Raw genomic sequence first — 226,675 nt, 5'->3', positions numbered from 1 at the left:
GGCAGACACACCCGAATTCGCGCAGACGCTTTTGCGGAACCAAAAAATTCAGGCATCCCTTGGTGCGGGCACGCAGCATCTGAGCCGGGATGAAATCGCCGCCGCCTATCCCTTTTACCAGCTGGATGACATTCTGGCCGGCAATCACAATCAGATCGACGAAGGGTATTTCGACGGCGGCACTATGTTTGACTGGTTCAAGCGGAAGGCCAGGCATGGCGGTGTTGATTTCATAAGTGACGAGGTCGTCGCTATGACCAAATCGCCGGACGGCAAAACGATTGACGCTGTGGTGCTGAAATCCGGCGACACAATTGGCTGCGGCACGGTGGTGAATGCATCGGGCCCGCGCGCAATAGCGACGGCACAGATGGCCGGTGTTTCCCTGCCGGTAGAGCCGCGCAAACGCTATACGTTCATCTTTGACGCGGCCGAACCGTTGGACGGTGACCTGCCCCTGACGGTTGACCCCTCAGGTGTGCATCTGCGCAGCGACGGCAAATATTACATGGCCGGATGCCCACCAGACGAAGACCCTGCAGTCGCGTTCGATGATTTCACCTTTGATCACAACCTGTGGGAGAACAAAGTTTGGCCAGCGATTGCCACGCGCATTCCCCAGTTTGAACGGATCAAAGTGATCAATGAATGGGTCGGGCATTACGCCTATAACACGCTCGATCAGAATGCGATTTTGGGGCGTCATAGCGCCATCCAGAATTTCATATTCATGAATGGCTTTTCAGGTCATGGCCTGCAACAAGCCCCCGCAATCGGCCGCGGGATCGCCGAACTGATTTCCTATGGCGAATATCGCAGCCTCGATTTGACCCCCTTTGATTATCAGCGGATAGAGAACAAACGCTCGATGGTCGAACAGGCTATTATTTAACTTAAAGAAGGATACGACAGATGTTGAAGAAATTGGTTTTGACCGGTGCTGCGGGGCGTCTGGGGTCCTATCTGCGCGAACCGCTGTCAAACATGTGCGAAGAGCTGGTGAGCACCGATATCACCGATGATATTGGTACGCTCTATCCAAATGAACGCTTCGCCCAAGTCGACATTGCTGTGTATGACCAGATCGCACCGCTGCTTGAGGGGGCCGATATGGTGCTGCATTTCGGCGCAATCGTTGACGAACGTCCTTTCGAAGAACTGCTCGGCCCGAATTTCGTCGGCTCCTACAATATCTGGGAGGCCGCCCATCAACATGGATTGAAACGGGTTGTTTATGCGTCATCGATCCACGCGGTGGGCATGCATAAAAAGGCTGACTTCATTGGCATTGATGCCCCGCATAAGCCTGATACGTTTTACGGATTGGCCAAGTGCTTTAGCGAAGACCTTGGCAGCATGTATTGGGACAAGCGTGGGCTTGAATCGGTCTGCCTGCGTATCCTCAGCTGTGCACAGGTTAACAATCCTCGCGCTTTGGGATCGTGGCTATCCTATGACGATCTGATCCAGCTTGTAACCCGTGCCATCGACACGCCGTCGGTTGGGTTTAGTATTGTCTACGGCGTTTCAAATAATGACCGTGCGCCGGTCGATAACGCCAAGGCATCGTTTCTGGGGTACCGCCCCAAAGACAACGCGGAACAGTTTGCCGAGGCCATACTAGCGGATGCAGCGCCAGCAGATCTGACGGACCCGGGCGAAATGTGCCAAGGCGGGCCGTTCGCATCCGTTGAACTGGGAAAAAGCGCTACGAAGTCGATGAATATCGTCAACGATAAAAAGAAGACCTAAAGCGGGTCAACGTCGGTGGATCGGATGCTTACTGATCCACCGGCCAGCAGTCTAATCCGCTGGCTCCTCCCAGCGGTGGCAAGCGATCTTGTGCTCTTCTCCGGCGGTTTCCAGTTTTGGTTCCTCTATCCGGCATCGGTCAATCGCGACGGGGCAACGGGTTTGAAATTTGCAGCCCGGCGGCGGATTGGTGGGTGACGGGATTTGTGAGCATTGCAGGTGGCATGGTATCCATCATCGCCTATGGTTTGGTACTTTATGCCAAGAATTACGCACCCCTTGGCGCAGTTTCCGCCCTCCGCGAAACCTCGGTCATCTTTGCAACGCTCATTGATTTTATCCTGCTCAAAGAGGGCAATTGGAAACGCCGCTTGGGGGCTGCTGTTATGATGACAATCGGGATCATTGTGATCGGGATGAACGCCTAGCGGCTTTGCAAATTTGACGGATGACCCCTCATCGCGCCTTTGCTAGAATTCGCAAGGACAAGACATATCGTAATCGCCGTAATCCCCGAGAGCACAACATGACCGAAACATCATTTACCGCCGCCGCTGGCCTTGGCACCTTTGAACGCTGGCTTTCGGTATGGGTGGCGCTTGCCATCGGGGCGGGGCTGCTCCTGGGCAATCTGTTCCCCGGCGTCTTTGCGGCCCTCGCCGCGCTAAAAGTTGCATCGGTCAACCTGCCTGTTGCCGTTCTGATCTGGGCGATGGTTTATCCGATGATGGTTGGCGTCGATTTCGGGGCCCTGCGTCAGGTCGGCGACAGACCTAAGGGGCTGGTCGTAACACTGGTGGTGAATTGGTTGATCAAACCCTTCACCATGGCGGCCCTCGGGGTTTTGTTCTTTGAACATGTCTTTGCAGGTCTGATCCCGGCCGATGATGCCCAAGCCTATCTGGCTGGGGTGATCTTGTTGGGAGCCGCCCCCTGCACCGCGATGGTGTTTGTTTGGTCCAACCTGACGCGTGGTGACGCAACTTACACCTTGGTCCAAGTCAGTGTAAACGATGTGATTATGGTGTTTGCCTTCGCCCCAATTGTGGCATTCCTGCTGGGTGTGACGGATATCGTTGTCCCTTGGGATACATTGCTGATCTCTGTTGGCTTATACGTGATGTTGCCGCTGCTGGCGGGGTATCTGACGCGCCGCCGCCTTGTGGCCAAAGGTGGTGACGCCGCAGTGGATGCGTTCAAATCCCGCGTTCAGCCGTTCTCTGTCATCGGTCTGCTGGTCACAGTTGTGCTGCTATTTGGCTTTCAGGGCGAGGTCATTCTAGACCGCCCGCTTGTCATTGCGCTGATCGCCGTTCCGCTGCTGATCCAATCCTACGGCATCTTCTTTGTCGCCTACGGTGCTGCGCGCGCGTGGGGTATTCCCTTTAATGTTGCCGCCCCCTGTGCGCTTATCGGCACCTCGAATTTCTTTGAACTGGCGGTTGCGGTGGCAATCAGCCTGTTCGGGCTAGGCTCCGGTGCGGCGCTTGCAACTGTTGTGGGTGTTCTGGTCGAAGTGCCGGTGATGCTATCGCTTGTCGCATTTGCGAACCGGACCCAACATTGGTTCCCAAAAGATACCCCGCCCGCTTCCCGGTAATCTCATCATGGCGAACCACGCCTGGAAGTGCCCAAGCCCGCACGGACGGTATCGGAAAACTCTCGTTGAATTTGTTCGCTTTTGGCCCTTGCCCCCTTGGGAACCTATCGCTAAACGGGTCAACGGAGACGTGGCCGAGTGGTCGAAGGCGCTCCCCTGCTAAGGGAGTAGGCCCGGAAGGGTCTCGAGGGTTCGAATCCCTTCGTCTCCGCCATTACTTATTGATTTTGTTAAATAAATTGACAATTCGCCAATTCTACCCACGACCTACCCATGCGACTTCTTAGGCTTTAAGGGGGAGGATATTGGCGAAATGGCATTCAAAGTTCTTCCGATTCATACACTGAACGCACGCGGCCACGTAATGCTGGAAGTCGTTCGAGACCACTTCAACATCCCGCCCGACCGCATGTTGTTTGAGATACAAGCTATGCGGAAGCAGGTGGTGGATGTCCTGAAGACCAAAGGCATAAACTACGATGAACTTCGCGCCGCGCTCGTTCCAGACCGCGAAAAGCTTGAGTTGGCGTTGATCTTCGACACGATGAAGATTGAAAGTAGCTGGTATGGATATGAAGTCTTCAAGCGTTTGATCCCGCTCCTAAACCCGCGCAGCAAAAATAGCATCCTCCACGGCGACTACGTTGGAGAGAACGAACACCAAGACATACTGTTTGAAGCCTTCCGCGATGCAGGGTATCCAGTAGAGCAGATAACCTTCCAGCACAGCACGCAGTTTTATATTGTCTATATCAATAATCTTACGGATACAGCCTTTCAAAAATTGGCGGGTGGATTGATCGGTTTTGAAGGTCATGTCGGGTGCGCGAATGTAACGCATCACTCTCATTTCAAGGCACTACTGTCATTGCGCCTTACCAACCTTGGCGTCAAATTTGGCCGAAAGATAATTCAAGGTCACGAAGACGACCGCGATGAAACTGAGAATGTGAACATGAGCGGGTATCCGTTTGAAGAAAACGGCTACGAGTGCATAAGCATCAGGTCGGACCTTGAGGGCGTCTTTCTCTCATATAAAATTGAAAGTCCCGTTTTCGATGGCTTTGAGGTCGATACGGAAATGTCAATCAATTCAGTAAATTCTAGCGTTGAGAGGCTGGATGATCTTGACGTTCACGTTGAAGATGCAAAGCTTGAATACATCAAGACGGCGAAGGCAGGTTCGCTCCATCATGCAGGGCTTAGCGATGTTTCTAAGGAAGAGTTTCGGGAAATAATCCGTGGAAAACTGCGATCCAACCATATCTACAATATGTCCTATCTTGCATAATACAATGGCACCAAGTTCAGCATCATCATTGAGGTGCCGGGCGAAGACGGAGAACCATTTCGCCTTATGGCCGCTTTGGAATACCGGCCCGATGATAAAGTGCTGCGATTGCTCACTTTCTACTAAATGACAACATGGACCTGTTGCGGTTTGATGCCGCTTCTTTGATAGCATTTACTGCAACAAAGGAGACTGACTATGGGACTGAAACGGACGGACGAAATCGATGGAAAATCACGTTCCACAGTTCTTTGAACCGCAGGGCACCCCGGTACCAGCAGTGCTGGTTTTGGATGATCTCGGTGAGGCCACTCCACGTGCAAAGACCGGTGCGGCCAAACGCGCGCATATCATAAGAACGGCACAGCGGCGTCTTGGGGTGCCCGAAATACCCATCACATCTGGATCAGCTGGGGATCCTGTCTGGCCAAAAACACACCGTGGCAGCCTGAGCCATTCGGGTAGCAAGACTGTGTGCTTGTTGGCCAAGGGAAACGAGTGGGATTGGGGCGTTGATATAGAGGGATACGCGGATACTGAGGCGGTTCAATCCATATCCAGTGAAGCAATGGGTACGAGTGAGCGCAGCATTCTTGCACAGGCCGATGACAAGGGCCATTTCTGTGCCTTGGTTTTTTCGGGCAAAGAGAGCTTCTTTAAAGCTGCATTCCCGCGCGTCGGCCGGGTATTCGGGTTTGAGGCGCTACGGCTTTTGGCGGCCCCTAGCTCTGGGCAGATGAGTTTTGTCACTGCTATCCCGCTCGCGCCGAGCCTACCGCGTGGCACGAAGGTTACGGTTCGTTATATTCAGATGCAGGATGCGATCATCACATGGACAGCGCTTCAGGCGGTTTCGCGTAGTTCATTGGCAAGATAGGTGTGCGCACTGTGTATAAGCGCGTGGACGCGGGCTGGTGATAATCCCATTTCAGATGCGATTTCATTTTGACGACGCGCTTTTAGCCGATGCTCTGTAAACGCGTGCTTCTGGGTTTCTGGAAGCGACATAATTGCTCGGGCCATTGCGCTAAGTGTCTCATATGCAACCAGTGACTGCTCCGCAGTTGGGCCGCTGGCGACGGGTTCAGGTGTGGTGTCATCCATTGATGTTTCGTGGCCGTTGCGGCGCCAATGATCCAACGCCAGATTGCGCACCATTCTGCGCAGTAATCCGCGCGGACTGGTGGGTTGGGTGGTGATGGCACCGCTAGATAAACAGCGTAAAGCGGCGTCTTGCAACACATCTTCGGCGCGGTCCCGCGACCCAAGTATTCTGACCGCATCGCATAAAAAAAGCTCCCGCTCTTGCATGAGATGGTCGATCAGTTTGTGACGCGTGGCAATGCAAGCAGGTGCATTCGGAGACAAACTTGCGGATAAAGGCGCAGAATTCCGGATCTCAGACATGACGTATCCCGATGTAGACTTGGGCACGAATCTACCGGGCGAGGTGCTGAGTGGATGCGGGCTTTCGATAACATGGAATCCGCGCGGCCGCCAATATGGCAGCCGCGCGATAAGAAGAATTTCCCGCAATAGTTGAAATTTAAGACGATTATTCCGCGGCTATTTCGCGGGCCTGTACGGGCGCTTCTGCAAGCGTCGCGACGATCTCTTCGGACCTTTGCGCAAGCACCGATAGCAGCGTATCGCTTAGCCCGTGGGTCGGCTCGCTATAGCCTTGGACATAGACCGACGGCGCAAACCCGTCCGCCATCGGCAGGCGATAGTCGCGGCCCGGTACGGTCTTGAGGCAGTATTGCGCAATTCCATGCAAAACCTGCTGGTCAAGCGCGCGGGTGTACCCGGTTGCACAGATGATCCTGTCATACCGTTCTGTCCGCATTTCCCCGGCGTGAGACAGCGTTAACGCCAGTGTTTCGCCTGTAGTCTCTAGCTGGGTCACCAGCGTATCTGACTGAATCGAAAGACGTTTTTCCGCGACCACTGATTGCTCGTAGACCATCTCGTAAATCGTGCAAATCAGGTCTTCATCCACAACCGAATAGTTGGTTGCAGCCAGCTCATCCAGCGCGGCATGGCGGGCACCTTCGGGCAAAGCATAGAATGCATCGGTCTGGCTGGGGTCAAAAATCTCGTTTACGAACGGGCTGTCATCGGATGGTTTGATGGTTCGGCCACGCATGATCAGATCAAGCTGCGGTGCCTCGGGACGATCGGCCAGATCGGCGAAAATTTCAGCGGCGCTTTGACCCGCGCCGATGATGGCAATCCGTTCACCGGGGCGCAGGCTGGAGACGACTGATGTCATATAGTCTTTGGCGTGTATGACGCGGGGATCATCGGCATGATCATTGCAGAACGCCGGGAACTTGGCGACCCCGCCCGGCGCGATCACCAGATTTCGCGCCCGGTATCGGGTTTCTGCGCCGCTGGCTGCACGTGTGACGACATCGACCGCATCAACCGCGCCATGATGGTCCACCGCTTCGATCCCGACGACCTTGCGGTCATAGTCACAGACCGGAAATTGGGCGGCCACCCACGACAGGTAATCGTTGAATTCCACTCGGCTGGGAAAGAAGGTCTTGCGATTGATGAACCGGTTCAACCGCCCCTTGTGGTGCAGATAGCTTACAAAAGTATAGGGGCTTTGCGGATTGCGTTGGCCCACCAGATCCTTGAGGAACGAAATCTGCATATCCGCACCGGGGATCATCATACCGGGGTGCCACGCAAAATGCGGCTGTGCCTCAAGGAATTTTGCACGGATCGGCGTTTGTGCTTCGTCCAATGCGACAGCAAGCGAGAGGTTCGAGGGGCCAAAGCCCACACCGATAAGATCGTATATCTCTTGATCAGATGTCGTCATGTCCAGTCTCCTGTGGTGGGAAGGCGCGCGGGGGAAAAGCAAAGCGGGGCCCCGCGCCCGGTTTCGGGTCGGGCCCAAAGGCGGGCTTCAAAGAAATGCTGGCGTTCGAGTTGAACAAGGCTTGCGCGTTTGTGGGAAAAGTCGAACTCACGGATATGGGCAAAGCCGCCACGCGACAGGTTTTTCAGCTGCTGCGCATGACTCGCTTTGGGTTCGCCCATCAGCGATTGCGTACGCGGTTCGGCCAGAAACATGTAATGCATCAGCGACGGCAGCCATGCGGTGACATAGTCGGCCCCACGCACGTTTTCCTCGCCAATCAGGACATGCCACCCCCGATCCCACGGTGCGGCGTCATATTGTGCACCGATCCGGTTTTCACGCGCCCAGTATAGCTCGAAATATGCAAAATCCCGCCCGTCGAGCGTGCCAATGACCGGCAGCATATGCGGATCCGTCATCAGCGTTTCCAGATAGGCGCGGTGGTGCTCGATCGTGCCGGTTTCTTCGAAAAACTCGGCGACGCGCGGATCATTCTGCCAGCGGTGAAACGTCTCAAGATCGCTGTGATCCAAGGCGCGCAGGGTAAGTACCTGATCCAGCCAAGGGATATGACGCTGGTACAACAGGCCCGTTGGCTTGGGCGGGCGGATGGGGTGGCGCCCATGCGGCCCCTGTTGCCAAAGCGTCGGATAATTCGCGGCGTCCTGAGGGCACCAACGATCAGCGGCCTGCCAGAGGGAGGCGGGTAAAACCACCGGTCCAATCTCGGCCTGAAGGGCGATGCCTTTGGCCAAGAGATCCGGCAAAAGCGGTGTCCAATCCGTGCCCGTCAGACGGATCGCGGATTCATCCCCGTGGTTGGTTAGTGCCTCAAATGCCGCAAGCGCGACGTCTAGGCCCATAGCACCTTCTTCTTGGGGGGCAGAAAGCTCAAGCCGCCCACCACCAAGGTCATAGAGTTGTAACGACGCGTGGTTTTCCACAAGTACGGAGCTGCCATCGCGCCGCGCACGGATCGGGTAAGATGTTAGATCGCGGGGCATCAAATGTCCTTTTCGAATGTCTGAGTGATAGAGGGCGTTTGCGCCGATGTGGGCCAAAGATCGAAATGGGATCGATCAATCGCAAAGGCCCAACTGAGCGCACGGTTCACAGCAACTGGCAAAACCGACATGTGCGTCTCATCGGTGTAGGTCTCATAGGCCACATCCAGCCCGCGCGCGGATAACGCGCTGGCCATTTCCTGCGCGGCTGCAATGGTACGTGTGCTGGCTTTTTCGGTAAGGCGCGCTTTGACCTCGTCCCCGCCTCTTTGAAACGGGGCAAGATCAAACCCCTCCCACTCCCCAGCGGAGAGGTGTACACGCGGCGCGGTTTCGGGTGCCACGAAAGCCTCTAGATGGTTCAGCAATGCACTGTCTTCCCAGGTGATCGCAGGGCTGGCCGCAATAATATTGCGAAATGCACCAGCGTGGTTGAACAGCATCCAAAGGGCGAACAGCCCGCCAAAGGAATGGCCAAACAACGACTGGTTTTTCGGATCAAGATGAATGTGATCCGTTAGGAACTCGCGGACATCCTCGAGCAGGAAACGCGCCATTTCGCTGCCTCCGCCAGTTTTGACCTCCAGCCCGCCCTCATAGAACGGCGGATAACTGCGCCCGGGTGGTGGACCAAGATCCCAACTGCGGCGAAAGCTGTCGTATGCGTCATCAGTTGGATAGCCCACGGCGATCAGCGCGCCCCAACCAAGGTTTGTGCCACTGGGCCAAAAACCTTGCGCCCGCATGGCGTCAACGGCTGTACCAATCACGGCGTTCCCATCCATCAACCAAAGTGCGGGCCAGCCTGCCTCAGGCTCCGGTGCGGGCGGGGGCCATAAAAACACCCGCCGCACGGCCCCTGTGGCACTGTCGCGCAGATCAAACCAGCGAATGCCGCCAACTGTCCATTGCCCTTGATCGACAGCTGCGCCACTCATGCTGCGATTGCCTGTGCTTGATCGATGGCTTGGGTCAGATCGGCCAAAAGCACATCTGCCGGTTCTAGGCCCGCCGCCAGCCGGATGGTACGTGGGCTGACATTAAAGCGCTGAAATGAGTTGGCCGCACCAGCCAAACCGCAGGCGGCTTGCCCTGGCACGATCAGGCTTTCCGGTCCGCCCCAACTGACGCCAAGGCGGATCACCTGCAGCGCATCACAGAACTGTTCGACGTTTACGCCTCCTGCGAGATCAAAGGCGAACAGCCCACCAAATCCGCGCAGCCCGGCGGGATGCTCGGCCAGCAAGCCGGGGTGATGTACTTTTGTGACCATGGGATTTGCGTTCAAGACTTTTGCCAAAGTCATGCCGGTTTGCATATGCGCACGCATGCGCAATTCGAGCGTCCGCATACCACGCAGCACCAAAAAAGCATCCATCGGCGACATGCGCCCCCCAAACAGATGTGTGGCCTCATGGTCGATCTGTTTGATCATCGCCGACGGCCCTGTGACCAGCCCGCCCAAAGTGTCGCTGTGACCCGACAGATATTTCGATGCGGCGTGCACGATGAGGTCAATGCCAAGCGCTGCGGGATTCTGAAAGATCGGTGTCGCCCAGCTGTTGTCGATCACTGAGATTACGCCGTGATGCTGTGCCGCCGTGGCGATCGCGCCAAGATCCTGGAGCCGGAAGGTCCAGCTTGTCGGGCTTTCAAGGTACACCATCCGCGCGTCCGGAAGAGCTGCAATCACCGAGTCTGTGTCGGTGCCGTCGACATACACCGTTTCAACGCCGAACCGGCGCAACACCGTTTCAAACAGCCGGTAAGCGTCAGAATACACATGTTCGATGGCGACAATCCGGTCACCGGGTTTTACAAAAGGCAACACCGCCCCGCATATCGCCGCCATTCCCGAGGAAAACCCGCGCGCAGCTTCGGTGCCCTCAAGCCGTGCAATAAGTGCTTCAAGTTCGCTGACCGTCGGGTTGTCGCCGCGTGAGTACACCAGTTGATCAGACCGCCCTGAGAACACAGCCTCAATCTGGGCGTAGCTTTCGAACAAGAACGACGACGCCTGGAAAATTGGCGGAGCACTGGCAGCAAGCGGCGTGTCACGGGCCGGGGTGATGAGGTCTGGCACGTAGGTATGATGGGTCATGCGGATACTCCGATTGGATGTGGTGAAGCGCTGGTGATTTTCAGCAAGACGATGGCGACGCAGGCAGACAGATACGCCGAAAGGGTGATCGCCATAGGCAAGGCAGACGCCCCGTATATGGGAATCAGCAGTGCCAGTGCTGGCCAAAGCAGCCAGCCCATCGGGGCCAATCCCAAGAGCATGGCAAGGCGGGGCCGGATTGCGGCTTGAAGGCTGATTTGCCCGATAAGCCGGATCGCAAAAGCCGGGATAGACAGCGCCAGCCAACGCAAATGCATTGTGGTTTCTGTGACGACAGAGGGGGCGTCGCTCATCACGGTGGCAAGAGGATGGGCACCAAGCCAAAGCAAAGCCGCGCATACTAGGCAAATGAATGGCGCGAACCTAAGCAACAGGGATTGCGCGCGCGCCACGCGCCCGCCATCTCCGGCACCATAGGCATAGGACAGGATCGGTTGAACGCCGATTGCAAACCCTTCAAGTGGGAGCGTCACGAAAAGGATCAGCCGCAGTGCCACACCAAGTGCCGCAACGGATTCTAGCCCACCATGCACCGCCGCAAGGCGCAGCACAGCAAGAAAGCCAAAGGTTGTGACCGCAAAACTTGCAGCCTCGGGCATCCCCACACGCAGCACCGGAGCAAGCAACCGGATAGACCCAAGAGAAGGGCGGCGCGCAGGGGCATGAAACCAGACGACCCAGACCGATAATGTCACCAGCTGCGCGGTAACCGTTGCCCAAGCTGCACCGTCCAACCCGAGGCCAAAACCAAAGATGTACAATGGATCAAGCACCATATTCAGACCAAAGCACAACGCCAATGTCCGCATGCTCATCCGGGCGTGTCCGCGTCCGATGGCAGTAAAATCACAGACGATCTGGATAATCCCAAAGGCGACAGTCAGCGTTTGAATGGGGTAATACGCCCGCGCCATCGGCAGCGTTTCCTGCGGCATCGACAGCAGATTAAGCACCGGCGTCATGCCCAGTTGAAGTGCGACCCACAACAGAGCTGCCAGCACCGCAGCGGTCGCAAATGACAGGCCGGAAATCTGGCGCGCCCGTTCAGCGTCGCCTGCGCCCAATGCCCGCGCCACACTGCTGGCAGCACCAATCCCGATCCCGATCCCCAAGGCAACCGCAAACCCGGCAAGCGACGCCAGCAACACCAACACAGCAAGAGGGGACGCGCCGAGTTGACCGACGAACGCGGCATCGACGATCTGATGGCTCGCGTTCAGGGACAGGCCCACCATCGCAGGCAGCCCCAAACGCAGCATGAGCTGCGGCAGCTTTGTATCCGAAAGATCAACGTCGGGCATAGGAGGTCCTGAATGCTGCACAACATGCGTGCTTCAATGACAGGACGGGAGAGCGTGCCGGAAATTCACCTTTCCGCGAAATATTTTTCAAAAATGCAAAATAATCTGTCTGCCGGGTGAATTTCGAACCGGCTCATACGTCTGGGTGACAGGATCTATGAACTGTATTCAAAGGACAGGCGCATGACACATTCTACACTGACCCATGCTCAATGGCGCATTTTGCGCAATCACGAGGGGCGCTATTCGGTTTATCCCGCCACGCGACCCGCACCTGATGGGTGGGATGTTGTTGGCGAACCCGGGACCCGCGAGGCCTGCCTGGAAACGATTGCAGCGCGCTGGACTGATATGCGACCCGATGCGCTGAAGGAGGCAATGTCATGAGCAAAGACCTTGAATTTGCCACACCCGCCCGCACGCTGAACAGCCACGAAAAACGTATCTTTGCCCATGAACAGGTGGGTGATCTGGCCCCCTTTACCCCTGAAATTCTGATGCTGAAGTTCGAAAGCCGCTGGGACGAGGAACATCTGACCGATGCGGTAGAACGAGTTCTGACAGAGCATCCAGCATTTACCGCGCGGTTTGAAACCCAACCCGGCGGAGAGGCCATACGGCATGCCGACCACGTAACAAAACTGGCGTTGTGCGGTTTTGGCGATGCGGCGATGGCGCAAAACACCGCGCAGGCGCATCGCCCGTCGCTAGGTGATACCAGCGCCTTTGCCGATTTCTGGTCGGCGGCCGATGGTGGGTATATTCTGGCGCTCACACTGCACCCGGTCTTGGGGGATGATGGGGTCTATGCATCAATCGAACGGGCAATTTGGCACGCGCTCGATACAGATTATCCGAGCCAAAGCGGTGCCGAAGCCGAGCAGCCACAGATCGACCGTAAAACCCGCGCGCAACGTCTGAATACATGGCAATCGTTGATGGACAGCTATGGCGTTGTGCGTGTGCCGCATCGGTTTGACGCACAAGAAGGACAGCAACGGTTGCGTGAAACCCGGATTTTGCCACAGGTGTTGCGTACCGAAACCGATGGTCAACGCGGGTTCGAGAGCGCCCTTGCCGCAGCGATGGCTGTTGTGCTGTGCCGGTATAGCGGGATGAACGCGTTTCGGTTTGCTTGCGGTCAAACCGTGGAAAGCACCCAACGCACAGCAGGGGTTTTGCCAGTCTGCATCAGTGTGATTTCCGAACGCGGCTTTGACGCGGTGCGTAGCAAGATCGAGCAAGTCATCGGAGAAGGGCGCGCCCATCAACTGCCCAGCGAAACGCTAGTGCAGGATCGGCTGGCCCGTGCGGACGCTGATCCGCATCCCCTTGGTGCGGTGTCTTTGCATGTTTTGCCTACACGCGCCTTGCCCGATGGTGTAACGCGGCTGGCACGCCCGATGCCGCCGCTGGCCGAAGAGATCGTGATCGTCGTCGAGGAAACCGATGCTGGGCTGGTTCTGACGGTTGACGCGGATGCTGGCTTGTTTACCGCGCCGCAAATTACGCGGTTTTTGACCCATCTCGAACGTGTGCTGCATGGCGGGCTAGAGACACCCACCGAGCCGGTCGCGCTCTTGCCGATGGTGAGCGACGCCGAGCTTGGCGCGCTTTCCGCGCCTTATCCTGACGATACGCCTGTTGATCCGCGACCGACCCATGAAATCATCGCGGAACATGCGCAGCTCACGCCTGACAAGGTGGCCGTGATCTGTGGGCAGGATCAGATAACCCACGGCAGGCTAGACGCGCAGGCGAATGCGCTTGCCCATCGGTTGGTGGAAATGGGTGTCGGCCCTGACGTGTCGGTCGCCATTCTGATCGAGCGGGGTGCCGACGCATTGATGGCCATTCTCGCGACGCTGAAGGCGGGCGGCGCATATATCCCGGTCGAGCCGGATCACCCGACCAGCCGCAACCACCATATTCTGACGGATGCCGGCGTGCGTGTGGTGATAACGCGTCGCGGGTTTCTAGATCGCTTGCCAAAGGGGCTAGAGGCGCGGATTCTGTGTCTTGAGGACTTTACCGATGCCCCGCGCGTCGATGCGCCAGATGTGACCATACATCCCGAACAGCTGGCCTATGTGATGTACACATCGGGATCGACGGGCAAACCCAAAGGCGTGGCCGTTGAACACGGGCCGCTTAGCCATCACAACCAGACCACCGCCCGTGTGTACGAAATGAACGCCGAAAGCCGCGAGCTGCCGTTCTTGCCGTTTTCGTCAGATGGCGGGCATGAGCGCTGGATGGTCCCGCTCATGATGGGCGGCTCTGTGGTGATACCAGATGGCCCGCTTTGGACGCCAGAACAGACGCTGACAGCGATGCGCGAACATGGGTGTAATAATGCGTCTATCCCGACGACCTATCTGCAACAGCTTGCCGAATGGGCCGAGGATACCGACAGCGCCCCGCCCATGCGGCTGTATTCCTTTGGCGGAGAAGGTCTGGCGCAATCGACATTCGATCTGTTGTCGCGGGCGCTAAAGGCGAAAACCCTGATCAACGGCTATGGACCGACGGAAACGATCATGACGCCGATGGTCTGGAAAGTGGATGCAGGCACGCGGTTTGAAGGGACGTATGCGCCGCTTGGCCGTGCCGTCGGTGATCGCCGAGCCTATGTACTGGATGTTGAAATGATGCCCTGCCCGCAGGGTGTTGTTGGGGAAATCTATCTGGGGGGGACCGGTGTCGCACGTGGCTATGTCGGCAAGCCGGATGTAACTGCGGATCGGTTTATCCCTGATCCCTTTGGGCCTGTGCTGGATGGCACCTCGGGCGCGCGGCTGTACCGCACGGGCGATCTGGGGCGCTGGCGCGAAGATGGAACAATCGAATTCGTCGGACGGGTTGATCTGCAAATCAAAATCAACGGTTACCGGATTGAACCGGGCGAGATTGAGGCCGCCCTTCTGACCGATCCAACCGTGAGCGAGGCCTTGGTGCTGCTGCGCGAGGACGGTGCTGAAAAACGGCTTTTGGCCTATGTGGTCGGCCCTGACCTGAACGCGGGCGATGCGCTGTTGAATGCACTTGGCACCAAGCTTCCCAAACACATGCTGCCGGATGGGGTCATTGTACTGGAAAAAATGCCAACCAACCCCAATGCCAAACTTGACCGTGCTGCAATGCCAATGGCCCCTGTAAAGCGGCAGGGCGGCGCGGGCGTCGCCCCCACAACCAAGGCTGAAAGCACGATACTGGACATCTGGCGTGATCTGATCGGTGCCCCGCAGATGGGGGTCACGGATGACTTCTTTGCCATGGGGGGGAAATCGCTGATCGCGCTCAAGGCGCTTGCCGCCATGCGCAAGCATTGGCCCGACACGGCCCTGACCATCGCAGATTTGTTTGACGCGCCGACGGTGCGTGGCATCGCCGAACGGATCGCGGCAGGGGGGCAAACCGGCCGCAGTGCGATTGCATTGCGCGCGAGCGGCACCAAGCCGCGCCTGTATTGCTTCCCCGGATTGTTGGTTTCGACGCGTGAATATCTGCACCTGACCGATCATTTGGGGCCGGATCAGCCGGTGACGGGTTTCTTGTGCCATTCGCTGAACGAAGAAAAGCAGCTGAATGTGTCGGTGGAAGACGTTGTGGCCGAATATGTCGCCCATATCCGCGCCGAAAGTGCGGGCCAGCCTGTGGCATTTCTGGGCTGGTCTTGGGGCGGCCTGCTGGCGTGGGAAGCCGCCCGCCAGCTTCAGGGCGAAGTGGATGTGCAGTTGATCGGTATGGTCGATGTGTGTGATCTGGGCACGGATTTCACGCCGAACGCTACGCCACAGTTTGAACCCGGTGAACGCGCACAGCTAGAACAGGATCTCTTGATTTGGCTCGAAAAAACCAAAATGCGGGCGCAATGGGACCGGCTGATTGGAACGATGGACGATGAATGCTTTGACCAGTTCTTGCGGTTTATCGGCAACGAAGCTGAAGCCCTGCCCTTTGATGGCCCCGATATCTCGAGCCGCGAACACACATTTTGGGTGTTGATCGACAACGCGCTGGTGTTCCGACGTCACAAAATGCGACCTCTGGACGTACCTGTTGCCTCGTTTAGTGCTGGCGACAGCCTAAGCCGTGGGCTGAACCTTGTTGATTGGCGTAAACTGTCGCGCCACGCCACTGCTGCGGATACGGTCATCGGCACCAACCATCTGCGTATCATCGGCGACACAAGGTTTCACGAGCGTTTCAAAGCGCGGCTTGATGGGGCATTTGCATCGGGTCGGTCATAGGGACCGCTTATATAGATATCGCCGGCCGAGTGAATATCGCTTGGCCGAGCATGCCTGATCCGCTTTAGGCTGTCCGCAAATCACTGGAGAACTTCATGCGCCTGACATTGTGCGTTTCCTAGAAGAAACCTCAAAACGCGGATGACCGTGAAGGGCTGCAAAACATCGCCCCATTACTCTTCTGGGTAAACAACCGGGCGCGCGAAAACCGGGTCGGGGTGCACTTGCGCGCGCAGACCATAAAGCTGCATGACCGTTTTGGGGGTCAAGACCTCAGAAGGCGGTCCAGCGCAGACCAGCTTGCCATCAGAAAGGCCGACAAGTGTGTCGCAGAAACGCGCAGCGATGGTCAGGTCATGAAGCACCACCACGACGCGGCGGGCCTGCCCCTGTTGATCCACAAGATGGCGGAGCAACTGCATCAACCGGATTTGGTGCGGTAGATCTAGGTAGGATGTCGGCTCATCGAGCAAAATCACTTCGGTCTGCTGGGCCAGTGCCATGGCAATCCATGCCCGCTGTCGCTGCCCGCCCGAAAGCGCTGTCAGTCGGCGAAGGCGTAACTCGATCAATTGGGTGGTCTCAAGTGCTTGGTTAACCGCGTCACGATCCGCCCGCGATGACGGTAAAAAGGCTTTCCGCCAAGGGGTGCGGCCTTTTGCGACTACTCCCTCCACCGTCATATCTGCAAGCACTGGCGGCTCTTGCGGCAAAAACGCAATTTGACGCGCCCGTGCAATAGGCGACAGCTGCCCGATGTTCACCCCCCGCAGTCGGACGCTGCCATTTTCAGGCGTGGCCAAACCGCCAAGGCAGCGCAAAAGCGTTGATTTTCCACATCCGTTGGGGCCGATGATGCCCGTAATTCCCACGTCAGGCAGGCGCGCGCTGAACTGGGAATAGATCCTTTGCGCCCCTAGGCTTACGGTCAAGTCTTGGATGTCAAAGAGGGGCTGTTTCATTACGCGGTCTTTCGCTTCTCTGACCATAAGAAAAAGATAAGATAGGGCGCGCCGATCAGGGTCATGATCAGCCCGGTTGGCAATGTGACAAGCGGCGCGATTAAACGCGCGGCCAGATCGGCGGCTGTTAGCAGGCAGGCCCCCATAAGGGCCGCGGGGAACAGGGCGGGCGGTTCAGCCCCCGAGACCGCGCGGGCAAGGGGTGCGGCGGTAAAGGCTAGAAAACCGATCGGCCCCACGGCCAAAGTTGCCCCGGCCGTAAGCAATGTGACCAGCCCAAGCACCGTGAAGCGCAGTAAAGGCAGGTGCACGCCAAGCCCTATCATCACGTCATCCCCCAGCCAAAGTGTGCGCAGCTCGCGCGCGCGCCAGAGCACAATAAGCCCAGCACAGACAACGCCGCCAAAAAGCGCGCCAGCGGTCGCCAAATCTGCACGTGCAAGCGACCCCGACAGCCACAGCATCATTTGGGTGATGGTGGCGTCAGGCGCGCGCAGTAATATCACGGTCGTTGCAGCCGACGCTGTCGCGCCCACACCGATTCCATATAGAACAAACGCAATTGGGCCCTGTTCACGGGCCAGCGCGATGACGGCAAATAGCGCAAAGGCGGCACCGACCGTTTCCCCCAAAAAGACAGAGGCACCTAACCCAAGCGCCATAATGTGCCCAAGGCTGGCCCCTTGCACCAGACCGATCACATCGGGTGTGGCTAATGGATTGCGGGTCAACCCCTGCATCAAGGCACCAGCAAGCCCAAGGGCCAGCCCGGCGGCAACAGCCAGTGCGGTGCGCGGCAGGCGAAGGACATGGATAACAAAGTTCTCTGTGCTCCAAAGCCCGTGCCAGACATCTGCGGGTACCAGCCAATCGCGCCCGCCCGATAGGGCAAGAAACACCAAACAGCCAAGAGCCAAAGACAGCTTAATCACGGGCTTCATGCTGCGTGCCAGCGTGCGGGTCGCAGGACGCGCCGCAGTACCATGATCAGCGCGGGTCCCCCTAAAAGGGATGCTATAATTCCGGCGTGGACTTCTCCGGGGCGGGCGATGACGCGACCAATCGTATCGGCCAGCACCAGTGCAGACGCGCCAAGTGGCAGCGCAAAAAGATAGGCGCGCCGCAAAGACCCTGCCGCCAACCCACGTGCGACAAAGGGCACCAACAGGCCCAAAAACGCCAAGGGCCCGGCAATCGCGACACTGGCACCACTCAGCATGGTAACGCAGGCCAGCACCAGTGCTATAGTGCGGTTGGGATTTCGCCCAAGGCTAGCGCTTTGCTCTGCCCCAAGGCTGAGCAGCTCAAGCCGTTCACAGGTAAAATACCCGGCGACAAGCAAAACGGAGATCACCGCCAAAGGGGCAATCTCAGTTCGGGCAACTACTGGAATAGCCCCAGAAATCCAGCGCAAGTATCGCGCCTGCATTTCTGCATCTGTCAATATAAGGGCGGTGGCAAGCGCAAGGCACAAGGTTTCAATAGCGAGACCGGCAAGGGGCAAGCGTAAGGCGATGCCCCCGGCCCCGCTCACGGGGTCAGCCCCTGCCAGATGCCACAACAAATATCCTGCAAACCCTGCACCAAGGCTTGCAGCCAACAGGATTGCCATGCCGCTGCTGAAGGGTGCGAAATAGGCCAAGACGATGGCGGCCAGTGCAGCACCCGCATTGATTCCGGTGATCCCGGGATCGGCCAGCGGATTGCCCGTTAACGCCTGAAGCATTAGGCCGGAAATTGCCAATGCCGCCCCGACGCATATCGCGCAAACCGTGCGGAACATGCGGCTTTCCAATAGGCCAAGTGTGTCGTTCAGCAGCGCCTCCAGAGTCACCGGTGCCGCGCCAAAACGCAAAGACAGGGCTGTACAGAAGCACAAACCCAGACAGAGCAGGACAAGGTTAAATGCGAAAGATGCGCGTGACATGACATTCCCGTTGGTTTTGGCTGGCATGACGCTTGCCCTTAACGGGTATTCACATTCTTTAGGCGCTGCAAGTGGTCGCACAGCGATCTTGACACCGGGCAGGGATTGCGAGAGCACTGCCAAAACCGCCAAGCCAGACGCCAGGCCCGACCTGTTGGAGAGTCTGATGCGTCTTGCCGCCCTTATATGCTGTGCTTCATTCCTGCTTATGCCTGTGAGGCTAGGTGCCGAGCCAATAATCATCACGCACGGCTTTGGCGAAACCCGCATTGAAAACACGCCGCAACGCATTGTGTCGGTCGGCTATCACGAGCAGGATTTTTTATATGCGCTCGGCATCGCGCCGGTGGGTGTTCACGAATGGTTCGGCGCACGCCCATATGCCACATGGAGCTGGGCAGAAGACGCACGCGCGGCGTTGGGCGCAAAACCAGAGGTCCAGCGCGGATTCGAAATTGATCTGGAGTGGGTCTGGCAGCAAAAACCGGATCTGATCGTCGCGACCTTTGCGCCCCTCGACCAGCGAATCTATGACCGGTTGTCACAGATCGCGCCCGTGATTGGCCCGCCATTGGGCTATGCGGCATGGACCGCCCCCTGGCAGGCGGAAATGCACCTTATCGCGCAGGCCACGGGCCGCACCGATCAAGGGGATGCTGTCACCGTCAGGGTTGAACAGGAACTGGCAGATCTGGCCGCCACCTACCCCAAGCTGGCCGGCACCGAAGTCGCCGTTGCATATGTTTCCGGGACCGAGTTGATAGGGTACGGTTCAGGCGATGGTTCTAACCGGTTGATGGCCGCACTTGGGCTGAAAATACCGACCGAATATGATGGTCTGGCAGACGGATCTGGCAATTTCTCAGTCAGCCTAGAACGCCTTGATATCTTTGAGAAAGACGTCGCCCTGTGGCTTTCTGACGAAGATGGGCGCGCGCTGATCGAAGGGCTGCCTGCCTACCGCGAGAGCGCGCTGTCCAAGAACGGCCGATCGGTGTGGGCCGATGCCGAGGAAATCGGCGCGATGAGTTTTCAAACCCCGCTGTCTATTTCATGGGTTGCAGGGCGGTTAATGCCCCGACTGGACAAAGCCGCCAGCAACCATGGCGGGAACCAAGGTAATTCGCCAAAGACCCCCTCAAGCGATTGACTGTCGCAAACTTCGCGGTATTTTGCCCAAATCCCAGGACAGACCCAGGTGAGACCCGAGCCTCTTTGCTCGTCATCCGGGTGCGTTTTCGCGCCATTTCCTGGGGAGCTACATGACCTATTTTGATATCCGTCAATCGTTGCGTTTGCCAACGAGACCCAAACTGCTGTGCCAAACCGCACTGGTCAGTTTGGCCGCCACATTTCCTGCCCACGCGCAAGAAGATGTCATCGACCTGCTGCCGATTGTTGTCGAAAATGAACTTGCCTATTCGGGCGAAATTGATGGCTATCTTGCGCTTGCGACCGAAACCGGCGTGAAATCCGGTGTGCCGCTTGCCGAAGTACCGCAATCCATTTCGGTCGTGACATCGACAGAGCTTGAATCCCGTGCGCCGCGTCAGGTTGAAGACAGCATCGCCTATGTCCCCGGTGTTTTGCCGTCGACATGGGGTATGGATAACCGGTTCGACCAATTTGCCCTTCGCGGCTTTGATATGGGTTCCTCTTCGCTGTACCGTGATGGTCTCCCGCAAAAAGTGTTGAACTTTTCCGGCTTTACGACTGACCCGTATATGATCGAACGTGTTGACGTTCTGCGTGGTCCTGCGGGCGTGCTTTATGGTTCGAACGATGCGGGCGGTATGGTGAATCTTGTGACCAAACGCCCTGTGTTCGGGCGTCTGGCCGAGGGTAACATCGGCTTTGACAGCAACGGTTCGGCCTTGGTCGGTTTCGACTGGTCGAACGTGATCAATGAGGAAGGCACAGTCGCCGCGCGCCTCACGGGGATGGTCCGGAACGGTGAAACCGAAGTTGATCGCTCTGCCGATGACCGCAGTTTCCTTGCCGGGGGCCTGACATGGGCACCGACTGACAACACATCTCTGACGATTCTGGGCCACATCCAAAAAGATTCGCTGACCCCGCTGATTTTCGCACCGGTGAACGGCGAAGACATCGACAGCGCATGGGGCACGGTGCCCGAGGGCTATAACCTCAAGCAGTCGGCCTATAACCACTTTGATACAGAGCAAGAGACAATTGGCTGGGAGTTCACGCACAGTTTTGCACCGAACCTCACATTTAACCAAAGCTTCCGCTATGCGCACCAAAAGACGGACTATGCGCAACTGGATTATTCTTCGGCATCCGCGAGCGGGCTGAAATATTACGCCTTCATCAATGATGAAGATGCGGAAACCTTTGGTATCGACAACCATCTGAAATGGACGACGCCCTTTGGCGCTGCCAAGAACACGCTGACGGTCGGTTTGGATCACCAAACATCGCGCTACAATGTGACCCAATACTTAGACAACACAAAGTACACGGTCCCTTACAGCAATCCAAATCTGGATTTCGCAGTTGCTGATCCCGCCCTTGGTTCCAGAAAGAGCACGGAATATGGCGAAACAGGTTTCTACCTGCAAGATCATCTGGATCTGGGCACGGGCACCAAGGTCACCATGGGTCTGCGCCACAGCCGGTTTGATACCACCATCGACGATCTGGTCGCCTCGACCCAAAGCAGTCAGAAAAACGAGGCAACCACAGGCATGATCGGAGTCACCCATGAATTTGCCAACGGTATGACCCCGTACCTAAGCTATACCGAAGGGTTCACCCAGAACGTTGGTAAAACGTTTGCAGGCGATGTGCTTGACCCTTCTGAGAGCACCCAGTGGGAGGCAGGCCTGCGCTATCAACCGTCTGCCAATCTGATGCTAAGCGCTGCCGTGTTCGACCTAAGCAAGACCAATGTGAAGGAATACGACACGAGAGACACGACGTGGTCCAGCTTTACTCAAACCGGCGAGGTACGTTCGCGCGGTCTTGAGCTTGAAGCGCGCGGGCGCCTGAACGAAGCCGTAGAAGGCGTGTTTAGCTATGCCTATCTGGACTCGAAGGTTAGCAAATCCTCGAACACCGCGCTTGTCGACAACCATAATTCCATGGCCCCCCCCCATCAGCTTGCCCTGTGGTTCGACTATGACGCGGCCAGTTTTGTGCAAGGTCTGACGGTTGGGGCAGGGGTACGCTATGTGTCCTCGTTCTATGCAACTCAGACCAACGGTCGCAAAACAGACGGCTATGCGCTGGCTGACCTGAGCCTAAGCTACGAGATGTCGGAAATGACGCTGAACCTTGATGTGAACAACCTGTTCGACAAGGATTATGAAGGCCTTTGCTATGACAGCTATGGCTGCACCAAAGGTCAGGGACGGGTTATTTCCCTGTCGTTAAGCCGCGAGTTCTGATTGGTACCACCAACGCGACCAAGCCGGGCCTTATGGGCCCGGTTTTTTAGGTGACGCACAGAAATGTATGTCGGGGCCGCGCCTGAGAGGGTTTTCGCCAGCGCCCTGTCATTTACTTGACAAAAATAATCAAGATTATAAACCACAGGTAGAGGCAAGCCACGTCAGCCAGCCATCATGTTAAGGATGCTTACTGATGTTGGATTACGCGCCATTGTCCGATGCTACTCTATCCGCGATTGCGTTCTTAAAGGCTGGCGGCCCTTCAATTTGGGCCATCGCCGCGCTTTCGGTGATAACGGTCGCTCTTATTCTTTGGAAAATTTGGGATCTTATCTGGCTGGGTGCATGGACAGGTGGCCGCCGGGTGGAGGGGTCAATTATCGCGTGGCAAGATGGCAATTCAGATATTGTACTGGCTGACCTTCGTAACCGCCGAACCATTCGCGCCCGATTTGCGCGCACCGCGTTTCAAGCGTCTTCCAACCCTGAATTTGACCGGGAAACAGCGCAAGACGAAACGCTACGGGTTGCAAAGCTTTGTCTGGCCCGTGCCCGCGCGGGTTTGCGACCGTTGGAACTGATCGCGACCATTGCCCCGCTGCTGGGTTTGCTGGGCACCGTTCTGGGCATGATTTCAGCGTTTCAAGCGCTGCAAGAGGCGGGCGCGCGGGCCGACCCGTCGATGTTGGCTGGCGGCATATGGGAGGCATTGCTAACCACAGCTGCGGGCATGGCGGTCGCCATTCCTGCGTCTGTTGCCGTCACATGGTTCGAAAGCATTACTGACCGGCTGCGATTAGAGATGGAGGACATCGGAACACGTATTTTCCAAACCGCACGTGCACAGAAAACCAAGCAGGTGCTATCTGGGTTGGCGGCCGAGTGAGCAATGCATATCGCTGAAACGCGCAAGCGTCGCACTCCATCGCTGACCCCCATGATCGACGTGGTTTTCCTTTTACTGGTCTTCTTTATGTTGGCCTCGCGCTTTGGCATGGATATGCAGATCCCGCTTAGCATCGCGAGTGGATCAACAGGGTCCGTCTATGAAGGCCCGCCTAGGTTGGTGGATATCGCGGAAGAAGGGTTGTTTCTGAACGGAACCGCCATTGAGCGGGCGGCCCTGCCTTCACAGTTGAGCGAACTGACCTCAAAACCCTCGGACACAATCATCCTGCGTCCCAAGAACGGTGCAAAACTCCAGGCTATGGTCCAAATCCTGGGCGATCTGGGGGACGCGGGATTTACCCAAGTTGTCGTGGTGGAATAACTGATGGATTTCGGCCAACCCACCCCGCGTAAACCACGCGAAGAAAACGTCATTCCGATGATCAACGTGGTTTTTCTGTTGCTCATCTTCTTTTTGATGACCGCGCAAATCGCACCCCCTGACCCGTTTGAGGTGATCCCACCTACTGCGTCCTCTGACGCACCCGATGACGGCGCGCTGACGCTTTATATAAATGCCGAAGGTGTTATTGCTTTTCGTGACACGATTGGGGAAACCGCCGCGATTGATGCGCTTGAGTTAACCTATATCGATCTTTGCGCCGATGTTATTTGTACAGGGCCTGATGCGCGCCCTCCGCTCACTATCCGCGCCGACGCCGACGCCGATGCGCAATTGGTTCCAGCCCTTCTAAAAAATCTTGCGGCCCGTGAAATCACCAATGTCTGGCTGGCGACACGCGTTGAAACGGCTCAGCCATGATTCGTGTAGTCATCAACAGTGCCCTTTTTCTGCTGATTGCTTTTGGCCTGCATGTGGCTGCTTTTTGGGCAAAACCCAGCGATGGGGCGTCGGCGTCTGCAGGCGCGGGGGGCAGCGAATTGATGACGCTGGTCGCAGCCCCCGAAAGTTATGGCGATCTGATCAAAGCATGGGAAACGCCACCGGATATTGCCGAGGCCAGCGTTGAACTGACAGCGCCCGAACCCGTTTTGGCGGACCTCGTTGCGCCGGATTTGGAGGCTACTGCTGCCACGCCGATCGCATTGCCGCAGATGCTGCAAAGCCCAAGCGTGCTGGATGATGTGCCTGTTGTTCAAGTCGCACCGCCGCCGCCCACCCCCCCTGTTCATCCCCTGTCCAAGATAAAGCCCCCGCAAAGGCCCAAGCCGCCGGTCAAGAAACCTGCCAAGCCGGCACCTGTCAAAAAGCAACCGGCGCAGGCGACCTCGACACCGTCCAAAGCGGCGACTGCGGCGGGGACGGGCGGCACATCCAATGCTGGAAACCGCCAAACCTCGGCCCATTCGAACCTGTCAAAGTCTGAAAAGCAGTCTTTGGTCGCGGCATGGGGCGCGTCCATTCGCGCCAAAATCGACCGTGCAAAGCGGCGTCCGCGTGGCGGTAAAACCGGTGTCGTTACGGTCGTCGTTTCTGTGTCCCACAATGGCGCTCTTGTAAATGTAGGCGTGTCGCGCAGCTCCGGGCAGCCCGCCCTCGACGCCGCCGCCGTGGCAGGAGTTAAGCGAGCAAGGCGTTTTTCAAAAGCGCCAAAACAGTTGGCAAAGACAAACTATACATTTCGATTAAAGATAGAGTTTACCAGCTCGTAATCATGGGTGAAGTGGTCCGGCAAGCATTAGGATAGAACCGCGCGCGCCTATCAGCGCTCGCGTCGGTTTAGGTGTTGAACAAGAAGTGCAGCACGTCGCCGTCTTTGACAGTATAGGCCTTGCCCTCAGCCCGCATCTTACCGGCTTCTTTCGCGGGGCCTTCACCGCCAAGAGTGACAAAATCCTCATAGGCGATTGTTTCGGCGCGGATAAAACCTTTTTCGAAATCGCCATGGATTACGCCAGCGGCTTTGGGGGCGGATGTGCCTTTTTTGATGGTCCACGCACGCGCCTCTTTGGGGCCTACGGTGAAATATGTTTCCAGATGCAGCAATTCATAGCCAGCGCGGATCAACCGATCGAGGCCGGCCTCGTCCAGACCCATTTCAGTCAGGAACATCTCGGCCTCATCAGCTTCGAGCTGGCTGATCTCTTCTTCGATCTGGGCAGAGATGATAACGGCTGAATTACCTTGCGCAGCGGCCATTTCAGCGACTTTCGCAGCGTGCGCATTACCCTCGGCGGCCTCGGATTCGCCGACGTTGCAGACATATAACACAGGCTTGGTCGTCAACAGTTGTAGCATGCGCCACGCTTTGGCGTCGTCTTCGTCAATCGCCACGGTGCGGGCGGGTTTACCGTCTTCGATGGCGGTCTGGGCCATCGCCAACAGACGGTCTTGTTGGACAGCGTCTTTGTCATTGCCTTTGATCTTGCGGACCAAGCCTGCGCGGCGTTTCTCAATGCTCTCGAGGTCAGCAAGCATTAGTTCGGTGTCAATCGTCTCGGCGTCGGCAACCGGGTCGACGCGGCCTTCGACGTGGGTAACATCGCCGTCTTCAAAACAGCGCAACACATGGGCAATGGCATCGGTTTCGCGGATGTTGGCAAGGAACTGATTGCCCAGACCTTCGCCCTTGGACGCCCCTTTTACGAGGCCCGCAATATCAACAAAAGTCATCCGAGTGGGAATAATCTGCTTGGACCCTGCAATTTCAGCCAGTTTATCAAGGCGCGCATCGGGAACGGCCACCTCGCCCACGTTGGGTTCGATTGTGCAAAACGGAAAGTTCGCCGCCTGCGCAGCCGCTGTGCGTGTCAGCGCATTGAACAGGGTCGATTTGCCGACGTTCGGCAGACCCACGATACCCATTTTGAAACCCATGACATCCATCCTTTATTACTTGGCGCTGTCCTAGGGTTTTGCCGGGGTTTACGCAAGTCTTAGCGATGTCAGGGGTGGTTTCGAGTTTGGTAAATCAAAATCCACGCCAGAATGATAAACATTGGATGGGTCAGACCGCCGGAAAAGATGATCGCGGGGATCCAGATCAGCAGCACAATGATGGCCGTAAAGATACGACCCGTCAGTAGGATTGAGAGCGGCGGGAGCAACAAGGCAAGTACATAATTCATAGCTGATAGATAGGGTCTGCACCCCGAAGTTAAAGGCGCGGCCAGATGCGGCGAGGAAAAATTCAAATTTTTCGGACCGGGATTTTGGAAAATTCCGCGGCACGACAGTGATGTGCTGCATTGATTTCTGTCGCTATATTCGGCATTGCAGCAGGACCATCTAACAAGGGCTGCACCAATGACACGCATCGACGCCAAATTCGCTGATCTGAAATCACAGGGCAAAAAGGCATTTGTGTCTTATGTCATGGCTGGCGATCCTGATTTTGACACGTCACTGGAAATCGTGCGCGGTCTGCCTGCTGCCGGTGTTGATATCATTGAGCTTGGCCTGCCGTTCACCGATCCGATGGCCGATGGCCCGGCTATTCAATTGGCCGGTCAGCGGGCGCTTGAAGGTGGGATGACGCTGGACAAAACCCTCGCCCTTGCCGCCGCCTTTCGCGAGCAGGATGACACGACGCCGATTGTTTTGATGGGCTATTACAACCCGATCTACTCCAAAGGTGTCGACAAATTTTTGGTCGCTGCCAAGGCTGCAGGCGTTGACGGGTTGATCGTGGTTGATCTGCCGCCAGAAGAAGATGCCGAACTGTGCATTCCCGCCCAAGCGGCCGGTTTGAACTTTATCCGTCTTGCGACCCCGACAACCGATGACAAGCGGCTGCCGCGGGTTGTGCAGAACACATCGGGCTTTGTGTACTATGTCTCGATCACCGGGATCACAGGCTCTGCCGAGGCAGATGCAGGCGACGTGGCGCCAGAAGTTGAGCGTATTCAAAAGGCCAGCGGATTGCCCGTCATCGTCGGCTTTGGGGTGAACACGCCAGAAAAATCCGAAGCTATTGCAGCGGTTGCTGACGGTTGTGTTGTCGGCTCTGCCATTGTGTCCAAGATCGCAGGCGGCGCGCCCGTGCAGGAGGTCCTGGCCTTCGTTAAGACACTTTCGGACGGTGCGCACCGCGCATAATCGCAAAGCGATTGATTTCGCTGGCGTCTATTGGTTAATTAATCTGACCAATAGTTAGGATGTCCGCCGATGCCCGTGATTACGACGATAGACGACCTTAAGCGCCTGCATGAACGTCGTGTGCCGCGCATGTTTTACGATTACGCCGAATCCGGCAGTTGGACCGAACAGACCTTCCGCGAGAATACATCCGACTTTGATCAAATCCGCCTACGCCAACGCGTAGCAGTCGATATGAGCGGCCGGACAACCAAAACCCAGATGATCGGCCAGGACGTGGCCATGCCCGTGGCCCTTGCCCCTGTCGGGCTGACGGGCATGCAGCACGCCGACGGCGAAATCAAAGCCGCCCGTGCAGCCGAAGCCTTTGGCGTTCCCTTTACCCTGTCCACCATGTCGATCAATTCGATCGAAGATGTGGCCGAAGCGACGACCAAGCCATTTTGGTTCCAACTCTACACCATGCGCGACGAAGACTATGTCGCGCGGCTGATCCAGCGAGCCAAGGATGCGAAATGTTCGGCCCTCGTTATCACGCTTGATCTGCAAATTTTGGGCCAGCGCCACAAGGATTTGAAAAACGGCTTGTCTGCCCCGCCCAAGCTGACGGCAAAGACCATTGCGAACCTTGCGACCAAGTGGTCATGGGGGATCGAAATGCTGGGCGCTAAACGCCGGACCTTTGGCAATATCGTCGGTCACGTAAAAGACGTGGACGACACCGCCAATCTGGGTGCGTGGACCGCCGAGCAATTCGATCCCACCCTTGATTGGGGCAAAATCGCCAAGCTGAAAGAGCAATGGGACGGCAAGGTGATCCTCAAGGGTATTCTGGACGCCGAGGACGCTAAAATGGCGCTCAAGGTCGGGGCGGATGCAATCATCGTCAGCAACCACGGCGGGCGTCAGCTGGATGGGGCCATCAGCTCGATCCGGGCGCTGCCCTCGATCCTTGATGCTGTCGGCGATCAGGTTGAAGTGCATCTGGACAGTGGAATCAGATCCGGCCAGGACGTGTTGAAAGCAATGGCGATGGGGGCCAAGGGCACCTACATCGGCCGCGCGTTTATCTATGGTCTGGGCGCAATGGGCCAAAAGGGCGTCACAACTGCCCTCGAGGTGATCCACAAGGAACTGGATCTCACAATGGCGCTTTGCGGTGAAACCTCGGTCGAGGCATTGGGCAAGCATAACCTGCTGATCCCAAAAGATTTCGAGGGTGAGTGGCAAGACTGATCAAGAGGTTTTGACCGCGACCAATCGCGCTGAATGACCCTGCGCGTGAAATGCGGCGTCTGAATTTTGCGGCACCACACACGAACTCTTTGCCCGTCAGGCGTATGCTGGCGGGCAAAGCGTGGTTTTTGGCCTTTTCACAGCGGCCAATCCCGTCTATACGCGCGGCTTCACGCGGACATACAGCCTTGGAGGATGTCCGCCCTAAACATATTGGAGAATAACATGGCTGGAGAGATTCCTGATCTTGAAGCTTTCGAACGGACGGGGACAGGCAAGGGCGCCGCTCGTCAGGCACGTCGCGACGGTATGGTACCGGGCATCGTGTTTGGCGGTGATGTTGATCCACTGCCTATCAACCTGGACTTTAACAAGCTGTTGACCAAACTGCGCGCCGGCCGTTTCAAGGCCACGCTTTTCAACATGAAAGTCGAAGGCCACGACGACGTTCGTGTGATCTGCCGCGACGTTCAGCGTCACGTTGTCAAAGACCTGCCAACGCATGTCGACTTCATGCGTCTCAAGCGGACCACCAAAATCAACCTGTACATTCAAGTTGAGGTTTCCGGCGAAGAAGAATGCGCAGGCCTGAAAAAAGGTGGCGTTCTTACAATGGTACGTCCCGAAGTTGAACTGGTTGTGACCGCAGGCGATATTCCTGATCACATCACAGTCGACATTTCCGGTCTGGAAATCGGCGACAGCGCAACAATCGCAAACGTTGTTCTGCCTAAAGGCGCCAAGCCGGTTATCGACCGTGACTTTGTGATCGCTCAGGTATCCGCGCCTTCCGGTCTTGCCAGCCAAGACGATGAAGAAGACGAAGATGTTGCAGCAGACGAAGTGCCCGCAACAGAAGTCAGCGAAGACTGATACTAACGCACAACCTGTCGCAGGTTTGTTCAAGACGAAACGGGGTCGCCATTGGCGGCCCCGTATTCCGTTTGGCGCATCCGTTTGATATGCTGACGTAAATAATGGGGTATGGCATATGAAACTGATCGTTGGCCTTGGCAATCCGGGTGCGAAATACGCCCGCAACCGCCATAATATCGGCTTTATGGCGGTGGACCGCATCGCCGAGGATCACGGATTTTCCCCCTGGAAGGCCAAGCATCAAGGGTTGGTTAGCGAAGGCCGGTTCGGGTCTGATCGCGTTATTTTGCTAAAGCCCGAAACATTTATGAACCTGTCGGGCCAATCGGTCCAAGCCGCGATGCGGTTTTACAAGATCGATCCCGCTGATGTCATTGTTCTGCATGATGAGATCGACCTCGCTCCGGCCAAAGTGAAATGCAAAACCGGCGGCGGGCATGCAGGCCATAACGGCTTGCGATCCATTCACGCGCATATCGGGCCGGACTATGACCGTGTGCGCCTTGGCGTGGGCCACCCCGGTCACAAGGACGCCGTGCCGGGCTATGTTTTACGCGATTTTGCCAAGGCCGATGAAAACTGGTTGGATGATGTGCTGCGCGGCATCAGTGATGGTGCCCCTGAGCTGGCTAGTGGAAATACATCAAAGTTCATGAACGCCGTGGCGATGCGTGTCTCGCCGCCAAGGTCCGGCACAGGGACCAAGAAACCTGCAAAACCAGCCACCGCTGAAAAGACACCCGCGCAACCAAAACCGCAAGCAGTCCCCCTCACCGCAGAGCCGGACACTCGTTCATCCCTGCAAAAATTAGTGGAGCGTTTTAAATGACGTTGAAACAGGCATTCGAAGATCAGGCGGGCCATTGTGTCGGAATGGGCTCTCCTTTTATGGGGCAGCTGATGAATGTCCTCGCACGTGATTGGCCAACCGACAGCGGCCTTGGTCGAAAATTTGCCAGCGTCACCGGCGATGTCGGGCCGATGGGGGCCTCCCTGCCCTTGCGTATCGCAGGCGGCTTACATGCGCTGGTGCTGAACCGGAAATCGCCCGAACTGGCGAAAGTGTACCCGCCAAACAGCGTTTCGGATGCAGAGCTGTCCGAGGCCGTGCTCAAAGCCCTAAGCGCGCATGAAGCGTTTCTGCTGGAGTGGACCGACCATGCCCCCCAAACTAACGAGGTGCGGCGGTCAGCGGCCCTGATCGCAGGGGCGCGGGTGGCTGCGAAGCATTTCAATCTGCCGATCCACCTGTCCGAACTGGGGGCCAGCGGAGGCCTTAATTTGATGTGGGACCACTTTGCGCTTGAGATCGACGGCCACCATTTGGGCCCCAACATGTCAACGATCCTGCTATCGCCCGACTGGACCGGGCCCCTGCCCCCGTCGGTCCAACCGCAGATCGAAAAACGGCGCGGCGTGGACTTGAACCCGCTCGACCCCACGCGCCCGGATCACCTGATGCGGCTTATGGCGTATCTTTGGCCGGACCAGCCCAACCGGTTAAGCCTGACCCGCTCTGCCGCGTCCGTATTGGATGTAAAGGTGCAGCAAGGCGACGCAATAGACTGGCTGGCGAAACAGCTGCCGAAGCAACCACAAGGCTGCCTGCATCTGATCCAGCACACTGTTGCATGGCAGTATTTCCCTCAAGGCGCGCAGGCCCGCGGCAAGGCATTGATCGAGGCCGCAGGCAAACGTGCCACGGCCAATCGCCCCTTGGCATGGCTGTCGATGGAAAACGACGGCGAGAACAACAAAGGGGCCGCGCTGACACTGCGCTTGTGGCCCGGCGATATCACGCTGAACTTGGGCCGCGCAGATTTCCATGGCCGCTGGATCGACTGGCAGCATACTGGCTGACCCCAAGTTGCGCTGGCAAGCGCGGTGCCGCTGTGATTGGATGCCTCAAAGATAGAGGGGGATCCATCATGCGGACATTCGGAAAATGGCTTGGGCGAATTTTACTGGCGCTGGTATTGGCAGCCGTCGTCGTCGGCTTTTGGAAGCGGGATGAAATTTCACGCCTGCTGGCCGTGAATTCATTGTTCTCCGAAGACAAGATCGTCTCTAACTTCAGCCATATGGATCGGGCCTTTCTGTCCACGCCGGTTTCACGGGGTTCCGGGCCTACGACCGAATTGAAATATGGCGATGAATTCACCTTGCCAGAGCCAGTTGATGACTGGATTGCCCAGCGGGACGTCACCGCGCTGGTTGTCCTGAAGGACGGCGATATCGTTTACGAGAACTATTTCAAAGACACCGCGCCGGAAGACCGCCGGATCAGTTGGTCGGTCGCCAAAAGCTATCTATCCGCCTTGATCGGCATCCTGCTTGAGGAAGGCCAGATCGCATCGCTGGATGATCAGGTCACCCAATACGTGCCGACATTGGTAGGCACCGCCTACGATGGGGCCACGATCCGCAACGTGTTGAACATGGCCAGCGGCGTCACCTTTGATGAGGATTATCTGGACAAGAATTCCGACATCAACCGCATGGGCCGCGTGATCGCCCTCGGTGGCGAATTGGATGCCTTTGCTGCTTCGCTCAAGGACAGCTTTGCCGCGCCGGGGACCAAATGGCAGTATGTGTCTATCGATACGCATGTGATCAGCATGGTTATCCGCGGCGCGACAAGCCGTACGATCCCCGATCTGCTAAGCGAGAAAATCATCGCCCCGATGGGGTTGGAATACGCGCCCTATTATCTGACCGATGGATCGGGCGTCGCCTTTGTCTTGGGCGGGCTGAACCTGACCACCCGCGACTATGCGCGCATGGGACAGATGTTTTTGCAAAACGGGATGTATAACAACCAGCAGATTGTTCCAGCTGCATGGGTTGCCGCATCAACTGCTCCCACAGCCCCAACTGAACCCGGTGCCATCGGATATGGCTATCAATGGTGGGTTCCCCAGGGGGCCGCCCCGGGTGAGTTCATGGCGCGCGGGATATATGGGCAATACATCTATATCAACCAAGCGGATGGTGTTGTGATCGCCACAAATGCGGCTGACCGGAAGTTTCGAAATCCCGGTGTCGCGGACCAAAATGTAGACATCTTTCGGCGGATCAGCGCGGCATTAGGGGGCCAGTGATGGAATCCGACGCCAGCGTTAATGTCCTAGGTGAAAAGCTTGCGATTTGTGGCACTGATCCGGTGACAGGTTATTTCCGCGACGGGATGTGCAACACCTGTGACGCGGATCAGGGCAGTCATACAGTTTGCGCGGTGATGACGGCGGAGTTTTTGGCGTTTTCCAAATACGTCGGGAATGACCTTAGCACATCACGGCCCGAGTTCGGCTTTGTCGGCCTGAAACCCGGCGATCCATGGTGCCTATGCGCAAGCCGTTTCCTGCAGGCTGCCGACGAAGGCTGCGCGCCGCAGGTCCATCTTGAGGCAACGCATAAACGCGCATTAGAGATCGTGCCGCTGGAAATACTGCGCCAACATGCGATCCTGACTGATTAGTCAGCGACTAGGATGCACGTAAAATGCATCCTAGAAATCACCTTTAGGCAAATTCACCCATTTCAAAGCCCAGCGCCTTGGCGACGGTAAAGATGTCTTTGTCCCCGCGACCGCACATATTCATGCAGATAATGTGATCTTTCGGCAGCTCTGGCGCGATCTTCATCACATGCGCCAATGCGTGCGAGGGCTCAAGCGCGGGAATGATCCCTTCCAGCTTGCAGCACAATTGGAACGCCTCCAACGCCTCGACATCGGTGATCGACACGTATTTCGCGCGGCCAATCTCGTGCAGCCACGAATGCTCTGGCCCGATGCCCGGGTAATCAAGGCCCGCCGAGATCGAGAACCCTTCAAGGATTTGGCCATCGTCATCTTGCAACAGATAGGTGCGGTTGCCGTGCAACACGCCCGGACGCCCACCGGTCAGGGACGCGCAATGCTCCATCTTGTCATTCACGCCTTTACCGCCGGCTTCGACGCCAATGATGTTGACCTCTTTGTCGTCAAGGAACGGATAGAACAGGCCCATGGCATTTGACCCACCACCAATCGCGGCAATCAACGTGTCGGGCAGACGGTCTTCGGCCTCCGCCATCTGTTCGCGCACTTCCTTGCCGATGATGCTTTGGAAATCGCGCACCATGGCGGGGTACGGGTGCGGGCCTGCGACAGTACCGATGCAGTAGAATGTATCGCGGACGTTCGTCACCCAGTCACGCAAGGCATCGTTCATCGCGTCTTTCAACGTGCCACGGCCAGATGTGACAGGGATCACTTCAGCCCCAAGCAAGCGCATGCGGAACACGTTGGGTGCCTGGCGTTCAACGTCATGTGCGCCCATGTAAACCACACATTGCAGGCCGAACTTGGCGCAGACAGTTGCTGTCGCCACCCCGTGTTGGCCCGCGCCGGTTTCCGCGATAATGCGTTTTTTGCCCATGCGGCGGGCAAGGATGATCTGGCCCAGCACGTTGTTGATCTTATGCGCACCGGTGTGGTTCAGCTCATCGCGCTTCATATAAACCTTGGCACCGCCCAGATGGTCCGTCAGACGCTCTGCGAAATATAACGGGCTGGGCCGGCCAACATAGTGCTTCCACAGGAAATCCATTTCGGCCCAGAAACTCTCGTCGGTCTTGGCCTTTTCGTACTGTTCTTCCAGCTCAAGAATAAGCGGCATCAGGGTTTCAGAAACGAAACGCCCGCCGAAATCGCCAAACCGTCCGTTTTCATCAGGTCCGTTCATAAAAGAGTTGAAAAGTTCATCGGCCATGAGGTGCTCCTTGCGCTTGGCATAGCCATAACGCCCCATCTGGTGCAGGTAAAGACGGGGTGATGCAGACGTTTCTAGCTATGCCCTACAGCAGCTAAAGTCGCGTGCGGAAAATTCAAACTTTTGGGGCCGGAATTCTCTAAAAATTCCGGCCCTCGCTGCTAGTCAAATATCTTGAACAGCTCACGTTTCAGCTTATCTTCAACGCGGTCTTTCACCGCGTCCTCGACCGATTGCCCATCCTCGCGTGTAACGCCCAGCTCCTCTTGCAGCTTTTCCTCCAGTTTTTGCTGCGCTTTTGCTTTCTCGGCGGCAAAGTTCAAATCAATCGCCGCTTGAAGATCGGCTTTGATTTCCGGTGATGCCCAAGGCCCCACAATACGTACCGGGATCGCCAGACCACGGTCTTTGTTCACACGCAGGGCCTTTGGCGTAACCGTATAATCAATGGTCCGCGCACCGATCCCGACCTTGCCAGCACCTGTCGCATTAAAATTCGGCAACAGCATGGTCAGATCGTTATTGTTCAGCACACCCTGGTTCATCGTGAAAGTTGCAGCAAGGGAATCAAAGACCGTCGTTCCACCCCGAACGTCAAAATTGCCCATCAATGCATCTAGATCGATCCCATCGATGCTGCCGCGCCCCACGTTAACCGCGCCATCCCCCTTGAGCGATCGCATGATGGCATCAATCGATTGCCCTGCGCCCAAAAACGACAGATCAGCGTCACCGGTCCCTTTGAACCGCGACAGATCGGCCGCTTGGGTCAGCAGCGGCTGCATTTGGATAGCGCGCGCAGCCAGCGTGCCGCCGACAGACAGCCCATTGCGATTGTTCACCACGAACTCACCACTGACCATACCGCCATAGGCATTGATCTCGCGCAGTTCAGCCACCATTCGCGCGCTGTCGTTGCGCAACAGAACCCGTGTATGCCCCAATGTGAGACTGCCCAGCTCGACGCCCTCGGCCCGCAGCGCAATGTCGCCGTTGAATGACGCCAATGCTGATGCATTGATCCGCGAGGTCGACCAGCCTGACGGCCCAGCGGGTGCCGCACCACCAGTGCCGCTTCCAACGCCAGCGCCACTCCCACCTCCGCTTCCACTGCCACTTCCCGCCATACTTGCCAAGTTCAGCACCCCGGTACTCAGCTGTGCGTTGATATTCGGCGTGCCGTTCAACGTAATATCCGCGGCACCGCGCAAGGTGTTGCCGCCCAGATCGGCAGTCATCTCGCGCAGGGCCAGACGGCGGTCGGGGGTCAGCGTCAATTGCAATGTCACATCCGCGCTACGTCCCAACCCTTGGGGGAGTGCGACAGCCCCGGCCCCCAGCGACACAAAAAAACGCGACGTATCGGGCAACTTCAACACCAGATCGCCAGCGACGGAACCGTTCAGGCCCGCCCGTCCGTTCAAGGTAAACCCGCCGCCTTTGGTATCCAGCCGCGCCGTCACAGCGCGCACATCACCGTTCAGGAATTGATCGAAGCGCGAGATATTGGCCTGCACCGAAACACGTTCACCAGCAGGGCGCAGCGCCGCGTTGATCACTGCATCACCGGCACGCTCCGGCCAGTCCAAGGACAGATCAACGCCTTCGTACCGGACCAGATCGGCACCTTCCGCGTCATAGATCAACGTGGCGTCCGTGATATTCAGCCTCTGGATCGTCAAGGGGCGCGGGGTGCTTGCCGGGGCGGCTGGCGTGGCTTCGATCTGCGCCGCGCCTCCACCATCGGTGAATTGCCAACTGGCGCGCCCATCCTTGCGATGCTCCAGCCGGATCGTCGGGCTTTGCGCGTCAATGTTGGTAATCTTGATCTCACCACGGATCAGCGACCAGGCATCAACGCCAATCGCAGCATTCGCGGCAGACAGCATCGGACCGTCCTTGGCCCATGATGCATTGCCAACCTCAAGCCCGTCTGCGCTGACCCCAAGAACCGGCCAAAAAGTGATCCCGACATCGCCGGCGATGGTCACTTCGCGTCCGGTCAGGTTGCGCAGCTGATCTGCAGCGATCCGTGCGATCCTGTCAGCGGGCAGCAAGAACAGCGACCCTACTGCCACCACCACAATCAGCAGCACAATGCCGATCAATCTGAAAATCCATTTCATAACCCGTCTCCTAGCCCAAAGCTGGGCCTTTCGCAGACCCTTTGCATGGCTTATAGCGCATTTCATGAGCACAAACCCACCCAATCTGCGTCCTGATCTTGCCCCCAAGGCAAAAATCAGCAACCCGTCCCGCCCCGGCCAGCCGACCATCGGCATGGTATCGCTGGGCTGTCCCAAAGCGTTGGTCGATTCCGAACGGATCCTGACCCGCTTGCGCGCCGAAGGGTACGGCGTTTCGCCCGACTATTCCGGCGCGGATGCAGTGATTGTGAACACCTGCGGGTTTCTGGATTCAGCCAAGGCCGAAAGCCTGGATGCCATTGGCGAAGCGCTCAAGGAAAATGGCCGTGTGATTGTGACAGGGTGTTTGGGGGCCGAACCCGATTACATCCGCGAACACCATCCACGCATTCTGGCGGTCACAGGCCCGCACCAATATGAACAGGTCTTGGATGCCGTGCACGGGGCCGTGCCACCCTCGCCCGATCCGTTCATTGATCTGCTGCCTGCCCAAGCCGTCAGCCTGACGCCGCGCCATTACAGTTATCTGAAAATCTCAGAAGGCTGTAACCATAAATGCAAGTTCTGCATCATCCCCGACATGCGCGGCCGCCTGCAATCGCGCCCCGCCCATGCGGTGATGCGCGAGGCGGAAAAGCTGGTTCAAAGCGGCGTGAAAGAACTGCTGGTGATCTCGCAGGATACCTCGGCCTACGGTGTGGACATCAAACACGCCGAAGATCGCGGCCACCGCGCCCATATCACTGATCTGGCACGCGATCTGGGGTCGCTCGGCGCGTGGGTGCGCCTGCACTACGTCTATCCCTACCCCCATGTGCGCAAGCTGATCCCCTTGATGGCCGAAGGGCTGGTGCTGCCCTACATGGATATCCCGTTTCAACACGCACATCCTGATGTTCTCAAACGCATGGCCCGCCCCGCCGCCGCCGCCAAAACGCTGGACGAAATCGCCGCCTGGCGCGATACCTGCCCCGACATCACCCTGCGGTCGACATTTATCGTCGGCTACCCGGGCGAGACCGAGTCTGAATTCCAAACCCTGCTGGATTGGCTGGACGAGGCGCAATTGGACCGGGTCGGTTGCTTTCAATATGAAAACGTCGATGGCGCACGGTCAAACGCGCTGCCAGATCACGTGCCGGACGAGGTTAAACAAGACCGCTGGAACCGGTTTATGGAGAAAGCTCAGGCCATCTCCGAGGCCAAGCTGGAAGCCAAAGTCGGTCGCCGGATGGATGTGATCGTAGACGAGATCGACGGTGACGCTGCGACTTGTCGAACCAAAGCCGACGCGCCCGAGGTCGACGGGAACCTGTTTATCGATGAAGGTTTCGAAGGGCTGTCGGTCGGCGACATCGTCACGGTCGAGGTCGAGGAAGCGGGCGAGTATGATCTATGGGGTCGGGTTGTTTGAGAAATGAAATCGGCAGAGAAGTCAGGCAAAACATATTTGATGCCATCGATCTAGAAGACGTCTATTATGGCGGGAGATTGAGTGACACCGATTTCCTAAGTCGCTTATTTGACCTAGATGCACTGCCTTCGTATGATCAACGATATCCAACAGCTGCCGGAGACATTTACCAGCATTGTGAAAACAATTCAGACTGGGAAAAAAATTGGGTCTTCTCAGATGCACGATTTGGATTGCTATCTGGTTCAGACGAAGCCTTCCTAAAGTTCATCTGTGAAATGATCCACCCGTTAGTAAGAACCGACAAGGATCAAGCAATTATGCTGCGGAGTCATTTCGATGAACAGCTAAACCCGATCGGTTGGCAACTATTCGAAAAAGGCAAAATTGCAGGGCGTGCGAGATATGGTGCGCGAAGAACAAGTGAGTTCCACAGCCAAATCAATCGAGCAAGAACAGCCGCAAAAACGCTGTCTTCAAACTGGATGCAAACTGAAATTACGCGTATAAATGAAGCGATTGATACCGATCCAGCCCTAGCCATCGGGACGGCAAAAGACCTAGTCGAGTCATGCTGCAAAGCGATCCTAGACGAACTAGGTGTTGCCGTCGAAAAAACCGACGACCTGCCAACCCTCTCAAAAAAGATGTGTCGAGAGCTAGGATTACTTCCTGATGGAATTTCAGCGGAAGCCAAGGGTTCTGAGATAATACGACGGACATTGAGCAACCTTACCTCAATTACCAAAGGCATAGCAGAACTACGTGGACTTTACGGCTCAGGGCATGGTCGAGACGGCAAGCATCGGGGCTTGAAACCGCGGCACGCTAGATTAGCCGCCGCTTCGGCAATAGCATTTGTAGATTTTGTGACTGAAACTTACCTTGAAAGAACTGACGATTAAGAACTGTGCTAATGAACAAACTGACTTCTATGAGACTTAGTATCTAAGCAAAACTTTTACCGTATCAAAGCTTTCTTCTGGGATCTTTCAGATGTTCCCCCTCCCCATCGGCCAAAAATAGCTCATATAGTTGATCGCGGCCAAAATACCCCTACATACACCCCGCGCAGCAAGGTGCTCAGACACGCGCCTTGCAAATGTTCCGTTAATGTTCTATATATGTTCCATAACAGAATGCAGGGGGCTTCCCAAATGTCCTACCAACCTCAATTTCCCGGATTGTTTTCCCCTGATCAGGGGGCGGTGCCGGCGCATCATCATGATGACAGCCATGCTTTGCCTGCCACGCCAAAGCAGATGCAATATGCAACGTCGCTGGCCGCCAAAACCGGTGCGCGCCTGCCCAAGGGGATCGACGCGGATCGGGTGGCTTTGTCGGCCTGGATCGACAGCCATAAGCCGAAGCCGATTGAGGGACGATTTGCCAATTATCCGTCGTCCAAACAGGTGGCGTTTGCCGAACGGATTGCACGGGTGAAGCGGCGTGATATTCCGCAGGAATGCTTTCGCGATAAAACCATGATGTCGCGCTGGATTGACGGCAATAAACCACGCTAAGGTCGTGGCTTGCAGATGCGTTCGCGTAGCCCTCGGCCCGTGCACCTCTGAATAACCTGAGCCTTCAAAATATCTTGTATTTGACCTTTACCTGCTCTCCTTCACCAAGATGATACGATGCTGCGCTATGGGTTGGGCATGGGGTACCCGCATAGCATTGCTGAAACTGTAGCAGATGGCACCGTTCATGCCGTCGGGTTGGGCTTTGCCATCCCGGCAAGCTTTATGTTGGTGATGTCCTCGGCCGGGCAAGACATCCCCCCGGCCCCGATCATGATTTACGCGGTCTGTTTTTTGTTTTCGCTGTCAGCCTCCGCGCTCTATCACCTTATGCCATTCGACCAAAGCCGCGCCTTTCTGGGGCGTATCGATCACGCGGCGATCTACTTTAAAATCGCGGGAACCTATACGCCTGTCGTGGCCACAATCGGCAGCGGGTTTGCCTATGCGGTCCTTGGGTTGGTATGGGTGCTGGCCATCATCGGCGCGCTGGCCAAGCTGTCGTTCTGGACAACGCGGTCAAAGGCGTCGCTGGCTTTGTATTTGGGCATGGGATGGCTGTCGGTTCTGTTGATCTGGCCGATGTGGCACGCGCTGCCCGGTACTGCGTTGACCCTGATTTTGGTGGGCGGCTTCATCTATTCGGTGGGCACGTTGATCTATGCGCATCCCGGTATGCGCTACCAGAATGCGATCTGGCATGTTTTTGTGTTGGTTGCGTCGATCTGCCTTTTTGCGGCGATCTGGATCAGCGCGTGATCACGTCGTCCAGATAGGCGCGAACGCAGGTCTGGACATGACGAAAGCGGTCGCCGCCCAGATGTTTGCCCCCGTACCACCGCGTCACAACGATCAGATGGTCAAACAACGCTTCGCGTTCCAGCATTCGAACAATGATCATGCCCGCACCAGTTTCACCATCGTCGCCCTTGAGCGGCCCTCCCTCAGACAGCAACACCGCCCATGTGTTGTGCGTCGCCTTGGCATATGATTTGGTCCGCTTGAGGTCTTTTAACGCGGCATCAACGGCGGCGCGGTCTGTCACCGCCAGCCCCGATACCGCGTATTTCGATCCCCGATCTGTCAGGATTTGACCCAGCTGATGCAAAACCGCTAAAGCCCCGCAGCGGTGCGGCGAACTGTGTCAATGCGCGCAGCGTTGGGCGGATGAGTTCCCAAGAATCTGTCGCCGGGATCAGGGATGCGGGTAAAGAATTCAGCACCGCGCAATGGGTTGTATCCCGCACGTGCTGTAATCACAGTGCCAAGCGCATCTGCCTCAAGTTCGAAATCCTTGGAATAGGTCCGTGCCCCAACCTGCGCGCCCAAACGCTGTGCGGTTTCAACCGCAGACGCATTCCCACCGCTGAGCGTCGCCAATCCCGCAAAGATAACTGCGCCCGCGACCGCATTTTGCTGCTGTCGGGCGATGTGACCCGAAATGTGATGCGCCGCCTCATGCCCCAGAACAAAGGCAAGCTCGTCCTCGTTACGAGCGTCTTCGAGCAACGCCAAAGTAAACGCGATCACAGGGCGACCAGCGCGGTCTTCGGTTTGGTAGGCATTGGCGGGCTGCCCGGGGCGGTCGTCCACAACAATGTTGAAGTCACAATTGATACCCGACGTGCGCGCGCGGCATTCGCGTTCAGCCACGGGTTCGACGGTTTGAACAACATGCAAAAAGCTGCGCGCCGACTGGGATGCGGACAGGCTGGAATTTTGCGACTGGTCACCGGGCTGTTGCGTAGCTGGCCCCGTCGTCACCACCGGTTCGCATGCCGCAACCGAAACCATGACGCCAAGAATACCAAAAAACCTAATCATATAACGGCAATTCCTTGTGACCTTGCACGAAACTCTTTCTGCACCCTTTGATGCGGCGAGACCCTCGAGACCCTATTGAACATACAACGCGGGCGCGCTCTTGCAATGATCCACCGAAAGAATATTGTGCGCTCATGTTTACGATTGAACACGAATTTGATGCCAGTGTGATCACTTTGGTCGACGAGGGCAAATCACCCTTGCGCGAAGATGTTACCGTGCAAGCCTTTGCCAGCGTTGTCACATTTGAACAGTGGGACGCACGCACCAACACCGTCAGCAAAATCAGCCTGTCGCCCGAGCAGTTGCGCGATTTGACCATTGCGCTGAACCTGCCCGAAGGTATCTATCGAACAACACCTAAACCCTGACCAAGGAATATCACATGGCCACCGGCACAAAGATAAAAACATATTATGACGGTGCCTGGCACGATGGCGATATTTCCGTAATCAAGGCCGCAGATCACGGGGCGTGGCTGGGTACAACCGTGTTCGACGGCGCACGCATGGTCGATGGCCTGACCCCCGATCTTGAGGCGCATTGCGCCCGGATCAATCGGTCTGCCAAGGCATTGATGATAACTCCCACGGTTGAAACTGCCGATATGATAGAAATGGTCCGCGAAGGGCTGAAAAGCTATGATAGGACCGATGCAGTCTATATCCGCCCCATGTACTGGGCACTCGCCGGGGATGATCTGGGCATTGTCCCGCTAAAGGACGCGACGGGTTTTGCGATCTCGCTTGAACAAATTCCAATGGCCCCGCCAGAGGCCGCGACCACATTGACGCGCACCCGTTTCCGCCGCCCCGTGCTTGAGGATAATGTCGTGAACGCCAAGGCGGGCTGTCTGTATCCAAACAACGCCCGCATGATGGTCGAGGCCCGCGCCAAAGGGTTTGGCAATGCGCTGGTGGCGGATGCATTGGGCAACGTGGCCGAATCCGCGTCGGCCAATGCGTTCATGGTTAAGGACGGCGAAGTGTTCACCCCCATTCCGAACGGGACTTTTCTAGCCGGGATCACCCGCGCGCGGCACATTGAAAACATGCGTGCGGACGGGATCAAGGTGCACGAGACGGTTTTGAGCTTTGAAGACTTCCATGCTGCCGATGAGGTATTCCTGTCCGGTAATATGATGAAGGTCACGCCGGTTAAGGCCTTTGATGACACGCAGTATCAGATTGGCCCGATCACCCGTCATGTGCGCGATATGTATTGGGATTGGGCCGCAACAGCGCGCGGCTGACCCACCCCAAGAAAATCGCGATTGCCAGCGGCATGTGCAAACGGCATGATTGCCCCTGCCCCCAATGCCCGATCGGAGAAGACGATGCGTAAATTTATGGTGGTCCTGGATGACAGCCGCGAATGTCTGAATGCGATGCGGTTTGCTGCGATGCGTGCGTCCAATTCAGGCGGCGGGGTTGTTGTGCTGTCAGTCATTCCGCCGGATGAGTTTAACCACTGGATCGGCGTGGCCGAAGTCATGCGTGAGGAAGCCCGCGAACGGATCGAAGTGCATTTCGAAGTCTTCGCCAAATGGATGCGCGGCCGGTTGAATGTCGACCCCGAGCTGGTGATCCGCGAAGGCGTTGTTGTGGACGAGATCATTGCACAGCTTGCCGAGGATCCGGATGTAGGCGTTCTGGTTCTGGGGGCCGGGACCGATAAAAAATCAGGTCCGGGCCCATTGGTCACGCAATTGTCGCGCAACGCGGGCAGCTTGCCCATCCCGATTACGATTGTGCCCGGCGATCTGAGCAAAGAGCGTCTTGAGGCGATCACCTAAGAGCGCAGCCACATTAATCGCAGCGGCACCACTTTTTAGAATCGTTCCAAACCTTGACTTGGGGCGCTAGAGTCCGCATATCAAAGACAACCCGTTGTCAGGAGCATGTCATGTTTATTCAGACCGAATCCACGCCGAACCCCGCTACGTTGAAATTCTTGCCCGGCCAGACCGTGCTGGAAATGGGCACGGCCGATTTCCCCGCACCCGAAGCCGCCAGCGCGTCGCCGCTTGCCACGCGGTTGTTCGCCGTAGAAGGTGTGACAGGCGTGTTTTTTGGTACCGATTTCGTGACCGTGACCAAAGTTGATTCCGTTGAGTGGGACCACCTGAAGCCCGCGCTTTTGGGTGCCATCATGGAGCATTTCCAATCGGGTCAACCCGTCATGGAAACCGGTCACGATCACGCGTCCGGCCACGCCGAGCATACCGGCGAAGACGGCGCAATTGTGGGCCAGATCAAGGAACTGCTTGATAGCCGCGTGCGCCCTGCCGTTGCCCAAGACGGCGGCGACATCACGTTTCACGGATTTGAACGCGGTGTGGTTTATCTGCACATGCAAGGGGCCTGCGCAGGCTGCCCGTCTTCGACATTGACGTTGAAAATGGGGATCGAAAACCTGTTGCGCCACTACATCCCCGAAGTAACCGAGGTACGCCCGGTTGCCTAAATCGCCACTAATACTGGCGTTTGACACATCGGCCGCACATTGTGCGGCCGCTTTGCTGTCCGGCGATCAGATTGTGGCAAGCATCCTAGAACCCATGGCCAAGGGGCAAGGCGAACGGTTGCTGGGTCTGTGCAGCGGTGTGCTGGAACAGGCAGGGGTCACCTATCAGGATTTGACCGCCATTGGCGTCGGGATCGGGCCGGGCAATTTCACCGGCATCCGCATTTCCGTTTCCACCGCGCGCGGTCTGGCCTTGGGGTTGGGCATTCCTGCAATCGGGGTGTCCCAACTCGAGGCCTTGGCCCACGGCACGGATGGCGTGGTCGTCACCAGCGTGGATGCGCGCCAAGACAAAATGTTTGTTCAGGTCACTGGCACGTTGAATGATCATCCGCCATCTCTTTGCAGCCTTGACGATTTGCCGACGATCCCATCACAAGCCAATCCGACCTGCATCGGTTTTCAGGCTGATATGATCGCCACACTATGCAACGGCACGCTTTGCGATCCTCAGATGCCACTGGCCGACGCCATTGCGCATATCGCGGCCAGCCGTATATCCCATGATAATCCGCGCCCAGCCCCGCTGTACCTGCGCCCCGCCGATGCAGCCCCTGCACGCGATGCGCCGCCTGCCATCTTACCATGACCCCAAATCAGATGGCACAAATTCACGCGGCGGCGTTTCTGCATGATCGCGCCTGGAGTGCCGCTGAGATTGCCGACCTTCTTGCGTCGCCTTTTGTCACAGCGCTTGAGGCGCAGGGCGGCTTTGCCCTCACGCGGCTTGTTGCGGGCGAGACCGAGCTGCTGACGATTGCCGTTGATCCGGCATATCAGAATCAGGGCATCGGGCGACGTTTGATGAACACGTGGCTGACCTGTGGTGCAGACAGTGCGTTTCTTGAGGTGGCCGCGGATAATACCTCCGCTATTGCCCTTTATGAAAGCCTTGGCTTTCATAAAACAGCCAGAAGATCACGCTATTATGCGCGTAAAGAGGGTGCATTCATCGACGCTTTGATCCTCTCAAAGGACTTAACGCGTGGTTAATCAGTAAATTCCGGGCCTTAAAACCGAGAATCCGGTTGACCCCAGCCACCCGCTACGCAGTATCGTGTATCTGATCGACGGGCGCGCGCCCGCGACCGGGTAAGGCCCTGCGCCAAACCCCAACACAACAAAACCTGGGAGACAATCCATGACCCTAATGACCAAACTGCTTGGTGCCGCTGCTGTCACCGCCCTTGGCGCTGGTGCTGCACTGGCCGAGCCTGCGTTGATTTTTGACCTTGGCGGCAAATTCGACAAATCTTTTAACGAAGCGGCATTCGCTGGCGCACAGCGTTGGGCCGAAGAAACAGGCGAGACATTCCGCGAAATCGAATTGCAATCCGAAGCACAGCGCGAACAAGCATTGCGCCGTTTCGCCGAAGCAGGTTCCAACCCGATCGTCATGACCGGCTTTGCTTTTGGTGACGCACTTGGCCAAGTTGCTGGCGATTACCCTGAAACAGATTTTGTCATCATCGACATGGTTGTTGATGCGCCAAACGTACGTTCGGTTGTGTTCAACGAACACGAAGGTTCGTATCTGGTTGGTATGATGGCCGCGATGGCATCTGAATCGAACACTGTCGGCTTTATCGGCGGCATGGACATCCCGTTGATCCGCAAATTCGCCTGTGGCTATGCCCAAGGTGTCTTGGCAGCCAACCCTGACGCGACCGTTATTTCCAACATGACAGGCACCACACCTGCCGCTTGGAATGACCCGGTAAAAGGTTCCGAACTGACGAAAGCACAAATCAGCCAAGGCGCTGATGTGGTTTATGCTGCCGCTGGCGGCACGGGCGTTGGCGTTCTGCAAACAGCCGCAGACGAAGGTATCTTGTCCATCGGTGTGGACAGCAACCAAAACTACATGCACCCCGGTAAGGTTCTGACATCCATGCTGAAGCGCGTTGATAACGCAGTGTACCAAGCCATGACAGATGGCCCCGGTATGGAAAAAGGCTTTAACGTGATGGGCATCGCCAATGGCGGCGTCGGTTATGCGATGGATGAATACAACAAGGATATCGTTTCTGCCGACATGCAAGCCGTAGTCGACGAGGCATCTGCACAGATCGCAGACGGCACATTGATGGTCCACGACTATATGTCCGACGATACCTGCCCCGTTCTGGATTTCTGAACGTGAACGACAAAACGGATATGGAGCGGCAGGCAACTGCCGCTCCAGCCATTGAACTCAAAGGTATTTCCAAAGCCTTTGGGCCAGTGCAGGCCAACAAAGATATCTCCATTCGCGTTATGCCCGGTACGATCCATGGGATCATCGGTGAAAACGGCGCGGGTAAATCCACGTTGATGAGCATCCTTTATGGCTTTTACAAAGCGGATAAGGGCGAGATTTTCATCAGTGGGGAAAAGACAGATATCCCTGACAGCCAGGCCGCGATCGCCGCAGGCATCGGGATGGTGTTCCAGCATTTCAAGCTGGTCGAGAATTTCACGGTGCTTGAGAATATCATTCTGGGTGCCGAAGACGGACGGTTGCTGAAACCGTCGCTGGCCAAGGCGCGCAAAAGCCTTTTGAAGCTGGCCGATGATTACGGCCTCAAAGTCGACCCTGACGCGCTGATCCAAGACATCGGTGTCGGCATGCAGCAACGGGTCGAGATTCTGAAGGCATTGTACCGGCAGGCCGATATTCTGATTTTGGATGAACCCACGGGCGTGCTGACCCCGGCAGAAGCCGATCAGCTGTTCCGCATTTTGGGTCGGCTGCGGTCCGAGGGGAAAACGATCATTCTGATCACGCACAAACTGCGCGAAATCATGGACATTACGGACACAGTATCGGTGATGCGGCGCGGCGAAATGACCGCAACGGTCAAGACTACCGAAACCTCCCCCGCCGAACTGGCTGAGCTGATGGTTGGTCGCAAAGTGTTGCTCCGCGTTGACAAAGCGCCTGCGCAGCCACGCGATGTCGTTCTGGATATCCATGGCTTGCGGGTTGTTGACGAAAAAGGCGTCGAACGTCTGCGCGGGATCGATCTGCAAGTGCGTGCCGGTGAAATACTGGGCGTGGCGGGTGTGGCTGGCAACGGCCAGTCCGAACTGCTCGAGGTTTTGGGCGGCTATCAAACCGGGACCGGTTCGGTTCAGGTTAAGGGCCAAGCACTGGACCTGACCGGCAAACAGTCCGACGGCCAGTCACGGCGCAACCACGGCATTGCCCACGTCCCCGAGGACCGCCAACGCGAAGGTCTGATTATGGACTATCACGCGTGGGAAAATACCGCCTTTGGCTACCACAAAGACCCGTCCTATCGCAGCGGTATCTTGATGAACAACGCGGCGATCAAAGCTGATACCGTCGAAAAGATGGAGCGTTTTGATGTGCGCCCGCCCAACCCGAAACTGGCGGCTAAAAACTTCTCGGGTGGGAACCAGCAAAAGATCGTTCTGGCCCGCGAGATCGAACGCAATCCCGATCTTTTGCTCATTGGTCAACCGACGCGCGGTGTCGATATCGGTGCCATCGAATTCATCCACCAACAGATTGTTGCCCTGCGTGATCAGGGCAAGGCGATCTTGCTGGTGTCGGTCGAGCTTGAGGAAATCCTCGCACTCAGCGACCGTGTCGCCGTAATGTTTGACGGGCAGATCATGGGCGTGCGCGATGCTGCCGACACCGATGAAAAAGAGCTGGGCCTGATGATGGCGGGCATTACTGACGCTGATGCAAAGATAGGGGGCTAGGATGGACGTCATGCCAAAATGGGCCGAGGTCGTTCTTGTGCCGCTTATCTCTTTGATATTGGCCGCGATCCTGTCGGCACTGGTGATCCTCGGGATCGGGGAAGACCCCGTTGCTGCGGTCAAGCTGATGGTGACCGGCGCGTTGGGTAGTACCTATGGCTGGGGCTACACACTGTATTACGCCACGAATTTCATGTTCACCGGCCTCTGTGTCGCCATCGCGTTTCATGCGCGTCTGTTCAACATTGGTGGCGAAGGTCAGGCGATGCTGGGTGGTCTGGGCGTTGCGCTGGCCTGCCTTTATATCCCATGGCCGCATTGGTCATTGGCGCTGATCGGGGCCACTACAATGGCCGCGCTTTTTGGTGCAGCATGGGCGGCGATCCCTGCGTTTTTGCAAGCCAAACGCGGCAGCCATATCGTGATCACCACAATCATGTTCAACTTTATCGCGGCGGCGGTGCTGAACTATATTCTGGTGAATATGCTGCGCCCCAAAGGCAGCATGGACCCGGCCACAGCACGGTTCCCCGATGCCACCAACCTGCCAACGCTGCATGATTTGCTGGCTCCTATCGGGATCAACTTTTCCAAAGCGGCCCCTGCCAATATCTCGCTTCTGGTCGCAATTGCTGCCTGTTTCTTTCTTTGGGTGCTGATTTGGCGCACCCGGCTCGGCTATGAAATTCGGGCCTATGGCCATTCGGAATCTGCGGCGAAATACGCCGGAATCTCACCTGTAAAGATCACGATGATCACAATGATCATCTCGGGCGGGTTGGCCGGAATGATGGCAATCAATAACGTTATGGGCGAATCTGAACGCTTGGTTCTGAACGCAACCGAAGGGGCCGGTTTCATCGGTATTGCGGTCGCCTTGATGGGTCGGAGCCATCCGCTGGGCGTTTTTCTGGCCGCGATCCTATTCGGTTTTTTGTACCAAGGCGGTGCGGAGCTCGCGCTTTGGACCTCGATCCCGCGCGAATTGATCGTCGTCATTCAGGCACTGGTCATCTTGTTCACCGGTGCGCTTGATAACATGGTGCGGATGCCGCTGGAGAAAATATTCCTGAGCATCCGAAATGCCCGTGCGCCCAAACCAGAACGTAAACCGGTGGAGCCTGCAGAATAATGGATTACATGACACTTATCCAACTGCTGGACAGTACCGTTCGCCTTGCGACACCGCTGCTGCTGGCCTGCCTTGCAGGGCTGTTTTCCGAACGCGCGGGTATTTTTGACATCGGGTTGGATGGCAAAATGTTGGCGGCGGCGTTCTTTTCCGCAGCGATTGCAGCGCTGTATGGCAATGTGTGGCTGGGGTTGCTGGCGGGGATCGCAGCTTCGCTCGCGCTTAGTTTGCTGCACGGCTTGGCCTCGATTACCTTTCGCGGCAACCAACTGATTTCGGGTGTGGCGATTAACTTTCTTGCGGCCGGTCTGACCGTGCTGATTGCGCAAGACTGGTTTCAACAGGGCGGCCGCACCCCGTCGCTGATCGGCGGTGCGAGGTTCAACCCGATCACCCTGCCATTCGCCGACGCGGTTGAGCCTGTGCCATTCATCGGCCCGCTTTACGCCGAACTGATCTCGGGCCATTCGATCCTCGTTTATGCCGCCTTTGCTGCTGTGCCGCTGACATGGTGGTTGCTGTATCGCACGCGGTTTGGCCTGCGCCTGCGCGCCGTAGGGGAAAACCCCGCCGCGGTAGACACGGCAGGCGTATCGGTCATCGGGCTACGCTATGCTGCCGTGTGCATCTGCGGCGTCTTGTGTGGTATTGCTGGCGCATACCTCAGCACCGCGCTGCAAGCCGGGTTCATCAAGGACATGTCGGCCGGCCGTGGCTATATCGCCTTGGCCGCGTTGATCTTTGCTAAGTGGCGGCCATGGTATGCGCTTTGGGCGACGCTGTTGTTTGGCCTGTTCGGTGCGTTGGAAACACGCCCCGACGTGATCGAAGCATTGATAGGCGTCAAAGTTCAGGGCCAACTGCTGGGCGCGCTGCCCTATGTCATGACCGTCATCATCCTTGCCGGGTTTGTCGGCAAAGCCATCCCGCCCCGCGCGGGCGGAGAGCCCTACGTCAAAGAACGATAAGAGCGTCTGCGCTGCCGGATTTTTTTCGGCGGCGCAGCATCCACAATTGATTTTAATCCGCAAATCAGGCTAACAGCATATATGCAAATATACCTGCCCATCGCAGAGATTTCGGTCAACGCCTTTCTGCTTTTAGGTCTGGGCGGACTTGTCGGCGTTCTTTCGGGCATGTTCGGCGTCGGCGGCGGGTTTCTGATCACGCCGCTTTTGTTCTTTATCGGTATCCCGCCAGCGGTCGCCGTGGCAACGGGCGCGAACCAGATTGTCGCCTCCTCTGTGTCCGCGCTGCTCGCCCATCTGAAACGCAAGACTGTCGATCTGAGGATGGGCACCGTTTTGTTGATCGGCGGGCTTGTGGGGGCTGCCGGGGGCGTCAGCATTTTCAACTATCTCAAATCGCTTGGCCAAGTCGATTTGCTGGTCAACCTTTGCTATGTGGTCTTTTTGGGGATCATCGGCGGGTTGATGTTTATTGAATCGCTCAACGCGCTGTACAAAACCCGCAGCGGGAAACGCCAGCCCCGCAAGAAACACACCTGGATTCAAAAGCTGCCCTTCAAAATGCGGTTCCGTGTAACCGGGCTTTATATCTCGGTCATTCCACCCTTGTTGGTTGGCGCCTTCGTCGGCTTGCTGGCCGCCATTATGGGCGTTGGGGGTGGCTTTATCATGGTCCCGGCAATGATCTATCTGCTGGGCATGCCGACCAAAGTGGTCGTTGGCACATCGCTGTTCCAAATCCTGTTCGTAACGGCATTTACCACGCTTCTGCACGCGACAACCAACTACACGGTCGATATCGTACTGGCGGTTCTGCTGCTGATCGGCGGCGTTGTCGGCGCGCAATTTGGCACGTCCCTCGGCACCAAGCTTAAGGCCGAACAATTGCGCATTCTACTGGCACTTTTGGTGTTGGCAGTTTGCGGAAAGCTAGCCTTGGACTTGCTGCTGCAACCGTCCGAGCTTTACTCCATCGGGTTCACGTCATGATCCGGCGCTACGTTGCAGCAGCCCTTGCCTGGCTGGCTTTTGGGGCGATAGCGCAGGCCGAAGAAGACATTGTGTTGGGTCTAAACCAGACCGAAGTATCGATCGCCACAAATTTCAACGGGTCCGAGATTATCATTTTCGGGGCCGTGAAACGCGAAACCCCCATCCCTGAATCTTCACAGTTGCAGGTCGTCGTCACGGTATCGGGTCCTTCAAAACCCGTGGTGGTGCGCCGCAAGGAAAAGAAGTTCGGCATCTGGGTAAACACCGATTCCGTAGAGGTCGACCGCGCGCCCAGCTTTTACGCTGTGGCCACCAGTGGCCCAATCCGCGATGTGCTAAGTGGGGTCGAGGACCTGCGCCATAAAATATCGATCCCTCGGGCAATCAGGTCGGTCGGCGCGCCAATGACGATCACCGATTCCCCTGCATTCACCGAAGCGCTGATCCGTATCCGATCACAGGAAAACCAGTATCAACTGGACGAGACAGGCGTAACCGTCGACCAGCAAACGCTGTTCCGCGCGACAGTCCAGCTCCCGGCGGCCTTGGTCGAAGGGGATTACGACACACGGATTTTCCTGACACGCGACGGCAATGTGGTTGCGCAGTACGAAACGTTAATTGACGTGCGCAAGGTCGGGCTGGAACGCTGGCTCTACAACCTATCGCGGGAACAATCCTTGCTATACGGCCTTTTGTCGCTGGCCATTGCGATCAGTGCCGGGTGGCTGGCCTCGACCGCCTTTGCGCTGATCCGCCGTTAACCACGCCCGATATAGGGCATCTTGGTCGCCATCACGGTCATGAATTGAACATTCGCCTCTGGCGGCATCTGTGCCATATGCAGCACAGAAGACGCCGCATGTTTCACATCCATCGTGTCCAAATCAGGATGTGACATCTTGAGGTTTGCCACCATCTCGCTTTCGGCATTCCCGATGTCGATCTGCCCACATGCAATGTTAAACGGCCGGCCATCCAGCGACAGCGTGCGCGTCAGGCCGGTGACCGCATGTTTGCTCATGGTATAGCAAACCGATCCGGGGCGCGGCACATAGGCGGACAGCGACCCGTTATTGATGATCCGCCCGCCGCTTTTCTGCTTGCGCATCTGCTCGAACGCCAATTGCGCGGCGATGAACATGCCATTGATATTGACCTGCATCACCTCGGTCCATGTCTCAAGCGGGATTTCGTCAATTGGGGCCGCCGTTCCAAACATACCTGCGTTGTTGAACAAGACGTCGATATGCCCGAACTCTTCGAATGCGGCGCGCATGGCCGCCGCATCAGTCACATCGGCAGGCAGTGCCACAGCGTTCGGATAGGCGTCGGCGATTTCGACCAGCCGGTCGGCCCGACGTGCGATCAACCCGACACGCCATCCATGGCCCAAGAACATCTCTGCCGTGGCGCGCCCGATCCCCGAACTTGCCCCCGTGATCAGTATCGTTTTCATGCCTCTTCCTCCGTTTGTGCATCCAGACTTAGCGGTGCTGCGGCAACTGCCCGCAAATCATCGACGCGCAGCATGCCCGTCGGTTTGGACAGCCGGTTGCGCACCACCCAAATCAGCCGTTCCTGCGCCCGAGTAATTGCGACATAGGCAAGCCGTTTCCACAAGGGTTGCCCTGCCTCTGACCGGCCCATGCGCGCCGCAGCATATAGATCGGGGGCAAAAACCTGAACCGTGTCCCATTGGCTGCCTTGGGCCTTGTGAATCGTCACCGCCGCGCCATGCAAAAACGTGGCACCCATCCGCGCGGCAAAAGGGATAAACGGTTCTTCCTCATCCGGTTTTTCGATCTTCACAATAGATGCGGCCGATATCTGCGGGTCTTCGGCACCCATCACATGCAAACGGCTAAACCCCGGTTTACGACCATTGCCCAGATAGATCACCTGCGCGCCTTTGATCAATCCGCGCGCCTCAAGGTCCAACCGTTTTTTGCGATGCTTTAGTGGCAGTTCAATGCCGTCACAAATAAGCGGCTCGCCTTCCAGCAGTGCATCCTCTGGCGCGCCATGCACCGATCGGAACGCGTTGATCAGACGAATGCGCGTGGCGTTGCGCCACACCAAAACAGGGGACCGCGCCATCAAGTCAACCTCGACGCGCTGGCCCCAAACCACACGGTCATCCTTCTTCGCCGCCGCCTCAACCATCCGCTCAAACTGCTCGAAGGTCAGATCTGGGTCGGCCAAGGCATGGGCCAAGTCCAAAATAGGATTGTCGGCCTGCTGGCGGTGAATACGGTTGAGATTCAGCACCCGGCCTTGTGGCAGTTTCTCGAACACCATTGTGCCGGATTGGCCCACCGGTGCCAGCTGCGCAGGGTCGCCAAACAACAGCAGCGTCGGGAAAATCTCTTTAAGGTCTTCGAACTGCTTGTCATCCAGCATCGAACTTTCATCAACCAGCCCGATATCCAAAGGTTCTTCGCGCCGCTTCCAACCGGTGATAAAATCACTGCCGCGCAAACCTGCGGCCGCCAGCGCGCCGGGGATCGATTTGTTATTGGCATAAAATGCAGCAGCGCGATCAAGTGATAGCTCGGTCAGCCCCTCAATCTCTGGTCGCTCGCCGTTGCCGGTCAACCATTCCGCGATGCGCTCATATTCAGGGTCATAAACCGGCGTATACAAGATCCGGTGGATCGTCGTCGCAGGCACGCCCCGCAGGCGCAACACCGATGCCGCCTTGTTTGTCGGGGCCAAAATCGCAAGCGACCGCTTGTCCTTGCGCTTGCGGGATTCGTAATCACCTGAAACGATATCGACCCCTGCGGCTTGTAAGGCTTTGTACAGCTCTGCCAGCAACAGCGTCTTACCCGACCCCGCCTTACCCGTCACAGCCATAACCTGATCTTTGCCACCCGCGGGCGGCATCAAAAGACTGTCTTCCAGATTAATCCCGGCAAGACGCAACATTTCGGTCACGCTGTCATAAGCGGCCGCCTGATCATCTGAATAGGTAAAGGTAGGTGTTGTCATAGCGCGACCCTAAATCAGGGCCGCGCCGGGGACCAGACAGCTTAGGCGCTAATCGCCAGCTTCATTGGGAAAGGTTGGTCACAACACTGCTGAAACCACTGCGCCGACTGGCGCGGCGAAATGCCAGACCGCTCGGCCAAACGCGCTTGGGCAGCTTCGTCAAAGCTCCAGAGCCCCACACTGATCCGCGCAGCCCCCGCGCCGCTGGAGCCCAGAATTTCAGGCGAGGCCCCGGTCATCCGGTATATCCGCACCATACGCGCATCAAAAACACCGGCAAAATGCGCGACAACAAAGCCTCGCATTATCTCCCCGCCGCCCAGCATCAACGCGGCGGCGGCCTGCCCGGACGCATTCTTGTTCAAGCAAAATCGCGTGCATTCCCAAATCAAGGGACTGCAGATTGGCCCCTCCAAAAGATCGGCGAAATGCTCATTCACCATGGTCCGCCCCGTTGTCGGCAGAAACCGCATTGATCCACCATGACGGCCATCCGGCAGTTCCCAAATTACATAAAGCGGGTTTAACGCGTCGTATTCATCTTTCTCAAATCCGTTCGCATCAACCGTGACATCCCATTTTAAACGGTCTTTGAATTGTGCTGCCCTGTCGCGAAACATCGTTTCACTAAGTTCCGGATGATTTTTCAGTTCGTCACCGTAAATGTATCTCAACATGAATTGCTGCATCCTCTTGTTGGTTCAAGGAACGCAATACAGGCCTGCACTTTAACGCTGCGCGATATCAACGCCCGCCCAAAAGGTTGGAAATGCAACTTTGGTTTTCCAAATGGATCAAAATCCCGGGGGAGCCTGAAAGGCGGGGGCCGGCCCCTTCCCGGTCAGCTATACAACAATCAACCCACGGCTAAGCGCACGCGCAACAGCATGGGTGGTATTGAGCGCGCCCAGTTTAAACCGCGCACTTTCGATATAGACACGCAACGTATGCTCGGAAATAGAAAGAGTATCTGCGACTTGCGCCCGGTTATATCCAATCGCAATCAACGTCATTGCGTCAACTTCTCGCGGTGACAGCGCGCGCGGCGCTTCGGGCGTACGGCCCGGCTCCAGCTCAAGCGCCTTTTCGTTGAAATAATGTGCGATCAGAATGAGGTCGCGGCGATTGGCCTCGGCAAATGCCTCCCATTCAGGATCAGCGCATGACTTGTTTACAGTGAACAGCGCGAATTGCCCATTGGGCCCACGTATCGGGACAGAAAAACCCTGATTTCCGATACCATATTCAATCGCTTCCAACAGCAATGCGCGCGCGGCTTTGCCGCTCCAGTCCAGCCGTTTCCAATCAACCGGATGAAACCGTTGGTAGCATCCCAATATGACGGGATCTATGCGCATGTAATTTTGGCTTAGATAGCGTTCCTGCCACGCTTGGGAATAGGTGCCGCAGCCGTATTGATCCCCCGAGGAATCGACCCAATGATATACAACGTGGTCAACTTCGTAATGATCACGCAGCGCTTCGCTTGCGACTTGAAGGCCCTCAAATGTGGTGGCCTGCTCCAACCCCTCCAATATCAGATCCAGCTTTGAACAGATCACTGCCATTTGATTTCCGTCCGTTCCTTTCTTCAAGGGCGGAAATCTCGGCCAAGGCAACAATCGCAGTATCATCCAACTGTTCGGCCAATACAGGCAAACCGTTGATTGTTGCGAATGCCTTCAGATCGGTGAGAACTTCCAATATCCAGTCGCTTTGCATGTCAAAACTCTCACTTTGGTGGTTAATTATTGATTAATTCAACCATAGCATGCGTTTGTTTTTGATTATATTCGCGTTTTCCAACTCCCCATTTCTAGTGGGGTGAGCGCTAGACAAGTGATTGTTTCACAAAACAGCAGCTTTCAACGCAATACGCCCGCGAAACGGTTAACCGATTCGCGGGCGTATTAGCTCTATATCTGAGACTGTCTCGTTACTTTTTCGCCTCCAAGGCGTCTTCCAATGTGCGCAAACCGGTCGTCGGGGATTGGACCAGAACAGACATGTTCCCCGGCTTGTGTTCGTTTGCCAGCATTTTCATATGGGCATCCGGCAGCTCGTTCCATGTGAACACTTCGGACATGCAAGGATCCAGCCGCCGCTCAAGCATCAGCTTGTTCGCCGAGGAAGCCTGCTGCAGATGGGCAAAGTGGCTGCCCTGCAAACGCTTTTGGTGCATCCACATATAGCGCACGTCCAGTGTCAGGTTGAACCCGGAGGTACCGGCGCAGATGACGACCATCCCGCCTTTTTTACAGACGAATGTAGACACGGGGAACGTCGCCTCGCCGGGGTGTTCAAACACCATATCGACGTTCACGCCCTTGCCGGTGATTTCCCAAATCGCCGCACCAAATTTACGCGCCTCTTTGAACCAGGCTGCGTATTCCGGCGTGTTCACCGTGGGCATTTGCCCCCAGCAATTGAAATCCTTGCGGTTCAGCACACCTTTGGCACCCAAATCCATGACAAAATCACGTTTGGATTCATCCGAGATAACACCAATCGCATTTGCGCCAGCGGTATTAATCAACTGGATCGCATAAGACCCCAAGCCGCCGGATGCCCCCCAGACCAGCACGTTTTGTCCGGGCTTCAGGTCATGTGGTTCGTGGCCGAACAGCATCCGATAGGCCGTTGCCAAGGTCAGCGTATAACAGGCGGCCTCTTCCCAGGTCAGGTGCTTGGGGCGTGGCATAAGCTGCTGTGCTTGCACGTTGGTGAATTGGGCAAAGGAACCGTCGGGCGTCTCATATCCCCAGATCCGCTGGCTGGGCGAATACATCGGATCACCGCCGTTGCAGTGCTCGTCGTCGCCATCGTCTTGGTTGCAGTGGATAACAACCTCATCGCCGACCTTCCAGCGTTTGACCTTGTCGCCAACAGCCCAAACGATCCCCGAGGCATCGGAACCGGCGATGTGGAAGGGCTGTTTATGGCCGTCAAAGGGGCTGATCGGTTTGCCCAAAGCCGCCCAGACACCGTTATAGTTAACGCCAGCGGCCATCACCAAAACCAACACTTCGTGGCTGTCGAGCGTTGGAACATCCACCACTTCTTCCAGCATTGCGGTATTTGGGTTGCCATGACGTTCGCGGCGGATCGTCCAAGCATACATTTGCTTGGGCACATACCCCATCGGAGGGATCTCACCGATTTCGTAGAGGTCTTTTTCCGGCGCATCATATTGCGCGATGTTCGTATCCAGGGCCATGGGGCTCTCCACCGTCAGAATTCGTTTGTGCCGCAGCGCAGAATCGCGGCGTCTAAAAGTGAGATATTGCCCATAGCGCAACAATGCAACCCGAATTGGATCAAATTTGTAATTTTATAACTTTGCAAACGCAGAAAAATCTGGCCGCTGCTTATTTTTCAAAGAAATGCGCAATCGAGTTGGCATAAAAGGTCAATGCGGGCCGCTGATCTGACACCACAGTGACCTCGCCTGCATCTGCGCGGATCATGCCACGCTGCAACAGATGTTCCCGCGCCTTCGCGATTGCCTCGCCGAAATCATCACGAGGGATGTCGATAAAGGTTTTGGCCTGTTCCACTAGCCGCGCTATTTCAGCGTCCAGCGCGGCCGCTGTCAGTGGGCCAGTGGATGACACCAAGGCATGCGCCATCAGCGGGACAAACAGCAAAGGCATCTCGCTGGCGATGCGCGCCATCAAATCCTGGGCCACATGATCAACATCGGGATCGGGGCCATAATCACGCAAAGGCACTGGTTCACCGAAAACAACCGCTGCCTCACCAAAACGCAGAAATTTCCCACGTATCCGCAACCATGTTTTGCGCAGGATGAAAAACAAAATCACGGATATGCGCGCTTTGAACCGCCGGGTGCCTGCTTGATCTGCGGCGATCAACACGCGATCTTCCAGAACGCGATCGTAGTTAATGGCGACCGGCACAAACACCACATCCCGATCGCTAAGGTCGGTCTCCAGTACATAGCCGAGCAATCCCATCTTCGGTGGCATTAGCTTACCGTTAAGGCTTAAGCCCCCTTCTGGAAAGATCGCTTGGGTCACGCCCCCTTGTGTTGCCTTTTGGACGTAACGGGCCAGGATTTTGCGGTATAATGCGCCGCGTGATTTGCGGCGGATGAAATATGCCCCCATTGATCTTATCAACCGGCTTAGCGGCCAGACCCGCGCCCATTCCCCCACCGCATAGCTCAGCGCGGATGCTTCGCCGGCAAGATAGGTAACCAATACGTAATCCATATTGCTGCGGTGGTTCATAATGAAAATCACCGTGGCGTCGCCGGGTATTTTTTTGATTACGGTGGCGTTGTTCGTGCCTGTGCGCACCTCGTACAATGTATTGGCCAAAAACCGGGCCAGCCGAATGCCAAAACTGAAATAGGCAAAGGCGCTGAAACTTGGCACGATCTCTCGCGCATATCGGCGCGCCTGCTGGAACGCGACGTTTTCGGGAATGCCTTCGGCGCGCGCATGATCAGCAATCGCTTGGCTTACTTGCGGGTCATAGATGAGACGCTGGATCATGTCGTGACGGCGGGCCAGCTTGAACGGCTCGATCGGGCGCGTGAGGCGTTTGTTAAACCGGGCAACGGCGCGCTCAAGGCGCAGGCGAAAGAACCAGCGCACGGAGGGTAACAAGAAATGGCTGAGCGCCGTGACTGCCGCAAAAAGCAAAATCACGACAAATAACCAGATAGGAAGTTCAACGGTCTGCGTCATTGGCCCACCCTTGCAGAACCAAAAGGGGCTGAGCAATATTAAACAGACGTCCCCCCAAAACCGATGTTAACATGCCGCAATGCAGCGAATTGACACTGCCTGATTATTTCAAGTATCAGTCGTTCAGGGTAATAATATTGCTCGCCCGATTCACGAAAGGCCGCACCATGACGCAACAAACCAAAGACCGCCCTTGGCTCATCCGCACCTATGCCGGACACTCTACCGCCGAGGCCTCCAATGCGCTGTACCGCAGCAATCTGGCCAAGGGTCAGACCGGTCTTTCTGTTGCTTTCGACCTGCCGACACAAACCGGATACGACAGCGATCATATCCTGTCGCGGGGCGAGGTGGGCAAGGTCGGTGTACCCGTCAGCCATCTTGGCGACATGCGGGCCCTGTTCAAAGACATCCCGCTTGAGCAGATGAACACCTCGATGACCATTAACGCGACTGCACCGTGGCTGCTGGCGCTTTATATTGCGGTGGCCGAAGAACAAGGCGCTGATATTTCCACATTGCAGGGAACCGTTCAAAACGACCTGATCAAGGAATATTTGTCCCGCGGCACCTATATCTGCCCGCCCGCACCATCGCTTAAGATGATCGCGGACGTTGCGGAATATTGTTACACCAATGTGCCAAAATGGAACCCGATGAACGTGTGTTCCTACCACCTGCAAGAGGCTGGTGCGACACCCGAGCAGGAATTGGCGTTTGCCTTGGCAACCGCCACGGCCGTACTGGACGCGCTGCGCCCCCGCGTACCCGAGAAAGACTTTCCAATGCTGGTTGGGCGGATTTCGTTCTTTGTGAACGCAGGCATTCGTTTCGTGACAGAGATGTGCAAAATGCGCGCCTTTGGCGATCTGTGGGATGAAATCTGCCTCGAGCGTTACGGCGTCGCAGACCCCAAATTCCGCCGCTTCCGCTATGGGGTTCAGGTCAACTCACTTGGCCTGACGGAGCAACAGCCCGAAAACAATGTCTACCGCATCCTGATCGAAATGCTGGCCGTTACGCTGTCTAAAAACGCCCGCGCCCGCGCTGTTCAGTTGCCTGCCTGGAACGAAGCGCTTGGGCTGCCACGCCCGTGGGATCAACAATGGTCCATGCGGATGCAGCAGATCATGGCATATGAGACTGACCTGCTTGAGTTTGACGATCTGTTTGATGGCAACCCGGCTGTTGATCGCAAGGTCGAAGCGTTGAAAGAAGGTGCGCGCGCCGAACTGGCCAACCTTGATGGCATGGGCGGTGCAATTTCCGCGATCGACTATATGAAATCGCGGCTGGTAGAAAGCAACGCCGACCGTCTGGGCCGCATCGAACAGGGCGAAACAATTGTTGTCGGTGTGAACAAGTGGCAGCAGGGCGAACCATCGCCGCTGATGACCGGCGATGGCGGGATCATGGTTGTTGACCCAGCCGTTGAGGCCGATCAGATCAGCCGCCTGAACGCGTGGCGCGAGGGCCGCGATCAGGCCGCCGTTGATCAAGCGCTGGCCGATCTACGCGCCGCCGCCGCCGAAGGGCGCAATGTGATGGGCCCGTCGATTGCCGCCGCCAAGGCAGGTGTCACAACTGGTGAATGGGCCGCGCAAATGCGTGCCGTACATGGTGAATATCGGGGCCCTACCGGGGTCGCTGCAGGCCGGTCGAACAAGACCGAAGGCTTGGACGATCTGCGCGAGGCTGTTGATGCTGTCAGCACACGTCTGGGCCGCCGGCTTAGCTTTCTGGTTGGCAAACCCGGGCTTGATGGCCATTCAAACGGCGCGGAACAAATCGCCGTACGCGCCCGCGATTGCGGTATGGATATCGCCTATGAAGGTATTCGCCTGACCCCGTCTGAAATTGTAACCGCCGCAAAAGAGGGTAATCACCACGTTGTCGGGCTTTCTATTCTTTCAGGATCCCATATTCCGCTGGTCGAAGATCTGATGATTCAAATGCGTGAGGCAGGTCTGGGGCATATTCCAGTTGTTGTCGGCGGCATCATTCCCGAAGACGATAAAGTAAGACTTCTCGGAATGGGTGTGGCGCGCGTATATACGCCAAAAGACTTTGAGTTGAATACCATCATGCAAGACATCGTAATACTGGCAGACCCGGAAACTATTGCCGCACAGTAATTTGATTTGGTCATATATCTTCTTTTTAAATTTATTCTTTTCGCGTAAGGCAAAACTACACTTGCTGAATAGGAACGAGTAAAATGACCATTAATCTGGACTCCATGTCTCATAAAGAGCTTGAGACTTTGCTGAACGATGTGAAATCCGCGATTAAATCCGCTTATGAGCGCGACCGCATCGCTGCGCGTAAAGCCGCCGAACAAGCGGCAGCTGAATTTGGCTTCTCTTTGGACGAAGTATCCTCGGGTGCCAAAAAAGCTAAAGGGACCAAAGCGGCACCGAAATACGCCAACCCGGCCGATGCGGCCCAAACATGGACCGGCAAAGGCCGCCAGCCCAACTGGTATCGCGAATTGACAGCCAAGGGCGTATCGCCTGACGAATTGGCCATCTAAGACTATTCCTGTATTCTAGAACAGAGTGCCCTACATCCGGGGCGCTCTTTTACATTTAACGGTAGATATCAAAATGACGACACATATCGGTGCCCAAGTGGGCGAAATCGCTGAAACGGTTTTAATGCCCGGTGATCCCTACCGTGCAAAATGGGCGGCAGAGACTTTTCTGAAAGACGCCAAAATTGTGAATGAAGTACGCGGTATGCTTGGCTTTACCGGTACATGGAATGGCAACCGCGTTACCATTCAGGGGTCGGGAATGGGAATGCCGTCGCTCTCCATCTATGCCAATGAACTGATTTCGGCATATGGGGCCAAAACACTGATCCGCATCGGGTCTTGTGGCGGCATGCAGCCGCATGTTGGCATTCGTGATGTCATCATTGCAATGACGGCGACGACAATCACGTCCCCTTCTTCGGGTATTTTCCGCGAAATGAATTTCGCGCCTTGTGCCGATTGGTCTTTGTTGCAAGCTGCCGTTAACGCTGCGCAAACAATGGATACCAAAACCCATGTCGGCGGCATTTATTCATCTGATGTGTTTTACGCCGAACGGCCCGATCTGGATGAACAGATGGTTCGCCACGGCGTCTTGGGCGTCGAGATGGAAGCCGCCGAGCTTTATATCCTGGCCGCGCGTCATAAATGCCGGGCTTTGGCTGTGCTCACCGTCAGCGACCACCTGCAAACTGGCGAAGCCCTACCCGCGTCCGAGCGTGAACAATCCTTTGGCGACATGGTCGAAATCGCGCTGAAAGCTGCCTTTCCCGACGCATAATAATTGTCGTCCCGCTTAAACCCCACTGCGGGGTTTAAGCCTTAGGCACCATGTGATCGGTCATAGCCGCTGATATCGGGTTCAGCCATCGTCTCTATGCGTCCTGCTTCAGGCGCATAGATCTCTACCAGCAGCGGGTAGCAAGCCGCAACATCCGAAGAATGCTCGGCAGAACAATCGCCCCCCGGACATGCGCTTAGCGCGCCAAGCAGATCAATCTCGGCGTAGAACTCAAGATAGTCACCGGGTCGAACCGGGCTTGCCTTCATAAAATACTGCCCCGTGTTACGGGTAAAGCCGGTACACATAAAGACATTCAACACATCATGCACATGCGGTTCGGCGTCCACCATGGGAACGCCCAGATGGTTTGCCAACGCGCGCGTCAGGTTCGAATGACAGCAATGGTGATACTGCCCGCCCGCCAGCAGGTGATGGGTGTAGGGATCGCAGCGCGTGCCGATAACATCATGCACCGAACCGCCAAATTCATCCTTGCCGTACCAATCAAGCGTATCATGGGTGATCGTCGCCATGGGTCGTAGATAAGGAAAGCTGGTCCACATTCGTTGGCCCGTCGTAATATGCGTGCCATGCAACGCGCGGGTTTTGCCGGAATAGAACCGTTCATTCAGGTTATCACGCGCCCACAGGTTCAAGTCGCCGACCTGCGCGCCCTCAACGCTTACAATCCGAAAGAAATGCCCCGCAGGCACGGTAAAGCAACTGGCATCACGTGGCGGCACCACAACTTCATCCACCTTGGTCATCGTCGCGCGCGCACGCTTGTACGCGGCCATTTCGGGCACCGGAAGGGTATCAACCGGATAGCAAATGACGGGTTCAATCGCGCGCCGTGCAGCTGCGTCTTTTGGTGTGTTCATGCGTTTTTCCCTGCAATGCGACCCGAGAATAAACATCCGCCAAGGAATGTCCCCTCAAGCGCGTTATACCCGTGATAACCACCGCCGCCAAAGCCACAAACCTCGCCCGCAGCGAAAAGACCCTGCAAAACGTCGCCCTGTGGCGTCAGCACCCTGCCTTGTAGATCGGTATGCAGACCGCCCAAACTTTTGCGGGTCAAGACGTTCAGCCTGACCGCGATCAACGGACCATTTTCGGCGTCCAGAATGGCATGTGGTTTGGCCGTGCGGATCAGCTTATCCCCCCGATAGTTGCGCGCACCGTGGATCGCGGTGATCTGTGCGTCCTTGGAAAACGGATTATCCAACTGCCCATCCCGCGCGGCGATCTGGGAATGCACATGGTCCAGATCAAGCGGCTGATCCGGTGTCAGTTTGTTCATCCCCGCAACCAATTCTTCCAAACGATCCGCGACGATGAAATCAGCGCCATTTTCCTTGAACGCTTCAACAGCGGGCGTGGCCCCTTTGCCAAGCCGCGCTTTCAATACATCGCGCCAACCGCCATCCGTCAGGTCAGGGTTTTGCTCCGACCCTGACAGCGCGAATTCCTTTTCGATGATCTTTTGCGTCAGAATAAACCAACTGTGTTCGCCCGCCTGCAATATCCGCTTAAGCGTCGACAAGGTATCAAAACCCGGCATGCAGGGGGCCTCCATCCGGTCACCCTTGGCATCCAGCCAGATCGACGAGGGGCCGGGCAAAATACGAATGCCGTGGTTGGGCCAGATCGGGTTCCAGTTCTCAACACCCTCGCAATAATGCCACATGCGGTCTTCGTTGATCAGCCCCGCACCAGCCGCCCCCGCGATGCCGTGCATCTTGCCGTCCACATAATCAGGCACGCCTGACACCATACGGCGTGGCGGTTGACCCAGACGATCAGCGGGCCAATGCTTGCGCACCAAGTCATGATTTGCACCGATGCCCCCCGTGGTCAAAATGACCGCCTCGGCTTGATAGTTGAACGCGCCGGTCACTGCGCGGCTGGTGCTTTCCCCGCGCGGCTTGGTCGTATCCTCAAGCAGATTCCCCGACACACCGCACACGATACCGTTTGTGACCTCAAGCCCGGTAACTTGATGGCGAAACGCCATGTGCAGCTGCCCGGCGGCGGTATAGTCCTGCATTAGCTTTGCAAACGGAGCTACAACGCCGGTGCCCGTGCCCCAAGTGATGTGGAAACGCGGCACTGAATTGCCGTGCCCGCCGGCCATGGAACCGCCACGTTCTGCCCAGCCGACAACGGGGAACCAGCGCATGCCCAGCCCGTGCAGCCAGCCGCGCATGTCGCCAGCGGCCCATTCGACGAACCGTGTGGCATAGGCGCGCGGGTTTGCATCTTCGGGGCGATCAAACTGCGCGGACCCCATCCAATCACGCAACGCCAGCTCCGCGCTATCTCGGATACCAAGCCTGCGTTGTTCCGGCGTATCAACCATGAACAATCCACCGAGGGACCAAAACGCCTGCCCGCCCAGACTTTGCGGGCCTTCTTGATCTATCAGCAATACGCGGCGCCCGCGCAAAATCGCCTCGTGGGCGGCGACCATACCCGCAAGGCCAGCACCAACTACAATCACATCTGCTTTGAAACTCTTCTCTGTCATGGATCCCCCCTCGGACAGAGCAAAGGCTAGTCGACGACCACTAGCGCTGTCGAGGACCGTATTCAAAGCGGCCGTGAGGTTACCTTGGATTTACAGTCCTTTGGGGTATCTTTCGTGGCGGTATACGCCTCGGCACCGCAAGCCGCACAGCGGTAATAATGCAAACTGCCCTTGTCCCGTGATGCGTTTTTACGCCACCGGCAGGCACGGGTATCTGCGCCGCGCCGGGTAAAATAGGCGACGATCAGAAAAACGATAATAATGGCAATCAGGATCAGAGGCATATACGGGCTGCCGGCCCACCCCGACGACTGCAGGGTGGGCGATGTGCATTAGATGGTGCGTTCGACCATCATCTTTTTGATATTCGCGATTGCCGCTGCCGGGTTCAGCCCTTTAGGGCAGGTCTTGGCGCAGTTCATAATCGTGTGGCAGCGGTACAGTTTGAACGGGTCTTCAAGATCATCCAGACGCTCGCCCGTCGCCTCGTCCCGGCTGTCGATCAACCAGCGATAGGCATGCAGCAATGCGGCTGGCCCAAGGTAGCGATCGCCATTCCACCAGTAGCTGGGGCAGGATGTGGAGCAACACGCGCACATGATGCATTCGTACAAACCATCCAGCTTGGCGCGGTCATCAATGGACTGCTTCCATTCCTTTGCCGGGGCTGGTGTTTCTGTTTCCAACCAAGGCTGGATCGACGCATGCTGCGCATAGAAATGGGTTAGATCGGGGATCAAATCCTTGACCACTGGCATATGCGGCAAAGGATAGATTTTCACCGCACCCTTTACTTCTTCAACGCCGTACGTACAGGCAAGTGTGTTGATCCCGTCGATGTTCATCGCGCAAGAACCGCAAATCCCCTCGCGGCAAGAACGGCGGAACGTCAGCGTCGGGTCGATCTCGTTCTTGATCTTGATCAGAGCGTCCAAAATCATTGGGCCGCAGCTGTCCATATCGACAAAGTAGGTATCGATGGCAGGGTTCTTACCATCATCAGGGTTCCAGCGGTAAATCTGGAACTGCTTGAGGTTTTTAGCACCCTCGGGTTTTGGCCACGTCTTACCGGATGTCATCCGGGAATTTTTTGGGAGCGTGAGTTGAACCATATCGCTTCTCCTGGTCTGCCGGGCGTTACCCCGTTTTCAATAAATTCGGGCGCTTACTTACTCTTAAGGTAAAGCGCATTTCCTTCAGCCTGCATCTGTTCTGTAAAACCGCTGGCCAGTATTTCCGCGCAAAGGTCGCCCTGCCATTCATCGGCATGACGCACTTCGACCAGGATAGCATCGGGCAGCCATCCGCCCGACTGCCCCGCCTTGAGCACGGGGCCAAGAACGGTTTCTTCGGCCCCCTCAACATCAATTTTAAGCAGTGTGAAATCGTGAGTTTTCGACGCAGCAGAAAAATGGCTCAGCGGACGGGTCGGCACTTTGATTGTACCGTTGCGCATTCCCGGCTCGACGTCTTTCAGCGACGCTTGACCATAGTTGTGCCCGCGAAAGTTCAAAGTTGCCTCACCCGCGCGATCTGACAATGCGCAGGCTTCAATCGCGATCACATCGGTCAGATTGTTCAGCTGTATGTTAACGCCCAAACGGTCAACCATGATCGGGTTCGGTTCAAACGCAATGACGCGTGATCCCTCGCCGCAGGCGAGTGCGAGCGGAATCGTGAACGCGCCGCAATTCGCGCCGATGTCCATCACCAGCACGTTGCGATCTTCGACCAGATCTACCACGGCCATCAGCGACTTCAGCTCGGGTGGGCAGCCATCCAGCCACATGCGGGTTTCCGTATAGTTGTCGCGGGGGTTCACAACCATCTTGATATCGGCGAATTCGATCTCGACAGGACCCAGCGATGCCTTGATCGCAGAGCGTTCCTGCGTGGACCCGTTGCGGTAACGAGCGCGCAGGGCGTCCATTTCCGCAGCTTTGATCTGCTCCGCCATGACGTTGCTTTCCCCTTCAAACCCCATCAGCCAAGCGTTCCCGTCAGACCCAGGCTGCTTTGCGACAGGCATCGCACGGTTTCAGGGCGCGACAGAACAGAGCGGACAGTCGCAACTGTCGTATCATCAACACCGATCACGGCCGACTTGGCAAAAACGCGCACTTCGTCAGAGCTGGCATTGTCGATCACACAATCAGTGAATGGCGTAATCATCTGCTTTGGCACCGCAGGAAACCGGGTGGCGATGGTTTCTGTGACGGCACTTTTGGCACCTTCACGCGCGATGGCATCCACGCGTTCGGACGCTTCGGTACAGGCAGATAGACCCGCAGCCATCAACACCATGCAAAACGTGACTGAACGGCCGCCGCTGTTACGCAAGCCGGCCAAGGTGTTTTGAAATGAATATCCCGCAACTGGCACAGTATTTCCTTTGCACTGGTATCGGCCCCGCCCGGACACGCGCCGGGCGGGGCCCATGTCCTTAGTAAACCCGCGCTTTTGGGGCGATTTTCTTAAGGTCGATCCCGCCTTCATTGTGGCTGGTCAACGGATCCAAATGCACACCGCGATAGCCCAAGGACGCCTCGTTCCCTTTGAACCAGACAAGGCTATGCTTGCGCCAGTTCTCGTCATCGCGGTCCGGGTAATCCTCGTGGGCGTGGGCACCGCGGCTTTCCTTGCGGGCCGCCGCCGCTGTGATCGTCGCCACAGCGTTCGGCATCAGGTTGGTCAGTTCAAGCGTTTCCATCAGGTCAGAGTTCCAGACCAACGACTTGTCCGTCACCTTGAGATCGGAAATCTTCGTCGCGACCTCGTCCATTTTCTCTTTGCCTTCGTTCAGCGTCTTGTCAGTGCGGAACACAGCGGCGTCAGCCTGCATGGTTTTCTGCATCTCTAGGCGCAGTTCGGCAGTCGCAACGTGGCCCTTGGCATAGCGCAGACCGTCAAACCGGCTGAATGCCGCATCGACCGAGCGCTGGTTCGGCGTCGGCACTGGCGTCGACGGATCAACGATATCCTTGGCGCGAATCGCGGCCGCACGGCCAAACACCACCAAATCGATCAGCGAGTTTGACCCAAGACGGTTCGCACCGTGCACCGAGGCACAGCCCGCTTCGCCCACAGCCATCAGGCCGGGCGCGACGTTGTCGGGTTTATCGGCGGTCGGTGCCAGTACTTCACCCCAATAGTTCGTCGGAATGCCGCCCATGTTATAGTGCACAGTTGGCAGAACCGGGATCGGCTCTTTGGTCAGGTCAACACCGGCAAAAATACGCGCTGATTCCGAAATGCCCGGAAGGCGCAGGTCCAGTGTCTCTTTGGGCAGGTGGTTCAGGTGCAGGTGAATGTGGTCTTTGTTTTCGCCCACACCGCGACCTTCGCGGATTTCCATTGTCATACAGCGCGAAACAACGTCACGGCTGGCGAGGTCTTTATAGGTGGGCGCATACCGCTCCATAAAGCGTTCGCCTTCGGAGTTGGTCAGATACCCACCTTCGCCGCGCGCGCCTTCGGTGATCAGACAACCCGCGCCATAGATGCCAGTAGGGTGGAACTGAACGAATTCCATATCTTGCAAAGGCAGCCCCGCGCGTGCGGTCATGCCGCCGCCGTCACCGGTACAGGTGTGGGCCGATGTGGCGCTGAAATAAGCGCGGCCATAACCGCCAGTCGCCAAAACAACCATTTTGGCGCTGAACAGGTGCATGGTGCCATCGTCCAGCTTCCAACACAGAACGCCCTGACACACGCCGTCTTCGGACATGATCAAATCGATGGCGAAATATTCGATATAAAATTCCGCGTTATGCTTTAGCGATTGCCCATAAAGCGTGTGCAAGATCGCGTGGCCGGTACGGTCAGCAGCAGCACAGGTGCGCTGTACGGGGGGACCTTCGCCAAATTCTGTGGTGTGTCCGCCGAACGGACGCTGGTAGATCTTGCCTGCTTCGGTCCGCGAGAATGGAACGCCGTAGTGTTCAAGCTCGTAAACCGCTTTGGGGGCCTCACGGGCAAGGTATTCCATCGCATCCGTATCACCCAGCCAGTCCGACCCTTTGACGGTGTCATACATGTGCCACTGCCAGTTATCGGGCCCCATGTTAGACAGCGACGCGGCGATGCCACCTTGGGCTGCAACAGTGTGCGACCGTGTCGGGAAAACTTTGGTAACGCAGGCCGTTTTCAGCCCCTGTTCGGCCATGCCGAGGGTGGCGCGCAGACCGGCACCACCGGCCCCCACAACAACCACATCATATTCATGCGTTTCATATTCGTATGCAGCCATGTCTCGGACTCCCGTAGTGCGAATTCTGTATTAAAGCGCGATGCGTGCGATGGCGAAAATGCCAACCGCCGCAGCGCCGTAGCTGAGGCAAGTCATCAAGATGATGGCAACTTTCTGCGAAAGACCATGAACATAGTCTTCGATCATCACCTGCACGCCGTCGTTGAAATGTTTGAACCCCACGGCCAATGTCAGTGCGGCAACAATTGCAGGGAAAGGTTTGGCGTAATAGGCCAGCACGTCTTCGTAAGTGCCGCCCAATGCCGCGCCAAAGGTAAAGACGAACAGCGGTATCAGGATCAGCAGCGCAACAGAGCTGACCTTCATCGCCCAGAAATGGGCGGTACCAGTTTTCGCCGATCCCATGCCAAGCGCGCGTTTGCGGTCTGTCAAATAAGCCATGTCTATTCCCCTTAGATGATCAGCGCGGTGATGATGGTCAGCACGACCGACCCGGCCAACACGGCCCAGCCCAGCTTTTCAGCCGTTGGGATATCCAGCGCATAGCCGTTGTCCCAGATCAGGTGCCGGATGCCGGCAAGGGTGTGATACCAAAGGCCAAGCAGTGAAAGGAACATTACCAGGTCGCCGAACCAGCTGGTGATAAAGCCGTTGGCGGTCGCGAATGCTTCGGGCGACGTCGCTGCCGCCAAGAACCACCAAACGATCAACAGCGCGGCGACCAGCATTGCATTGCCTGTGATCCGGGTCAGGATCGACGTCATCGACGTTAATTGCGGGCGGTAGATCGTCAGGTGTGGAGACAGCGGGCGGTTGCCCCGGTTCACATCAGCCATGATGGATTCCTTTTCTCGTCAAGTTCTGCCTATAGATAGCGGTATTTTCGATGCTGTCACGCATAGAGGACTGGTTTCACCTATGTTTGCGCACCAAATTCGCTAAAAAATGTTAAACATTCATAACAATTCTTGGTTTGTGATCACGAATTTTTTTCATGTGATCACAAATTGCTAAACCCGATAAAATCAGTAAGAATTTGACGATATATCACGGGTTTGGGAAATCGGCGGCTTCCCCGGCGCGGATGGAGGGAAGGAATTTTGCACCCACTGGTAACCCCAGTATTGCGAAAAGGCGGGGCGGCATCTGGTGCCGCCCCGCCAATAGTTTAGCTCAAAGAGCCGTCGATGCCTTTGCACGCATCAACCAGGCCTTTTACGGCATTGACGGAGTTGTCGAACATCGCTTGCTCGTCTTTATCCATCGAAATCTCGACAACACGCTCTACGCCACCAGCACCGATAACGGTTGGCACACCAACATAGAAACCGTTCAAGCCATAGGAACCGTCAACATATGCGGCACAGGGCAGCACACGCTTTTGGTCTTTCAGATAAGCTTCGGCCATTTCGATCGCTGATGTCGCGGGGGCATAGAAGGCCGAACCAGTTTTCAGCAGGCCAACGATTTCAGCGCCGCCATCACGGGTACGCTGAACAATTGCGTCCAGTTTATCCTGTGTGGTCCAACCCATTTTTACCAGATCAGGCAATGGGATACCGGCAACAGTCGAATAGCGCGTCAGTGGCACCATGGTGTCGCCGTGGCCACCCAGAACGAACGCTGTGACGTCTTTCATGGATACGTTGAATTCAGTCGCCAGGAAGTGACGGAAGCGTGCCGAATCAAGAACGCCAGCCATGCCGCACACCATGTGGTGTGGCAGACCAGAGAATTCGCGCAGCGCCCAAACCATCGCATCAAGCGGGTTTGTGATACAGATAACAAAGGCGTTTGGCGCGTGGGCTGCAATGCCTTCGCCAACGGATTTCATGACCTTCAGGTTGATGCCCAACAGGTCATCGCGGCTCATTCCCGGCTTGCGGGCAACGCCAGCTGTAACGATACAAACATCAGCGCCTGCGATGTCAGCATAATCATTCGCACCCGACATGGTCGCGTCGAACTTTGCCGACGGGCCGGATTCAGCGATATCAAGCGCCTTTCCCTGTGGAACGCCCTCGGCGATGTCGAACAAAACGACGTCACCCAGTTCTTTGATTGCTGCGAGATGGGCAAGCGTGCCCCCGATCTGCCCAGCGCCGATAAGCGCGATTTTGGGTCTGGCCATGTGGTGTACTCCGACAAGGTTAAGATTGGCCACGGGATAGCGAAATGCATCGCACCGTGCAAGTTGCCCGTGGATCATGGCTGACGGAAGGTGAACAAACGCATAAAAAAGGGCCACTTCCGGCAGGAAATAGCCCCTAATTTGCCTTGGCGGGTTAAACTACCCCAACCTCGGCGCGTGATTTCAAATTAGCCACGGTATTCAGGTTGCGCTTCCAGCGCTTCTTCGCTGCTGTCGATGTAAATGCGGAAGTCGTCGCCTTCGGCATTTTTCAGGACCTGCAGTTCGTCCCAAGTCACGGCAACAGGTTTTTCACCCAAGCCAAGGAAACCGCCCACATTGATCACGACTTCTTTGACCTGACCGCCGTCACCCAGAACAAGGCTGTCGATTTCGCCGACAGTTTCGTTGTTGGCACCGTAAACATAGGAGCCTTCCAGATCGTCCGCGGTCAACGCTTGCATTTCTTCAACATCAGCGTTCGAATAACCTTCATATGCCACGGTTGGGCGCGTCAGCATCGGGCGCTCATTTGAACGGTCCTTTTCTGTCGCATCGTCCTTCATTTCAGATGTTGCAGCATGCTCCATTTCTTCGTCCATGGGGCGTTCGAATTCAGGTGCTTGCTCAAGCATCTCTTTCGACGTTGTCACAACCAAGAAACGGTCATCCGCGTCATCTTCGCTGCGCAGGACTTTGATGCTGTCCATGCTTACGCTTACGTCACGTTCGCCCATGCCAAGGAAACCGCCGACGCCCAGAATAACGGCTTTAACATCGCCATTTTCGTCGAGCAGGATGTCATTGATTTCACCAATGTCGTCCCATTCGGTTTCTGCGCCGTTGGCGACTGTCATGTTCGTATCGACGTCGGATTCAGAGTTGTAGATACGCATGCCGATCAGATCGGATGCAAAGAAGTCAGACGATTGCGCCACTGTGCTGCCGATGCCGTTTTCGGCATGCGAGGCTGCAAATGCTGGGCCCGTCAGAGAAAGAATGATTGCGGTGGTTCCAAGAAAACGTTTCATTACTGTTTACTCCTATTTAAGTACTAGACTTAGCGCCAAGCGAACATCGCTCGGTTGCAGGACTAACCAAGATATCGCCAATGAGTTCCAAGTCAGTTTCGAATTCCGACAAATAAATTTTGCGCCAATACCGCCCTCAGAAAGTTCCATGTGATGACGTTTGATCTTTGGTTTTTTTTCATCGCGGGGCCGGCAGTTATTTTTGCGGGCATATCAAAGGGCGGGTTCGGGTCGGGGGCCGCTTTCGCCAGTTCTTCAGTCCTTGCGCTAGTGATCGAACCCGGGTTGGCACTGGGAATTATGCTGCCGTTACTTATGCTTATCGATGTCACAACGCTGAAACCCTATTGGCGCAAGTGGCGGGCGCATGAAGTTGAACTACTGGTCCTCGGCGGCATTCCCGGGGTTCTTTTGGGTGCTGCCCTGTATAAAATTGCGTCACCAGATTTTTTCCGCCTGCTGATTGGCAGCATCTCGGTTAGCTTTGTGATTTGGCAATGGGGACGTGGTGCAGGTTGGATACGTGCGGCGCGGCAGGCGATGCCAAACTGGATGGGCATTTTCTGGGGAAGCGTCGCGGGCTTTACCAGTTTTGTCAGCCATGCCGGTGGCCCTCCCGCCGCTATTTACCTGCTGTCACGGGGCCTCACGAAAACGGAATTTCAAGCCTCCACCGTCCTGTTGTTTTGGACGATCAATATCGCGAAATTTATCCCCTATGCGTTTTTGGGGATATTCACATGGGACACGATGACGGCTGATCTTGTGCTTGCCCCTTTTGCCATTCTTGGCGCGTGGATCGGCGTCAAAGCACATCGATTCATTTCTGAAAGACACTTCTTCGCGCTTACCTATGTCTTACTGCTGGCCACCGGTAGCAAATTGATCTGGGACGGGTTGACCTAATACAGCCCGTGAATTGCTGCATCGCGGCACAATTGCGCTTGAAGTTTTCGTTAAAAAATGCAGACCTGCGCGCAACAATATTTCTCGGAGGATCATATCATGTCGAAAATCACCCGCCCCCTACGCTCTGTCCTGTACATCCCCGGCTCAAAAGACCGCGCCCTGGACAAAGCCCGCGGCCTGCCCGCTGACGCGATTATTTTCGACCTTGAGGATGCTGTTATCCCAGAAGAGAAAGCCGCAGCGCGCGAAACCTTGGCCCAAGCGCTGAAAGACGGCGGATACGGTAGCCGTTTCAAAGTGGTCCGTATCAACGGGCTGGACACGGAATGGGGGGCAGACGACGCCCGCGCTGCCGTTTCCATGGATTGCGATGCGATTCTGTTGCCCAAGGTCGGCAGCCCCGATGATCTGGACGCGCTTGCCGCAATCACCGGTGACATGCCGCTGTGGGCCATGATGGAAACACCCGGTGCGATGTTGAACGCCGCCGCGATTGGGGCGCATCCGAAACTGCAATGTATGGTCATGGGCACCAACGACCTGAACAAGGATCTGCAAACCCGCGTCCGCCCCGACCGCCTGCCCCTGCTCACAGGCCTCGGCCTATGTGTATTGGCCGCCAAGGCCAACGGCATCGCGATTATCGACGGCGTTTATAATGCGTTCAAAGATGACGAAGGCCACCGCGTTGAATGTGACCAAGGCCGCGATATGGGTTTCGACGGCAAGACGTTGATCCACCCCGCGCAGTTGGACGTGGCGAACGAAGCCTTTTCCCCGTCCGAGGCCGAAGCAGACCTTGCCCGCCGCCAGATCGCAGCGTTTGACGAAATGCAAGCGACAGGTCAGGGTGTGGCAGTCGTGGATGGTCGCATCGTAGAGAACCTGCATGTCGCCACAGCCCGCGAAACATTGGCAAAACTGGACGCAATCGCGGCCCTACAAGCGGAGTAGCCCCATGATGGCACTTTTGATCCTCGGCATGATCCTTTGGGTCGGTGCGCATTATTTCAGACGGCTGATGCCGGAACAGCGCGCCGCCCTTGGCAACAAGGGTAAAGGCGTGATCGCTGTGGCGATTGTCGCCTCCCTCGTGCTGATTATCATTGGCTATCGTGGTGCCGCATTTATCAACGTCTGGTATCCGCCCAGCTTTCTCACACATATCAACAACCTGCTGATGGTGCTGGCATTCTGGGTTTATGGATCAAGTGCTGCCAAAGGTGCCAAAGCATGGCCCGCCTACAAAACCCGGCACCCGCAACTGATGGCCGTGAAAATCTGGGCCGTCGCGCATCTGCTGGTGAACGGTGATCTGGCGTCGATCATCCTGTTCGGCGGCATGCTTGCGTGGGCTGTTGGTTCGGTCATCCTGATCAACAAGGCTGAACCCGGTTGGACACCGCCCCCCGCTGCCGGCAAGGCGACATATATTCGTCTGGCCGTGATCACGCTGGTTATGGTGATCCTTACTATTGCGATTCACACGTTGCTTGGTGTCTCGCCCGTCTCTTAATCTGAAAGTACACTGATGAAGCTTTATCGTTTCCTGTCCGAAGAGGACACGTCCGCCTTTTGCCACAAGGTCACCGAAGCCCTGAATAAAGGCTGGGAGCTGTACGGCACCCCCACCCAAACATGGGACGAAGCCGCAGGTGTGATGCGCTGCGGGCAAGCCGTTACAAAAGAAGTCGAAGGCACCTATACCCCCGAAACCAAGCTGGGGGCACACTGATGGCGGGCACCAAGACAAACGCGGGCCGGTTTTTCGAAGATTACGCCGTTGGACAAACAATCCACCATGCGGTGCCGCGCACGGTAAAAGGCGGCGAACGCGCGCTGTACCATGCACTATACCCCGCACGCCACGCGCTTTATTCATCTGATCAATTCGCGCGAAGCTGCGGAATGCCGTTCAGCCCGATGGACGACTTGATCACGTTTCACATCGTGTTTGGCAAAACTGTGCCTGATGTATCGCTGAATGCGGTTGCCAATCTAGGCTATGCCCAAGGCCGTTGGCTTGCCCCCGTCTGGCCCGGCGACACATTACGATCCGTGTCAGAGGTGATCGGGGTCAAGCAAAACTCGAACGGAAAAACCGGCGTCGTCTATGTCCGCACCGCGGGCTATAATCAGGACGACACCAAAGTATTGGAATATGTCCGCTGGGTGATGGTCCGCAAACGCGACATCAATGCCCCCGCCCCTGCGGAAGTTGTGCCAAACCTGCCCAAGGCGCTTAGCCTCGGCCAGCTTCACATTCCAGATGATCTTGATTTCACCAACTACGATTTCACCTTGGCAGGCGAACCGCACCGCTGGGGCGACTACGAGATCGGCGAAAAGATTGACCATGTTGACGGCGTCACGGTCGAGGAAGCCGAACATATGATGGCCACCCGTCTGTGGCAAAACACAGCCAAAGTGCATTTCGACACCTCTGCCCGCCCGGATGGGTCTCGGCTGATCTATGGCGGGCATGTGATTTCGATGGCGCGCGCATTGTCGTTTAACGGCTTGGCAAACGCGCAGATGATCGTCGGGTTGAATGGCGGCGCGCATGCCAACCCGTGCCTGTCCGGCGACACCATTCGCGCTTGGTCCGAGGTTTTGGACAAAGCGGACACATCCGCGCCCGGCGTTGGTGCCATCCGCTTGCGGTTGGTGGCAACCAAGGGCGGCGATCCGTTCAAACTGAAAGGTGAGGACGGCAAATATCTGCCCGATGTTCTGCTTGATCTGGACTACTGGGCTTTGATGCCGAAATAACTTTGCGTTGTGGCGCGCCGCATGGCCGCGCCACAGCTTTGCCCACAGGCTTGGGGCGATTGAAATCAAATCTCACAAGCTAATCGCGACTAAGCTTCCGTTCGTTAGAGCAACAATCCGATGCGAGGGCATGTCGTCACCCAATATTAATCCCCCTTGATTTACAGGGCATTGAATCAAGTTTTCCCCAAAATCATCTCAACCCGTAAAGATCGCAGCCCTGTTCCAAAGGGCCTTTCTGACCGCGCAGGCATATTTGTGATCACACCGATTTATCGTGTGATCACAAATGTCGCTTTTGTATGAAAAAAACTGTATTTCCGCAAAAAACTGTTTACCCAGTATCAAGACTCAATCGTATACCGCGATTTGACTGGAACAAATACGGGACCGTTTTTCATGAACATCCACGAATATCAGGCGAAAGCCCTATTGCGCACATATGGCGCGCCAGTATCCGACGGCCGCGTCGTACTGAAAGCAGAAGACGCAAAAACAGCCGCTGGCGAAATGGACGGCCCATTGTGGGTGGTCAAGGCGCAGATCCACGCAGGTGGTCGCGGCAAAGGGTCCTTCAAAGAAGCGGACGCTGGCGACAAGGGCGGTGTGCGCCTAACCAAATCGGTGGAAGAAGCTGCCGAAGAAGCCAAAAAGATGCTGGGCCGCACATTGGTCACGCATCAAACCGGCCCTGCTGGCAAGCAAGTTAACCGCATCTACATCGAAGACGGTTCCGGTATTGAGACTGAACTCTACCTTGCCCTGCTCGTTGATCGCCAAACATCGCGTGTTGGTTTTGTTTGCTCGACCGAGGGCGGCATGGACATCGAAGAGGTCGCCGCATCGACCCCAGAGAAAATTGTTAGCTTTTCGGTAGACCCCGCAACGGGCTATCAGGCATTCCACGGTCGCCGTATTGCCTTCACGCTGGGCCTTGAAGGCAAGCAAGTGAAACAATGCGTGACCTTGATGGGTCAACTGTACAAAGCCTTTGTCGAAAAAGACATGGAAATGCTGGAAATCAACCCGCTGATCGTCACAGACAGCGGTGACCTGAAGGTGCTTGATGCCAAGGTCAGCTTTGATGGCAACGCCATGTACCGCCACGGTGATATCGCCGAGCTGCGCGACACCACCGAAGAAGATGCGAAAGAGCTTGAGGCGTCCAAGTACGACCTGAACTACATCGCGCTTGACGGTGAAATCGGCTGCATGGTGAACGGTGCCGGTCTGGCGATGGCCACAATGGACATCATCAAACTGTATGGCGCTGAGCCTGCGAACTTCCTTGATGTTGGTGGCGGTGCCACCAAAGAAAAAGTGACCGAAGCGTTCAAGATCATCACCTCCGACCCGCAGGTCAAAGGCATCTTGGTTAATATCTTTGGCGGCATCATGCGTTGTGATGTTATCGCCGAAGGCGTGGTCGCTGCTGTGAAAGAGGTCGGTCTTAAAGTTCCGCTGGTTGTCCGCCTTGAAGGTACAAACGTCGCCGAGGGCAAAGCCATCATCAATAATTCTGGCCTCGACGTGATCGCTGCTGACGACCTGAAAGACGGCGCGCAAAAGATCGTGAAAGCGGTCAAGGGTTAACTCCGGTGACACAGCGCCCTTTGAGCATGTGTGTGAATTTCTACAACCGGTATCGCGTCGGCGATGCCGGTTGTGGCACATGCAACAGCGGCCACGGCGCGACACTCTTTGAAACTGGAGCGGCCTCAGCCAGCCCGGCACACTCAACGGGCCTTCGCCCTCTCAGATAATGATGCTGATCATTCGGCATTACGAAAAACAGATAGGAAATAACAATGGCAGTCCTCGTAGACGAAAACACCAAAGTGATCTGTCAGGGCCTCACCGGCTCGCAGGGCACATTCCACACAGAGCAAGCCATCGCATATGGCACTAAAATGGTTGGCGGTGTGACCCCCGGCAAGGGGGGCCAATCGCACCTTGATCTGCCCGTGTTCAACTCAGTCCACGAAGCCAAACATGTTACCGAGGCAAACGCCTCTGTGATCTATGTTCCGCCCCCCTTCGCAGCCGATTCCATCCTCGAGGCGATTGACGCCGAAATGGAACTGATCATTTGCATCACCGAAGGTATCCCGGTTCTGGACATGATGCGGGTCAAACGCGCGCTGGACGGCTCCAAATCGCGCCTGATCGGGCCAAACTGCCCCGGCGTTATCACGCCTGACGCCTGCAAAATCGGCATTATGCCCGGCCACATCCACAAGCGCGGCACCTGCGGTGTTGTCTCGCGTTCCGGCACGCTTACTTACGAAGCCGTGAAACAGACATCTGATCTTGGGCTTGGCCAATCCTCTGCGGTTGGCATCGGCGGCGACCCCATCAAAGGGTCCGAACATATTGATATCCTCGAGATGTTCCTGGCCGATCCAGAAACACAGTCGATCATCATGATCGGTGAAATCGGTGGCTCCGCTGAAGAAGAAGCCGCACAATTCCTTGCCGATGAAAAGAAGAAAGGCCGTTGGAAGCCCACAGCCGGTTTCATCGCAGGCCGCACAGCCCCTCCCGGCCGTCGCATGGGCCACGCTGGCGCGATCGTCGCAGGCGGCAAAGGTGACGCAGAAAGCAAGATCGAAGCCATGAAAGCAGCCGGTATTGTGGTCGCAGATAGCCCCGCAACATTGGGCGAAGCTGTGCAAGAAGCCATCAAACTGGGTTAATCCTTTTTGGTCAGGCGGGGCACGCTCTGCCTGACCTTCTCCATTCAAACGTCGCGCTCTCATCAGAGGTATCGCCATGACCGAACAACCGCAAAACGAACAGTTCCACGATTCTTCCTTTTTGGAAGGGCAGAACGGCACGTACCTCGAAGCGATGTATGCGCGGTACGCAGATGATCCCAATGCAGTGGATCAGGCGTGGCAGGCGTTTTTTCGCGCGATGGATGATGACGACGCAGACGTAAAGGCCGAGGCGGCAGGCCCCTCATGGGCGCGCAACGATTGGCCGCCCATGCCGCAGGACGATTTGACTGCCGCGCTGACAGGCCAATGGCCCGCCCCCGTCGAAACGAAAGCCGCCGGTCAGAAGATCACCGAAAAAGCCGCCGCCAAAGGTATCGAGCTGTCTGACGCCCAAGTGCAGCGTGCTGTGCTGGACAGTATCCGCGCTTTGATGTTGATCCGCGCCTACCGTATTCGCGGCCATCTTGCCGCCGATCTGGATCCGCTGGGCATGCGTGAACACACCAGCCATCCCGAACTGGATCCATCCGCCTATGGCTTTGGCCCCGAAGACATGGACCGCCCGATTTTCATCGACAATGTTCTGGGTCTGCAAATCGCCACGATGAAGCAGATCGTCGACATCGTGAAAAGCACCTATTGCGGCACGTTCGCCCTGCAATACATGCATATTTCGAACCCCGAAGAAGCTGCATGGCTGAAAGAGCGGATCGAAGGATACGGCAAGGAAATCCAGTTCACCAAAAATGGCCGCAAGGCGATTTTGAACAAGCTGGTCGAAGCGGAAGGCTTTGAGAAATTCCTGCATGTTAAATACATGGGGACGAAACGGTTCGGCCTAGACGGCGGCGAATCCCTGATCCCCGCGATGGAGCAGGTGATCAAACGCGGTGGCCAGCTGGGTGTTCAGGATATCGTTATCGGTATGCCGCACCGTGGCCGTTTGTCAGTGCTCGCCAATGTCATGCAAAAGCCCTACCGCGCGATTTTCAATGAATTTCAAGGCGGCAGCTTTAAGCCCGAAGATGTCGATGGCTCGGGCGATGTGAAATATCACCTCGGCGCGTCTTCGGACCGCGAATTTGACGGCAACACCGTTCACCTGTCGCTGACGGCCAACCCGTCCCACCTTGAGGCCGTGAACCCGGTCGTTCTGGGTAAAGTCCGCGCCAAGCAGGATCAGTTGAACGACAAAGAACGCAGCTCGGTGATGCCGATCCTTCTGCACGGCGATGCGGCCTTTGCGGGTCAGGGCGTTGTTGCTGAATGTTTCGCGCTGTCCGGTCTGCGCGGGCATCGCACTGGCGGCACCATGCATATCGTCGTGAACAACCAGATCGGTTTTACCACCGCGCCCCATTTCAGCCGGTCGAGCCCCTATCCCACCGACAACGCGCTGGTGGTTGAGGCACCTATTTTCCACGTCAATGGCGACGATCCCGAAGCCGTCGTTCACGCCGCACGGGTTGCCACAGAATTCCGCCAGAAGTTCCACAAAGATGTGGTGCTGGATATCATCTGCTACCGCCGCTTTGGTCACAACGAAGGCGACGAGCCGATGTTCACCAACCCGGTGATGTACAAAAAGATCAAAAAGCAAAAGACAACGCTTACGCTTTATACAGATCGCTTGGTCAAAGATGGCCTGATCCCCGAAGGCGAGATCGAGGATATGAAGGCCGCGTTTCAGGAAAAACTGAACACGGAATTCGAGGCTGGCAAGGAATACCGCCCCAACAAAGCTGACTGGCTGGATGGCAAGTGGTCGCATCTCGATAAGGCGAAAGAAAAGAAATATCAGCGCGGCAGAACCGCCATCGCCAAAGATACCATGGCAGATGTTGGCAAGGCACTGACAACTGCGCCTGACAATTTCCCGATGCATAAAACCGTTCACCGGTTGCTGGATGCCAAGGCCGAGATGTTCAAATCCGGTTCCGGTTTCGACTGGGCCACAGCCGAGGCCCTAGCTTTTGGCTCGCTCTTGACCGAAGGGTACAAGGTCCGGCTTGCAGGGCAGGATTCAGCACGTGGCACGTTCTCCCAGCGCCATTCGGCCCTGATAAACCAAGAAAACGAAGACCGCTATTATCCGCTGAACCACATCCGCGAAGGGCAAGCTGAATACGAAGTCATCGATTCGATGCTGTCCGAATATGCGGTTCTGGGCTTTGAGTACGGCTATTCGCTGGCGGAACCCAACGCGCTCACCCTGTGGGAAGCGCAGTTCGGTGATTTCGCCAATGGCGCGCAAATCATGTTCGATCAATTCATCAGCTCGGGCGAAAGCAAATGGCTGCGCATGTCCGGCCTCGTGTGCCTGATGCCGCATGGCTACGAAGGGCAAGGCCCCGAACACTCCTCCGCACGTCTGGAACGGTTCCTGACCATGTGCGGCGGCGACAACTGGATCGTAGCCAACTGCACGACACCTGCGAACTACTTTCACCTGCTGCGCCGCCAGCTGCACCGCAGCTATCGCAAGCCGCTGATGTTGATGACCCCGAAATCCCTGCTGCGCCACAAAATGGCCGTCAGCAAGGCCGAGGAATTCACCACTGGGTCCAGCTTTCACCGTGTGTTGTGGGATGATGCCCAGCAAGGCAATTCGGACACCACGCTGGTTGCCGATGACAAGATCAAGCGCGTCGTCATGTGTTCAGGCAAGGTATATTACGACCTGCTGGAAGAGCGCGACGCCCGCGGCATAACTGACATCTACCTGCTTCGTTTTGAACAATTCTACCCCTTCCCCGCGCAATCCGCGGTCAAGGAACTTGAACGTTTCAAGAATGCTGAAATGGTCTGGTGTCAGGAAGAACCCAAAAACCAAGGTGCCTGGACCTTTATCGAGCCCAATATTGAATGGGTGCTGGGCCGCATCAAGGCCAAGCATACCCGTCCCGTTTATGCTGGTCGTGCCACATCGGCATCACCTGCAACGGGTCTGGCCTCACAACACAAAGCACAACAAGCAGCCCTCGTTGACGAAGCGCTGACCATCGAAGGAAAATAACCATGACAAGCGAAGTACGCGTCCCCACACTAGGTGAATCCGTTACCGAAGCGACCGTGGCAACATGGTTCAAGAAACCCGGCGATCAGGTCGAGGTTGACGAAATGCTGTGCGAGTTGGAAACCGATAAGGTCACCGTCGAAGTCCCCAGCCCGATCGCAGGCACTTTGAACGATATCGTCGCCGCCGAAGGTGAAACCGTTGGCGTCGATGCCCTGCTTGCCAATATCTCTGAAGGCGGCGAAAAGCCTGCTGCCAAACAGGACAAACCCGCCGCGACCGCCAAGGTCGAAGCGCCGGCCACAGGCGGTGACGCCATTGATGTCATGGTCCCCACCCTTGGTGAATCCGTGACCGAGGCGACAATCAGCACATGGTTCAAGAAAGTCGGCGATACGGTCGAGGCCGACGAAATGCTGTGCGAACTTGAAACCGATAAGGTCAGCGTCGAAGTGCCCGCCCCCGCCGCGGGTACCCTGACAAAAATTCTGTTCGAAGAGGGGGCCACGGTCGAAGCCAACGGCAAGCTTGCCGTTATCGCCCCAGGTGCCGGTGCCGCCGCCCCAGCATCCAAGACAGATACACCCGCAGCGCCATCAGCGGCCCCCGCGTCCGGTGACATCGAGGATGCCCCTTCTGCCAAAAAGGCGATGGCAGAGGCCGGTATCACCCGCGATCAGGTCACCGGCACAGGCCGAGATGGCCGCGTTATGAAAGAAGACGTTGCCAGGGCTGTTGCCGCGGGCACCTCAGCCGCGAAACCAACCCCTGTCGCCGCCCCGCGCGCGCCTTCTGCACCGCAAGATGCAGCGCGCGAAGAACGGGTCAAAATGACCCGTCTGCGTCAAACCATCGCCAAGCGTCTGAAAGACAGCCAGAACACCGCGGCCATGCTGACCACCTATAACGAGGTCGACATGACCGAGATTATGGCCCTGCGGAATGAGTACAAAGACCTGTTCCTGAAAAAGCACGGCGTAAAACTCGGCTTCATGTCGTTCTTCACCAAGGCATGTATCCACGCCCTGCATGAAGTCCCCGAGGTGAACGCCGAAATCGACGGCACCGATGTTGTGTACAAAAACTACGTCAACATGGGTATCGCGGCGGGCACGCCAACGGGCCTCGTGGTGCCAGTGATCAAAGACGCGCAAGACATGTCCTTTGCCACGATCGAAAAATCGATTGGCGAAATGGGGGCCAAGGCTCGCGATGGCAAACTGTCCATGGCTGAAATGCAAGGCGGCACCTTCACCATCTCCAACGGTGGTGTTTACGGCTCGCTGATGTCTTCTCCCATTCTGAACCCGCCGCAATCGGGTATCCTTGGCATGCACAAAATCCAGGACCGCCCGATGGCGATCAACGGGCAGGTCGTGATCCGCCCGATGATGTATCTGGCGCTCAGCTATGATCACCGCATTGTTGACGGCAAAGGCGCGGTAACCTTCCTTGTCCGCGTCAAAGAAGCACTGGAAGATCCACGCCGTTTGTTGATGGATCTGTAAAAAACATGCGCGCGGGCAAAAGACCCGCGCCTAAATCGCAAAGGGGTCGACCATGACAGAAACGACAATACTCGCCGCCTACGGTCTGCTGGTTCTGCTGACCATCCTGCTTCAGGTCCTGGGCGGCATGCAGCAGCTCAGCCTTGGCTACCTGATGTCCTCGCGCGATGAAACGCGCACCGTCAGCGGTATGACCGCGCGGCTCGAACGTGCTCTGGCCAACTCGATCACCGCCATGGCACTTTTTGCCCCCGCGATCCTGATTCTGGTGGTGCTTGACCGTACCAGCTCTGCCAGCCTTCTGGCGGCTCAGGTGTTTCTAATCGCCCGCATAATCTATCTACCGGTCTATGCCTTTGGCATTCCTGCGGTGCGCACTCTGGTCTGGCTGGCCGGATTTGCGGCCACCGTCGTTTTGTATTTCCTCGCGCTTTAAAGGCTGAATGCTGCAATGGGACCCGAACTTACAGTTCTCATTCTCGCAGCATTGCTGCAGGTGGTGACCTTTGCCATCTATGCCATCCCCGCTAATCTAGAACTGGGGATGGGCTATACCCTATCTGCGCGCGACCGCGAACCAACGCGCCAGATGTCAGAAAGAACGGCACGGTTGGGTCGTGCCCTGAACAATATGTTCGAGGCACTGATCCTGTTCGGTATCGCCGCGCTCGTGATCCAAACCACAAACCAAAGCACACCCGACACAGCTGCCCTCGCCTGGGTGTCTCTCGCCGCCCGCATCGCCTATATCCCCGCCTACGCTTACGGGCTATGCCCGGGCCGCTCTCTCATCTGGGCGGTTGGCTTTGGCGCAACTGTTCTTATGCTGATTGCGGCGCTCTTCTGAGTTTCCAAATGGCCATAAATCCCGAGGGCGTGCGCTTGCGCACGGGGGCAGCGCCCCCTAGCTTAGTTTTCAACCGGCACCTCGCCTGACACAAATAATCGCCCGACCTACCAAGGAGACCTTCCATGTCCAGCTACGATGTCATCATCATCGGCTCCGGCCCCGGCGGCTACGTATCCGCCATTCGTTGCGCCCAATTGGGCCTCAAGACGGCCTGCGTCGAAGGCCGCGAAACCCTTGGCGGGACCTGCCTGAACGTGGGCTGTATCCCGTCCAAGGCGATGCTCCACGCCACGCATATGCTGCACGAAGCAGAACATAATTTTGCTGACATGGGCCTCAAGGGCAAAAGCCCCTCGGTCGACTGGAACCAGATGCTGGCCTACAAACAGAAGACCGTCGACACCAACACCAAGGGCATCGAATTTCTGTTCAAGAAGAACAAAATCGACTGGATCAAAGGCTGGGCAACCGTTCCGGAGCCCGGCAAAGTCAAGGTGGGCGATGACATCCACGAAGCAAAACATATCATCATCGCAACCGGATCAGAGCCCGCATCCCTGCCCGGCGTCGAAGTGGACGAGAAAGTCGTGGTGACATCCACCGGTGCCCTGACCTTGAACAAAGTGCCCAAAAAACTGGTCGTCATCGGTGCTGGTGTGATCGGCCTTGAGCTTGGCTCTGTCTATGCGCGGCTCGGGTCAGAGGTTACCATTGTCGAATTCCTCGATGCGATTACCCCTGGTATGGACGGCGAAGTTCAAAAAAGCTTTATGAAGCTGCTGAAAAAGCAGGGCATCAATTTCGTCATGGGCGCGGCCGTACAACGCACAGATGCTACAAAGACCAAGGCCAAAGTCACCTATAAACTGCGCAAGGACGACAGCGAGCACGTGCTTGATGCGGATGTCGTTCTGGTCGCCACTGGCCGCAAACCCTTCTACGATGGTCTGGGCCTCGATGGCTTGGGTATCGAGCTGACAAAGCGCGGCCAGATCGCGGTTAACGATCATTGGCAAACTTCCGTCAACGGCATCTATGCGATCGGCGACGTGATCGAGGGGCCGATGCTGGCGCACAAGGCCGAAGACGAAGGCATGGCCGTGGCCGAGGTCGTCGCCGGCAAACATGGGCACGTAAACTATGGCGTGATCCCCGGCGTGATCTACACCCACCCCGAGGTCGCCAATGTCGGAGCCACCGAAGAGCAGCTCAAGGAAGCGGGCCGCGCCTATAAGGTCGGCAAGTTCAGCTTTATGGGCAATGCGCGCGCCAAGGCCGTCTTTGCCGGTGACGGCTTTGTCAAAATCATCGCGGACAAAGAAACCGACCGCATTCTGGGCGCACATATCATCGGACCAGCAGCCGGTGATCTAATTCACGAGGTCTGCGTCGCAATGGAATTCGGCGCATCCGCCGAAGACTTGGCCATGACATGCCACGCCCACCCCACCTATTCCGAGGCTGTTCGCGAGGCAGCACTGGCCTGTGGTGATGGACCTATACACATGTGATGGCTTTGGTGGGGTTCACGCCCCACCTACCCTAAAACCTGAAAATGGCCCGCGCCAAGCAATGCCAAGGCATACTTTGCCGAACTAGCGCCCTGCGCTGCCGGACTTAGCTTCTTCCAACAATGCGTCTGATCGTGCCTCAACCGTCTGTTCAAGGCGGGTCATGAACGCGTCACGTGGCAGGCCCGGTGGGATTGGATCCAGAAACTCGACCACTGCGACGCCCGGGCGACGGTACAGCCCGCGGCGCGGCCAGAAATATCCGACATTTGTGGCGACAGGCACGCAGGTTTGCCCCATCTGTTCGTACAAGGCCGCCGTTCCCTTTTTATAGGGGGCAGACACACCCGGGGCCACACGGGTGCCTTGGGAATAGATAATCAACTGACCGGCCTCGACATGCCCCGCTTTGACGTCTTCGAGCATTTTTGCCACAGCCGCCCCGCGTTTGCCCCGGTCAACGGCGTACATCTTCATCCGCTTCGCATATTGCCCGATCACCGGCGTCCACAGTATTTCCTTTTTCATGATGAACTTGCCCAACGGGACCGCCTGAAAGATCATCATGATATCAAGGAATGACTGGTGCTTTGCAGCGATCAGAACCCCGCCTTGAGGGGGGGTGCCGCGGACCTCGCAGCGCATGCCAACTAGATGCTCCGCCAGCCACATAATAAACCGCGAATAGCTTTTGCAGCAGACATAGGCACCGCGCAGCGAAAACATCGCCCACGGCGCATAGACCAGTCCAAAAATCGGCATGGCGATTGTGGACAGCGCGACAAACGCAAGCGATCGTATCCATTGGAGCATCAAGCGAGTTCCTTTAGTGTGCGTTTGGCCGCGGCACCTGTGGCGGCAAAGGCAACTGCCCCCGCCAAAAACGGGATCAACACAGGGGCCAGCCAATCGCGCCCTTCAAAACCCAGCCCCGTCAAAAATCCGCCAACGTCGTCACTGCTGGGCAACAGCAGCATGGCCAGCACTCCCAACACCGTTCCTGTAGCAGCCCCGGACAGCGCCCTGAACGTGAAACGCCGAATAAAAGCCTGGGCGATATAGCTGTCGGTGGCCCCGACCAGCCGTAACACGGCAATCACCTGCGCGTTCGCCGACAGCGCGGCGTTTGCGGCCAACGTCACCATCGCCGCCAATGTGGCCGTGATCAGGATCGTGGATATCCAGCCAAGCAGTTTCAGCCGCGATGCAGCTTGGACCAGGGGCGCGCGCCAGCGGCTGTGGTTATCCAGAACCGCCCCCGGCACCTCGGCGGCCAACCGCAAGCGCAGGCCTTCAGGGTCCAATCCCTCGTTATCCTCGACGATCTCGATCAAGCGCGGCACCGGCAGGGCATCAATAGCCAGCTCGGCCCCGAACCAAGGGGTCAGCAAGGCCTGTTGTTCCGCATCCGTTAGCGCACGGGCAGAGGCGACGCCCTTGGTCGTTTCCAAAATACGCAAGGCCGCTTCGGTCTGGGCTGCGCGCTGGTCGATGGGGGCCACCACACGGATCGTCGCCGTGCGGGCCAGTTCCTGTCCCCAGATCGTAGCCAACCGACCCGATGCTAATGAAAACGCCAGCGCAAAAACCGCTAGAAACGCCATCGTGCCCGCCGCAAACAAGGTCAGCTGCGCTGTAAATCCAGAGGGCGGCACCACACGGTCTGCTTGCCGGTCACCTGTCCATAGGGCTGCGATGGCAAATTGAAACATGTTCATAAATCTGCCCCCGCCAATTGAATGCGCCGGTTGGCAATGCGTAACACGCGGGCTTGTACATGTGCCTTGGTGGCGCGGATCAGGCCCAGATCATGGGTCGCGATCAACACGGTTTTGCCCATTTTGTTCAGCTCGATCAGCAGTCTTAGCAATCGTTGCGACATTTCCCAATCGACATTACCGGTCGGCTCGTCCGCCAGCACCACATCGGGCGACATAATGACGGCGCGGGCCAAGGCCGCGCGCTGCCGTTCACCCCCCGACAATTCTGGGGGCAGCGCGTCGGCGCGGTTGGCCAGCCCGACCCAGGCCAGCAGCTCGGTCAGATCATCGCCGCCGGTTTCTGCATGCCGGCCGGATACAGTTAACGGCAGTCCGATATTCTCGGCGACAGACATATGGTTAAGGAATTGGCAATCTTGATGCACGACCCCGATACGGCGCCGCGTCATCGCAATGTCGTCGCGGTCAAGGCTGCGCGCGTCTCTGCCAAACAAAGTCACATGGCCCGCCGTCGGCAGCAGCGCGCCATAGCACAGCTTCATCAAGGTCGTCTTACCCGACCCCGAAGGCCCCGTCAGAAAGTGAAATGAGCCCGGTGCCAGCTTGACCGAGATATCGGACAAAAGCTCGCCTCCGCCGTAACTATAGGCCACGTTTTCAAATTCGATCACAGGCATATCCCAATCCGTTTGAACTGTTGTGCCTCAGCACCGCATAGGTTTCAATGCACCCGAACACCCCACCCGGTGAAGATTGCACTTTTACTGCCGTTTTCTAAGTCATATGGTGGCAAACACGCGCAAACGATGGAGTTTTCAATGGGTAGTGACGCGATATGAGACTGATCTGTCCCAATTGTGATGCGCAATACGAAGTACCCGATGATGTGATGCCGACAGCTGGGCGCGACGTACAATGCTCCAACTGTGGTCAAACATGGTTTCAGCATCACCCTGATTATCCACCAGAAGACACCCCCGGTGAGCTGGGCGACCCCGCGCCAACACCGGACGAGGAAACCGCCGCACCGCCAGCCAAACCCGCCTCTGCGCCCACGCGCAGAAAGTTGGACCCATCGGTCGCTGATATTCTGCGCCAGGAAGCCGAAGCCGAAAAGCTGGCCCGGCAGAACAAACAGGCAGAAACACTCGAAATCCAGCCTGACCTTGGTCTGGGCGATGAGCAAGGCGATCTTGACCCCGAGGAACGTACCCGGCAGGCTAAAGAACGAACCGCACGGTTGCGCGGCGTTATCGCAGAAGGCGGCCCGGCCGCCGCAACAAGCGCTGCGGTGGCAGGATCACGGCGCGATCTTTTGCCCGATATCGAGGAAATCAATTCAACACTACGCACCGGTAACGAGCGCCGCTCGGCGGACCCTGATCTGGAAGACACAACCGCGGGCGCAGGTTCAAAAAGCCAAAGCGGCTTCAAGCGCGGCTTTGCGATGGTTATCATATTGGCAGCGCTGCTTTTGCTTATCTACATCTTTGCCGCACAGATTTCCGAGGCCGTTCCCCAGCTTCAGCCGTTTCTTTCCAGCTATGTCGCCACAATTAATCAGGCGCGTGTATCGCTGGACAACTCGGTACAAAGCGTCCTGCAGTGGCTTGAGGCGAAAGCCTCCCAATCGGGCAACTAGCTTGCCCTAAAATCGATCCAAAAGCCGGTTAAGGTAATCACGCTCGACCTCGGGGCGCTCGGTCTCGCCTGACCGGCGGCGGATTTCGTCCAGCAATTCGCGCGCGCGGCCATAGGCGTCATCGTCCAACGCCAAATCGCCCTGCGTGCTTTCGCCCCCGTTTGAGGATTGATCGCGCCCCAGCGGATCACGCTGATCCGCGCGCTGGTTGCCCTCTGCGCTGCCTTGGCCGGCCTGTTGTTGCTGTTCTTGAGCGATGGCATCCCCTAACGCGCGCATGCCTTCACGGAGCGCGTCCATTGCGCGGGCTTGATCGTCAATGGCATCTGCCAGTTCGTTGTCGCGCAAGGATTGCTCGGCCTCATCCATAGCCCGGCCGGCGCGGTCCAAGGCTTCACGCGCGGCTTCCCCTTCTCCGGGCAGGCGGCCCTCTTGTCGGTTTAGCTCGTTGCGCAACGCCCGCTGGCGTTCGGCAATTGAATTCCCACCTTGCCCCGGCTGTTGCTCCGCGCCCTGTTCCTGCCCCTGCTGTTGGTCGCCCTCTTGACCAGGCTGCTCTTGACCGCCGTTCGGGTTGAACTGCTCTTGCAGGTCGCGAAATGCCTCATCGCTTAGCTCTTGCTGCTCTCGCAGCGCATCTGCCAAGCCTTCCATCGCCTGTTCACCGGGGCTGTCGCCGCCTTGGCCCGGCTGGCCTTCGGTGACGCGCATATTCTCCATCATCTCTTGCAACTCGCGCAGAGCCTGTTCGGCTTCGGCCATGCGTCCCTGCTCCATCAGCTCTTGGATGCGGTCCATCATGCGTTGCAGATCGTCTTGGGTCATCTGCATCGTTTCGCCTTGCTGGCGCTGCTGCTGTTCGCCGTCTTGGGCCTGCTGGCGACGCAGTTGCTGCATGTACTCTTCCGTTGCGCGGCGCAGCTCGTCCATCAGCTCGGCAATCTCTTCGTTGGACGCGCCATTTTTCATCGCTTCGGCCAAACGCTCTTGGGCACGACGCATCCGCTCCAACGCATCGGCCAGCACCCCTTCCTCCAACTCGATGGCCAAGTCCCAAAGGTCATCCGCAATCTCGGCTTGAAGGTCATCGGTCAGCCCGTATTTCGCGCGAATGTCCAACCGGTCAATCTGGCGACGCAGGCGCAAGGCAGATGTCTCGGTCCGGAACACATCTTGCGGGCGATACGACACCGCCTTGAGCAGTTGCACCAACCGCGGCGCGTTCGCCTTGGACCACAGTAAATCACGACGCTGTTCAATCACCGCCGCAGCCAGCGGATCGAAAAACCGCCGCCCCGGCAGGATCATGTCACTGGGCGCAGCGGTAAATTGCTGCTCTGACGCGTCCAAAACACTCAGGCTTATTTTTACCGGCAGGTTCGCCCACGGGTGCTTGGAAAAGTCCTCAATCAGGTTTTCTTCGAAACTTCTACGCCCGCCCGCAATCGGCATGGTCAGCGGAACGATCACGTCAGGCCGCGCCTCCGGTTCAATCGCCAGCCCATAGCGCCGGTCAACCGATGCCAGATCAAGGCTGATACGCGCCTCACCGGCCTCGACACCGTAATCGTCACTGGCGGCAAAGGGCAGGCTCATTTCGCCCAAGGCTGCGACCTGAGGATCGCCCGCAATCTCGACCCTTGGCGCGGCATCGGGCAGCATCGCCACGTCCCAGCTGCGCCCACCGGGTCCAGCGATAATGATCTCACCGCTTTGGTTCACTTTGAAATCCAGCACCAAGGCTGGCTCGGCATCAGCAGGTCGCCCCAGCCCCGACACCGTCTCATCCACCTCCAGTGCGCCAACCTCGCCATACAGCCGGACGGTGATCAACGTACCCTTGGGCAGGCTGACCTGCCCGTCCTCAAGATCGGCCAGATATAATGTCGGCTTGCCTGTATAGCGCGGTGGCTCTGCCCAACCTTCCCAAACCGGACCGCTGGCCAAACCGCCAGCGCCGGGCACCATGCCTGCGACCGACCCCACGCGCAAAACAGACCCGAACACGAGCGCAACCGCGAAAAACAGCAGCGCAACATAGCGCAAGGCATATGGATCACGGCGCGACACCCGCAGGTCAGCGGGCACCGCCCGCGCCGTTGCGGCCCGATCGACCATGCGTTTCTGGTGGGCCTGCCACACCGCCATGGACGCCGCATCGCCCGCGCCAATCGCCTGATCATCCATCAAAGCTTGAATAGGCCGACCCGGCAGGCTGGCGTCTAGCCGCGCAAGCGCCTCGGCACGCGTGGGCACGTCAAAATTGCGAAAGGGATAGACCAGCGCCGCGCAGGCCGCGACAAACGCAACGACAGCGGCACCATAAACGACGTCCAAAGCGACAACATCTTGCAGGCCCAGCATCAGAGCCGCAAGCACCAGCAAGGCGACAGTCAGCATCGGCCACAGCGCCCGAACAAGGCTTTCAGCCCACATTCCCGCCCATGTCAGCCTGAGTGGCCCGCGAATTTTCGCAAGCCCGGGGTGCTGATTATCCAGTTTGAATGGGGCCATTGCCACCGATCTCCCGCGTGGCTGACACGCAGGGCGCGGTCAAAGCCATTCAGGGATGGTATCGCGATTTATCATTTCGTCAAAGGTCGGGCGTGCGCGAATAACCGCAAATTGATCGCCCTTGACCAACACCTCGGGAATAAGGGCGCGCGAATTGTATTCGCTGCTCATCACCGCGCCATATGCACCGGCACTTCTGAACGCGACCAAGTCGCCCGCCGCCAACTTGGGCATCATACGCTGCTTGGCAAAGGTATCACCGGATTCGCAGACCGGCCCCACAATATCATAGGGTTGCTGCTCGGCCCCAGCGGCGGGCTCAACCACGGGAACGATATCATGGTGGGCCTCGTACATCGCAGGACGGATCAGATCATTCATCGCACCGTCAAGGATCAGGAAATCGCGCCCCTCGCCAGATTTGACATAGATAACCTCGCTCACCATCAGCCCTGCATTGCCCGCAATCAAACGACCCGGTTCGATCTCGATCTCGCAACCCAGATGACCCAGCTTGCGCTGCACCATCGCGCCATAGTCACTTGGCAAGGGCGGCGCCTCGTTGCTACGCTCGTATGGGATACCCAGACCGCCCCCCAGATCAAGACGTTTGATCGTATGACCATCGGCGCGCAAGGTTTCGGTCAGCTCCGCAACCTTGTCATAGGCCATCTCGAACGGGGTCAAATCGGTCAATTGGCTGCCGATATGCACGTCGATCCCGATCACCTCTAGACCGGCCATACCGGCGGCCATGGCATACACCTCGCGCGCACGCGCAATGGGGATGCCGAACTTGTTCTCGGATTTGCCTGTGGCGATCTTGGCGTGGGTCTTGGCATCAACATCCGGGTTCACGCGAATGGTAATCGGCGCGACCACGCCCATGGATTGGGCAACAGCGTCCAGCACTTCCATCTCGGGCTCGGATTCAACATTGAACTGTCGAATACCGCCCTCAAGCGCCAACCGGATTTCAGCGGCGGTCTTCCCCACGCCGGAAAACACGATCTTGTCGCCCGGCACGCCTGCAGCCTTAGCACGCAAATATTCCCCGGCCGACACCACATCCATGCCAGCACCCGCTTGGGCCAAGGTCTGCAAAACCGCCTGATTGGAATTGGCCTTCATGGCATAACACACCAAATGGTCCATACCGTCCAACGCGTCGTCAAACGCCTTGAAATGTCGCAACAACGTCGCTGTGGAGTAAACGTAAAACGGTGTCCCTACCGCCGCTGCAATCTCGGCAATGGCGACATCCTCAGCGAACAGCGCACCGTCGCGATACAGGAAATGATCCATCTTCTCTGGCTCCCAAATATCCCCGCCGGAGGCTCCGACGCTATTTTACAGGGGCCGACCGCAGAAATAGGTACAAAGGCAGGCCACAGCTTACCCCAATACCAAAGGTTGCGGGAATGGCAATCAGCGCTGTCCAGTTTCGCCGCACGGCAACCTCGGCGATAATCCAAACGGTCAAGGTGACGGCAGCAATGGTCAGATCCCAAACCAGCCCGCTGGACGCCGCATTGGCATGCCATGCGTCAACCATGCCCATGATATCAACCCCGTTGGCGCTGAACCATGCGATGAAATAATACATTGGATGAACCGCGCCCCAGACGGCCAGCGCCAAATATATCATCCGCAAAATCGACAACCTAAAAATTCCGAACGACGCCGAATTCCGCAGAGCCCGAAACAGTTACCCCCGGCTCCGTCACCGAGGGTTGCTGGCGCTGGTGCACCTGCGGTGGTTTCGGCTCACCGTCCGCACCGCAAGCGGCAAGGGTTAGCAACGTAACAATAGCAACGGCGCGTTTCATCCAAGGATCCCCTTCCAACGGGCAACCTGCGCGCGCACCTGTGCGGGCGCGGTGCCCCCGTATGACATACGCGAATTGACGGAATTTTCCACGCCTAAGACGTCAAACACATCGGCTGTAATCCCGTCATGGGCTGTCTTCATCTCGTCCAACGTCAAATCAGGCAGGTCGCAGCCGTTCTTTTCGGCCAGCGCAACCAGCGATCCGGTAATGTGATGCGCATCGCGGAACGGCAGGCCCAATACCCGCACCAGCCAGTCGGCCAGATCGGTCGCCGTCGAGAAACCGGACCCCGCCGCCGCGGCGAGGCTCTCGCGGTTGGCGGACATGTCTTTGACCATGCCTTCCATCGCGGCCAGCGCCAGCATCAGATTGTCGGCAGCGTCAAAAACCTGTTCTTTGTCTTCCTGCATGTCCTTGGAATAGGCCAGCGGCAGCCCCTTCATCACCATCATCAGCGCCACATTGGCCCCCATGATGCGCCCGATCTTGGCGCGGATCAGCTCTGCAGCGTCGGGGTTTTTCTTTTGTGGCATGATGCTGGACCCGGTCGAAAACCGGTCCGACAGGGTCACGAAACGGAATTGCGCCGACGACCAGATCACCAGTTCCTCGGCAAAACGGCTGAGATGCATGGCGCAGATAGACGCCGCCCCAAGGAATTCCAGCGCGAAATCACGATCGCTAACCGCATCCAGCGAATTGGCCGACGGGCGGTCAAAGCCAAGCGCCTGCGCCGTCATGTCGCGGTCGATGGGGAAAGACGTGCCTGCCAGCGCAGCGGCCCCCAAAGGCGATTCATTCATCCGTGCGCGTGCATCGCGCATCCGGCTTAGATCGCGGCCAAACATCTCGACATAGGCCATCATATGATGGCCCCACGTCACCGGTTGCGCGGTTTGCAAATGGGTGAAACCGGGCATAACCCAATCGGCACCAGCCTCGGCTTGGCCCAGCAATGCTTGGATCAACGCCAGCAAACGGCTTTCGGCGGCATCGAACTGGTCGCGGGTCCACAGCTTGAAATCTGTCGCGACCTGATCGTTCCGCGACCGGCCTGTGTGCAAGCGGCCCGCAGGTTCGCCGATGACTTCTTTCAGGCGCGCCTCGACGTTCATATGAATGTCTTCCAACGCTGTCGAATAGGCGAACGTGCCGCCTTCGATCTCTGACAAGACCGTGAGCAGGCCTTTCCGAATGGCATCGGCATCGCTATCACTGATGATGTCTTGTGCAGCCAACATGGCGGCATGGGCGCGCGACCCGGCAATGTCCTGGGCGGCCATGCGCCGGTCAAACGAGATCGAGGCGTTGATCGCCTCCATGATCGCGTCTGGTCCGGCGGCAAAACGGCCACCCCACATTTTGTTCGAAGTCGTATCGGTCATCAGGCAACCCCTCGGAGGGAAAATGAAAAAGATAATGTTCGCGCTCGTTTATACGGCCCTTTTGGCCGGTGCAAACCCCAGCTTTGCGCAAACAGCTGACATCGCCGCCTTGCGGGACGGCGACATGAAGAAATTGGTCGTGCATGACACCCCTGTGGCCACCTCAACCGTGGCCTTTGATCTGGCTGACAACGCGGGCAGCGCGACCTTGGAAGACTGGCACGGCAAATATGTGTTGCTGAATTTCTGGGCCACGTGGTGCGCGCCCTGCCGCAAGGAAATGCCCCAGCTTAATGCGTTGCAAAAAGAATTCGGCGGCGATGATTTTAGCGTGCTGACCCTTGCCACCGGCCGCAACTCACCCGAAGGGATCAAGCGGTTCTTTGAGGAAGCCGGCGTTGACAGCCTGCCCCGCCACCAAGACCCCAAACAGGCACTGGCCAGCCAGATGGGCGTCTTTGGCCTGCCGATCACAGTTATCCTTGACCCAGAGGGCCGCGAAATTGCGCGTCTGCGCGGCGATGCGGATTGGTCAAGCGACAGCGCCAAGGCGATTATCAAAGCGTTGATCGACAGCCGCGCGGACAGCTAAAGGGCTTCCGGGCAGCGGCATCGCAACCCAAGCCACCCTATGCCGCGTGCTGCAAAATCGCGGCTTCCGACATCGACAGGTTTCTGCGGGCATAGCGACCATAGCTTTGCGGGTCAGAGTTGAGGTCAGGGTAATGCGCGGCCAAACGTTCACGGTCCTTGGCATCCAAACTGTCCAGCGCCGCTGATACGGGGTGAAAGCTTTCAGTCTCCACACCGTTCGCCCACATGATCTGATGCTGATCCAGCAGCAGATGAATATAGGTCACTTCGCGCATATGCGCATCAATCGTAACGCTTGAGCCATTCACCAAATCCCGCGCCGTCACCAACACTTCGCTGGTGTTAAACAAGCTTTGGGCCGCATCCCCTGTGATCAACATGCGATGACTGGGCGAGACCACCAGATCCTGATCTGGACGGGCAAGCCCCAACGCATTGGCGTGAAAACGGACAGGGCGTAGCTGTGGCATCGAAAACAAGCGTGCGCCGCTCATCCGGCGGCTGCCGATCCAGCGCACCGGCTGCACACCGTTGTCCTTGGTCTGCACCAAATCGCCTTCTTTCAGATCTTCGATCTGCGCCATGCCATTGCCCGTCCGGATCACCGTGCCGGGCGTGAAACAGATCACACCGCCATTTTGCCGCGTGGCCTTGCCCAGTGACGTGGCGCTTAGGCTATGGTGCACGATCCACAGATCGCAATTGCGCGGGGGCATATCATCGATGAACATCAAAAGCGGCTGACGGCCTTCGCCGACGTCGATCAGCGTGACGGTATAGCTTTTGCCGCCATCGGTGACGACGAAACTATTATCCATCAAGTTGTGAAGGGAATCATCGCTGTAATCTGCACGCGCTTTCGGGGCGTCTTTGTCCAACGCTGCACCGACCAACCGGTGCACCATCCGTGCCGCGCGTTTGCGAAGTTTTTCTGCGCCGTCTGCCTGATCCAGTCGCAAAACATCAGATGGGCCGTCAACGCGTGTCGCATCGCCTCTCCATGCCCATGCGGCCCCTACCTCAAGGGATTGCACCGGCGCGGCTTCCAGCCCGTCTATCTCTGTTTGTGACCAGCTAATGACAAACATGCCTCGAAAGCCTGTTTTCATCACTGTTCTGCTGCCTCATCGTTTTTTTATTACCGCTAGAGTAGCAAACACAACGCGACATGCAAAGAGCGTAGCGGTCTAATTTTTGCAGGTTGTGTAAAAATACAAGGGCAACCACATTACGGCAGGTAAAGGTGAATTCACCATAGGTTGTGCGCTGATTTCAAAACGAGAAATTAATTCTCAGCGATCCAATGACCTGATCATCAGGCTGGGCTTCATATTCCTTTCCCAACCATGTCGCGCCGTAAAATATCGATGCTTTCTTGCCCTGCCAATGTACGCCCAGCCGAACCCGGTCGCGGTGATCCGTCAGCATATAACCACGGTTTTCCGGCAAGAATGTGCTTTCACTGACATATGCGAAATCGGCCCCCGCGACCACGGTATAGCCTTTGGCCTCGGCGTTCTGGATCACCTCATAGCGATGACCAGACGTGCTGTCGCGCACCATAAAGGCGTTTTTTGCAGCTGATCCGAATGTCACGTCAAAGCCGGCACGCATCATCGTTTCAACACCCGCTTGGCCTTGAATAAAGGGACGGAGCGTTTTGTTTTCGCCAATCGGGATTGTACGCGCGGCCTCAATCAGAACTGTGGGATGCAGGCCGTTTTCGATCTGATTGTCCAAGGTGCTCTCAGAGGCGGGCGGGTCACCAATCAATTCGTGTAATTCACGCTGAAAGCTGTCCAGACCGGTTTGCGGGCCAGTCACGTATAGCGATGCGCCAACTGCGTATTCGATATCCTTGGGTTTGAAATGCGTATGAATCCCCGCTGATATAGCCCCGGCCCAAGGCCGCGATCCGGACGCGGGGTTGGCCAGGTTTGCAGGTGCCAGCACCTCGCCGCCCAGACGCAGTTCGACCAGCTCGCCCAGTTTTTTGGGCAACGCGCCAGTCCATTCCGGGCCCCATACCCGCGATGACTGTACCGCGCCGGTCCGTTCCCGGTCTTGCAGGTCACCCAGATAGTCATTGGTGATCAGTCGCCCATAGCCCAGATACACGCGCCCTTCCGCGCTGCCGGACTGCGGCAGCGACAACAGTAAAATCGCGACGGCGGCTATAGCCTTAAGCATCTCTTACTCTCCTGTGTTGGCCCCGATGGGACAGAACAACCCAAAAAAATCATCACCAGATTCGAAGCTGTACGCTGGCAACCCGATATCACCTATCGTTGAAATGCGTCTATATTTGGACCACTTGTATTAAAATCAAATACCGTTGAGCGGCGGCCACATCATTGCAAAACGCAAGCAACTCGCTAACATAACGACAACAACAATCAGCTTTGGAAACCTCATGTCAGACGGACAATCACAACCTTCCCGCCGGATCGTATCCTCGCGCCACTTGGCCGAGGGTGAAGGATGGGAAGCATCCGAACTCGAATACGGGATGATCATTGCCTATAATGCTTTCAGCCGCTGGATGTCGCGCTGCATGGCGGCAGCGGGCAATTGTGATCTGACGCCTTTGGAAATTTTGGTTCTGCACAACACCAATCACCGGGGCCGGGAAAAGCGGCTGACCGATATCTGCTTTATGCTGAACATCGAGGACACGCATACGGTAAACTATGCCCTGCGAAAATTGCTCAAATCCGAATTGCTTGAGGCCGACAAGCGCGGAAAAGAGGTGTTTTATCGCACCTCAGCCACCGGTGTCGAACTGATCGAGGCCTATCGCGCCGTGCGCAATACCTGCCTGATCGACAATCTAAACCGCACCGATATGAAAGGCGATGATCTGCGGGATATCGCCGCCCATCTGCGCGCCATCTCCGGCCAATATGATCAGGCCAGCCGCGCGGCGGCGTCGCTTTAGCGGCCCAACTGGCTGGCAGCGCGGGCCAGTTTTGTGATCGCATCCCAGTCGCCAGCACGCACCAGCGCGTCAGGCGCGACCCAACTGCCGCCTGCACAAACAACATTCGGTAGTGACAGATAACTTTCCGCATTGGCCGTGCTAACCCCGCCCGTAGGGCAAAACCGGATTTGCGGCAGCGGCGACGCGAGCGATTTCAAAGCAGGTGCGCCTCCTGATGCTTCTGCCGGAAAGAACTTGAGCATGTCATAGCCACGCTCGAGCAGGCGCATCGCCTCGGACGCGGTGGCAGCACCGGGCAGCATCGCCAAATCCAGATCTTCGGCAGCTTGCAGCAAGGTATCGGTCGCCCCCGGCGAAACGCCGAAAGTCGCACCCGCATCAACAGCGCGCTTTACGTCGTCAGGGGTCAGCAATGTGCCCGCCCCTACTGCGCCGCCTTCGACCCTGGCCATTTCTGCGATCACGTCCAATGCCGCATCGGTGCGCAATGTCACCTCAAGCGCGGGTAGCCCTCCGGCGATCAACGCCTCGGCCAAGGGGCGGGCATGGGCCACCTCATGCACAACCAAAACCGGCACGATCGGGGCGAGTTTGCAGATGTCATAAGCAGCGGCACTTGCGGCTTGAGGGGTCATAGGGATGGTCCTTTGATCAATTCAAATGCTGCTGGCACCGGCATCTGCGGCCCCTACAGTTTTGCGGAAATTCGCGAACAGTTCGCGGCCTTGGCCGTATTCATTACCCGATAGGTCAGCAGTGGCAAGCGCGCGGTCCAGCGCGCCGGGCGTTGTGACCTCCAGCAGGCCATCACGGGCATCCACACGGATCATATCGCCGTCTTGGATGCGGGCAATCGGGCCACCATCCAACGCTTCGGGGCAGACATGGATCGCGCTAAGCACTTTGCCCGACGCGCCAGACATCCGCCCATCCGTGACCAGCGCCACCTTCAACCCCTTGGCTTGCAGGTTGGCCAGCACCGGCGTCAGGCTGTGCAGTTCGGGCATGCCGTTGGCTTTTGGCCCCTGAAAGCGGACAACCACGACGACATCGCTGGTGAACTCGCCATTCTTATAGGCCTCTTTCACCGCTTCTTGATCGTGGAACACCCGCGCAGGTGCTTCGACGATCCGGTGTTCAGGCTTAACCGCCGACACTTTGGTCACGGCATTGCCCAAGGACCCCGACAAGCGTTTTAGCCCGCCGGTCGGCTGGAAAGGGTCGCCCATGGGACGCAAGATTTTATCATTCAATGTCTCGGTCGGGCCAGAGACCCATTCAACCCCGCCGTCTTTCAGCTTGGGGTCTTGGGTATAGCGATCAAGCCCGTCACCGGCGATGGTTTTCACATCGTCATGCAGCAACCCGCCGCTGAGCAACTGACCAATCATATAGCCCAAACCACCGGCCGCATGGAAATGGTTCACGTCGGCCAAACCGTTTGGATAGACCCGCGCCAGCAGCGGGGTCACATCGGCCAGATCGGAAAAATCCTGCCAATCCAGAATGATCCCACCCGCGCGCGCCATCGCAACCAAGTGGATCAACAGGTTCGTCGACCCGCCCGTCGCATGCAGCCCCACGATGCCGTTAACATATGCCTTTTCATCCAAGACATCGCATACTGGCGTATAGCTGTTGCCCAAGTGGCTGATTGCCAAGGCCCGCTGCGTACCCGCAATCGTCAGGGCATCGCGGAGCGGCGTGTTCGGGTTCACAAAGGACGCACCCGGCAGGTGCAGACCCATGAACTCCATCAGCATCTGGTTGGTGTTGGCGGTGCCATAGAATGTGCAGGTGCCCGGCCCGTGATAGGCCGCCATTTCCGACGCCATCAGCTCTTCTCGGGTTGCATCGCCCGAGGCAAAGCGTTGACGCACTTCAGCCTTCGCATCGTTCGAGATGCCCGAGGTCATCGGACCTGCTGGCAAAAACACCGCTGGCAGATGCCCAAACGCCTGCGCTGCAATGACCAGCCCCGGCACAATCTTGTCGCAGACCCCCAGGTAAATCGCGGAATCGAATGTGTTGTGGCTTAGCCCGACGCCCGCTGCCATGGCGATGATGTCCCGCGAAAACAGGCTCAGTTCCATCCCCGCCGTCCCTTGGGTCACGCCGTCGCACATCGCGGGAACACCGCCCGCAACCTGTGCCGTCCCCCCCGCCGCGCGGGCCGCATCGCGGATCAGTTCGGGAAAGCGTTCAAACGGCTGATGTGCCGACAGCATGTCATTATAAGTGGTTATGATGCCGATGTTGCCCGCTGATTGCGTGGCCAGTGCGGCTTGGTCTGCGCCTGCGCCCGCATAGGCATGGGCCTGCCCGCTGCAAGACAGATGTGCCCGTGCCGGACCCGCCTCGGCCGCGCCATGCATACGGGCAAGATAGGCCTGACGGCCCGCGCCGCTTCTTTCGATGATGCGATCGGTGACGCGCGCGACGGTTTCATTCAGCATAATTATTTCCTCACTATCAATCTGGGCTGTCAAAGATAGGATTGCTCGATTAATGTTAGCGCTAACTTAACATCTAAATATGCAATTTGCAAATGGACTTGCTCGAACGCTTTTGCGCGAACCGAGAAAATATCCTTTCCCCCACAAAACAGGTATCTTAGACAAGCTCTATGATGGATCAACACCCCCCTTTTATCATTGGCGTCGATGGCGGTGGTACCGGCTGCCGCGTTGCGGTCGGCACAGCCCAAGACGGCATATTGGCCGAGGCCAAAGGCGGCCGCGCCAATGTCAGCACTAATTTTGACGAGGCGATCGCGCATATTATCGAAGCGACCCATGAGGCGGTAAAGGACGCGGGCCAAGACGCCGCGCAAATCAATCATGCCGTTGCCCATCTGGGGCTGGCAGGCTTTACGGGGCCGGACATTGGCAAACGTGTTGCAGACGCGCTGCCCTTTGGCAAAAGCGTGGTAACCGAAGACACGACCACCACAATCGTCGGGGCTATCGGTGCGGAAGACGGATATGTTCTGGCGCTCGGGACCGGCACGATCATTGCGCGGCAACGTGATCAGGCGCAGACCTGCATTGGCGGCTGGTGTTATCAGGTGTCTGATCAAGCGTCTGGCGCTTGGCTGGGACATGGCGCATTGGAACAGACGTTGCTGGCCGTCGATGGTATCGTCCCGACGAGTGCCCTGTCGGATCGTATGTTGGCCAAATTTGGCGGCGCGGCTGGCATCGTGCAATTCAGCCTCAAGGCGCGGCCCGGCGATTTCGGCACCCTTGCCCCCGACGTGGTAGAAACCGCAGCGGCGGGTGATCCGATTGGCACAATGCTGATGCAGCGCGGCGCGGATTACCTGCAAAACGCGCTTGCGGCTCTGGAATACCAGACGAACGATCTGCTCTGTCTGGCAGGCGGGGTCGGGCCGCATTATGCGCCCTATTTACCCGCCCAGACGACCGTCAATCTGGCTCCTGCAAAAGGGCGTGCTGTCGATGGTGCCTTTGCCCTCGCCAAAAGCGCAGCGGCGCAATGACCCAAGCGCGGTCGGCCTATATCGGCGCGCGTATTTTCGACGGTGCGGCCCTATGGAACGACCATGCGTTGTTGGTGTTGCCGAATGGCGAAACGCGCATCATCGCACCTCAAGACCTGCCAAGAGATTGCCCGACACACAGCTTAGATAGCGGAATACTGCTGTCAGGGTTTGTGGACCTACAGGTCAATGGCGGTGGCGGTGTGATGTTCAATGACGCGCCGAGCGTACAAACCCTTGCCACCATTGCAGCGGCGCATCGTGGGCTGGGCACGGCATCGTTCCTGCCCACGTTAATTACCGACACGCCCACCCAAACTGCCGCAGCGATCAAGGCCGTTACGGACGCGGTTGACCAACGCATCCCCGGCATCGCGGGCCTGCACCTCGAGGGGCCACATCTGAGCGTGGCACGCAAAGGCGCGCATGACGGCACCCTGATCCGCCCCATGCAGGACAGCGATCTACGCATGCTTTTGGATGCAGCCGACCATATTCCCAATCTGATGGTCACCGTCGCCCCCGAAAACGTAACCAAAATGCAGATCAGGGCGCTGGCGGGTGCCGGGATCATCGTATCGCTGGGCCACAGCGATTGTGATTACGATACGGCCATGGCGGCCTTTGACACAGGCGCACGCTGCGCCACCCACCTGTTCAACGCAATGAGCCAAGCGCAAGCCCGCGCGCCCGGTCTGGTGGGTGCTGCGCTTAGCCACCCAATGGCGGCCTGCGGACTGATTGCCGATGGTGTGCATGTGCATCCCGCGATGATCCGTACTGCATTAGCCTCAAAAACCGGGCAAAACGATATCTTCCTTGTGACCGACGCCATGGCGACGGCGGGGTCAGACATCACCAGCTTTCAGTTGAACGGCCGTGAAATCCTACGCAAGGATGGTAGGCTCACACTAGCGGACGGCACCCTTGCCGGTGCTGACCTGACAATGCCGCAGGCGATCCGCGTAATGGTTGAGGACGTCAAAGAGCCGCTTGAAAAGGCATTGGCACGCGCAACCACGATCCCTGCTGGGATGTTGCGCAGCCCGCCCTCGCGTAATCACGCCAATGATATGCTGTGGCTCAGCCCAGACATGACCGAGACGGGCTGGATCGCAGAACTGTAAAAGCGGCCCAAGGTTTCCCCTGCGCCGCCTTAATTTCACTTTTCGCGCAACGCTGCCATGATCTGATCATAGGCTTCGCGCGCTTTGATGCGCATTTCATCATCGGTAGCATCCTGAATAGGATGCGGCACCAAGACATATCGCGCGCCTTCCATACCAAGCGCCTTGCGCTGTGTTTCAGCAGCTTGGCCAAATGCGCTTGAGGCGACAGAAACGGATGGGATCCCCTGGATTTCAAACCAGACTGTATCGTGCATACTGCACGTGGTACATGATCCTCAGTCCGCCAATGCCTCTACCAAGAAATCGCATTCATCGCGAATTTGATGGCGCAATGCGTCAGGGCATGGCTTGGCGAATGTCGGCTTGGTATAGCGCCGGATTTCTACGCCGGGCGCGCCTTCTGCCAGCAAACGGTCCAACTCATCCAGCAGGATATTGCCGCGTGGCTTACTGATGTTCAGCAACCCCACAACCCCCTGCACAGACCCCGTTCGTTCGGCAATCTGACGCGCGACCGGGATGCGTTCATCCGTCGGGTCGAGAATTATTGTCATTCATGTCCTCCTCTTACTCCTATGTTATCCCAGATCGATCTTTCTGGAAACGGAAATTGACCCCACAGCCCCCGTGGCCCAGCCATGAAAGACCGACGAAAACTTGCCTGCATCGCCGCCTGCGGCAACGATGTGGATATATTCTTTGCCTGCGAATTTCGGGGCGAGCTTGGCCAGTTTTTCCGGATCCATCTTCTTGGCATCAGCAACGGGAATCCCCGCGCCCGAATGATCGTCCTGCACCATTTCGCTTAGGGGTCGGGATGTGACCTCTTGAATGCGATCCCGCAGACGGTCTTTGGAATATTCCCCATCAACGGTCAGCGTGTTGATATGCTCGGGGCACACGACCAGCAGCGCGTCGATGGGCAGGTTATGCAGCTTGGGCATGAACACCCCTTCGAGCCCCTGCCCCAAGGACCCTGCAATCTGATCCGGTTTACGCGATGTCTGGTCGACGATATGCACAGGGCCGCCCGTCATCGCAAAAACGGTCACAACGGAATCGTCTGCCTTGAAGCCCCGTTCAACATGCAGCGGATCCCACGGCGACACGGCCTCATTCTCGGCAAAGCACATGGTGTATTTCATCGGGTTGCCAAGCGTTGACCGTTCAACGCCCCCCGTCGTCGCCCCGCCGACATTGCGGATCACCAACCGCAACGCGCGCCCGATTGTGGCGTTGGCACGGTTACCCGCCCCCATCGCGCCAAGGCCCGCGTTCATGCCGATCTTGTCCACCACAGGCCCGTTCACAATCACAACCGTGGCCGCCCCCATTGTGGTTGCTGTGACCCCGTGGATGTTGAATTCATCGGTGCAAACGGCCTCGACTGCGGCAATTACCACGGGCAGATATTCCGGTTTGCAGCCGGCCATCACCGCATTGATCGCGATTTTTTCGACCGTGCCAACACCCATGTTCGGGGGCACGGTTGCCACCAAGTCTTGCGGGTCGCGGTGGGTGCCTGCAAGCATCCGCATCACCCGTTCAGGTGTCGGCGGCACCAGTGGCAAACCATCCGAAAACCCCTGATCGAACATAAACTCGGCCACATCATCACCGCTGGCGACCTCTACCTTGCGGGCACGCAAAACGCTGCCGTCCGCTTCGGCGCGCAGCTTGTCGTAAATCTCGGGGTCAAAGTGTTTTGATCCGCAACCGGGCCGCCACGCGGGCAAGCTATCCCAATCGATTTGCGCAACGGGTTGGCGTGTTTCAATGGTAATCTGATCGGACAGGGCCTGCCAGTCGTCACGCACGAACCCTTCGAATTTGGTGACGACATTGCCATCTGCATCAATCCAGAACACGGCAGGCACAATTTCGATATCCCAATCAAAAGACACCTTGCATCCTGCATCACCCAACACGGGCATTGTCAGGCCGTGACGCTGCGCAAAATCTGCGTTTTTATCGCCGGATTGCCCCAGCGCGACCATATTGATGCCGCCGCCATAGGCCTTGAAAAGCCCCTCAAGAACCGGGCCTGCGATGTTGCAGGTTTCGCAATCGTCTTTCACGAAACACACCAGGCTTGGGCCTGTGCCGTCAAAAACGTAGGGTGTCCCGTCAAGATTACTAAGTGTGAAAGCCCGCGCTGCATCGATCATCTGCCACCCTCCCAAGTATGCATTTGCACATTGATGGAGGTTTGGGGCGAATGTCCAGAAACTTGGCGGAGGTGGATGGGAATCGAACCCACCACGCGCCTTGTCGACGCGTCCATGGTTTTGAAGACCAGGGAAGCCACCAGACTCCAGTCACCTCCGTTTGGGCGGACCCTAGCGGCAGGCGCGGGTGGGTGAAAGATCAATCGGCAGGCCCAGCCATCACGCGCAGGTCTCCATCACGCTGCGTCACTTTTGCGGCGTCAAAATATTCAAGCAGCGGGACGATGAATTTACGGCTGGTGTTCAACGCCTCGCGTGCTTGGCTGGTGGTAAACCGCGTCGGGGGCGGGAATACCTCGCGCAAGGCATGCGCTGCATCCGAGACCGATGCCGTATGAAAGACCAGCTGCTGGTTCAAACCCACATTGACCATTGCAACGGCTGACTGACTGGCAATCAACACCTCGACCAGATCCGCGTCCTCATTGGATTGCACAATCTCGCTTAGGCCGGGCGGGGTGGTCCCTCCGTCCCTTAGCTGCGTTTCAATCTCGACCATCCGGTCTTTTTGCAGCGGCGTCATGACCGCAGCAGGATCATAGCTGGCCAGCCCTATCTGACCTTCGGCGATGCGGATGTCCTCTGACACGGCCAAGCTATTTTCCACGAATTGGCCCAGCAAGGGCGATAGGGCACGGTTCATCATTTCACCGCGCGGAGCATAGCGTTTCAGCGGATGCGCCGCGTGAAAGGCTTTCAGTTTTGCGAGTAGATCGTTTTGCGCATCCGCGATCGCTTGAGCCGGGGCAATTTCTCCCCTTCCGATCACCTCGAATGCGGTACCCAGGTCGGATAACACACGCGCCTCGCTTTGCTGCGCAATCCGGGCGGCGTAAGCCAGCATCGCGCTGCCCCGCCCCTGCGCACAAAGCGCATGGGCGATTGCAAGGACATCACCGCCAGAGGTCGCCTGCATCACCGCCAACCGCTTTTTATCACCGGACTTCACGCCGGTTGAGAACGGATCAAGGATCACAGCGCCGCCAATCGTATCCGCAGGTGACAAGCTGCGAACGATCATCCGCTGACCGGCATACCCCGTGACTGGTTTGCCAAAACGTAACTGCGCGAATGCAGCGCATCCTTGCTCGACCTGCCCCCCGCCCATCAGCCGCAGGGTCGCCACGGCATGTGTCGTGCCAAAAAGTACCCGAACGTCGGACATATGCTTGACCGGTTTCGGCGCGTCCGGCAGCAGCGTCAGTTCCACATCCATGCAAGAGCTTGGCGCGCATAGACCACCTGCTGCCAGAACATCGCCGCGCGTAATCTCCTCGGCCGCGATGCCACGAAGATTGACCGCTGTGCGTTCCCCATGGGTCACCCGTTCCCTTGCAGCACCGCGCGATTGCAGGCCGCGGATCGTTACGGGTCGGTTGTGCGGGTGCAAGGTGATCGCGTCGGACACAGCCAGATCACCACCCAGCAACGTGCCAGTCACAACAGTTCCCATACCCTGCACCGTGAAAACGCGATCGACGGGCAGAAAACTTGCGGAATGGCTTTGCGTCTTCGGAACCTCAGCCAAGAGCCGTTTCAGCCGGTGATGCAGGGACTGAATGCCCGCTTCTGAATCCGCAGCAACAGGGATTATCGGCACGTCCCCCAGACCCAAACCGTTCAGCCCATCGCGGATTGTTGCAAGCCCCGCGTTCAGATCACCGGCGTTCTGAACATCGCATTTCGTCACAGCCACGAACCGGACGGGGACACCCAGCAGCTTCGCGATGCGTAAATGTTCAAGTGTTTGGGCCGCGATGCCATCGACAGCGGAAACCACCAGCAGCGCCGCCTGTGCGCCCGTGGCCCCTGCGACCATCGCACGGATAAAATCCTCGTGGCCCGGCGCATCGATCAGGTCAACGATGCCAGATGGGTAACGACAATAAGCAAAGCCCAGATTGATCGACAGCCCGCGTTGCTTTTCCTGCGCCAAGGTGTCGGTTTCCATACCCGTCAACCGGCGCACCAGCGTGGTTTTCCCGTGATCCACATGGCCGATCACGATGACGCAGGCAGAGGTCATTTCGCGTGCGCTTGGCCGATGGCATCGACGACCAGCGGCAGCTCTGCATCCGTCACCGTGCGCATATCCAGCAAAATCTGATCTTGGTGAATGCGGCCGATCACCGGCACCGGCGCATGGCGCAATGCATCGGCCAAGGCGTCTGCCGTCATGTCAGAATGGGCAATGCTGACCGCAAAGCTTTGCAGCCCTTGTTGCGGCAGCGACCCGCCCCCGACAAAGGCGTCAGATGGCATGACCGAGGTGGCAACCAGACCGTCTAGCAGCCCCGCCAGCACATCGGCTCGCGCCTGCACATCAGTCAATGGTTCTGACAGCATCTTGAGGACGGGAATGGTATCGAAGGGATCATGCGGCGCGCGGTACAAACGCAACGTTGCCTCGAGCGCGGCGAGGGACAGCTTGTCGATCCGCAAGGCCCGCAGCAAGGGATGCGACCGGAGTTTTGCAATCACATCCGCCTTGCCCGCGATAATACCGGCTTGGGGTCCGCCCAGCAATTTGTCGCCGGAGAACATCACAACATCCACGCCAGCTTTTAGAATATCAGCAACAACGGGTTCGTCCGTCATCCCATAAGGCGACAGATCGAACAGGACACCGCTGCCCAAATCCTCCATCAAAATCAGGTTCCGGTCTTGGGCCAGTTTGGCCAGATCGCGCCGGTCCGGGGCCGAGGTAAAGCCGACGATCTTGAAATTGCTGGTGTGGCTTTTCAGCAGAACGGCAGTGTTATCATCAATGGCATCGGCATAGTCGCTTAGGCGGGTTTTGTTGGTCGCACCGACTTCGCGTAGAATGGCCCCGCTTTGCGCGATCACATCGGGCAGCCGGAACGATCCGCCGATCTCGATCAGCTCGCCCCGCGAGGCGACAACCGTGCGCCCCATCGCCGTGCCCATCAGTCCCAACACAACGGCAGCTGCGCAATTGTTTACGATCAACGCGGCCTCAGCGCCTGTCAGTTCACAAATCAGCGCCTCCGCATGATCATAGCGCGATCCGCGTTTGCCGGTGGTCAGGTTCAGCTCGAGGTTTGAAGCGTTGAGCCCCACATCGTGCATGGCATCAATCGCTTGCGGCGCAAGGCGGGCGCGGCCCAAATTGGTGTGGATGATAATACCCGTCGCATTGACCACGGCGCGCAGGTTCATCCGCCGCTCTTGCTTGATCACCTTCCGCAGGCTGTCGGCAAAGGCATCTTCCGCGAAATCAGGAAGCTGCACCGGATCGCCCTTGGTGATCGTATGGCGCAAGTTGCCCAAGGTCAGGCGCAGGGCGGTGACGGTTTCATCACGGCTATATGCATCGACCAATGCGCCTATTGTGGGATAGGCTAGCATCGCCTCGATCTGGGGCAGTTGTCTAAGTTGATCGTTCACGCAAGCCCCCGCCCTTTGATGCCGCTCAGTCTATCCCGGTGGCGGGTAAGGGCAAGGCAGATCAAAAGTTACATCGCGTTCAGGACCGCCAGATCAGCCATCTCAAGTGCGGCTTCGCGTGTGGATGCAACGGCGATGAACAGACCATTGTGGCAGAACTTCGCACCTTTGACGCCGCAAGCGGCCTCTAGCGCATCATCCGTCAGACCGGCCCATGCGGCGGGCAAATCGGCGCGCTGCTCGAACCCGTCGCCGCTCAGGCGAATGCCGGTGATCGCCCAATCGCTTTCTCTGGGGTGGACGACAAAGAGCAAATGATCGGCCCCGGCTGTCTCAATCGCTTTGCGGAATGGCATACCCATGGGCAGTTCCAACACGCGCGATTGACCTGCTTGCGCAATCGCGTCCAGCACAACGGCCTCGGCACGGCGCTTGGCTGCTTTGCCTGCAATCGACCCTTCGATAAAGGCGCGGGCGATGGGCAGGGCGGCAGCAAAAGCGTGATCATCGGCATCCGGGCTGCGGTCGTCAAAGACGGGTTTGAGCGTACCCAAAAGCGCGGGCAAGGTCAGACCGGCAAGCTGCCCAGCAGTTACAGGGGCCAGATCACCGTTGTCCACCAGATCAATCGGCAGAACAAACCCGTTGTCAAAACTGCTATGGATATCTTCGATATCAGCGTCAGGCACACCAAAGTCGCGCAGATAATCGCGCCCGTAATGTGCCCAGATCAGCCCGAATGAACTATAGGGCTGGCCATCTTCGCGCAGGGGATTGGGGCGTTGGTGGTGATCGAATATTTGCGCATCAGCATCATATTCGCGACCAACGTCATAGATGATCTTATCCGGCGCGGCTGTGGTCCACGCCGCATCACGGCTGCGCACCAATTCAGCCTTCGGAAACAGACGCGTCAGAATGACGGAGGACAGCAATTCATCAGCATGAAAACCGCCGGAATGCGTAACAAGATGGGTAATGGTCATGGGCGGCCTTTAAAGTAATACGCTAAACAGCGGCTGAAAAAAGCAAGACGCCACCCGATGGGAAGCGTCTGAGGCATGGTTCATTTGTAAATATAGGAGCAGAAGTTAGTGGGTCCAGGCTCCGCGGCGGGCTGTGGCAAAATTCTCGCCATAACCACCGGGGCGAATGTTTGAGCGACGTTTGTGCGGCTCTTGCACGACAGCGTCGATACCGTGATCACGCGCATATTCAACGGCTTCTTCTTTGGTATCAAACCGCAGTTTCACCTGCGTTTGCGTGTCATGGGACGATGTCCACCCCATCAACGGATCAATCTCGCGCGCATTTTCCTGATCAAACTCAAGCAGCCAAACGTGCGTTTTGGCTGTGCCAGATGACATTGCTGTTCGTGCTGGTTGGTAGATGCGAGCGCGCATGGGTAATTCTCCGCTTTGGTGGCGTACGTATCGGACATTTAGTCCTAGGTATCAAGTTATCACTGGCATTTGTAAATAAAACACCTTGCAAATGCTGCGTTGCAGCATACTTTAGCACCAGCGCATCGGAGCACCTGCATGAACCCCCTGAACTTATTTGCCCTTAATGCTCAATTTGCATCGCTTTGGGTTGATACGCAGACCGTGATGACCCTGCGCATTCTGGGGATGGCAGGGTTAATGCCTCATGCCAGCGGCGAAAATTCACGGATGGTCAAAGAAAAAGGCCCCGCAATGGCCCAAGCGTATAAATCCGCGACCAAGGCCGCGATGGCGGGGGGCCGCCCCGATCAGATCATGACGGCTGCCATGGCACCCGTAAGCAAAAAGGTTCGCGCCAACCGCAAACGCCTCACAAAATAAGAGGTTTCTGACCGCTTCGTGCGGCTGCCTCTTGAACCTGCGCGAAAACATGACACCTTAGGGGGCGACCCCCAAAGGACTGTACTTATGGCCTACGCCCACTCTGACAGCTTGCCAGAACGCAAGCTACCGATGTTATCAAACCCCGCACCCGATGTGCGTGACCGCCTCAAGCTTGAAGGCGGCAAAAAGTTTGTATTGGCAACGGAATTTGACCCCGCAGGCGATCAGCCTACGGCGATCAAGGAATTGTCCGAAGGCGTACTAGCAGGCGAGCGCGATCAGGTGCTGCTGGGGGCAACCGGTACAGGCAAGACTTTCACGATGGCCAAAGTCATCGAAGAAACGCAGCGCCCGGCCATTATTCTGGCCCCCAACAAGACATTGGCCGCGCAGCTATACGGCGAATTCAAAGGATTCTTTCCCGACAACGCCGTCGAATACTTCGTCAGCTACTATGACTACTACCAGCCCGAGGCCTATGTGGCGCGGTCTGACACGTTCATCGAAAAAGAATCGCAAATCAACGAACAGATCGACCGGATGCGCCACTCGGCCACGCGGTCACTGCTTGAGCGCGATGACGTGATCATCATCGCGTCGGTGTCGTGTATCTATGGTATCGGGTCTGTCGAAACATACGGTGCGATGACCCAAGATATTAAGGTCGGCGCATCCTATGACCAGCGCAAGGTCATCGCCGATTTGATCGCCCAAGCCTACAAACGCAATGATGCCGCGTTCCAGCGCGGTACATTCCGGGTGCGCGGCGATTCGCTCGAGATTTTTCCGGCTCACCTTGAGGACCGCGCTTGGCGGCTGTCCTTCTTTGGCGAGGAGTTGGAAAGCATCACCGAATTCGACCCGCTGACGGGGGAAAAGACTGGCAGTTTCGACCAAATTCGCGTCTACGCCAACAGCCACTATGTGACGCCGAAGCCCACGATGAATCAGGCCATCATCGGCATCAAGAAAGAGCTGCGGATGCGGCTGGATCAGCTTGTAGCCGAAGGTAAATTGCTTGAGGCGCAGCGGCTTGAGCAGCGGTGTAATTTCGACATCGAGATGTTGGAAGCCACGGGCGTCTGTAACGGTATCGAAAACTATTCGCGCTATCTGACGGGCCGGGCACCGGGCGAACCGCCCCCCACATTGTTCGAATTCATCCCCGATAATGCGATTGTATTTGCAGACGAAAGCCACGTTTCGGTGCCGCAGATCGGCGGGATGTACAAAGGCGACTATCGGCGCAAATTCACGCTGGCTGAGCACGGGTTCCGCCTGCCGTCTTGCATGGATAACCGCCCCCTCAAGTTCGAGGAATGGGATGCCATGCGTCCGCAATCGGTGTTCGTATCCGCCACCCCCGCCGCGTGGGAAATTGAACAAACCGGTGGTGTATTTACCGAACAAATCATTCGTCCCACCGGCCTGATTGACCCCAAGATCGAAATTCGCCCCGTTGAAATGCAGGTCGATGATCTGTTGGACGAGGTGCGCAAGGTCGCGGCTGACGGGTTCCGGACGCTTTGCACGGTTCTGACCAAACGCATGGCCGAGGATTTGACCGAGTACATGCACGAGCAGGGCATTCGCGTGCGCTATATGCACAGCGATATCGACACGATTGAACGTATCGAGATCCTGCGCGATCTGCGTTTGGGCGCATTTGACGTGCTAATCGGCATCAATCTTCTGCGCGAGGGCTTGGACATTCCCGAATGTGGGCTGGTCGCCATTCTGGACGCCGACAAAGAGGGTTTCTTGCGCTCTGAGACGTCATTGATCCAGACCATCGGCCGCGCGGCGCGCAATGCCGATGGGCGCGTGATCATGTATGCCGATCGCATCACCGGTTCGATGGGGCGCGCAATCGGCGAAACAGACCGGCGCCGCGCTAAACAGGTCGCCTATAACGAAGAACACGGCATCACCCCCACCACGGTCAAAAAGAACGTCGAAGACATTTTGGCCGGCCTCTACAAGGGCGATGTGGACATGAGCCGCGTAACCGCCAAGATCGACAACCCCTTGGCTGGTGGCAACTTGCAGACCGTTCTGGATGGGCTGCGCACCGATATGCGCAAGGCCGCCGAAAATCTGGAGTTCGAAGAAGCTGCGCGTTTACGTGACGAGGTGAAACGGCTTGAGGCTGTCGATCTAGCGATTGCAGACGACCCGATGGCGCGGCAATATGCGGTGGATAAGGCCGTTGACGATGCACAAAAAGCGTCGGGGCGATCAACCGGCGGACGGGGCGGTATGCGCGGCGGCAAATCCAGATATGGCGGCAAAAAACGTTAATACGTTAAGGCCGTATCGCACCGGGCGGCGTTATATCTGCCCCTGATTTTGGCGAGCGGGCGCGTCTGCTCGCTAAAAATTGAAGTTCTTTTTGTGAGAATTGGAACGAATTCATCCTTTTGGCAGTTGACTACCCAGAGCAACTCACAAGGAGAACAGCAATGGAATATGGCATTCTAGGCCTCATCATCTTGATCGCTGACATTTATGCGATCGTCAAAGTCATCGGCTCCGGTGCGTCAACGCTGGCAAAAATCCTCTGGATCGTCGGCATTCTGGTATTCCCAGTGGTTGGCTTTATCGTATGGCTGCTTGCCGGCCCACGCGGTGGCACGATCAACGTCTAATTCTACGTGACGTGACGAATAGGGTCTGCAGTTCATTCTGCAGGCCCTTTTCTTTTGGACAATCCATTTAAAACCGTAAGCAATTTGTTAAGCACAATTGAGCATGTTTTCCCCGAAAGGGCGGTGCTTCAGACATGCTTTGTATCTTAGCGATTGTGTTAGTTTTTCTCAGCACCTCACCCGCAAATGCTGGCGCGTGGATGCGCGAAAAGGGCAGCGGATATTCATCGACGACACTCAGCGCCACGCTTTTACAGGATTTCTCAGAGAGCACATACCTTGAGTATGGCGTAAGTGACCGCCTGACGCTGGGTGCCGAATCCAATTTTTATGCATTTGCAAACGGGGTTCAGTCAGGGACTGCAATGATATTTCTGCGTCGTCCTATCGGCAGGCGCGACCGGCCAAGTGTTTGGGCCTATGAACTGGGTATAGGGGCCGCGTGGTCCGGTGACATCGTACGTCCCAATTTCCGGGCCGGGATTTCGTGGGGGCGTGGGTATCAGCTTGGGCGATTAAGCGGATGGATGACGGTTGATGCATCGCTTTTCATCGATACTTACTATTACTACGAGGATCACGCTTATAAAATTTATGCGGAGCAGATTGTGAAAATCGACAGCACCATTGGCCTGAACTTCAATGATCGAATAGCTGGGATGGTACAGGTTTTTCACGCAGCAGCACCTGATACCCGTGCAACGTCTATCGCGCCTTCGCTGGTGTTCAAACCGCTCAAAAACAGACCAGAGAACAGGCTGCAACTTGGCGTAGAAACCCAACTTGGTAACTCTGATAATTCGGCTTTCAAAATTTCATTCTGGAGAGATCTTTAGGACCCTTCGCGATATTACTGCGAAAGGCCCCGCCGCGTTAACGTTTGTCCATGCGTGCCTGCAAGAAGATGGAGCCCTTGACGCTGGTGTTCCAAACAAGGTTCAGCAAATCGCGGTTCGGGCCTTGGTCGGTCAGCACATAAGGTGTCGTGAACTGCGCCGCATTTGATGCATTCCGTATTGGCCCGTCCATCGTGATGCTATCCACAGCAATCGCCCACCCCCCAAAGGGGAAGCGTTGGGAAATATCTACCGTCCAGTTCTGCGATCTGCTGGATTGCGTATGCTCGACGAGCACGGGGTTTGCCACGGGATAGCTCACGCCGTGAAACGAATTGCCGGACATTTCAATATTACGCATGCGTGAAAAATCCATGTCGGCAAAGCTGGTATCGATCCGTTCGACCCGTTCGATCCAGCCATTAAGACTGCGGAACCGGTTATCGTTAATCGTTAGACCGTTGATCACATGCCCCGATCCGTGCGGCTTGATCACGATATAGCTAAACCACGGCGCGACCTCGCCCGACAGGAAAATATTCCCGGTGATCCCCAACGAACTAAATGAATACTCGTTGCTGTAATCCGGTGCCGGATCTTGCTCATTCGTCCATTCAATAAAACAGTTGTCGATATAGTTGCCCTGAACCACTGACGCCGTGTGTTGTGCGGCAAGGATCAACCCCGCAGAACGGATACCATTGGTTACCGTATCCCCTTGGAAAAAGTGATTGCCGGTGATGATGTTATTCTGTCCTGCCACCAGCGCAAAATGCCTGAACCGCGTGGCCCGGTTATCGCGAATTTTCACATCGTTAGCGTTACAGTTGAGCGCGATGGTGGTGCGGTCTGCAACGTTCAAACTGTCTTCTGATGACAAGAACTGACACCGGTCGATAAACATACCCTGACAACCGCCGCCAATTGATGTGACACCTCGATCTTTCGGACGCGAAACAAAACAATCGCGCATATGGAATGTGATCCCCGAGGGCGCAAGGTTCACGCCGCTTGCCACGTTGTTGCACTGGATTTCGATGTCAGACAGCACAAATTTGCTCAGCGATCCGTAGTTGCTGAAATCCAGCATGTATTGGAACCGCGAAAAGCTGTAGTTCTGCGTGCCGGCAGCATCATAAAGTGGCGAGTTCAGGGTGATCTCTTTGCTGGCCACGTTTTTTGACCGCACATAGATTTCACGCCCGACACCGGCCCCCGATACCAGCGCACCGACCGGCACATTCGCAATATTGGTGACATTGGTCAGTTTACGCGCTTGTGACGGCGAGTATGTCGCGTTCGAGGTCACAGTGACCGTATCCCAGTCACCTCCGCTGGCCGCCTCTAGCTGACCATTGCGAATAACCCGGCGTGTGGCATAGCTTGTCCGTTCGGGTGTGGCCGCCTGCATATCAATCGGACCGGTCACATAAACCTTGCGACCACCCATATCCAAAGATTCATGATCGGCATTGTTCAAGAGCGCCTGATAGGCCTTACGAAAGGCAATTTCCTCATTCTCGAAAGCGTCAATATAGTTTGGCAAATCGAAATTGCGGCGCAGCTGTAAAATCGCATTTGCGGGCATGGTAACTTTGCCCTCGAACCGGGTTTCGGCGTCAAAAGTGACATCCCCGTTCAGCAAATACGTCCCCTTTGAGATCAACACCTGCCGACCGTCCGACGCCGCATTTGCCGCATTAAAGGCAGCAGTATCATCGGTAACGCCGTCACCAACAGCACCAAAATCACGCACATCAACTTGCGCCATCATATTAACCACGAACGCACTTGTAATATCTTCGATTTGAAGATCATCGATGCGCACCACACCGCCATTCTGACCTGTTAGATCAAGGCCGAAATGCCCGTAAACCGGTTCGGTCCCCCACGGCATGTCCACGCCATTGCGCTGGCCAGATCCGACAATTGCGCTGACCTCAACAACCTCACCATAGCTGGAAAGCTGCACAGATGATCCGACTTCCGTCAATCCGCCCACGCGGCTGCCATTGCCAAGCGCGGGGTACCCCGCGATCCGCACGGAGGGTAGGTTGCCACTGATCGCTTTGACCTTGGCCGTAATGCGCAGATAGCACCCCGGTAACAACGGTGTTTGCCCCATATAGCGCAGCTTCTGAGTGCTTTGCGTCTTTATCAGCTCTAGCGCGCCCCCAAAATCCTGATCGGCGGGGATGAACGCCGCGTTGATCGCAGTGGCATAGGTATCCGAACCTACCGTGCCATCCCCGCGTGAATACACATCCAATCCGTTTGCAAAGATTGCTGGTGTCAGGACAAGTCCGTCCGTAATCGCCTTGTTCATCGCTATCCCCTTTCGGGCACCGCGGCATATGCACAGCGGCCCCTCTGTTGCGTAACCCCGGCGATATGCCGGCATGCGCAGTTGGATAGTTACGGTTCGTTAACCGGTGCTGAGGCGACCGAACGCTGAAAACAAAAAATGCGCCGCTTGCGACACCATAAAAGGCAGCAAGCGACGTATTATTCCTGGGATCGTAAGCGGCTGAACTAAGACGTGAATTTCAACCTCTGCCAGATAAGACTTTACGCTGAAACAAGCTTTCCTGCTAATGCATCCTCAATCAACGCGACGGTTTCATCAACGCCGTATAGGGCGATGAACCCGCCAAAACGAGGCCCTTGGCTGGCACCCAAGAGCACCTCGTAAAGGGCTGTGAACCAATTGCGCAGCGGATCGAAACGTTCTTTGCCAACGGCAAAAACCATCGTTTGCAACGCTTCGGCATCCAGCCCACCATCCCATGATTTCAACTGATCGCGCAGGTCTTCCAATGCCTCGCATTCCAGATCGCTGGGCGCGCGGAATACCTTGGTCGGCTTTACGAAATCATTGTAATATCGCACCGCATGATCCGCAGCGGCGTCCATACCGGGATTACCTTCGGGCGTCGCATCAGGCGCATAGCGCTGAATAAAGCCCCATAATTGCGATTTTTCCTCGGCCGAGGATACCGACGCAAGGTTCAGCAACATCGAATAGGGCACGATCATATCGGACTTGGGCACGTCACCGCCGTGGATGTGCCAAACAGGGTTGTTCAACTTGGCCTTATCATCCTGCGTTTCATAGGCGCGCAACTGCTGGTGATATTCATCCACAGCTTTCGGAATGACGTCGAAATACATCCGCTTTGCTGTCTTGGGTTTGAGATACATGAAATACGACAGCGATTCCGCGCCGGCATAGGTCAGCCATTCATCAATCGTCAGGCCATTGCCAGATGATTTCGAAATCTTATGACCGTCCTGATCTAGGAATAACTCATAGGTGAAATGCTCGGGCGCGCGCGCCCCTAGAATTCGGCAGATCGAATCGTAGATCGGCGTGTTGGTGGAATGGTCCTTGCCATACATCTCGAAATCGACGCCCAAGGCCGCCCAACGCGCGCCGAAATCCGGCTTCCATTGAAGCTTCACATTGCCACCCGTCAACGGCAGCGTCATCTCTGTACCGTCTTCATCGTCAAAAGTGATGGTACCCTCTTTGGCATTCACCTCTTTCATCGGCACGTACAAAATACGGCCGGTTTCGGGGTGAATTGGCAAGAATATCGAATATGTCTGACGACGCTCGTCCCGCAAGGATTTCAGCATCACGGCCATGATCTCATCGTATTTTTCAGCGGCGCGTAAAAGTATCTCGTCGAATTGCCCCGAACCGTAAAACTCGGTGGCCGAGATGAACTCGTACTCAAAGCCGAACGTATCCAAGAACCGGCGCAGCATCGCGTTGTTATGGGCACCAAAACTGTCATGCGTCCCAAATGGGTCCGGCACAGAAGTCAGCGGGCGCTGCAAATGTTCGGCCAGTGCCTCGGGGTTGGGGACGTTGCCGGGCACCTTGCGCATGCCGTCCAAATCGTCCGAAAAGCACACAAGGCGCGTCGGAATGTCGCTGATCAGCTCGAACGCGCGGCGTACCATCGTGGTGCGCGCAACTTCGCCGAAGGTCCCGATATGCGGCAAGCCGGACGGGCCATAGCCGGTCTCAAACAAGACATACCCCTTCTCGGGTGCCTTATTTGCATAGCGTTTCAACACCCTGCGTGCTTCCTCAAAAGGCCACGCTTTGCTAGTTAAGGCTGCTTCACGCATCTGCGACATCTATAAAATCCATCAATTTTGCCTGTCACCCTATGTGCACAAGCAGGCTGTTCCTATTGCGTCCCCCTCTGGCCGTCAATAATCTGCGCATTATGAGCAGGCGATACAGGATATCCCAATGACCGAAGACACCTCCCTGACCTTAAGCGCGCAAGATTGCCTTGTGGCGCTGATGATCGCGGTTTCCGCGTCGGACGAAGACATTCGCACCACCGAGCTGATCAAAATTCAAACTGCGGTCAACATCCTGCCGATTTTTTCGGAATACGACACTGATCGCATCAGCACCGTCAGCCAGATGGTGTTTGACCTGTTTGAGCAAGAAGAAGGGTTGGACGCGCTCTTTGGCCTGATCAAGGGGGCGTTACCAGACCGCCTGAACGAGACGGCCTATGCCCTTGCCTGTGATGTGGCCGCTGCAGATGGCAAGCTGGAAGAGGCAGAACTGCGCCTGCTCGAAGAAATCCGCTACGAGCTAGAGCTGGACCGTCTTCACGCCGCAGCGATTGAACGTGGTGCGCGGGCACGCCACGTCACGTAACCCGCCCTAGCTGACGTAGTAAGCCGCCCAACGCTCAATCAGGCTTTGCTGTAACCGTTTTGCCCGTGCATTCCATGCACGTCCACCATCAGGGCGTTCGCGTTGGGTCCGGCTTAGCTTGGCCCGGCGCGCTTCATCAGCTGAAAACACCACAAACGCCATCTCGCGTCCGCTTGGTCCGCGCATATAGCCCGCGAGAGTTGAGACAAAATTCAGCGTTCCGGTTTTCGCATCAACCTTGATCGGATGATCGCGCACGGGTCTGCCCTTTTCATCCCGCAAAACAATTGTCTTAAGGATGGGCTTCAAGGTGTCGGAAGTATTCACTTTTACCAATGCCGTCAGCATATCGCTTGCGGAAATCCTGCTTTCCGCGCCCAACCCTGAGTGATCAACCAATGCAGGGTTTTGCATCCCCAAACCGTCCTTAGCCCATTGGTTCATCTCCGCCGCCGATTCCTTAAGCGATCTCGGCCTTTTACCCCGCGCGATTGTCGATGCTAAACCAGTCATTTCCGCCGTCAGGTTCGTGGAATATTTCAACATATCGCGCAAGATGCCCTGCAAGGGTGCGCTTTGCTGGGTGACGACCACCTCGGCCCCAGCCGGCAGCGCATCAATCACTTGAGGGTTACGCAAGCGTATCCCGTTTGCACCGGCCATTGTGGCAAAGATATCCCCGGCATAAAGGCCCGGCTTGCGCACCGGCAACCAGCGCGCGCCGCTTTGCCCCAATGCACGTTTTGCCACCGTCCAAGTATCAACTTTGCTGTCGTCGCGGTACGTATAGACTGGATCTGCCCGATCTTGGACCTGCATCACGGCCATCGCGACCTCGGGGCGGTATCTGGCAGACCGACCATCCATCGTCACGCTATAACCGCGAGTGCCGCGCTTCCATTCAAAATACACGCGGTTAAAATTCAACGCCAACCCAGTGACACCCGGGTTATAACCCACGTGGTCAGGTTGATCCGCATCGATCCTGCTGACACGGGGGAAATCGCCTTCAAAGACCTTAAATCCGCCTTTGACACTGCGCACACCCGCATCCTTAAGGTGCCCGGCCATCACAGCAAGGGCATCGGTATCCAAGGTCGGATCTCCACCGCCCACCAAAATCAGATCGCCCTGAACTTCGCCTTCTTTAATCCCGCCTGTGGCGACGATCTGGGTCTCAAACCGGTGATCGGCCCCCAAAGTGTCCAGCGCATAAAGCGCGGTAATCGCCTTGGTCACACTGGCGGGCATCAGCCCCATCTTAGGGGCCTTTTGCTCCAGTACGGTGCCTGTCTTGGCATCCGCCACCACAAACGCCACCTGCCCTTTCAGCTTTGACGCTTTGATAAGCTCTGACGCGGTTGGAATACGATGCCGCAGCAGATCGCCGCTGCGCAGGACGGGCCGCAAGGATGCGTTCGGCGGCGCGGCAAAAGCACCAGGCGCAAGGAAACCCGCCGCCGCTAACCCCAGAAAGAACCGCCGTGAAAATTGCTGTTTCATGATGAAAGGTTAAAGCCGACGACGACGGGTGATACAAGCATCTGCAATTCACATTTTAATGGGTCATGCCCCATGCTAGTGAATGCCTTATGCAGCGGGCGACCCTTATCATGTTCCTGGCCATGTCACTGATCCCCGCCGGGGACAGTGCGGGCAAAATACTCACGTCACAAATGGGGGTTGCCCCGGTTTTTGTCGCGTGGTCACGCTTTGCGATTGGATTGATCATTCTGGTCCCCTTCATCCCCGATCAAACCCGCGCATTGTTTGGCAATTGGCGCATCTGGGTCCGCGCCGCGATGATTTGCGGCGGCATCACCTGCATCCAAACAGCGTTGCAAACCGAGGACGTGGCAAATGTCTTTGCCGCCTTCTTTATCGGGCCCTTGCTCAGCTATGCGTTGGCGGCGGTATTTCTGCGCGAACCCATCACCCTGTTGCGCAGCGCGCTGATCGCCCTAGGATTTGCTGGTGTCCTGTTGGTCGTGCGCCCCGGCTTTGACGTCAGTGTCGGACTGGTCTGGGCGCTGGCCGCGGGCACGTTCTATGGCATATTCCTGACCATGTCGCGCTGGTTGTCTGATCTGGCGTCCCCCTTGCAGCTTTCATTCACGCAGTTGGCTATTAGCACCGCTTTGCTGCTGCCCTTTGGGTTGATGCGTTTGCCTGAATTCACCTCGCCGATCGCAGCACTAACACTCACCAGTGCCGCCTGTTCGATGCTGGGCAACCTGCTGATGCTCTATGCCTACAGGGTCGCCCCAGCGACCCAAATCGCACCGATGGTCTATTTCCAGCTGCTGTCGGCGGTTGCGTTAGGCTGGGTGTTGTTCGGTGCCTTACCAGACGCGATGACATGGATCGGGCTGGCAATCATCCTAAGCGCGGGCATCGCGTCGACCCGTCTACGATGACCACTCGCCAGCGGCGCGTATCGCGGTCGAGCTGACGTCCGTCATCGGGACATTCACAAAGCACCACGCGGGCGCATCGGCATACCCCAAAAGCTGGCTTTGCCGACCGGGAATGCGGTACTTGGCATATAAAGCCGCGGCCCGGCTCATCCGCGCTGAAATGCGCTGACCGGGGCGGGCCATAACGCCGATCGGCACTGTTTCCACAATCTGCTGCCAGTCCTGCCACAGATGCAACTGCGCCAGATTATCCGCGCCCATCAGCCATACAAACCGCACACCGGGGTGCCGCGCACGCAGGGCAACTATGGTTTCGGCGGTAAACCGTGTGCCTAACTGCGCCTCTATATCGGTGACATCAACCCGGGGGTGCTGCATGACCTGCCGCGCACGCTCCATACGTTGCGCCAGCGGCGCAGGCCCCTGCGCCTTAAGCGGGTTACCGGGGCTGACCAACCACCAGACACGATCCAATCCAAAGCGCTTTAGCGCTTCGCGCGTGATATGCGCGTGGCCCTCATGCGCAGGATCAAACGACCCGCCCAACAGCCCGATCACCTGACCCGGTGCCACATATGGAAATGGATAGCCCACGAAAACGGCCCCCGAAATGCATCAGGGGCCGAAAGGAGAGGGTCTTGCCCTCTTTGTCAATTAGCTAATCGACGGATCAGTCGACGAACTTCTTCAACTCACCCGATTTCAAGCGTGCAAAATAGCTGTTCATCTCGCGCTTGACGATGGGCATAAGGAAGTACAGCGCCGTGATGTTCACAACCGCCATGGCAAAGATCATCGCATCGGAGAAGTCGATGACAGAGCCTAGGTTGGCCGCAGCACCCACAATGATGAAGAGGCAGAAGATCACCTTGAACACGATTTCTTTTGTTTTGCCTTCGCCCACCAGATAGGTCCACGCCTTCAGGCCATAGTAGGACCAGCTGATCATTGTCGAGAATGCAAACAGCACCACCGCCACAGCCAGCACATAGGGGAACCAGCTAAAGCCAGTTGCAAATGCTGCCGATGTCAGTTGAACACCGCTGGAACCATCAATGGTTTGGATTGATGTGCCCGCTTCGTTCAGAACGAAGTTACCGGTTGTCGGATCCACCAGCAGAACACCCGAGATGGTGATCACAAGTGCTGTCATCGTACAGATCACAACTGTATCAATGAACGGCTCAAGCAAGGATACGACGCCTTCGGTCACAGGCTCTTTGGTCCGCACAGCAGAGTGTGCAATCGCCGCCGACCCAACGCCCGCTTCGTTCGAGAACGCAGCACGTTTGAAACCCTGGATCAGGGCACCGACAAAGCCACCCGCAACACCAAGACCGGTAAAGGCACCGTCAAAGATTTGACCAAACGCCCAGCCGATTTTGTCGTATTCAACGATGAGAATGACCAAAGCAGCTGCCACATAAAGGATGCCCATGAATGGCACGACCTTTTCAGTGACTTGCGCGATGGATTTGATCCCGCCAACGATCACCGCAAATACCACGAGGGCAAAAACGATACCTGTGATCCAACCGGGGAAATCTCCGACAATACCGGAAATCTGCGCATGCGCTTGGTTGGCTTGGAACATGTTCCCGCCGCCCAGTGCACCACCGATGGTAAAGATCGAAAAGACAACAGCCAGAAATCCGCCCAATGGCAGTCCGCGTTCTTTGAAGCCCTTGGTCATATAGTACATCGGACCACCGGAAACGGTGCCGTCTGGGTATTCATTGCGATATTTAACACCCAGCGTACATTCGGTGAATTTTGACGCCATGCCCAAAAGACCCGCAAGGATCATCCAGAATGTAGCACCCGGCCCACCAATACCAACCGCAACGGCAACGCCCGCGATGTTACCAAGGCCGACAGTGCCCGACAGGGCCGTGGCTAACGCCTGGAAGTGGCTAACCTCGCCCGCATCCTCAGGGTCGGAATAATCACCTTTGACCAGTGATATCGCGTGGCCAAAAGCCTTGAGCTGGATGAAACCAAAGTAGAATGTGAAAACGGTCGCACCAACGACCAACCACAACACGATCCAAGGAAAGGACGAGCCAGCAATTTCAAACGGTAAGGGGGCAAAGATCAGGTTAACAAACCACCCCGTTGAGCCTGCGAAAACATCATTGATGCGCTGATCCAAACCTACGGTGTCCTGTGCGGAAGCAATCGCAGGCAACACAGAGGCCACAGCTGCACCAAGCCCAGTTGTAAAAAACTTATTCATGATCTGCTCCCTTATGGAATAATTGTGACTGGAACACTGGACCCGATGGCCAAACGGCCAGTCACGCCACCGAACATCCGCTCTTTCAAGCCGCGCAAGCCGACACGGCCCACCACGATTTGCAGCGCTTTGTTCTTTTTGGCGATGTCATCCAGAATATCCGCGACATCGCCATGTTTGACGACGCCATCAACAGGTAGGCCCATATCGGTTGCAGCTTTGACAGCCGGCTCGATAATCCGCTCACGCGCCATCGAAAGCTCTTCTTCACGGCGTTTATGGCGCTCCGCATTTTCCTCCGGCGTTTGAAAGCTGAAGGGAGACCATTCAATTACATAGACAATTTTTAGGGTGCAGTCCCCGATTAACTTGGCTTGGGTGGTCGCGAAAGCCAGGGCTCGATTGCCTGCCTCACCCCCGTCAAGTCCAACGACGATAGTGGATGTTGTCATTACTTTGTCCCTCTTACTGTGGCGCGACCTCTTGCGGGCCGCGTTAACTCCAAGGGCAAAAATCACCCCCAGATAGAAAGACGATAACTGACAACGAGAAAATAATTCGCCTCATTTTTGGGCATTTTCTGGTCGATTTGACTGAATTAACCCAAAATTAACGACCATATGCGTCGTTTTGTCCCATGCGAGCGCCGACTCAAGTTAATGAATTCATCTAATCCATATGCTTTTGGTTATGTATTTTCGGACCCACCCGGCGCGCACCCGACAGCAATAGGCCCTGCGTCGGGGTTTCGCGACAGGTCATGCATCCCCCATCCCCCGCAATCGTTCAGGCAGGCCTGTTCGCCATGCCTTCAAATCCGCATTCAGCCCTCATATATTGAGTGTTTGATCTTGCCCGCCTTGGGCGATATTGCACGTCCCAACCCATACGCAGCTTATCCGAGGATTCCCAATGGCCGCCTATCAATATGTCTACCACATGTCCGGTGTCTCAAAGACCTACCCGGGCGGCAAGAAATGTTTCGACAATATTAACCTCAACTTCCTTCCCGGTGTGAAAATCGGTGTGGTCGGTGTCAACGGCGCGGGTAAATCCACGCTGATGAAAATCATGGCCGGCAAGGACAAGGATTTCTCGGGCGAGGCATGGGTCGCCGAGGGGGCCAAAGTTGGCTACCTCGAGCAGGAGCCATATCTGGACCCTGCCCTGACCGTACGTGAAAACGTCATGCTAGGCGTGAAAGAGAAAAAGGATATCCTGGATCGTTACAACGAACTGGCGATGAACTACTCGGATGAAACCGCAGACGAGATGGCCGCGCTTCAGGACCAGATCGATGCCGAAAACCTGTGGGACCTCGACAGCCAGATCGACGTGTCGATGGAGGCGCTGCGTTGCCCAGCAGACGATGCCGATGTGACAACCCTATCCGGTGGTGAAGCGCGCCGCGTTGCCTTGTGCAAACTGTTGCTTGAGGCCCCTGAAATGCTGCTGCTCGATGAACCGACCAACCACTTGGACGCGGAAACCATCGCTTGGTTGCAGCAACACCTGATCGACTACAAAGGTACGATCCTGATCGTTACCCACGACCGGTACTTCCTCGACAACATCACCAGCTGGATCCTCGAGCTCGACCGCGGCAATGGCATCCCCTACGAGGGGAACTATTCCAGCTGGATCGACCAAAAGGCCAAACGGCTTGAGCAAGAAGCCCGCGAAGACAAATCCAAGCAAAAGACGCTGTCGCGCGAATTGGAATGGATGCGTCAAGGGGCCAAGGCCCGGCAGGCGAAATCCAAGGCCCGGATCAAATCCTATAACGAGATGGCTGACAGCTCAGAGCGCGAACGCTTGACCCGCGCGCAGATCGTTATTCCAAACGGTCCGCGTCTGGGCAACAAAGTGCTAGAAGTCGAAGGCCTGTCCAAAGCCATGGGCGACAAGCTGTTGATCGAAAATCTTGAATTCTCGTTGCCACCCGGCGGTATCGTTGGCGTCATCGGCCCCAACGGTGCGGGTAAATCGACCCTTTTCAAGATGATCACCGGCAACGAAAAACCGGACGCTGGATCAATCACCCTCGGTGACACTGTCGATCTGTCCTATGTCGATCAGTCGCGCGATGACCTGAACCCCGATGACAACGTATGGCAGGCCATCTCGGGCGGTGCCGAAATCATCAAACTGGGTGACGCCGAAGTGAACTCCCGCGCGTATTGCGGTGCGTTCAACTTCAAGGGCGGCGACCAGCAGAAAAAGGTTGGCTTGCTCTCAGGCGGGGAACGCAACCGTGTGCACATGGCGCGTTTGCTCAAAGAGGGTGGTAACGTGTTGCTGCTCGATGAACCTACCAACGATCTGGACGTTGAAACCCTGCGCGCGCTCGAAGATGCGCTTGTTGATTTCGCAGGCTGCGCGGTGGTGATCTCGCACGACCGCTTCTTCCTTGACCGGATTTGCACCCATATCCTCGCATTTGAGGGCAACGCCCATGTCGAATGGTTCGAGGGTGGCTTCTCTGACTATGAAGAAGATAAAGAGCGCCGCCTGGGCGCTGACGCGATGGAGCCAAAGCGCCTGAAACACAAAAAATTCTCGCGCTAAGCTTTGACTTTACATGACGGAGAAAGGGGGTATCTTTGGATGCCCCCTTTCCAGATGTCGTGACGATCGTGACCAAATCGGGAGCGATCATCACAAGGGCGAATGTCCGGTTTGAGCCCAGTTTGACCAATGCTGCAAGGCGCGCGAACGGCAGCTTCAACTTGCAGACCATGAGCCGACCCGTTTCTTGCGATTTCAATTCAGTTAGCTCAACACGCGCAAGAAACGGGTCGAGTTGGAGGCACCTCTTTCCCTATTTGTTTGGCATGCAAATATAGAAAGGCATGACCATGGAACTGAAAGACAAAACAATAATCATCACAGGGGCGAGCAGTGGCATAGGTGCTGCGGCCGCGCTTTTGTTTGCCGCAGAAGGGGCAAATGTCGTGCTGGGTGCCCGCCGTGAACCCCAACTGAATACACTTGTCGGGCAAATTGAACAAAGCAATGGGCGTGCTGTTTGCCTTGCGGGTGACGTAACTGACGAAACCTATTCCAGACATCTTGTCGACCTAGCCGAACAGCAGTTTGGCGGCCTTGATGGCGCATTTAACAATGCCGGTATCATGGGCGATATGGGGTCAATTCCAAAAATGGGTTCAGATACTTGGCACTCTGTTCTTTCGACAAACCTTACCAGCGCGTTCTTCGCGGCAAAGGCTCAGATTCCCGCAATTGAGAAACGTGGAGGAGGATCTATTGTCTTCACCGGCACTTTTGTAGGTTTCAGCAATGGGGGTATGCCCGGCATGGGTGCCTATGCCGCTTCGAAGGCAGGATTAATTGGGCTTATGCAATCTTTGGCATCAGATCATGCGGCAGATGGCGTTCGTATTAACACCATTTTGCCGGGTGGTACAAAAACCGATATGGCTGGTGATGATCCCGAAACTCACGATTTCATCGCCGGTTTACATCCTATGAAACGTATGGCTCAACCTAAGGAAATTGCTCAATCTGCATTATTCTTATTGTCCGACAGAGCCAGCTTCGTGACGGGCTCTCCGTTAGCCGTTGACGGCGGCATGGCGACCCGTTTGCTTTGAAAATCTCCCGTTGGCTGCATCGTGACCAACGGCAACTTCGTCCCGCAAAGCTACCATTTAAATCACATTTTACAGCGTTGAACCCGACTAAAAGCGTCAGATGACCGCATTGAGCGCAATTCTACCTTCGCTGCCCTGCAATCATTTGTAAACGACCTGCGAAATGTGGCTTACGGGTCGCCCTGCCATTTCCCATCGAAAATTATTTCATCTAACGGCGTGCGCTGGTTCCAACCTTTGACCTCAAGTTCGGGGCGTTCATAAAGCTGCTCGACGTAGCCAAGGCACAGGTAACCGACGATCTCGATCCGGTCTGGGATCGCGAGAATATCCCTCAGATCAGCGTCATGGAAAATGCTCACCCACCCTATACCGATCCCTTCGGCGCGGGCGGCAAGCCATAGGTTCTGTATTGCGCAGACGGTGCTGTAAAGATCCATGCTTGAGTTGTGGGTGCGGCCCAGAACGACCTCGCCGCCGCGAGTTCGGTCGCAGGTCACGCAGATGTTTACCGGTGCCTTCCGGATTCCTTCCAGCTTCAGTGACCGATAGGTGGACTGACGTTCACCGCTAAACATGGCTGCGGCTTCTTCATTCGCGGTACTGAAGGCCCGCCAGATCCGTTCTCGGTCTTCCGGGGCACGGGTGACGATGAAGTTCCACGGCTGCATGAAACCCACCGACGGCGCATGGTGCGCCGCATCTAGCAACCTGAGCAACACGTCGTCCGGCACCGGATCGGGCAGGAACTGATCGCGCACATCGCGGCGGGTATAGATAGCTTTGTAAACGGCTTTGCGTTCGGCTTCAGAGAATGGCGCGGCCTGCGCCAGCGCGGAAGTGTTTGGCATTGTTTGATCCCCAACAATACTTGCAAGCGCCCGCCCCACCGTCCTCGTGGTACCGGCTATTATGTCTGGCCGGTCTTCTGACTGAGGGTCCTCTGATCCTAGCGCCTTCCCGGATTGCTCCAGTGGCATTTGCAAGGATCATCCCCTTCACAGCGTTGGGCACGTGCTGGACTTTCACCAGCTTCCCGATTCTCCCGCGAGAGCGGGCACCAGACGGCTACAATGGCGCATGGAAAACGTTGGAGAACAAGGCTGAATTCATTCTCAACGTCCGAGAGGATGGGAAAACCCCGCAGATTTTTGCGAGGGCATTCGTCTATTCAGGACCGTATTGTGTTCGGGGTGAATCATGGGCCTTCTACACATCCAATAAGGGGCTTTATCTTTTGATGCCCTCTTTTTGGGATCCTACATGTCGGAAGACACAAGCTGATCGATATCTTTCATTGTATCTTTGGCTTTCAATGCGTGTTGGCCGATATATTCCCGAACCTTGTCGCGGGCAGATCGGCCTGTCCATAACCTTTGCTCCGACATCGAGTGGACAGACAAATCCACCCCCATGTCGCCTCCGGCACCGGAACACATAGGGTTTTTCGCCAGCTCCGTTTTGATAAGGTGTTGGATCGCCGCTGGGTTGATCCGGTGGCGCGCCAATATCGCAGTGACCAGAACGCCATTGCCCGCGTACCCCAGAATATATCGGTTACTTTGCAGCGCACTGATTGATGCCTCTGTGACTTTGGCCATCTGATCGCTGAATTCGGTTGGGGTGAGCGTTTCAAAGATATTGCGGATCTGCGGCAGTTTGATGGCCAACAAGTTCATCGCGTAGCATCCATCCGACAGACGCATCAAACGGTGCTCAAACCCTTCTAGGTCATGCACATCCGGTACACCCTGATCAAAACTTTCCTCGCGTCTGGTTTTCATCAGCTGGGTGAGCTCGTCCAGTGAACGTTGGGCCGCTTTTTCGCTGCGCAGGCTCTCGCTTAGCAGCCCCGCGGAATTGATGCGCGCGCCCAAATCGATGCCGTTCAAGGGTTTATACACGAAATCTGTCGCACCGGCCTCAAACGCACGCTCCATCAAATCATGGGTCGTGCTTGCGGTGATCATCAAGATCGGAGTCTTTTGATGCTTTTTCAGGCCGCGCAGCTCGGCGCACAGCCGGATCCCGTCGATACCGGGCAACATAATATCCAGCAAGAAACAGTCAAAGTCCGGGCCGGGTTCGTTCAACAGGACAAGCGCCTGCTCCGCATCGGCCGCGCAAACCAGATCAAACCCATGTCTGGCGGTCAGATAGTCGGACAACATTTCCAGAACCGTCGGGTCGTCATCTACTGCTAAAATTCTCATAACGTGCCTTACCTAACTTACGGGAAACCGCCGGCGCACCCGTTCACGACGTGCAATGTGCCAATGTTTTCCGGCAATTTTGTGGTCAACCACAGGCAATGGCGTGGCACGACCTATAGGGGCGCAAGCTTTAAAACAGGGCGGACATTGGGCGATGCCGGGCACAATATGGCATCAATGTGCAACCGCCGGCGCTATTTCGCTGTGCGACACACGCTTAATGCGACCCCCTTGCGCGAATCCCCTGCCTCTGGCATACGGGCTAGGCAAACGTTATTCTTTTTCGACCCACTGTCTCCTTCATACGGCGTTCAGACTTCGATCCAGACCGACCACGCCAAGCCATCGCACGATGCGGATGGTACACTATAGGAGACTACGGATATGGCCACTGGCACCGTAAAATGGTTCAACACAACAAAAGGCTTCGGCTTTATCGCACCCGATGGCGGCAGCAAAGATGTATTCGTACACATTTCTGCCGTTGAGCGCGCAGGCCTGACCGGTCTGGCCGACAACCAGAAAGTGACTTTCGACATCGAAGCAGGCCGTGACGGCCGCGAATCCGCGTCGAACATCGCACTGGCCTAAGCCAGCTAGGCTTCGGCCTACACAAAGATTTGACCGGCTGACCCCATGGGACAGCCGGTTTTTTTATGTCCTCAGGGTTGCCAAGAATCGCTTAACCCGCATCATGTTATGATCAAGAAAACCAGTCAGGAACATCACATGCGTCGCCGCTCATTTATCGCAGGCTCCTTGGCCGCACTTGCCTTTCCACAAACGCTTTTTGCCCAAAACGCTGTCTATGATCCAGCGCCACAGCTGGTCGAAATCAAAAACCAGTATCAAACTGGTCAAATGTTGATTCTCCCGCGTAGCCATTACCTCTATCTGGTTACAGCCCCCGGCGAGGCGATGCGCTATGGCGTGGGCGTCGGCAAAGCGGGTCTCGAGTTTACGGGTACTGCGACGATCTCGGTCAAGAAAGAATGGCCGACATGGCGCCCCACTGATGAAATGATCGAACGTGAGCCCAATACATATGCACGGTTCGTCGGCAACACGGACGCCCAGCCCGGCGGCCCGCAAAACCCGTTGGGTGCCCGCGCGCTGTATCTGTTTCAAAATGGCCGCGACACTTATTTCCGCATCCACGGCACAACGCAGCCCAACAGCATTGGACGTTCCGTATCAAACGGCTGTATTCGCATGATCAACGACCACGTCAAAGATCTGTACGAACGGGTGCCGATCGGGACCATCGTTACCGTCCTCTAATCCAACGCTATGCAACTGAATAATAAAAGGGCCGGTGTCTCCACCGGCCCTTCCTCATTCGTAGCGCTCTAAATCTTAGTTCAGCGCTTTGTCGGTGATTTCATGCGTCCAGGCCCCTTCTGGTGCCTTGGTGATCATGCCACCTTCCATTGTGATGTCCGCGCTGCGCTTGAACGCCGCTTCATCCAACGCACCGTTGCTGCCAGCAGTCAGCTTGGCGATCTCGCCCATCATGCGCTTTTGGTGCTTTTCTGTCTGCGCACCGGTCTGATCATTCTCAAGCACGATTTCAGCCGCCTCATCGGAATGCGCTTCAGCGTATTTCCAACCCTTCATCGACGCGCGCACAAAGCGTACCAGCTTGTCCTGCATTTCGGCATCGGCCAAGTTCTCTTCAGTGGTATAAAGACCGTCTTCCAGTGTCGAAATACCTTCGTCTTCGTATTTAAAGACAACCAGATCATCCGGCATCAGCCCCGCATCAATGACCTGCCAGTATTCATTGTAGGTCATGGTCGTGGCGCATTCGACTTGCTTTTGCAGCAGCGGGTCGACGTTAAAGTTAATCTTTTGAATGGTCACACCGCCATCAGATCCATCGGTTGCGTAGCCCAGCTTGCCCATCCAGCTGAGCAGCGGGATTTCGTTGCCAAAGAACCATGTGCCCAAGGTGTGGCCGGGGAAATCCTCTGGCTTGTTGATGCCGTGTTCCTTGAGACATGTCAGCATGAGACCCGATTTAGCAAAAGGCTGCGCGATGTTCACAATCGGCGCGCCTTTCTCGCGGGCGGCCAAGGCAGACGGTAACCAATCCACCATCACATCAGCGCCACCACCCAGCAAAACCTGCACGGGCGCGATGTCTGGGCCGCCTGGCTTGATCGTGACATTCAGGCCTTCTTCTTCGTAAAAACCCTTGTCCAAAGCGACGTAATAGCCACCAAACTGCGCTTGCGTGACCCACTTCAATTGCAGCGTCAGATCGTCGGCGGCATGCGCCATGCTACCCCAAAGACCCAATGCGAGCCCGGCAGTCATTTTAGTGAAATTTTTCATTATTATAGTCTCCCTTGTTGTGTTGGTCGTTTCGCTACGTTTAATTTCGTTGGCTGGGATGCCAGAATGTGATCCGCCGCTCGATCAGCGCCATCGCGCCATAGAACGCCGATCCAGCAATTGCCGCCACGACAATCTCGGCCCAGACCAGATCAAGTGCAAGTTGCCCCACCGAGGTCGAGATACGAAATCCCATTCCCCGGATCGGAGAGCCAAAAAATTCAGCAACAATCGCGCCGATCAACGCCAGCGTAGTCCCGATCTTGAGGCCATTGAACACGAAAGGCATGGCGGCAGGCAAGCGCAGCTTGAACAGCGTCACCCAGTAGCTTGCCCCATAGGTGCGCATCAGATCGCGCTGCATCGTATCGGTCGCCTGCAATCCCTGCACCGTGTTCACCAGCATCGGAAAGAACACCATAACCACGACCACCGCGGCCTTGGACTGCCAGTCAAACCCGAACCACATCACCAGAATGGGTGCCATCCCAATGATCGGCAAAGCCGCCACGAAATTGCCAACCGGCAATAACCCGCGCTGTAAAAACGGAAACCGGTCAACCGCCACTGCGATCAGGAACGCAGCACCGCAGCCGATAACATAGCCCGACAGCGCACCTTTCAGCACGGTCTGCACGAAATCGACCCACAGAATATCAAGCGATGCACCAAACCGCACAGCGATGGCAGATGGCGCAGGCAGCAGCACCGGCGAAATTTCAAGCCCTCGCACCACGCCTTCCCAGATCGCAATCAACGTAACCCCGAAAACAATCGGTGCGGCCAGAGACCGCCAGCGCACAGGCCGTCCCCGCGCGAGGCGCATATTGATCCACCAGCCAAACGCCCAGGCAGCTATTGCAAAGATCATCCACATCATTGCGCCATCCCCATGCGTTTCAATGTGATCCGCTGGACCATCCCAATGATACCCACCAATACGGCAGCCAATGCCGCCGCCATAAGCAACGCGCTCCATATCTGGATCGTCTGACCATAATAGCTACCGGCCAAAAGACGCGCGCCCAGCCCCGCAACAGCACCCGTCGGCAATTCCCCGATAATCGCCCCGACCAAGGACGCCGCCATAGCGATCTTCAGCGAGGTGAACAGATACGGCATCGACGCGGGCAGCCGCAGCCGCCAAAAGGTTTGTGACGCGCTCGCATGCCATGTCCTCATCTGGTCCAACTGCATCTGGTCCGGGCTGCGCAACCCTTTGACCATGCCAACAACAATCGGGAAAAAGGACAGGTACATGCCGATCATCGCCTTTGGCAGCAGGCCAGAAATTCCAACAGCGTTCAGCACCACAATAATCATCGGTGCAATCGCCAGAATGGGAATGGTCTGGCTGGCAATCACCCAAGGCATGACCGACATATCCATCGTCCGGTTATAAACGATCCCCACGGCCAGCAATGTGCCCAAAACAGTCCCCAAACCGAACCCGAGCAATGTTGCACTCAACGTAATCCACGAATGATAGATAAGAGACCGCTTCGACGTGATCTTTTTCTCAACCGTTGTACGCCAGATCTCGGCGGCAACCTGATGCGGTGCAGGCAGTTTCGGCTTATCCTGCGCCCATGTATCCTTGATCAGGGATGTGGTTGTCACAATCTCCCCCGACCGCTTCGCCTTGTCATAGGTCCAGTCCGCATTCAGCCAAATGGCCGCAGCATACCAAACCACCAACAGCAAACCGACGACGGTCAAAACCGGGGCAAAGCTCTGCTTCACAACACGCTCCCCCGCTTCTCTGGCTCAAGAATATCCTCCCCGAAGGGTCGGTCTGCCACACATGCGCACTTAGTCATCGCCATGCCCCGCCCTCAACCCTTCCCGGACACGGTGTGCGATCTCCAAAAACTCTGGCGTCTCCCGGATTTCCAAGGGCCGCTCTTTCGGCAAGCTACTTTCGATCACATCGGTGATCCGTCCCGGCCTCGGGCTCATCACCACAATCTTCGTGCTCAGATAGACCGCTTCAGGGATGGAATGCGTTACGAATGCAATCGTCTTTTCCGTCCGCGCCCAAAGCCGCAACAACTGCTCGTTCAGGTGATCGCGCACGATCTCGTCCAGCGCGCCAAACGGTTCGTCCATTAACAAGATATCCGCATCAAAGGCCAAAGCCCGCGCAATACTTGCCCGTTGCTGCATGCCCCCCGACAGTTGCCACGGGAATTTCTTCTCAAATCCCGACAGCTCCACAAGCTCCAACACCCGCGCAACTCGCGCGGCCTGATCTGCTTTGGAATACCCCATAATCTCAAGCGGCAGCCGGATATTTCCTCCGATCGTCCGCCAAGGGTAAAGCCCCGCCGCCTGAAACACATAGCCGTAGGCGCGTGCCATCCGTGCATCTGCGGCGCTGACGCAGTTCACCGTAATTGACCCACCTGTGGGCTGTTCCAGATCCGCCATACACCTCAAAAACGTGGTTTTACCGCAACCAGATGGCCCGATGAAACTCACAAAATCGCCCTTTTCAATATCCAGCGACACGTCCTTGAGCGCGTGCACAGGACCATCATTGGTCTCAAATGTCAGGGACAGATTCTTGGCAGAAATAACAGGGGGTAACGTCATGCGACCTGCCCGTTGCTTGTCATATGGTGTGCTCGCATTGCGGCTGGCTTCTTTCTTCTTTTTGTAGACACGGCAATATAACCGCCGCGCCGCGTGGGGCAATTTAGCGTTAGATGCCCGCAGGAATATTCAACGGATCGCGCTGGATCATCTTGGGGGCCGTCAGCTCTTTCCATTTACTAAGAGCAACATTGCCCGAAGGGAACGCTGGACGCGGCACAAACCGGCCCCGGCCCGGGTTTGGCTGCGAATTTTGCCCCCAAGCCCAAATCACCTCACCCCGGCTCAAGGTATAACGGCTCTGCGCCGTGACATTGAAACCCTCGAACACATTGTAATCCAGCACCGAGTGATGGTTCGTCGGTGAAATTGTTTTGCTGATCTTCGGATCCCACACCACAATATCCGCATCAGCGCCCTCAACGATTGCACCTTTACGCGGATAAATGTTCAGGATTTTGGCAACATTGGTCGATGTCGCCGCAACAAATTCATTCGGCGTCAACCGGCCCGTTTCAACGCCCTCGGTCCACAACACAGCAAGACGTTCTTCAAGGCCGTTCGACCCGTTTGGAATAATCCGGAAATCATCCTTGCCCGCGCGCTTTTGCGTTGTGGAAAATGCCGCGTGATCTGTTGCCACGACCTGCAAAGAGCCCGCTTGCAAACCAGCCCACAGGCTGTCCTGATGATCCTTTGACCGGAACGGCGGCGACATCACCCGCCGTGCCGCATGATCCCAATCTTTGTTGAAATACTCTGACTCGTCCAACGTCAAAAACTGGATCAACGGTTCGCCATAAACCCGCATCCCTTTTTGCCGCGCGCGCCGGATCGCCTCGTGGGTCTGTTCGCAAGACACATGCACGATGTACAGCGGCACTCCGGCTGTATCAGCGATGGTAATTGCCCGGTTCGCCGCCTCACCCTCCAGCTCCGGCGGGCGGGAATAGGCATGGCCCTCAGGCCCGGTAATCCCTTGGTCGAAGTACTTTTGCTGCAGCTCAGCGACCAAGTCACCGTTTTCAGCATGCACCATGGGAAGCGCACCTAACTCCGCACAGCGCTTGAAGGACGCGAACATCTCGTCATCCTCAATCATCAATGCACCCTTATACGCCATGAAATGCTTGAAGGAGTTGACGCCCATATCCACGGCATCTTTCATCTCGTTGAAAACACTCTCGTTCCAACCCGTGATCGCCATATGATATCCGACATCCGAACAAATCTGCGGAGCAGATTTACGGTGCCACTCGTTAATCGCGTTCTTGATCGACCCGTCCTCGCCCGGAAGACAGAAATCAACGATCATGGTTGTCCCCCCGACGGCAGCAGCCCATGTGCCGCTCTCGAAAGTCTCAGCTGCGGTCGTGCCCATAAAGGGCATTTCAAGATGGGTATGCGGGTCAATACCACCCGGAATGACATAGGCCCCCTCGGCGTCGATATACTCATCGCCCACAAGGTTCTCGCCAATCCGCGCGATCGTCTCGCCTTCAATCAGAACGTCCGCTTTCCACGTCCGGTCCGCCGTACACACCAATCCGCCTTTGATTACCTTGCTCATTTCAACTCTCCCATCTCATCTCTCATTCCAAATGGATCAAAATCCCGGGGGCGTGGGGCTGGCCCCCACACACCACTCAAACCGATCCGAAACACCCCAATGCTGGTCCATGAACGCCGATATCCAGCGGGCCAAAGTCGCTCTCAACACATAGCGAAAAATACCCCGCCCGCGGCATATAAACGACGCGGTAGGTCCCATCGCCCTTTGACACTGACCAACAGCGTTGCGTGATCCCACCGCTAAAATTCACCTTGATCTGCCTCGGCGGCCGCAGGGTCTGTCGAAACGCTTCGGCCGTGCGCCGAAGAACCATGTCCTCGCTTACCATGGCTTCCACAAGCTCCACTTCAATCAGCGCAGAAATCCGCTCTGCAATGGAAAGATCCTGCTCAAGCATTACGCGCCGCCACGGAATTTTTGAAAATTCCGGCCCGTTTTCTTTGAAAGAAAACGATCCCGCATCACCCGATGATCTCCGCCGTCTCCAGCACCGCGTGCAGCAACACGTCCGCCCCCGCCTTTGCCCAGTCTTTTGTAATCTCTTCCGCCTCGTTATGGCTTAGACCATCCACACAGGGGCACATCACCATCGCTGTGGGGGCAACGCGATTGATCCAACAGGCGTCATGACCTGCACCCGAGATCAGATCCATGTGGCTATATCCCAAACGCTCCGCAGCAGACCTCACAGCCGTCACGCAGCCTTCGTCAAAAGCGACGGGGTCAAACCCACCAACCTTTTCAAATTCAACCTCCAGCCCCATGTCATCGGCGATTTTCTGGCCCTTGACCCGCAACTGCGATTCCATATCCTCAATCACCGACAAGTCTGGGGATCTGAAATCAACGGTGAACACGACTTTGCCGGGGATCACATTGCGGGAATTCGGATACACATCGATATGCCCTGCGGCACCTACAGCGTGGGGTGCATGCGCGCATGCTATCTCGTCCACAGCCTCCAAAATTCGCGCCATCCCCAGCCCTGCATTTTTGCGCAAAGGCATCGGAGTCGATCCGGTATGCGCGTCTTTGCCAGTCACCGTCACCTGCGTCCAGGACAGGCCCTGCCCATGGGTCACGACGCCAATGTCTTTTCCCTCGGCCTCCAGAATAGGGCCCTGTTCAATATGCAGCTCGAAAAAGGCGTGCATCTTGCGTGCGCCGACTTCTTCATCACCCCGCCATCCGATCCGGTTCAATTCGTCCCCAAAGGCCAGCCCTTTTGCGTCGGTTCTGTCATAGGCCCAATCTTGGGTGTGAATGCCGGCAAAAACCCCCGACGACAACATCGCGGGCGCATAGCGCGTACCTTCTTCGTTGGTCCAGTTGGTGACGACGACGGGGTGCTTTGTCTTGATTCCCAAATCATTCATAGTGCGCAGTATTTCCAACCCGCCAAGCACGCCAAGAACGCCATCGTATTTGCCCCCGGTCGGCTGCGTATCCAGATGTGACCCGACATAAACCGGCAAGGCATCAGGATCTGTGCCATCGCGCTGCGCAAACATGTTGCCCATCTGGTCAAGACCCATAGTACAGCCCGCAGCCTCGCACCATTTCTGGAACAGGGCGCGGCCCTCGGCGTCTTCGTCGGTCAGGGTTTGGCGGTTATTCCCGCCCGCCACACCGGGGCCAATCTGGGCCATCTCCATCAGGCTGTCCCACAAACGATCAGGATTGATCTTCAGGTTTTCACCAGGTGCGGCCATAGCGGGCTCCTCATTCAGACTAGCTTGCGCATCACAAAATTTTTACCATTTGGTAAATCCACGATTGCGGTTAGGCTTGTAACTGTCAAGAAATGCTTTCAAGAGAATCCATGTATGCCAGTGCGCATGCTGATTTTTCAGGCACAGATGCAGAAAGAGATCCGCCTTGCCCGACGGTGCCCCCAAAAAACCAAGCCGCATTCAAATGCGCAACCGCCGTGTCATCCTGGACGCCGCACTGAACGTATTTTCACAGTATGGGTATCGAGGGGCCACCCTTGATCAGATCGCCGCCGAAGCCGGTCTGAGCAAGCCGAATATCCTCTATTACTTTCAAGGCAAGGAGCAGATCCACCTGACGCTTCTAAGCCAGTTGATGGAAACATGGCTGGATCCTCTGGTTGAACTGGATGCGGATGGCGATCCAAAGACCGAGATTTTGGATTACGTGCAGCGCAAACTGGATATGGCCCGCGACTTACCACGCGAGAGCCGTTTGTTTGCCGGTGAAATCTTACAAGGTGCCCCCCGCATCGGCCCGAATTTGCATAGTGAGTTAAAACCGTTGTTTGACCAAAAATGTGCGGTGATCGCAGGTTGGGCAAAAGCCGGTAAAATTGCTGATATTAGCCCACAACATCTGATCTTTTCGATCTGGGCAACGACACAACATTATGCGGACTTCGAAGCTCAGGTAAATGTGCTTCTGGGCGACGGGCTTGGCTCTCACGACACAGCATCACAGCATTTGCGCGAGATGTTCGGCAGGATGCTTTGTATCAATACTTGATTAACCGACTTCTCAAATAACAGGTGATTTTGATGTCTGATTAAGACAGGCTGATAATTAGTTACTGCGTGGTGGCGGGCAACTTTAACCTTGTTATATAGGAGTACGGAAAATGGCATCTATCTCAACTGTCAGCACTTTGCTACCGCCTCAACATCATTCGGCCCCGGCTCAAACGTCGATCAGCGCGGCAAATCCGCCGCCAGATATTGCACCGGTGTCGTCATCGTCTTCAAGCGGGGATAGCGTCGCATCCGAAGACAACGGTGCCAACACGGGCCGGAAGTCTCAAGATGATACCCGTGCATGGATAAAAATCATCGACACGGCACCGTCCAATGCCTCTGCCAAATCTGTGGTTGATGCAAAGGCCGAAGCCGCCAGCCAAAAACAGGCCGACGAAAACGTGCGTGAAGCAACCAAAGAGACAGGCAATGTCGTTTTGTCAGATTTCAAATACAATGCGTCCGAGCCGGATAGAGGATCTGAATCATTGCAGACGACTCTGCCCAAAGCCGAGGGCCCGCTGCCTATCCCGACTGCAGACATTCTGCTGAAGTTCAAGAACAGCCGGCCAACCTAAGATCTGCTACTCAGCCGCAGTTGCGGCCGGGTTGTTGGGATGCGTTGTCCAATTGGCATAGTGAGGTTCAACAGTTTTTCCAGTACGTGGATCGGTAACTCCGGGGGTCATGGCCTCCATTGTGATACATTCTTCGACCGGACAAACATTGACGCATAGATTGCAGGCGACACATTCATCATCAATGACGGAGAAAACGCGATCGTCGTCCATTGCGATCGCCTGATGCGATGTATCTTCGCACGCAGCAAAGCATCGACCACAAGAAATGCACAGGTCCTGATTGATCTTGGCCTTGGCGATATAGTTCAGGTTTAACTGATTCCAGTCGGTCACATTTGGCACCGCTTTGCGGACCAATTGGTCGATCGAAGTCATGTCTTTTTCATCCATATACTCAGACAGACCGCTGATCATCTCTTGGACGATCTTGAACCCGTATGTCATGGCCGCAGTACACACCTGCACATTGCCAGCGCCAAGGGCGATGAATTCCGCCGCATCGCGCCATGTGGTGACACCACCAATCCCGCTGATCGGCATCTTGGCCAGACCCGGATCGCGGGCGATTTCAGCAACCATATTCAACGCAATTGGTTTGACCGCCGGACCGCAATAGCCGCCATGCGCGCCCTTGCCGTCAATTGTGGGTTCTGGCGCGAACAAATCCAAATCCACCGAGGTGATCGAATTGATGGTGTTGATCAGACTGACCGCATCAGCCCCGCCACGCTGCGCCGCCTCGGCGGGTTTGCGAATATCGGCGATGTTTGGCGTCAGCTTGACGATGACCGGCATGCGCGTACTGGCCTTGACCCAACGGGTGACCATTTCAATATATTCCGGCACCTGCCCCACCGCCGCGCCCATGCCGCGTTCGGACATCCCATGCGGGCAGCCAAAGTTCAGCTCGACCCCGTCAGCGCCGGTTTCTTCAACCAAGGGCAGAATGTATTTCCACGGTTCCTCTTCACAAGGGACCATCAGCGACACCACCATGGCGCGATCCGGATAGTCACGTTTGACAGTTTTGATTTCCTGTAGGTTCAGCTCCAAGGGACGGTCGGTGATCAGTTCGATGTTGTTTAACCCCAACAACCGACGGTCAGCGCCATAAATTGCGCCGTATCGTGGCCCATTGACGTTCACCACCGCCGGATCAATGCCCAGCGTTTTCCAGACCACACCGCCCCAGCCGGCCTCAAAGGCGCGGCGCACGTTGTATTCTTTGTCGGTTGGCGGCGCTGACGCCAGCCAGAATGGGTTTGGGCTTTTGATCCCTACGAATTCGCTTCTTAGATCCGCCATTTGCGTTCTCCCCTCGGGTGGCTCAACCCACCAATGTCTTGTGAATGTCCATCGCAGCGTCGCGCCCTTCGGCAACGGCGGTCACGGTCAGATCGTCGCCGCCGCTGGCGCAATCTCCGCCCGCCCAGACCCCTGCAACACTGGTGCGTCCCTCGGCATCGACCTTGATCTTGCGCCCCTCAAGGGCTGGCAATGCATCGCCTTGCAACGTTTGACCAATAGCCTTGAACACCTGATCGGCGGCCAGCCGCAGCATCTGCCCCGTGCCTTGCATATCGGCGTCGACATATTCGAACTCGATCTCGCGCACGGCACCGTTCCCATGCACCGCGACCGGCACCGCATTGGTCACAATCCGTACCCCCTTTGACGCGGCGAGGTCCTGTTCAAACACGCTTGCGTTCATCCGGTCACGACCGCGGCGATACACCAGCGTCACGTTCAACGCGCCCAACAGCTTGGCCTGAACTGCGGCATCAATCGCGGTCATACCACCGCCGATCACCACCACATCGCGACCGATAGGTACCTGAGCCATATCGCTGGCCTGACGCAGATCCGCAATGAAATCGACGGCGTCTAGGACCCCGGCCTTATCCTCGCCGACAGCGCCGAGGGCATTTACACCGCCCAAACCCATACCAAGAAACACAGCGTCATAGTCAGCCCTAAGACCCTCTAGGGTAATCTCTGCCCCCAAGGTGGATCCGGTCTGCATCGTGATCCCACCAATCTGCATCAGCCAGTCCACTTCGGCCTGCGCGAAACCGTTTGGCGTCTTATAGCTGGCAATTCCGTATTCGTTCAGCCCGCCGGGCTTGGGCCGCGCATCATGTACAGCGACGTCATGCCCCATCATCGCCAGACGGTGCGCGCATGACAGGCCTGCGGGCCCCGCGCCCACAACCGCGACACGTTTGCCCGTGGGGGCCGCGCGTTCAAACGGGTGTTTGCCTTGCTGTTGTAAGTGATCCGTTGCAAAGCGTTGCAGTTCGCCGATTTTCACAGGCTTACCTTCGGCAATTTCGCGCACGCAGGCTTCTTCGCACAGCTGCTCGGTCGGGCATACGCGGGCGCACATGCCGCCCATGATGTTCTGGCTTAGGATCGTCTTGGCGGCTGCATCGGGTGTGCCCGTTGCAATCTGCCGGATGAATAGCGGGATATCGATATCCGTCGGACATGCGGTGATGCAGGGCGCATCATGACAGAAATAACAGCGATCTGCCGCAACCAATGCCTCGTGCAGGTCAAGAGGGGGGTGAAGGTCAGAAAACTGATCTGCATAGGCAGAAGCCTCTAACCGTCCGGCCGTAATGCCCGGTTCAAACATCTTTTCCGACATTGATACACCTCTGCTGTCACTTTTGGGTATCAGAACGCTCACACGGAATGATTTTTTTATCAACTGGTAAAATTATTTCAAAGTTGTGAAATTTCATGCGCAACTGCCCGCTGATAGGGCGTTATGCGACAAAAACTCTTGATTTTAGAAAGGCTACCGGCATTATTCTCGTGCGACGCGAAAAACTTTCGACCTCTTCGGCTTTGGCCACGGTTCGATCAAGTTATGACCGAGCCACGCTGCCGCATAATGCGGGCAGCCCAAAGACAGGAGAAACGGGTCATGGCAACTGGCACCGTAAAATGGTTTAACACAACCAAAGGTTATGGATTTATCGCACCGGATGGCGGCGGCAAGGACATCTTTGTTCACATCTCAGCGGTAGAACGCGCAGGCCTGACGGGTCTGGCGGACAACCAAAAGGTGACATTCGACATCGAAGATGGCCGTGATGGTCGCGAAAGCGCAGGCAACATCGCCCTCGCCTAAATCTGGCGGGTTTATATCAAGACAATTGCGGGCACTTCGGTGCCCGTTCTAGTTTGCTTTGATATCTTCGATCAGCGCCAGAACCTTTGGCCCCATTGCGGTTACGATTTTCGCCACGCCTTGCTTGTTGGGGTGCACCCCGTCGGGCTGAAAGAACGCTTGCGCCTGTGACAACTCTGGCATTTCTCCGTCGACGGCCAAACCTGCGAAAAAGCTGTTCAGGAATTCTGCGTCATATTGGGCCGCCAGCTCGGGGTAAAATGCATCAAACGCTGACTTATAATCGGGCCCATAGTTCCCCGGTGCGGTCATTCCGACCAGTAAAACTTCGACATCGGCCCCTTTGGCGGCTTCCAAAATACCGTCGATATTGGCCCGGCTTACCGCAGGATCCAGCCCGCGCAGCACATCATTGCCGCCAAGCGCCACGATCATTCCGTCCACATCAGGCGTCAGGGTCCAACCAACACGGCTTAGCCCGCCTGCCGTCGTATCACCCGACACGCCCGCATTCACCAGCGTTACATCTGCGCCATTCTGGTCCAGCCAGGTTTGCAATTGTGGCACCAACCCATCCTCGATGGGCAGGCCATATCCCTGCGTCAGACTGTCACCCAATGCCGCTATTACAATATGCTCCGCGACCGCAGGGCCTGCAAAAACCATAACAATGCCAGCCATAACCTTGTGCATCATTGCGAAAACTCCATATCCAACAGGGACGACCCAAAAAAAGGCAGCCCAATGACCGACCCCGTGTTCCAACTACAAGATGCGTCTTTACAATTGAATGGCAACGCCGGAGAGGTCGATATCTTACATGGGATCACTTTGGATGTTGCACAAGGTCAAACGGTTGCGCTGACTGGCCCCTCCGGGTCTGGCAAATCATCGCTGCTGATGGTCATGGGCGGGCTTGAAAAGGCAACCGGCGGCACCGTACGCTCCTTGGGCCAGAACCTGACGGCGATGAGCGAAGACGGTCTGGCCAAGTTCCGGCGCGGACGTATGGGCATCGTATTTCAGTCCTTCCACCTGATCCCCACCATGACCGCGCTGGAAAATGTCGCAACCCCTCTCGAGTTGAACGGCGTTGCCGATGCATTCGAGCGGGCAGAAGCAGAATTGATCGCGGTGGGCCTTGGGCATCGGTTGAACCATTACCCCGCACAGATGTCTGGCGGCGAACAACAACGGGTCGCCCTTGCCCGCGCCTCGGCCCCCCGTCCTGCGATTTTGCTGGCCGATGAACCCACCGGCAATCTGGACAGCACAAACGGGGCCGCAATCATGGACCTGTTGTTTGATCTGCGCGAAAAGCACGGTGCGACGCTGGTGCTGGTTACCCATTCCGACGATCTGGCCGCGCGCTGTGACCGGATCGTAACCCTGACCGACGGGCGCATCGTATGAGCCTTTCGCTTGCGACCCGCTTTGCCCGCCGTGAAATGCGTGGGGGGCTGCGGGGGTTTCGCCTGTTTCTGGCCTGTCTTGCATTAGGTGTCGCCGCAATCGCCGCTGTGGGATCGGTACGATCCGCGATCGAGGGCGGATTGCAGCGTGAGGGCGCAGCGTTACTTGGTGGCACAGCCGAGCTTGATTTCACCTATCGTTTCGCCACCGACGACGAACGCGCTTGGATCAACGCGCAGGCCACGGATGTTTCAGAGATCGTTGAGTTTCGATCCATGGCTGTTGTCGGCGATGGCACCGCCGCTGATCGCGCGCTGACCCAGATCAAAGGCGTGGATGACCTTTACCCCCTTGTTGGCGCAATGGTGCTGGACCCTGAAATGCCGCTGGCTCAGGCGCTTGCCGACACGGATGGCCTGCCCGGTGCGGTGATGGAACGCGCGCTATCCGACCGGTTGGGCCTGTCTCCCGGTGATGTGTTCAAACTTGGCACCAAGGAATTCCGGCTGAATGCGCTAATCCTGCGAGAACCGGACAGTGCCGCCAGCGGCTTTGCCCTTGGGCCGCGTACGTTGCTGCGCACGAACAGCCTGGATGGCGCGGGGTTGCTGTCGGCTGGCACGTTGTTCAATTCAAAATACCGGATGCTCTTGCCGCCTGAAACCAATCTCGATCAGTTAAAAACCGCCGCGCAATTGCGGTTCGAAAACAGCGGCATGCGCTGGACTGACGCCCGCAACGGTGCCCCCGGCGTGTCACGCTTTGTCGAACGTCTGACTGCGTTCCTCGTGCTGGTCGGCTTGTCCGGCCTTGCCGTCGGCGGCGTGGGTGTATCAGCCGCCGTGCGGTCCTATCTCAATGGCAAGACCGAAGTCATCGCGACCCTGCGCGCCCTTGGTGCGGACCGCGCTACGATTTTCCAGACCTACTTTATTCAAATTGGGTTGCTGTCCTTGCTGGGCGTCGCCATTGGCGTAATTCTGGGGGCCGTCGCCCCGCTGGTTTTCGCGCCGTTGATTTCGGCCCGACTTCCGATTCCTGCAGCCTTTTCCATCTACCCAACACCACTGATTGAGGCAGGCATTTACGGTCTGCTCACAGCCTTTACCTTTACACTCTGGCCGCTTGCCCGCAGCGAAAACATCCGCGCGGCCACCCTGTTTCGCGATGCGTGGGACGGGGCCGCGCGCTTCCCTGCTCCGCGCTATATCATCGTTATCGCCTTGACCGTCGCGCTTTTGGTCACGCTGGCTGGCTGGTTCAACGGCAGCTGGATGCTGACCCTTTGGACGCTTGGCGGGATTGCCGGTGCCCTGCTCATCCTGACCTTAGCCGCCGTTATTGTGCGTTTTCTTGCGCAGCGGGCGGCCCAATTCGCGCGTGGTTATCCAAAAATACGCTGGGCGCTGACCGCCATTGGCGGTAATGGCGAAGGGGCCAGCACCGTGGTACTGTCACTTGGACTTGGGTTATCGGTTCTGGCAGCGGTCGGGCAGATTGATGGCAATTTGCGGCAGGCCATTTCGGGCAACCTGCCAGACATCGCGCCATCCTATTTCTTTGTCGACATCCAGAAAGACCAGATTGACGGCTACACCAAACGCCTGACCGATGACCCGGCTGTCACCCGCATCGACAGCGCGCCAATGCTGCGCGGCGTGGTGACACAGATCAATGGCCGCCCCGCCAAAGAGGTGGCAGGCGACCACTGGGTGGTGCGCGGTGATCGCGGCGTGACCTATGCCGCAGCACCCGGCGACGACGCCATCATCACCGCCGGTGAATGGTGGGCACCCGACTACACTGGCCCGCCCCTGATCAGCTTTGCCGCCGAAGAGGCCGAGGAAATCGGCCTGAACCTCGGCGACACCCTGACCATCAATGTATTAGGGCGTGACGTCACCGGCACGATTGCCAGCTTTCAAGAGGTTGATTTTTCCACCGCAGGCATCGGGTTTATCCTGACCATGAATCCCTCTGCGCTTGAGGGCGCACCGCATACATTCATCTCGACAGTCTATGCTAAGCCCGAGGCCGAAGCCGCGATCCTGCGCGATATCGCCACGGCCTATCCCAACATCACCGCCATTCGCGTGCGCGATGCGATCGACCGTGTGGCCGCAGTGCTGGCGGGGCTGGCCGCCGCCACGTCCTATGGTGCCGCGGCGACCTTGCTGACCGGGTTTCTGGTATTGATCGGTGCGGCTGCGGCAGGCGCAGATGCACGGCGTTACGAGGCTGCATTGCTGAAAACGTTGGGCGCATCCCGCCGCGCCATCGCAATCAGCTTTTTGCTACGTGCCGCGCTATTGGGCCTGTTTGCCGGGGCCGTTGCGTTGCTTGCCGGTATCTTGGGCGGTTGGGCTATCAGCCGTTTCGTGATGGAAACACAGTTCAGCGTCGTCTGGCCCTCGGCCATATTGATTATTGTCGGTGGTGCCTTGGCATCCGTCTTCGCCTCGCTCGGCTTTGCCGTGAAAGCGTTGAATGCCCGCCCCGCACAGGTGCTACGCGCCCGAGAGTAATCCCTGTTTCGTTCAATAGAGGTGCCCTGCGCATGGGGTTTTGCCACGCGCAGGTGCGCATTTATTCAGCCGCTTCGGCGTAGTCTTCCATCGGCGGGCAGGTGCAGATCAGGTTGCGGTCGCCATGCACATTGTCCACGCGGTTGACCGGCGGCCAGTACTTATCGACGCGGAACGCACCGGGGGGGAAACATCCTTGCTCACGCGTGTAAGGCCGGTCCCAATTGCCCACCAAATCCTCGACCGTGTGCGGCGCGTTCTTCAGCGCGTTATTCTCGCGCGGCATATCGCCGTTTTCAATCGCTCGGATTTCGTCGCGGATCGCCAGCATCGCATCGCAGAAGCGGTCCAGCTCGGCTTTGGTTTCCGACTCTGTCGGTTCAACCATTAGCGTCCCCGCGACCGGAAAGCTCATCGTTGGGGCGTGGAATCCTGCATCGATCAGACGCTTGGCGACATCATCAACCGTCACGCCTGCGCTTTCTTCAAACGGGCGCACGTCAAAGATACATTCATGCGCAACCCGACCTGTCGGCCCTTTGTACAGCACGTCATAGGCCCCTTCGAGCCGTTTCGCGATGTAGTTGGCATTCAGGATCGCAACGCGTGTGGCTTGGGTCAGCCCGTCACCGCCCATCATCAGACAATAAGACCACGAGATCGGCAGCAAGGAGGGTGACCCGTAAGGGGCGGCAGAAACAGCGCCCTCGCCCCCGTTCGGATGGCCTGGCACATGCGGGATCAGGTGCGATTTAACCCCAATCGGTCCCATGCCGGGGCCACCGCCGCCATGCGGAATACAGAACGTCTTGTGCAGGTTGAGGTGGCTGACATCGCCGCCCACATCGCCGGGTCGGGCAAGCCCAACCATCGCGTTCATGTTCGCCCCGTCGATATAAACCTGACCGCCATGGTCATGGGTAATGCGGGTCACTTCGGTCACGGTTTCTTCGAACACGCCATGGGTCGAGGGATAGGTGATCATGCAGCCGGCCAGATTTTCGCTGTGCTTTTCGGCCTTTTCGCGGAAATCGTCCAAATCGATATCACCATTGGCGGCGGTTTTGATCACGACCACTTTCCAGCCCACCATATTGGCGCTGGCGGGGTTGGTGCCATGCGCCGACATAGGGATCAGACAGATATTGCGGTGCCCTTCACCATTCGCGCGGTGGTAGGACGCGATGGCCAGCAACCCCGCATATTCGCCTTGCGCGCCCGAGTTAGGCTGCATCGAAATCGCATCATAACCGGTGATATCACACAGTTTGGCCGACAGATCGTCGATCATATGTTTATACCCAAGCGCCTGATCCTGCGGCACAAACGGGTGGATCATCGAAAACTCGCGCCAGCTGACCGGCATCATTTCCGCGGCCGAGTTCAGCTTCATCGTGCAGGACCCCAGCGGGATCATCGCGCGATCCAATGCCAAATCACGGTCGGCCAGACGACGCATATAGCGCATCATCTCGGTCTCGGCGCGGTTCATGTGGAAAATCGGATGGGTCAGATATTGGCTCTCGCGGATCATCTGATCGGGAAACCGGTACTGCGCCTCGAACTTTTCGTCCGTGCGCAAGATGCCAAAGGCACGCCAAACTGCTTCGATCGTTGCCGACACGCTGCGCTCGTCCAAGGTGATGCCGACGCGGGCTTCGCCAACGCGGCGCAGGTTGATGCCTTCGTCCACCGCCGATTTCATCACCGCCGCTTGCAGCGGGCCGACATCCACCGTGATGGTGTCAAAAAACGCCTGCGGGTCGACCTTGAACCCGGCTTCTTCCAGCCCATTCGCCAACCGAACGGTTTTGCGATGGATACGCTGCGCGATGGCTTTCAACCCTTCGGGTCCGTGGAATACCGCATACATCGACGCCATAACGGCCAGCAACGCCTGCGCGGTACATACGTTCGATGTCGCCTTCTCGCGGCGGATATGTTGCTCGCGGGTTTGCAGCGACAGCCGGTAGGCGCGGTTACCATGGGCATCAATCGACACGCCCACAATACGCCCCGGCATCGCGCGCTTGTATGCGTCTTTGCACGCCATATAGGCGGCGTGCGGGCCGCCATATCCTTCGGGCACGCCAAACCGCTGGGTGGACCCCACAGCGATATCAGCTCCCATGGCACCCGGTTCTTTCAACAAGGTCAACGCCATTGGATCAGCCGTAACAACGCCCAACGCCCCCGCGTCATGCAACGCTGCGATATGCGACGTGAAATCGCGCACATGCCCATAGGTGCCGGGGTATTGGAAAAGCGCACCAAAGACGGCGCTCGCGTCCATCTTATCAGGGTCGCCAATGATCACCTCGATATCCAGTGGGGCCGCGCGGGTCTGGATGACGGCGATGTTCTGTGGATGGCAATCGCGGTCCACGAAAAACGCCTTTGCTTTGGATTTAGCGACCCGCAACGCCATGGTCATCGCCTCGGCACAGGCTGTCGCCTCGTCCAGCAGGGACGCATTAGCAACCTCTAGCCCGGTCAAATCACTGATCATGGTTTGAAAATTCAACAACGCCTCAAGCCGCCCTTGGCTGATCTCGGGCTGGTACGGCGTATAGGCGGTATACCAGGCGGGGTTCTCGAAAATATTGCGCTGGATCGCCGGCGGCGTGACCGTCCCGTGATAGCCTTGGCCGATCAAGGACGTCAGCACCTTGTTCTTACCCGCAACCACACGCATGTGCTCCAGCACCTCGCGCTCCGACATGGGCTTGCCGAAATCCAGCGGCTCTTTCTGCCGGATCTTCGCGGGCATCGTATCGTCGATCAGCGCGGCAAGGCTTTGCGCCCCCACGGTCTTGAGCATATCCGACATTTCCGCCGGAGACGGCCCGATGTGCCTGCGGTTGGCAAAATCATACGGCAAATATTCGGTTGGCTTGAAAACCATGGCGCGACGCCCCTCATTCCAAATGGTCTAAAATCCCCACCGGAGGCTCCGACGGGGGCAGATCGGTTTACCCGATGAATTTTTGATAGGCAGCTTCATCCATGAAATCGTCCATCTGGCTGGGGTCAGACGCTTTCATCTTGAAAAACCATGCATCGCCTTGCGGGTCATCATTAACCATGCCCGGATTATCTGTCAGCGCACCGTTCACCTCGATGATCTCGCCATCAATCGGGGCCAGAATATCGGATGCGGCTTTAACGGATTCGATCACAACGACCTCGTCATCCTTGCTGACGGTCACCCCGTCCGATGGCAGTTCCACAAAAACCACATCGCCCAGCTGTTCTGCTGCGTGAATGGTGATGCCCACGGTGATTTCGTCGCCTTCAACGCGCAGCCATTCGTGTTCTTCGGTAAATATCATCTGTTCGTCCCTTGTTGATTATCGCTTAAAATTCGCCGCCACAAAGGGCAGCTTGGCCACACGGACAGGCAAACGCTTGCCGCGCACCTCGCCCCACAGCGCGGTGTCCACGCTGGCATATTCACTACCGACATAGCCCATGGCAACAGGTCCACCCACCGTCGGTCCAAAACTGCCCGAGGTTACGCTGCCCACCAGACGTCCGCCTTCTTCTGCGTCATAAAGCTGTGTGCCTTCCCGCATTGGGGCGCGGGTTTCCGGTGCCAGTCCGACACGCTTGCGCATCACACCGCCCTCGAACGCCTTTTGCACGACCTCTGCCCCCGGATACCCGCCTTCGCGGTCGCCTCCGGGGCGGCGCACTTTCTGTATGGCCCAGTTCAGGCTTGCCTCAATCGGGTTCGTCTGGGCGTCAATGTCATTGCCATATAGACACAGCCCCGCCTCAAGCCGCAATGAATCCCGCGCGCCCAATCCGATGGCCTCGACCCCGTCTATCGCCAACAATCGACGCGCAAGCGCTTCGGCATCCGCATCTGACACAGAAATCTCGTATCCGTCCTCGCCGGTATACCCAGACCGCGAGGCCCAAACGGAAATGCCATCCAAGCCCAGCGTCCCGAAATCCATAAACCGCATCTCCGCCGCCGCCGGATCCAGTGTCGCCACCGCCGCCGCGGCCCCCGGCCCCTGCACGGCGATCAATGCGCGATCCATGATCGGCGTTACCGTCACCTCAGGCTCCAGCGCCGATTTCATCCGGGCGATATCTGCCGCTTTGCAGGCTGCGTTCACCACCACGAACAGGTCATCGCCGCGACGCGCGAACATCAAATCGTCCTCGATCCCGCCAGCGTCATTGGTAAACAACCCATAGCGCTGCCGCCCGTCAGCAAGCCCCAGCACATCCATCGGCACAAGCCGCTCGAATGCCGCAGCCACTGCTTCCCATGACGCGCCGGACAGCATGACCTGTCCCATATGACTGACGTCAAACAATCCGGCATGGCTGCGGGTGTGCAGGTGCTCTTTCATCACGCCCATGGGATACTGTACGGGCATCGAATACCCGGCAAAGGGCACCATCTTGCCGCCCAGTTCCAGATGCAAATCGTATAGTGGCGTTTGATGCAAATCGCTCATGGTCGCAGGCCTTTTCTTTTCAAATCCAGAAAGGCCTTTGACCAAACTGGCACTCAGCAGACCGCACGATGCGGCCCACAAAATGCCCCCTCTGTCCTTTCGCCTGAGATCGTTATCCCTTCGGCGGGTGCATGTGGCACCACTCTCCAGAGTGTTTCGGTCACGTAACGGTCCACTTGCCTGAGAGTTTCCGGGGCGGTTGCTCCTTCGGCACTGGGTTCTCCCAGTTCTCCCGTTACGATGGCTATTGCTATGCCGGATCACCGCGCAGCGTCAAGCAAAGTCGCGCCTTCAGATACAAATGTTTTTACATTGCCCGCAGTTTTGGCATGGCATGCGGGACAGTGGACATCTTTGCAATCATCGGCCAAAACACCGCCATGACACCATATTTCTTCGGCTATGGCAGCCTCGTAAACCGCAGCACTCACAGCTACCCCGACGGACGCCCTGCGCAATTGCAAGGCTGGAGGCGGGTCTGGGTGCGCACCGCCCTACGCGACATGGTTTTTCTAAGCGTCGAACCCGATCCCACAACCACCATCGACGGGCTGGTGGCTGCCGTACCCGGCGCGGATTGGGATGCGCTAGATATGCGCGAAACCGGCTATGATCGCATCAGCTCCGGCGGCGCGGTGCTGCATGACATTCTGCCATCCCCCGATATGGCGCATTATTCAATTGACGCGAAAAACCAGCGGCAAGGCGGCGATAACGCTATCCTGCTCAGCTATCTTGATGTGGTGGTCCAGGGCTTCCTGCGCGAATATGGTACCGATGGCGTGACGCGGTTTTTTGACACCACACGAGGCTGGGATGCCCCTGTGCTGAATGACCGTGCGGCACCGCGCTATCCAAGGCATCAAACCCTGACGCGGCAGGAAATCACGCTGGTTGACGACAATCTGGACCGGCTATCGGCGCAGGTGAAGTAGCGCCATCAAACGACCCTCGCGGCCAAAAACCTCGGTGCGTTGTTCTTTGGGTCGGCCACCGCTTGCAATCAACCGCAGCGCCAGCACCCAGGCCAGACTGCCGAACAACACGCCCGCCGCGGCCTGCCCAATCAGCACACCGGGCGCACCGAACAAGACACTGCCAAGCCAGACCAGCGGTACCATCCCCACCGTATTGCGCCCCCAATTCGTGACAGTCGAATAATATGGATGACCCATATTATTGAACGCCGCATTCGATACAAACAACACCCCGTTAAAGAAGAACGCCAGCGACAACGGGCCACAGAACAAAAATATCAACGTCATGGTGATACCATCCGCATCAAACAGCGCCGCCAACGGCCCGCGCGTCAAAAACAATCCCGCTGAAATCGTGACAATCACAATCCCCGCAAACAACACCCCGGCATTATATGTACGTTTGACCCGCCCCATGTCGCCCGCGCCAAAGTTCTGACCGATGATGGGCCCCACCGCCCCCGACAGCGCGAATATCACCGCAAAAGCCACCGGCATCATACGGCTGACAATCGCCATCCCGGCAACCGCATCTTCGCCATAGGCCGCCATGGCGCGCGTCACATAGGCTTGCCCCACTGGCGTCGCCACTTGCGTTAAAATCGCAGGCACCGCTATCGCCAGCACGGGAAATAAATCGCGCCACATGCCCGCCAATCTGGGCCGCGCGATCCCGCCATAGTGGCGTACAATCGGCATCAAGGCAGTATAGGCAATCACCACCCGCGCCGCAAAAGACGCCAAGGCCGCGCCGGTCAGATCAAGATCGAAACCGAAGATCAGGATCGGATCAAGGATCGCATTCACGACCCCGCCAGAAATCGTTGCCATCATGGCGCGGCGCGCATCCCCATGGGCACGCAGAATAGCGCTGCCCATCATACCCAACATCAAGAACGGCACCGATGGCACAACAATTTGCAAGAAATGTATCGCCAAATCCGCCGTCTCTCCCTGCGCACCAACCAGATGCACCAGCGGGTCCAGTGCCAGAAACACCAAGACCGCAAACACCACCCCGAAAATCGCCCCATAACACAGCGCATGGGTAGTGCGCTCGCGCGCCAGCTGCGTGTCGCCCTGCCCCAATGCCCGCGCAACCAAAGCCCCCGCAGCAATCCCCAAACCAATCCCGAACGATGTGGTGAAAAACAAGATCGCCCCGGCATAGCCAACCGCCGCCGCCAGTTCAGCCTTGCCCAGCATCGAGATAAAAATCATGTCGACAAAATCGACCAGAAACACCGCGACCAAACCGACAGACGCCAACAGCGACATCGACGCGACATGGCCGAACAGGTTACCCGACAAAAATTTGGCGCGCCCGTCAGCCATGACAGGCGCGCCCTATATTCATTTTGCCAAATAAACTCTCGCCGAAGGCTCCCGAACTTTCGTCCAGATGCCCGGCCAAGCTCATCCGCGCGCCTTCACAACTTGCATCAGTTGCAGCACCCCGGCCATTTCCGGCCCGCGCGCCTGTCCGGTCAGCGCCAGACGCAGCGGCATAAACAGCGTTTTGCCTTTGCGGCCCGTCTTCTCTTTGACGGCGGCGGTCCAGGTGCTCCAGGTGGTTTCGTCAAACTCACCCTCGGGTAACATCGCCATGGCCTCGGCAATGAACTCTTTGTCCTCGTCCGCAATCACAGGCTCGGCACCTTGGCTGAACATGTCCCACCAGCCTTTGAGGTCATGCAACGTGGTAATGTTGTCACGCGTAACCTGCCAGAACAGCGTCGCTTTGTCGTCCGGCACACCGATTGCCGCAATATCATCTGCAACGGCCTCAAGTGGCAATGTGTGCAAATAGCGGGCAGTCATCGGGAACAGATCCTCGACGTCGAATTTGGTCGGCGCGGAACTGAAATGCCCGATGTCGAACCCTTCGATCAGCTCTTCCATGCTCGTGCGCAATTCCACCGGATCGGATGACCCCAAACGCGCCAAGGTGCTCAGCAACGCCAAGGGTTGCACACCGCGTTCACGCAGATCGCGCAGCGCCAGCACGCCAAGACGTTTGGAAAGCGCCTCGCCTTGCGGGCCGGTCAGCAGCGAATGGTGCGCAAATGCGGGGACAGTCCCACCAAGCGCCTGAATGATCTGGATTTGTGTTGCCGTGTTTGTCACGTGGTCCGATCCACGTACCACATCGGTCACGCCCATTTCGGTATCATCCACAACCGACGCCAATGTGTACAAAATCTGGCCATCAGCACGGATCAAAACAGGGTCCGACACAGACGCCGCATCAATCGAGATATCGCCCAGAATGCCGTCATTCCATTCGATCCGTTCGTGGTTCAGCTTGAACCGCCAAACACCGGGGCCACGCTCTTCACGCAGCTTGCTCTTTTCGGCTTCTGTCAGGTCCAGCGCAGCGCGGTCATAGACCGGCGGCTTGCCCATGTTCAGCTGTTTTTTACGCTTAAGGTCCAGTTCGGTGGGCGTTTCCCACGCCTCGTAAAAACGCCCCATTTCCCGCAGTTTATCGGCCGCGGCATGGTATTTATCCAACCGTTCAGACTGACGCTCGACCCGGTCCCACTTCAGGCCCAGCCATGTCAGGTCTTCCTTCAACCCTTCAACATATTCTTCTTTGCTACGCACCTGATCAGTGTCATCAACCCGAAGGATGAACGTGCCGCCGTTCTTGCGCGCGATCATGTAATTCATCAACGCCGTGCGCAGGTTGCCGACGTGAATATAACCTGTGGGCGATGGGGCAAAACGAGTGATGGTCATTGGGTTCTCCTGTTGGCCGCTGGCTTGTCACAGCGCGGTCTGATTGTCCAGATTATGCGGCAGCGTTCAGCTTGGGTCACGCCAGCGGTTCACAATGGGGTAACGGCGGTCCAGCCAGAACGCACCCTTGGTCAGACGCGGGCCGGGGGCGGACTGAAACCGTTTATATTCGCTGATATATATCAGCTGCTCGACCTTCTTTGCCACATCACGGTCAAACCCCGCGGCGACACAATCGGCCACTGATCCGTTCTGATCGACCAGAATTTCCAGCATCGCATCCAGATCGGGATAATCGGGCAGGCTGTCGCTGTCTTTTTGATCTTCGCGCAGTTCGGCTGTTGGCGGCTTGTCGATAATACGCGGTGTAATCACCTCGCCCTTGGGGCCCATCATCCAGTCGCGGTGGTTTTCATTGCGCCAGCGGCAAGTCTCGAACACACGGGTTTTGTACAAATCTTTGATCGGGTTATAGCCGCCCGCCATATCGCCATAGATCGTGGCATAGCCGACCGCGACCTCTGATTTATTGCCGGTGGTCAGCAGCATCTCACCAAACTTGTTGCTCATCGCCATCAACAGCAGACCGCGCAAACGCGACTGGATGTTTTCCTCGGTCAGGTCGGGTTTTGTGCCCTCGAACAACGGGGCCAACGTATCGGTGATCGCCGCGCGGCCTTGTTTGATCGGCACATAATCATAGCGGCAACCAAGCGCTTCTGCGACGGCCTCGGCATCGTCCAATGACGCTTGGGATGTGTATTCAGACGGCAGCATCACGCAGCGCACATTATCTGCGCCCAGCGCATCCACGGCGATCGCCGCCACAATTGCCGAATCGATTCCGCCCGACAGACCCAGCAGAACCTTCTTGAAGCCCGTCTTGCGCATATAGTCACGCAGACCCAACACCATAACGCGATAGTCTTGCTCATACTCTGATGGCAACTGCACCTTTGGGCCATCCGCAATGCGCCATCCGTCGGCATCCCGCTCAAGGTCGATATGCGCGATTTCAGCGTCGAAGGTGGGCATCTGAAATGCCAGCTTGCCGCTGGGGTTCAGGCCAAAGCTAGCACCGTCAAACACCTGATCATCCTGACCGCCAACCATATTAAGGTAGATCAGCGGCAGTTCAGTTTCGATCACACGCGCAACCATATTGTTCAGCCGTGTTTCAAACTTGCCACGATAGTAAGGCGATCCGTTCGGCACCAGCAGGAACTCAGCCCCGGTTTCAGCCAAGGTTTCGGCCACATCGGGGTGCCATGCATCCTCGCAAATCGGGCTGCCGATACGGGTATTACCCACAGAATAAGGGCCGCCCAATGGGCCGCTGTCGAAAATACGGACTTCGTCGAACACAGTCTCGTTCGGCAGTTCGTGCTTTAGAACCCGGCTGGCGATTTTGCCGCCTTTCAGAATCAGATAGGCGTTATACAGTTCCGCCCCCTCGACCCAGGGCGCACCAATGGCCAATGCAGGGCCATCGGCACAATCTGCCGCCAGAGCCTCGATATGTGTCATGACATCCAGTTGAAAGGCGCGCTTCATCACCAGGTCTTGGGCGTTGTAGCCGGTAATGAACATTTCGGGCAGCGCAACCATATCGGCGCCCGCCGCCTTGCCCTGCTCCCATGCATCCCGGGCAAGCGCGGCATTGCCTGCCAAATCCCCAACGGTTGGGTTTAATTGCCCCAGGGTGATGCGAAAACGCGATGTCATGTGCCGGTCCTTCGATAATCTACGCGAAGGATGTAGCAGATCACGCGCCAAGGGAAAGGCCAAGCACCGCCACCGCCTGCAAAAGACGATTGCCCCCTTGGTGGCCATTGCTTAGTCTCGGCGCTAACAAAAGCACCGTTCGTGATCTGGTGCTCCTTTAGCCGAAAGCTGTGCCATGTCCCGATTGCCCTTTATACCCCTCGCTTTGTGCCTCAGCTTGCTGCCGTTTTCGGCATTGGCTCAAGACGGATCAGTGCTAAGCAAGCAATACGACGATGGCGGCGTATACGAGGGGACATTTCGCGGCGGTGTCCAGCATGGCACAGGAACCTATTCTCTCCCCAACGGCTATGAATATTCAGGCGAATGGGTCGATGGCGAAATCAATGGGGCCGGCACCGCGCGTTTTCCCAACGGGTCAATCTACGAGGGCAACTTTTCCAAGGGCAAACCCGACGGCGTCGGCAAAATCACCTTTGCAGATGGCGGCACCTATGAGGGCGAATGGCAAGGCGGCGCGATCATGGGTCAGGGCATCGCGATCTATGCCAATGGCGTGCGCTACGAGGGGGCATTTCGCAATGCTAAACACCACGGCAAGGGCGTGATGCAATCCCCCGGCGGCTATGAGTATCAAGGCGATTGGGTGAATGGGGCCAAGCAGGGCATGGGCAAGATCACCTATCCTGATGGCGCGATTTATGATGGCGAAATTCAAGACGGTGAACGCAATGGAACCGGCACGCTGACCATGCCCGACGGGTTGGTCTATGTCGGGCTTTGGAAAGACGGGCAAATCGACGGTACCGGCACATTGACCCAACCGAATGGTGACATTTACGAGGGTGATCTGGTCGCCGGGCAACGTCAGGGCACGGGCAAAGTAACCTATGCCAATGGCGACACCTACGAAGGGCAGTTCAAGGATGACCGCCGCGACGGGCAAGGTACGTTCACCGGCACCGACGGCTATGTCTATACCGGCGCATGGGTGGCCGGTCAGATCGAGGGGACAGGTCAGGTCACCTATCCCGACGGATCTGTATATGCAGGTGATTTCCGCAATGATCTGGCCGATGGTCAGGGCAAAATCACCTATCCTGACGGCTCCAGCTATGACGGGTCGTGGGCCGCAGGCGTGATCGAAGGGCGCGGCACCGCAACATATCCCAACGGCATTGTGTACGAGGGTGATTTCAAGAATGCGCGCAATGACGGCACAGGCACCATGACCTATGCCGATGGCTACCGTTACGAGGGTGACTGGAAAGACGGCCAACGCCATGGCGCCGGCAAAGCGACCTATCCAGATGGTACAGTCTACGAGGGTTCATTTGCCAATGGCAAACGCGATGGCACGGGCAAGATTACCATGACCGACGGGTTCACCTATGACGGCGAATGGTCGGACGGCATGATGTCAGGCGAAGGCGTGGCAACCTATGCAAATGGCGACGTCTACGAAGGCACGTTTGAGGACGGCAAACGCCAAGGGACCGGCACCATGCGCTATGCCACAGGCGAGGAAGCCTCGGGCACTTGGGTCAATGGCGCGCTTTCAGAATGATCGCCGTTATATTCGAAGCGTTTCCCTATGCTGAAAAGCGCGGCGATTATCTGGATATGGCATCTAGGATGCGCGGCTTGGTGGATCAAATTGACGGTTTTATATCGGTCGAACGGTTTCAATCGCTATCCAACCCTGACAAAATCCTGTCGATCTCAGTCTTCCGAGACGAGGCGGCCCTGAATGAATGGCGCGAGATGACGGCGCAAAAAGTAACACCACAAGCCGCGCGCGAAGACTACTTTCAGGATTTTCGCATTCGCGTAGCCCATGTAATGCGCGACTACGCGATGCTCTAGCGCCAACACCCGTCACGAGAATCGCCATCAATGATTTACGGACACCCTTGTCCGTATTCTCTGGCTCTTAAATATCCCCGCGCGGAGCGCACTTAAAACCGCAGCCACAGTGGCAAACCGCAGCCACGGTGGCGCTGGCCTTTTACCAAGGGACAGGCTTGCCCGCCCAATCAAAGAATTTTCCCGTGTCCGCTGCCCCTAATCCGTCAATCACCCGCGCGATGTTTTCTGCCGCCTCCGATGCCTCCACCGCCGGATGGCGGGCCAGATATTTTTCGGTGAACGGCGTTTTGACCGTGCCGGGGTGCAGCGCCACGCAAATGCTGCTCTTGTGACTGCGGGCAAGCTCTATTGCGCCAGTTCTGATGATTTGGTTCAGGGCGGCTTTGGCGCTGCGATAGCTGATCCAACCGCCGATCCTGTTATCACCAATGGACCCGACGCGCGCCGACAACACCGCAAACACACCACGCCCGTCACGGGGTAATAAATCATGCGCATGGCGCAAAACCAACGCGGGGCCAACTGCATTCAGGGTGAACTGATCCATCATGGCCTTCTGACTGATGGACTTGATCGATTTCTCAGGCACGGCCCCGTCAATCTCAAGCGCGCCGGACGCGACCAAAACAATATCAAACGGCCCAGCAAGCCCGCCGAGGACTTTCGCGACACGCGCTTCATCGGTCAGATCCAGGCCGTCTTTCGACCGCGATAGCCCTGTCACCTGATCACCGCGCAAACGATATTCCGCGGCCAGCGCCGACCCGACCCCGCCAGACGCCCCAATGATCAAAACTCGTCTCATGACGGTGATGTAGCGGGGACACCCGTTTAATCAACTGCCGCCTCTCGCAGAGCTGCCGAAGGGTCTAAAAAACGCTTCCCATTTAAATTTGCACCAGTATAACATGCCTCATGACTTATGCTGATCATACACCGACCTTGCTGCGCGTTCCTGCGCTGTCGCTGTGTGCAAACCTACTCCTGCTAATCCGCCTCTGAGCGTGCCATCCGGCGCGCCCGCTCAGAGGGATGTGCAGCGCGCCAAGGATTGAAAAGCAGAATGAAAGAACCCAACACATGACCGATACGACAAAACAAGACCGCGTCTTGATCTTTGACACGACGTTGCGCGATGGCGAACAATCGCCCGGTGCCACCATGACCCACGCCGAAAAGATCGAAATCGCCGGTCTGCTGGATGAAATGGGCGTCGATATCATCGAAGCTGGTTTCCCCATCGCTTCGGAAGGTGACTTTGCCGCCGTGAGCGAAATTGCACGTCTGTCGAAAAACTCGGTGATCTGCGGGCTGGCCCGTGCGCAGTTTGGCGATATTGACCGCTGCTGGGAGGCCGTGAAACACGCAGCCCACCCGCGTATTCACACCTTTATCGGCACCTCGCCGCTGCACCGCGCCATTCCGAACCTTACCATGGATGAAATGGCCGACCGGATTCACGAAACGGTCACCCATGCACGCAACCTGTGTGACAACGTGCAATGGTCGCCGATGGACGCCACCCGGACCGAGCTTGATTACCTGTACCGCACCGTCGAAATTGCCATCAAGGCCGGGGCGACAACGATCAATATCCCTGACACCGTCGGCTATACCGCGCCACGTGAAAGCGCCGATTTGATCCGTAAGCTGCTGGAAAACGTGCCTGGCGCGGACGAGATCATCTTTGCCACCCATTGCCATAACGACCTTGGCATGGCGACCGCCAATAGCCTTGCCGCCGTCGAGGCAGGCGCGCGTCAGATCGAATGCACGATCAACGGATTGGGTGAACGCGCCGGCAACACCGCACTGGAAGAAGTCGTGATGGCCCTGAAAGTCCGCAACGACATTATGCCGTTCCAGACCCAGGTGGACAGTACCAAGCTGATGAACATCTCGCGGCGCGTCGCCACGGTGTCAGGCTTTGCCGTGCAGTTCAACAAGGCCATCGTCGGCAAGAACGCCTTTGCCCACGAAAGCGGCATCCACCAAGACGGTATGCTGAAAAACGCCGAGACATTCGAGATCATGCGCCCCGAAGATGTAGGTCTGACCGAGACCAATATCGTCATGGGCAAGCATTCTGGCCGCGCGGCCTTGCGGTCCAAGCTGGAAAACCTTGGCTATGAATTGGGCGACAACCAGCTCAAGGACGTGTTCGTCCGCTTCAAAGAACTGGCCGATCGTAAAAAGGAAATCTATGACGATGACCTGATCGCCTTGATGCGCACGGCGACGGACCCCGAGAGCGACCGGATCAAGTTGAAATCGATGCATGTGGTTTGCGGTACCGATGGCCCGAACGTGGCCAAGATGACGTTGATCGTGGATGGCGCAGAACTCAGTACCGAACAGACTGGCGACGGCCCCGTCGATGCATCGTTCAAGTGCATCAAAGTGCTGGTCGATCATTCCGCCCGCCTGCAACTGTACCAAGTACACGCTGTAACCGAAGGCACAGACGCGCAAGCAACCGTGTCCGTCCGGCTGGAAGAAGACGGCCGCATCGTAACCGGGCAGGCCGCCAACACGGATACGGTGGTCAGTTCGGCGCAGGCGTATATTCACGCGCTCAACCGTTTGTTGGTCCGCCGCGAAAAAGGCGGCACCGACAAACGCGAGATCAGCTACAAAGACGCTGGTTGACAGGACAAGGCAGGGTTTCGACCCTGCCTTGTCTTTTGATTACCCTCAGAATTCTTTGCTTCGCATCCATCAACTATGGGGCGCAGGAAATGGGTCCAGATGGATTGGCGGCACTGGTTTAGACTTAAGAACCCTGCTCGCAAAACCGCAGGCGATTGCCGAACGGGTCATGGACTTGCATCTGTAGCCCCCATGGCAGTTTCTCCAACTTCGGACGATTGAAGACATAGTTTTTATCTGACAATTCACGCTGCAATGCGAGCAGGTTTGTTGTCGGTATAAATGCATTTGATCCCGGGCTGGCATCCCCGTGATGCTCTGACAGATGAAGTTGCAGGCCTTCACGCTCTACCGCCATGTAAAGAGGCAGGTCAGCGGTATGCCGATGCTCGAACGCGACCTCAAACCCTAGAAAACCACAGTAGAATTCTCGGGCCTTTGCCTCGTCGAATATCCGCAGGATTGGACTGCATCCTGTGAATTCAATCTCTTTTGGTGCGGTCACCGATAGTGTCGCGGTCGCCGTGTTCCAATCGGAAAAGCCAAGGCTTTTGGCGATAAGTTCGAGGGCTGTCGCATGTGAAATATCAGTGTTTTCCGCGGCAAGGGCTGCACGCAGTTTTCTGGCCATTGATTTGACCTGATCTGAACTGAACATTGTGTTCTCCATACCAGCGTATCTACAGCGGCGCGCGCGTTACCGACCGAACGCTGGTCGGAAATTGGAGTTTGGGCTAAAGCGACTTTCACCGTTCCCGAAGGATGCGCGCGGCAGGTAACACAAAACCACCCCCAACATCGCCAATTTCAGATCGTGGTCAAGATCGGTTGCTTGAATTTTCACAAAATTGATGGGGTGTTCGCAAGTTCAACAGAGCGGCTTGCGGACACCGCGTTTTCAATCAGTACGGATTTTTAGGCGACCGGTCGTCCGACAGGGACCTTTGGGACCGCTCGACGATCATCACTGTCGCATCCGCCAGATGTTGGCGTTCAATATGGTGATCGCCCCGTGCCACACGCAGTTTATGCGCCTCTAGCATCACCTCGGCATGGGATGATCCGCGTGGCGGGATAAAGGTATAGCAAGCCAGTTCAATCAAAAATCCCAGCGGGTCCTTGAAATAGATCGAATGCATAAAGCCGCGATCCTTTATGCCGGAATTCCCGATACCGCGTTCTTTCAGACGTTCCAGCACTTGGTCAAACATGGCGCGGTCCACCTCGAACGCCAGATGATGCACGCAGCCGGCGTCGGTAGGCGTCCTGCTGTGAACGGGTTTACGGTTCTCGTTGGTGAAAATGGTAATCAAACGCCCGTCGCCGGGATCGAAATACAGATGCCCCTCGTTCGGGTCGTCGAGATTGGGTTGGTCAAATATAAATGGCATGCCCAGCAGCCCTTCCCAAAAATCAATACTCGTCTGGCGGTCCGCGCCCATCAACGTGATATGATGCACGCCTAAAACTTGGATTTTCTGCATTTTCTCTTCCCGGATATTGTGCCTTTGCAGAAAATATAGCGCAGTGGCGGCATCATGCCACCAAGATAGTCAATCCCCCTTTCGTCTGGGGGCACATCATCCTATACAACCATACGATCGGTCTCTGATCAGAGTTCAGAGGCGTTGGCCCAAAACGATTTTTTGCAAGGTTCTGCTGCTTATGTCGATATTTGATAAATTCCGTGGTTTGTTCTCGTCCGATATGGCCATTGACCTGGGGACGGCAAACACCTTGGTTTATGTCAAAGGCAAAGGCATCGTTTTATCCGAACCGTCGGTTGTGGCCTATCACGTCAAAGACGGCGTTAAGAAAGTTCTCGCCGTGGGTGAAGACGCCAAACTGATGCTGGGCCGGACACCGGGCAGCATCGAAGCGATCCGCCCCATGCGCGAAGGCGTAATTGCAGATTTTGATACCGCCGAAGAAATGATCAAACACTTCATCCGCAAAGTGCACAAACGGTCGACTTTTTCAAAGCCCAAGATCATTGTTTGCGTCCCTCATGGTGCGACCCCTGTTGAAAAACGTGCGATCCGTCAGTCGGTTCTTTCAGCCGGTGCGCGCCGTGCGGGGCTGGTCGCCGAACCCATTGCTGCTGCCATTGGTGCGGGCATGCCGATCACCGACCCTACCGGTAACATGGTTGTAGATATCGGCGGTGGTACAACCGAAGTTGCGGTTCTGTCGCTGGGCGATATCGTTTACGCCCGTTCCGTCCGCGTCGGCGGTGACCGCATGGACGAGGCGATCATCAGTTATCTGCGCCGTCAGCAAAACCTGCTGGTGGGTGAAACAACCGCTGAACGGATCAAAACATCGATTGGTACCGCACGGATGCCCGATGACGGGCGCGGCACGTCAATGCAAATCCGCGGGCGCGATCTGTTGAACGGCGTCCCCAAAGAAATCGAAGTGACCCAAGCACAAATCGCCGAAGCCTTGGCCGAACCCGTGCAGCAAATCTGCGAAGCGGTGATGACCGCGCTTGAGACGACGCCGCCCGATCTGGCGGCCGATATCGTGGACCGCGGTGTGATGCTGACAGGTGGTGGTGCGTTGCTTGGTGATCTGGATCTCGCGCTGCGCGAGCAGACCGGTCTGGCTATTTCGGTGGCTGATGAGCCGTTGAACTGCGTGGCACTGGGTACAGGCAAAGCGTTGGAGTACGAAAAACAATTGCGCCACGCCATCGACTACGACAGCTAAATCAGGCACAGTTTACCAAAGCCCGATCAGCGGCAGGACGGCCCTGCCCTAAAGGCAGGAAATACGTCACGTCATGGCTACAGACAGATCTTCATCGAACGATTTTGGCAGGCCCCTGCGGCGGATCATGTTAGCTGTGCTGTTCTTGCTGCTTGTTGGTATTTTTCTGCTGTGGCGCATCGATAGCCCCCGCGTCGAACGGTTTCGCGCACAAATCACTGATCGCATCGTGCCCAACCTGGACTGGGCCATGGCCCCGATCACCGGAACGGTTAATCTACTGCGCGACTATCAAAGCTATCAGCGGCTGACCGTGCAAAATCAGGAACTGCGATCCGAGCTGCGCAAGATGCAGACCTGGAAAGAAGCCGCGCTTCAGCTGGAACAGGAAAACGCCCGGCTGCTGGATCTGAACAAGGTACGGCTTGATCCGCGTTTGACCTATATTACGGGTGTGGTGCTGGCCGATTCCGGATCGCCGTTCCGGCAATCGGTTTTGCTCAATGTGGGCGCAAGAGACGGCCTTGTCGAAGGCTGGGCCACGGTGGATGGCATTGGCCTTATGGGCAGAATTTCAGGCGTGGGAAAAGATACTGCACGGGTCATTTTGATCACGGACACGTCCAGCCGTATCCCCGCGATGATCCAACCCTCGGGCCAGCGTGCGATTGTTGCAGGCGACAATTCCGCAGCACCGCCGATTGATTTTCTGGAGAACCCCGACCTTGTCCGTCCCGGCGACCGGGTGATCAGTTCGGGCGATGGTGGCGTGTTTCCAGCGGGCCTGCTGATTGGACAGGTCGCCGCAGACCCCGGTGGCCGGCTGCGGGTGCGGCTTGCTGCCGATTTCGAACGGCTGAAATTCCTACGCGTTCTGCGCGGTCACAGCGTCGAAAAGGTGACAGAGGGGGCGTCAATCGTAAAAGATCAAAACATCGCCTTACCAGCACCAACCAGCCCTGAAATCCTGAGCGACTAATGGATACGCTATCGCCCCTTCGCCTGTGGATGATGCGCGCGGTGTTCCTGATGCTGGCGATGACATTGCTGTTCTTTCATTTGTTGCCGATTGAAACACAAACCGTGGCGCTGTTTCAGGTCGATCTGCTGCCGCCACTAGCCAGCATAGACCCTGCAGAGGCGCGGTTGCGCAGCCTGCTGAACCAAGGCAACGCACGCTATATGGTCGCACCGGATTTGCTGATTGCATTTGCTTTTGCCTGGTCTGTGCGGCGGCCCGAATATGTACCGGCAATCTTGCTATGTGCTGTGTTTTTGCTCAGTGATTTACTGCTTCAACGTCCGCCGGGTTTATGGGCTTTGCTGGCTCTGATTGCCTGCGAGAACCTGAAAGTACGTGGGCGGTCCTTGCGCGATAGTAGTTTCGGGCCTGAATGGTTCGCTGTCACAATCTGGCTGGTGGCGATTTTGCTCGCGAACCGCCTTGTGTTAGTGTTGGTTCTGGTCCCCCGGCCTGACCTAAAGCTGAGCCTGATCGAGTTGGGATTGACGGTTTTCATCTATCCCGTTGTCGTTTTGATCACCCATCTGCTCATGGGGGTTCGCAAGGCGACACCGGGCGACTTTGACAGTGTTGGCAGCCGCACATGAGGAAACGGGGATGAGACGCAATAGGGCAGAAACAGACGCGAGCCAGACCAAACTAAGCCGCCGCGCTGCGCTTTTGGGGGGCGTGCAGCTACTGTTCATGGGCGGGCTTGCTGCGCGCATGAACTACCTGCAAGTGGATCAAGCTGATCAATATCTGCTGCTGGCCGAAGAAAACCGCATCAACATCCGCCTGATTCCGCCCACACGTGGCGAGATTTTTGACCGCAACGGTGTGCAACTGGCCCAAAACATCCCGTCTTACCGCATCGTTATGGTCCGCGAGGAAGCGGGCGATGTGGAAGAGGTCATGCACCGTCTCTCCAAAGTGATCGACCTTGACCCCGAAGCGCGGGACCGCGCCATCGCCGAAGTGAAAGCTGCCGAACGTTTCTTGCCTGTCACCGTCGCCGACAACGTCACTTGGGACGAGCTGAGCCGCGTTTCCGTCAATGCCCCCGCCCTTCCCGGCGTCAGCCCCGAGGTCGGTCTGACACGGGTTTATCCGCGTGGGTCTGACTTTGCCCATATTGTCGGCCGCGTTGGCCGCGTCAGCAAGACGGATATCGACGCACAGGAAATCCCCGATGCCGTGCTGCGCATCCCCCGCTTCCAGATTGGGCGCATCAATGTCGAAGCCCGCGAAGAAGGATTGCTGCGCGGCGTTGCGGGCACCAAGCAGGTCGAAGTAAACGCAACAGGCCGTGTGATGCGCGAACTGTCCCGCCGCGAGGGGCAGTCGGGTGCAGACCTTCAGCTGACCATCGATTCCAAGCTGCAAAACTATGTTCAGGCCCGGCTGGGCACAGAAAGCGCCGCAGTGGTCATCATTGATTGCGAAAATGGTGATCTAATCGCGAACGCATCGTCGCCCAGCTATGATCCGAACCTGTTCATCGGGGGCATTTCATCGGCGGACTATGACCCGATGCTGGAATCCAAACACCGCCCCTTGGTCAACAAAACCGTCCAAGGCACCTATCCCCCCGGATCAACCTATAAAATGGTCGTTGCCATGGCCGCCTTGGAAGAAGGCATCATTGGCCCTGACGACACTGTCTATTGTCCCGGCCATGTCGAGGTTGGCGGACGCAAGTTCCATTGCTGGAAACGCGCAGGCCATGGATGGATGGATCTGGAAGATTCGCTCAAACAGTCCTGTGATGTGTATTACTACGACTTGGCCCTGAAAGTTGGGATCGAAAAAATCTCGGCAATGGCCAAACGGTTTGGATTGGGTATTCGTCACGATCTGCCCCTGTCATCGGTCGCGTCCGGTCTGGCCCCGACGAAAGCATGGAAACGCGAAACACGCGACGCGGAATGGGTTATTGGCGATACGGTCAATGCGTCGATTGGCCAGGGCTTCACGCTCAGTTCGCCGCTGCAATTGGCGGTAATGACGGCACGGATCGCCACCAACCGCATGGTCACGCCGCGTCTGATTAAATCCATCGACGGGATCGAACAGCCCTCGGGCGGGGGTGAGCCGTTGGGGATGAATGAAAACAACCTGCGCAAAATCCGCAAAGGCATGCATGTCGTCGTCAACGATCGGCGGGGCACGGGATACAGGTCACGTATCATCGCCGAAGAAATGCGCATGGCAGGCAAAACCGGCACCAGCCAGGTCCGCAGCATCACCACAGCCGAGCGCGCACGCGGTGTCAGCCGCAACGAAGACCTACCTTGGGAACGGCGCGACCACGCCCTGTTCGTGGCCTTCGCCCCCTATGACAAGCCGCGCTATGCCGTATCGGTTCTGGTGGAACACGGCGGCGGCGGATCAACAGCAGCTGCGCCGATTGCACGCGATGTGATGCTGCAAGCCCTATACAGCGGAGAGCCGCCGCTTGATGCCTATCCAACAGCTGACCGGGAGCGGATTGCCGAGCAACAGAAACAACTGCGTGACGTCCAACCCCAAGCCACGATCAAAGGTAAAGATCAGGCATGAGTTATCTTGAATATAACGTCAAACACGTCCCCACTGGGCTTCGGAAAATCCTGCATCTGAACTGGCCCCTCACGGTCTTGTTGATTGCTGTTTCCGGTGTCGGTTTCCTCATGCTGTATTCTGTCGCGGGGGGCAGCTTTACGCCGTGGGCGGAACCGCAAATGAAACGCTTTGCCCTTGGGCTTGGGTTGATGATTGCTGTGGGGATGGTGCCAATCTGGCTCTGGCGAAACCTGGCCGGGGTCGCCTATCTCGGGACAGTTGTGTTGCTGATCGCGGTCGAGCTTTTCGGATCTGTCGGAATGGGGGCGCAGCGCTGGATCGAATTGGGGTCGTTCCGCCTGCAACCGTCAGAGCTGATGAAGATCACCTTGGTCATGATGCTGGCCGCCTATTACGACTGGCTGCCTGCTAAACGCACATCTCGACCCATATGGGTGCTGCTGCCTATCATCATGATCGTCGTCCCCACGGCGTTGGTCCTGAAACAGCCCGACCTTGGCACCGCGCTTTTGCTGATGTGCGCGGGCGGGGGTTTGATGTTTCTCGCCGGAGTCCATTGGGCCTATTTCGCCGTCGTCCTATCCGCTGGCATCGGGTTGATCACCGCAGTTTTTCAATCACGCGGCACAGGTTGGCAATTGTTAAAAGACTATCAGTTCCGGCGGATTGATACCTTTATTGACCCCAGCACCGATCCCTTAGGCGCAGGCTATCATATCACCCAATCCAAGATCGCCCTCGGGTCAGGGGGCTGGACTGGGCGGGGTTTTATGCAAGGGACGCAATCGCGTCTGAACTTCCTGCCTGAAAAACATACCGACTTTATCTTTACCACCCTGGCCGAAGAATTCGGATTTATTGGCGGCTTTTCGTTATTGGGCCTCTACGCCTTGATCATCATCTTCTGCATTGCGGCCGCAGTGATCAACAAAGACAGGTTTTCGTCCCTGCTCACCTTGGGCATCGCGCTGAACTTCTTTTTGTTCTTTGCCGTGAATATGTCGATGGTGATGGGTATGGCCCCGGTTGTGGGCGTGCCATTGCCACTTGTCAGCTATGGTGGATCGGCCATGCTGGTTCTTTTGCTGGCTTTCGGGCTGGTTCAATCTGCACATGTTCATCGCCCAAGGTAGGTCTCAATGCTCCTCAATATTCTATTTGCCGCCCGCGCCGAGCGTTGGACGACATATGAACAACCCCTACGCGACGCGTTGCGCGATGCAGGGATCAAAGCCAACCTCAGCATGGATATTGCGCCCTCCGAAGTCGATTATATCGTCTATGCGCCAAACAGCGAGCTACAGGATTTCACCCCCTACACCCGCGCCAAGGCCGTGCTCAACCTATGGGCAGGCGTCGAGAAAATTACTGGAAATAAGACCCTGAAAATTCCACTGGCCCGTATGGTCGACCCCGGCCTGACCAAAGGAATGGTCGAATGGGTGACCGGACACGTAATGCGCTATCACCTTGGGCTGGACATCGACATCCTGAACACCAGCACCGATTGGACACCGCGCACTCCGCCTCTGGCACAGGAACGTAAGGTCGGGATGCTTGGCATGGGCGCTTTGGGAACCGAAGCGGCCAAAACCCTTGCCATCCTCGGCTTTGATATCGCGGGTTGGTCCCGTAGCCTCAAAAGCCAACCGGGCATAAAATGTTTCGACGGCGAAGACGGCTTGCAAGATATTCTGGCCCGCAGTGAAATACTCGTGCTCTTGTTGCCCGACACTCCGGCAACCGAAAACACAATAGACCAGGCCGCGCTCGCAAAAATGCCAAAGGGCGCATTTATCATCAACCCTGGCCGCGGGCCGCTGATAGATGATGACGCGCTGATCAGCGCCCTTGATAGTGGCCAGATCGCGCATGCCACGCTAGACGTTTTCCGAACCGAACCTTTGCCCGCACAGCATCCCTATTGGGCGCATCCAAAGGTCACCGTCACCCCCCACATCGCCGCAGAAACCCGCGCTGTGACAGCATCACAAATGATTGTCCAAAACATCCAACGCGGCGAAACCGGACAACCCTTTTTGCATCTGGTCGACCGAACCTTAGGCTATTGAACGCGCCCGTCTTGGGGTAGGAATTTGAGTTTATTTGGCAAAATGAAATCAGCCCAGTTTACCTGATATTTCATTTTGCCCTTAAACTCTCGCCGAAGGCAAAAAGTATTACTAAGCCGCAATAAGTCCGCGCCCTTTCAACAGCGCCTCAACCCCCGGCAAGCGCCCCCTGAACGCCTTATACAGTTCTGCCGCATCCTGACTGCCACCCTTGGATAAGATGTGCGTCTCAAGCGCCTGCGCTTTTTCGGGATCAAAAGCACCGCCGGCGTCTTCAAAGGCTTCGAATGCGTCGGCATCCATGACCTCGGACCACATATAGCTGTAGTATCCGCTGGAATAGCCATCGCCGGAAAAGACATGCGCAAATTGCGGCGTGGCATGGCGCATGGTGATTGCCCCTGGCATGCCAAGATCAGCTAGAACCTGGGCTTGCTTGGTCATCGGATCACTCGGAGCGTTGCCATCATGAAATTCCAGATCAACCAGCGCCGACGCCACATATTCGACCGTCGCAAATCCCATGCCAAAATTGGCGGCCCCCAAAACCTTCTCCAACATCTCTTTTGGCATTGGTTCGCCGGTTTTAGCGTGGGTCGCAAATTCGCCCAGCACTTCCGGAACATCCAGCCAATGCTCATATAGCTGGCTCGGCAACTCCACAAAGTCGCGGGCGACCGATGTGCCGCTCACGGATTCGTAAGTTACATTCGATAACATCTGATGCAGCGCGTGGCCAAACTCGTGGAACAAGGTCCGCGCATCATCATAGGACAACAAGGCCGGTACCCCTTTGGCAAAGTTGCAGACATTGATCACAATGGGCGATTGCTCTGTCGGGAACTTTGCCTGCGCCCGCATAGCAGAGCACCACGCACCTGACCGCTTGGACCCGCGGGCAAAGTAGTCCCCGATGAACACAGCGACATGTTTACCGTCTCGTGTCACCTCCCACGCGCGGCAATCTGGATGATATAGCGGCACATCAAGGGGCGCAAATTCGAGAGCGAACAGACGTGTGGCGCAGCTAAAGGCCGCGTCAATCATCCGGTCCAGCTGAAAATACGGTTTCAACGCGGCCTCGTCGAGATCATGCTCGGCCATACGTTGTTTTTCCGCATAGTACCGCCAATCCCAAGGGGCCAAATCGCCGTTCACGCCATCTGCGTGCATCATCTCCGTCAACACCGCGCCATCTGCCTCAGCCTGCGCTTTGGCGGGCTCCCACACGTCCATCAACAGCTGACGAACGGCTTCGGGCGTCTTGGCCATTTCCGTTTCGAGCTTGAATGCTGCAAAGTTCTTATACCCGAGCAGCTTGGCACGTTCTTCGCGCAGGGCCAGCGTTTCAGCGGCAATAGCACGGTTATCCGTTTCGCCGTCATTCGCACCACGCGCCTGCCACGCCAGAAACGCCTTTTCGCGCAGATCGCGGCGGGGTGAAAACTGCAGGAACGGCACAATCAGCGACCGTGACAGCGTAATGACCGGACCGCCTGCATCTTTCTCTGCGCCTGCATTGCGGGCCGCATCAATAACAAACTCGGGCAGCCCTTCAAGGTCGGCTTCCTCAAGCTTCATGAACCATGACCGTTCATCCGCCAAAAGGTTCTGCGTAAATTGAGTACCAAGAACCGCCAACCGGCCCTTGATTTCTTTCATGCGGGCATCCTCTGCGCCGTCCAATGCCGCCCCTGACCGCACGAACCCGCGATGGGTCAGCATCAGCACACGGGCTTGCTCTGGCGTCAAATCAAAACTGTCGCGGTTTTTCCAGACCTCGGCCACGCGGGCGAACAGCGCCTTGTTGCTCGATATCTCTGAATAATGCGCGGCCAATAGCGGAGAGAACTTACGCTGCAATGCTTCGCGAACAGGGTTGCTGTCTGCGCCCGCCACGGTAAAGAACACCCCCAGCACACGGTCCAGCTGGCTGCCCGCCTCTTCCAGTGCCTCAATCGTATTGCCGAATGTGGGCGCGGCATCGCAATTGGTGATCGCATCAATATCCATCCGATGCTCGGTCAGCGCGTCATCCAAGGCGGGCTCGAAATCATCGTCTGAAATAGTGTCAAACGGGGCCAGCTCAAACGGCGTGTCCCACTCCTCAAGCAACGGGTTTGTCATGGTGTTCTCCTTTGTCACTACAGGTAAGTGTCGCAGCAGTGGGTTGCAATCGTCTGCGTAAACGCTCAGGCTTTAGACGCGATTGTTTTGGAGGATCAAATGATCCGCAGGATCAGGAATTTAATCGAACGGCAGATGCAAAAGGCCGTTCTGGAAGGCAAACTGCAAGGGCTTAAGGGCGAAGGGAAACCTCTTGAGAACCGGCCAGAAGATGCATTTGTCAGTGCAGGCGACGCAGCGGGCTTTCGTATGATGGCCGAGGCTGGCGCTCTCCCCGAAGAAATCCTGATCAAGAAAGAAATCGCCGCCCAGCGCAACGCGCTGAAAGCGGCCAAATCAGATGCCGAGCGCGCGCCAATCCTCGCAAAATTGACGGATCTAGAACTCCGATACAACATCGCGACCGAAGCGCGGCAAAAGTTCATGAAGAACTAGCCCTGTGTTCAGTGGATGCACCCGGGGCCTGACCGTTTCTCAAGGCCGGATGTAGGCGAATCCGTCTTCTTGCAATTGGATCAACCGAACCACACCCGAGGGTACGACATTTGCCTCCGGCAGCAGGGCCACGTCGTGACCGGATTTTTTCTTCATGCCTGCCATTGTATTGGCGCAAGCCGAAAAGCTGATGTTATCAAGCTCAAGCGACATCGCTGACACCCGCTGGGCGACCGGGCTTTTGTCCGCGATCAACATGTTCAGACCGGGGCCATAGGTGACCAGCTCAATGGTCACTGTATCGCCTTGGCTTTCATAATAGCGGGCAAGGTTGCTGGCGTTATTCAGCGCCATATTCATCACCTGAGGGTCGTTTTCATCAACGTGAATGGCAACTTTATGCGCTACACCTTCGGCCAAGGCTGCCAGCGGAGCCAATGCCAATGCGGCGGCAAGTGCGAATCGTTTCATGGGTTTCTCCTCCTTATATACTGGGAGCAGTCTAGCGCGCTTTTTGAACAACGCGGTTTTCATGAGATGTCACCGCAGATGGTGCAATCATCGCGCTTGCTAACGCCAATCACTCGGTTCTCTCCGTAGAGCGCATCATAGATCACCATCTGACCGCGCAGCGGCGCGCCCGCCCCTGTGATAACCTTTATTGCCTCGACCGCCATCATCGATCCAATGACACCCGGCAGCGGGCCGATCACCCCCGCCTGAGCACATGACGGGGCCAGATGTGCCGCAGGGGCCTGGGGGAATACACATTGATAGCATGGCGCGCCTCTGGCCGGATCAAAGACACTCAGCTGCCCCTCCCATTGGCTCAGCGCACCCGAGATCAACGGAACCCCGGCCGCGACACAAGCGCGGTTGACCAGATAGCGTGTCTCGAAGTTATCGGTCCCATCCAGAACGATATCGTAGTCGCTAATCAGGGTTTCGGCGATCTCGTCGTCTAACCGCCGATGATAAGGGCGGATTGTGACAAAGGGGTTCTGCGCCTCAAGCGCCATCTGTGCGGAAAACACCTTGGCCATACCGATGTTTTCATCTGTGTGAATAACCTGCCGTTGCAGGTTGGCATTTTCCACAACGTCATCGTCGATCACACCGATTGTGCCAACACCCGCAGCCGCAAGATATTGTAAAACAGGCGCGCCAAGACCGCCTGCGCCAACGACCAAGACCTTGGCATTCTTTAGTGCCTTTTGGCCGCTACCACCCACCTCGCGCAGAACGATATGCCGTGCATATCGGTTCAACTCGGTCTCGGAAAACGCCCCGGTTTTCTGGGATGGCCCATCCTCAGTCGGGGCGGCGCGGCGGCGCAGATATTGCAAGCCTCGGCCGTATACAAAAGCTAAAACAACAAAGCCGGTTAGCAAGAGCCAAGGCGCAGCACTGCCGCCTGTGGCCGCCCGCAGGGGATGTGCCTCTGGCAGCAGCAGGTTGACCCCGATCACCGCCCCAAACAACACCCCCAGTGTTTTAAGCCGGTTTTCGCGGGTACTGCCAATCACTGCACCAGCTCCCCAAATCACAGCCGCTAGGATGGCAACCAGCACCATCTATTTCAGCCCTGTAGATCCGAAACCGCCAGCCCCGCGCGCGCTGTCCGACAATGCGGCAACCTCAACCGTGGCATAGCGTTTAACATCGGCGATTACAGCCTGCGCAATCCTGTCACCATGCTGGATTTCAAAAGGGGCCTCGCCAATATAGTATAGCCCCACCATCACCTCGCCGCGGTAATCCTCGTCTACGGTACCGGGTGCATTTGGGATCAAAAAGCCATGCTTAAGCGCAAGACCCGATCTTGGCCTGATCTGCATCTCAGTTCCTGCGGGAAGCTCCACGTGAAAGCCCGTCGGAATCAGCTTGATCTCTCCCTTGGCAAAGACAATAGGCCCGTCTGGCAAGAATGCGCGCAAATCCATCCCTGCCGCACCAGCACTGGCATAGCCGGGCAAGGACAAATCTTCATTGCCCGCCACCCGCTTAAACTTAATCTCAGACATTTTTATTCCTCAAGAACATCCGCGCAACGGCTCTTTCCAAATGGTTCTAAATCCTCGCCGAAGGCATAGAATCTCTTACGTCAACGCCTCGGCAATCCGCGCGGCCAGCTTCTTTGCCACCTGATCTTTAGCCATGCGCGGCCACTCTTCTTCGCCTGCGTCACTGATCAAGGTTACAGCGTTTTCACCGCCCCCCATGATCCCGGTTCCCGGTGACACGTCATTCGCAACAATCCAGTCACAGCCTTTGCGCAGGCGCTTGGCCGTGGCGTTATCAATCACATCATTGGTTTCAGCGGCGAAGCCGACAACCAGCTTGGGCCGGCCCGATGCCATGTGGCTAACCGTCTTAAGGATGTCGGGGTTTTCGGCAAACTCCAGCAACGGCAAACCGTCTTTTGACTTCTTCAGCTTGCGATCACTTGCTGTCGTGACACGCCAATCTGCCACGGCGGCGGCAAAAACACCAGCATCAGCAGGCAACGCCGCATCCACGGCCTCTTGCATCTGCAGCGCGGTTTCGACGGGCACAACCTCGACCCCTCTAGGAGGCGGCACGTCTGCGGGGCCAGTGATAAACACCACTTCAGCACCCAATGCAGCAAGGGCACTGGCGATGGCCGCCCCTTGCGCGCCAGAGGACCGGTTTGCGATATAGCGCACCGGATCAATCGGCTCATAAGTCGGTCCCGACGTGACCAGAATGCGCCGCCCTTTCAAGGGGCCATCGTTTAACTGCGCTTCAATCGCGGCCACGATTTCCAACGGTTCAGACATGCGCCCCGGTCCAAATTCACCACAGGCCATATCGCCGTCATTTGGCCCGACAACCGCGATCCCGTCACCGCGCAACGTGGCAAGGTTGCGCTGCGTGGCCGCGTGTTCCCACATGCGCACGTTCATCGCAGGGGCGATCATCACTGGCGTGTCCGTGGCCAGCAAAAGGGTCGAGGCAAGATCATTCGCCATGCCGCCTGCCATCTTGGCCATCAAATCGGCTGTCGCTGGCGCAACCACAACCAGATCGGCGACACGGCTAAGCTGGATATGACCCATCTCAGCCTCATCGCCCAAATCAAACAAATCGCGGTACAGTTTCTGACCCGCCAACGCCGACACAGACAGGGGCGTCACGAATTCTTCGCCAGCGCGGGAAAGAACAGGGGTGACCGTCGCGCCACGCTCGCGCAGGCGGCGGATCAAATCCAGCGATTTGAACGCCGCGATGCCGCCACCGATAATCAGCAGAATATGTTTACCAGCCAGCATGTTCGGCCCTCTTTCACACAGTTAGGGTGAACCATAGGCCGCAAGGCCCCGTTCTGCCAGCCCCATCAGGGTTTCTTGAATGCCAAACAAGGGTGGTCTCGTTCAGCCGGTGGTGATTGCAGCACCGCATCGAAACGCCCCTCTGGCACGGTGCCGCCCTCCCCTTGGCCTACAATCACGGTGACAGCGTCGGGCCGTACCAAAGCTATGGCTGCTGGCATCCCCCAATCCGCACGCGCATGGCCGTTTCCTGTAATAACAACAACCGGCCCGCCCGTATCATCCAATGCTTTAATCGCGACCTGCGCCAGACGCGCGTCCCGCAGACGTTGCACATCGACCATTGCGGGCAACAATTCGACCGGCAATGCGTCACAATGCGCCTTCATCTGCATCGCCTCGCGCTGCCTCTGCTGGTCGGGATCTAACGGCGCATCTAGCCCAAACACCTCTGCATCCGCGCCAAATGCCGCAGCAAGGCCATCGCCCATCACCTTGCGCGCCTCTGTACGCGGCACGGCAGCCCCGTAGGTTTTAGCCCCTACGCCCGCCACAAATATTGGGTAATACATCGAAAAATCAGGCCACCCGCTTTCGTCCCAGCCAAGCACCTTTTCAAGCGCTCTTTCCTCTTGAACGATATCTCCGCGCACCTGCGACGCTTGCGCCTCGGTGATCATTTCGTAGACGATAGCCTTAGGCGCGATCGTTGCCACAAGATCTGCTTGGATTTCGTGATGCGCAGGATTGTCATGGGTTTCACCCAAAACGATGATATGCGCCGCCGCTAATCGCGCGCGCAAATCATCATCCAAATTTTGGGCCGACGCAAAGACTGGTAGCGCCAGAAAGACACAAATGGTTCGAATCATACTAAAAAGTGATGAACCTCAGCCGATTGTGTTTCAAGCGTTTTGCGCATTTTTCCAAAGGCCGCGGCCTCAAGCTGGCGCACCCGTTCTTTGGAAAGTTTCAGCTCTTCGCCCAAGCTTTCCAAAGTTCTCGGTTGCTCGCGCAGTTTACGTTCGCGCACGATAAACTGCTCGCGTTCGTTCAGAGCCTGCATTGCGCCCAAAAGCCAGTTGCGCAGCATCGTTATGTCATGGCTTTCTTCAACTTTTTCAGCCGCCTGCGTGCTGTCATCCACCAGCGCATCAATCCATTCGCGGCCCTCGTCTTCGGCCGACTGCGTGGCATTAAGCGAATAATCGGAACCGGACAAACGGCCCTCCATCATTTCGACGTCATGCATTGGCACGCCGATCTCGGTCGATATCATCTGGCGCAGCTGATGCCCGTCCAGCGTTTCGCCAGCGACTTGGGCCTCACGTTCGATCCGGGCCTGAACACGGCGCATGTTGAAGAACAACGACTTTTGCGATGACGTAGACCCTGTGCGCACCATCGACCAGTTGCGCATGACGTGATCTTGAATGCTCGCCTTGATCCACCAAACCGCATAGGTCGAAAAACGCACGCCGCGATCAGGATCAAACTTATCGGCGGCCTTCATCAGCCCAAGGCTTGCCTCTTGGATCAGATCATTCATCGGTGCCCCATAGCGCTTGAACTTACTTGCCATTGAAACGGCAAGGCGCATATAGGCGGTGATCAACCGATGCAGCGCTTGTTCATCGCGTTGGTCCCGCCATGCATAAGCCAGCTTCAGCTCTGTGTCCGCATCCAAAAGCTCTGCTTTCATAGCGGTCCGGGTCAAAGAAAATTCACGCGCTTGAGATAGTGCCACAGTTATCACCCCCTGATAGAAGAATTTTTGGCTCTTTATTTATGAACTCCGTAACAGGCCGCATGGTTCAAATATTTTTAACATTTTCACCCACAACCGGTTGAGAACAGCGCGGCCAGCGCTAGTCTGGGGCGCATAAACAGGGGTTATAGGGCGATAAAAATGACGACTTGGCATTGGGTTCGACACGGACCGACGCATGAAAAAACCTTTGTAGGGTGGCGCGATGTTCCGGCTGATTTATCTGATCACGCCCAGATCGCGCGACTTAATGCGCATCTACCTCGCGAGGCGGTCCTTGTGTCATCCGACCTGATCCGCGCCGCTGCAACGGCAGATGTCTTGGCCCACCCTCAGCGCCAGCGCCTGCCCCATGACGAAAAACTACGAGAGATGGATTTCGGCCTCTGGGATGGGATGCACTTCAGCGATGTGTCTGAACAGCACCCCGAACTCAGCCGGGCCTATTGGACCACACCTGGCGACGTCGCCCCCCCGCAAGGCGAAAGCTGGAACGTGGCCGCCGCGCGCGTCAACGCCGCCGTGGACCGTCTGAATGCCCTTTTCCCAGATGAACACATTATCGCAGTTGCCCATTTCGGGGTCATCCTGACGCAAATCCAACGCGCCCTGAACATCAGCGCGACAGAGGCATTTGCCCATAAGATCGACAACTTATCCGCCACGCAAATCACAGTGAACCAAACGGAATGGTCCGTAACTCACATCAATCATTTCCCGTGATGGGACGCGTCACAAAATTGCATTTGCTCAGATCAGGCTGGCGTAGATAGAAACCACGCATGACATATGATCTTTATATCGGCGATAAAACATTCTCCAGCTGGTCCCTGCGCGGCTGGCTGATGCTTGAAAAATTCGGCCTGCCCTACCGCAGCCATATGGTCAGCTTATACGACGGCACCATGGCGCGGGGCTTGGCAAGGCTGGCACCGGCCAAACTGGTCCCGGCCCTGAAAACTCCACAAGGCGAAGTGATTGGCGAAACGCTCGCCATGGCCGAGACATTGGCCGAACGGCACCCGGATAAAGCGCTTTGGCCAGCAAACCCAGCCGCGCGTGCCCGCGCGCGTTGGTTATGTGCGGCGATGACGGCAGGGTTTTCCACGCTGCGCAGCGAATGTCCCATGCAGCTTCGTCACGTCAACAAAGGCCTCGCCGTCTCGGAAGGACTGGCAAAGGACCTCGCCCGCCTGCAAGAGTTGTGGGATTACGCAAACGATGCTTCAGACGGAAAAGGCCCGTGGCTTTTCGGCAGCTACAGCTTGGCCGACGTGTTTTACGCCCCCGTCTGTGCACGGATCATCGGGTATGATCTGCCCGTCTCTCAGTCTGCAAAAGACTATTGCCTTTTGACCCTGAATGATCCCGCGTTTAAAACGTGGCGCGCCGAGGGGCTCAAGATCAGCTATGATCCGGTCCCATATGACATCGACTGCGACACATCCCCTTGGCCCGTGTCTTGATCCGACAGCCTATTTCATTTTGCAAAATAAACTCAAATTCCATCATCACCGCAGGAGTTAACGCTTCTTAAACTCCGCAGACCTACGCATTAACCATCTTGGCCACCGAAAGGGCCCCTATGGTATCGCGTGCATATACGGTTGCATTTCAGGGCGTTGAGGCGCGCATTGTCGAAGTCCAATGCGCCGTTTCAGCCGGATTGCCTGCATTCTCGATTGTGGGCCTGCCCGACAAGGCGGTGTCCGAGGCCCGCGACCGCGTGCGGGCAGCGCTTTCGTCTATGTCCATTGCACTGCCCAGCAAACGCATCACCATCAACCTAAGCCCGGCAGATTTACCCAAAGAGGGCAGTCATTTTGATCTGCCCATCGCCCTTGCCCTGCTGTCCGCAATCGACATTTTGCCCCATGATGTAACCCAATCTGTTGTCGCTCTGGGCGAGCTTTCACTGGACGGAACTTTGATACCTGTGATCGGGGCGCTGCCCGCTGCAATGACGGCGGCTGAACACAATCGCAGCCTTCTATGCCCCGAAGCCTCTGGCGCAGAAGCGGCCTGGGTCGGTAATACGCAAGTGATTGCGGCCGGTTCCCTGGGCGCTGTCGTTCGCCACTATACCGGACAGGTACCGATCAGCCCCGCCGATCCGGGCGAAGTTTCCGCGCCACACCAAACCAAAAACCTGCGGGATGTCAAAGGGCAGGAACGCGCAAAACGTGCGTTGGAAATCGCCGCAGCAGGGCGTCACCATCTGATGTTTGTCGGCACGCCGGGATCAGGAAAATCCATGCTGGCCGCGCGGCTGCCGTCGATCCTGCCACCGCTCACCCCGCGCGAGGCATTAAGCACGTCAATGATCCATTCACTGGCCGGTTTGCTGGTTGAGGGTGGGATATCCCGCACACGCCCATTTCGCGAACCGCATCATACCGCGTCGATGGCCGCGATCATCGGCGGTGGGCGGCAGGCCAAACCCGGAGAGGTCAGCTTGGCCCATAATGGGGTGTTGTTTATGGATGAATTCCCGGAATTCCCGCGCATGGTGCTGGAAACCCTGCGCCAACCCGTCGAGACAGGCGAAGTTATGATAGCACGGGCCAACGCCCATGTGCGATATCCCTGTAAATTCATGCTTGTCGCCGCTGCGAACCCGTGCAAATGCGGATATCTCAGTGACCCCGAACGCGCTTGTAGCCGCGCGCCCGCGTGCGGAGAGGACTATATGGCCCGCATATCAGGCCCCCTGATGGACAGGTTCGATCTGCGGGTCGATGTACCCCCCGTCGCCTTTACCGATCTGGACCTGCAAAGCGATAGCGAAGGGTCGGCCGAGATCGCGGCCCGCGTCGCATCGGCGCGCCAGATCCAAGCGGCCCGATTTGCGGATGCACCCGCTGCACATTTAAACGCAGATGCCGAGGGCGATCTGTTGACCCGTATCGCAACACCCGACCCCGAGGCGCGCGCGCTGCTGGTGCGTGCGGCGGATCGTTTTCATCTGTCTGCGCGCGGGTATCACCGCGTGTTGCGCGTCGCGCGCACAATTGCCGATTTGGATGAGGCCGAAACCGTCCAAAAGCACCATCTGGCCGAAGCGCTTAGCTTTCGGATACCGGCGTCGGCAGCGCTTTGATCCATCCGGCAAGGTTATCCAAGGTCTGGCGCGCCTCGGGCAAAATATTGTGAAAAAGCGGCCAAACATGTGGCAGGTCGTGCTCCTCGTAAAAGGATACCTCGACATCGCAAGACTTCAAATGCTGGTTCAACGCGCGCGCATCATCGCGCAGAATTTCCGTGTCCCCCACACATAACCACACGGGTGGCGCGCCACGAAAATTGGCGTTTAACGTGTCCAATCTTGGTTCGGAACAGTCAGCATCGCCCAAATACATAGCCAGCAACTCGCCCGCACGGTCGGAGGGGAGCACAGCCTCTCGGTCGGCATTTTCAACAACGCTCGCCCCTTGGCGTGTGTAATCCACAAAGGGCGAAAACCCGAAAACGCCGCGTGGCGCTGGCAATTTTTTGGCCAGAACATCTGACAGCAAACCAAAGGCCAGCCCTCCGCCGGCACTGTCACCGCCCACCACGATATTCTGCGCAGCAACTCCAGACGCAATCAAGGCTTGATAGGCAGCCTCTACGTCATCCGCTGCTGCTGGAAACTGGAATTCAGGTGCCAACCGGTAGCGCGGCATGACAACCCGCGCACCGATCCGCGCCGCCAATTGGCCCAGCATGGCCGCATGTGTTTCAGGGCTGCCAAAGACAAAGCCGCCGCCATGGATATAGAAAATCACAGTCTCGGATGTGACTCGTTTCGGGGTCACCGTCAGCACGTCAACGTCGCCCGGCAACGTCGCCTTCTCAATCTTCGTACCGCGCGGGGCGTGAAACAGCAGCCGCGCGCTGAGCTCGAGGTTCTGGCGCAGTTTCTGCGGGGTCTTCGCGTTGCGCATCTTGCGCTTTTCGATCAGCCGCAAATAGGTGTTCAGCGCGGGACGTATCAGGCTCATGCGCGCCGCGCCTCGATTGCTTCCCAGATTTTGGCTGCAATGTTGGTACCGTCAAAACGCTCAAGCTCTTGAATACCGGTTGGCGATGTCACGTTAATTTCAGTCAGGTAATCCCCGATCACATCGATGCCGACGAAGATCTGGCCTTTTTCCTTGAGCACAGGGCCGATGGCCGCGCAAATCTCAAGGTCGCGATCGGTCAAACCGACCTTTTCAGGTCTGCCACCAACATGCATGTTGGACCGTGTTTCGCCCGCTGCGGGGACACGGTTGATCGCGCCCACGGCCTCCCCGTCCACCAAGATCACACGTTTGTCGCCTTTGGAGACAGCAGGGAGGAATTTTTGCACGATCAACGGCTCGCGCGAGAAACCGGTAAACAGCTCATAAAGCGATCCGAGGTTACGGTCGTTTTCATCAAGGCGGAACACACCGGCACCGCCGTTGCCATACAGCGGCTTTAGGATCACATCGCCATGCTTGGCCTTGAACGCCTTGATCGTATCAAGATCACGCGCAATTGTGGTCGGTGGGATCAGGTCGGGGAAATCCAAGCACATCAGTTTTTCGGGATAATTGCGCACCCAAAACGGGTCATTCACAACCAGTGTCGTTTCTTTGATCCGGTCCAAAAGATGCGTTGATGTGATGTAATGCATGTCGAATGGCGGGTCTTGGCGCAGCCAGACCACATCGAAATCCGCCAAATCAACCTCGCGCAGCGGGCCAAGTGTTGCGTGATCGCCCTGCACGCGCTGAACCGTCAGATCATGGCCTTTGGCGGTAATCCGGCCTTCCTGAAACGCAAGATTGTCAGGCAGGTAATAAAAGAGCGTATGCCCACGCGCCTGCGCCTCTTCGGAGATGCGAAAACTGCTGTCCGCGTTGATGTTGACGGCCCCGATCGGGTCCATTTGAAAGGCGATTTTCATACCAGATCTCCGTACTGTTCATCATTAGATGACGCAGCACGGCGCGGGGTGCAATGGGTCAGTCGTGGCCAAAGGCGTTTTCGACGATGCGCAACTGCCCCGTTTGGTCGACCAAGGCGACGTCAAATCGCACATTCGTCAGCGCGCCGTTTGGCTCCCCAGCAAGGAATTCTTCTGCTGATCCCATAATCCTTTCGATCTGGCGGCGTGACACCCGCAAGGCGGCGCGCGCAAAGCTTTGGCTTTTCTTGACCTCAACGAAAATTAAATCTGCATCGCTGCGCATGATCAGGTCAATTTCACCACGCTTGCCCCGCCATCTTTCACGGGCAACAGTGAACCCGCGGCGCATGTAATCCTGAGCGACGGCGTTTTCAGCGGCCAGACCTGCATGATAGCTGACCGACCCCTGAATTTGCTTTGCCGCAGACATGATTAACTGTTCCCTTTACCCTGCTCCAACGCGGCCTGATACACCTGCCTGCGTGGCAGGTTATGCGCCTGTGCCACCATATCGACGGCATCACGCATCGACATCGTCGCCAAGGCAGACGCCAGATCAGAGGTTAGGTCACTCTGGCTAACAGATTGTGAACGGCCACGATCAACGAGAACCACAATCTCGCCTTTGGGGGCCTTTTCGGCGTAGTACTCTTGCAGCTCTGCCAATGTTCCCCGGCGGATTTCCTCGAATTTTTTCGTGAGCTCGCGGCAGACGGCGGCGGGGCGGTCATCGCCCAATGCTTTTGCGGCGTCGCGCAACATCGCCCCAACACGTTTGGGCGATTCGTAAAATACCAGCGTCCCTTGGACATCTTTCAGCTGCTGAAGGGCCGTCAGGCGCGCCGATTTCGCATTTGGCATAAATCCGGCAAAGAAAAATGCATCCGTTGGCAACCCGGCCAAGGCAAGCGCCGTCAGCACCGCCGAAGGCCCCGGCGCGCAGGTCACCATCAACCCGGCTTGCGACACGGCGCGCGACAGCTCGTACCCCGGATCGGCAATAAGCGGCATACCCGCCTCTGACGCGTAAGCAACGGATTTTCCTTCGCGAATGGCGGCCAACAGCTTGTCTTGCACGCCTGCGCCCGAATGATCATGCAGCGCCAGCACCCTGCGCCCCTCCAAGGGAACACCGTGGATTTCCATTAAGCGTCGCAGGCTGCGGGTGTCTTCGGCCGCCAGAACATCAGCTGACGCCAACACATCCAGCGCACGCAACGTGATGTCACGGGCTGTTCCAATTGGCACACCGACAAAGTAAAGCCCCGCGGAGAGCGGTACCTTTTGATAATTCAAGCTGGACCCGCCTTTCGCACGCACTATGATTAAAGCAACTATTCACGGGCTATTGCCGCCGACATGCCACCAATGGAGTGACCCCGCTATGTTCGCCGTTTTCGACACCCTTCGCAAGCCACTGCGGCTTTTGATTCTGCCCCTTCTGGCATTTGTTCTGGCGGCATGCGAGCCCGGCGGGATGAACGGTTTGGGGTCAAATGGGCCACGCATTGACGCCAGCAAACCGGTTCCAGTTGCCCTGCTCATTCCGCGTGGTGGTTCGGACAGCGACAATCTGCTGGCGCAGGACCTTGAGAACGCGGCTCAGCTTGCGATTCGCGATCTGGCCGGTGTGCAGATTGATTTGCGCGTCTATGGCACCGCTGGCAACGCTGCCATGGCGGCGCAAGTTGCAGCGCAGGCCGTTGACGAGGGCGCGAAGATTATTATCGGCCCGCTTTATGGTGAGGCTGCAAATGCTGCAGGCAAGGCGGTTTTCGACGAAGGTGTCAATGTTCTGGCCTTCTCGAACAACCCCAGCATCGCTGGGGGCAATGTATTTGTAATGGGTCAGGGATTTGGCGACACCGCAGACCGTTTGGTCGCCTATGCCAAAGCGAACGGCAAAGACAGAATTCTAACCCTGCACGGGGATGACGTCGCGGGGCAACTGGGTCGCAACGCGATCCAACAGGCCATCGCCTTAAACGGGGCGACATCTGCCGGCGTTGTCGACTACGCGCTAAGCCAAGAGGCCGTTATTGCAGCGGTCCCCCGCGTCAAGGCAACGGCAGCTGCAAATGGTGCCAATGCGATTTTCCTGACCTCGTCTTCGGCCAGCGCGTTGCCATTGCTGACGCAGCTTTTGCCCGAAGCAGGTCTGCCTGTCGCCACAACGCAATATATCGGGCTGACCCGCTGGGATATTCCCGCCCAGACACTGGCCCTTCCTGGTGTTCAAGGCGGCTGGTTTACAGTGCCTGACCCATCGGCAACCACTGCATTCTCGCAGCGCTATACTCAGACCTATGGTGCCTTGCCAAACCCGATTGCCGGTCTGGCCTTTGACGGAATCGCTGCTGTCGGTGCATTGGTCAAATCCGGCCATTCGGATGCGCTGTCTGCTGCCCGCCTGACCCAAGGCGCGGGCTTTCGCGGGGCCAGCGGTGTGTTCCGTTTCAAAGCAGACGGTACAACCGAGCATGGCTTGGCCGTCGCAACGGTGCGCAACAATTCGGTTGTGATCATTGATCCGGCCCCAAAAGCCTTTGGCGGTGCAGGTTTCTAAAGGATACTAAGTGGTAAAACCATTAGTCGCACAGGCTGAAACCGGTGAAGCAACGGCGCGTCACCTAATCAGTGCACCAGAGTTGATATTCGACGAAGACGCGGTTTCAAATGCCCTGACCGCCGCGTTCGAGGGTGTCACAGACAGCAGCGACGTGCGCGCCGCTGCTGTGGGCATTTTAGGCGATGCGCAAAAAGCGGGCCGTGCCGAGATCGCGCGCGCCTTTGCGGCGACCCCGTTCGACGCCCGCGCCATGACATCCGCCTATTGTTTTCTGACCGATCAGCTGGTGCGCGCCACCTTGCAGATAGCCGTTCAGCGATTGCATCCCAAGCCCAACCCCACATCAGGTGAACGGCTGGCTGTCATTGGCGTTGGCGGGTATGGCCGGGGTGAAATGGCACCGTTCTCGGACGTGGATCTGCTGTTTTTGATCCCCTACAAAGCGACCGCCTGGACCGAAAGCGTCATCGAATCCATGCTCTATATGCTGTGGGATCTAAAGCTAAAGGTCGGCCATTCCACCCGCACTATACGCGATTGCATCCGTCTGGGCACCGAAGATTACACAATCCAAACCGCCCTGCTGGAACACCGGTTTATCGCGGGAAACCTTGAACTCACAGCCGAACTGGATGAGGCATTAAAAACCGAACTTTTTTCGGGCTCGGGGCGCAGTTTCATCGAAGCCAAGCTTGAAGAGCGCGGGTTGCGCCATCGCAAACAGGGTCTGCGCTATCAAGTTGAACCAAACGTCAAAGAAGCAAAAGGCGGCCTGCGTGATCTGCAATCGCTGTTCTGGATTGCCAAGCGTATCTATAGCGTCGAAACCGCCGCCGATCTGGTCGATCGTGGCATCTTTCTGGAAGAAGAATTCAAGACCTTTGTCGCCGCCGAGAATTTTTTATGGGCGGTGCGCGGGCATCTACATTTACTGTCAGGCCGGGCAACCGAGCAGCTGACCTTTGACATGCAGGTCGCCGTTGCCGAAGCGATGGGATACAAAGATACGGGCGGCAGGCGCGGCGTCGAAGTTTTCATGCAAAATTACTTTCGCCATGCCACCCAAGTGGGCGAGCTGACGCGCATATTCCTGACCAAGCTGGAAAGCATCCACATCAAGGCTGAACCCCTGCTGGAGCGCATCTTTCGCCGTCGCCCAAAAATGCGCAGCGGGTATCAGGTGGTTGGCGGCCGCCTTGCCATTGTCGATGATGCGGCCTTTATCGCCGATAAACTGAACCTGTTGCGCATCTTCGAGGAAGCTTTGCGGACCGGCATGCTAATCCACCCTGATGCCATGCGTCTGGTAAAGCTAAATCTGAACTTGATCGACGACGACATGCGCAATAATGCCGAAGCGCAGCGCATTTTCCTTGATCTGATGCTCAAGCACGGCAACCCCGAACGCGGGCTACGCCGCATGAACGAGCTGGGCGTTCTCTCCGCCTTTATCCCCGAATTCGAAAACATCGTCGCGATGATGCAGTTCAACATGTATCACAGCTATACGGTGGACGAGCATACGATCCAGTGCATCACCAACCTTGCGCTGATCGAAAAAGGCGAGCTGGAAGAAGACCTGCCCGTTGCGTCAAACATCCTGAAACGCGGCGTGAACCGGAAAGTCATTTATGTGGCACTGCTGCTGCATGACATCGCAAAAGGCCGCCCCGAGGACCATTCGATCCTTGGCGCACAAATGGCCCGCAAGATCGCCCCACGGCTGGGCCTGAACAAAGCCGAAGTCGATACCGTCGAATGGTTGGTCCGCTATCACCTGTTGATGTCCGACATGGCGCAAAAACGTGACATTGCCGACCCCCGTACTGTGCGCGATTTCGCCAAGGCCGTGCAAACGGTCAAACGGCTTGATCTGCTATGTGTGCTGACCGTTTGCGACATCCGCGGCGTAGGACCAAACACGTGGAACAATTGGAAGGCTGTGCTAATCCGTGGCCTGTATCGCCAAACCAAACGCGCGTTGGAAACCGGCCTCGAAGATCTAAACCGTGCAAATCGCGGGAACGAGGCGAAAAAGGCACTCCGCGCCGCGCTGTCTGATTGGCCGCGCAAGGATTTGCAGATCGAAACCGCGCGTCACTATCCGCCCTATTGGCAGGGTCTGCACGTGACGGCCCATGAGGTGTTCGCCCAGCAACTGCGCGACATCAAAGACGGCGAAATCCGGATCGACCTGCACCCTGACGACGACCGCGATGCCACCCGTGCCTGTTTTGTCATGGCCGACCACCCCGGCATTTTTGCGCGGCTTGCCGGGGCCTTGGCGCTGGTGGGTGCGAATGTGGTTGATGCCCGCAGTTACACGACCAAAGACGGCTATGTGACCGATGCGTTCTGGATTCAGGACGCCGATGGCAACCCCTATGACGCTGCCCGCCTGCCGCGCTTGCGGCAGATGATCTCAAAAACGCTCAAGGGTGAAATCCTTGCCCGCGAGGAATTGAAATCCCGCGACAAAGTCAAAAAACGCGAGCGAGCGTTCAAGGTTCCGACCCATATCACCTTTGATAACGAAGGCTCAGAAATCTATACGATTATCGAGGTCGACACCCGTGACCGTCCGGGCCTGCTCTATGATCTGACGCGCAGCTTGGCCGAGGCGAATGTTTACATCGCGAATGCGGTGATCGCGACCTACGGGGAACAGGTGGTCGATACCTTCTACGTCAAAGACATGTTCGGATTGAAATACCACTCGGAAGGCAAGCAGAAAAGCCTCGAGAAACGGCTGCGACAGGCCATCGTCGAAGGGATCGAACGCGCGCAGGACGCGTGATATCCTCGCAAGCGGGGCGGTCAATTTCGCTCGGCGGTTTTCCGTTTGGGGCGTGCGACGGTACTATATCAACAATTGCGCAACGCGGCGCTAACCGATACGCAATTTGCAGCGCAGTCACAGGGCAAGCACGCAAATGAAACCAATCCGACTGATGTCCGGCTTTTTCACAGTCGGCATCTGGACCTTTCTAAGCCGTATTATGGGATTCATCCGCGACATGATGATTGCGGCATACCTTGGCTCTGGCCCCGCCGCCGAGGCATTTCTGGTCGCTTTTTCCCTACCCAACATGTTCCGCCGTTTCTTTGCCGAAGGCGCGTTCAACATGGCCTTTGTGCCCATGTTCGCAAAAAAACTGGAAAGCGGTGAAGGCGCAGAAGAGTTTGCCCAGGATGCCTTTGTCGGAATGGCGTTTATCCTGACCATCTTCACCGTCATTGGCATTGTTGCGATGCCCGGTTTGGTGCTGCTGATGGCGTCCGGTTTTGCCGGCGACAGCAGGTTTGATCTGGCCGTTGAATACGGGCGGCTTGCTTTTCCCTATATCCTGTTCATCTCGCTCGCCGCACTCGTATCGGGCGTGCTGAACGCAACGGGCCGTTTTATGGCAGCGGCAGCCGCTCCGGTCGTGTTGAACATCATTTTCATCATTGCGGTCCTAATCGGTGCCGCCCTAGGCCGCGATGGATCGGATGCATTGGGCATCGGCATCGACAAAGCGCTTGGCATTCAAATCGGCGACACGCTGGCATTGGCCGTGCCCCTTGCGGGCATCGCACAGCTCGCGCTGGTTTGGTGGGCCGCCAAACGCGCGGGCTTCACTCTGGGCTTCAGCCGCCGCCCCCGTATGACGCCGGAACTCAAACGTCTGGCCATCATCGCGGCACCAGCCGCCCTTGCAGGTGGTGTGATGCAGATCAACCTGCTGGTCGGCCGCCAAGTGGCCAGCTTTTACGAAGGGGCCGTTGCATGGCTCAACTACGCCGATCGCCTTTATCAACTCCCACTGGGCGTCGTTGGTATTGCCGTTGGCGTGGTCTTGCTGCCTGACTTGTCCCGACGCCTCAAGGCGGGTGACGAACAGGGCTCTCACACCCAAATCAGCCGCGCAGCAGAAGTGTCCCTCGCCCTGACAATCCCGTCTGCGGTGGCTCTGATGGTCATCCCCTTCACATTGGCCTCTGTGCTTTTCCAACGCGGCGCGACGACCGTTGACGATGCTGCGGCTATCGCAACCGCGGTGGCGATCTACGGTCTGGGCCTGCCCGCTTTCGTTTTGCAAAAGATCCTGCAACCGCTGTATTACGCGCGCGAAGATACCAAACGCCCGTTCTATTTTGCCGTCGTGGCGATGGTTGTGAATGTAGTGCTGGCCGTGGGCCTCAGCCCCTTTATCGGCTGGATTGCCCCGGCCATCGCGACCACGCTCGCAGGATGGGCCATGTTCGGTCTGCTCGCCTTTGGCGCACGTGGCTTTGGCTTTGCTGCAAAATTCGACGCGCGCTTTCACAAACGTATCTGGCGCATTCTGGCAGCCTCTGCCGTTATGGGCGTCTCGGTCTGGTTTGCAAACGTCGCACTACAGCCTCTGCTGGCCCAATCATGGTGGCGCGGTATCGGATTGGTGATCCTGATCGTGCTTGGCAATGCTGTCTATTTCGGCACGGGCCAACTGATCGGTGCCTTCAAACTACGTGAATTCAAAGGCGCATTAAAACGCGGCTAGGTCCCATCTTCCAAATGGTATCAAATCCCGGGGGGCCAGGGGGGCTGGCCCCCTGCCTTGCGTCAAAAATCAACGATGCCGAACACGACCGCGCAGCTTGGCCCATTCACCGGGGGCCAGAACGAAACACAGTCCAAAGCCGACGAAGAAACCAAACAGCTCCGCCAGCCACTGCGTTCCGGACTCAAAAAACATCCCCCACAACAGCTGTATCCCCATCAAAATAGCGATCAGCGAAAATGCACGGTATTGCTGATCTCCACGGCTTGCCAACCTGCGCCACATCACAAAGGAATAGGCCCCGATCAAACCGTAGACATTGGGATACGCGCCCACCAGCCAGATCGGATCATCCAGCGCCAGCGCATACAGGACCACCCCCATAATCCCCGAGGCAAAAAAGATCACCAGCACCGCCACTTGCCCCATCGCCTCGGCCACCATTTTGCCAAGCGCTAGCAAAAGAACCATGGCAAAAATCGCATGGGTGAACCCCAGATGCACGAATGAATAACTCACGACGCGCAAGACTTCGGATGCAGGGAACCGCCAGTTCTCTATCATCCAGTCAAACAGATCGTTTGAGAACCCATAGTCGCGTACCAAGGCCAACCGCCAGCCGACCGCGCCAGGGCCGCCAATGATGCCAGCCTCGGCCAAGAACAGGCCCGCCTCGACCCCAGCGATTGCCAGAAAAAGCAATGTCACGACAGCGGGCATCGGATTGACGGGCGGTTGAAAATCAGGATCAGTCATGGGGCCTCCTTGACGGGGTTGGTGCGCATGGGTAAGCCCATCGTGCCGTCTTTTCCAGCTTTATCGGAGCGTTGCCATGACCGACACCCAATTTACCCCGCGCGTGTTCTCGGGCATCCAGCCGTCCGGTGGTCTGACGCTCGGCAATTATCTGGGCGCGATGAAGCGTTTTGTCGACATGCAGGACGAAGGGTCGTTTCAGACCGTCTATTGCATGGTGGACCTGCACGCGATCACCGCGAAATTCCAAGACCCCGCCACCTTGCGTCACAACACGCGCGAGCTGGCTGCGGGTTTTATCGCAGCAGGGATCGATCCGGCAAAATCCATTCTGATCAACCAATCCCAAGTGCCCGAACACGCGCAGCTTGCGTGGATCTTTAATTGCGTGGCCCGCATGGGTTGGATGGGGCGCATGACACAGTGGAAAGACAAGGCCGGCAAAAACGCCGAGGCCGCATCGCTGGGCCTGTTTGCTTACCCTGCGCTGATGGCAGCCGACATTCTGATTTACCACGCCACCCATGTGCCGGTGGGCGAAGACCAGAAACAGCATCTGGAACTGACCCGCGACATCGCCACCAAGTTCAACCATGACTACGGCGTTGATTTTTTCCCGTTGACCGAACCCGTGATCGAAGGGGCGGCGACCCGCGTCATGTCCTTGCGCGATGGATCCAAGAAAATGTCAAAATCTGACCCGTCCGATGCCAGCCGGATCAATCTGACCGACGACGCCGATGCAATCGCCAAGAAAATCCGCAAGGCCAAAACGGACCCTGATGCACTGCCCTCCGAGGTTGAAGGCCTCAAGGACCGGCCAGAGGCACGCAACCTTGTGAACATCTATGCCGCGTTGAACGATCAAACGGTTGAACAGGTACTGGCCGATGTGGGCGGGCAGCAGTTCGGCAGCTTTAAACCCCTGTTGGCCGAGCTGGCCGTGGCTAAGATGTCACCGATCAGCACCCGCATGGCCGAACTGATGGCCGACACCGCCGAGATTGACCGCATCCTTGCCCATGGCGCGACACAAGCGCGGGAAATCACCGCGCCGATCCTCAAGAAAACTTACGAGATCGTCGGGATGGTCGGCTAAACGTCTTAGCGTCGAGAAGCACAGATTTACGCGTGTCCTGATAGGGGCACGCGGGCAATCCGCTGGCTTGGCATCCCTATCGGGCACTCACGACCAGGTATATACTCACGAAAACTTTGCTCAGTACGCTGGTACTGACTGCCGAGGCTACCTATCTAGTTACCCATGTCCCGTTCTGTGGTCACGCCACCATTGCAGCCTATGCAGACCGTGATACCATCGCGCCAGATCCGCAAGCGGAGTATATTCATAACCGCCAGCCCAGCCCCAAATTTTACGCCGTCCTGTGCTATGCCCTTGATGCATAACGCAAGATTGAACCTATGTGAGAGACGCCCATGCCGACACCCAACCCAGAAGCGCTGCATTTTCTGCAAACCCGCCGGTCCCGCCCGGCCAAGACACTGACCACACCCGTACCCGACCGCGAGACCTTGCTACCCCTGCTAACCGCGGCTGCGCGCACCCCTGATCATGGTAAGCTTGAACCGTGGCGCTTTATCGTGATCGACAAGCCCGCGATGGGCCGCCTTGCAGATATCGCGCAGGCCCGCGGTGAGGCGCTAAACCTCGACCCTATGCAGGTTACAAAAGGCCGCAGCCAGTTTGATCAGGGCCACCTCGCCGTGGTCGTGGTTGAGGTGCAGAAACCGTCGCCCAAGGTGCCCCCGCTTGAACAGACCTATTCCGCCGGTGCCGTGTGCCTTGCCCTGACTAACGCGGCACTTGCTGCGGGTTGGGGCGCGAACTGGCTTAGCGGGTGGGTCAGCCACGACCGTGAGTTTATGGAACAGGGCTTTGGGTTGGCTGAAAACGAACGTATCGCCGGGATTATCCATATCGGTGCCGAAACCTCTGCCCCTCCAGAACGCCCACGTCCCGACGTTACTGCATTAACCACATGGCTATGACGCAGATATTTCAGGCGGTTGGCCTTGCCCTTGGCCAACTGACCGACCCGCGTTTTCGGGGGGTATTGGTCAAAGGCATTGGGCTGACACTGCTTTTGCTGATCGGCATCGCCGCAGCCTTTGTCTGGTTCGTCGGATGGCTGACAGGCGACATGACCTCGGTTCCGCTGTTGGGCGAGGTTACATGGCTGGATGATCTGTTCAGCTGGGGTGCCGGGTTGCTGCTGATGGGGCTGTCAGTCTTTTTGATGATCCCCGTCGCATCGGCAATCACGTCGATGTTTCTGGATGACGTGGCCGATGCCGTCGAGGCCGAGCATTACCCGCATCTACCCCCGGCACATCACGTACCGGTCGGAGAAGCCCTGCGCGATACGGTAAACTTCTTGGGCGTGCTGATCGGGGTGAACCTGATCGCGCTGATATTTTACATCCTCTTTGCCCCGCTTGCGCCGCTAATCTTTTGGGCCGTAAACGGGTTTTTGCTTGGTCGTGAATATTTCACGCTTGCCGCCATCCGGCGTGTCGGGCGGGTCGAGGCCAAAAAACTCAGACGCCGGCATATGGCTACGATCTGGGCCGCAGGGGTTTTGATGGCGATGCCGCTGTCCGTCCCCCTGCTGAACCTTGTTATCCCGATCTTAGGTGCTGCGACCTTTACCCATCTGTTCCACCGATTGGCGTCGGATCCCCATGCAACCAGTATTCAATATCCGCCACGGTGACGATCCCGGATAGGATGAACCAGACTGTGAATGTCCAGAGCACCAGCGTGATGCCCGTCGTCCACCACGCCTTTTTCTTGAGGTGGTGATGTTCAGGCGCGCCCGCGTGCGTGCCTTCCACAACGTCGCCCAAATCCCCTTGGGTCTTCACCCGAATGGGCAGCGCAATCATAAAGATCATGGACCAGATAACGGCAAACAGAACGAGGGCTGATGTGACACCCATGGTTACACCTGCTCCAGCTCGACCAAGGCACCGTTAAAGTCTTTGGGGTGCAGGAATATAACCGGTTTTCCATGGGCGCCGATCTTGGGTTCGCCATTGCCCAGAACGCGTGCGCCGGTTGCCTTGAGGTGGTCACGCGCCGCGATGATATCATCGACCTCGTAACAGATGTGATGAATCCCGCCAGCAGGGTTCTTTTCCAGAAATCCGTTGATCGGGCTGTCGTCACCCAGCGGATAGAGCAGTTCAATCTTGGTGTTTGGCAGCTCAATGAAGATCACAGTGACGCCATGATCAGGTTCGTCCTGCGCAGGACCGACATTGGCACCAAGCGCATTGCGGTACTGGTCTGCGGCGGCTTCCAAATCTGGTACAGCAATTGCTACGTGGTTGAGACGGCCGATCATCTTACTTCTCCTGCGTTCCTAAAGATTGACAGTTTATGGGCCGGGTTGGGTCCAAGAGCAATGCGTCACGTTAACGTCGTATTAGCCAAGCAACCCTAACCATAGTGCCATCAGGGTCGTGGGGACAGTTAGGAGAAATATGAAATGGATAAACTGGGCCTTCAGACCGACACTCTTCCTAGCCCGACGGCAGAACGACCCTTGTTGGGGCTGACAGTATTGGTCATCGAAGACAGCCGTTACGCGTGCGAGGCAATGCGTCTGCTTTGCCTGCGTTCCGGCGCGCGGATCAGACGGGCCGATTGCATGCGTGCCGCACGGCGCCATTTGCAAGTTTACCGCCCTTCGGTGGTGATTGCCGATCTGGGTCTGCCTGACGGCGACGGCATTGACCTGATCAAGGAACTGTCCCGCGCCCAGCAACGTGTTGATGCGATTCTGGCCATTTCCGGTGATACACATCTGGCCGCCGATGCGATTGCTGCAGGTGCAGACGGGTTCATCGAAAAGCCGTTGACCTCATTAGCCCAGTTTCAACAAATCGTTCTTTCAGTCCTGCCGCCGGACCGCCAGCCAAAGGGGGTGCGCGCCCTGGTCGATGAGACGGTCGAACCCGATGAAATCGCCTATCAGGACGACATGGCCCATATCGCTGATGTGCTGGACGAAAGCGGCGATTCAGTGGCGCTGGATTATGTCGCACAGTTTCTGGGCGGTGTGGCACGTAGTGCATCTGACACCCCGTTGGAAAAGGCTGCCCTTGCTCTGGCTGAAAAACGCGCATTGGGTCAACCGGCGGAAACCGAACGTGCCACCATTGCGGGGCTGGTCCAGAACCGCCTGTCGCAGCGCATCGCCATCTAAATCGGACAGCCTTAGATGGCCGGGTCGCTTGCCACGCGCACCAGTCGGGTCAGGTCCGACAGGCTTTCTCGTTGCTGGCCATCTGCGGTGAAATTGGCAGGTGCAAGCCATGTGCCAAAGGCCTCCTTCAGGCCGGGCCATTCCGTATCGATGGCCGCAAACCACGCCGTGTCCCGGTTGCGCCCTTTCACGACAGCCGCTTGGCGAAAAATGCCCTCGTAGCTAAAGCCCAAACGTTGCGCAGCCCGGCGCGATGGCATGTTCAGCACATTGCACTTCCATTCATAGCGCCGATACCCCGCCTCAAACGCCCATGCCATCATCAGATACATCGCCTCGGTCGCGGCACGCGTGCGTTGCAGTGCTGGGCTAAAGGTAATCGATCCCACCTCGATCGAGCCAGCATCAGGGGCAATGCGCAGATAACTTGCAACGCCTTCCCAACGCCCTGTTTCCAGATTCTTGATCGCATAAAAAAACGGGTCATCATGTGTCTCGGTTTCGCGTGCCCAGCGGTGAAACTGGGAGGCAGATGAAAACGGCCCATCATACATATAGTGCCACAACTGATCCTGCCCTTCGAACGCATTGAACAGGACAGCCGCATGGGTATGGGCGGTAAGTGGCTCCAATTTTACGTATTCTCCCACCATTCCTTTGCGTGGTGGCAAGGGCGGGCTGGTAAAATCCGGCACGGCAAAGCCGAGGGGCGCAGAGTTGGGCACATTATCATTCATAAGCGTCACGTTAGGACCAACCGATCCCAAGGCCAAGCCTGTAAAATTCGCACGTCTTGTCAGGCCCGGCCCTTACTCTAACCAAAGTTTGGACACAAAGCCCTCGCAGCATTGGACGTGCTTAACCCGCTTGGTATGAAAGGAGCCCCACAAATGCTGATCAAGGTCAAAGCGGCATGCCGCCTGTACCTCGAAGAAACCCGCACGGACTGGGTTGTTTTGACCGCTGATATAATTGGGGTGGTCATTGTCGGACTGGCATTCATCCAAGCCCGCATCGGCGGCGATACATCTGATAGCGCCGTTCAGATGGCAAGTGCATTGTTCTAGATCATCCTTCGCACTTTGCGCTCAGCCTCGTGATCATGTCGGATTTCGCGTCTGCGCGGGGAAGGCGAACCGCCAATAGGCACCCGATAACCGCACAAAAAAACCGCCACCGGAAATCCAGTGGCGGGTCTTTTCAGGTCTATGTTGCTTGCTTAGTCTTGCGGGATCACCCGTAGGCCAAGCTCCATCAATTGATCGGGCATCGGGTCGTTTGGCGCGTTCATCATCAGGTCTTCTGCGCGCTGGTTCATCGGGAACAGGATCACCTCGCGAATGTTGGCCTCTTCGGCCAGCAGCATCACGATGCGGTCGATCCCAGCCGCGCAGCCACCGTGGGGCGGGGCACCATATTGGAATGCATTGACCATACCGCCGAACCGCTTTTCGACTTCGTCCTTGCCGTAGCCTGCGATCTCGAACGCCTTGAACATGATCTCTGGCTTGTGGTTCCGGATCGCGCCGGACACCAGTTCATAGCCGTTACAGGCCAAGTCGTACTGATAGCCAAGCACTTCGAGCGGGTCGCCCATCAGCGCATCCATGCCACCTTGGGGCATCGAGAACGGGTTGTGTTCAAAGTCGATCTTGCCGGATTCTTCGTCTTTTTCGTAGATCGGGAAATCGACGATCCATGCAAAGGCAAAGCGGTTTTCATCCGTCAGGCCCAGTTCAGAGCCGATCACATTGCGCGCGCGCCCTGCGACACCTTCAAACGCCTTGGGCTTGCCACCAAGGAAGAACGCCGCATCACCGACCGACAGGCCAAGCTGCTGGCGGATTGCTTCGGTACGCTCTGGGCCGATGTTTTTGGCCAGCGGGCCTGCCGCTTCCATGCCGCCTTCGACCTCGCCGGATTTCAGCTTGGCTTGGGCTTCTTTCACTGGAATACCCAGCTCTTGCGCAACGCTGTCAGCGGTTTTCTCACGCCAGAAGATGTAGCCCATGCCGGGCAGCCCTTCTTTTTGCGCGAAGGCGTTCATGCGGTCACAGAACTTGCGCGAGCCACCTGTCGGGGCCGGAATTGCGCGAATTTGCGTGCCTTCCTGCTCTAGCAGCTTGGCGAAAATCGCAAAGCCTGATCCGGCGAAGTGTTCGGATACCACTTGCATCTTGATCGGGTTGCGCAGGTCGGGCTTGTCCGATCCATACCACAGCGCTGCGTCCTTATAGGAAATCTGCGGCCACTCCTGATCAACGGATTTACCGCCGCCGAACTCTTCGAAAATACCAGTCAACACGGGCTGGATCGTGTCGAACACGTCTTGTTGCTCGACGAACGACATCTCAAGGTCGAGCTGATAGAAATCTGTGGGCGACCGGTCGGCGCGCGGGTCTTCGTCGCGGAAACACGGCGCGATCTGGAAGTATTTGTCAAAGCCGGACACCATCAACAGCTGTTTGAACTGCTGCGGCGCTTGGGGCAGCGCGTAGAATTTGCCGGGGTGCAAACGCGACGGCACAAGGAAATCGCGCGCGCCTTCGGGGGACGATGCGGTGATGATCGGCGTCTGGAATTCTTTGAACTCGCGGTCCCACATGCGGCGGCGGATCGAGGAAACCACATCAGACCGCAGAACCATATTTTCCTGCATCTTTTCGCGACGCAGATCGAGGTAACGATAGCGCAGGCGTGTTTCTTCGGGGTATTCCTGATCACCAAAGACCTGCAAGGGCAGTTCTTTCGACGCGCCCAAAACTTCGATCTCGCGCACGAAAACTTCGATCTCGCCGGTGGGGATTTTGGAGTTCACCAGATCATCGGCACGCGCTTTGACTTCGCCATCGATGCGAATGCACCATTCGGAGCGTACTTTTTCCACGTCGGCAAAGGCCGCAGAATCAGGGTCGCACAACACTTGGGTCATGCCGTAATGGTCACGCAAATCGATAAACAGGATGCCGCCGTGATCGCGCACGCGGTGTACCCAACCTGACAGGCGCACCTTGTCGCCTACGTTTGATTTGTCCAGATCGGCGCATGTATGGCTGCGATATGCGTGCATGGCGGGTCCCTTCCTAGGGCTGAAATTGTTCGTGGCAGGTACACCTTTTGGGGCCGGGGAAGTCAAGACTTTGCAGTAAAATAACGCCATTCTTGCAGCTATCGGCCCGCCAGAAATAATGAGACCGCCTGCTCCTCCCAAAGCAGGCGGTCCTTCCCGCGCGACGTTTTGTGTTCTTTACAGAACCAACACATCAAGCGGCGGAAATCCATTAAAGCCGACCGAGCTGTACGAGCTGGTATAGGCACCACAATTCTTGATCATGATTTTGTCACCATCGCGAAGTTCAAGCGGCAAATCAACAGGGTTCTTTTCATATAGAATATCTGCAGAATCGCAAGACGGCCCCGCCAGCACGCAAGGACCCACAGCGCCGCCATCGTGCGCTGTGACAAATTCATAGCGGATAGCCTCGCCTTCGGTTTCGGCCAAACCGGAAAAACGGCCGATGTCCAGATACACCCAACGGCGCAATGCCTGGGTCGATTTGCGCGACACCAGCATGACTTCGGCGGCGATATGACCCGCCTCGGCAACCATGCCGCGCCCCGGTTCGGCCATTACATATGGGACGTCGTCAAAGCGTTCTTTGACAGCCGTCATAACGGCGGCTGCATAACCACGGGGCGCGTCAACCGGATCACCATGATAGGCCGGGAAACCACCGCCGATGTTCAGCAGTTGCAGGTCGTGACCGGCGGCCTTGGCTGCGTGCCACAGCGGCGCGACCTGATCCAGAACCGGGTTCCAGTATTCTGCCTTGCGGGTTTGCGACCCCACGTGAAACGACAGGCCATAAGGCACCAACCCCACGGACTTGGCATAATCAAGCAGGGACGGCAGCAACGTGTCAGCGCAGCCAAACTTGCGGGTTAGCGGCCAGTCAGCCAGTGAGTTTTCAACGATCAAGCGGAGATAAACCCGTGCGCCGGGGGCATGGGTTGCGATTTTGTCTAGTTCAGCCTCGCAATCGGCAGCAAAAAGCGTTACGCCGATGGAGTGGGCAAATGCGATATCAACGCCGCGTTTGATGGTATTCCCGAACGAGATTTTGGCAGGATCCGCCCCTTGGGATAGACACAGTTCGATTTCCTGACGCGATGCTGCATCAAAGCCCGAGCCCCGTTCAACCAAAAGGCGGATGATTTCCGGCGCGGGGTTCGCTTTGACGGCATAGTGGATGTTCGCCGTACCAAGACCCGCGTTTAGGGCATCATATTGTTCGCCAACGCGCGCACGGCTGACCACAAGGGTCGGTTTGTCAAAGCTGTTGTTCCAGATGTAATCGGCGGCTTCGTCAAAGTTGGACGGTGCGGACACGGATAGGGCGGCAGTGGTGGAAGCGGTCATGGTCATCTCCAAAGAGCAAGGCGGGGCGGGAGCACCCCAAACTGTCGTTTTAAGAGACGTTACCGTCGCTGCATAAACGCGGGAAAATCAGAACAATCTGACCAGCCAGCTGCGCGTGCGTTGGCGTCTGTGAACGCGCATCTAGCGTGTTTTAAGATTCGTGCAAGACCCAAATTATCACCGGCGAATATTCATTACTCCACGCGGTCGTGCGGTCACATTCTCTTGGTGTTCGGCTTAATCGTTTTCCCAATCCGTGCCGATCGCCTCTCTGTCTTTTTGACGTTCTTCTTCTACGATCTCTTTAACCTCTTCCCGTTCGTCGGCGTCACTTGGCTCCGGCGTTGAGTTCGCCTTTTTGCTGCCGGTCAAAGCGAGCGAGAATAAAATCGGAAAGTGGTCAGACCCGATGTGGCGCAACCGATCCATGCGGATCAGACGAAATTCGGGGCTGTGGAACAGATGGTCCAGCGGCCAGCGCAGCAGCGGAATACCTGCATGAAATGTGTTGTAAAATCCCCGACCGACACGCGGATCCAGCAGACCGGACAGCCGTTGAAACCGGCGCGTTGGCGCGGACCATGCCACGTCGTTCAAATCGCCCGTAACGACAACAGGCAGGTCGTCTTTGCCCGCCTCGATCCCCATCATCGCGATCTCACCATCGCGCCCTTTGGTATCGTGGTTGGGCACGGGTGGTTCGGGGTGAATGATATACAGCCGCCAGTTCTGGCCCGATTTGGTCTGCACCCGCGTGCGGATAGACGGCACATCGTCCACCAACAGCTCGCGCACCTGCGTCTGAGATAGCGGCAGGTTAGACATCAAAACAACGCCGTAAGAGTTGCTTTTAGGGACTTTGACCCAATGCGCGTAGTCGTCCTTTAACGCGTCATAAAGCGCATCCACCCAAGCCTCATCGACTTCAAGTGCGGTGGCAATGTCTGGTTGTTCTTCTTTGATTAGATCAACGAGCCGCTGATAATCACGGTTTGATTGCTTCACATTAGCGGCAATCAGCGTGACATGCGTGTCTTTGTCCGCCAGCTCGGCTTGCGTTGCGCCTACCGATTGCTTGGTCCAGATCGGTGTGAATTTCGCAATATATCCAACATGGATGGCCGCCGCGATGCCCAGCGCGCAAATCGCCCAAACCCTTGGCTGCGGGTCAAGAACGAAAAACGACAGCAATATCATCGTCAGGCTCAGGACAAAAAACTGCTCTCGGGGGAAGGCAATGCCGCGCACGGCACCATGGGCTATTTTGCTAAAGGGCAGGATGCTTGACAGAAACAGGAAAGCGGCACCAAACCAGAACAACATTTTCAACAAAAGCATCTGACTTGGTCCTTTTCTGACCTATCGAAACATCATTGGGCGGAGGGGATAACCCCACCGCCCATTACCCAACATTCCTTTGGTCACTTTTGTTCCACTTTGTCGTGATGACAGCAAAGTGGTTGATGTCTGTCGACTTACTTGCTGTCGTCTTCGGCGCTGTCGTCAGCACCACCTTCTGGCAATTTAAAGAAGCTGTCGGCGTCGGAGTAATCGCCGCTGTCGGTCTCGTCTTCCTCTGCAGGGTTGCCGGACAAGGTGAACGTCTCAAGGCCCTCGATGGCAGATGGGATCTTGGATTCCGGGTCCATGCCAAGCGATTGTTCCGTGCTCACAAGACGGCGACGCTCGTCGTCGCTCATCAACCCGCCTTCGGCCGCTTTCTTGGCAGCGGCTTTTTGAACAGCAGCGTCAAGCTCGGACTGTTTACACAGGCCAAGCGCCACAGGGTCAATCGGTTGAATATTTGCGATGTTCCAATGCGTCCTCTCGCGGATGGCCTGGATTGTCGGCTTGGTTGTACCGACCAATTTACTGATTTGGCCATCAGACAATTCCGGGTGGAACTTGACCAGCCAGTAAATCGACGCGGGCCGATCCTGACGCTTGGACAATGGCGTATAGCGTGGGCCGCGACGCTTCTCTTCGCCCTGGGCGGCCGCGTTGTATTTTAGCGCAAGCTTGTGCAGCGGGTTGGCTTGGGCTTTCTCGATTTCTTCCTCGGTCAGCTGGTTGTTGGCAACCGGATCAAACCCCTTGACCCCTTGGGCCACATCGCCATCAGCAATGCCTTGAACTTCCAGCTCGTGCATCTCAACGAAATCCGCAATCTGCTTAAAGCTAAGGGTCGTGTTGTCCACCAGCCAAACGGCAGTCGCGCGGGCCATAATTGGTTTTGCCATGTCGGTCTCTCCTTAAAACACACCTTCCCCGTCGCCTGAAATTGGCTGTCCTGCCGGGGCAGAACGGTTTCCATTGTGGGGGAACTTACAGCTTATATAATGATCCAAGCTGAATAAGGAAAGACCCCAATGCGTTTGCTGATCCTGTGCCTTGCAACACTTCTTACGCTTGTCCCCCGCGATGGGATGGCAAAAGGGGAAATAGCAGGGCAGTTCGACTATTACGTGCTCGCGCTCAGCTGGTCACCAAACTGGTGTGCGCTAGAAGGCGATGCACGCCGCTCCCCCCAATGCGATAGCCGCGAAGATCATGGATGGATCATGCACGGGCTGTGGCCGCAATTTCATCGCGGTTACCCGTCATATTGCCACACAGTACAGCGCCCCCCGTCGCGCAGCATGACCGCCGAAATGGCCGATGTTATGGGCACCCCCGGCCTTGCATGGCATCAGTGGAAAAAACACGGTAGCTGTACGGGCCTGTCGGCGACCGATTACTACGCTACGTCGCGCGCAGCGTATGAAGTTATCGAACGTCCCGCCGTGTTTAGAAAGCTCACCAATGATATCACCCTGCCCGCGTCAGTGGTTGAGGCCGCGTTTCTAAAAGCTAATCCAGCACTGTCGGCGAACGGCGTTACGGTGACCTGCAAAAGCCGCTACATCCAAGAAGTCCGGATATGTCTGTCCAAGACACTGGCCCCGGTACCCTGCGGGCGTGACGTGATCAAAGACTGCACGCTAGATGACGCGTTATTCACGCCAATCAGGTAAACACTATCGCTCTGCGAGCGATTGCCTCCGGCGGGGATATTGAAAAAGCCAGAGAAGGGCAGGACCGCTTGTCTTCTCTGGCTCTTAAATATCCCCGCCGGAGGCAGCGGCGCGTAAGCGGCGCTTACTTACCCGTTCACCTTCAGAACAATTTTGCCGATATGCCCGCTGGTTTCCATCCGCGCATGGGCATCGCTAGCCTGTTCGAACGCATATTCGCTGTCCATCACGGGCGAGATTTTGCCTGCGTCCAACAGCGGCCAGACATGTTCGCGCAGCTGGTCAGCGATCCGAGCTTTGGCAAGGTCGCTTTGCGGGCGCAGGGTGCTGCCTGTCATGGTCAAGCGGCGGGTCATAAGGGTAGCAAAGTTCACCTCGACCTTGGGACCGCTGAGAAATGCGATCTGAACCAAGCGGCCATCTTCGGCGAGCGCTTGCAAATTGCGCGGGATGTAATCACCACCCACCATATCAAGGATCAGGTCGGCACCGCCTTCGGCTTTCAACACGTCCACGAAATCAGTGTCACGATAGTTAATCGCAGCCTCGGCCCCCAGTTTTGCACAGGCGTCGCATTTACTGTCGGTTCCGGCTGTCGCAAACACACGCGCGCCGAATTCACGGGCCAACTGGATGGCCGTTGTGCCGATACCGGAGGACCCACCGTGTACCAAGAACCGTTCGCCCGCCTTGAGCCCACCGCGCATGAAGACGTTGGACCAGACGGTAAAGAAGGTCTCGGGCAGGCAGGCGGCTTCTTTCATGCTCATGCCTTTGGGCACCGGCAGGCAATGCGCCGCAGGCGTGGCCACATATTCCCCATAGCCACCGCCGGGCAGCAAGGCACAGACTTTATCACCGACTGACAGGCCTGAAACACCTTCGCCGATCGCGGAAATCTCGCCCGAGGCCTCAAGCCCAGGCAGGTCGCTGGCTGTTGGGGGTGGGGCGTACATGCCTGCGCGTTGCAGCGCGTCGGGGCGGTTCACACCGGCATAGGCGACCTTGATCACGACCTGGCCATGGGCGGGCTGAGGGATTGGACGTTCGACCGGTTGCAGAACTTCGGGTCCGCCGGGTTTGGTGATTTCAATTGCGCGCATGGTCTCTGACATGATGTGGTGCCTCCTCTGGGGTCTGTGTTGCGCATAACATAAGCCAACAGGTGGGGACGTACAGTGCGAACTGATGCTTGTCAGGAAACTTGTTATAGGCCCCCACGGGCGCGCAATGCCTCGGCCACATGTTCGGCGTCATCCAGCGCAAGCACGGCAAAGGGGATGATCGTCCGCCAACCCAAACGTTTGGCGGAACGTGCCCGCCAAGACTGTGCCAGCATCTGACCCTTTTCCACCAGCACCGGAATAAATCGGATCACCAAGGCGATGCCCAGCTCAAGGCTGCGGGTCTGAAGCCCGATCCTGCGCAGGGGTGTCGTTAGCCAAGTCACCACATCAACCATCTGCGACAGTTTGGTGGTCATTGTGACCAGATTGGCGATGGCAACGGCACAGACCATGCGCAATGCAATCACAGCGCCGTTTTCCAGATCATTCGTGGCGACGTGCCAGATCAGGATCAGCGCCATAAAGGGCCACAGAATACGCAGCCGGACCATGCCGGTCTTGAAAAACTGCCATCCGGGAAGGGCGTATAGGATCAATGTCGCCGCCAGCATCGCCAACTGGAACCACAGCGCTGTGAAACTGAACAGGATCAACGTCGCCGCACATAGGCCCGCCAGCTTGGCCCCGGCAGGCCAACCATGCGCGCGGGTTTTAACCGGAGAGGTGAGTGAAATCATCCTGCTCTCCCAATTGCTGCATGCGCGTTACGAAGGCTTTGGTAACCGTTTTTGCCGCGCCGTCCTGGGCAATCCGCCCTTCGTCGATCCAGATCACGCGATCATAGCCCGACAGATATTGCGGGTCGTGGGTGATGTGCACCAAATGCGCATCTAGTTGCGACAACACGCGGCCAAGGTGCAGCGTCGTCGGAATATCAAGCCCGGCAAAGGGTTCGTCTAGAATGATCAGCTTGGGCTGCATTGCAAGGATCGACATCAGACAGACCAGTTGCCGTTGGCCCTGTGACAATTGGTGTATTGCCGCTTTCGCCCAGTGGGCGCGGTTAAACTGCGCCAGCATCGCTTCGGTGTTATGCGCGGCCTCGACCTTGGGCTGGCCAAGCTGGGTCAAGCCAAAGCTGATTTCTTCTTCGACCGTGGGAAAGATAATTTGGTGATCCGGGTTTTGAAACAGGATGCCCACATTGCGCAGGGCAGCCTTACGGTCTTTTGCGACATCAATACCCGCGATGCACGCCTGCCCCGATGTTGGGGCCACCAACCCAGCTAAGATACGGGCCAGCGACGTCTTTCCAGACCCGTTGCGCCCCACGACACCGATACGCCGCTCGTTTGCACGCAACGAAATATCGTGTAAAGCCGCCGCCCCATTGGGGGTCAAAGAGACGGCATTCAGGTCAATCATTGGGTCGGACATCGTATTCAGCACCAACAGTTCAGGCCCGCGAAGATTGCGGCCAGTCGGTGGCTAGCAGGTCTGAATGTCAGAGTGAAGCCAAGCTAGCGGCGCGGGCTGGTCCAACTGCCCGGCAAACCCATCTTTGACACGCGCGATGGTGCTTTGACGTGAGACAGCAACCAATTCGGGCCGGTCAGCAGCTTACTTAGGGTCGGGCTGTTTCTGACCTGTGCCTTTACCTTTTCGATCTGCATCACGTTATCGATGCGCCGGTCCAGAAACTCCCACGTGGCCTGATGCCCGTCGCTGGTGTCGCCCAACCAGTACAAAACGGTCGACGAATATACCGCGCTGAGCGTTGCGCGCTTGGTGTACCAGTTCACATCATCTGAGGTATCGCCCAAAGCATCCCAGATCGCATCACAGGTACCCCAAACCAGTTTGGCCCCGTCGGATGCATGTTGTGGCAGGGCAAACAAGGTTGTCCCCCGGCGCACCACTTCTTTGTCGGTCACGGCCTCAAGACGAAAACGCACCATCGCCGCGATCTTGTCGCGATATTTCATCTCGCTCAGGTCTTCGGCGTTCATCCGGTCAATCATCAGCGCATCGCCCCGCTTGTGGTAGGCAACCGCCAAATCAACCGATCCACGGGGGCACACGGCACGGGCAACCGTCGAATCGATGCCTGTATCGGCAATGGCCGCTTGAAATGTGGTTTCCGACCACCCATCAAAGGGGACATGCATCAATGCGGCGTCCAGCAGTTGTTCTTTGGGGTTTTGGCTGATTTCGGTCATGGCGGGCCTCCTGTGCGGTCAATGGCTTGGCACTAGACAATATAGGTCGTGCTTGCTATATGGCCACTTCCTGCAAATCCTTGCAACTTCAAACTAGAAAGGTGGTGAAAACCACATGCAGGTTAGTGTTCGCGATAACAACGTCGATCAAGCGCTGCGCGCCCTGAAGAAAAAACTTCAGCGCGAGGGTGTGTTTCGTGAAATGAAGCTTAAGCAGCATTTCGAGAAACCTTCCGAGAAAAAAGCACGCGAGAAAGCCGAAGCGATCCGCCGTTCCCGGAAACTGGCGCGGAAAAAATTGCAACGCGAAGGCATGATGTAAATCATACCAAGCGACGCATAAGAATACGAACCCCCGATACCCTTAGGTGCCGGGGGTTTTATTTTGCCTAACGCGGTTCAGTCAGCGGTGATCCACGCTTGGGCCGCTTCAAAATCGTTCTTGTCAAAATACCGCGCGTCTTTGCCAATCAAGCGTTTGACGATCTGCACGACCATCGCTTCCCATTTGGAATCGCCCACCACTGCGGCACGGTCCAATTGGCCAACGTGGTCCCGTACCAGCCGGAAATGCGCAGCCATCGCGCTTAGCCCTTGCCAGCCATCAAAACGTCTGATGTCCAGCAGCAACCGAAAGCGGTCGCTTTTGCGGATAAAGGCGTTCAGGTCTTCGGTTTCGGACGCATAAACATCCGCATCGATTTTACCCAGCAGTTCAACATGCAGCGCGCCGCCGCCCAAGTCGGTCTGGTGAATGGCACCCAGCGATTCGAACAACCAAAGGCGGGCGTCGTCTTCGTGCCATTTACCAAATACCGCCACCGGGCATGGCATCAAAATTGAAAACGCGCGCACCAGACGTGTCATCGCGGTGTTTGCGGTCACGATGGCAATTCTTTCAAAGCCGCTCCAATTGCCGATGCCCATTTTCGCATCATCCCAAAGCGCGCCCATGGTAAAGTCGGTCAGGTCAGCGTTCATCACGACCAACATCTTCAGCTTTTCGCCCTTTGCCAGCGCGGCATCCATCGCTGGCATCAAAACGTCACTATAATCTTTATCGGTAATCGGTGCCTTCATATGCACCTCTAGCAGGTTCTCCTGCGTTCCAGATTGGACCTCGATCATTGCTTTTCTCCCTTAGAGTACGCCGTCTTTCTAAGGGAACGCCTGATACTGGGCGTTGATCCAGATCAACGCGTCATATTCACACGGGCAACGCAGTGGTATTGCAGACCGTGCGCAACGCAAAGCTGGATTGCATCTGCCCCACACCGGGCAAACGGGCCAGAAACTGACGGTGGATGCGCGCGAAATCTTCCGTGTTTTCGGCAACTACCTTAAGCAGGTAATCGGCAGACCCCGCCATCAGATGACATTCAAGCACAGCAGGTATCCGGGCCACGGCCTTTTCAAAAGCATCCAACACCTCGTCCGCCTGCCCTTGCAAGGTGATTTCAACGAACACGGTGGTGGGCACACCCATCTTGCGGGCATTCAGCAGGGCGACATACCCTTGGATGTACCCTTCGCTTTCCAAGCTTTGAACGCGCCGGTGGCAGGCAGATGGCGACAGGTGAACCTGCTCGGATAGATCCGAGTTCGACATCCGGCCCTTGCGTTGCAGGGCGGTCAGGATACGGCGATCAATGTCATCAAGGCTCATGTGCGCAATACTTTCTCATAAATTTTGCAGTTTTCGATAGATTATTCCAATTCCACCCCCCGAGGCGAGCCAAAATTGGTGTCTAATTTCACTTTTACGGGCGTATTTTGGCGCATAGGCTCACCCACACAGGACAAAACCCATGAAAATCGGTTGCCCAAAAGAGATCAAACCACAGGAATTTCGCGTTGGCATGACGCCAAATGCAGCGTTTGAGGCCGTGAACAACGGCCACGAGGTTATCATTGAAACGGGTGCTGGCGTTGGCGCCGGTTTCGATGACGCCGATTATGTTGAGGCCGGTGCAGAAATTATCGCCACCCCCGCCGAGATTTTCGCAGCCGCTGATATGATCGTGAAAGTCAAAGAACCCCAAGCGGTCGAACGCAAGATGCTGCGCGAGGGGCAAATTCTGTTCACCTATCTGCACCTTGCCCCTGATCCCGAACAGACCAAGGACCTGTTGGCCTCTGGTGCGACATGCATTGCCTATGAGACAGTCACCGACCGTAGTGGCGGCCTGCCGCTGCTGGCCCCGATGTCCGAGGTTGCAGGTCGTTTGGCACCGCAAGTCGGGGCATGGACCTTGCAAAAGGCAAACGGCGGCCGCGGCGTTTTGATGGGCGGCGTTCCGGGCGTTGGCCCCGCACGGGTCGTTGTTATCGGCGGCGGCGTTGTCGGCACACATGCCGCGCGGATCGCGGCAGGTATGGGCGCGGATGTCACCGTGCTTGACCGGTCCCTGCCCCGCCTGCGCTATCTGGATGATGTCTATGGCGGAACGTTCAAGACGTCGTATGCCTCTGCGGGCAACACGATTGAACTGGCCCGCGCCGCTGACATGATTATCGGTGCTGTCCTGATCCCCGGTGCCGCCGCGCCAAAACTGATCAGCCGCGCCCAACTGTCCGAGCTAAAGCCCGGTGCCGTGCTGGTGGATGTGGCAATTGACCAAGGGGGTTGTTTTGAAACTTCCAAGGCCACGACCCACCACGATCCCATATACGAGGTCGACGGCATCATGCATTACTGTGTGGCCAACATGCCGGGCGCAGTTGCGCGGACATCAACGATTGCCCTTGGCAATGCGACGATGCCGTTCATGCTGGCATTGGCCAATAAGGGCTGGAAAAAAGCCTGCGCAGACGATCCGCACCTTAAGGCTGGGCTGAACGTTCATGCAGGGCAACTGACCTATGCGGCGGTCGCCGACGCGCTTGGCCTTGAAAGCATCAGTGCTGACGACGCCATCGCGGGATAAACGACCCCCTTTAACGCAAAAGGCCCGCAGGTGACTGCGGGCCTTTTGACATTCAATACGCGAGACTGAATTATTTCTTCGTCTTGGCCAGCGCGTCGCGGATTTGCAGCAGAACGTCCAGCTCGGATGGACCGGTTTCAACTTCTGGCGCAACATCATCAGGTGCCTCGGCGGCGGCCTTCATTTTGTTGACAGCCTTAACCAGCATGAACACAACAAATGCGATGATCAGGAAGTTGATGCAGGCCGTGATGAACGCACCATAGGCAAAGATCGCAGCGCCTGTTTCACGCGCGGCCTCAAGGCCGACACCTGCGGGCACGTCACCTGACAAAACAGTATAGAGGCTGGTAAAGTCAGCACCGCCCAGAACCAGACCGATGATCGGGTTGATCAGGTCGCTGACAAGCGAGCCTACGATCGCGGTGAATGCGGCACCGATGATGATACCGACGGCCAGATCCATAACATTGCCCTTGGCAATGAAGTCCTTGAATTCTTGAAGCATAGTATGTCCCTCATGTTATTTTAAGCATACGCTTTTACGTGTGTTAACCTTACGTGGCAGCCCGTTAGCACAGGTTGCACCATTTACGAGCATTATTTTTCGAAAAACACGCAAAATCGCGTAATTTATACGCTTAATGGCAATTTAACCCCACTTAAGGGCCTATTGGGGGAGTTTTCCGGTCAACACATACCGCAGAATCTGAACGACTTGCGCCGGTTCTTGAACGACGGCCAAGGCCGCGGCATCAACCTCTTTCAGAGCATGGGCGTGATCCGGACCATGCAAAACGACCAGTGATTTACCCAAGGCCGCTGCATAGCCCGCATCAAAAGCTGCGTTCCACTGTTTATATTGGTCGCCAAAGCGCACAACGACCACGTCGGCCATTTCAATGCCCTTGCGGGTACGGATCGCGTTCAGCTGTGCGCCCTTGCGATCATGCCAGAACTTGTCCGCTTCGGCACCCATGATGGCCACGCCACAATCATCGCTGGCCGCGTGGTCCGTCACCGGGCTGTCAAAGCTGACATCAAGATCAGCGGCACCTGCGATAATCTGGTCGCGCCAATCGGTATGAATTTCACCGGATAGATATACAGTTAAGGTCATATCAATTCTCCCCGTTATCCGCGCAACACGCCGCCGGTGGCTTTGGTGACCTTCTCAACCACCTTGGCACCGACTGCTTCGATATCGGCATCTTTCAAGGTTTGCTCGACCGGCTGCATACGCACCGTCAACGCAAGGGATTTCTTGCCCTCACCCAACGCGCCGCCGATGAATTCATCGAACACACGCACGTCATCGATCAGCGCCTTATCCGCGCCCATCGCAGCGTTTACCAATGTCATCGCGTCGATATCGGCATCTACCACAAAGGCGAAATCGCGCTCAACGGCTTGCAGCGCGCTGGTTTTCAGCGCCGGCCGTGTTGCACCTGATTTGCGTGGCATAGGCACCTCGGCTGGCCAGATGGTAAAGCCCATTGCCGGGCCTTTCACATCCAATGCGGCCAACACGCGCGGGTGGATTTCACCAAACACGCCCAGCACTTTTTTCGGACCAAGGCAGATTTGCCCGTGGCGACCGGGATGCCACCATTCAGCACCGTTGCGGTTGATCTGAACCTTGGCGGGCGCGCCAATCGCAGACAGCACCGCTTCGACGTCAGCCTTGACGTCAAACAGATCGACGGGCCGGGATGCACCATGCACATCCTTGGGGCCAGTACGCCCGATCAAAACACCACTGACCTGCATGTGTTGCTCGCCAGGTTCGCCCCCCGTGAACACCGGACCAACCTCGAACAGGGCCATATCAGGGAAACCGCGCGCCTGATTACGCGCGGCAGCCTGCAACAAGGCGGGCAACAAGGCCGGACGCATATGGCTCATGTCGTTGCTGATCGGGTTCTCAAGACGGGTTTCGTCTGTACCGCCACCAAACAGCGCGGCAGAGGGTTGATCAATAAAGCTGTAGGAAACACATTCGTTATAGCCCAACGCGGCACAGGCGCGGCGGGCCGCAGCCTCGCGGCGCTGCATCGGTGACAGGATCGGTTTGGGAATACCTGTTGTCAGACGCGGCAAGGGGCGACCTTCAAGCTTGGTAAGCGAGGCAATACGCGCGACCTCTTCGACAAGATCAGCCTCGCCCTGAACATCGGGGCGCCAGCTGGGCACATGGGCCATGTTCCCCTCAAGGCGGAAGCCAAGCGCCGTCAGCGTCTTGCGTTGGTCAGCCTCGGAAATGGTCATGCCAACAAGCGACTGCACCCGTGCGGCATCCAGCTTATAAGCGCGCGAAAAATCGGGTATCTTGCCTGCGACTACCATCTCAGACGCTTCGCCGCCCGCGATATCAAGGATCATTCGCGTGGCGTGTTCAACACCGTTGGGTGTCCATTCCGGGTCGATCCCGCGTTCAAAACGATAGCGCGCGTCCGAGTTAATCTTGAGCGCGCGGCCCGTATAGGCAGTGCGCACCGGATCGAAATAGGCCGCCTCGACGAATACATTCACCGTGTCCATGGAACAGCCGGTTTCGGCACCGCCCATGACACCGCCAATGCTTTCGATCTTTTCAGCGTCAGAAATCAGCGTCATGCCTTCGGCAAATGTGTATTCTTTGTCGTCCAGCCCCAACAAGGTCTCGCCACCCTTGGCACGGTGAACGCGCAAGGTGTTGCCGGCGATTTTATCGGCGTCAAAGACGTGCAAAGGCCGGTTGCGGTCATAGGTGAAAAAGTTGGTCACATCGACAAGGAACGAAATCGGGCGCAGCCCAATGGCGCGCAACGCGTCTTGCAGCCATTCAGGCGACGGGCCGTTCTTAACACCGCGGATCACGCGACCGTAAAAGACGGGGCATTGATCCAATGTATCTTCGTCAATCGAAACGGTGACCGGGCATGGGAATTTCCCCTCAATCGCGGGTGTGTCGCGTTTGATCAGCGTGCCCAAACCACGGGCCGCCAGATCGCGTGCAATGCCACGCACGCCCAGTGCATCGGGACGGTTCGGGGTAATCGCGATCTCGATCACGGGATCAACCTTGGCCGGATCATTTTCGGCCAGCCAGTCGATGAAACGGTCCCCGACATTGCCCGATGGCAACTCGATAATGCCGTCATGCTCTTCGGACAGTTCCAGCTCGCGCTCGGACGCCATCATGCCAAAGCTTTCGATGCCACGGATTTTGCCCACACCAATCGTCGTATCAATACCCGGCACATATACGCCCGGCTTGGCCACAACCACGGTGATGCCTTCGCGCGCGTTTGGCGCGCCGCAAATGATCTGCTGAACACCCTCATCGGTTTCAACCTGACACACGCGCAGACGGTCGGCATCGGGGTGCTTTTCCGCTGACTTCACGTAGCCCAAGGTAAAATCCGCCAGCTTGGCACCACGATCTTCGACGCCTTCAACCTCAAGCCCCAGATCGGTCAGCGCATAGGTAATTTCATCAACCGACGCCGTGGTGTCGAGATGATCCTTTAGCCAAGAGAGTGTGAATTTCATCGGTCAATCCTCGTGCAAATGCTTGGGCTAGGGCGTATCGCTTAATCTGCGCGGGTTCAATGCGGTTAGCGCGTCATTCACGCGCCATCAGGTCATCCAACTGCGTGCCTAGCCAGTGTTCGGGAATAAAATGGCCGCCTGTATGCACATCCAGCGTCACCTTGCGGCCCTGGCTGCACCGGTCCCAGACAATGTTCGTCGCTTCGGTATCCGCGCGGATCAACCAATGCTGGGTGATCTTGCCCTGTGCGCACCCGAAGGCTTTGCGCCACAGGGCCACGGCGTTTGTGGCGTCATGGCCGGGGCCGCGTGGCAGGCTCATCCAGATGTCGTTTAACCCATGCACGTGGCGCACTTGATCGGGCGGGTTCGGACAGGCGCTTGCCTGTTTGATGGTTCCCGACATGGTCATCAACCCGGCAATCCGGTCGCCCCGTGCACAGGCATAACGCCACGCCATCGCCGCCCCGAACGAAAATCCCGAGATGTAAATATGGTCCGGGTCCACCGGATAGCGGGCGGCGACATCGGCCAGCACGGCATCGGCAAAGTCGATGTCAGCGGGATCGTCCTGCCAAAACCGCCAAGCGCGGTTTTGCGCAGAGGGGGCGATGAGCATAACCCCACGTGGTTTGGTCTCAACCCCGATGCGCGGATGGTTCACCACCGTCTTGCCACGCCGAAGGAAGGCGTGGAAATGCATCATCACCGGAAGGGGAGAGGTGCCGTCCCAATCATCGGGCAGCAGGATATTATATTCGCGATTGCCGATCTTGCAGGGGATGTCGCCGCCGCAGGGTTGGGCGGATGTCGCGCTGGCAAAAGCTGGCAACACCAGCAGAACGCACAGTAGCCAACGGATTAGTTTCACTTCGCTCTGTCCGCGAGGTCTTTCACATCACCCATCCGGTACAGCTTGATCTCACGGATCAACCGCAAGGTCGGCTTGGCCGCAAAAAGAAATGATCCGATCAGAAAAAACCATGTCGCGGGTATCTGTTCTGTCTCGAAAAAGAACAGAATAGAACCGACGATAAAGCAAAGCGCCGCCATGAAATCCACAAACGTGTAAACCAGTTCGAACCGTGCATAGACGGTTCGGCTGGCATCCGACGCCTCGCGGTAACTATGACGAAAAAGCTTCACTTTGATGCCTTCCATAACGCGGGTTTTGCTTACCTGCTCAACCCACCATGCAAGTTCGGCTGGTCCAGACTGGCGAAACCATAATGCCGCAGCCAGCGTAGGTCTGAATCAAAGAAGGCGCGCAGGTCGGGGATGCCGTATTTCAGCATCGCGATGCGGTCGATGCCCATGCCAAAGGCAAAGCCCTGCCATTCAGCCGGATCGATTCCGCCTGCTTGCAGCACCTTGGGGTGGACCATGCCGGAGCCCAGAACTTCCATCCAGTCGTCACCTTCGCCAATGCGCAGCTGACCGTCGACCCATGAACACTGGATATCGACTTCGGCGGATGGTTCGGTGAAGGGGAAGTGCGAGGCGCGGAAACGGGTTTTGATGCCGTCGACCTCAAAGAACGCGGCAAAGAATTCTTCCAGCGTCCATTTCAGGTTCGCCATCGAGATGTCTTTGTCGATTGCCAGACCTTCGACCTGATGGAACATCGGCGTGTGGGTCTGGTCGTAATCGGCGCGGTACACACCACCGGGGCAGATGATGCGCAGGGGCGCGCCTTGGGCCTCCATCGTGCGGATTTGTACGGGGCTGGTATGGGTGCGCAGCACATGCGGCGGACGGTCGTCGCCCTCGGCGCGGTGCATATAAAACGTGTCCATCTCGGCGCGCGCGGGATGGTGGCCGGGGATGTTCAGCGCGTCAAAGTTATACCAATCGGTGTCGATGCGTGGCCCTTCGGCCACCGAGAAACCCAAATTAGCAAAGATCGCAGTCACTTCTTCCGTCACCTGACTGACGGGGTGGATCGTGCCCTGACGCGTGCCGCGGCTGGGCAGCGTCACGTCCAGCCATTCGCTGCGCAGACGTTCATCCAGCGCGGCATCACCCAAGGCGGCCTTTTTGGCGGCGATGGCCGAGTTGATCTCGTCCTTGAGCGCATTCAGAGCGGGGCCAACAGTCTGGCGCTCTTCCGGGGTCATCTTGCCCAGTTCACGCATTTTCAACGCGACTTCGCCCTTTTTACCCACGGCGGCCAGACGGATGTCTTCCAGCCCGGCTTCGTCAGCGGCACCAGCGATCTGGCCCAGATATTTCGCTTTCAGGTCGTCCATATCGGCCTCATGTCTTATGTTCGAGCTGGTGCTACCAGAATTGCGCCCGAATACAAGGCGGCGCGACAAAAACCGCGAGGCCCCAAAACGTAAAACGCCGCCCCGAGATCGGAGCGGCGTTTTGGTATTTCTAAGAGGCGACAGGCGCTTACGCGGCCAGTGCGTCTTGGGCTTGCTTAACAATTGCACCGAACGCGTCAGGTTCATTCACGGCCAGATCGGCCAGAACCTTGCGGTCTACTTCAACGCCTGCAAGGGACAGACCATTGATAAAGCGGCTGTATGTCAGCGCTTCGTCATAGCTGCGCACAGCAGCGTTGATCCGCTGGATCCACAATGCGCGGAAGTTGCGCTTGCGATTCTTACGGTCGCGGGTTGCATATTGGTTTGCTTTGTCGACGGCTTGACGCGCGACCTTAAAGGTATTCTTGCGGCGGCCATAGTAACCTTTGGCTGCTTTAATTACCTTTTTGTGACGGGCGTGGGTGACGACACCACCTTTTGTACGGGACATATCGGCTCTCCTATCTTAGCGGTCGTAGGGCATGAAGCCCTTGATGATCTTTGCATCTGGCGCAGACAATGCTGTCGTGCCGCGTGCGTTGCGCAGGAACTTGTTGCTCCGCTTGATCATGCCGTGCTGTTTGCCGGCCTGACTGCCGATGACCTTACCGGTCGCCGATACTTTAAAGCGCTTCTTAGCGCTCGACTTGGTCTTCATCTTGGGCATTTCCGTCTCCTTGACTTGAGTTCGGTAGATGCGCGACTCGGCATGCCACGTGGGCCGGACGCGCGGAACGAAGCTGGCGTATAGGTCGGACCGGGAATTATGGCAAGCCCAAAAGCGTTACCAGAATTTGTACCGGGCCATCACATTCACGATTACATCGGGAATATCGTTCAACCTGTACCCTTCGGGGTGGGTAAGCAGCGCATATAACACCAACCCGCCCGCAATCACCACAGACACAATCGAAACGCGCGGGGACCGGCTGTCGGCAAACGCCGACAAAATGGATGGGATCGATAGTACAGCAAGGGCAAGACCCAGAACCAAAGCAAGATCAGTGTCCATGGAATATGTGCCTTTACCGAATTCGTTTCACCTGATGGCGCAGGTTAGTCCGGATCAGCGCTAAAAATCAAACTTTCATCACAAGGTGCGACGCGCAGGATGTTTGTGCTGCCCTCGACGTTGAACGGCACGCCCGCGACCACAACCACCATATCCTCAGGCTCGGCATAACCCTCGTCTCGGGCGGCACGCACGGCGCTGACAACAGCCTTCTTGAACCGGTCAAGCCGTTCGGTGACGACGCAATTGGTGCCCCAGCTGAGCGTGAGCCGCCCCGCAGTCTTGGCCAGCGGTGTCAGCGCGATGATCGGTACACGTGGACGTTCACGTGCGATCAAGAGACCCGTTGTGCCGCTTTGTGTGAAACAGCAGATCGCCTTGATGTTTGTGGTTTCGGCAATCTCGCGGGCGGCGGCAACGATCCCGTCGGCCACGGTCATCCGATCGGCGGCACGCGACGCTTCAATGATTTGCGTATATGTCGGATCCAGTTCGACCTCGGTAGCGACATTGTCCATCGTCCGGACCGCATCGATTGGATAAGAACCTGCTGCGGATTCCGCAGACAACATGACAGCATCGGCACCTTCATAAATCGCGGTCGCCACGTCCGAGACTTCGGCGCGGGTTGGCATCGGGCTTTCAATCATCGATTCCAGCATCTGCGTCGCGACAATCACCGGCTTCGCTGCCGCACGACATTTGCGGACCAGACGTTTCTGAATGGGCGGCACGTTCTGGATCGGCAGTTCGACCCCCAGATCACCGCGCGCAACCATGATGCCATCGCTGACCTCAAGAATATCTTCGAACCGGGCAACGGCAGATGGCTTTTCGATCTTGGACAACAGCGCCGCCCGGCCCTTGGCCAGCTTGCGCGCCTCAAGAACGTCTTCGGGGCGCTGAACAAAACTGAGCGCAAGCCAGTCGACACCCAGATCGCAAACGAACTCAAGATCGGCGCGGTCTTTTTCAGACAGCGCGGCAAGGGGCAGCACCACATCCGGCACGTTCACACCTTTGCGGTTTGAAATCACGCCCCCGATCACCACTTCGCAATTGGCAAAATCGGGGCCGCAGTCTTTGACCTTGAGACGGATTTTACCGTCATTGACCAAAAGGCTCGCGCCGGGCTCAAGCGCCGCGAAAATCTCGGGGTGGGGCAGACATACACGGCTTGCATTGCCTTCAGCCTCATCGAGATCCAACCGGAATGGCGCGCCCTCCACCAACAGTTCGCTATCGCCCGCAAACACACCAACACGCAGCTTTGGCCCCTGAAGATCAGCAAGAATACCGATGGTCGATCCGGTCTCCTTTTCGATCTGGCGGATAATGTCGTGCTTGACCCGAATTTCATCATGGCTGCCGTGACTCATGTTCAAACGAAACACATCCGCACCCGCCGCATGCAAAGCCGAGATCATCTCGTGGGTATCAGAGGCAGGTCCCAAAGTAGCGACTACTTTTACATTGCGTGTGCGTTTCATACTCTACGTCTTCCTTCGTCAGTTGGGCCGGCATCGGCCCCAAATTCATCCAAGCTTACCCTTCTTTAGCACGGGTATCGCTCAGAGTGGATAGTAAATGCGTTAGCGATAACATCAATCGCACGACACGGGCCAGTATACCCCGCGTCCGTCCCACACCCGGAATTATACGGCAAATGGTTTCAGCAATATGACCGGCATCGCCTTTTCCAGCGAACTGCGCCATGATCTGCCCGCCGGTGCCGCACGGCCTATCCTTGACACCATGCTGGCCCGAACCCAAATTTGATCTCAAACAGGAGAAACATCATGCCCACGCAAACCGAGATCGAACTGCAAGCCGCCGCCTTTCGCCGCCTGCAACAACACCTGATGCAAGACCGCACCGATGTGCAGAACATCGACATGATGAACCTCGCCGGTTTTTGCCGCAACTGCCTGTCACGCTGGTACCAAGAAGCCGCCGCCGAACGCGGCATCGAGATGGGCAAAGAAGAAGCCCGCGAGCTGTTCTACGGCATGACCATGGATGAGTGGAAAGCCAACTATCAGACGGACGCCAAGCCCGACCAGCAAGAGGCGTTCAAGGTCGCGTTCGAGGAGAATGTCGGGAAGGGGTAGGGGCTTTCCTATTTTTTTCGGCACATAATGGGGCCGAACGTCCGAAAAGAGCCCTATCTTGCATAATGCTGCATTGCAGCTAAGGTGCAGAAATGATTGTTTTGCCAAACACCAACATTCGAATTTTGGGGCCGGTGCCAATGCTCTATTACTACGATAGGCAAGATACCCGTATACCTAAGAAAATGACCGCTTTGACCGCGTGGAACACAATCATGAGTGATCCACAGCCACTTCTCAAAATTGCTTTTCGAATACGCGATACAGTTTCATCAATTTTTGGCGTGAAACGCATCGGTGGATTTAGTGGAAAGCCGGTAGATCAGATAAGTGTCGGACAACATTTGGATTTCTTTCTCGTCGAGTATGTTGATGACGAGTGCTTAGTTCTCACAGAACGCGACCGTCACCTCGATGTTATGACGTGTATTTCAATCGAAGGTGAGACGCTTTCAGTTACTTCTTCTGTGTGTGTACATAATTTGTTCGGTCGCGCTTATATGATCCCTGTTGGAGTTGCTCACCGGTGGATAGTGCGTGGCATGTTCAGACGCCTGCAACAGCAGGCTATTTGATATTACTAAGGTCCGGTTAGTCCGCAAAGCCGCCATCACCTCCCCGCCTAAACTGCCGCCTTGCGCATCTCGTCCAGATAAATCTCGCGCAGGCGTGGCGCGATCCGCCCCGGCGTGCCGTCGCCCAGCATAACACCGTCAATCTCGACCACCGGCATTACGAACGCGCTGGCGGATGTGGTAAACGCCTCGTCTGCGGCCTTCGCCTCGTCGATGGTAAAGTTGCGTTCTTCTACTTCCATCTGCGCCTCTTTGGCGAAACGCAGAACGGCGGCGCGGGTGATGCCGTGCAAAATATCGTTGCTTAGCGCGCGGGTGACGATCTTGTTGCCCTTCACGATATAGGCGTTGTTGCTGGTGCCTTCGGTAACGAAACCATCCTCGACCATCCACGCATCATCGCAACCGGCTTTCTTTGCCATCATCTTGCCCATCGACGGGTACAGCAATTGCACCGTTTTGATGTCTCGACGGCCCCAGCGGATGTCTTCGATGCTGATGATCTTGGCACCCTTTTTGGCGGCAGGGCTGTCGGCCAGACCGGGCTTGGACTGCGTGAACAGAACAATCGTCGGCTCCGTCGTCTCGGGATCAGGAAAGGCAAAGTCGCGGTCGCCGTCAGACCCGCGCGTGACCTGCAAATAGATCAGTCCCTCGTCAATCTCGTTCAAGCGCACCAACTCGCGGTGAACCTCAAGCAGGTCGTCTTTCGAGATCGGGTTGCGCATTGCCAACTCGTTCAGCGAACGGCTTAGGCGAATGGCGTGGCCTTCGAAATCGATCAATTTGCCATCCAGAACCGAGGTCACTTCGTACACCCCGTCTGCCATCAGAAACCCGCGATCAAAGATCGAAACCTTGGCTTCATCCTCAGGCAGGTATTCGCCGTTCACGTAAACAATCCGCATGTCTTATCCCCAAAGCTTGGCCGTGGGTGGATGCACCCCGGCTGCGTCAAATATCAAAGCGTCCTCGCGGTCTTCGGCCAGAAGAAGCGGGCCGTCAAGATCAACAACCTTCGCACCCTGCGCCACCAAGGTCGCGGGGGCCATCGCCAGGGACGATCCAACCATGCAGCCAACCATCACGTCATAGCCCTCTGCCAGCGCCGCATCACGCAGGGCCAGCGCCTCGGTCAACCCACCGGTTTTATCCAGCTTGATGTTAACGACGTCATATTTGCCCTTCAGCTTGGGCAGGCTGGCCCGATCATGGCAGCTTTCATCGGCACAGACAGGTACAGGCCGGTCCATCCCGATCAGCGCATCATCTTCACCGGCCGGTAATGGCTGCTCGACCAGCGATACGCCCAACCGGACCAGATGCGGGGCCAGATCGGCATACACCTGCGCAGACCAGCCCTCGTTCGCATCAATGATAATCTGCGCATCAGGGGCCCCGGCGCGCACGGCCTCAAGCCGGGGCATGTCATCGGGCGTGCCCAGCTTGATCTTGAGCAAAGGCCGATGCGAATGCAGCGCCGCCTGCGCCTGCATCTTCTCGGGCGTGTCCAGGGAAAGCGTATATGCTGTGATCTCAGGCCCCGGCGCGGGCAAGCCGGCCAATTCCCAAACCCGCTTTCCCGCCTGCTTTGCCTCAAGGTCCCACAACGCACAATCGACTGCATTGCGCGCAGCACCCGCTGGCAGCAGATCATACAGATCCACCCGCGTGAACATACTTGGCAAGCCCTCGATCTCAGCGGTCACACTCTCAAGCGTTTCGTCATAGCGGGCATAGGGTACACATTCGCCCCAGCCCGTCACGCCACCGTCCGACACCCGCACGGTCAACACCCGCGCCTCAGTCCGCGACCCGCGTGAAATCGTGAATACCTGCGCCAGCCGAAACACATCACGGCTTACCTCAATACGCATACCCGTTCCTTCATTTTGCCAAATAAACTCTCCCCGAAGGGCCGGTCAGAGAGCTGCCAAAGCGTCTGCCAATCTATCGCCCCCTTGGCGGAAGGGATCAACAGCAGGCAAACCAAGACGCGTCTCCACCTCGGCCAGATAAGCCTCGGCCTCCGCTTCTGACATGTGCTGGGTATTGATCGAAATGCCCACCACCTTGCAACCAGCGTTCGCCACCTTTGCCAGCGCCAGCGCCGTGTCGCGGACCGCTTCCAAACTGGGCAGGGTGTAGTCAGGCAAACCGCGCATGGTTTCGCGTGTCGGCTCGTGACACAAGATCAAGGCGTCAGGCTGGCCGCCGTGGATCAAGGCAAGGGTCACACCGGAAAAAGACACGTGGAACAGGCTGCCCTGCCCTTCAATCACATCCCAGTGGTCATCGTCATTATCAGGCGTCAAGTGTTCGATCGATCCAGCCATGAAATCAGCAACAACAGCATCCAACGGCACACCTTCGCCGGTGATCAAGATACCGGTCTGGCCGGTCGCACGGAAGGTGCTTTTCATACCCTTCTTCTGCATCGCCGCGTCCAGCGCCAAGGCGGTATACATCTTGCCGACGGAACAATCTGTGCCGACCGCCAGCACCCGCTTGCCGCTGCGCTTCACGCCATTTGCAATGGGATATGGTTCAGATGGAATCCGCACATCGTGCAAGCTGCGACCATTTTTGGTCGCTGCACTGGCCAGATCGGCCTCGTCACGCAGAAGGTTGTGCAATCCAGATGCCAGATCAAAGCCCAGATTAAGCGCCTCAAGCAGCACCGACTTCCACGCCGCACTGATCACACCGCCCCGATTGGCCACACCAATGACGAGGGTTTTTGCGCCGGCTTCTTTCGCCTCGGCCAAGGTCATATCGGCCAGACCCAGATCGGCCTTGCATCCGTCCATGCGGAACTGAGCCACGGCATTGTCCGGGCGCCAGTCTTTGATGCCTTGCGCGACTTTAACAGCCAGTTGGTCAGGCGCGTCGCCCAGGAAAAGAAGATATGGTGTTTCAATCATCGCTACGTGCTCCGGCAAAGTATGTTTGCGTCATTTTCGCTGTTTCTAGCGACAAGAGGATTGCAAGTCTGCCCCCATGGCAAGTCATTGCGAGAGATTAATGTGCACATTCATCTTTTCGTCGAATATTTGTGCAAGCACTCAAGGTGCAATGCTGCACCTGCGATATCTCGCTTGCAGCTTGCGGCGCAATTTAATACCAACCGACGCAAGCCTTCTGCAATATTATTACCCGAGGAAATTCGACCATGAGCTTTCGCATCCAGCCCACGCCGCCCGCACGCCCCAACCGCTGCCAGCTTTTTGGGCCCGGCTCCCGCCCTGCCTTGTTTGAAAAAATGGCCAGCTCGGCTGCTGATGTGATCAACCTTGATCTAGAGGATAGCGTCGCACCGTCAGACAAGGATACCGCCCGCGCCAACATCATCGGGGCCATCAATGATATCGACTGGGGCAATAAAACACTCTCCGTGCGGATCAACGGGCTCGACACACCCTATTGGTACCGCGACGTGGTTGAGTTGCTGGAACAGGCGGGCGACCGCCTTGACCAGATCATGATCCCGAAAGTCGGCTGTGCTGCGGATGTTTATGCTGTGGATGCGCTAGTCACTGCCATTGAAACAGCCAAGGGCCGGTCGAAACCCATCGCATTTGAGGTGATCATCGAATCGGCCGCAGGCATTGCCCATGTCGAAGAAATCGCCGCATCCAGCCCGCGCCTTGAAGCGATGAGCCTGGGTGCTGCAGATTTCGCGGCATCCATGGGCATGCAAACCACCGGCATCGGCGGAACGCAGGAAAACTATTACATGCTTCATGACGGGGCAAAGCATTGGTCTGATCCGTGGCACTGGGCGCAAACAGCGATTGTTGCCGCCTGCCGCACCCACGGTGTGCTGCCCGTCGATGGCCCGTTTGGTGACTTCTCTGATGACGAAGGCTACCGCGCTCAGGCGCGGCGCTCCGCCACTTTGGGCATGGTCGGCAAATGGGCGATCCACCCCAAGCAAATTGGCGTGGCGAACGAAGTCTTTACCCCATCAGCAGAGGCTGTTGCCGAAGCCCGCGAAATTTTGGCCGCCATGGAGACTGCGAAGGCAAATGGCGAGGGTGCCACGGTTTACAAGGGCCGCTTGGTTGATATTGCCAGCATCAAACAGGCCGAAGTCATTGTGCGTCAGTCCGAAATGATTGCAGCGCGATAATCGCGGACCTCAAGCGGGGGGCCAGCCCCCCGTACCCCCCGGGATATTTGTAAGCCAGAGAAAGGGGGCTTGGCGCGGATGCAGAGTTGAGGCATCTGTTGGGTATGACTTTTGATGTACTCTCTGCCCTTGCGCTATTTGCGTTTATAACATCCATGACGCCGGGCCCGAATAACCTGATGCTGATGGCCTCCGGCGCGAATTATGGTTTTGCACGTACGGTCCCGCATATGCTCGGGATCACAATCGGCTTTATGATCATGCTGCTTTTGGTCGGGTTTGGTTTAATCCGGGTGTTTGATACCTTTCCGGTTATCTATACCGTCCTCAAGGTATTGAGTGTCATCTATCTGCTGTATCTTGCCTATAAGATCGCGACCGCTGGCCCTGCGCAGCAAGCAGCGGCAACCGGGCACCCCTTGAGCTTTATTCAAGCCGCCGGATTTCAATGGGTCAATCCCAAGGCCTGGGCCTTTGGCCTAAGTATCATCACGATTTATGTGCCTCAGGCCGATGCTGGCCCGTTGTTTATTACGGCAGGTGTCGTGGCGGTTATGGCTTTTCCTTCAGTGACACTATGGACCGTTTTAGGCAAAGAAATGGCGCGGTTTTTGACCAACCCGCGGCGTTTGACGATATTCAACTGGACGATGGCCGCTTTGTTGGTGGCGTCCCTGGTTCCCGTGCTTTTGCCGGCAGCGTGAACGCGCTGCGTTGCAAAGGCCGCAAATCAGCGCCATATAGCACAGAACCTAACGCGGAGCATGTGATGACACAGTATCTGGATTTTGAAAAACCACTCGCCGAGATTGAGGGCAAAGCGGAAGAATTACGCGCCCTTGCCGGATCTTCGGAGGGAATGGACGTCAGCGCCGAAGCAAAGGCGCTGGATCAAAAAGCCCACCAGATGCTGGACGATCTATACAAATCCCTTACCCCGTGGCGAAAATGCCAAGTGGCGCGGCACCCCAACCGTCCCCATTGTAAGGATTATATCGAGGCGCTTTTTACAGATTACACACCGCTTGCCGGTGATCGTAACTTTGCCGACGATTTGGCCGTAATGGGTGGTTTGGCACGTTTTGATGACGTGCCTGTCATGGTGATCGGACATGAAAAAGGCGACGATACAAAATCACGAATTGAACGCAACTTTGGCATGGCCCGGCCCGAAGGCTATCGCAAAGCCGTGCGATTGATGGAACTGGCAGATAAGTTTGGCTTGCCGGTCATTACGTTGGTCGACACCCCTGGTGCCTATCCCGGCAAAGGTGCCGAGGAGCGTGGCCAATCGGAGGCCATCGCCCGCGCGACTGAAAAATGTCTGCAAATCGGCGTGCCACTGGTTTCGGTGGTGATCGGAGAAGGTGGCTCTGGCGGGGCTGTTGCTTTTGCCACTGGGAACCGGCTCGCGATGCTTGAGCATTCTGTTTATTCGGTGATTTCCCCAGAAGGCTGCGCATCGATCTTGTGGAAAAACTCAGAGAAGATGCGTGAAGCTGCCGAGGCGTTGCGCCTGACAGCCCAAGATTTGAAACAGCTTGGCGTAAATGACCGCATCATTCCAGAACCGCGCGGCGGCGCGCATCGCGATCCGGCCGGGGCCATCAAAGCTGTTGGCAAGGCGATCGAGGCCATGCTGAAAGATTTAGACGGTAAGAAGAGCAAGGCGTTGATTGATGACCGGCGCGCCAAATTCATGGCGTTGGGTTCAAAAGGGCTGGCGGCATAATCCGAGGCGGTATCGTTTTCTTGCCAAGAAAACGGGCGGGGTTTTGAAAACTCCGGCTCAGGTCGCGAGCATGCGCAAGCCTTGAGTCACGTCGGTTCTGACGGCAAGGCGCAATCCCGGCTCGTCCCCTGCACGCAGCGCTGCAATGATCAAACGATGAAAATGCGGCGGCTCGGTCCGGCGCAAACGGCCATATAGGGCACGCATGGTCGGCCCCATTTGCAGCCAAACGGTTTCAGCCATCGCCAGCATCGCAGGGGCCTGCGCGCGCAGATACAACGTACGGTGAAATTCTAGATTGGTGCGAATATAGCTTACAGCATCACGGTGGGCGACGGCTTCGGACACCGCATTATTGATCGTTTGAAGCCGGTCGATCAGGGCAAAATGCGCACGTGGCAGCGCACGGCTGGCCAGCTCGACCTCGATCAAAGCGCGCAACGCGGCAAGTTCCTCGATCCGCTCGTTGCTCAGTTCTGGTGTGGAGATGCGCCCCGACGCCGACATGGTCAGCGCCCCTTCGGCCACCAGACGGCGCACCGCCTCGCGGGCGGGCGTCATTGAAACCTCGTACTCCTTACCGATCCCTCGCAAGGTCAGCGCATGGCCCGGCGGAAGATCACCATTCATAATACGGCCGCGCAATTGCCGGTAAACACGGTCATGGGCCAGCGGCTGAGCATCAAGGGGGCGAGGGTTCAGGTTCATATTGCCGTTGTGATCACAAAAAATGGCCGCGTCAATGTCAAGCTTGATCGCGTGCGGTGGGCCTGTCCCCTATGAGCTGGCTGAACCGAAGCAGATAGCCATCCGGATCCTGCACCAAAAACTCGCGTACGCCCCGCTCAACCTTATCGATCCTGTACCACGCTGTTTCGGGTGCTTGAAACAGAGCAACCCCGGAGTTGGCAAGATGATCAACAATCGGCTGCAAGTCCGGCACCACAATCTGAAAGTTGACGCCCCGCCCGTATGGCTTTTGCAATGGCCCAGTTTCCCAATAACCGTTTGATTGCTCAAGCATGATCTGCGCCTTGCCGAGAGCCAGATAAGCGAACTCTCGCTCGGGCCGCTCGAACAGCACCTTAAACCCAAGAATTTTTGTATAAAACTTCAGGCTTTGTTCAAAGTCACTGCAGGAAAGCTCAGGGACCAATGCGGCCAGTTGAGGGGGTGTCATAGGCGGCTCCAGCTTGTATTTTATTTAAATCGGTAGCGGTGCAGATCACTGCCGTTTTGGCGCAGCCAGCGGCGCGCATCTTTATAGGGACCATAGATTCGCTCCACCTCGGCCCAGAAGGCGGGCGAGTGGTTCATCTGTGCCAGATGGGCGACCTCGTGGGCAGCGACATAGTCCAGCACTTCGGGCGGGGTCAGTATCAAGCGCCAGGAAAACATCAGCCCGCCGTCGGATGTGCACGACCCCCACCGAGACCGCGTATCGCGCAGGGTCAGCTTGCTGTAGGGTCGCCCTAGAACCGCGGCGTAATCATCACAGGCCCCCGCCAGACGGTCCCGCGCAAGTTCTTTTAAATGCGCGGCAAGCCGTGCCGCTACACGGTCTTCGCGCCCGGGCACCGCAATTGTGTCATCACCCAATTGAACGCGGCGTCCCTGCCCCTGAATGACCTGCACCATGCGCCCGCCCAAGGGGAACTCCGCACCGATACCGATTGGGATATCCGCGCCGCGCGTCTCAAGGTGCTTGCGAATCCATTCTTCCTTTTCACGGGCGAATGCGATGCCCTCGGCCTCTTGCAGCCGCTTGGGAAGCGTCAGCGTCACGCGGCCATCCAGTTGCGAAATACGCAGAGATATACGTCTGGCCCGCGCGGAACGGCGCAGGATAAGCGGGATTGGCGGATTGCCGGGCAGGAACGGATCGGGCATTTTGGGCTTTCGGGCGCATATAGTGTGGCGATTGCCTTTGACAGTTCCTATCTCATATGGCACTTGGCCTGAATCATCTATACGCAACAACACTTTCAAAAAGGGGACTTCGATGCCCAATGAAGAATGGGGAACCAAGCGCCTGTGCCCCACAACGGGCAAGCGGTTCTACGACCTGAACAAAGACCCGATCATCAGCCCATACAGCGGTGAGGTCGTCGAGATTGACAACTCCAAGTCGCGTATGATCGCCGCCGACGCCGAAGACGCCGTCACAGCAAAGGCCAAAAAAGGTGACGCTGAGGACGACGTATTGGTAGATGACGACGACGTTGATGTGGATCTGGATGACGATATTCTGGACGATGACGACGACGAAGAAGATACAGTTCCGCTCGAAGAAATCGCGGACGTTGCCGCCAATGACGACGACTGATTAAACTTTACGAAGGCGGGAGTGGATTTTCCCCTTGATCCCGCCTTCGCTTGCGCCTATTCAGCGGCGCAGCAGCCATCCCGGGTTGCGACAACGACCGGATCATTGATCCATGATGGGGCCTTAGCTCAGCTGGGAGAGCGCCTGCATGGCATGCAGGAGGTCAGCGGTTCGATCCCGCTAGGCTCCACCAAACCACCCTCATCCAGCACTACAGATCGCCTGCCCCGTATAGGCTGGGATTTTGCCGTTACCGGCACATTACGCAGCCTCTTCAGGACAAAACGGGCGCTACCGGGATGCGTAGCTAAGGTTCGCAAGAGCGCACTTCGGCCGATACACGCGTATCATCTACGTTCTACGTGCGATGCATTTGATTTCTACGACAGCACCGTCTTGAATAAATCCGGCGACATTTTCCAATCCGTGACGTAGCTCTCCAAATCGGCAGGAACAATCGCTTTTGGCATCTGGGTGCTTCCTTAGCTTTGTGTTTCCATAAATGAATAACATCAAAAGCATGTGCAATGAAGCAGACCATGAGCGTCTGGGTGCGAAGGCCGGCTTTGCGTCCCCTATGGTGAGTTCGAACACCATGACGGGCACGGTGTTATTTCCGGAAACTGTCGCTCGTAGATCGCGCGGCTAAGGTGCTTGGAGAGCCCACTTTACCAATACCGTCCCGCAGTATTTCGCATGAGCAAATAATCCGGCCTACATTGATGGCCCTAAGCTGCCGCTGGCCGACCGATCAGGATGCTGCGGTCGCAGCCCGCATTGCCGACATTCGCTGCAACTGCTCGATTTGGAGAGTGTTGCATGCCCGGAGCGCGGGACGGTGCGGTCATCGAGGACCGAGATTGGAATGTCCGCTGTCACGGTTTTCGATTAGCGCTTGGGTGGTTCAAAGGCCTGCCGGGCCTGCTTGACCCTGTCTCGTATGACGCACCCCTTTGCATGATCGTTGATGAGACCTATTGCCTGCATAAATGCAAAAACGGTGGTATGCCCTAGAAACTTCCAGCCACGTTTCTTCAATGCCTTTGACAAGGCAACAGAAGCGGCAGACGTCGTTGCAGTTTGGGGTTCGGAAAGAGTCTCAGGATCAGGCTCGAAAGCCCAGACAAATGCTGCGAGCGATCCCTCGGCTTCTACAAGCTCGCACATACGTTGCGCATTGTTGATCGTCGCGTCGATCTTGCTCTTGTTTCTGACAATCCCGGCATCTGCCATCAGACGTTCGCGATCCACTGCGCCGAACTGAGCAACCTTGGCATAGTCAAATCCGGCGAATGCAGCGCGGAAATTCTCGCGCTTGTTCAGTATTGTGCGCCAGCTCAGTCCGGACTGAAAGCTCTCAAGACACAGCTTTTCAAAAAGGCGAATATCATCAACGACCGGAAAGCCCCATTCGGTGTCATGGTAGTGCAGGAACTCAGGTGCAGCGTCACACCATTCACAACGTTCTTGGTCGTCGGATCCGGTTATTAACTTATCCACCACTCAGGCCTTCAACATTTCAAGGGCAGGCGCGGTCTTCTTGACGTCAACCTCGATGATTTCAGCGACAACAATATCATGCTGTACGAATGGATCAGAATTGACCCGCTCTTTCAGCGCGTCCCCGCTTTCTCCAACAGCCATTACCGCGCCGCCGCCTTCTGGCTTAAGCGAGCCAACGCATTGGAAAACGCCGTCAGCAAAGCCCGCGGCGATCCACGCGTTATGTGCCGCCATGTGCTCATGAGCCGCGGCTTTGTTCTTTGATAATCTAAGGAAGATAATAAACATGCTCAGCCTCTCACCAGTTGTTTGTTGGGTAGGGTTTCTAACCAGTTTTCAAGTGCGACGACCTCAGATTTCAGAAATTCGCCATCTCCATAGGCCGAAGCCAGTACGGCGGTGCCTTGGGATCGGCTCAACACATGTAGTGCCAGATCAGCAGCGTCCTTGCCGTGGCCAAGCGCTTTGAATTGGTGCGCAAGCCAATCCCGAAACAGGCTAAAAATCTCTGCGGCTCTGTCTTTTGCGACATGATCAAGCTTAGCCAGCTCGGTCGTCAACGATCCAACAGGGCAGCCAAACGCCATGATCTTAGTTTGGTTGGCGATCAGAATGCGAATGAAAGACACAATGCGCCCTTTGGGTGTCGCACCTACGTCCCAAGCATCCAACATTTCCTTCGTCTTGTTCATCCTGCGTGTGATCACAGCGTCAAGGATGTCATCCTTGGACTTGAAGTGGTGATAAAAATTACCGCGCGAAATGCCAACCGCTGCCGCGACATCAGCAAATGACGTCGCTTCAAACCCTTTCTCATAGAACAGGGAGTCAGCCATCTCCTCGATAGATTTTCGCGTGTTCAATTTGCTCATACCCTCATTTAGGACAATTGTCCTAAATCTGTCAACTTCGCCGAACCAGCTATTCGTGCTCGACGCAGCATCGGTCAAATTAGGGCTCCTTTCGGTCCTCAGATGCAACGCAGCATCCGGTGATATACTGCTTTAGTCAACGTCGGGTTGTCGTTGTGGGAGGGCATGGCGGATCGGAGGATCAGTCATGGAAACACCAAACCTACCAGCCATTCGCGCACTTCGCCCCGCTTGGAACAAGGGTCGTATCGTTGGTCAGAAACGGCCTTTGAAGCCTCAACACGTTTGGGCGATCAGGGTTCGTCTAGAACTATCAGAGAACCATCGCGACCTCGCGCTGTTTAACATGGCGATCGACAGCAAGCTGCGCGGCTGTGACCTGGTGAAGATGAAAGTCGTCGACGTCATGGCGTCGGGTCAGATCAAGGAACGGGCATCGGTGTTACAATGCAAGACACAGAAACCTGTGCGATTTGAGATATCCGAAGGCACACGCGCCTCGGTCGAAAAGTGGATGGAAGATGAGCTCATGGTTGGCTCGGAGTACCTTTGGCCGGGTCGGTTCCATGAACGCCTGCACATCTCGACACGCCAGTATGCGCGGATCGTCCGCGACTGGGTCACATCAATCGGCCTAGACGCGAGTGCATATGGCACGCATTCGATGGGGCGGACAAAAGTGAC

The 226,675-nt window shown here is 56.8% G+C and carries 227 protein-coding genes, 3 tRNA genes, 1 pseudogene and 2 riboswitches (1 of these 233 cut by a window edge); of the genes and pseudogenes, 107 read left to right on the top strand and 124 right to left on the bottom strand.

The annotated features are described in order from the left end of the window. On the top strand, positions 1–892 hold the 3' portion of the coding sequence (locus BM347_RS12605; RefSeq protein WP_093916828.1) for an NAD(P)/FAD-dependent oxidoreductase. The gene continues 308 nt to the left of window position 1, outside the view; the window shows 892 of its 1,200 coding nt (coding positions 309–1,200); its start codon lies off the left edge, out of view; its stop codon occupies positions 890–892. A 20-nt stretch (positions 893–912) separates the two neighbouring features. Continuing rightward, positions 913–1,752 carry an NAD-dependent epimerase/dehydratase family protein gene (locus BM347_RS12600; protein WP_093916827.1) on the top strand — a complete coding sequence of 280 codons (840 nt, stop codon included), beginning with the start codon at positions 913–915 and terminating at the stop codon, positions 1,750–1,752. 51 nt (positions 1,753–1,803) lie between these two features. Here BM347_RS12600 and BM347_RS12595 read toward each other — a convergent pair whose 3' ends face one another. Next, the gene (locus BM347_RS12595) at positions 1,804–1,956 is read right to left on the bottom strand and encodes an oligopeptide/dipeptide ABC transporter ATP-binding protein (RefSeq protein ID WP_245764279.1); all 153 of its coding nucleotides are present in this window, start codon (positions 1,954–1,956) and stop codon (positions 1,804–1,806) included. On the opposite strand from BM347_RS12595, the pseudogene BM347_RS12590 reads away from it, so the two are divergent. The 5 genes and pseudogenes from BM347_RS12590 to BM347_RS12570 form a co-directional block, all read left to right on the top strand. Further along, positions 1,944–2,180 (top strand): annotated as a pseudogene (locus tag BM347_RS12590) (hypothetical protein); the annotation flags it as partial. The gene BM347_RS12595 and the pseudogene BM347_RS12590 sit on opposite strands and share 13 nt — an antisense overlap. 98 nt (positions 2,181–2,278) lie before the next feature. Next, entirely contained in the window at positions 2,279–3,352 is a 1,074-nt protein-coding gene (gene arsB / locus BM347_RS12585; RefSeq protein WP_093916826.1) for an ACR3 family arsenite efflux transporter, read from the top strand. A gap of 124 nt (positions 3,353–3,476) precedes the next feature. Beyond that, positions 3,477–3,566, top strand: a tRNA-Ser gene (locus BM347_RS12580). 99 nt (positions 3,567–3,665) lie between these two features. Further along, entirely contained in the window at positions 3,666–4,643 is a 978-nt protein-coding gene (locus BM347_RS12575) for a hypothetical protein (RefSeq protein WP_093916825.1), read from the top strand. A gap of 226 nt (positions 4,644–4,869) precedes the next feature. After that, positions 4,870–5,520: a 4'-phosphopantetheinyl transferase family protein gene (locus BM347_RS12570; protein ID WP_093916824.1), complete on the top strand. Its 651-nt coding sequence runs from the start codon at positions 4,870–4,872 to the stop codon at positions 5,518–5,520. Here BM347_RS12570 and BM347_RS12565 read toward each other — a convergent pair. From BM347_RS12565 to BM347_RS12540, 6 genes are all read right to left on the bottom strand, one after another. After that, a complete protein-coding gene (locus tag BM347_RS12565; RefSeq protein WP_093916823.1) occupies positions 5,487–6,050 on the bottom strand; it encodes an RNA polymerase sigma factor in 564 nt (187 codons plus the stop codon). The two genes, BM347_RS12570 and BM347_RS12565, sit on opposite strands and share 34 nt — an antisense overlap. A gap of 148 nt (positions 6,051–6,198) precedes the next feature. Further along, positions 6,199–7,476 carry a lysine N(6)-hydroxylase/L-ornithine N(5)-oxygenase family protein gene (locus BM347_RS12560; protein ID WP_093916822.1) on the bottom strand — a complete coding sequence of 426 codons (1,278 nt, stop codon included), beginning with the start codon at positions 7,474–7,476 and terminating at the stop codon, positions 6,199–6,201. Further along, positions 7,473–8,522: a GNAT family N-acetyltransferase gene (locus BM347_RS12555; RefSeq protein ID WP_093916821.1), complete on the bottom strand. Its 1,050-nt coding sequence runs from the start codon at positions 8,520–8,522 to the stop codon at positions 7,473–7,475. Before BM347_RS12555 ends, BM347_RS12560 begins: the two co-directional genes overlap by 4 nt. Continuing rightward, positions 8,522–9,460, bottom strand: coding sequence for an alpha/beta hydrolase (locus tag BM347_RS12550; RefSeq protein ID WP_093916820.1), 939 nt, complete (start codon positions 9,458–9,460; stop codon positions 8,522–8,524). The genes BM347_RS12555 and BM347_RS12550 overlap by 1 nt, the downstream gene beginning before the upstream one ends. Further along, positions 9,457–10,623 carry a PLP-dependent transferase gene (locus BM347_RS12545; protein ID WP_093916819.1) on the bottom strand — a complete coding sequence of 389 codons (1,167 nt, stop codon included), beginning with the start codon at positions 10,621–10,623 and terminating at the stop codon, positions 9,457–9,459. Before BM347_RS12545 ends, BM347_RS12550 begins: the two co-directional genes overlap by 4 nt. Next, entirely contained in the window at positions 10,620–11,945 is a 1,326-nt protein-coding gene (locus BM347_RS12540) for an MATE family efflux transporter (RefSeq protein WP_093916818.1), read from the bottom strand. Before BM347_RS12540 ends, BM347_RS12545 begins: the two co-directional genes overlap by 4 nt. Before the next feature lie 183 nt (positions 11,946–12,128). Here BM347_RS12540 and BM347_RS12535 point away from each other — a divergent pair, with 183 nt between their 5' ends. Together BM347_RS12535 and BM347_RS12530 are read left to right on the top strand one after the other, a co-directional pair. After that, positions 12,129–12,332 (top strand): MbtH family protein, encoded by a 204-nt coding sequence (locus BM347_RS12535; protein WP_093916817.1) that lies wholly within the window; start codon positions 12,129–12,131, stop codon positions 12,330–12,332. Then, positions 12,329–16,198 carry an amino acid adenylation domain-containing protein gene (locus tag BM347_RS12530; protein ID WP_093916816.1) on the top strand — a complete coding sequence of 1,290 codons (3,870 nt, stop codon included), beginning with the start codon at positions 12,329–12,331 and terminating at the stop codon, positions 16,196–16,198. The genes BM347_RS12535 and BM347_RS12530 overlap by 4 nt, the downstream gene beginning before the upstream one ends. A gap of 173 nt (positions 16,199–16,371) precedes the next feature. On the opposite strand, the gene BM347_RS12525 is transcribed toward BM347_RS12530, so the two are convergent. Genes BM347_RS12525 through BM347_RS12515 form a run of 3 tightly spaced genes read right to left on the bottom strand, consistent with a single transcriptional unit; the run spans position 16,372 to position 19,114 of the window. After that, positions 16,372–17,160 carry an ABC transporter ATP-binding protein gene (locus tag BM347_RS12525; RefSeq protein WP_175498563.1) on the bottom strand — a complete coding sequence of 263 codons (789 nt, stop codon included), beginning with the start codon at positions 17,158–17,160 and terminating at the stop codon, positions 16,372–16,374. Next, a complete protein-coding gene (locus BM347_RS12520) occupies positions 17,160–18,101 on the bottom strand; it encodes a FecCD family ABC transporter permease (protein WP_093916814.1) in 942 nt (313 codons plus the stop codon). Before BM347_RS12520 ends, BM347_RS12525 begins: the two co-directional genes overlap by 1 nt. After that, positions 18,098–19,114, bottom strand: coding sequence for a FecCD family ABC transporter permease (locus tag BM347_RS12515; protein WP_175498562.1), 1,017 nt, complete (start codon positions 19,112–19,114; stop codon positions 18,098–18,100). The genes BM347_RS12520 and BM347_RS12515 overlap by 4 nt, the downstream gene beginning before the upstream one ends. A gap of 181 nt (positions 19,115–19,295) precedes the next feature. Here BM347_RS12515 and BM347_RS12510 point away from each other — a divergent pair, with 181 nt between their 5' ends. The 6 genes from BM347_RS12510 (at position 19,296) to BM347_RS12485 (ending at position 25,062) form a co-directional block, all read left to right on the top strand. Further along, a complete protein-coding gene (locus BM347_RS12510) occupies positions 19,296–20,237 on the top strand; it encodes an ABC transporter substrate-binding protein (RefSeq protein ID WP_175498561.1) in 942 nt (313 codons plus the stop codon). Positions 20,238–20,349: 112 nt separating this feature from the next. Beyond that, positions 20,350–22,497, top strand: a complete 2,148-nt coding sequence (locus tag BM347_RS12505) for a TonB-dependent siderophore receptor (RefSeq protein WP_093916812.1) — start codon at positions 20,350–20,352, stop codon at positions 22,495–22,497. Positions 22,498–22,693: 196 nt separating this feature from the next. Next, the gene (locus tag BM347_RS12500) at positions 22,694–23,386 is read left to right on the top strand and encodes a MotA/TolQ/ExbB proton channel family protein (protein WP_093916811.1); all 693 of its coding nucleotides are present in this window, start codon (positions 22,694–22,696) and stop codon (positions 23,384–23,386) included. Between the two features lie 3 nt (positions 23,387–23,389). Further along, the gene (locus BM347_RS12495) at positions 23,390–23,770 is read left to right on the top strand and encodes an ExbD/TolR family protein (protein ID WP_093916810.1); all 381 of its coding nucleotides are present in this window, start codon (positions 23,390–23,392) and stop codon (positions 23,768–23,770) included. A 3-nt stretch (positions 23,771–23,773) separates the two neighbouring features. Further along, the gene (locus BM347_RS12490) at positions 23,774–24,211 is read left to right on the top strand and encodes an ExbD/TolR family protein (protein WP_093916809.1); all 438 of its coding nucleotides are present in this window, start codon (positions 23,774–23,776) and stop codon (positions 24,209–24,211) included. Then, a complete protein-coding gene (locus tag BM347_RS12485) occupies positions 24,208–25,062 on the top strand; it encodes an energy transducer TonB family protein (RefSeq protein WP_093916808.1) in 855 nt (284 codons plus the stop codon). The genes BM347_RS12490 and BM347_RS12485 overlap by 4 nt, the downstream gene beginning before the upstream one ends. Before the next feature lie 67 nt (positions 25,063–25,129). On the opposite strand, the gene ychF is transcribed toward BM347_RS12485, so the two are convergent. Both ychF and BM347_RS12475 read right to left on the bottom strand, forming a co-directional pair. Further along, positions 25,130–26,227: a redox-regulated ATPase YchF gene (ychF, locus tag BM347_RS12480; RefSeq protein ID WP_093917065.1), complete on the bottom strand. Its 1,098-nt coding sequence runs from the start codon at positions 26,225–26,227 to the stop codon at positions 25,130–25,132. Positions 26,228–26,295: 68 nt separating this feature from the next. Next, positions 26,296–26,478 carry a hypothetical protein gene (locus tag BM347_RS12475; protein ID WP_093916807.1) on the bottom strand — a complete coding sequence of 61 codons (183 nt, stop codon included), beginning with the start codon at positions 26,476–26,478 and terminating at the stop codon, positions 26,296–26,298. 178 nt (positions 26,479–26,656) lie between these two features. On the opposite strand from BM347_RS12475, the gene trpA reads away from it, so the two are divergent. The 7 genes from trpA to BM347_RS12440 all read left to right on the top strand — a co-directional run bounded on the left by trpA (position 26,657) and on the right by BM347_RS12440 (position 33,038). Further along, positions 26,657–27,448: a tryptophan synthase subunit alpha gene (gene trpA / locus BM347_RS12470; RefSeq protein ID WP_093916806.1), complete on the top strand. Its 792-nt coding sequence runs from the start codon at positions 26,657–26,659 to the stop codon at positions 27,446–27,448. A gap of 69 nt (positions 27,449–27,517) precedes the next feature. After that, positions 27,518–28,684, top strand: a complete 1,167-nt coding sequence (locus tag BM347_RS12465; protein ID WP_093916805.1) for an alpha-hydroxy acid oxidase — start codon at positions 27,518–27,520, stop codon at positions 28,682–28,684. 225 nt (positions 28,685–28,909) lie between these two features. Further along, positions 28,910–29,557: a 50S ribosomal protein L25/general stress protein Ctc gene (locus BM347_RS12460; protein ID WP_093916804.1), complete on the top strand. Its 648-nt coding sequence runs from the start codon at positions 28,910–28,912 to the stop codon at positions 29,555–29,557. A 118-nt stretch (positions 29,558–29,675) separates the two neighbouring features. Further along, a complete protein-coding gene (gene pth, locus BM347_RS12455) occupies positions 29,676–30,389 on the top strand; it encodes an aminoacyl-tRNA hydrolase (RefSeq protein ID WP_093916803.1) in 714 nt (237 codons plus the stop codon). Continuing rightward, positions 30,386–31,420, top strand: coding sequence for a DUF2332 domain-containing protein (locus BM347_RS12450; protein WP_093916802.1), 1,035 nt, complete (start codon positions 30,386–30,388; stop codon positions 31,418–31,420). The genes pth and BM347_RS12450 overlap by 4 nt, the downstream gene beginning before the upstream one ends. A 68-nt stretch (positions 31,421–31,488) precedes the next feature. Continuing rightward, positions 31,489–32,661, top strand: coding sequence for a serine hydrolase domain-containing protein (locus tag BM347_RS12445; protein WP_093916801.1), 1,173 nt, complete (start codon positions 31,489–31,491; stop codon positions 32,659–32,661). Continuing rightward, entirely contained in the window at positions 32,661–33,038 is a 378-nt protein-coding gene (locus tag BM347_RS12440) for a DUF2237 family protein (protein ID WP_093916800.1), read from the top strand. Before BM347_RS12445 ends, BM347_RS12440 begins: the two co-directional genes overlap by 1 nt. A gap of 43 nt (positions 33,039–33,081) precedes the next feature. Here the strand turns inward: BM347_RS12440 and trpB are convergent, their stop codons facing one another. Then, positions 33,082–34,314 (bottom strand): tryptophan synthase subunit beta, encoded by a 1,233-nt coding sequence (gene trpB / locus BM347_RS12435; protein WP_093917064.1) that lies wholly within the window; start codon positions 34,312–34,314, stop codon positions 33,082–33,084. 161 nt (positions 34,315–34,475) lie between these two features. Continuing rightward, positions 34,476–36,440 carry an AsmA family protein gene (locus tag BM347_RS12430; protein ID WP_093916799.1) on the bottom strand — a complete coding sequence of 655 codons (1,965 nt, stop codon included), beginning with the start codon at positions 36,438–36,440 and terminating at the stop codon, positions 34,476–34,478. A 64-nt stretch (positions 36,441–36,504) separates the two neighbouring features. On the opposite strand from BM347_RS12430, the gene rimO reads away from it, so the two are divergent. The 4 genes from rimO to trhA all read left to right on the top strand — a co-directional run bounded on the left by rimO (position 36,505) and on the right by trhA (position 40,157). Continuing rightward, positions 36,505–37,875, top strand: a complete 1,371-nt coding sequence (gene rimO, locus BM347_RS12425; RefSeq protein ID WP_093916798.1) for a 30S ribosomal protein S12 methylthiotransferase RimO — start codon at positions 36,505–36,507, stop codon at positions 37,873–37,875. After that, on the top strand, positions 37,872–38,780 hold the full coding sequence (locus BM347_RS12420) for an abortive infection family protein (RefSeq protein WP_175498560.1): 909 nt from the start codon (positions 37,872–37,874) through the stop codon (positions 38,778–38,780). Before rimO ends, BM347_RS12420 begins: the two co-directional genes overlap by 4 nt. A 252-nt stretch (positions 38,781–39,032) precedes the next feature. After that, entirely contained in the window at positions 39,033–39,398 is a 366-nt protein-coding gene (locus BM347_RS12415) for a hypothetical protein (RefSeq protein WP_093916796.1), read from the top strand. 117 nt (positions 39,399–39,515) lie between these two features. Beyond that, positions 39,516–40,157 carry a PAQR family membrane homeostasis protein TrhA gene (trhA, locus tag BM347_RS12410; protein ID WP_245764264.1) on the top strand — a complete coding sequence of 214 codons (642 nt, stop codon included), beginning with the start codon at positions 39,516–39,518 and terminating at the stop codon, positions 40,155–40,157. Here trhA and BM347_RS12405 read toward each other — a convergent pair. Both BM347_RS12405 and BM347_RS12400 read right to left on the bottom strand, forming a co-directional pair. Further along, positions 40,147–40,506 (bottom strand): YigZ family protein, encoded by a 360-nt coding sequence (locus tag BM347_RS12405; RefSeq protein WP_093916795.1) that lies wholly within the window; start codon positions 40,504–40,506, stop codon positions 40,147–40,149. The two genes, trhA and BM347_RS12405, sit on opposite strands and share 11 nt — an antisense overlap. Before the next feature lie 5 nt (positions 40,507–40,511). Next, positions 40,512–41,222, bottom strand: coding sequence for a M48 family metallopeptidase (locus BM347_RS12400; RefSeq protein WP_175498559.1), 711 nt, complete (start codon positions 41,220–41,222; stop codon positions 40,512–40,514). A gap of 134 nt (positions 41,223–41,356) precedes the next feature. Here BM347_RS12400 and BM347_RS12395 point away from each other — a divergent pair, with 134 nt between their 5' ends. From BM347_RS12395 to BM347_RS12340, 12 genes are all read left to right on the top strand, one after another. Continuing rightward, positions 41,357–41,593, top strand: a complete 237-nt coding sequence (locus BM347_RS12395) for a hypothetical protein (protein WP_093916794.1) — start codon at positions 41,357–41,359, stop codon at positions 41,591–41,593. Between the two features lie 14 nt (positions 41,594–41,607). Continuing rightward, positions 41,608–42,474, top strand: coding sequence for a branched-chain amino acid aminotransferase (locus tag BM347_RS12390; protein WP_093916793.1), 867 nt, complete (start codon positions 41,608–41,610; stop codon positions 42,472–42,474). A gap of 84 nt (positions 42,475–42,558) precedes the next feature. Then, the gene (locus BM347_RS12385) at positions 42,559–43,017 is read left to right on the top strand and encodes a universal stress protein (protein ID WP_093917061.1); all 459 of its coding nucleotides are present in this window, start codon (positions 42,559–42,561) and stop codon (positions 43,015–43,017) included. A gap of 110 nt (positions 43,018–43,127) precedes the next feature. After that, entirely contained in the window at positions 43,128–43,688 is a 561-nt protein-coding gene (locus BM347_RS12380) for a NifU family protein (protein ID WP_093916792.1), read from the top strand. Then, positions 43,681–44,337, top strand: a complete 657-nt coding sequence (gene tsaB / locus BM347_RS12375; RefSeq protein ID WP_093916791.1) for a tRNA (adenosine(37)-N6)-threonylcarbamoyltransferase complex dimerization subunit type 1 TsaB — start codon at positions 43,681–43,683, stop codon at positions 44,335–44,337. The genes BM347_RS12380 and tsaB overlap by 8 nt, the downstream gene beginning before the upstream one ends. A gap of 11 nt (positions 44,338–44,348) precedes the next feature. Further along, complete coding sequence (locus tag BM347_RS12370) at positions 44,349–44,741, top strand: GNAT family N-acetyltransferase (RefSeq protein WP_245764263.1); 393 nt, start codon at positions 44,349–44,351, stop codon at positions 44,739–44,741. A gap of 148 nt (positions 44,742–44,889) precedes the next feature. Further along, complete coding sequence (locus BM347_RS12365) at positions 44,890–45,885, top strand: BMP family lipoprotein (protein WP_093916789.1); 996 nt, start codon at positions 44,890–44,892, stop codon at positions 45,883–45,885. Positions 45,886–45,905: 20 nt separating this feature from the next. Beyond that, positions 45,906–47,462, top strand: coding sequence for an ABC transporter ATP-binding protein (locus BM347_RS12360; RefSeq protein WP_093917060.1), 1,557 nt, complete (start codon positions 45,906–45,908; stop codon positions 47,460–47,462). Between the two features lies 1 nt (position 47,463). Beyond that, complete coding sequence (locus BM347_RS12355; protein WP_093916788.1) at positions 47,464–48,594, top strand: ABC transporter permease; 1,131 nt, start codon at positions 47,464–47,466, stop codon at positions 48,592–48,594. Next, positions 48,594–49,562, top strand: a complete 969-nt coding sequence (locus tag BM347_RS12350) for an ABC transporter permease (protein WP_093916787.1) — start codon at positions 48,594–48,596, stop codon at positions 49,560–49,562. The genes BM347_RS12355 and BM347_RS12350 overlap by 1 nt, the downstream gene beginning before the upstream one ends. Before the next feature lie 81 nt (positions 49,563–49,643). After that, entirely contained in the window at positions 49,644–50,552 is a 909-nt protein-coding gene (locus tag BM347_RS12345) for a sulfite exporter TauE/SafE family protein (protein ID WP_093916786.1), read from the top strand. Continuing rightward, on the top strand, positions 50,549–51,319 hold the full coding sequence (locus tag BM347_RS12340; protein WP_093916785.1) for a TIGR02186 family protein: 771 nt from the start codon (positions 50,549–50,551) through the stop codon (positions 51,317–51,319). Before BM347_RS12345 ends, BM347_RS12340 begins: the two co-directional genes overlap by 4 nt. Here the strand turns inward: BM347_RS12340 and BM347_RS12335 are convergent. The 7 genes from BM347_RS12335 to BM347_RS12310 all read right to left on the bottom strand — a co-directional run bounded on the left by BM347_RS12335 (position 51,316) and on the right by BM347_RS12310 (position 58,264). Beyond that, positions 51,316–52,014, bottom strand: a complete 699-nt coding sequence (locus BM347_RS12335) for an SDR family oxidoreductase (RefSeq protein WP_093916784.1) — start codon at positions 52,012–52,014, stop codon at positions 51,316–51,318. The genes BM347_RS12340 and BM347_RS12335 overlap by 4 nt on opposite strands. Then, on the bottom strand, positions 52,011–53,549 hold the full coding sequence (locus tag BM347_RS12330; RefSeq protein WP_093916783.1) for an ATP-dependent DNA helicase: 1,539 nt from the start codon (positions 53,547–53,549) through the stop codon (positions 52,011–52,013). Before BM347_RS12330 ends, BM347_RS12335 begins: the two co-directional genes overlap by 4 nt. A 41-nt stretch (positions 53,550–53,590) precedes the next feature. Next, positions 53,591–54,226 carry an acyl-homoserine-lactone synthase gene (locus BM347_RS12325; protein WP_093917059.1) on the bottom strand — a complete coding sequence of 212 codons (636 nt, stop codon included), beginning with the start codon at positions 54,224–54,226 and terminating at the stop codon, positions 53,591–53,593. 168 nt (positions 54,227–54,394) lie between these two features. After that, on the bottom strand, positions 54,395–55,117 hold the full coding sequence (locus BM347_RS12320; protein ID WP_175498558.1) for a helix-turn-helix transcriptional regulator: 723 nt from the start codon (positions 55,115–55,117) through the stop codon (positions 54,395–54,397). Next, positions 55,053–55,271, bottom strand: a complete 219-nt coding sequence (locus tag BM347_RS17465; RefSeq protein WP_139226485.1) for a hypothetical protein — start codon at positions 55,269–55,271, stop codon at positions 55,053–55,055. Before BM347_RS17465 ends, BM347_RS12320 begins: the two co-directional genes overlap by 65 nt. Positions 55,272–55,485: 214 nt before the next feature. After that, entirely contained in the window at positions 55,486–56,766 is a 1,281-nt protein-coding gene (gene ccrA / locus BM347_RS12315) for a crotonyl-CoA carboxylase/reductase (RefSeq protein ID WP_093916782.1), read from the bottom strand. A 151-nt stretch (positions 56,767–56,917) separates the two neighbouring features. Beyond that, on the bottom strand, positions 56,918–58,264 hold the full coding sequence (locus BM347_RS12310; protein WP_093916781.1) for a 1-acyl-sn-glycerol-3-phosphate acyltransferase: 1,347 nt from the start codon (positions 58,262–58,264) through the stop codon (positions 56,918–56,920). A gap of 71 nt (positions 58,265–58,335) precedes the next feature. On the opposite strand from BM347_RS12310, the gene BM347_RS12305 reads away from it, so the two are divergent. From BM347_RS12305 to deoD, 3 genes are all read left to right on the top strand, one after another. Next, a complete protein-coding gene (locus tag BM347_RS12305; RefSeq protein WP_281247857.1) occupies positions 58,336–60,399 on the top strand; it encodes a methylmalonyl-CoA mutase family protein in 2,064 nt (687 codons plus the stop codon). Positions 60,400–60,482: 83 nt separating this feature from the next. Further along, a complete protein-coding gene (locus tag BM347_RS12300; protein WP_093916780.1) occupies positions 60,483–60,797 on the top strand; it encodes an H-NS histone family protein in 315 nt (104 codons plus the stop codon). A gap of 73 nt (positions 60,798–60,870) precedes the next feature. Next, the gene (gene deoD / locus BM347_RS12295) at positions 60,871–61,581 is read left to right on the top strand and encodes a purine-nucleoside phosphorylase (RefSeq protein WP_093916779.1); all 711 of its coding nucleotides are present in this window, start codon (positions 60,871–60,873) and stop codon (positions 61,579–61,581) included. Positions 61,582–61,622: 41 nt separating this feature from the next. Here the strand turns inward: deoD and BM347_RS12290 are convergent, their stop codons facing one another. The 11 genes from BM347_RS12290 to BM347_RS12240 form a co-directional block, all read right to left on the bottom strand. Then, the gene (locus tag BM347_RS12290; protein ID WP_093916778.1) at positions 61,623–62,465 is read right to left on the bottom strand and encodes an urea carboxylase-associated family protein; all 843 of its coding nucleotides are present in this window, start codon (positions 62,463–62,465) and stop codon (positions 61,623–61,625) included. Further along, positions 62,462–64,114 carry an FAD-binding dehydrogenase gene (locus BM347_RS12285; protein WP_093916777.1) on the bottom strand — a complete coding sequence of 551 codons (1,653 nt, stop codon included), beginning with the start codon at positions 64,112–64,114 and terminating at the stop codon, positions 62,462–62,464. The genes BM347_RS12290 and BM347_RS12285 overlap by 4 nt, the downstream gene beginning before the upstream one ends. Before the next feature lie 62 nt (positions 64,115–64,176). Next, positions 64,177–64,398, bottom strand: coding sequence for a hypothetical protein (locus tag BM347_RS12280; protein WP_245764262.1), 222 nt, complete (start codon positions 64,396–64,398; stop codon positions 64,177–64,179). A 48-nt stretch (positions 64,399–64,446) separates the two neighbouring features. After that, positions 64,447–65,226, bottom strand: a complete 780-nt coding sequence (locus tag BM347_RS12275; RefSeq protein WP_093916776.1) for a succinate dehydrogenase iron-sulfur subunit — start codon at positions 65,224–65,226, stop codon at positions 64,447–64,449. Between the two features lie 53 nt (positions 65,227–65,279). Next, the gene (locus BM347_RS12270) at positions 65,280–66,143 is read right to left on the bottom strand and encodes an FkbM family methyltransferase (protein ID WP_245764261.1); all 864 of its coding nucleotides are present in this window, start codon (positions 66,141–66,143) and stop codon (positions 65,280–65,282) included. After that, on the bottom strand, positions 66,098–66,496 hold the full coding sequence (locus tag BM347_RS12265; protein ID WP_245764260.1) for a hypothetical protein: 399 nt from the start codon (positions 66,494–66,496) through the stop codon (positions 66,098–66,100). Before BM347_RS12265 ends, BM347_RS12270 begins: the two co-directional genes overlap by 46 nt. Before the next feature lie 61 nt (positions 66,497–66,557). Continuing rightward, positions 66,558–68,363 (bottom strand): succinate dehydrogenase flavoprotein subunit, encoded by a 1,806-nt coding sequence (sdhA, locus tag BM347_RS12260; RefSeq protein ID WP_093916775.1) that lies wholly within the window; start codon positions 68,361–68,363, stop codon positions 66,558–66,560. Between the two features lie 30 nt (positions 68,364–68,393). Then, a complete protein-coding gene (gene sdhD / locus BM347_RS12255; RefSeq protein WP_093916774.1) occupies positions 68,394–68,765 on the bottom strand; it encodes a succinate dehydrogenase, hydrophobic membrane anchor protein in 372 nt (123 codons plus the stop codon). An 11-nt stretch (positions 68,766–68,776) separates the two neighbouring features. Beyond that, positions 68,777–69,160 carry a succinate dehydrogenase, cytochrome b556 subunit gene (sdhC, locus tag BM347_RS12250; protein ID WP_093916773.1) on the bottom strand — a complete coding sequence of 128 codons (384 nt, stop codon included), beginning with the start codon at positions 69,158–69,160 and terminating at the stop codon, positions 68,777–68,779. A 332-nt stretch (positions 69,161–69,492) separates the two neighbouring features. Continuing rightward, positions 69,493–70,455, bottom strand: coding sequence for a malate dehydrogenase (gene mdh, locus BM347_RS12245; protein WP_093917053.1), 963 nt, complete (start codon positions 70,453–70,455; stop codon positions 69,493–69,495). A 188-nt stretch (positions 70,456–70,643) separates the two neighbouring features. Next, positions 70,644–71,486 (bottom strand): PRC-barrel domain-containing protein, encoded by an 843-nt coding sequence (locus BM347_RS12240; protein WP_093916772.1) that lies wholly within the window; start codon positions 71,484–71,486, stop codon positions 70,644–70,646. 153 nt (positions 71,487–71,639) lie between these two features. Here BM347_RS12240 and BM347_RS12235 point away from each other — a divergent pair, with 153 nt between their 5' ends. The 12 genes from BM347_RS12235 (at position 71,640) to lpdA (ending at position 84,772) form a co-directional block, all read left to right on the top strand. Then, complete coding sequence (locus tag BM347_RS12235) at positions 71,640–72,392, top strand: sulfite exporter TauE/SafE family protein (RefSeq protein WP_175498557.1); 753 nt, start codon at positions 71,640–71,642, stop codon at positions 72,390–72,392. A gap of 99 nt (positions 72,393–72,491) precedes the next feature. Next, a complete protein-coding gene (locus tag BM347_RS12230) occupies positions 72,492–73,349 on the top strand; it encodes an HpcH/HpaI aldolase/citrate lyase family protein (protein WP_093917052.1) in 858 nt (285 codons plus the stop codon). 4 nt (positions 73,350–73,353) lie between these two features. After that, positions 73,354–73,911: an NnrU family protein gene (locus BM347_RS12225; protein WP_093916770.1), complete on the top strand. Its 558-nt coding sequence runs from the start codon at positions 73,354–73,356 to the stop codon at positions 73,909–73,911. Between the two features lie 15 nt (positions 73,912–73,926). Further along, positions 73,927–74,130 carry a DUF1737 domain-containing protein gene (locus BM347_RS12220; RefSeq protein WP_093916769.1) on the top strand — a complete coding sequence of 68 codons (204 nt, stop codon included), beginning with the start codon at positions 73,927–73,929 and terminating at the stop codon, positions 74,128–74,130. Next, positions 74,130–75,167 (top strand): MaoC family dehydratase, encoded by a 1,038-nt coding sequence (locus tag BM347_RS12215; RefSeq protein WP_093916768.1) that lies wholly within the window; start codon positions 74,130–74,132, stop codon positions 75,165–75,167. Before BM347_RS12220 ends, BM347_RS12215 begins: the two co-directional genes overlap by 1 nt. Before the next feature lie 399 nt (positions 75,168–75,566). Beyond that, positions 75,567–76,760 (top strand): ADP-forming succinate--CoA ligase subunit beta, encoded by a 1,194-nt coding sequence (sucC, locus tag BM347_RS12210; RefSeq protein ID WP_093916767.1) that lies wholly within the window; start codon positions 75,567–75,569, stop codon positions 76,758–76,760. A gap of 215 nt (positions 76,761–76,975) precedes the next feature. Beyond that, positions 76,976–77,863 carry a succinate--CoA ligase subunit alpha gene (gene sucD / locus BM347_RS12205; RefSeq protein WP_093916766.1) on the top strand — a complete coding sequence of 296 codons (888 nt, stop codon included), beginning with the start codon at positions 76,976–76,978 and terminating at the stop codon, positions 77,861–77,863. Between the two features lie 76 nt (positions 77,864–77,939). Beyond that, positions 77,940–80,903: a 2-oxoglutarate dehydrogenase E1 component gene (locus BM347_RS12200; RefSeq protein WP_093916765.1), complete on the top strand. Its 2,964-nt coding sequence runs from the start codon at positions 77,940–77,942 to the stop codon at positions 80,901–80,903. A 2-nt stretch (positions 80,904–80,905) separates the two neighbouring features. Next, positions 80,906–82,411, top strand: coding sequence for a 2-oxoglutarate dehydrogenase complex dihydrolipoyllysine-residue succinyltransferase (gene odhB / locus BM347_RS12195; RefSeq protein WP_093916764.1), 1,506 nt, complete (start codon positions 80,906–80,908; stop codon positions 82,409–82,411). Positions 82,412–82,463: 52 nt separating this feature from the next. Then, positions 82,464–82,847: an MAPEG family protein gene (locus BM347_RS12190; RefSeq protein WP_093916763.1), complete on the top strand. Its 384-nt coding sequence runs from the start codon at positions 82,464–82,466 to the stop codon at positions 82,845–82,847. A gap of 15 nt (positions 82,848–82,862) precedes the next feature. Next, positions 82,863–83,258, top strand: coding sequence for an MAPEG family protein (locus tag BM347_RS12185; protein ID WP_093916762.1), 396 nt, complete (start codon positions 82,863–82,865; stop codon positions 83,256–83,258). 125 nt (positions 83,259–83,383) lie between these two features. Continuing rightward, positions 83,384–84,772 carry a dihydrolipoyl dehydrogenase gene (gene lpdA, locus BM347_RS12180; protein ID WP_093916761.1) on the top strand — a complete coding sequence of 463 codons (1,389 nt, stop codon included), beginning with the start codon at positions 83,384–83,386 and terminating at the stop codon, positions 84,770–84,772. 84 nt (positions 84,773–84,856) lie between these two features. Here lpdA and BM347_RS12175 read toward each other — a convergent pair whose 3' ends face one another. From BM347_RS12175 to BM347_RS12165, 3 genes are read right to left on the bottom strand one after another with little or no spacing between them, the layout of a single operon-like run. Further along, positions 84,857–85,585: a lysophospholipid acyltransferase family protein gene (locus BM347_RS12175; RefSeq protein WP_093916760.1), complete on the bottom strand. Its 729-nt coding sequence runs from the start codon at positions 85,583–85,585 to the stop codon at positions 84,857–84,859. Further along, the gene (locus tag BM347_RS12170; RefSeq protein WP_093916759.1) at positions 85,585–86,490 is read right to left on the bottom strand and encodes a cell division protein FtsX; all 906 of its coding nucleotides are present in this window, start codon (positions 86,488–86,490) and stop codon (positions 85,585–85,587) included. Before BM347_RS12170 ends, BM347_RS12175 begins: the two co-directional genes overlap by 1 nt. Then, complete coding sequence (locus BM347_RS12165; protein WP_093917051.1) at positions 86,487–87,164, bottom strand: cell division ATP-binding protein FtsE; 678 nt, start codon at positions 87,162–87,164, stop codon at positions 86,487–86,489. Before BM347_RS12165 ends, BM347_RS12170 begins: the two co-directional genes overlap by 4 nt. A gap of 164 nt (positions 87,165–87,328) precedes the next feature. On the opposite strand from BM347_RS12165, the gene BM347_RS12160 reads away from it, so the two are divergent. After that, a complete protein-coding gene (locus BM347_RS12160) occupies positions 87,329–88,135 on the top strand; it encodes a zinc-ribbon domain-containing protein (protein WP_093916758.1) in 807 nt (268 codons plus the stop codon). A gap of 6 nt (positions 88,136–88,141) precedes the next feature. Here the strand turns inward: BM347_RS12160 and BM347_RS12155 are convergent, their stop codons facing one another. From BM347_RS12155 to argH, 5 genes are read right to left on the bottom strand one after another with little or no spacing between them, the layout of a single operon-like run. Continuing rightward, positions 88,142–90,649, bottom strand: a complete 2,508-nt coding sequence (locus BM347_RS12155; protein WP_093917050.1) for a TIGR02302 family protein — start codon at positions 90,647–90,649, stop codon at positions 88,142–88,144. A 39-nt stretch (positions 90,650–90,688) separates the two neighbouring features. Then, entirely contained in the window at positions 90,689–91,954 is a 1,266-nt protein-coding gene (gene lysA, locus BM347_RS12150) for a diaminopimelate decarboxylase (protein ID WP_093916757.1), read from the bottom strand. 40 nt (positions 91,955–91,994) lie between these two features. Then, complete coding sequence (locus BM347_RS12145) at positions 91,995–92,297, bottom strand: DUF2834 domain-containing protein (RefSeq protein ID WP_093916756.1); 303 nt, start codon at positions 92,295–92,297, stop codon at positions 91,995–91,997. Positions 92,298–92,313: 16 nt separating this feature from the next. Then, positions 92,314–92,478 (bottom strand): argininosuccinate lyase, encoded by a 165-nt coding sequence (locus BM347_RS17460; RefSeq protein ID WP_139226483.1) that lies wholly within the window; start codon positions 92,476–92,478, stop codon positions 92,314–92,316. Further along, positions 92,475–93,866: an argininosuccinate lyase gene (argH, locus tag BM347_RS12140; RefSeq protein WP_093916755.1), complete on the bottom strand. Its 1,392-nt coding sequence runs from the start codon at positions 93,864–93,866 to the stop codon at positions 92,475–92,477. Before argH ends, BM347_RS17460 begins: the two co-directional genes overlap by 4 nt. Before the next feature lie 34 nt (positions 93,867–93,900). Here argH and BM347_RS12135 point away from each other — a divergent pair, with 34 nt between their 5' ends. Beyond that, positions 93,901–94,458: a TlpA family protein disulfide reductase gene (locus BM347_RS12135; protein ID WP_425442464.1), complete on the top strand. Its 558-nt coding sequence runs from the start codon at positions 93,901–93,903 to the stop codon at positions 94,456–94,458. 37 nt (positions 94,459–94,495) lie between these two features. Here BM347_RS12135 and BM347_RS12130 read toward each other — a convergent pair whose 3' ends face one another. Both BM347_RS12130 and BM347_RS12125 read right to left on the bottom strand, forming a co-directional pair. After that, positions 94,496–95,569 carry a Hint domain-containing protein gene (locus BM347_RS12130; RefSeq protein ID WP_175498555.1) on the bottom strand — a complete coding sequence of 358 codons (1,074 nt, stop codon included), beginning with the start codon at positions 95,567–95,569 and terminating at the stop codon, positions 94,496–94,498. A 163-nt stretch (positions 95,570–95,732) separates the two neighbouring features. Continuing rightward, the gene (locus BM347_RS12125) at positions 95,733–96,650 is read right to left on the bottom strand and encodes a lipid A-modifier LpxR family protein (protein WP_093916752.1); all 918 of its coding nucleotides are present in this window, start codon (positions 96,648–96,650) and stop codon (positions 95,733–95,735) included. Positions 96,651–96,873: 223 nt separating this feature from the next. On the opposite strand from BM347_RS12125, the gene BM347_RS12120 reads away from it, so the two are divergent. Next, the gene (locus BM347_RS12120) at positions 96,874–97,398 is read left to right on the top strand and encodes a winged helix DNA-binding protein (protein WP_093916751.1); all 525 of its coding nucleotides are present in this window, start codon (positions 96,874–96,876) and stop codon (positions 97,396–97,398) included. Here the strand turns inward: BM347_RS12120 and eda are convergent. Both eda and edd read right to left on the bottom strand, forming a co-directional pair. Then, positions 97,395–98,036, bottom strand: coding sequence for a bifunctional 4-hydroxy-2-oxoglutarate aldolase/2-dehydro-3-deoxy-phosphogluconate aldolase (gene eda / locus BM347_RS12115; protein WP_093916750.1), 642 nt, complete (start codon positions 98,034–98,036; stop codon positions 97,395–97,397). The genes BM347_RS12120 and eda overlap by 4 nt on opposite strands. A gap of 21 nt (positions 98,037–98,057) precedes the next feature. Then, on the bottom strand, positions 98,058–99,857 hold the full coding sequence (gene edd / locus BM347_RS12110) for a phosphogluconate dehydratase (protein ID WP_093916749.1): 1,800 nt from the start codon (positions 99,855–99,857) through the stop codon (positions 98,058–98,060). 170 nt (positions 99,858–100,027) lie between these two features. Between edd and BM347_RS12105 the strand changes: the two genes are divergently transcribed. Both BM347_RS12105 and nagA read left to right on the top strand, forming a co-directional pair. After that, positions 100,028–100,903, top strand: coding sequence for a glucosamine kinase nucleotide-binding domain-containing protein (locus BM347_RS12105; protein WP_093916748.1), 876 nt, complete (start codon positions 100,028–100,030; stop codon positions 100,901–100,903). Further along, on the top strand, positions 100,900–102,030 hold the full coding sequence (gene nagA / locus BM347_RS12100; RefSeq protein ID WP_093916747.1) for an N-acetylglucosamine-6-phosphate deacetylase: 1,131 nt from the start codon (positions 100,900–100,902) through the stop codon (positions 102,028–102,030). The genes BM347_RS12105 and nagA overlap by 4 nt, the downstream gene beginning before the upstream one ends. Positions 102,031–102,065: 35 nt before the next feature. On the opposite strand, the gene BM347_RS17775 is transcribed toward nagA, so the two are convergent. From BM347_RS17775 to BM347_RS12060, 7 genes are all read right to left on the bottom strand, one after another. Further along, on the bottom strand, positions 102,066–102,587 hold the full coding sequence (locus BM347_RS17775; protein WP_281247854.1) for a UGSC family (seleno)protein: 522 nt from the start codon (positions 102,585–102,587) through the stop codon (positions 102,066–102,068). A 24-nt stretch (positions 102,588–102,611) separates the two neighbouring features. Next, positions 102,612–104,201 carry a TlpA family protein disulfide reductase gene (locus tag BM347_RS12085; protein ID WP_093916744.1) on the bottom strand — a complete coding sequence of 530 codons (1,590 nt, stop codon included), beginning with the start codon at positions 104,199–104,201 and terminating at the stop codon, positions 102,612–102,614. 63 nt (positions 104,202–104,264) lie between these two features. Beyond that, a tRNA-Sec gene (locus tag BM347_RS12080) sits at positions 104,265–104,359 on the bottom strand. Positions 104,360–104,400: 41 nt separating this feature from the next. Continuing rightward, complete coding sequence (gene selB / locus BM347_RS12075; RefSeq protein ID WP_093916743.1) at positions 104,401–106,287, bottom strand: selenocysteine-specific translation elongation factor; 1,887 nt, start codon at positions 106,285–106,287, stop codon at positions 104,401–104,403. Further along, positions 106,284–107,669, bottom strand: a complete 1,386-nt coding sequence (gene selA / locus BM347_RS12070; protein WP_093916742.1) for an L-seryl-tRNA(Sec) selenium transferase — start codon at positions 107,667–107,669, stop codon at positions 106,284–106,286. The genes selB and selA overlap by 4 nt, the downstream gene beginning before the upstream one ends. A 68-nt stretch (positions 107,670–107,737) precedes the next feature. Further along, entirely contained in the window at positions 107,738–108,655 is a 918-nt protein-coding gene (locus tag BM347_RS12065) for an MYG1 family protein (RefSeq protein ID WP_093916741.1), read from the bottom strand. Between the two features lie 105 nt (positions 108,656–108,760). Further along, a complete protein-coding gene (locus tag BM347_RS12060; protein WP_093916740.1) occupies positions 108,761–109,072 on the bottom strand; it encodes an ETC complex I subunit in 312 nt (103 codons plus the stop codon). A 138-nt stretch (positions 109,073–109,210) separates the two neighbouring features. Between BM347_RS12060 and BM347_RS12055 the strand changes: the two genes are divergently transcribed. From BM347_RS12055 to BM347_RS12040, 4 genes are all read left to right on the top strand, one after another. Further along, positions 109,211–109,495, top strand: a complete 285-nt coding sequence (locus BM347_RS12055) for an antifreeze protein (protein WP_093916739.1) — start codon at positions 109,211–109,213, stop codon at positions 109,493–109,495. Positions 109,496–109,582: 87 nt separating this feature from the next. Then, positions 109,583–111,799, top strand: a complete 2,217-nt coding sequence (gene uvrB / locus BM347_RS12050) for an excinuclease ABC subunit UvrB (RefSeq protein WP_093916738.1) — start codon at positions 109,583–109,585, stop codon at positions 111,797–111,799. 161 nt (positions 111,800–111,960) lie between these two features. After that, a complete protein-coding gene (locus BM347_RS12045; protein ID WP_093916737.1) occupies positions 111,961–112,146 on the top strand; it encodes a PLDc N-terminal domain-containing protein in 186 nt (61 codons plus the stop codon). Between the two features lie 134 nt (positions 112,147–112,280). Beyond that, entirely contained in the window at positions 112,281–112,982 is a 702-nt protein-coding gene (locus tag BM347_RS12040; RefSeq protein ID WP_093916736.1) for a hypothetical protein, read from the top strand. Between the two features lie 37 nt (positions 112,983–113,019). On the opposite strand, the gene BM347_RS12035 is transcribed toward BM347_RS12040, so the two are convergent. Both BM347_RS12035 and BM347_RS12030 read right to left on the bottom strand, forming a co-directional pair. Then, entirely contained in the window at positions 113,020–115,308 is a 2,289-nt protein-coding gene (locus BM347_RS12035) for a glycosyl hydrolase family 28-related protein (protein ID WP_093916735.1), read from the bottom strand. Between the two features lie 242 nt (positions 115,309–115,550). After that, complete coding sequence (locus tag BM347_RS12030; protein WP_093916734.1) at positions 115,551–117,131, bottom strand: lysine--tRNA ligase; 1,581 nt, start codon at positions 117,129–117,131, stop codon at positions 115,551–115,553. A 118-nt stretch (positions 117,132–117,249) separates the two neighbouring features. Between BM347_RS12030 and BM347_RS12025 the strand changes: the two genes are divergently transcribed. Next, a complete protein-coding gene (locus BM347_RS12025) occupies positions 117,250–117,672 on the top strand; it encodes a tellurite resistance TerB family protein (protein ID WP_175498554.1) in 423 nt (140 codons plus the stop codon). A 6-nt stretch (positions 117,673–117,678) separates the two neighbouring features. On the opposite strand, the gene dacB is transcribed toward BM347_RS12025, so the two are convergent. Then, positions 117,679–119,175, bottom strand: coding sequence for a D-alanyl-D-alanine carboxypeptidase/D-alanyl-D-alanine endopeptidase (dacB, locus tag BM347_RS12020; protein WP_093916732.1), 1,497 nt, complete (start codon positions 119,173–119,175; stop codon positions 117,679–117,681). Between the two features lie 89 nt (positions 119,176–119,264). Here dacB and BM347_RS12015 point away from each other — a divergent pair, with 89 nt between their 5' ends. After that, positions 119,265–120,089 (top strand): DMT family transporter, encoded by an 825-nt coding sequence (locus tag BM347_RS12015; protein ID WP_093916731.1) that lies wholly within the window; start codon positions 119,265–119,267, stop codon positions 120,087–120,089. Here the strand turns inward: BM347_RS12015 and BM347_RS12010 are convergent. The 3 genes from BM347_RS12010 to BM347_RS12000 form a co-directional block, all read right to left on the bottom strand. Further along, a complete protein-coding gene (locus tag BM347_RS12010) occupies positions 120,081–120,683 on the bottom strand; it encodes a nicotinate-nucleotide adenylyltransferase (RefSeq protein WP_093916730.1) in 603 nt (200 codons plus the stop codon). The genes BM347_RS12015 and BM347_RS12010 overlap by 9 nt on opposite strands. A 76-nt stretch (positions 120,684–120,759) precedes the next feature. Then, a complete protein-coding gene (locus BM347_RS12005) occupies positions 120,760–122,325 on the bottom strand; it encodes an alanine/glycine:cation symporter family protein (protein WP_093916729.1) in 1,566 nt (521 codons plus the stop codon). Between the two features lie 11 nt (positions 122,326–122,336). Beyond that, positions 122,337–122,777 (bottom strand): universal stress protein, encoded by a 441-nt coding sequence (locus BM347_RS12000; protein ID WP_093916728.1) that lies wholly within the window; start codon positions 122,775–122,777, stop codon positions 122,337–122,339. A 460-nt stretch (positions 122,778–123,237) separates the two neighbouring features. Here BM347_RS12000 and ettA point away from each other — a divergent pair, with 460 nt between their 5' ends. Together ettA and BM347_RS11990 are read left to right on the top strand one after the other, a co-directional pair. Beyond that, positions 123,238–124,893, top strand: coding sequence for an energy-dependent translational throttle protein EttA (ettA, locus tag BM347_RS11995; RefSeq protein WP_093916727.1), 1,656 nt, complete (start codon positions 123,238–123,240; stop codon positions 124,891–124,893). Between the two features lie 290 nt (positions 124,894–125,183). After that, positions 125,184–125,939, top strand: coding sequence for an SDR family oxidoreductase (locus BM347_RS11990; protein ID WP_093917049.1), 756 nt, complete (start codon positions 125,184–125,186; stop codon positions 125,937–125,939). A 170-nt stretch (positions 125,940–126,109) separates the two neighbouring features. On the opposite strand, the gene bluB is transcribed toward BM347_RS11990, so the two are convergent. Beyond that, a complete protein-coding gene (gene bluB, locus BM347_RS11985; RefSeq protein ID WP_093916726.1) occupies positions 126,110–126,790 on the bottom strand; it encodes a 5,6-dimethylbenzimidazole synthase in 681 nt (226 codons plus the stop codon). Positions 126,791–126,840: 50 nt separating this feature from the next. Further along, positions 126,841–127,018: riboswitch (cobalamin riboswitch) on the bottom strand. Between the two features lie 180 nt (positions 127,019–127,198). Next, positions 127,199–128,152 carry a response regulator gene (locus BM347_RS11980; RefSeq protein ID WP_093916725.1) on the bottom strand — a complete coding sequence of 318 codons (954 nt, stop codon included), beginning with the start codon at positions 128,150–128,152 and terminating at the stop codon, positions 127,199–127,201. Positions 128,153–128,536: 384 nt separating this feature from the next. Between BM347_RS11980 and BM347_RS11975 the strand changes: the two genes are divergently transcribed. Beyond that, the gene (locus BM347_RS11975; protein WP_005851393.1) at positions 128,537–128,743 is read left to right on the top strand and encodes a cold-shock protein; all 207 of its coding nucleotides are present in this window, start codon (positions 128,537–128,539) and stop codon (positions 128,741–128,743) included. Between the two features lie 138 nt (positions 128,744–128,881). After that, positions 128,882–129,433: a L,D-transpeptidase gene (locus BM347_RS11970; protein ID WP_093917048.1), complete on the top strand. Its 552-nt coding sequence runs from the start codon at positions 128,882–128,884 to the stop codon at positions 129,431–129,433. A gap of 75 nt (positions 129,434–129,508) precedes the next feature. On the opposite strand, the gene BM347_RS11965 is transcribed toward BM347_RS11970, so the two are convergent. The 7 genes from BM347_RS11965 to BM347_RS11935 form a co-directional block, all read right to left on the bottom strand. Further along, a complete protein-coding gene (locus BM347_RS11965) occupies positions 129,509–130,489 on the bottom strand; it encodes an ABC transporter substrate-binding protein (protein ID WP_093916724.1) in 981 nt (326 codons plus the stop codon). 40 nt (positions 130,490–130,529) lie between these two features. Then, entirely contained in the window at positions 130,530–131,369 is an 840-nt protein-coding gene (locus tag BM347_RS11960) for an ABC transporter permease (RefSeq protein WP_093916723.1), read from the bottom strand. Continuing rightward, a complete protein-coding gene (locus BM347_RS11955) occupies positions 131,366–132,232 on the bottom strand; it encodes an ABC transporter permease (RefSeq protein WP_093916722.1) in 867 nt (288 codons plus the stop codon). The genes BM347_RS11960 and BM347_RS11955 overlap by 4 nt, the downstream gene beginning before the upstream one ends. A 69-nt stretch (positions 132,233–132,301) precedes the next feature. Continuing rightward, a complete protein-coding gene (locus BM347_RS11950) occupies positions 132,302–133,084 on the bottom strand; it encodes an ABC transporter ATP-binding protein (protein ID WP_093916721.1) in 783 nt (260 codons plus the stop codon). Between the two features lie 109 nt (positions 133,085–133,193). After that, positions 133,194–134,654: a dihydropyrimidinase gene (gene hydA, locus BM347_RS11945; RefSeq protein WP_093916720.1), complete on the bottom strand. Its 1,461-nt coding sequence runs from the start codon at positions 134,652–134,654 to the stop codon at positions 133,194–133,196. A gap of 76 nt (positions 134,655–134,730) precedes the next feature. Next, positions 134,731–135,054, bottom strand: coding sequence for a hypothetical protein (locus BM347_RS11940; protein WP_093916719.1), 324 nt, complete (start codon positions 135,052–135,054; stop codon positions 134,731–134,733). Between the two features lie 64 nt (positions 135,055–135,118). Beyond that, positions 135,119–136,369 (bottom strand): Zn-dependent hydrolase, encoded by a 1,251-nt coding sequence (locus BM347_RS11935; RefSeq protein WP_093916718.1) that lies wholly within the window; start codon positions 136,367–136,369, stop codon positions 135,119–135,121. Between the two features lie 205 nt (positions 136,370–136,574). On the opposite strand from BM347_RS11935, the gene BM347_RS11930 reads away from it, so the two are divergent. Together BM347_RS11930 and BM347_RS11925 are read left to right on the top strand one after the other, a co-directional pair. Further along, positions 136,575–137,159, top strand: a complete 585-nt coding sequence (locus BM347_RS11930) for a TetR family transcriptional regulator C-terminal domain-containing protein (protein WP_425442466.1) — start codon at positions 136,575–136,577, stop codon at positions 137,157–137,159. Between the two features lie 112 nt (positions 137,160–137,271). Next, positions 137,272–137,742, top strand: a complete 471-nt coding sequence (locus BM347_RS11925) for a hypothetical protein (protein ID WP_093916716.1) — start codon at positions 137,272–137,274, stop codon at positions 137,740–137,742. A 6-nt stretch (positions 137,743–137,748) separates the two neighbouring features. Here the strand turns inward: BM347_RS11925 and preA are convergent, their stop codons facing one another. Both preA and BM347_RS11915 read right to left on the bottom strand, forming a co-directional pair. Further along, entirely contained in the window at positions 137,749–139,050 is a 1,302-nt protein-coding gene (gene preA, locus BM347_RS11920) for an NAD-dependent dihydropyrimidine dehydrogenase subunit PreA (protein ID WP_093916715.1), read from the bottom strand. A gap of 22 nt (positions 139,051–139,072) precedes the next feature. Next, positions 139,073–140,395 carry an NAD(P)-dependent oxidoreductase gene (locus tag BM347_RS11915; protein WP_093916714.1) on the bottom strand — a complete coding sequence of 441 codons (1,323 nt, stop codon included), beginning with the start codon at positions 140,393–140,395 and terminating at the stop codon, positions 139,073–139,075. Between the two features lie 282 nt (positions 140,396–140,677). On the opposite strand from BM347_RS11915, the gene BM347_RS11910 reads away from it, so the two are divergent. Continuing rightward, complete coding sequence (locus BM347_RS11910) at positions 140,678–140,884, top strand: cold-shock protein (RefSeq protein ID WP_093917047.1); 207 nt, start codon at positions 140,678–140,680, stop codon at positions 140,882–140,884. Positions 140,885–140,932: 48 nt separating this feature from the next. Here the strand turns inward: BM347_RS11910 and BM347_RS11905 are convergent, their stop codons facing one another. Next, positions 140,933–141,580, bottom strand: a complete 648-nt coding sequence (locus tag BM347_RS11905) for an arylesterase (protein ID WP_093916713.1) — start codon at positions 141,578–141,580, stop codon at positions 140,933–140,935. A 48-nt stretch (positions 141,581–141,628) separates the two neighbouring features. On the opposite strand from BM347_RS11905, the gene BM347_RS11900 reads away from it, so the two are divergent. Continuing rightward, positions 141,629–142,297 (top strand): ABC transporter ATP-binding protein, encoded by a 669-nt coding sequence (locus BM347_RS11900; RefSeq protein WP_093916712.1) that lies wholly within the window; start codon positions 141,629–141,631, stop codon positions 142,295–142,297. Then, positions 142,294–144,822 carry an ABC transporter permease gene (locus tag BM347_RS11895; protein WP_093916711.1) on the top strand — a complete coding sequence of 843 codons (2,529 nt, stop codon included), beginning with the start codon at positions 142,294–142,296 and terminating at the stop codon, positions 144,820–144,822. Before BM347_RS11900 ends, BM347_RS11895 begins: the two co-directional genes overlap by 4 nt. Positions 144,823–144,883: 61 nt before the next feature. Here BM347_RS11895 and gcvP read toward each other — a convergent pair whose 3' ends face one another. The 3 genes from gcvP to gcvT form a co-directional block, all read right to left on the bottom strand. After that, positions 144,884–147,727 (bottom strand): aminomethyl-transferring glycine dehydrogenase, encoded by a 2,844-nt coding sequence (gene gcvP / locus BM347_RS11890; protein ID WP_093916710.1) that lies wholly within the window; start codon positions 147,725–147,727, stop codon positions 144,884–144,886. A gap of 67 nt (positions 147,728–147,794) precedes the next feature. Beyond that, on the bottom strand, positions 147,795–148,154 hold the full coding sequence (gene gcvH, locus BM347_RS11885; RefSeq protein WP_093916709.1) for a glycine cleavage system protein GcvH: 360 nt from the start codon (positions 148,152–148,154) through the stop codon (positions 147,795–147,797). An 18-nt stretch (positions 148,155–148,172) separates the two neighbouring features. Next, positions 148,173–149,297, bottom strand: a complete 1,125-nt coding sequence (gene gcvT, locus BM347_RS11880; protein ID WP_093916708.1) for a glycine cleavage system aminomethyltransferase GcvT — start codon at positions 149,295–149,297, stop codon at positions 148,173–148,175. A gap of 158 nt (positions 149,298–149,455) precedes the next feature. Then, positions 149,456–149,542: riboswitch (glycine riboswitch) on the bottom strand. A gap of 84 nt (positions 149,543–149,626) precedes the next feature. On the opposite strand from gcvT, the gene BM347_RS11875 reads away from it, so the two are divergent. Next, positions 149,627–150,232, top strand: a complete 606-nt coding sequence (locus tag BM347_RS11875; RefSeq protein ID WP_245764258.1) for a gamma-glutamylcyclotransferase family protein — start codon at positions 149,627–149,629, stop codon at positions 150,230–150,232. Here the strand turns inward: BM347_RS11875 and BM347_RS11870 are convergent. The 3 genes from BM347_RS11870 to BM347_RS11860 form a co-directional block, all read right to left on the bottom strand. Beyond that, positions 150,212–151,609 carry an MATE family efflux transporter gene (locus BM347_RS11870; RefSeq protein WP_093916707.1) on the bottom strand — a complete coding sequence of 466 codons (1,398 nt, stop codon included), beginning with the start codon at positions 151,607–151,609 and terminating at the stop codon, positions 150,212–150,214. The genes BM347_RS11875 and BM347_RS11870 overlap by 21 nt on opposite strands. Positions 151,610–151,690: 81 nt before the next feature. Continuing rightward, positions 151,691–153,016, bottom strand: coding sequence for a glutamate--tRNA ligase (gene gltX, locus BM347_RS11865; protein ID WP_093916706.1), 1,326 nt, complete (start codon positions 153,014–153,016; stop codon positions 151,691–151,693). A 66-nt stretch (positions 153,017–153,082) separates the two neighbouring features. Beyond that, complete coding sequence (locus BM347_RS11860) at positions 153,083–154,741, bottom strand: NAD+ synthase (protein WP_093916705.1); 1,659 nt, start codon at positions 154,739–154,741, stop codon at positions 153,083–153,085. Between the two features lie 175 nt (positions 154,742–154,916). Here BM347_RS11860 and BM347_RS11855 point away from each other — a divergent pair, with 175 nt between their 5' ends. Continuing rightward, positions 154,917–156,308: an MORN repeat-containing protein gene (locus BM347_RS11855; protein ID WP_093916704.1), complete on the top strand. Its 1,392-nt coding sequence runs from the start codon at positions 154,917–154,919 to the stop codon at positions 156,306–156,308. Continuing rightward, entirely contained in the window at positions 156,305–156,607 is a 303-nt protein-coding gene (locus tag BM347_RS11850; protein WP_093916703.1) for an antibiotic biosynthesis monooxygenase family protein, read from the top strand. The genes BM347_RS11855 and BM347_RS11850 overlap by 4 nt, the downstream gene beginning before the upstream one ends. 142 nt (positions 156,608–156,749) lie before the next feature. Here the strand turns inward: BM347_RS11850 and BM347_RS11845 are convergent, their stop codons facing one another. Then, entirely contained in the window at positions 156,750–157,415 is a 666-nt protein-coding gene (locus BM347_RS11845) for an SDR family NAD(P)-dependent oxidoreductase (RefSeq protein WP_093916702.1), read from the bottom strand. A 275-nt stretch (positions 157,416–157,690) separates the two neighbouring features. Here BM347_RS11845 and BM347_RS11840 point away from each other — a divergent pair, with 275 nt between their 5' ends. Then, positions 157,691–159,259, top strand: coding sequence for a 2-isopropylmalate synthase (locus BM347_RS11840; protein WP_093916701.1), 1,569 nt, complete (start codon positions 157,691–157,693; stop codon positions 159,257–159,259). Between the two features lie 124 nt (positions 159,260–159,383). Here BM347_RS11840 and BM347_RS11835 read toward each other — a convergent pair whose 3' ends face one another. Continuing rightward, a complete protein-coding gene (locus BM347_RS11835; protein WP_093916700.1) occupies positions 159,384–159,917 on the bottom strand; it encodes a glyoxalase superfamily protein in 534 nt (177 codons plus the stop codon). A gap of 244 nt (positions 159,918–160,161) precedes the next feature. Further along, complete coding sequence (locus BM347_RS11830) at positions 160,162–160,743, bottom strand: VOC family protein (protein ID WP_093916699.1); 582 nt, start codon at positions 160,741–160,743, stop codon at positions 160,162–160,164. Positions 160,744–160,924: 181 nt separating this feature from the next. Between BM347_RS11830 and BM347_RS11825 the strand changes: the two genes are divergently transcribed. From BM347_RS11825 to BM347_RS11800, 6 genes are all read left to right on the top strand, one after another. Further along, on the top strand, positions 160,925–161,971 hold the full coding sequence (locus BM347_RS11825) for a rod shape-determining protein (RefSeq protein ID WP_093916698.1): 1,047 nt from the start codon (positions 160,925–160,927) through the stop codon (positions 161,969–161,971). Positions 161,972–162,044: 73 nt separating this feature from the next. Continuing rightward, positions 162,045–162,950: a rod shape-determining protein MreC gene (mreC, locus tag BM347_RS11820; protein ID WP_093916697.1), complete on the top strand. Its 906-nt coding sequence runs from the start codon at positions 162,045–162,047 to the stop codon at positions 162,948–162,950. After that, positions 162,950–163,582, top strand: a complete 633-nt coding sequence (locus tag BM347_RS11815; protein WP_093916696.1) for a rod shape-determining protein MreD — start codon at positions 162,950–162,952, stop codon at positions 163,580–163,582. The genes mreC and BM347_RS11815 overlap by 1 nt, the downstream gene beginning before the upstream one ends. Before the next feature lie 10 nt (positions 163,583–163,592). After that, complete coding sequence (gene mrdA, locus BM347_RS11810; protein ID WP_093916695.1) at positions 163,593–165,536, top strand: penicillin-binding protein 2; 1,944 nt, start codon at positions 163,593–163,595, stop codon at positions 165,534–165,536. Further along, on the top strand, positions 165,533–166,672 hold the full coding sequence (gene rodA, locus BM347_RS11805; protein ID WP_093916694.1) for a rod shape-determining protein RodA: 1,140 nt from the start codon (positions 165,533–165,535) through the stop codon (positions 166,670–166,672). The genes mrdA and rodA overlap by 4 nt, the downstream gene beginning before the upstream one ends. 6 nt (positions 166,673–166,678) lie before the next feature. Further along, positions 166,679–167,611: a 2-hydroxyacid dehydrogenase gene (locus BM347_RS11800; RefSeq protein WP_093916693.1), complete on the top strand. Its 933-nt coding sequence runs from the start codon at positions 166,679–166,681 to the stop codon at positions 167,609–167,611. 111 nt (positions 167,612–167,722) lie between these two features. Here the strand turns inward: BM347_RS11800 and BM347_RS11795 are convergent, their stop codons facing one another. Next, positions 167,723–169,738, bottom strand: a complete 2,016-nt coding sequence (locus BM347_RS11795; protein WP_093917045.1) for a M3 family metallopeptidase — start codon at positions 169,736–169,738, stop codon at positions 167,723–167,725. A gap of 99 nt (positions 169,739–169,837) precedes the next feature. Between BM347_RS11795 and BM347_RS11790 the strand changes: the two genes are divergently transcribed. Beyond that, positions 169,838–170,173 carry a DnaJ family domain-containing protein gene (locus BM347_RS11790; RefSeq protein ID WP_093917044.1) on the top strand — a complete coding sequence of 112 codons (336 nt, stop codon included), beginning with the start codon at positions 169,838–169,840 and terminating at the stop codon, positions 170,171–170,173. 39 nt (positions 170,174–170,212) lie between these two features. Here the strand turns inward: BM347_RS11790 and BM347_RS11785 are convergent, their stop codons facing one another. The 6 genes from BM347_RS11785 to BM347_RS11760 form a co-directional block, all read right to left on the bottom strand. Continuing rightward, on the bottom strand, positions 170,213–170,644 hold the full coding sequence (locus tag BM347_RS11785; protein ID WP_093917043.1) for a DsrE family protein: 432 nt from the start codon (positions 170,642–170,644) through the stop codon (positions 170,213–170,215). A gap of 59 nt (positions 170,645–170,703) precedes the next feature. Next, the gene (locus tag BM347_RS11780) at positions 170,704–171,747 is read right to left on the bottom strand and encodes a HesA/MoeB/ThiF family protein (RefSeq protein WP_093916692.1); all 1,044 of its coding nucleotides are present in this window, start codon (positions 171,745–171,747) and stop codon (positions 170,704–170,706) included. Then, positions 171,748–172,197 (bottom strand): dUTP diphosphatase, encoded by a 450-nt coding sequence (gene dut, locus BM347_RS11775; protein ID WP_093916691.1) that lies wholly within the window; start codon positions 172,195–172,197, stop codon positions 171,748–171,750. A 75-nt stretch (positions 172,198–172,272) separates the two neighbouring features. Further along, positions 172,273–173,466 (bottom strand): bifunctional phosphopantothenoylcysteine decarboxylase/phosphopantothenate--cysteine ligase CoaBC, encoded by a 1,194-nt coding sequence (gene coaBC, locus BM347_RS11770; protein ID WP_093916690.1) that lies wholly within the window; start codon positions 173,464–173,466, stop codon positions 172,273–172,275. Positions 173,467–173,531: 65 nt separating this feature from the next. Next, positions 173,532–174,338, bottom strand: a complete 807-nt coding sequence (locus tag BM347_RS11765) for a ChaN family lipoprotein (RefSeq protein WP_093916689.1) — start codon at positions 174,336–174,338, stop codon at positions 173,532–173,534. Further along, positions 174,335–175,213 carry an RNA polymerase factor sigma-32 gene (locus tag BM347_RS11760; RefSeq protein WP_093916688.1) on the bottom strand — a complete coding sequence of 293 codons (879 nt, stop codon included), beginning with the start codon at positions 175,211–175,213 and terminating at the stop codon, positions 174,335–174,337. Before BM347_RS11760 ends, BM347_RS11765 begins: the two co-directional genes overlap by 4 nt. Positions 175,214–175,375: 162 nt before the next feature. Between BM347_RS11760 and BM347_RS11755 the strand changes: the two genes are divergently transcribed. From BM347_RS11755 to BM347_RS11745, 3 genes are all read left to right on the top strand, one after another. After that, the gene (locus BM347_RS11755) at positions 175,376–175,957 is read left to right on the top strand and encodes a histidine phosphatase family protein (protein ID WP_093916687.1); all 582 of its coding nucleotides are present in this window, start codon (positions 175,376–175,378) and stop codon (positions 175,955–175,957) included. 59 nt (positions 175,958–176,016) lie between these two features. Continuing rightward, positions 176,017–176,700, top strand: coding sequence for a glutathione S-transferase (locus BM347_RS11750; protein WP_093916686.1), 684 nt, complete (start codon positions 176,017–176,019; stop codon positions 176,698–176,700). A gap of 119 nt (positions 176,701–176,819) precedes the next feature. Continuing rightward, entirely contained in the window at positions 176,820–178,334 is a 1,515-nt protein-coding gene (locus BM347_RS11745) for a YifB family Mg chelatase-like AAA ATPase (protein WP_093916685.1), read from the top strand. Here the strand turns inward: BM347_RS11745 and BM347_RS11740 are convergent. The 4 genes from BM347_RS11740 to rsmI are packed head-to-tail and all read right to left on the bottom strand — an operon-like array spanning position 178,300 to position 181,448. After that, positions 178,300–179,217 carry an alpha/beta hydrolase gene (locus BM347_RS11740; protein WP_093916684.1) on the bottom strand — a complete coding sequence of 306 codons (918 nt, stop codon included), beginning with the start codon at positions 179,215–179,217 and terminating at the stop codon, positions 178,300–178,302. The two genes, BM347_RS11745 and BM347_RS11740, sit on opposite strands and share 35 nt — an antisense overlap. After that, positions 179,214–180,149, bottom strand: a complete 936-nt coding sequence (gshB, locus tag BM347_RS11735) for a glutathione synthase (RefSeq protein WP_093916683.1) — start codon at positions 180,147–180,149, stop codon at positions 179,214–179,216. Before gshB ends, BM347_RS11740 begins: the two co-directional genes overlap by 4 nt. Before the next feature lie 58 nt (positions 180,150–180,207). Next, the gene (locus tag BM347_RS11730; protein ID WP_093917042.1) at positions 180,208–180,564 is read right to left on the bottom strand and encodes a YraN family protein; all 357 of its coding nucleotides are present in this window, start codon (positions 180,562–180,564) and stop codon (positions 180,208–180,210) included. A gap of 20 nt (positions 180,565–180,584) precedes the next feature. Further along, a complete protein-coding gene (rsmI, locus tag BM347_RS11725) occupies positions 180,585–181,448 on the bottom strand; it encodes a 16S rRNA (cytidine(1402)-2'-O)-methyltransferase (RefSeq protein WP_093917041.1) in 864 nt (287 codons plus the stop codon). Positions 181,449–181,536: 88 nt separating this feature from the next. Between rsmI and BM347_RS11720 the strand changes: the two genes are divergently transcribed. The 3 genes from BM347_RS11720 to murJ all read left to right on the top strand — a co-directional run bounded on the left by BM347_RS11720 (position 181,537) and on the right by murJ (position 187,247). Further along, positions 181,537–182,718: a penicillin-binding protein activator gene (locus tag BM347_RS11720; protein ID WP_093916682.1), complete on the top strand. Its 1,182-nt coding sequence runs from the start codon at positions 181,537–181,539 to the stop codon at positions 182,716–182,718. Positions 182,719–182,728: 10 nt separating this feature from the next. Then, positions 182,729–185,518, top strand: coding sequence for a [protein-PII] uridylyltransferase (locus BM347_RS11715; RefSeq protein ID WP_093916681.1), 2,790 nt, complete (start codon positions 182,729–182,731; stop codon positions 185,516–185,518). Between the two features lie 136 nt (positions 185,519–185,654). Further along, complete coding sequence (gene murJ / locus BM347_RS11710; protein WP_093916680.1) at positions 185,655–187,247, top strand: murein biosynthesis integral membrane protein MurJ; 1,593 nt, start codon at positions 185,655–185,657, stop codon at positions 187,245–187,247. 69 nt (positions 187,248–187,316) lie between these two features. On the opposite strand, the gene BM347_RS11705 is transcribed toward murJ, so the two are convergent. After that, a complete protein-coding gene (locus tag BM347_RS11705) occupies positions 187,317–188,003 on the bottom strand; it encodes a rhomboid family intramembrane serine protease (RefSeq protein ID WP_093916679.1) in 687 nt (228 codons plus the stop codon). Between the two features lie 76 nt (positions 188,004–188,079). On the opposite strand from BM347_RS11705, the gene trpS reads away from it, so the two are divergent. From trpS to BM347_RS11690, 4 genes are all read left to right on the top strand, one after another. Continuing rightward, positions 188,080–189,102 (top strand): tryptophan--tRNA ligase, encoded by a 1,023-nt coding sequence (gene trpS, locus BM347_RS11700; RefSeq protein WP_093916678.1) that lies wholly within the window; start codon positions 188,080–188,082, stop codon positions 189,100–189,102. Positions 189,103–189,218: 116 nt separating this feature from the next. Next, complete coding sequence (locus tag BM347_RS17595) at positions 189,219–189,410, top strand: hypothetical protein (RefSeq protein ID WP_175498553.1); 192 nt, start codon at positions 189,219–189,221, stop codon at positions 189,408–189,410. A gap of 30 nt (positions 189,411–189,440) precedes the next feature. Next, entirely contained in the window at positions 189,441–190,013 is a 573-nt protein-coding gene (locus tag BM347_RS11695) for a nitroreductase family protein (protein WP_093916677.1), read from the top strand. Beyond that, positions 190,004–190,738, top strand: a complete 735-nt coding sequence (locus tag BM347_RS11690; RefSeq protein WP_093916676.1) for an EI24 domain-containing protein — start codon at positions 190,004–190,006, stop codon at positions 190,736–190,738. The genes BM347_RS11695 and BM347_RS11690 overlap by 10 nt, the downstream gene beginning before the upstream one ends. Here BM347_RS11690 and BM347_RS11685 read toward each other — a convergent pair. Together BM347_RS11685 and mce are read right to left on the bottom strand one after the other, a co-directional pair. Beyond that, positions 190,671–190,964, bottom strand: coding sequence for a DUF1467 family protein (locus BM347_RS11685; RefSeq protein WP_093916675.1), 294 nt, complete (start codon positions 190,962–190,964; stop codon positions 190,671–190,673). The two genes, BM347_RS11690 and BM347_RS11685, sit on opposite strands and share 68 nt — an antisense overlap. Before the next feature lie 2 nt (positions 190,965–190,966). Beyond that, positions 190,967–191,371 carry a methylmalonyl-CoA epimerase gene (gene mce / locus BM347_RS11680; RefSeq protein ID WP_093916674.1) on the bottom strand — a complete coding sequence of 135 codons (405 nt, stop codon included), beginning with the start codon at positions 191,369–191,371 and terminating at the stop codon, positions 190,967–190,969. Between the two features lie 144 nt (positions 191,372–191,515). On the opposite strand from mce, the gene BM347_RS11675 reads away from it, so the two are divergent. Further along, on the top strand, positions 191,516–192,235 hold the full coding sequence (locus BM347_RS11675) for a response regulator (RefSeq protein WP_093916673.1): 720 nt from the start codon (positions 191,516–191,518) through the stop codon (positions 192,233–192,235). An 11-nt stretch (positions 192,236–192,246) separates the two neighbouring features. On the opposite strand, the gene BM347_RS11670 is transcribed toward BM347_RS11675, so the two are convergent. Then, positions 192,247–192,972 carry a GNAT family N-acetyltransferase gene (locus tag BM347_RS11670; protein WP_093917040.1) on the bottom strand — a complete coding sequence of 242 codons (726 nt, stop codon included), beginning with the start codon at positions 192,970–192,972 and terminating at the stop codon, positions 192,247–192,249. Positions 192,973–193,107: 135 nt separating this feature from the next. On the opposite strand from BM347_RS11670, the gene BM347_RS17590 reads away from it, so the two are divergent. Beyond that, complete coding sequence (locus BM347_RS17590) at positions 193,108–193,302, top strand: hypothetical protein (protein ID WP_175498552.1); 195 nt, start codon at positions 193,108–193,110, stop codon at positions 193,300–193,302. A 152-nt stretch (positions 193,303–193,454) separates the two neighbouring features. Here BM347_RS17590 and aspS read toward each other — a convergent pair whose 3' ends face one another. The 4 genes from aspS to BM347_RS11650 all read right to left on the bottom strand — a co-directional run bounded on the left by aspS (position 193,455) and on the right by BM347_RS11650 (position 198,895). Next, positions 193,455–195,305 carry an aspartate--tRNA ligase gene (aspS, locus tag BM347_RS11665; RefSeq protein ID WP_093916672.1) on the bottom strand — a complete coding sequence of 617 codons (1,851 nt, stop codon included), beginning with the start codon at positions 195,303–195,305 and terminating at the stop codon, positions 193,455–193,457. Positions 195,306–195,482: 177 nt separating this feature from the next. Next, positions 195,483–196,661 (bottom strand): type III PLP-dependent enzyme, encoded by a 1,179-nt coding sequence (locus BM347_RS11660; protein WP_093916671.1) that lies wholly within the window; start codon positions 196,659–196,661, stop codon positions 195,483–195,485. 231 nt (positions 196,662–196,892) lie between these two features. Continuing rightward, entirely contained in the window at positions 196,893–197,993 is a 1,101-nt protein-coding gene (locus BM347_RS11655) for an endonuclease/exonuclease/phosphatase family protein (protein WP_093916670.1), read from the bottom strand. 137 nt (positions 197,994–198,130) lie between these two features. Next, a complete protein-coding gene (locus BM347_RS11650) occupies positions 198,131–198,895 on the bottom strand; it encodes a DUF1013 domain-containing protein (protein WP_093916669.1) in 765 nt (254 codons plus the stop codon). Positions 198,896–199,024: 129 nt separating this feature from the next. Here BM347_RS11650 and BM347_RS11645 point away from each other — a divergent pair, with 129 nt between their 5' ends. Further along, complete coding sequence (locus BM347_RS11645) at positions 199,025–199,669, top strand: ribonuclease T2 family protein (protein ID WP_093916668.1); 645 nt, start codon at positions 199,025–199,027, stop codon at positions 199,667–199,669. A gap of 128 nt (positions 199,670–199,797) precedes the next feature. On the opposite strand, the gene BM347_RS11640 is transcribed toward BM347_RS11645, so the two are convergent. The 4 genes from BM347_RS11640 to BM347_RS11625 form a co-directional block, all read right to left on the bottom strand. Further along, positions 199,798–200,784 carry an NAD(P)H-quinone oxidoreductase gene (locus tag BM347_RS11640; RefSeq protein ID WP_093916667.1) on the bottom strand — a complete coding sequence of 329 codons (987 nt, stop codon included), beginning with the start codon at positions 200,782–200,784 and terminating at the stop codon, positions 199,798–199,800. A 92-nt stretch (positions 200,785–200,876) separates the two neighbouring features. After that, positions 200,877–201,473 carry an energy-coupling factor transporter transmembrane component T family protein gene (locus tag BM347_RS11635; protein ID WP_093916666.1) on the bottom strand — a complete coding sequence of 199 codons (597 nt, stop codon included), beginning with the start codon at positions 201,471–201,473 and terminating at the stop codon, positions 200,877–200,879. Further along, entirely contained in the window at positions 201,448–202,173 is a 726-nt protein-coding gene (locus BM347_RS11630) for an energy-coupling factor ABC transporter ATP-binding protein (protein WP_093916665.1), read from the bottom strand. The genes BM347_RS11635 and BM347_RS11630 overlap by 26 nt, the downstream gene beginning before the upstream one ends. Before the next feature lie 83 nt (positions 202,174–202,256). Beyond that, positions 202,257–202,955, bottom strand: coding sequence for a COQ9 family protein (locus BM347_RS11625; RefSeq protein WP_093916664.1), 699 nt, complete (start codon positions 202,953–202,955; stop codon positions 202,257–202,259). Positions 202,956–203,070: 115 nt separating this feature from the next. Between BM347_RS11625 and rpsU the strand changes: the two genes are divergently transcribed. Next, positions 203,071–203,277, top strand: coding sequence for a 30S ribosomal protein S21 (gene rpsU, locus BM347_RS11620; protein ID WP_005851231.1), 207 nt, complete (start codon positions 203,071–203,073; stop codon positions 203,275–203,277). Between the two features lie 77 nt (positions 203,278–203,354). On the opposite strand, the gene BM347_RS11615 is transcribed toward rpsU, so the two are convergent. Continuing rightward, complete coding sequence (locus BM347_RS11615; protein ID WP_093916663.1) at positions 203,355–204,083, bottom strand: SpoIIAA family protein; 729 nt, start codon at positions 204,081–204,083, stop codon at positions 203,355–203,357. 79 nt (positions 204,084–204,162) lie between these two features. After that, the gene (locus BM347_RS11610; protein ID WP_093916662.1) at positions 204,163–204,621 is read right to left on the bottom strand and encodes an Lrp/AsnC family transcriptional regulator; all 459 of its coding nucleotides are present in this window, start codon (positions 204,619–204,621) and stop codon (positions 204,163–204,165) included. 142 nt (positions 204,622–204,763) lie between these two features. On the opposite strand from BM347_RS11610, the gene ald reads away from it, so the two are divergent. Then, the gene (gene ald / locus BM347_RS11605) at positions 204,764–205,882 is read left to right on the top strand and encodes an alanine dehydrogenase (RefSeq protein ID WP_093916661.1); all 1,119 of its coding nucleotides are present in this window, start codon (positions 204,764–204,766) and stop codon (positions 205,880–205,882) included. Between the two features lie 70 nt (positions 205,883–205,952). Here ald and mscL read toward each other — a convergent pair whose 3' ends face one another. The 10 genes from mscL to pyk form a co-directional block, all read right to left on the bottom strand. Next, on the bottom strand, positions 205,953–206,390 hold the full coding sequence (mscL, locus tag BM347_RS11600) for a large conductance mechanosensitive channel protein MscL (protein ID WP_093916660.1): 438 nt from the start codon (positions 206,388–206,390) through the stop codon (positions 205,953–205,955). A gap of 162 nt (positions 206,391–206,552) precedes the next feature. Further along, positions 206,553–207,002: a YtoQ family protein gene (locus tag BM347_RS11595; protein ID WP_093916659.1), complete on the bottom strand. Its 450-nt coding sequence runs from the start codon at positions 207,000–207,002 to the stop codon at positions 206,553–206,555. A 14-nt stretch (positions 207,003–207,016) separates the two neighbouring features. Beyond that, positions 207,017–209,416: a phenylalanine--tRNA ligase subunit beta gene (gene pheT / locus BM347_RS11590; protein WP_093916658.1), complete on the bottom strand. Its 2,400-nt coding sequence runs from the start codon at positions 209,414–209,416 to the stop codon at positions 207,017–207,019. Between the two features lie 73 nt (positions 209,417–209,489). Beyond that, a complete protein-coding gene (locus BM347_RS11585) occupies positions 209,490–210,287 on the bottom strand; it encodes a CE1 family esterase (protein WP_093916657.1) in 798 nt (265 codons plus the stop codon). Further along, a complete protein-coding gene (locus BM347_RS11580) occupies positions 210,284–210,562 on the bottom strand; it encodes a YrhK family protein (RefSeq protein ID WP_093917039.1) in 279 nt (92 codons plus the stop codon). The genes BM347_RS11585 and BM347_RS11580 overlap by 4 nt, the downstream gene beginning before the upstream one ends. A 29-nt stretch (positions 210,563–210,591) precedes the next feature. Further along, positions 210,592–211,665: a phenylalanine--tRNA ligase subunit alpha gene (gene pheS / locus BM347_RS11575; RefSeq protein ID WP_093916656.1), complete on the bottom strand. Its 1,074-nt coding sequence runs from the start codon at positions 211,663–211,665 to the stop codon at positions 210,592–210,594. Positions 211,666–211,813: 148 nt separating this feature from the next. Beyond that, positions 211,814–212,179, bottom strand: coding sequence for a 50S ribosomal protein L20 (rplT, locus tag BM347_RS11570; protein WP_093916655.1), 366 nt, complete (start codon positions 212,177–212,179; stop codon positions 211,814–211,816). Positions 212,180–212,194: 15 nt separating this feature from the next. Then, on the bottom strand, positions 212,195–212,395 hold the full coding sequence (gene rpmI / locus BM347_RS11565; RefSeq protein WP_008228149.1) for a 50S ribosomal protein L35: 201 nt from the start codon (positions 212,393–212,395) through the stop codon (positions 212,195–212,197). A gap of 117 nt (positions 212,396–212,512) precedes the next feature. Beyond that, a complete protein-coding gene (locus tag BM347_RS11560; protein WP_093916654.1) occupies positions 212,513–212,740 on the bottom strand; it encodes a hypothetical protein in 228 nt (75 codons plus the stop codon). Positions 212,741–212,784: 44 nt separating this feature from the next. Next, positions 212,785–214,230: a pyruvate kinase gene (gene pyk, locus BM347_RS11555; RefSeq protein WP_093916653.1), complete on the bottom strand. Its 1,446-nt coding sequence runs from the start codon at positions 214,228–214,230 to the stop codon at positions 212,785–212,787. 309 nt (positions 214,231–214,539) lie between these two features. On the opposite strand from pyk, the gene BM347_RS11550 reads away from it, so the two are divergent. Both BM347_RS11550 and BM347_RS11545 read left to right on the top strand, forming a co-directional pair. Further along, a complete protein-coding gene (locus BM347_RS11550) occupies positions 214,540–214,851 on the top strand; it encodes a DUF1244 domain-containing protein (RefSeq protein WP_093916652.1) in 312 nt (103 codons plus the stop codon). A gap of 92 nt (positions 214,852–214,943) precedes the next feature. Continuing rightward, on the top strand, positions 214,944–215,426 hold the full coding sequence (locus BM347_RS11545; RefSeq protein WP_093916651.1) for a DUF2867 domain-containing protein: 483 nt from the start codon (positions 214,944–214,946) through the stop codon (positions 215,424–215,426). A gap of 47 nt (positions 215,427–215,473) precedes the next feature. Here BM347_RS11545 and BM347_RS11540 read toward each other — a convergent pair whose 3' ends face one another. The 3 genes from BM347_RS11540 to dgcN are packed head-to-tail and all read right to left on the bottom strand — an operon-like array spanning position 215,474 to position 218,350. Further along, positions 215,474–216,334 (bottom strand): D-amino-acid transaminase, encoded by an 861-nt coding sequence (locus BM347_RS11540; protein WP_093916650.1) that lies wholly within the window; start codon positions 216,332–216,334, stop codon positions 215,474–215,476. Between the two features lie 3 nt (positions 216,335–216,337). Then, positions 216,338–217,303 (bottom strand): N-acetyl-D-Glu racemase DgcA, encoded by a 966-nt coding sequence (gene dgcA, locus BM347_RS11535; RefSeq protein ID WP_093916649.1) that lies wholly within the window; start codon positions 217,301–217,303, stop codon positions 216,338–216,340. A 45-nt stretch (positions 217,304–217,348) separates the two neighbouring features. After that, a complete protein-coding gene (gene dgcN, locus BM347_RS11530) occupies positions 217,349–218,350 on the bottom strand; it encodes an N-acetyltransferase DgcN (RefSeq protein ID WP_093916648.1) in 1,002 nt (333 codons plus the stop codon). A 248-nt stretch (positions 218,351–218,598) separates the two neighbouring features. Between dgcN and BM347_RS11525 the strand changes: the two genes are divergently transcribed. From BM347_RS11525 to BM347_RS11515, 3 genes are all read left to right on the top strand, one after another. Beyond that, on the top strand, positions 218,599–219,558 hold the full coding sequence (locus BM347_RS11525) for an L-malyl-CoA/beta-methylmalyl-CoA lyase (protein ID WP_093916647.1): 960 nt from the start codon (positions 218,599–218,601) through the stop codon (positions 219,556–219,558). A 104-nt stretch (positions 219,559–219,662) separates the two neighbouring features. Continuing rightward, positions 219,663–220,262 carry a LysE family translocator gene (locus BM347_RS11520; protein ID WP_093916646.1) on the top strand — a complete coding sequence of 200 codons (600 nt, stop codon included), beginning with the start codon at positions 219,663–219,665 and terminating at the stop codon, positions 220,260–220,262. A 65-nt stretch (positions 220,263–220,327) separates the two neighbouring features. After that, positions 220,328–221,290: an acetyl-CoA carboxylase carboxyltransferase subunit alpha gene (locus tag BM347_RS11515; RefSeq protein ID WP_093917038.1), complete on the top strand. Its 963-nt coding sequence runs from the start codon at positions 220,328–220,330 to the stop codon at positions 221,288–221,290. A gap of 57 nt (positions 221,291–221,347) precedes the next feature. On the opposite strand, the gene BM347_RS11510 is transcribed toward BM347_RS11515, so the two are convergent. From BM347_RS11510 to BM347_RS11500, 3 genes are read right to left on the bottom strand one after another with little or no spacing between them, the layout of a single operon-like run. Further along, positions 221,348–221,998 (bottom strand): GntR family transcriptional regulator, encoded by a 651-nt coding sequence (locus tag BM347_RS11510; protein ID WP_093916645.1) that lies wholly within the window; start codon positions 221,996–221,998, stop codon positions 221,348–221,350. A 37-nt stretch (positions 221,999–222,035) separates the two neighbouring features. Then, positions 222,036–222,446: a bleomycin resistance protein gene (locus BM347_RS11505; protein ID WP_245764256.1), complete on the bottom strand. Its 411-nt coding sequence runs from the start codon at positions 222,444–222,446 to the stop codon at positions 222,036–222,038. A gap of 44 nt (positions 222,447–222,490) precedes the next feature. Then, positions 222,491–223,180: a M48 family metallopeptidase gene (locus tag BM347_RS11500; protein WP_093916643.1), complete on the bottom strand. Its 690-nt coding sequence runs from the start codon at positions 223,178–223,180 to the stop codon at positions 222,491–222,493. Positions 223,181–223,292: 112 nt separating this feature from the next. Here BM347_RS11500 and BM347_RS11495 point away from each other — a divergent pair, with 112 nt between their 5' ends. Together BM347_RS11495 and BM347_RS11490 are read left to right on the top strand one after the other, a co-directional pair. Then, the gene (locus tag BM347_RS11495; protein WP_093916642.1) at positions 223,293–223,616 is read left to right on the top strand and encodes a TIGR02300 family protein; all 324 of its coding nucleotides are present in this window, start codon (positions 223,293–223,295) and stop codon (positions 223,614–223,616) included. A 117-nt stretch (positions 223,617–223,733) separates the two neighbouring features. Continuing rightward, positions 223,734–223,809, top strand: a tRNA-Ala gene (locus BM347_RS11490). A gap of 695 nt (positions 223,810–224,504) precedes the next feature. Here BM347_RS11490 and BM347_RS11485 read toward each other — a convergent pair. The 3 genes from BM347_RS11485 to BM347_RS11475 are packed head-to-tail and all read right to left on the bottom strand — an operon-like array spanning position 224,505 to position 225,991. Further along, positions 224,505–225,116 (bottom strand): DNA-3-methyladenine glycosylase I, encoded by a 612-nt coding sequence (locus BM347_RS11485; protein ID WP_093917037.1) that lies wholly within the window; start codon positions 225,114–225,116, stop codon positions 224,505–224,507. Between the two features lie 3 nt (positions 225,117–225,119). Then, the gene (locus tag BM347_RS11480) at positions 225,120–225,407 is read right to left on the bottom strand and encodes a YciI family protein (RefSeq protein ID WP_093916641.1); all 288 of its coding nucleotides are present in this window, start codon (positions 225,405–225,407) and stop codon (positions 225,120–225,122) included. A 2-nt stretch (positions 225,408–225,409) separates the two neighbouring features. Continuing rightward, positions 225,410–225,991 (bottom strand): TetR/AcrR family transcriptional regulator, encoded by a 582-nt coding sequence (locus tag BM347_RS11475; protein ID WP_093916640.1) that lies wholly within the window; start codon positions 225,989–225,991, stop codon positions 225,410–225,412. 187 nt (positions 225,992–226,178) lie between these two features. Between BM347_RS11475 and BM347_RS11470 the strand changes: the two genes are divergently transcribed. Then, positions 226,179–226,675, top strand: a 497-nt coding sequence (locus BM347_RS11470) for a site-specific integrase (protein ID WP_093917036.1), incomplete at its 3' end; no start/stop codon positions are given.

The sequence above is a fragment of the Sulfitobacter marinus genome (assembly GCF_900116285.1).
GTDB classification, from domain to species: domain Bacteria; phylum Pseudomonadota; class Alphaproteobacteria; order Rhodobacterales; family Rhodobacteraceae; genus Sulfitobacter; species Sulfitobacter marinus.
The sequence above is the reverse complement of the archived record's forward strand: the minus strand, read 5'-3'. Positions and strand labels throughout refer to the sequence as shown.

What these genes read in the sequence shown, in the direction of transcription:
- BM347_RS12600 (WP_093916827.1), top strand. Translation starts at nt 913, where the DNA reads ATGTTGAAGAAATTGGTTTTGACCGGTGCTGCGGGGCGTCTGGGGTCC.
- arsB (WP_093916826.1), top strand. Translation starts at nt 2,279, where the DNA reads ATGACCGAAACATCATTTACCGCCGCCGCTGGCCTTGGCACCTTTGAA.
- BM347_RS12575 (WP_093916825.1), top strand. Translation starts at nt 3,666, where the DNA reads ATGGCATTCAAAGTTCTTCCGATTCATACACTGAACGCACGCGGCCAC.
- BM347_RS12570 (WP_093916824.1), top strand. Translation starts at nt 4,870, where the DNA reads ATGGAAAATCACGTTCCACAGTTCTTTGAACCGCAGGGCACCCCGGTA.
- BM347_RS12565 (WP_093916823.1), bottom strand. Translation starts at nt 6,050, where the DNA reads ATGTCTGAGATCCGGAATTCTGCGCCTTTATCCGCAAGTTTGTCTCCG.
- BM347_RS12560 (WP_093916822.1), bottom strand. Translation starts at nt 7,476, where the DNA reads ATGACGACATCTGATCAAGAGATATACGATCTTATCGGTGTGGGCTTT.
- BM347_RS12555 (WP_093916821.1), bottom strand. Translation starts at nt 8,522, where the DNA reads ATGCCCCGCGATCTAACATCTTACCCGATCCGTGCGCGGCGCGATGGC.
- BM347_RS12550 (WP_093916820.1), bottom strand. Translation starts at nt 9,460, where the DNA reads ATGAGTGGCGCAGCTGTCGATCAAGGGCAATGGACAGTTGGCGGCATT.
- BM347_RS12545 (WP_093916819.1), bottom strand. Translation starts at nt 10,623, where the DNA reads ATGACCCATCATACCTACGTGCCAGACCTCATCACCCCGGCCCGTGAC.
- BM347_RS12540 (WP_093916818.1), bottom strand. Translation starts at nt 11,945, where the DNA reads ATGCCCGACGTTGATCTTTCGGATACAAAGCTGCCGCAGCTCATGCTG.
- BM347_RS12535 (WP_093916817.1), top strand. Translation starts at nt 12,129, where the DNA reads ATGACACATTCTACACTGACCCATGCTCAATGGCGCATTTTGCGCAAT.
- BM347_RS12530 (WP_093916816.1), top strand. Translation starts at nt 12,329, where the DNA reads ATGAGCAAAGACCTTGAATTTGCCACACCCGCCCGCACGCTGAACAGC.
- BM347_RS12525 (WP_175498563.1), bottom strand. Translation starts at nt 17,160, where the DNA reads ATGAAACAGCCCCTCTTTGACATCCAAGACTTGACCGTAAGCCTAGGG.
- BM347_RS12520 (WP_093916814.1), bottom strand. Translation starts at nt 18,101, where the DNA reads ATGAAGCCCGTGATTAAGCTGTCTTTGGCTCTTGGCTGTTTGGTGTTT.
- BM347_RS12515 (WP_175498562.1), bottom strand. Translation starts at nt 19,114, where the DNA reads ATGCCAGCCAAAACCAACGGGAATGTCATGTCACGCGCATCTTTCGCA.
- BM347_RS12510 (WP_175498561.1), top strand. Translation starts at nt 19,296, where the DNA reads ATGCCTGTGAGGCTAGGTGCCGAGCCAATAATCATCACGCACGGCTTT.
- BM347_RS12505 (WP_093916812.1), top strand. Translation starts at nt 20,350, where the DNA reads ATGACCTATTTTGATATCCGTCAATCGTTGCGTTTGCCAACGAGACCC.
- BM347_RS12500 (WP_093916811.1), top strand. Translation starts at nt 22,694, where the DNA reads ATGTTGGATTACGCGCCATTGTCCGATGCTACTCTATCCGCGATTGCG.
- BM347_RS12495 (WP_093916810.1), top strand. Translation starts at nt 23,390, where the DNA reads ATGCATATCGCTGAAACGCGCAAGCGTCGCACTCCATCGCTGACCCCC.
- BM347_RS12490 (WP_093916809.1), top strand. Translation starts at nt 23,774, where the DNA reads ATGGATTTCGGCCAACCCACCCCGCGTAAACCACGCGAAGAAAACGTC.
- BM347_RS12485 (WP_093916808.1), top strand. Translation starts at nt 24,208, where the DNA reads ATGATTCGTGTAGTCATCAACAGTGCCCTTTTTCTGCTGATTGCTTTT.
- ychF (WP_093917065.1), bottom strand. Translation starts at nt 26,227, where the DNA reads ATGGGTTTCAAAATGGGTATCGTGGGTCTGCCGAACGTCGGCAAATCG.
- BM347_RS12475 (WP_093916807.1), bottom strand. Translation starts at nt 26,478, where the DNA reads ATGAATTATGTACTTGCCTTGTTGCTCCCGCCGCTCTCAATCCTACTG.
- trpA (WP_093916806.1), top strand. Translation starts at nt 26,657, where the DNA reads ATGACACGCATCGACGCCAAATTCGCTGATCTGAAATCACAGGGCAAA.
- BM347_RS12465 (WP_093916805.1), top strand. Translation starts at nt 27,518, where the DNA reads ATGCCCGTGATTACGACGATAGACGACCTTAAGCGCCTGCATGAACGT.
- BM347_RS12460 (WP_093916804.1), top strand. Translation starts at nt 28,910, where the DNA reads ATGGCTGGAGAGATTCCTGATCTTGAAGCTTTCGAACGGACGGGGACA.
- pth (WP_093916803.1), top strand. Translation starts at nt 29,676, where the DNA reads ATGAAACTGATCGTTGGCCTTGGCAATCCGGGTGCGAAATACGCCCGC.
- BM347_RS12450 (WP_093916802.1), top strand. Translation starts at nt 30,386, where the DNA reads ATGACGTTGAAACAGGCATTCGAAGATCAGGCGGGCCATTGTGTCGGA.
- BM347_RS12445 (WP_093916801.1), top strand. Translation starts at nt 31,489, where the DNA reads ATGCGGACATTCGGAAAATGGCTTGGGCGAATTTTACTGGCGCTGGTA.
- BM347_RS12440 (WP_093916800.1), top strand. Translation starts at nt 32,661, where the DNA reads ATGGAATCCGACGCCAGCGTTAATGTCCTAGGTGAAAAGCTTGCGATT.
- trpB (WP_093917064.1), bottom strand. Translation starts at nt 34,314, where the DNA reads ATGGCCGATGAACTTTTCAACTCTTTTATGAACGGACCTGATGAAAAC.
- BM347_RS12430 (WP_093916799.1), bottom strand. Translation starts at nt 36,440, where the DNA reads ATGAAATGGATTTTCAGATTGATCGGCATTGTGCTGCTGATTGTGGTG.
- rimO (WP_093916798.1), top strand. Translation starts at nt 36,505, where the DNA reads ATGAGCACAAACCCACCCAATCTGCGTCCTGATCTTGCCCCCAAGGCA.
- BM347_RS12415 (WP_093916796.1), top strand. Translation starts at nt 39,033, where the DNA reads ATGTCCTACCAACCTCAATTTCCCGGATTGTTTTCCCCTGATCAGGGG.
- trhA (WP_245764264.1), top strand. Translation starts at nt 39,516, where the DNA reads ATGCTGCGCTATGGGTTGGGCATGGGGTACCCGCATAGCATTGCTGAA.
- BM347_RS12400 (WP_175498559.1), bottom strand. Translation starts at nt 41,222, where the DNA reads ATGATTAGGTTTTTTGGTATTCTTGGCGTCATGGTTTCGGTTGCGGCA.
- BM347_RS12395 (WP_093916794.1), top strand. Translation starts at nt 41,357, where the DNA reads ATGTTTACGATTGAACACGAATTTGATGCCAGTGTGATCACTTTGGTC.
- BM347_RS12390 (WP_093916793.1), top strand. Translation starts at nt 41,608, where the DNA reads ATGGCCACCGGCACAAAGATAAAAACATATTATGACGGTGCCTGGCAC.
- BM347_RS12385 (WP_093917061.1), top strand. Translation starts at nt 42,559, where the DNA reads ATGCGTAAATTTATGGTGGTCCTGGATGACAGCCGCGAATGTCTGAAT.
- BM347_RS12380 (WP_093916792.1), top strand. Translation starts at nt 43,128, where the DNA reads ATGTTTATTCAGACCGAATCCACGCCGAACCCCGCTACGTTGAAATTC.
- BM347_RS12370 (WP_245764263.1), top strand. Translation starts at nt 44,349, where the DNA reads ATGGCACAAATTCACGCGGCGGCGTTTCTGCATGATCGCGCCTGGAGT.
- BM347_RS12365 (WP_093916789.1), top strand. Translation starts at nt 44,890, where the DNA reads ATGACCCTAATGACCAAACTGCTTGGTGCCGCTGCTGTCACCGCCCTT.
- BM347_RS12360 (WP_093917060.1), top strand. Translation starts at nt 45,906, where the DNA reads ATGGAGCGGCAGGCAACTGCCGCTCCAGCCATTGAACTCAAAGGTATT.
- BM347_RS12355 (WP_093916788.1), top strand. Translation starts at nt 47,464, where the DNA reads ATGGACGTCATGCCAAAATGGGCCGAGGTCGTTCTTGTGCCGCTTATC.
- BM347_RS12350 (WP_093916787.1), top strand. Translation starts at nt 48,594, where the DNA reads ATGGATTACATGACACTTATCCAACTGCTGGACAGTACCGTTCGCCTT.
- BM347_RS12345 (WP_093916786.1), top strand. Translation starts at nt 49,644, where the DNA reads ATGCAAATATACCTGCCCATCGCAGAGATTTCGGTCAACGCCTTTCTG.
- BM347_RS12340 (WP_093916785.1), top strand. Translation starts at nt 50,549, where the DNA reads ATGATCCGGCGCTACGTTGCAGCAGCCCTTGCCTGGCTGGCTTTTGGG.
- BM347_RS12335 (WP_093916784.1), bottom strand. Translation starts at nt 52,014, where the DNA reads ATGAAAACGATACTGATCACGGGGGCAAGTTCGGGGATCGGGCGCGCC.
- BM347_RS12330 (WP_093916783.1), bottom strand. Translation starts at nt 53,549, where the DNA reads ATGACAACACCTACCTTTACCTATTCAGATGATCAGGCGGCCGCTTAT.
- BM347_RS12325 (WP_093917059.1), bottom strand. Translation starts at nt 54,226, where the DNA reads ATGTTGAGATACATTTACGGTGACGAACTGAAAAATCATCCGGAACTT.
- BM347_RS12320 (WP_175498558.1), bottom strand. Translation starts at nt 55,117, where the DNA reads ATGGCAGTGATCTGTTCAAAGCTGGATCTGATATTGGAGGGGTTGGAG.
- BM347_RS17465 (WP_139226485.1), bottom strand. Translation starts at nt 55,271, where the DNA reads ATGCAAAGCGACTGGATATTGGAAGTTCTCACCGATCTGAAGGCATTC.
- ccrA (WP_093916782.1), bottom strand. Translation starts at nt 56,766, where the DNA reads ATGGCCCTGGATACGAACATCGCGCAATATGATGCGCCGGAAAAAGAC.
- BM347_RS12310 (WP_093916781.1), bottom strand. Translation starts at nt 58,264, where the DNA reads ATGACGCAGACCGTTGAACTTCCTATCTGGTTATTTGTCGTGATTTTG.
- BM347_RS12305 (WP_281247857.1), top strand. Translation starts at nt 58,336, where the DNA reads ATGCCGCAATGCAGCGAATTGACACTGCCTGATTATTTCAAGTATCAG.
- BM347_RS12300 (WP_093916780.1), top strand. Translation starts at nt 60,483, where the DNA reads ATGACCATTAATCTGGACTCCATGTCTCATAAAGAGCTTGAGACTTTG.
- deoD (WP_093916779.1), top strand. Translation starts at nt 60,871, where the DNA reads ATGACGACACATATCGGTGCCCAAGTGGGCGAAATCGCTGAAACGGTT.
- BM347_RS12290 (WP_093916778.1), bottom strand. Translation starts at nt 62,465, where the DNA reads ATGAACACACCAAAAGACGCAGCTGCACGGCGCGCGATTGAACCCGTC.
- BM347_RS12285 (WP_093916777.1), bottom strand. Translation starts at nt 64,114, where the DNA reads ATGACAGAGAAGAGTTTCAAAGCAGATGTGATTGTAGTTGGTGCTGGC.
- BM347_RS12280 (WP_245764262.1), bottom strand. Translation starts at nt 64,398, where the DNA reads ATGCCTCTGATCCTGATTGCCATTATTATCGTTTTTCTGATCGTCGCC.
- BM347_RS12275 (WP_093916776.1), bottom strand. Translation starts at nt 65,226, where the DNA reads ATGGTTCAACTCACGCTCCCAAAAAATTCCCGGATGACATCCGGTAAG.
- BM347_RS12270 (WP_245764261.1), bottom strand. Translation starts at nt 66,143, where the DNA reads ATGCCTGTCGCAAAGCAGCCTGGGTCTGACGGGAACGCTTGGCTGATG.
- sdhA (WP_093916775.1), bottom strand. Translation starts at nt 68,363, where the DNA reads ATGGCTGCATACGAATATGAAACGCATGAATATGATGTGGTTGTTGTG.
- sdhD (WP_093916774.1), bottom strand. Translation starts at nt 68,765, where the DNA reads ATGGCTTATTTGACAGACCGCAAACGCGCGCTTGGCATGGGATCGGCG.
- sdhC (WP_093916773.1), bottom strand. Translation starts at nt 69,160, where the DNA reads ATGGCTGATGTGAACCGGGGCAACCGCCCGCTGTCTCCACACCTGACG.
- mdh (WP_093917053.1), bottom strand. Translation starts at nt 70,455, where the DNA reads ATGGCCAGACCCAAAATCGCGCTTATCGGCGCTGGGCAGATCGGGGGC.
- BM347_RS12240 (WP_093916772.1), bottom strand. Translation starts at nt 71,486, where the DNA reads ATGAAACGTTTTCTTGGAACCACCGCAATCATTCTTTCTCTGACGGGC.
- BM347_RS12235 (WP_175498557.1), top strand. Translation starts at nt 71,640, where the DNA reads ATGACGTTTGATCTTTGGTTTTTTTTCATCGCGGGGCCGGCAGTTATT.
- BM347_RS12230 (WP_093917052.1), top strand. Translation starts at nt 72,492, where the DNA reads ATGTCGAAAATCACCCGCCCCCTACGCTCTGTCCTGTACATCCCCGGC.
- BM347_RS12225 (WP_093916770.1), top strand. Translation starts at nt 73,354, where the DNA reads ATGATGGCACTTTTGATCCTCGGCATGATCCTTTGGGTCGGTGCGCAT.
- BM347_RS12220 (WP_093916769.1), top strand. Translation starts at nt 73,927, where the DNA reads ATGAAGCTTTATCGTTTCCTGTCCGAAGAGGACACGTCCGCCTTTTGC.
- BM347_RS12215 (WP_093916768.1), top strand. Translation starts at nt 74,130, where the DNA reads ATGGCGGGCACCAAGACAAACGCGGGCCGGTTTTTCGAAGATTACGCC.
- sucC (WP_093916767.1), top strand. Translation starts at nt 75,567, where the DNA reads ATGAACATCCACGAATATCAGGCGAAAGCCCTATTGCGCACATATGGC.
- sucD (WP_093916766.1), top strand. Translation starts at nt 76,976, where the DNA reads ATGGCAGTCCTCGTAGACGAAAACACCAAAGTGATCTGTCAGGGCCTC.
- BM347_RS12200 (WP_093916765.1), top strand. Translation starts at nt 77,940, where the DNA reads ATGACCGAACAACCGCAAAACGAACAGTTCCACGATTCTTCCTTTTTG.
- odhB (WP_093916764.1), top strand. Translation starts at nt 80,906, where the DNA reads ATGACAAGCGAAGTACGCGTCCCCACACTAGGTGAATCCGTTACCGAA.
- BM347_RS12190 (WP_093916763.1), top strand. Translation starts at nt 82,464, where the DNA reads ATGACAGAAACGACAATACTCGCCGCCTACGGTCTGCTGGTTCTGCTG.
- BM347_RS12185 (WP_093916762.1), top strand. Translation starts at nt 82,863, where the DNA reads ATGGGACCCGAACTTACAGTTCTCATTCTCGCAGCATTGCTGCAGGTG.
- lpdA (WP_093916761.1), top strand. Translation starts at nt 83,384, where the DNA reads ATGTCCAGCTACGATGTCATCATCATCGGCTCCGGCCCCGGCGGCTAC.
- BM347_RS12175 (WP_093916760.1), bottom strand. Translation starts at nt 85,585, where the DNA reads ATGCTCCAATGGATACGATCGCTTGCGTTTGTCGCGCTGTCCACAATC.
- BM347_RS12170 (WP_093916759.1), bottom strand. Translation starts at nt 86,490, where the DNA reads ATGAACATGTTTCAATTTGCCATCGCAGCCCTATGGACAGGTGACCGG.
- BM347_RS12160 (WP_093916758.1), top strand. Translation starts at nt 87,329, where the DNA reads ATGAGACTGATCTGTCCCAATTGTGATGCGCAATACGAAGTACCCGAT.
- BM347_RS12155 (WP_093917050.1), bottom strand. Translation starts at nt 90,649, where the DNA reads ATGGCCCCATTCAAACTGGATAATCAGCACCCCGGGCTTGCGAAAATT.
- lysA (WP_093916757.1), bottom strand. Translation starts at nt 91,954, where the DNA reads ATGGATCATTTCCTGTATCGCGACGGTGCGCTGTTCGCTGAGGATGTC.
- BM347_RS12145 (WP_093916756.1), bottom strand. Translation starts at nt 92,297, where the DNA reads ATGATATATTTGGCGCTGGCCGTCTGGGGCGCGGTTCATCCAATGTAT.
- BM347_RS17460 (WP_139226483.1), bottom strand. Translation starts at nt 92,478, where the DNA reads ATGAAACGCGCCGTTGCTATTGTTACGTTGCTAACCCTTGCCGCTTGC.
- argH (WP_093916755.1), bottom strand. Translation starts at nt 93,866, where the DNA reads ATGACCGATACGACTTCGAACAAAATGTGGGGTGGCCGTTTTGCCGCC.
- BM347_RS12135 (WP_425442464.1), top strand. Translation starts at nt 93,901, where the DNA reads ATGTTCGCGCTCGTTTATACGGCCCTTTTGGCCGGTGCAAACCCCAGC.
- BM347_RS12130 (WP_175498555.1), bottom strand. Translation starts at nt 95,569, where the DNA reads ATGAAAACAGGCTTTCGAGGCATGTTTGTCATTAGCTGGTCACAAACA.
- BM347_RS12125 (WP_093916752.1), bottom strand. Translation starts at nt 96,650, where the DNA reads ATGCTTAAGGCTATAGCCGCCGTCGCGATTTTACTGTTGTCGCTGCCG.
- BM347_RS12120 (WP_093916751.1), top strand. Translation starts at nt 96,874, where the DNA reads ATGTCAGACGGACAATCACAACCTTCCCGCCGGATCGTATCCTCGCGC.
- eda (WP_093916750.1), bottom strand. Translation starts at nt 98,036, where the DNA reads ATGACCCCTCAAGCCGCAAGTGCCGCTGCTTATGACATCTGCAAACTC.
- edd (WP_093916749.1), bottom strand. Translation starts at nt 99,857, where the DNA reads ATGCTGAATGAAACCGTCGCGCGCGTCACCGATCGCATCATCGAAAGA.
- BM347_RS12105 (WP_093916748.1), top strand. Translation starts at nt 100,028, where the DNA reads ATGATGGATCAACACCCCCCTTTTATCATTGGCGTCGATGGCGGTGGT.
- nagA (WP_093916747.1), top strand. Translation starts at nt 100,900, where the DNA reads ATGACCCAAGCGCGGTCGGCCTATATCGGCGCGCGTATTTTCGACGGT.
- BM347_RS12085 (WP_093916744.1), bottom strand. Translation starts at nt 104,201, where the DNA reads ATGATCGATGCAGCGCGGGCTTTCACACTTAGTAATCTTGACGGGACA.
- selB (WP_093916743.1), bottom strand. Translation starts at nt 106,287, where the DNA reads ATGACCTCTGCCTGCGTCATCGTGATCGGCCATGTGGATCACGGGAAA.
- BM347_RS12065 (WP_093916741.1), bottom strand. Translation starts at nt 108,655, where the DNA reads ATGACCATTACCCATCTTGTTACGCATTCCGGCGGTTTTCATGCTGAT.
- BM347_RS12060 (WP_093916740.1), bottom strand. Translation starts at nt 109,072, where the DNA reads ATGCGCGCTCGCATCTACCAACCAGCACGAACAGCAATGTCATCTGGC.
- BM347_RS12055 (WP_093916739.1), top strand. Translation starts at nt 109,211, where the DNA reads ATGAACCCCCTGAACTTATTTGCCCTTAATGCTCAATTTGCATCGCTT.
- uvrB (WP_093916738.1), top strand. Translation starts at nt 109,583, where the DNA reads ATGGCCTACGCCCACTCTGACAGCTTGCCAGAACGCAAGCTACCGATG.
- BM347_RS12045 (WP_093916737.1), top strand. Translation starts at nt 111,961, where the DNA reads ATGGAATATGGCATTCTAGGCCTCATCATCTTGATCGCTGACATTTAT.
- BM347_RS12040 (WP_093916736.1), top strand. Translation starts at nt 112,281, where the DNA reads ATGCTTTGTATCTTAGCGATTGTGTTAGTTTTTCTCAGCACCTCACCC.
- BM347_RS12035 (WP_093916735.1), bottom strand. Translation starts at nt 115,308, where the DNA reads ATGAACAAGGCGATTACGGACGGACTTGTCCTGACACCAGCAATCTTT.
- BM347_RS12030 (WP_093916734.1), bottom strand. Translation starts at nt 117,131, where the DNA reads ATGTCGCAGATGCGTGAAGCAGCCTTAACTAGCAAAGCGTGGCCTTTT.
- BM347_RS12025 (WP_175498554.1), top strand. Translation starts at nt 117,250, where the DNA reads ATGACCGAAGACACCTCCCTGACCTTAAGCGCGCAAGATTGCCTTGTG.
- dacB (WP_093916732.1), bottom strand. Translation starts at nt 119,175, where the DNA reads ATGAAACAGCAATTTTCACGGCGGTTCTTTCTGGGGTTAGCGGCGGCG.
- BM347_RS12015 (WP_093916731.1), top strand. Translation starts at nt 119,265, where the DNA reads ATGCAGCGGGCGACCCTTATCATGTTCCTGGCCATGTCACTGATCCCC.
- BM347_RS12005 (WP_093916729.1), bottom strand. Translation starts at nt 122,325, where the DNA reads ATGAATAAGTTTTTTACAACTGGGCTTGGTGCAGCTGTGGCCTCTGTG.
- BM347_RS12000 (WP_093916728.1), bottom strand. Translation starts at nt 122,777, where the DNA reads ATGACAACATCCACTATCGTCGTTGGACTTGACGGGGGTGAGGCAGGC.
- ettA (WP_093916727.1), top strand. Translation starts at nt 123,238, where the DNA reads ATGGCCGCCTATCAATATGTCTACCACATGTCCGGTGTCTCAAAGACC.
- BM347_RS11990 (WP_093917049.1), top strand. Translation starts at nt 125,184, where the DNA reads ATGGAACTGAAAGACAAAACAATAATCATCACAGGGGCGAGCAGTGGC.
- bluB (WP_093916726.1), bottom strand. Translation starts at nt 126,790, where the DNA reads ATGCCAAACACTTCCGCGCTGGCGCAGGCCGCGCCATTCTCTGAAGCC.
- BM347_RS11980 (WP_093916725.1), bottom strand. Translation starts at nt 128,152, where the DNA reads ATGAGAATTTTAGCAGTAGATGACGACCCGACGGTTCTGGAAATGTTG.
- BM347_RS11975 (WP_005851393.1), top strand. Translation starts at nt 128,537, where the DNA reads ATGGCCACTGGCACCGTAAAATGGTTCAACACAACAAAAGGCTTCGGC.
- BM347_RS11970 (WP_093917048.1), top strand. Translation starts at nt 128,882, where the DNA reads ATGCGTCGCCGCTCATTTATCGCAGGCTCCTTGGCCGCACTTGCCTTT.
- BM347_RS11965 (WP_093916724.1), bottom strand. Translation starts at nt 130,489, where the DNA reads ATGAAAAATTTCACTAAAATGACTGCCGGGCTCGCATTGGGTCTTTGG.
- BM347_RS11960 (WP_093916723.1), bottom strand. Translation starts at nt 131,369, where the DNA reads ATGATGTGGATGATCTTTGCAATAGCTGCCTGGGCGTTTGGCTGGTGG.
- BM347_RS11950 (WP_093916721.1), bottom strand. Translation starts at nt 133,084, where the DNA reads ATGACGTTACCCCCTGTTATTTCTGCCAAGAATCTGTCCCTGACATTT.
- hydA (WP_093916720.1), bottom strand. Translation starts at nt 134,654, where the DNA reads ATGAGCAAGGTAATCAAAGGCGGATTGGTGTGTACGGCGGACCGGACG.
- BM347_RS11940 (WP_093916719.1), bottom strand. Translation starts at nt 135,054, where the DNA reads ATGCTTGAGCAGGATCTTTCCATTGCAGAGCGGATTTCTGCGCTGATT.
- BM347_RS11935 (WP_093916718.1), bottom strand. Translation starts at nt 136,369, where the DNA reads ATGGCCGCACCTGGTGAAAACCTGAAGATCAATCCTGATCGTTTGTGG.
- BM347_RS11930 (WP_425442466.1), top strand. Translation starts at nt 136,575, where the DNA reads ATGCGCAACCGCCGTGTCATCCTGGACGCCGCACTGAACGTATTTTCA.
- BM347_RS11925 (WP_093916716.1), top strand. Translation starts at nt 137,272, where the DNA reads ATGGCATCTATCTCAACTGTCAGCACTTTGCTACCGCCTCAACATCAT.
- preA (WP_093916715.1), bottom strand. Translation starts at nt 139,050, where the DNA reads ATGGCGGATCTAAGAAGCGAATTCGTAGGGATCAAAAGCCCAAACCCA.
- BM347_RS11915 (WP_093916714.1), bottom strand. Translation starts at nt 140,395, where the DNA reads ATGTCGGAAAAGATGTTTGAACCGGGCATTACGGCCGGACGGTTAGAG.
- BM347_RS11910 (WP_093917047.1), top strand. Translation starts at nt 140,678, where the DNA reads ATGGCAACTGGCACCGTAAAATGGTTTAACACAACCAAAGGTTATGGA.
- BM347_RS11905 (WP_093916713.1), bottom strand. Translation starts at nt 141,580, where the DNA reads ATGATGCACAAGGTTATGGCTGGCATTGTTATGGTTTTTGCAGGCCCT.
- BM347_RS11900 (WP_093916712.1), top strand. Translation starts at nt 141,629, where the DNA reads ATGACCGACCCCGTGTTCCAACTACAAGATGCGTCTTTACAATTGAAT.
- BM347_RS11895 (WP_093916711.1), top strand. Translation starts at nt 142,294, where the DNA reads ATGAGCCTTTCGCTTGCGACCCGCTTTGCCCGCCGTGAAATGCGTGGG.
- gcvP (WP_093916710.1), bottom strand. Translation starts at nt 147,727, where the DNA reads ATGGTTTTCAAGCCAACCGAATATTTGCCGTATGATTTTGCCAACCGC.
- gcvH (WP_093916709.1), bottom strand. Translation starts at nt 148,154, where the DNA reads ATGATATTTACCGAAGAACACGAATGGCTGCGCGTTGAAGGCGACGAA.
- gcvT (WP_093916708.1), bottom strand. Translation starts at nt 149,297, where the DNA reads ATGAGCGATTTGCATCAAACGCCACTATACGATTTGCATCTGGAACTG.
- BM347_RS11875 (WP_245764258.1), top strand. Translation starts at nt 149,627, where the DNA reads ATGGCATGCGGGACAGTGGACATCTTTGCAATCATCGGCCAAAACACC.
- BM347_RS11870 (WP_093916707.1), bottom strand. Translation starts at nt 151,609, where the DNA reads ATGGCTGACGGGCGCGCCAAATTTTTGTCGGGTAACCTGTTCGGCCAT.
- gltX (WP_093916706.1), bottom strand. Translation starts at nt 153,016, where the DNA reads ATGACCATCACTCGTTTTGCCCCATCGCCCACAGGTTATATTCACGTC.
- BM347_RS11860 (WP_093916705.1), bottom strand. Translation starts at nt 154,741, where the DNA reads ATGACATCGCGTTTTCGCATCACCCTGGGGCAATTAAACCCAACCGTT.
- BM347_RS11855 (WP_093916704.1), top strand. Translation starts at nt 154,917, where the DNA reads ATGTCCCGATTGCCCTTTATACCCCTCGCTTTGTGCCTCAGCTTGCTG.
- BM347_RS11850 (WP_093916703.1), top strand. Translation starts at nt 156,305, where the DNA reads ATGATCGCCGTTATATTCGAAGCGTTTCCCTATGCTGAAAAGCGCGGC.
- BM347_RS11845 (WP_093916702.1), bottom strand. Translation starts at nt 157,415, where the DNA reads ATGAGACGAGTTTTGATCATTGGGGCGTCTGGCGGGGTCGGGTCGGCG.
- BM347_RS11840 (WP_093916701.1), top strand. Translation starts at nt 157,691, where the DNA reads ATGACCGATACGACAAAACAAGACCGCGTCTTGATCTTTGACACGACG.
- BM347_RS11835 (WP_093916700.1), bottom strand. Translation starts at nt 159,917, where the DNA reads ATGTTCAGTTCAGATCAGGTCAAATCAATGGCCAGAAAACTGCGTGCA.
- BM347_RS11830 (WP_093916699.1), bottom strand. Translation starts at nt 160,743, where the DNA reads ATGCAGAAAATCCAAGTTTTAGGCGTGCATCATATCACGTTGATGGGC.
- BM347_RS11825 (WP_093916698.1), top strand. Translation starts at nt 160,925, where the DNA reads ATGTCGATATTTGATAAATTCCGTGGTTTGTTCTCGTCCGATATGGCC.
- mreC (WP_093916697.1), top strand. Translation starts at nt 162,045, where the DNA reads ATGGCTACAGACAGATCTTCATCGAACGATTTTGGCAGGCCCCTGCGG.
- BM347_RS11815 (WP_093916696.1), top strand. Translation starts at nt 162,950, where the DNA reads ATGGATACGCTATCGCCCCTTCGCCTGTGGATGATGCGCGCGGTGTTC.
- mrdA (WP_093916695.1), top strand. Translation starts at nt 163,593, where the DNA reads ATGAGACGCAATAGGGCAGAAACAGACGCGAGCCAGACCAAACTAAGC.
- rodA (WP_093916694.1), top strand. Translation starts at nt 165,533, where the DNA reads ATGAGTTATCTTGAATATAACGTCAAACACGTCCCCACTGGGCTTCGG.
- BM347_RS11800 (WP_093916693.1), top strand. Translation starts at nt 166,679, where the DNA reads ATGCTCCTCAATATTCTATTTGCCGCCCGCGCCGAGCGTTGGACGACA.
- BM347_RS11795 (WP_093917045.1), bottom strand. Translation starts at nt 169,738, where the DNA reads ATGACAAACCCGTTGCTTGAGGAGTGGGACACGCCGTTTGAGCTGGCC.
- BM347_RS11790 (WP_093917044.1), top strand. Translation starts at nt 169,838, where the DNA reads ATGATCCGCAGGATCAGGAATTTAATCGAACGGCAGATGCAAAAGGCC.
- BM347_RS11785 (WP_093917043.1), bottom strand. Translation starts at nt 170,644, where the DNA reads ATGAAACGATTCGCACTTGCCGCCGCATTGGCATTGGCTCCGCTGGCA.
- BM347_RS11780 (WP_093916692.1), bottom strand. Translation starts at nt 171,747, where the DNA reads ATGGTGCTGGTTGCCATCCTAGCGGCTGTGATTTGGGGAGCTGGTGCA.
- dut (WP_093916691.1), bottom strand. Translation starts at nt 172,197, where the DNA reads ATGTCTGAGATTAAGTTTAAGCGGGTGGCGGGCAATGAAGATTTGTCC.
- coaBC (WP_093916690.1), bottom strand. Translation starts at nt 173,466, where the DNA reads ATGCTGGCTGGTAAACATATTCTGCTGATTATCGGTGGCGGCATCGCG.
- BM347_RS11765 (WP_093916689.1), bottom strand. Translation starts at nt 174,338, where the DNA reads ATGATTCGAACCATTTGTGTCTTTCTGGCGCTACCAGTCTTTGCGTCG.
- BM347_RS11755 (WP_093916687.1), top strand. Translation starts at nt 175,376, where the DNA reads ATGACGACTTGGCATTGGGTTCGACACGGACCGACGCATGAAAAAACC.
- BM347_RS11750 (WP_093916686.1), top strand. Translation starts at nt 176,017, where the DNA reads ATGACATATGATCTTTATATCGGCGATAAAACATTCTCCAGCTGGTCC.
- BM347_RS11745 (WP_093916685.1), top strand. Translation starts at nt 176,820, where the DNA reads ATGGTATCGCGTGCATATACGGTTGCATTTCAGGGCGTTGAGGCGCGC.
- BM347_RS11740 (WP_093916684.1), bottom strand. Translation starts at nt 179,217, where the DNA reads ATGAGCCTGATACGTCCCGCGCTGAACACCTATTTGCGGCTGATCGAA.
- gshB (WP_093916683.1), bottom strand. Translation starts at nt 180,149, where the DNA reads ATGAAAATCGCCTTTCAAATGGACCCGATCGGGGCCGTCAACATCAAC.
- BM347_RS11720 (WP_093916682.1), top strand. Translation starts at nt 181,537, where the DNA reads ATGTTCGCCGTTTTCGACACCCTTCGCAAGCCACTGCGGCTTTTGATT.
- murJ (WP_093916680.1), top strand. Translation starts at nt 185,655, where the DNA reads ATGAAACCAATCCGACTGATGTCCGGCTTTTTCACAGTCGGCATCTGG.
- BM347_RS11705 (WP_093916679.1), bottom strand. Translation starts at nt 188,003, where the DNA reads ATGACTGATCCTGATTTTCAACCGCCCGTCAATCCGATGCCCGCTGTC.
- trpS (WP_093916678.1), top strand. Translation starts at nt 188,080, where the DNA reads ATGACCGACACCCAATTTACCCCGCGCGTGTTCTCGGGCATCCAGCCG.
- BM347_RS11695 (WP_093916677.1), top strand. Translation starts at nt 189,441, where the DNA reads ATGCCGACACCCAACCCAGAAGCGCTGCATTTTCTGCAAACCCGCCGG.
- BM347_RS11690 (WP_093916676.1), top strand. Translation starts at nt 190,004, where the DNA reads ATGGCTATGACGCAGATATTTCAGGCGGTTGGCCTTGCCCTTGGCCAA.
- BM347_RS11685 (WP_093916675.1), bottom strand. Translation starts at nt 190,964, where the DNA reads ATGGGTGTCACATCAGCCCTCGTTCTGTTTGCCGTTATCTGGTCCATG.
- mce (WP_093916674.1), bottom strand. Translation starts at nt 191,371, where the DNA reads ATGATCGGCCGTCTCAACCACGTAGCAATTGCTGTACCAGATTTGGAA.
- BM347_RS11675 (WP_093916673.1), top strand. Translation starts at nt 191,516, where the DNA reads ATGGATAAACTGGGCCTTCAGACCGACACTCTTCCTAGCCCGACGGCA.
- BM347_RS11670 (WP_093917040.1), bottom strand. Translation starts at nt 192,972, where the DNA reads ATGAATGATAATGTGCCCAACTCTGCGCCCCTCGGCTTTGCCGTGCCG.
- BM347_RS17590 (WP_175498552.1), top strand. Translation starts at nt 193,108, where the DNA reads ATGAAAGGAGCCCCACAAATGCTGATCAAGGTCAAAGCGGCATGCCGC.
- aspS (WP_093916672.1), bottom strand. Translation starts at nt 195,305, where the DNA reads ATGCACGCATATCGCAGCCATACATGCGCCGATCTGGACAAATCAAAC.
- BM347_RS11660 (WP_093916671.1), bottom strand. Translation starts at nt 196,661, where the DNA reads ATGACCATGACCGCTTCCACCACTGCCGCCCTATCCGTGTCCGCACCG.
- BM347_RS11655 (WP_093916670.1), bottom strand. Translation starts at nt 197,993, where the DNA reads ATGCTTTTGTTGAAAATGTTGTTCTGGTTTGGTGCCGCTTTCCTGTTT.
- BM347_RS11650 (WP_093916669.1), bottom strand. Translation starts at nt 198,895, where the DNA reads ATGGCAAAACCAATTATGGCCCGCGCGACTGCCGTTTGGCTGGTGGAC.
- BM347_RS11645 (WP_093916668.1), top strand. Translation starts at nt 199,025, where the DNA reads ATGCGTTTGCTGATCCTGTGCCTTGCAACACTTCTTACGCTTGTCCCC.
- BM347_RS11640 (WP_093916667.1), bottom strand. Translation starts at nt 200,784, where the DNA reads ATGTCAGAGACCATGCGCGCAATTGAAATCACCAAACCCGGCGGACCC.
- BM347_RS11635 (WP_093916666.1), bottom strand. Translation starts at nt 201,473, where the DNA reads ATGATTTCACTCACCTCTCCGGTTAAAACCCGCGCGCATGGTTGGCCT.
- BM347_RS11630 (WP_093916665.1), bottom strand. Translation starts at nt 202,173, where the DNA reads ATGTCCGACCCAATGATTGACCTGAATGCCGTCTCTTTGACCCCCAAT.
- BM347_RS11625 (WP_093916664.1), bottom strand. Translation starts at nt 202,955, where the DNA reads ATGACCGAAATCAGCCAAAACCCCAAAGAACAACTGCTGGACGCCGCA.
- rpsU (WP_005851231.1), top strand. Translation starts at nt 203,071, where the DNA reads ATGCAGGTTAGTGTTCGCGATAACAACGTCGATCAAGCGCTGCGCGCC.
- BM347_RS11615 (WP_093916663.1), bottom strand. Translation starts at nt 204,083, where the DNA reads ATGATCGAGGTCCAATCTGGAACGCAGGAGAACCTGCTAGAGGTGCAT.
- BM347_RS11610 (WP_093916662.1), bottom strand. Translation starts at nt 204,621, where the DNA reads ATGAGCCTTGATGACATTGATCGCCGTATCCTGACCGCCCTGCAACGC.
- ald (WP_093916661.1), top strand. Translation starts at nt 204,764, where the DNA reads ATGAAAATCGGTTGCCCAAAAGAGATCAAACCACAGGAATTTCGCGTT.
- mscL (WP_093916660.1), bottom strand. Translation starts at nt 206,390, where the DNA reads ATGCTTCAAGAATTCAAGGACTTCATTGCCAAGGGCAATGTTATGGAT.
- BM347_RS11595 (WP_093916659.1), bottom strand. Translation starts at nt 207,002, where the DNA reads ATGACCTTAACTGTATATCTATCCGGTGAAATTCATACCGATTGGCGC.
- pheT (WP_093916658.1), bottom strand. Translation starts at nt 209,416, where the DNA reads ATGAAATTCACACTCTCTTGGCTAAAGGATCATCTCGACACCACGGCG.
- pheS (WP_093916656.1), bottom strand. Translation starts at nt 211,665, where the DNA reads ATGGACGACCTGAAAGCGAAATATCTGGGCCAGATCGCTGGTGCCGCT.
- rplT (WP_093916655.1), bottom strand. Translation starts at nt 212,179, where the DNA reads ATGTCCCGTACAAAAGGTGGTGTCGTCACCCACGCCCGTCACAAAAAG.
- rpmI (WP_008228149.1), bottom strand. Translation starts at nt 212,395, where the DNA reads ATGCCCAAGATGAAGACCAAGTCGAGCGCTAAGAAGCGCTTTAAAGTA.
- BM347_RS11560 (WP_093916654.1), bottom strand. Translation starts at nt 212,740, where the DNA reads ATGGACACTGATCTTGCTTTGGTTCTGGGTCTTGCCCTTGCTGTACTA.
- pyk (WP_093916653.1), bottom strand. Translation starts at nt 214,230, where the DNA reads ATGAAACGCACACGCAATGTAAAAGTAGTCGCTACTTTGGGACCTGCC.
- BM347_RS11550 (WP_093916652.1), top strand. Translation starts at nt 214,540, where the DNA reads ATGCCCACGCAAACCGAGATCGAACTGCAAGCCGCCGCCTTTCGCCGC.
- BM347_RS11545 (WP_093916651.1), top strand. Translation starts at nt 214,944, where the DNA reads ATGATTGTTTTGCCAAACACCAACATTCGAATTTTGGGGCCGGTGCCA.
- BM347_RS11540 (WP_093916650.1), bottom strand. Translation starts at nt 216,334, where the DNA reads ATGCGGATTGTTTACGTGAACGGCGAATACCTGCCTGAGGATGAAGCC.
- dgcA (WP_093916649.1), bottom strand. Translation starts at nt 217,303, where the DNA reads ATGCGTATTGAGGTAAGCCGTGATGTGTTTCGGCTGGCGCAGGTATTC.
- dgcN (WP_093916648.1), bottom strand. Translation starts at nt 218,350, where the DNA reads ATGATTGAAACACCATATCTTCTTTTCCTGGGCGACGCGCCTGACCAA.
- BM347_RS11525 (WP_093916647.1), top strand. Translation starts at nt 218,599, where the DNA reads ATGAGCTTTCGCATCCAGCCCACGCCGCCCGCACGCCCCAACCGCTGC.
- BM347_RS11520 (WP_093916646.1), top strand. Translation starts at nt 219,663, where the DNA reads ATGACTTTTGATGTACTCTCTGCCCTTGCGCTATTTGCGTTTATAACA.
- BM347_RS11515 (WP_093917038.1), top strand. Translation starts at nt 220,328, where the DNA reads ATGACACAGTATCTGGATTTTGAAAAACCACTCGCCGAGATTGAGGGC.
- BM347_RS11510 (WP_093916645.1), bottom strand. Translation starts at nt 221,998, where the DNA reads ATGAACCTGAACCCTCGCCCCCTTGATGCTCAGCCGCTGGCCCATGAC.
- BM347_RS11500 (WP_093916643.1), bottom strand. Translation starts at nt 223,180, where the DNA reads ATGCCCGATCCGTTCCTGCCCGGCAATCCGCCAATCCCGCTTATCCTG.
- BM347_RS11495 (WP_093916642.1), top strand. Translation starts at nt 223,293, where the DNA reads ATGCCCAATGAAGAATGGGGAACCAAGCGCCTGTGCCCCACAACGGGC.
- BM347_RS11480 (WP_093916641.1), bottom strand. Translation starts at nt 225,407, where the DNA reads ATGTTTATTATCTTCCTTAGATTATCAAAGAACAAAGCCGCGGCTCAT.
- BM347_RS11475 (WP_093916640.1), bottom strand. Translation starts at nt 225,991, where the DNA reads ATGAGCAAATTGAACACGCGAAAATCTATCGAGGAGATGGCTGACTCC.